The sequence below is a fragment of the Peribacillus sp. NPDC101481 genome, from assembly GCF_044767165.1.
Taxonomy (GTDB): Bacteria; Bacillota; Bacilli; order Bacillales; family DSM-1321; genus Peribacillus.
Window position 1 is genome coordinate 1185310 of record NZ_JBIWNJ010000001.1, and the last position, 230686, is coordinate 1415995.

General features: G+C 42.8%; 216 protein-coding genes, 1 tRNA gene, 1 other RNA gene, 2 pseudogenes, 1 riboswitch and 6 other annotated features (2 of these 227 running past the window's edge). Of the genes and pseudogenes, 33 read left to right on the top strand and 187 right to left on the bottom strand.

All coding sequences use genetic code 11. The features are described 5' to 3' along the window. The 4 genes from galU to ACIROD_RS05725 form a co-directional block, all read right to left on the bottom strand. Positions 1-713 carry the 5' portion of a UTP--glucose-1-phosphate uridylyltransferase GalU gene (gene galU, locus ACIROD_RS05710; protein ID WP_402938646.1) on the bottom strand. It extends 163 nt beyond the left edge of the window, so the window shows 713 of its 876 coding nt (coding positions 1-713); the start codon lies at positions 711-713; the stop codon falls past the left edge of the window. 106 nt (positions 714-819) lie between these two features. Beyond that, positions 820-1584, bottom strand: coding sequence for a tyrosine-protein phosphatase (locus ACIROD_RS05715; protein ID WP_402938649.1), 765 nt, complete (start codon positions 1582-1584; stop codon positions 820-822). Positions 1585-1724: 140 nt separating this feature from the next. Next, positions 1725-2402: a CpsD/CapB family tyrosine-protein kinase gene (locus tag ACIROD_RS05720; RefSeq protein ID WP_402938652.1), complete on the bottom strand. Its 678-nt coding sequence runs from the start codon at positions 2400-2402 to the stop codon at positions 1725-1727. A gap of 36 nt (positions 2403-2438) precedes the next feature. Beyond that, the gene (locus ACIROD_RS05725; RefSeq protein WP_402938654.1) at positions 2439-3128 is read right to left on the bottom strand and encodes a YveK family protein; all 690 of its coding nucleotides are present in this window, start codon (positions 3126-3128) and stop codon (positions 2439-2441) included. 477 nt (positions 3129-3605) lie between these two features. Here ACIROD_RS05725 and ACIROD_RS05730 point away from each other — a divergent pair, with 477 nt between their 5' ends. Continuing rightward, positions 3606-3908 carry a helix-turn-helix domain-containing protein gene (locus ACIROD_RS05730; protein ID WP_402938657.1) on the top strand — a complete coding sequence of 101 codons (303 nt, stop codon included), beginning with the start codon at positions 3606-3608 and terminating at the stop codon, positions 3906-3908. A 172-nt stretch (positions 3909-4080) separates the two neighbouring features. Here ACIROD_RS05730 and ACIROD_RS05735 read toward each other — a convergent pair whose 3' ends face one another. Beyond that, on the bottom strand, positions 4081-4689 hold the full coding sequence (locus ACIROD_RS05735; protein WP_402938660.1) for an SGNH/GDSL hydrolase family protein: 609 nt from the start codon (positions 4687-4689) through the stop codon (positions 4081-4083). A gap of 1029 nt (positions 4690-5718) precedes the next feature. On the opposite strand from ACIROD_RS05735, the gene ACIROD_RS05740 reads away from it, so the two are divergent. After that, positions 5719-5910, top strand: coding sequence for a hypothetical protein (locus ACIROD_RS05740; protein ID WP_048681418.1), 192 nt, complete (start codon positions 5719-5721; stop codon positions 5908-5910). A 127-nt stretch (positions 5911-6037) separates the two neighbouring features. Next, a complete protein-coding gene (locus tag ACIROD_RS05745) occupies positions 6038-6511 on the top strand; it encodes a VOC family protein (RefSeq protein ID WP_402938663.1) in 474 nt (157 codons plus the stop codon). Between the two features lie 42 nt (positions 6512-6553). Here the strand turns inward: ACIROD_RS05745 and ACIROD_RS05750 are convergent, their stop codons facing one another. The 18 genes from ACIROD_RS05750 to ACIROD_RS05835 form a co-directional block, all read right to left on the bottom strand. Then, the gene (locus ACIROD_RS05750; protein ID WP_402938666.1) at positions 6554-8437 is read right to left on the bottom strand and encodes a S8 family serine peptidase; all 1884 of its coding nucleotides are present in this window, start codon (positions 8435-8437) and stop codon (positions 6554-6556) included. 712 nt (positions 8438-9149) lie between these two features. Next, positions 9150-9857: an ABC transporter ATP-binding protein gene (locus tag ACIROD_RS05755; RefSeq protein ID WP_101222746.1), complete on the bottom strand. Its 708-nt coding sequence runs from the start codon at positions 9855-9857 to the stop codon at positions 9150-9152. Further along, positions 9857-10639, bottom strand: a complete 783-nt coding sequence (locus ACIROD_RS05760; protein ID WP_402938670.1) for an ABC transporter ATP-binding protein — start codon at positions 10637-10639, stop codon at positions 9857-9859. The genes ACIROD_RS05755 and ACIROD_RS05760 overlap by 1 nt, the downstream gene beginning before the upstream one ends. Further along, entirely contained in the window at positions 10611-11576 is a 966-nt protein-coding gene (locus tag ACIROD_RS05765) for a branched-chain amino acid ABC transporter permease (protein WP_101222748.1), read from the bottom strand. The genes ACIROD_RS05760 and ACIROD_RS05765 overlap by 29 nt, the downstream gene beginning before the upstream one ends. Before the next feature lie 13 nt (positions 11577-11589). Further along, positions 11590-12468 (bottom strand): branched-chain amino acid ABC transporter permease, encoded by an 879-nt coding sequence (locus ACIROD_RS05770; protein ID WP_101222749.1) that lies wholly within the window; start codon positions 12466-12468, stop codon positions 11590-11592. A gap of 163 nt (positions 12469-12631) precedes the next feature. After that, positions 12632-13810 carry an ABC transporter substrate-binding protein gene (locus ACIROD_RS05775; RefSeq protein WP_402938675.1) on the bottom strand — a complete coding sequence of 393 codons (1179 nt, stop codon included), beginning with the start codon at positions 13808-13810 and terminating at the stop codon, positions 12632-12634. Between the two features lie 720 nt (positions 13811-14530). Next, positions 14531-15238, bottom strand: coding sequence for an ABC transporter ATP-binding protein (locus tag ACIROD_RS05780; RefSeq protein ID WP_402938678.1), 708 nt, complete (start codon positions 15236-15238; stop codon positions 14531-14533). Next, positions 15238-16017: an ABC transporter ATP-binding protein gene (locus tag ACIROD_RS05785; RefSeq protein ID WP_230176815.1), complete on the bottom strand. Its 780-nt coding sequence runs from the start codon at positions 16015-16017 to the stop codon at positions 15238-15240. Before ACIROD_RS05785 ends, ACIROD_RS05780 begins: the two co-directional genes overlap by 1 nt. Next, positions 15992-16963 (bottom strand): branched-chain amino acid ABC transporter permease, encoded by a 972-nt coding sequence (locus ACIROD_RS05790; RefSeq protein WP_260358219.1) that lies wholly within the window; start codon positions 16961-16963, stop codon positions 15992-15994. The genes ACIROD_RS05785 and ACIROD_RS05790 overlap by 26 nt, the downstream gene beginning before the upstream one ends. Positions 16964-16976: 13 nt before the next feature. Continuing rightward, a complete protein-coding gene (locus ACIROD_RS05795; RefSeq protein WP_101222754.1) occupies positions 16977-17855 on the bottom strand; it encodes a branched-chain amino acid ABC transporter permease in 879 nt (292 codons plus the stop codon). A gap of 76 nt (positions 17856-17931) precedes the next feature. Further along, positions 17932-19122, bottom strand: coding sequence for an ABC transporter substrate-binding protein (locus ACIROD_RS05800; RefSeq protein WP_137020398.1), 1191 nt, complete (start codon positions 19120-19122; stop codon positions 17932-17934). Between the two features lie 190 nt (positions 19123-19312). Then, positions 19313-20074 carry a tRNA threonylcarbamoyladenosine dehydratase gene (locus ACIROD_RS05805; protein ID WP_101222756.1) on the bottom strand — a complete coding sequence of 254 codons (762 nt, stop codon included), beginning with the start codon at positions 20072-20074 and terminating at the stop codon, positions 19313-19315. A 111-nt stretch (positions 20075-20185) separates the two neighbouring features. After that, the gene (locus tag ACIROD_RS05810) at positions 20186-21292 is read right to left on the bottom strand and encodes a M20 family metallopeptidase (RefSeq protein WP_402938684.1); all 1107 of its coding nucleotides are present in this window, start codon (positions 21290-21292) and stop codon (positions 20186-20188) included. Between the two features lie 301 nt (positions 21293-21593). Next, the gene (locus ACIROD_RS05815; RefSeq protein WP_402938687.1) at positions 21594-22565 is read right to left on the bottom strand and encodes an NERD domain-containing protein; all 972 of its coding nucleotides are present in this window, start codon (positions 22563-22565) and stop codon (positions 21594-21596) included. Positions 22566-23045: 480 nt separating this feature from the next. Continuing rightward, positions 23046-23231: non-coding RNA, 6S RNA (gene ssrS, locus ACIROD_RS05820), on the bottom strand. Between the two features lie 86 nt (positions 23232-23317). Then, positions 23318-25087, bottom strand: coding sequence for an aspartate--tRNA ligase (gene aspS, locus ACIROD_RS05825; protein WP_260358223.1), 1770 nt, complete (start codon positions 25085-25087; stop codon positions 23318-23320). Positions 25088-25099: 12 nt separating this feature from the next. Beyond that, positions 25100-26371 (bottom strand): histidine--tRNA ligase, encoded by a 1272-nt coding sequence (gene hisS, locus ACIROD_RS05830; protein WP_402938691.1) that lies wholly within the window; start codon positions 26369-26371, stop codon positions 25100-25102. Between the two features lie 99 nt (positions 26372-26470). Beyond that, positions 26471-26707 (bottom strand) — a binding site (T-box leader). Between the two features lie 78 nt (positions 26708-26785). Beyond that, positions 26786-26959, bottom strand: a complete 174-nt coding sequence (locus tag ACIROD_RS05835) for a hypothetical protein (protein WP_034308777.1) — start codon at positions 26957-26959, stop codon at positions 26786-26788. A 129-nt stretch (positions 26960-27088) separates the two neighbouring features. Here ACIROD_RS05835 and ACIROD_RS05840 point away from each other — a divergent pair, with 129 nt between their 5' ends. Then, positions 27089-28858, top strand: a complete 1770-nt coding sequence (locus ACIROD_RS05840) for an N-acetylmuramoyl-L-alanine amidase family protein (RefSeq protein WP_402938695.1) — start codon at positions 27089-27091, stop codon at positions 28856-28858. A gap of 64 nt (positions 28859-28922) precedes the next feature. On the opposite strand, the gene dtd is transcribed toward ACIROD_RS05840, so the two are convergent. The 6 genes from dtd to ACIROD_RS05870 all read right to left on the bottom strand — a co-directional run bounded on the left by dtd (position 28923) and on the right by ACIROD_RS05870 (position 37685). Continuing rightward, positions 28923-29366, bottom strand: a complete 444-nt coding sequence (dtd, locus tag ACIROD_RS05845) for a D-aminoacyl-tRNA deacylase (protein WP_137020406.1) — start codon at positions 29364-29366, stop codon at positions 28923-28925. A 15-nt stretch (positions 29367-29381) separates the two neighbouring features. Continuing rightward, a complete protein-coding gene (locus tag ACIROD_RS05850; RefSeq protein WP_101222762.1) occupies positions 29382-31580 on the bottom strand; it encodes a RelA/SpoT family protein in 2199 nt (732 codons plus the stop codon). Positions 31581-31897: 317 nt separating this feature from the next. Continuing rightward, entirely contained in the window at positions 31898-32410 is a 513-nt protein-coding gene (locus ACIROD_RS05855; RefSeq protein WP_034308789.1) for an adenine phosphoribosyltransferase, read from the bottom strand. Then, positions 32401-34776, bottom strand: a complete 2376-nt coding sequence (gene recJ, locus ACIROD_RS05860) for a single-stranded-DNA-specific exonuclease RecJ (RefSeq protein ID WP_402938699.1) — start codon at positions 34774-34776, stop codon at positions 32401-32403. The genes ACIROD_RS05855 and recJ overlap by 10 nt, the downstream gene beginning before the upstream one ends. A 146-nt stretch (positions 34777-34922) precedes the next feature. After that, entirely contained in the window at positions 34923-37184 is a 2262-nt protein-coding gene (gene secDF, locus ACIROD_RS05865; RefSeq protein ID WP_402938702.1) for a protein translocase subunit SecDF, read from the bottom strand. 195 nt (positions 37185-37379) lie between these two features. Then, entirely contained in the window at positions 37380-37685 is a 306-nt protein-coding gene (locus ACIROD_RS05870; protein WP_157831013.1) for a post-transcriptional regulator, read from the bottom strand. Positions 37686-37856: 171 nt separating this feature from the next. Here ACIROD_RS05870 and spoVB point away from each other — a divergent pair, with 171 nt between their 5' ends. Continuing rightward, positions 37857-39419, top strand: a complete 1563-nt coding sequence (spoVB, locus tag ACIROD_RS05875) for a stage V sporulation protein B (RefSeq protein ID WP_101222766.1) — start codon at positions 37857-37859, stop codon at positions 39417-39419. Positions 39420-39447: 28 nt separating this feature from the next. Here spoVB and ACIROD_RS05880 read toward each other — a convergent pair whose 3' ends face one another. Beyond that, complete coding sequence (locus tag ACIROD_RS05880; RefSeq protein WP_101222767.1) at positions 39448-40128, bottom strand: DUF421 domain-containing protein; 681 nt, start codon at positions 40126-40128, stop codon at positions 39448-39450. A 169-nt stretch (positions 40129-40297) separates the two neighbouring features. Here ACIROD_RS05880 and ACIROD_RS05885 point away from each other — a divergent pair, with 169 nt between their 5' ends. Next, positions 40298-40669: a TIGR04086 family membrane protein gene (locus ACIROD_RS05885; protein ID WP_174524159.1), complete on the top strand. Its 372-nt coding sequence runs from the start codon at positions 40298-40300 to the stop codon at positions 40667-40669. Between the two features lie 46 nt (positions 40670-40715). Here the strand turns inward: ACIROD_RS05885 and yajC are convergent, their stop codons facing one another. The 10 genes from yajC to safA all read right to left on the bottom strand — a co-directional run bounded on the left by yajC (position 40716) and on the right by safA (position 50519). Then, a complete protein-coding gene (yajC, locus tag ACIROD_RS05890; RefSeq protein WP_076365002.1) occupies positions 40716-41000 on the bottom strand; it encodes a preprotein translocase subunit YajC in 285 nt (94 codons plus the stop codon). A gap of 42 nt (positions 41001-41042) precedes the next feature. Continuing rightward, on the bottom strand, positions 41043-42182 hold the full coding sequence (gene tgt / locus ACIROD_RS05895; protein ID WP_101222768.1) for a tRNA guanosine(34) transglycosylase Tgt: 1140 nt from the start codon (positions 42180-42182) through the stop codon (positions 41043-41045). 36 nt (positions 42183-42218) lie between these two features. Next, positions 42219-43247: a tRNA preQ1(34) S-adenosylmethionine ribosyltransferase-isomerase QueA gene (queA, locus tag ACIROD_RS05900; RefSeq protein WP_101222769.1), complete on the bottom strand. Its 1029-nt coding sequence runs from the start codon at positions 43245-43247 to the stop codon at positions 42219-42221. 38 nt (positions 43248-43285) lie between these two features. Beyond that, positions 43286-43492 carry a DUF2905 domain-containing protein gene (locus ACIROD_RS05905; protein ID WP_137020415.1) on the bottom strand — a complete coding sequence of 69 codons (207 nt, stop codon included), beginning with the start codon at positions 43490-43492 and terminating at the stop codon, positions 43286-43288. Next, positions 43489-44487, bottom strand: a complete 999-nt coding sequence (gene ruvB, locus ACIROD_RS05910) for a Holliday junction branch migration DNA helicase RuvB (protein ID WP_034308811.1) — start codon at positions 44485-44487, stop codon at positions 43489-43491. Before ruvB ends, ACIROD_RS05905 begins: the two co-directional genes overlap by 4 nt. An 11-nt stretch (positions 44488-44498) precedes the next feature. Then, on the bottom strand, positions 44499-45113 hold the full coding sequence (ruvA, locus tag ACIROD_RS05915) for a Holliday junction branch migration protein RuvA (protein ID WP_101222771.1): 615 nt from the start codon (positions 45111-45113) through the stop codon (positions 44499-44501). Positions 45114-45456: 343 nt separating this feature from the next. After that, a complete protein-coding gene (locus tag ACIROD_RS05920; protein WP_230176806.1) occupies positions 45457-45957 on the bottom strand; it encodes an intercompartmental signaling factor BofC in 501 nt (166 codons plus the stop codon). Positions 45958-46066: 109 nt separating this feature from the next. After that, positions 46067-46666, bottom strand: coding sequence for a YhcN/YlaJ family sporulation lipoprotein (locus tag ACIROD_RS05925; RefSeq protein WP_157831014.1), 600 nt, complete (start codon positions 46664-46666; stop codon positions 46067-46069). Positions 46667-46768: 102 nt separating this feature from the next. Next, positions 46769-47716, bottom strand: coding sequence for a phosphotransferase (locus tag ACIROD_RS05930; protein ID WP_402938712.1), 948 nt, complete (start codon positions 47714-47716; stop codon positions 46769-46771). After that, positions 47706-50519 (bottom strand): SafA/ExsA family spore coat assembly protein, encoded by a 2814-nt coding sequence (gene safA / locus ACIROD_RS05935; RefSeq protein WP_402938714.1) that lies wholly within the window; start codon positions 50517-50519, stop codon positions 47706-47708. The genes ACIROD_RS05930 and safA overlap by 11 nt, the downstream gene beginning before the upstream one ends. Before the next feature lie 367 nt (positions 50520-50886). On the opposite strand from safA, the gene ypfJ reads away from it, so the two are divergent. Then, complete coding sequence (gene ypfJ, locus ACIROD_RS05940; protein WP_402938717.1) at positions 50887-51732, top strand: KPN_02809 family neutral zinc metallopeptidase; 846 nt, start codon at positions 50887-50889, stop codon at positions 51730-51732. Positions 51733-52141: 409 nt separating this feature from the next. On the opposite strand, the gene nadA is transcribed toward ypfJ, so the two are convergent. From nadA to nadB, 3 genes are read right to left on the bottom strand one after another with little or no spacing between them, the layout of a single operon-like run. After that, positions 52142-53248 (bottom strand): quinolinate synthase NadA, encoded by a 1107-nt coding sequence (gene nadA, locus ACIROD_RS05945; protein WP_101222776.1) that lies wholly within the window; start codon positions 53246-53248, stop codon positions 52142-52144. Continuing rightward, a complete protein-coding gene (gene nadC, locus ACIROD_RS05950; protein ID WP_101222777.1) occupies positions 53245-54096 on the bottom strand; it encodes a carboxylating nicotinate-nucleotide diphosphorylase in 852 nt (283 codons plus the stop codon). Before nadC ends, nadA begins: the two co-directional genes overlap by 4 nt. Next, complete coding sequence (gene nadB / locus ACIROD_RS05955) at positions 54077-55660, bottom strand: L-aspartate oxidase (protein ID WP_402938721.1); 1584 nt, start codon at positions 55658-55660, stop codon at positions 54077-54079. Before nadB ends, nadC begins: the two co-directional genes overlap by 20 nt. A 104-nt stretch (positions 55661-55764) precedes the next feature. Here nadB and ACIROD_RS05960 point away from each other — a divergent pair, with 104 nt between their 5' ends. Together ACIROD_RS05960 and ACIROD_RS05965 are read left to right on the top strand one after the other, a co-directional pair. Then, positions 55765-56892 carry an IscS subfamily cysteine desulfurase gene (locus tag ACIROD_RS05960; RefSeq protein ID WP_402938724.1) on the top strand — a complete coding sequence of 376 codons (1128 nt, stop codon included), beginning with the start codon at positions 55765-55767 and terminating at the stop codon, positions 56890-56892. A gap of 49 nt (positions 56893-56941) precedes the next feature. After that, complete coding sequence (locus tag ACIROD_RS05965) at positions 56942-57472, top strand: transcription repressor NadR (RefSeq protein ID WP_101222780.1); 531 nt, start codon at positions 56942-56944, stop codon at positions 57470-57472. A 58-nt stretch (positions 57473-57530) separates the two neighbouring features. Here the strand turns inward: ACIROD_RS05965 and ACIROD_RS05970 are convergent, their stop codons facing one another. The 11 genes from ACIROD_RS05970 to ACIROD_RS06020 form a co-directional block, all read right to left on the bottom strand. Next, positions 57531-58223 carry a DUF6944 family repetitive protein gene (locus ACIROD_RS05970; protein WP_230176800.1) on the bottom strand — a complete coding sequence of 231 codons (693 nt, stop codon included), beginning with the start codon at positions 58221-58223 and terminating at the stop codon, positions 57531-57533. A gap of 333 nt (positions 58224-58556) precedes the next feature. After that, positions 58557-59432, bottom strand: a complete 876-nt coding sequence (pheA, locus tag ACIROD_RS05975; protein WP_101222781.1) for a prephenate dehydratase — start codon at positions 59430-59432, stop codon at positions 58557-58559. A 621-nt stretch (positions 59433-60053) separates the two neighbouring features. Then, positions 60054-60503, bottom strand: a complete 450-nt coding sequence (locus ACIROD_RS05980; RefSeq protein ID WP_034308837.1) for an ACT domain-containing protein — start codon at positions 60501-60503, stop codon at positions 60054-60056. Between the two features lie 40 nt (positions 60504-60543). Continuing rightward, positions 60544-61833, bottom strand: coding sequence for a GTPase ObgE (gene obgE, locus ACIROD_RS05985; RefSeq protein WP_101222782.1), 1290 nt, complete (start codon positions 61831-61833; stop codon positions 60544-60546). A 48-nt stretch (positions 61834-61881) separates the two neighbouring features. Beyond that, positions 61882-62421, bottom strand: coding sequence for a Spo0B domain-containing protein (locus ACIROD_RS05990; RefSeq protein ID WP_101222783.1), 540 nt, complete (start codon positions 62419-62421; stop codon positions 61882-61884). Positions 62422-62961: 540 nt separating this feature from the next. Continuing rightward, positions 62962-63252: a 50S ribosomal protein L27 gene (gene rpmA, locus ACIROD_RS05995; protein WP_048688955.1), complete on the bottom strand. Its 291-nt coding sequence runs from the start codon at positions 63250-63252 to the stop codon at positions 62962-62964. A gap of 12 nt (positions 63253-63264) precedes the next feature. Further along, a complete protein-coding gene (locus ACIROD_RS06000) occupies positions 63265-63597 on the bottom strand; it encodes a ribosomal-processing cysteine protease Prp (RefSeq protein ID WP_101222784.1) in 333 nt (110 codons plus the stop codon). 13 nt (positions 63598-63610) lie between these two features. Then, entirely contained in the window at positions 63611-63919 is a 309-nt protein-coding gene (gene rplU / locus ACIROD_RS06005; RefSeq protein ID WP_034308849.1) for a 50S ribosomal protein L21, read from the bottom strand. 13 nt (positions 63920-63932) lie between these two features. Continuing rightward, positions 63933-64016 (bottom strand) — a sequence feature (ribosomal protein L21 leader region). A gap of 75 nt (positions 64017-64091) precedes the next feature. Then, entirely contained in the window at positions 64092-65564 is a 1473-nt protein-coding gene (locus tag ACIROD_RS06010) for an Rne/Rng family ribonuclease (protein WP_402940122.1), read from the bottom strand. A gap of 42 nt (positions 65565-65606) precedes the next feature. After that, positions 65607-66473 (bottom strand): M50 family metallopeptidase, encoded by an 867-nt coding sequence (locus ACIROD_RS06015; RefSeq protein ID WP_101222786.1) that lies wholly within the window; start codon positions 66471-66473, stop codon positions 65607-65609. Then, positions 66466-67215, bottom strand: coding sequence for a peptidoglycan DD-metalloendopeptidase family protein (locus ACIROD_RS06020; protein WP_402938731.1), 750 nt, complete (start codon positions 67213-67215; stop codon positions 66466-66468). Before ACIROD_RS06020 ends, ACIROD_RS06015 begins: the two co-directional genes overlap by 8 nt. Before the next feature lie 239 nt (positions 67216-67454). On the opposite strand from ACIROD_RS06020, the gene ACIROD_RS06025 reads away from it, so the two are divergent. Continuing rightward, on the top strand, positions 67455-67898 hold the full coding sequence (locus tag ACIROD_RS06025; RefSeq protein ID WP_034308861.1) for a S1 domain-containing RNA-binding protein: 444 nt from the start codon (positions 67455-67457) through the stop codon (positions 67896-67898). Between the two features lie 127 nt (positions 67899-68025). Here ACIROD_RS06025 and minD read toward each other — a convergent pair whose 3' ends face one another. The 9 genes from minD to ACIROD_RS06070 form a co-directional block, all read right to left on the bottom strand. Further along, a complete protein-coding gene (gene minD / locus ACIROD_RS06030; RefSeq protein ID WP_402938734.1) occupies positions 68026-68829 on the bottom strand; it encodes a septum site-determining protein MinD in 804 nt (267 codons plus the stop codon). A 2-nt stretch (positions 68830-68831) separates the two neighbouring features. Next, positions 68832-69515 carry a septum site-determining protein MinC gene (gene minC, locus ACIROD_RS06035; RefSeq protein WP_230176797.1) on the bottom strand — a complete coding sequence of 228 codons (684 nt, stop codon included), beginning with the start codon at positions 69513-69515 and terminating at the stop codon, positions 68832-68834. A gap of 116 nt (positions 69516-69631) precedes the next feature. Then, positions 69632-70150: a rod shape-determining protein MreD gene (gene mreD / locus ACIROD_RS06040; RefSeq protein WP_402938739.1), complete on the bottom strand. Its 519-nt coding sequence runs from the start codon at positions 70148-70150 to the stop codon at positions 69632-69634. Then, the gene (mreC, locus tag ACIROD_RS06045; protein WP_101222790.1) at positions 70147-71019 is read right to left on the bottom strand and encodes a rod shape-determining protein MreC; all 873 of its coding nucleotides are present in this window, start codon (positions 71017-71019) and stop codon (positions 70147-70149) included. The genes mreD and mreC overlap by 4 nt, the downstream gene beginning before the upstream one ends. 125 nt (positions 71020-71144) lie before the next feature. Further along, on the bottom strand, positions 71145-72164 hold the full coding sequence (locus ACIROD_RS06050; RefSeq protein WP_034308871.1) for a rod shape-determining protein: 1020 nt from the start codon (positions 72162-72164) through the stop codon (positions 71145-71147). A gap of 148 nt (positions 72165-72312) precedes the next feature. Continuing rightward, complete coding sequence (gene radC, locus ACIROD_RS06055; RefSeq protein WP_101223484.1) at positions 72313-72987, bottom strand: RadC family protein; 675 nt, start codon at positions 72985-72987, stop codon at positions 72313-72315. Between the two features lie 58 nt (positions 72988-73045). Next, the gene (locus tag ACIROD_RS06060) at positions 73046-73615 is read right to left on the bottom strand and encodes a Maf family protein (RefSeq protein ID WP_101222791.1); all 570 of its coding nucleotides are present in this window, start codon (positions 73613-73615) and stop codon (positions 73046-73048) included. A gap of 191 nt (positions 73616-73806) precedes the next feature. Next, a complete protein-coding gene (locus tag ACIROD_RS06065) occupies positions 73807-74775 on the bottom strand; it encodes a hypothetical protein (protein WP_402938742.1) in 969 nt (322 codons plus the stop codon). A 306-nt stretch (positions 74776-75081) separates the two neighbouring features. Next, on the bottom strand, positions 75082-75834 hold the full coding sequence (locus tag ACIROD_RS06070) for a prepilin peptidase (RefSeq protein ID WP_402938745.1): 753 nt from the start codon (positions 75832-75834) through the stop codon (positions 75082-75084). Between the two features lie 519 nt (positions 75835-76353). Between ACIROD_RS06070 and ACIROD_RS06075 the strand changes: the two are divergent. Then, a pseudogene (locus tag ACIROD_RS06075) lies at positions 76354-76680 on the top strand (transposase); the annotation flags it as partial. A 29-nt stretch (positions 76681-76709) separates the two neighbouring features. Here the strand turns inward: ACIROD_RS06075 and ACIROD_RS06080 are convergent. Next, positions 76710-77999, bottom strand: a complete 1290-nt coding sequence (locus ACIROD_RS06080; RefSeq protein WP_402938748.1) for a bifunctional folylpolyglutamate synthase/dihydrofolate synthase — start codon at positions 77997-77999, stop codon at positions 76710-76712. A gap of 98 nt (positions 78000-78097) precedes the next feature. On the opposite strand from ACIROD_RS06080, the gene ACIROD_RS06085 reads away from it, so the two are divergent. Both ACIROD_RS06085 and ACIROD_RS06090 read left to right on the top strand, forming a co-directional pair. Then, entirely contained in the window at positions 78098-79039 is a 942-nt protein-coding gene (locus tag ACIROD_RS06085) for an ATP-grasp domain-containing protein (RefSeq protein ID WP_402938751.1), read from the top strand. After that, positions 79008-79850: an ATP-grasp domain-containing protein gene (locus ACIROD_RS06090; RefSeq protein ID WP_402938754.1), complete on the top strand. Its 843-nt coding sequence runs from the start codon at positions 79008-79010 to the stop codon at positions 79848-79850. The genes ACIROD_RS06085 and ACIROD_RS06090 overlap by 32 nt, the downstream gene beginning before the upstream one ends. A 49-nt stretch (positions 79851-79899) precedes the next feature. On the opposite strand, the gene ACIROD_RS06095 is transcribed toward ACIROD_RS06090, so the two are convergent. Then, the gene (locus ACIROD_RS06095; RefSeq protein ID WP_101222797.1) at positions 79900-82551 is read right to left on the bottom strand and encodes a valine--tRNA ligase; all 2652 of its coding nucleotides are present in this window, start codon (positions 82549-82551) and stop codon (positions 79900-79902) included. A 42-nt stretch (positions 82552-82593) separates the two neighbouring features. Continuing rightward, positions 82594-82822 (bottom strand) — a binding site (T-box leader). A 226-nt stretch (positions 82823-83048) separates the two neighbouring features. Between ACIROD_RS06095 and ACIROD_RS06100 the strand changes: the two genes are divergently transcribed. Beyond that, on the top strand, positions 83049-83240 hold the full coding sequence (locus ACIROD_RS06100) for a hypothetical protein (protein WP_101222799.1): 192 nt from the start codon (positions 83049-83051) through the stop codon (positions 83238-83240). Between the two features lie 56 nt (positions 83241-83296). Here ACIROD_RS06100 and ysxE read toward each other — a convergent pair whose 3' ends face one another. The 8 genes from ysxE to hemA all read right to left on the bottom strand — a co-directional run bounded on the left by ysxE (position 83297) and on the right by hemA (position 92463). Then, on the bottom strand, positions 83297-84367 hold the full coding sequence (ysxE, locus tag ACIROD_RS06105; RefSeq protein ID WP_402938759.1) for a spore coat protein YsxE: 1071 nt from the start codon (positions 84365-84367) through the stop codon (positions 83297-83299). An 87-nt stretch (positions 84368-84454) separates the two neighbouring features. Beyond that, complete coding sequence (locus ACIROD_RS06110) at positions 84455-85885, bottom strand: LysM peptidoglycan-binding domain-containing protein (protein WP_402938762.1); 1431 nt, start codon at positions 85883-85885, stop codon at positions 84455-84457. A 333-nt stretch (positions 85886-86218) separates the two neighbouring features. Further along, positions 86219-87508 (bottom strand): glutamate-1-semialdehyde 2,1-aminomutase, encoded by a 1290-nt coding sequence (gene hemL / locus ACIROD_RS06115; protein ID WP_230176788.1) that lies wholly within the window; start codon positions 87506-87508, stop codon positions 86219-86221. 40 nt (positions 87509-87548) lie between these two features. Further along, complete coding sequence (hemB, locus tag ACIROD_RS06120; RefSeq protein ID WP_402938766.1) at positions 87549-88541, bottom strand: porphobilinogen synthase; 993 nt, start codon at positions 88539-88541, stop codon at positions 87549-87551. Position 88542: 1 nt separating this feature from the next. After that, positions 88543-89334: a uroporphyrinogen-III synthase gene (locus ACIROD_RS06125; protein ID WP_402938769.1), complete on the bottom strand. Its 792-nt coding sequence runs from the start codon at positions 89332-89334 to the stop codon at positions 88543-88545. Further along, complete coding sequence (gene hemC / locus ACIROD_RS06130; protein WP_101222805.1) at positions 89334-90266, bottom strand: hydroxymethylbilane synthase; 933 nt, start codon at positions 90264-90266, stop codon at positions 89334-89336. The genes ACIROD_RS06125 and hemC overlap by 1 nt, the downstream gene beginning before the upstream one ends. A 9-nt stretch (positions 90267-90275) precedes the next feature. Further along, entirely contained in the window at positions 90276-91106 is an 831-nt protein-coding gene (locus ACIROD_RS06135) for a cytochrome C assembly family protein (RefSeq protein ID WP_133349505.1), read from the bottom strand. A 10-nt stretch (positions 91107-91116) separates the two neighbouring features. Continuing rightward, positions 91117-92463, bottom strand: a complete 1347-nt coding sequence (gene hemA / locus ACIROD_RS06140) for a glutamyl-tRNA reductase (protein WP_402938773.1) — start codon at positions 92461-92463, stop codon at positions 91117-91119. 254 nt (positions 92464-92717) lie between these two features. On the opposite strand from hemA, the gene ACIROD_RS06145 reads away from it, so the two are divergent. After that, a complete protein-coding gene (locus ACIROD_RS06145; RefSeq protein WP_101222808.1) occupies positions 92718-93200 on the top strand; it encodes a LiaI-LiaF-like domain-containing protein in 483 nt (160 codons plus the stop codon). 72 nt (positions 93201-93272) lie between these two features. Here ACIROD_RS06145 and yihA read toward each other — a convergent pair whose 3' ends face one another. From yihA to ACIROD_RS06240, 19 genes are all read right to left on the bottom strand, one after another. Beyond that, entirely contained in the window at positions 93273-93854 is a 582-nt protein-coding gene (gene yihA, locus ACIROD_RS06150; protein ID WP_063232814.1) for a ribosome biogenesis GTP-binding protein YihA/YsxC, read from the bottom strand. After that, positions 93851-96172 carry an endopeptidase La gene (gene lon / locus ACIROD_RS06155; RefSeq protein ID WP_402938777.1) on the bottom strand — a complete coding sequence of 774 codons (2322 nt, stop codon included), beginning with the start codon at positions 96170-96172 and terminating at the stop codon, positions 93851-93853. Before lon ends, yihA begins: the two co-directional genes overlap by 4 nt. A 256-nt stretch (positions 96173-96428) precedes the next feature. Then, positions 96429-98099 carry an ATP-dependent protease LonB gene (gene lonB / locus ACIROD_RS06160; protein ID WP_101222810.1) on the bottom strand — a complete coding sequence of 557 codons (1671 nt, stop codon included), beginning with the start codon at positions 98097-98099 and terminating at the stop codon, positions 96429-96431. A 409-nt stretch (positions 98100-98508) separates the two neighbouring features. Beyond that, positions 98509-99777, bottom strand: a complete 1269-nt coding sequence (gene clpX / locus ACIROD_RS06165) for an ATP-dependent protease ATP-binding subunit ClpX (protein ID WP_101222811.1) — start codon at positions 99775-99777, stop codon at positions 98509-98511. Between the two features lie 431 nt (positions 99778-100208). After that, the gene (tig, locus tag ACIROD_RS06170) at positions 100209-101501 is read right to left on the bottom strand and encodes a trigger factor (protein ID WP_101222812.1); all 1293 of its coding nucleotides are present in this window, start codon (positions 101499-101501) and stop codon (positions 100209-100211) included. 184 nt (positions 101502-101685) lie between these two features. Next, positions 101686-102720 carry a tetratricopeptide repeat protein gene (locus tag ACIROD_RS06175; RefSeq protein WP_402938782.1) on the bottom strand — a complete coding sequence of 345 codons (1035 nt, stop codon included), beginning with the start codon at positions 102718-102720 and terminating at the stop codon, positions 101686-101688. A 173-nt stretch (positions 102721-102893) separates the two neighbouring features. After that, complete coding sequence (gene leuD, locus ACIROD_RS06180; RefSeq protein ID WP_402938785.1) at positions 102894-103493, bottom strand: 3-isopropylmalate dehydratase small subunit; 600 nt, start codon at positions 103491-103493, stop codon at positions 102894-102896. Between the two features lie 28 nt (positions 103494-103521). Continuing rightward, a complete protein-coding gene (gene leuC / locus ACIROD_RS06185; RefSeq protein WP_101222815.1) occupies positions 103522-104931 on the bottom strand; it encodes a 3-isopropylmalate dehydratase large subunit in 1410 nt (469 codons plus the stop codon). A gap of 70 nt (positions 104932-105001) precedes the next feature. Next, complete coding sequence (leuB, locus tag ACIROD_RS06190) at positions 105002-106114, bottom strand: 3-isopropylmalate dehydrogenase (protein ID WP_402938788.1); 1113 nt, start codon at positions 106112-106114, stop codon at positions 105002-105004. Positions 106115-106129: 15 nt separating this feature from the next. Beyond that, a complete protein-coding gene (locus ACIROD_RS06195; protein WP_101222817.1) occupies positions 106130-107665 on the bottom strand; it encodes a 2-isopropylmalate synthase in 1536 nt (511 codons plus the stop codon). Then, positions 107652-108680, bottom strand: coding sequence for a ketol-acid reductoisomerase (ilvC, locus tag ACIROD_RS06200; protein WP_101222818.1), 1029 nt, complete (start codon positions 108678-108680; stop codon positions 107652-107654). Before ilvC ends, ACIROD_RS06195 begins: the two co-directional genes overlap by 14 nt. Before the next feature lie 66 nt (positions 108681-108746). Further along, the gene (gene ilvN, locus ACIROD_RS06205) at positions 108747-109259 is read right to left on the bottom strand and encodes an acetolactate synthase small subunit (RefSeq protein ID WP_101222819.1); all 513 of its coding nucleotides are present in this window, start codon (positions 109257-109259) and stop codon (positions 108747-108749) included. 3 nt (positions 109260-109262) lie between these two features. Continuing rightward, the gene (ilvB, locus tag ACIROD_RS06210; protein WP_402938793.1) at positions 109263-110978 is read right to left on the bottom strand and encodes an acetolactate synthase large subunit; all 1716 of its coding nucleotides are present in this window, start codon (positions 110976-110978) and stop codon (positions 109263-109265) included. A 115-nt stretch (positions 110979-111093) separates the two neighbouring features. Next, positions 111094-111352, bottom strand: a binding site (T-box leader). Between the two features lie 309 nt (positions 111353-111661). After that, the gene (locus tag ACIROD_RS06215; RefSeq protein WP_101222822.1) at positions 111662-112162 is read right to left on the bottom strand and encodes a M15 family metallopeptidase; all 501 of its coding nucleotides are present in this window, start codon (positions 112160-112162) and stop codon (positions 111662-111664) included. A 158-nt stretch (positions 112163-112320) separates the two neighbouring features. Then, a complete protein-coding gene (locus ACIROD_RS06220) occupies positions 112321-112596 on the bottom strand; it encodes a GNAT family N-acetyltransferase (RefSeq protein ID WP_101222823.1) in 276 nt (91 codons plus the stop codon). Positions 112597-113411: 815 nt separating this feature from the next. Beyond that, positions 113412-113630, bottom strand: coding sequence for a YidH family protein (locus tag ACIROD_RS06225; protein WP_402938795.1), 219 nt, complete (start codon positions 113628-113630; stop codon positions 113412-113414). A 96-nt stretch (positions 113631-113726) separates the two neighbouring features. Then, positions 113727-113900 (bottom strand): hypothetical protein, encoded by a 174-nt coding sequence (locus ACIROD_RS06230; protein ID WP_170971560.1) that lies wholly within the window; start codon positions 113898-113900, stop codon positions 113727-113729. A gap of 173 nt (positions 113901-114073) precedes the next feature. Beyond that, positions 114074-114436 (bottom strand): GIY-YIG nuclease family protein, encoded by a 363-nt coding sequence (locus ACIROD_RS06235; protein ID WP_402938798.1) that lies wholly within the window; start codon positions 114434-114436, stop codon positions 114074-114076. Between the two features lie 18 nt (positions 114437-114454). Beyond that, on the bottom strand, positions 114455-115210 hold the full coding sequence (locus ACIROD_RS06240) for a DUF2087 domain-containing protein (RefSeq protein WP_402938800.1): 756 nt from the start codon (positions 115208-115210) through the stop codon (positions 114455-114457). 282 nt (positions 115211-115492) lie between these two features. Between ACIROD_RS06240 and ACIROD_RS06245 the strand changes: the two genes are divergently transcribed. Beyond that, the gene (locus ACIROD_RS06245; RefSeq protein ID WP_260358266.1) at positions 115493-115753 is read left to right on the top strand and encodes a hypothetical protein; all 261 of its coding nucleotides are present in this window, start codon (positions 115493-115495) and stop codon (positions 115751-115753) included. Between the two features lie 309 nt (positions 115754-116062). Here ACIROD_RS06245 and ACIROD_RS06250 read toward each other — a convergent pair whose 3' ends face one another. From ACIROD_RS06250 to ACIROD_RS06325, 16 genes are all read right to left on the bottom strand, one after another. After that, complete coding sequence (locus ACIROD_RS06250) at positions 116063-116263, bottom strand: hypothetical protein (RefSeq protein WP_048688856.1); 201 nt, start codon at positions 116261-116263, stop codon at positions 116063-116065. 191 nt (positions 116264-116454) lie between these two features. Continuing rightward, positions 116455-116528: transfer RNA gene (locus ACIROD_RS06255), tRNA-Arg, on the bottom strand. A 172-nt stretch (positions 116529-116700) separates the two neighbouring features. Next, positions 116701-117213 (bottom strand): metallophosphoesterase, encoded by a 513-nt coding sequence (locus ACIROD_RS06260; RefSeq protein WP_260358268.1) that lies wholly within the window; start codon positions 117211-117213, stop codon positions 116701-116703. Between the two features lie 2 nt (positions 117214-117215). Further along, positions 117216-117827 carry an XTP/dITP diphosphatase gene (locus ACIROD_RS06265; protein ID WP_101222828.1) on the bottom strand — a complete coding sequence of 204 codons (612 nt, stop codon included), beginning with the start codon at positions 117825-117827 and terminating at the stop codon, positions 117216-117218. A 214-nt stretch (positions 117828-118041) separates the two neighbouring features. Beyond that, positions 118042-119163, bottom strand: coding sequence for a Ger(x)C family spore germination protein (locus ACIROD_RS06270; protein WP_230176781.1), 1122 nt, complete (start codon positions 119161-119163; stop codon positions 118042-118044). After that, the gene (locus ACIROD_RS06275) at positions 119160-120635 is read right to left on the bottom strand and encodes a spore germination protein (protein WP_402938807.1); all 1476 of its coding nucleotides are present in this window, start codon (positions 120633-120635) and stop codon (positions 119160-119162) included. Before ACIROD_RS06275 ends, ACIROD_RS06270 begins: the two co-directional genes overlap by 4 nt. After that, complete coding sequence (locus tag ACIROD_RS06280; RefSeq protein ID WP_402938810.1) at positions 120632-121714, bottom strand: GerAB/ArcD/ProY family transporter; 1083 nt, start codon at positions 121712-121714, stop codon at positions 120632-120634. The genes ACIROD_RS06275 and ACIROD_RS06280 overlap by 4 nt, the downstream gene beginning before the upstream one ends. A gap of 223 nt (positions 121715-121937) precedes the next feature. Beyond that, positions 121938-123017, bottom strand: coding sequence for a GerMN domain-containing protein (locus tag ACIROD_RS06285; RefSeq protein ID WP_101222832.1), 1080 nt, complete (start codon positions 123015-123017; stop codon positions 121938-121940). Between the two features lie 95 nt (positions 123018-123112). Continuing rightward, a complete protein-coding gene (locus ACIROD_RS06290) occupies positions 123113-123322 on the bottom strand; it encodes a dihydrofolate reductase family protein (RefSeq protein WP_402938814.1) in 210 nt (69 codons plus the stop codon). 148 nt (positions 123323-123470) lie between these two features. Beyond that, positions 123471-124274 carry a glutamate racemase gene (racE, locus tag ACIROD_RS06295; RefSeq protein WP_101222834.1) on the bottom strand — a complete coding sequence of 268 codons (804 nt, stop codon included), beginning with the start codon at positions 124272-124274 and terminating at the stop codon, positions 123471-123473. Positions 124275-124284: 10 nt separating this feature from the next. Further along, positions 124285-124728, bottom strand: coding sequence for a MarR family winged helix-turn-helix transcriptional regulator (locus tag ACIROD_RS06300; RefSeq protein WP_101222835.1), 444 nt, complete (start codon positions 124726-124728; stop codon positions 124285-124287). Between the two features lie 221 nt (positions 124729-124949). Further along, positions 124950-125174, bottom strand: a complete 225-nt coding sequence (locus ACIROD_RS06305; RefSeq protein ID WP_028392149.1) for a helix-turn-helix domain-containing protein — start codon at positions 125172-125174, stop codon at positions 124950-124952. 122 nt (positions 125175-125296) lie between these two features. Beyond that, entirely contained in the window at positions 125297-125761 is a 465-nt protein-coding gene (locus tag ACIROD_RS06310) for an acyl-CoA thioesterase (protein ID WP_230176778.1), read from the bottom strand. Positions 125762-125990: 229 nt separating this feature from the next. Next, on the bottom strand, positions 125991-126764 hold the full coding sequence (gene sdhB / locus ACIROD_RS06315) for a succinate dehydrogenase iron-sulfur subunit (RefSeq protein ID WP_048689018.1): 774 nt from the start codon (positions 126762-126764) through the stop codon (positions 125991-125993). Positions 126765-126781: 17 nt separating this feature from the next. Then, positions 126782-128533, bottom strand: a complete 1752-nt coding sequence (sdhA, locus tag ACIROD_RS06320) for a succinate dehydrogenase flavoprotein subunit (protein WP_095390769.1) — start codon at positions 128531-128533, stop codon at positions 126782-126784. A gap of 70 nt (positions 128534-128603) precedes the next feature. Next, a complete protein-coding gene (locus ACIROD_RS06325; protein WP_034308986.1) occupies positions 128604-129212 on the bottom strand; it encodes a succinate dehydrogenase cytochrome b558 subunit in 609 nt (202 codons plus the stop codon). A gap of 384 nt (positions 129213-129596) precedes the next feature. Between ACIROD_RS06325 and ACIROD_RS06330 the strand changes: the two genes are divergently transcribed. After that, positions 129597-130067 (top strand): YslB family protein, encoded by a 471-nt coding sequence (locus tag ACIROD_RS06330; RefSeq protein ID WP_101222837.1) that lies wholly within the window; start codon positions 129597-129599, stop codon positions 130065-130067. Between the two features lie 63 nt (positions 130068-130130). Here the strand turns inward: ACIROD_RS06330 and ACIROD_RS06335 are convergent, their stop codons facing one another. The 13 genes from ACIROD_RS06335 to zapA all read right to left on the bottom strand — a co-directional run bounded on the left by ACIROD_RS06335 (position 130131) and on the right by zapA (position 145516). Next, positions 130131-131363, bottom strand: a complete 1233-nt coding sequence (locus tag ACIROD_RS06335; protein WP_101222838.1) for an aspartate kinase — start codon at positions 131361-131363, stop codon at positions 130131-130133. Positions 131364-131453: 90 nt separating this feature from the next. After that, positions 131454-131630, bottom strand: a riboswitch (Lysine riboswitch). Positions 131631-131691: 61 nt separating this feature from the next. Then, positions 131692-133464, bottom strand: coding sequence for an excinuclease ABC subunit UvrC (gene uvrC, locus ACIROD_RS06340; protein WP_230176777.1), 1773 nt, complete (start codon positions 133462-133464; stop codon positions 131692-131694). A gap of 103 nt (positions 133465-133567) precedes the next feature. After that, positions 133568-133882 carry a thioredoxin gene (trxA, locus tag ACIROD_RS06345; protein WP_101222840.1) on the bottom strand — a complete coding sequence of 105 codons (315 nt, stop codon included), beginning with the start codon at positions 133880-133882 and terminating at the stop codon, positions 133568-133570. A 186-nt stretch (positions 133883-134068) separates the two neighbouring features. Further along, positions 134069-135046 carry an electron transfer flavoprotein subunit alpha/FixB family protein gene (locus ACIROD_RS06350; RefSeq protein ID WP_230176776.1) on the bottom strand — a complete coding sequence of 326 codons (978 nt, stop codon included), beginning with the start codon at positions 135044-135046 and terminating at the stop codon, positions 134069-134071. A gap of 71 nt (positions 135047-135117) precedes the next feature. Beyond that, the gene (locus ACIROD_RS06355; protein WP_101222842.1) at positions 135118-135891 is read right to left on the bottom strand and encodes an electron transfer flavoprotein subunit beta/FixA family protein; all 774 of its coding nucleotides are present in this window, start codon (positions 135889-135891) and stop codon (positions 135118-135120) included. A 125-nt stretch (positions 135892-136016) separates the two neighbouring features. After that, positions 136017-136790: an enoyl-CoA hydratase gene (locus ACIROD_RS06360; RefSeq protein WP_402938821.1), complete on the bottom strand. Its 774-nt coding sequence runs from the start codon at positions 136788-136790 to the stop codon at positions 136017-136019. Between the two features lie 125 nt (positions 136791-136915). Continuing rightward, complete coding sequence (locus tag ACIROD_RS06365) at positions 136916-137503, bottom strand: fatty acid metabolism transcriptional regulator FadR (RefSeq protein ID WP_101222845.1); 588 nt, start codon at positions 137501-137503, stop codon at positions 136916-136918. 200 nt (positions 137504-137703) lie between these two features. Then, the gene (locus ACIROD_RS06370) at positions 137704-139401 is read right to left on the bottom strand and encodes a long-chain-fatty-acid--CoA ligase (protein WP_402938824.1); all 1698 of its coding nucleotides are present in this window, start codon (positions 139399-139401) and stop codon (positions 137704-137706) included. 524 nt (positions 139402-139925) lie between these two features. Further along, a complete protein-coding gene (locus ACIROD_RS06375) occupies positions 139926-140333 on the bottom strand; it encodes a DUF350 domain-containing protein (RefSeq protein ID WP_034309012.1) in 408 nt (135 codons plus the stop codon). A 65-nt stretch (positions 140334-140398) separates the two neighbouring features. Then, entirely contained in the window at positions 140399-142753 is a 2355-nt protein-coding gene (locus ACIROD_RS06380) for an endonuclease MutS2 (protein ID WP_402938827.1), read from the bottom strand. 35 nt (positions 142754-142788) lie between these two features. Continuing rightward, the gene (gene polX / locus ACIROD_RS06385; RefSeq protein WP_402938830.1) at positions 142789-144507 is read right to left on the bottom strand and encodes a DNA polymerase/3'-5' exonuclease PolX; all 1719 of its coding nucleotides are present in this window, start codon (positions 144505-144507) and stop codon (positions 142789-142791) included. Positions 144508-144705: 198 nt separating this feature from the next. Then, a complete protein-coding gene (locus ACIROD_RS06390; protein ID WP_101222851.1) occupies positions 144706-145251 on the bottom strand; it encodes a CvpA family protein in 546 nt (181 codons plus the stop codon). A gap of 4 nt (positions 145252-145255) precedes the next feature. After that, entirely contained in the window at positions 145256-145516 is a 261-nt protein-coding gene (gene zapA / locus ACIROD_RS06395; protein ID WP_048678967.1) for a cell division protein ZapA, read from the bottom strand. 173 nt (positions 145517-145689) lie between these two features. Between zapA and rnhC the strand changes: the two genes are divergently transcribed. Continuing rightward, positions 145690-146649 (top strand): ribonuclease HIII, encoded by a 960-nt coding sequence (rnhC, locus tag ACIROD_RS06400; protein ID WP_402938833.1) that lies wholly within the window; start codon positions 145690-145692, stop codon positions 146647-146649. Between the two features lie 715 nt (positions 146650-147364). On the opposite strand, the gene pheT is transcribed toward rnhC, so the two are convergent. The 3 genes from pheT to ACIROD_RS06415 all read right to left on the bottom strand — a co-directional run bounded on the left by pheT (position 147365) and on the right by ACIROD_RS06415 (position 151952). Further along, a complete protein-coding gene (pheT, locus tag ACIROD_RS06405) occupies positions 147365-149779 on the bottom strand; it encodes a phenylalanine--tRNA ligase subunit beta (protein ID WP_402938835.1) in 2415 nt (804 codons plus the stop codon). A gap of 29 nt (positions 149780-149808) precedes the next feature. After that, on the bottom strand, positions 149809-150849 hold the full coding sequence (gene pheS, locus ACIROD_RS06410; protein WP_098370018.1) for a phenylalanine--tRNA ligase subunit alpha: 1041 nt from the start codon (positions 150847-150849) through the stop codon (positions 149809-149811). 58 nt (positions 150850-150907) lie between these two features. Further along, positions 150908-151150, bottom strand: a binding site (T-box leader). A 43-nt stretch (positions 151151-151193) separates the two neighbouring features. Continuing rightward, positions 151194-151952, bottom strand: coding sequence for a TrmH family RNA methyltransferase (locus ACIROD_RS06415; RefSeq protein WP_402938839.1), 759 nt, complete (start codon positions 151950-151952; stop codon positions 151194-151196). Positions 151953-152074: 122 nt separating this feature from the next. On the opposite strand from ACIROD_RS06415, the gene sspI reads away from it, so the two are divergent. Next, positions 152075-152284: a small acid-soluble spore protein SspI gene (gene sspI / locus ACIROD_RS06420; protein ID WP_057911488.1), complete on the top strand. Its 210-nt coding sequence runs from the start codon at positions 152075-152077 to the stop codon at positions 152282-152284. 16 nt (positions 152285-152300) lie between these two features. Here the strand turns inward: sspI and ACIROD_RS06425 are convergent, their stop codons facing one another. The 7 genes from ACIROD_RS06425 to ACIROD_RS06455 all read right to left on the bottom strand — a co-directional run bounded on the left by ACIROD_RS06425 (position 152301) and on the right by ACIROD_RS06455 (position 160955). Continuing rightward, positions 152301-152684 carry a general stress protein gene (locus tag ACIROD_RS06425; RefSeq protein WP_101222856.1) on the bottom strand — a complete coding sequence of 128 codons (384 nt, stop codon included), beginning with the start codon at positions 152682-152684 and terminating at the stop codon, positions 152301-152303. Between the two features lie 389 nt (positions 152685-153073). Then, the gene (locus tag ACIROD_RS06430; protein ID WP_402938843.1) at positions 153074-153886 is read right to left on the bottom strand and encodes a general stress protein; all 813 of its coding nucleotides are present in this window, start codon (positions 153884-153886) and stop codon (positions 153074-153076) included. A gap of 168 nt (positions 153887-154054) precedes the next feature. Continuing rightward, positions 154055-154984, bottom strand: coding sequence for a YsnF/AvaK domain-containing protein (locus tag ACIROD_RS06435; RefSeq protein ID WP_402938846.1), 930 nt, complete (start codon positions 154982-154984; stop codon positions 154055-154057). 244 nt (positions 154985-155228) lie between these two features. After that, positions 155229-156554 (bottom strand): (Fe-S)-binding protein, encoded by a 1326-nt coding sequence (locus tag ACIROD_RS06440; protein WP_402938849.1) that lies wholly within the window; start codon positions 156552-156554, stop codon positions 155229-155231. Next, positions 156551-157963, bottom strand: coding sequence for a glycolate oxidase subunit GlcD (gene glcD / locus ACIROD_RS06445; RefSeq protein ID WP_230176766.1), 1413 nt, complete (start codon positions 157961-157963; stop codon positions 156551-156553). Before glcD ends, ACIROD_RS06440 begins: the two co-directional genes overlap by 4 nt. 116 nt (positions 157964-158079) lie before the next feature. After that, positions 158080-159192: a PucR family transcriptional regulator gene (locus ACIROD_RS06450; RefSeq protein WP_402938853.1), complete on the bottom strand. Its 1113-nt coding sequence runs from the start codon at positions 159190-159192 to the stop codon at positions 158080-158082. 74 nt (positions 159193-159266) lie between these two features. Further along, the gene (locus ACIROD_RS06455; protein ID WP_402938856.1) at positions 159267-160955 is read right to left on the bottom strand and encodes an L-lactate permease; all 1689 of its coding nucleotides are present in this window, start codon (positions 160953-160955) and stop codon (positions 159267-159269) included. Between the two features lie 254 nt (positions 160956-161209). Here ACIROD_RS06455 and ACIROD_RS06460 point away from each other — a divergent pair, with 254 nt between their 5' ends. The 4 genes from ACIROD_RS06460 to ACIROD_RS06475 all read left to right on the top strand — a co-directional run bounded on the left by ACIROD_RS06460 (position 161210) and on the right by ACIROD_RS06475 (position 164990). Further along, a complete protein-coding gene (locus ACIROD_RS06460; protein WP_402938859.1) occupies positions 161210-161929 on the top strand; it encodes a FadR/GntR family transcriptional regulator in 720 nt (239 codons plus the stop codon). Between the two features lie 191 nt (positions 161930-162120). Continuing rightward, positions 162121-162837: a (Fe-S)-binding protein gene (locus tag ACIROD_RS06465; RefSeq protein ID WP_101222868.1), complete on the top strand. Its 717-nt coding sequence runs from the start codon at positions 162121-162123 to the stop codon at positions 162835-162837. 24 nt (positions 162838-162861) lie between these two features. Continuing rightward, positions 162862-164292, top strand: coding sequence for a LutB/LldF family L-lactate oxidation iron-sulfur protein (locus ACIROD_RS06470; protein WP_230176764.1), 1431 nt, complete (start codon positions 162862-162864; stop codon positions 164290-164292). Beyond that, the gene (locus ACIROD_RS06475) at positions 164286-164990 is read left to right on the top strand and encodes a LutC/YkgG family protein (RefSeq protein ID WP_402940125.1); all 705 of its coding nucleotides are present in this window, start codon (positions 164286-164288) and stop codon (positions 164988-164990) included. Before ACIROD_RS06470 ends, ACIROD_RS06475 begins: the two co-directional genes overlap by 7 nt. Positions 164991-165053: 63 nt before the next feature. On the opposite strand, the gene ACIROD_RS06480 is transcribed toward ACIROD_RS06475, so the two are convergent. Further along, positions 165054-166139 (bottom strand): M42 family metallopeptidase, encoded by a 1086-nt coding sequence (locus tag ACIROD_RS06480; RefSeq protein ID WP_101222873.1) that lies wholly within the window; start codon positions 166137-166139, stop codon positions 165054-165056. 64 nt (positions 166140-166203) lie between these two features. Then, positions 166204-166698, bottom strand: a complete 495-nt coding sequence (locus ACIROD_RS06485; protein WP_402938864.1) for a dUTP diphosphatase — start codon at positions 166696-166698, stop codon at positions 166204-166206. 102 nt (positions 166699-166800) lie between these two features. Here ACIROD_RS06485 and ACIROD_RS06490 point away from each other — a divergent pair, with 102 nt between their 5' ends. Then, positions 166801-167181 carry a sigma-w pathway protein ysdB gene (locus ACIROD_RS06490; protein ID WP_101222875.1) on the top strand — a complete coding sequence of 127 codons (381 nt, stop codon included), beginning with the start codon at positions 166801-166803 and terminating at the stop codon, positions 167179-167181. Positions 167182-167235: 54 nt separating this feature from the next. Here the strand turns inward: ACIROD_RS06490 and ACIROD_RS06495 are convergent, their stop codons facing one another. The 13 genes from ACIROD_RS06495 to speD form a co-directional block, all read right to left on the bottom strand. Next, the gene (locus tag ACIROD_RS06495; protein ID WP_063232748.1) at positions 167236-167805 is read right to left on the bottom strand and encodes a TVP38/TMEM64 family protein; all 570 of its coding nucleotides are present in this window, start codon (positions 167803-167805) and stop codon (positions 167236-167238) included. Between the two features lie 60 nt (positions 167806-167865). After that, positions 167866-168141 carry a DUF1294 domain-containing protein gene (locus tag ACIROD_RS06500; RefSeq protein WP_101222879.1) on the bottom strand — a complete coding sequence of 92 codons (276 nt, stop codon included), beginning with the start codon at positions 168139-168141 and terminating at the stop codon, positions 167866-167868. A gap of 68 nt (positions 168142-168209) precedes the next feature. Further along, positions 168210-168569 (bottom strand): 50S ribosomal protein L20, encoded by a 360-nt coding sequence (gene rplT / locus ACIROD_RS06505; RefSeq protein WP_034309067.1) that lies wholly within the window; start codon positions 168567-168569, stop codon positions 168210-168212. Between the two features lie 35 nt (positions 168570-168604). Further along, positions 168605-168805, bottom strand: coding sequence for a 50S ribosomal protein L35 (gene rpmI, locus ACIROD_RS06510; RefSeq protein WP_034309070.1), 201 nt, complete (start codon positions 168803-168805; stop codon positions 168605-168607). A 34-nt stretch (positions 168806-168839) separates the two neighbouring features. After that, on the bottom strand, positions 168840-169340 hold the full coding sequence (gene infC / locus ACIROD_RS06515) for a translation initiation factor IF-3 (RefSeq protein ID WP_034309072.1): 501 nt from the start codon (positions 169338-169340) through the stop codon (positions 168840-168842). 98 nt (positions 169341-169438) lie between these two features. After that, positions 169439-169575, bottom strand: a sequence feature (ribosomal protein L20 leader region). Between the two features lie 125 nt (positions 169576-169700). Further along, a complete protein-coding gene (locus tag ACIROD_RS06520; protein WP_230176763.1) occupies positions 169701-170195 on the bottom strand; it encodes a GNAT family N-acetyltransferase in 495 nt (164 codons plus the stop codon). A gap of 53 nt (positions 170196-170248) precedes the next feature. Then, a complete protein-coding gene (locus ACIROD_RS06525) occupies positions 170249-170419 on the bottom strand; it encodes a hypothetical protein (RefSeq protein WP_157831018.1) in 171 nt (56 codons plus the stop codon). 106 nt (positions 170420-170525) lie between these two features. Further along, entirely contained in the window at positions 170526-172457 is a 1932-nt protein-coding gene (gene thrS, locus ACIROD_RS06530) for a threonine--tRNA ligase (protein WP_101222884.1), read from the bottom strand. 389 nt (positions 172458-172846) lie between these two features. Continuing rightward, positions 172847-173707 (bottom strand): sporulation protein YtxC, encoded by an 861-nt coding sequence (ytxC, locus tag ACIROD_RS06535; RefSeq protein WP_402938868.1) that lies wholly within the window; start codon positions 173705-173707, stop codon positions 172847-172849. 121 nt (positions 173708-173828) lie between these two features. Further along, the gene (gene dnaI, locus ACIROD_RS06540) at positions 173829-174767 is read right to left on the bottom strand and encodes a primosomal protein DnaI (protein ID WP_101222887.1); all 939 of its coding nucleotides are present in this window, start codon (positions 174765-174767) and stop codon (positions 173829-173831) included. Further along, the gene (locus ACIROD_RS06545; protein ID WP_230176760.1) at positions 174754-176172 is read right to left on the bottom strand and encodes a replication initiation and membrane attachment family protein; all 1419 of its coding nucleotides are present in this window, start codon (positions 176170-176172) and stop codon (positions 174754-174756) included. Before ACIROD_RS06545 ends, dnaI begins: the two co-directional genes overlap by 14 nt. A 58-nt stretch (positions 176173-176230) precedes the next feature. After that, entirely contained in the window at positions 176231-176692 is a 462-nt protein-coding gene (gene nrdR, locus ACIROD_RS06550; protein WP_057911467.1) for a transcriptional regulator NrdR, read from the bottom strand. A gap of 270 nt (positions 176693-176962) precedes the next feature. Beyond that, a complete protein-coding gene (gene speD, locus ACIROD_RS06555; RefSeq protein WP_034311443.1) occupies positions 176963-177343 on the bottom strand; it encodes an adenosylmethionine decarboxylase in 381 nt (126 codons plus the stop codon). 565 nt (positions 177344-177908) lie between these two features. Between speD and ACIROD_RS06560 the strand changes: the two are divergent. Next, positions 177909-178139 (top strand): annotated as a pseudogene (locus ACIROD_RS06560) (IS5/IS1182 family transposase); the annotation flags it as partial. 111 nt (positions 178140-178250) lie between these two features. Here ACIROD_RS06560 and ACIROD_RS06565 read toward each other — a convergent pair. The 13 genes from ACIROD_RS06565 to ACIROD_RS06625 all read right to left on the bottom strand — a co-directional run bounded on the left by ACIROD_RS06565 (position 178251) and on the right by ACIROD_RS06625 (position 194119). Next, positions 178251-179288, bottom strand: a complete 1038-nt coding sequence (locus ACIROD_RS06565) for a glyceraldehyde-3-phosphate dehydrogenase (RefSeq protein WP_230176759.1) — start codon at positions 179286-179288, stop codon at positions 178251-178253. 159 nt (positions 179289-179447) lie between these two features. After that, a complete protein-coding gene (coaE, locus tag ACIROD_RS06570) occupies positions 179448-180047 on the bottom strand; it encodes a dephospho-CoA kinase (protein WP_402938872.1) in 600 nt (199 codons plus the stop codon). A gap of 24 nt (positions 180048-180071) precedes the next feature. Further along, positions 180072-180704, bottom strand: coding sequence for a sporulation membrane protein YtaF (ytaF, locus tag ACIROD_RS06575; RefSeq protein ID WP_101222895.1), 633 nt, complete (start codon positions 180702-180704; stop codon positions 180072-180074). A 79-nt stretch (positions 180705-180783) separates the two neighbouring features. After that, complete coding sequence (mutM, locus tag ACIROD_RS06580) at positions 180784-181614, bottom strand: DNA-formamidopyrimidine glycosylase (protein WP_230176758.1); 831 nt, start codon at positions 181612-181614, stop codon at positions 180784-180786. Positions 181615-181633: 19 nt separating this feature from the next. Further along, positions 181634-184258, bottom strand: coding sequence for a DNA polymerase I (gene polA / locus ACIROD_RS06585; protein WP_402938875.1), 2625 nt, complete (start codon positions 184256-184258; stop codon positions 181634-181636). Between the two features lie 127 nt (positions 184259-184385). Beyond that, positions 184386-185318 (bottom strand): protease modulator HflC, encoded by a 933-nt coding sequence (gene hflC, locus ACIROD_RS06590; protein ID WP_101222900.1) that lies wholly within the window; start codon positions 185316-185318, stop codon positions 184386-184388. After that, positions 185315-186349, bottom strand: a complete 1035-nt coding sequence (gene hflK / locus ACIROD_RS06595) for an FtsH protease activity modulator HflK (protein ID WP_230176855.1) — start codon at positions 186347-186349, stop codon at positions 185315-185317. Before hflK ends, hflC begins: the two co-directional genes overlap by 4 nt. Positions 186350-186797: 448 nt before the next feature. Continuing rightward, the gene (pnpS, locus tag ACIROD_RS06600; protein WP_230176755.1) at positions 186798-188576 is read right to left on the bottom strand and encodes a two-component system histidine kinase PnpS; all 1779 of its coding nucleotides are present in this window, start codon (positions 188574-188576) and stop codon (positions 186798-186800) included. Next, entirely contained in the window at positions 188573-189292 is a 720-nt protein-coding gene (locus ACIROD_RS06605) for a response regulator transcription factor (protein ID WP_101222903.1), read from the bottom strand. Before ACIROD_RS06605 ends, pnpS begins: the two co-directional genes overlap by 4 nt. A gap of 241 nt (positions 189293-189533) precedes the next feature. Then, the gene (mdh, locus tag ACIROD_RS06610) at positions 189534-190469 is read right to left on the bottom strand and encodes a malate dehydrogenase (protein WP_101222904.1); all 936 of its coding nucleotides are present in this window, start codon (positions 190467-190469) and stop codon (positions 189534-189536) included. Positions 190470-190591: 122 nt separating this feature from the next. Continuing rightward, positions 190592-191908: an NADP-dependent isocitrate dehydrogenase gene (gene icd / locus ACIROD_RS06615; RefSeq protein ID WP_402940129.1), complete on the bottom strand. Its 1317-nt coding sequence runs from the start codon at positions 191906-191908 to the stop codon at positions 190592-190594. A gap of 94 nt (positions 191909-192002) precedes the next feature. After that, positions 192003-193118: a citrate synthase gene (gene citZ, locus ACIROD_RS06620; protein WP_095390768.1), complete on the bottom strand. Its 1116-nt coding sequence runs from the start codon at positions 193116-193118 to the stop codon at positions 192003-192005. A 539-nt stretch (positions 193119-193657) separates the two neighbouring features. Further along, entirely contained in the window at positions 193658-194119 is a 462-nt protein-coding gene (locus tag ACIROD_RS06625; protein WP_101222907.1) for a DUF441 domain-containing protein, read from the bottom strand. A gap of 192 nt (positions 194120-194311) precedes the next feature. Here ACIROD_RS06625 and ytvI point away from each other — a divergent pair, with 192 nt between their 5' ends. Next, the gene (ytvI, locus tag ACIROD_RS06630) at positions 194312-195436 is read left to right on the top strand and encodes a sporulation integral membrane protein YtvI (protein ID WP_101222908.1); all 1125 of its coding nucleotides are present in this window, start codon (positions 194312-194314) and stop codon (positions 195434-195436) included. Between the two features lie 87 nt (positions 195437-195523). Here the strand turns inward: ytvI and aceA are convergent, their stop codons facing one another. From aceA to dnaE, 10 genes are all read right to left on the bottom strand, one after another. Continuing rightward, a complete protein-coding gene (gene aceA, locus ACIROD_RS06635; RefSeq protein WP_101222909.1) occupies positions 195524-196807 on the bottom strand; it encodes an isocitrate lyase in 1284 nt (427 codons plus the stop codon). A gap of 39 nt (positions 196808-196846) precedes the next feature. Next, a complete protein-coding gene (gene aceB, locus ACIROD_RS06640) occupies positions 196847-198439 on the bottom strand; it encodes a malate synthase A (protein ID WP_260358300.1) in 1593 nt (530 codons plus the stop codon). Positions 198440-198816: 377 nt separating this feature from the next. Then, positions 198817-199209 carry an FxsA family protein gene (locus tag ACIROD_RS06645; protein ID WP_034309123.1) on the bottom strand — a complete coding sequence of 131 codons (393 nt, stop codon included), beginning with the start codon at positions 199207-199209 and terminating at the stop codon, positions 198817-198819. 81 nt (positions 199210-199290) lie between these two features. After that, positions 199291-201051, bottom strand: a complete 1761-nt coding sequence (gene pyk, locus ACIROD_RS06650) for a pyruvate kinase (protein WP_101222911.1) — start codon at positions 201049-201051, stop codon at positions 199291-199293. 120 nt (positions 201052-201171) lie between these two features. Continuing rightward, complete coding sequence (gene pfkA, locus ACIROD_RS06655; protein WP_137018174.1) at positions 201172-202131, bottom strand: 6-phosphofructokinase; 960 nt, start codon at positions 202129-202131, stop codon at positions 201172-201174. 279 nt (positions 202132-202410) lie between these two features. Next, positions 202411-203409: an acetyl-CoA carboxylase carboxyl transferase subunit alpha gene (gene accA / locus ACIROD_RS06660; RefSeq protein ID WP_402938881.1), complete on the bottom strand. Its 999-nt coding sequence runs from the start codon at positions 203407-203409 to the stop codon at positions 202411-202413. Continuing rightward, positions 203406-204269, bottom strand: coding sequence for an acetyl-CoA carboxylase, carboxyltransferase subunit beta (gene accD / locus ACIROD_RS06665; protein ID WP_101222914.1), 864 nt, complete (start codon positions 204267-204269; stop codon positions 203406-203408). The genes accA and accD overlap by 4 nt, the downstream gene beginning before the upstream one ends. A gap of 90 nt (positions 204270-204359) precedes the next feature. After that, complete coding sequence (locus ACIROD_RS06670; RefSeq protein WP_101222915.1) at positions 204360-204989, bottom strand: FadR/GntR family transcriptional regulator; 630 nt, start codon at positions 204987-204989, stop codon at positions 204360-204362. A 5-nt stretch (positions 204990-204994) separates the two neighbouring features. Then, positions 204995-206236: an NADP-dependent malic enzyme gene (gene ystJ, locus ACIROD_RS06675; RefSeq protein WP_101222916.1), complete on the bottom strand. Its 1242-nt coding sequence runs from the start codon at positions 206234-206236 to the stop codon at positions 204995-204997. Positions 206237-206348: 112 nt separating this feature from the next. Beyond that, positions 206349-209708, bottom strand: a complete 3360-nt coding sequence (gene dnaE, locus ACIROD_RS06680; protein WP_402938884.1) for a DNA polymerase III subunit alpha — start codon at positions 209706-209708, stop codon at positions 206349-206351. A gap of 183 nt (positions 209709-209891) precedes the next feature. On the opposite strand from dnaE, the gene ytrH reads away from it, so the two are divergent. After that, on the top strand, positions 209892-210227 hold the full coding sequence (gene ytrH / locus ACIROD_RS06685) for a sporulation membrane protein YtrH (protein WP_034309135.1): 336 nt from the start codon (positions 209892-209894) through the stop codon (positions 210225-210227). Beyond that, positions 210224-210727 (top strand): sporulation membrane protein YtrI, encoded by a 504-nt coding sequence (ytrI, locus tag ACIROD_RS06690; RefSeq protein ID WP_402938886.1) that lies wholly within the window; start codon positions 210224-210226, stop codon positions 210725-210727. The genes ytrH and ytrI overlap by 4 nt, the downstream gene beginning before the upstream one ends. Positions 210728-210798: 71 nt before the next feature. Here the strand turns inward: ytrI and ACIROD_RS06695 are convergent, their stop codons facing one another. After that, positions 210799-211734 (bottom strand): DHH family phosphoesterase, encoded by a 936-nt coding sequence (locus ACIROD_RS06695; RefSeq protein ID WP_402938888.1) that lies wholly within the window; start codon positions 211732-211734, stop codon positions 210799-210801. 168 nt (positions 211735-211902) lie between these two features. Here ACIROD_RS06695 and ACIROD_RS06700 point away from each other — a divergent pair, with 168 nt between their 5' ends. Then, positions 211903-212205 (top strand): YtpI family protein, encoded by a 303-nt coding sequence (locus ACIROD_RS06700; RefSeq protein ID WP_260358625.1) that lies wholly within the window; start codon positions 211903-211905, stop codon positions 212203-212205. 27 nt (positions 212206-212232) lie between these two features. Here the strand turns inward: ACIROD_RS06700 and ACIROD_RS06705 are convergent, their stop codons facing one another. From ACIROD_RS06705 to ACIROD_RS06715, 3 genes are all read right to left on the bottom strand, one after another. Then, positions 212233-213552, bottom strand: a complete 1320-nt coding sequence (locus ACIROD_RS06705) for a DRTGG domain-containing protein (RefSeq protein WP_137018167.1) — start codon at positions 213550-213552, stop codon at positions 212233-212235. A gap of 71 nt (positions 213553-213623) precedes the next feature. Beyond that, a complete protein-coding gene (locus tag ACIROD_RS06710) occupies positions 213624-213848 on the bottom strand; it encodes a hypothetical protein (protein WP_034309145.1) in 225 nt (74 codons plus the stop codon). A gap of 199 nt (positions 213849-214047) precedes the next feature. Continuing rightward, positions 214048-214728, bottom strand: a complete 681-nt coding sequence (locus tag ACIROD_RS06715) for a metal-dependent hydrolase (protein ID WP_402938891.1) — start codon at positions 214726-214728, stop codon at positions 214048-214050. Positions 214729-214847: 119 nt separating this feature from the next. Between ACIROD_RS06715 and ACIROD_RS06720 the strand changes: the two genes are divergently transcribed. Further along, positions 214848-215945, top strand: coding sequence for a M24 family metallopeptidase (locus tag ACIROD_RS06720; protein ID WP_402938893.1), 1098 nt, complete (start codon positions 214848-214850; stop codon positions 215943-215945). An 81-nt stretch (positions 215946-216026) separates the two neighbouring features. On the opposite strand, the gene bamE is transcribed toward ACIROD_RS06720, so the two are convergent. Then, on the bottom strand, positions 216027-216596 hold the full coding sequence (gene bamE, locus ACIROD_RS06725) for an outer membrane protein assembly factor BamE domain-containing protein (RefSeq protein ID WP_101222922.1): 570 nt from the start codon (positions 216594-216596) through the stop codon (positions 216027-216029). Positions 216597-216809: 213 nt separating this feature from the next. Between bamE and ACIROD_RS06730 the strand changes: the two genes are divergently transcribed. Beyond that, complete coding sequence (locus ACIROD_RS06730; protein WP_402940132.1) at positions 216810-217244, top strand: universal stress protein; 435 nt, start codon at positions 216810-216812, stop codon at positions 217242-217244. A 55-nt stretch (positions 217245-217299) separates the two neighbouring features. On the opposite strand, the gene argH is transcribed toward ACIROD_RS06730, so the two are convergent. Together argH and ACIROD_RS06740 are read right to left on the bottom strand one after the other, a co-directional pair. After that, positions 217300-218679 carry an argininosuccinate lyase gene (gene argH, locus ACIROD_RS06735; RefSeq protein ID WP_101222923.1) on the bottom strand — a complete coding sequence of 460 codons (1380 nt, stop codon included), beginning with the start codon at positions 218677-218679 and terminating at the stop codon, positions 217300-217302. After that, a complete protein-coding gene (locus tag ACIROD_RS06740; protein ID WP_402938900.1) occupies positions 218676-219881 on the bottom strand; it encodes an argininosuccinate synthase in 1206 nt (401 codons plus the stop codon). Before ACIROD_RS06740 ends, argH begins: the two co-directional genes overlap by 4 nt. Positions 219882-220094: 213 nt before the next feature. Here ACIROD_RS06740 and ACIROD_RS06745 point away from each other — a divergent pair, with 213 nt between their 5' ends. Next, positions 220095-220409, top strand: a complete 315-nt coding sequence (locus ACIROD_RS06745; protein ID WP_101222925.1) for a hypothetical protein — start codon at positions 220095-220097, stop codon at positions 220407-220409. Positions 220410-220467: 58 nt separating this feature from the next. Here ACIROD_RS06745 and ACIROD_RS06750 read toward each other — a convergent pair whose 3' ends face one another. From ACIROD_RS06750 to ACIROD_RS06765, 4 genes are all read right to left on the bottom strand, one after another. Beyond that, entirely contained in the window at positions 220468-220980 is a 513-nt protein-coding gene (locus ACIROD_RS06750; protein ID WP_402938903.1) for a MogA/MoaB family molybdenum cofactor biosynthesis protein, read from the bottom strand. Beyond that, on the bottom strand, positions 220977-221819 hold the full coding sequence (locus ACIROD_RS06755; RefSeq protein ID WP_101222927.1) for an EcsC family protein: 843 nt from the start codon (positions 221817-221819) through the stop codon (positions 220977-220979). The genes ACIROD_RS06750 and ACIROD_RS06755 overlap by 4 nt, the downstream gene beginning before the upstream one ends. Before the next feature lie 211 nt (positions 221820-222030). Beyond that, positions 222031-223236 carry an acetate kinase gene (locus tag ACIROD_RS06760; RefSeq protein ID WP_402938906.1) on the bottom strand — a complete coding sequence of 402 codons (1206 nt, stop codon included), beginning with the start codon at positions 223234-223236 and terminating at the stop codon, positions 222031-222033. A gap of 177 nt (positions 223237-223413) precedes the next feature. Further along, positions 223414-224400 carry a class I SAM-dependent methyltransferase gene (locus ACIROD_RS06765; RefSeq protein WP_402938909.1) on the bottom strand — a complete coding sequence of 329 codons (987 nt, stop codon included), beginning with the start codon at positions 224398-224400 and terminating at the stop codon, positions 223414-223416. Between the two features lie 615 nt (positions 224401-225015). On the opposite strand from ACIROD_RS06765, the gene ACIROD_RS06770 reads away from it, so the two are divergent. Further along, on the top strand, positions 225016-225327 hold the full coding sequence (locus ACIROD_RS06770) for a hypothetical protein (protein WP_101222930.1): 312 nt from the start codon (positions 225016-225018) through the stop codon (positions 225325-225327). A gap of 206 nt (positions 225328-225533) precedes the next feature. Here ACIROD_RS06770 and tpx read toward each other — a convergent pair whose 3' ends face one another. The 7 genes from tpx to ACIROD_RS06805 form a co-directional block, all read right to left on the bottom strand. Next, positions 225534-226034 (bottom strand): thiol peroxidase, encoded by a 501-nt coding sequence (gene tpx, locus ACIROD_RS06775; protein WP_101222931.1) that lies wholly within the window; start codon positions 226032-226034, stop codon positions 225534-225536. Between the two features lie 176 nt (positions 226035-226210). Continuing rightward, on the bottom strand, positions 226211-226693 hold the full coding sequence (ytfJ, locus tag ACIROD_RS06780; protein WP_137018154.1) for a GerW family sporulation protein: 483 nt from the start codon (positions 226691-226693) through the stop codon (positions 226211-226213). Between the two features lie 16 nt (positions 226694-226709). Next, positions 226710-227402 carry a DUF2953 domain-containing protein gene (locus ACIROD_RS06785; protein ID WP_402938914.1) on the bottom strand — a complete coding sequence of 231 codons (693 nt, stop codon included), beginning with the start codon at positions 227400-227402 and terminating at the stop codon, positions 226710-226712. 100 nt (positions 227403-227502) lie between these two features. Further along, entirely contained in the window at positions 227503-227922 is a 420-nt protein-coding gene (locus ACIROD_RS06790; RefSeq protein ID WP_402940135.1) for an RDD family protein, read from the bottom strand. Positions 227923-228054: 132 nt separating this feature from the next. Continuing rightward, the gene (gene sppA, locus ACIROD_RS06795; protein WP_137018152.1) at positions 228055-229056 is read right to left on the bottom strand and encodes a signal peptide peptidase SppA; all 1002 of its coding nucleotides are present in this window, start codon (positions 229054-229056) and stop codon (positions 228055-228057) included. Between the two features lie 276 nt (positions 229057-229332). Continuing rightward, on the bottom strand, positions 229333-230328 hold the full coding sequence (pdxA, locus tag ACIROD_RS06800) for a 4-hydroxythreonine-4-phosphate dehydrogenase PdxA (RefSeq protein ID WP_402938917.1): 996 nt from the start codon (positions 230326-230328) through the stop codon (positions 229333-229335). Further along, positions 230328-230686, bottom strand: partial view of a four-carbon acid sugar kinase family protein gene (locus ACIROD_RS06805; protein WP_402938919.1) — the end only. 934 nt of this gene lie beyond the right edge of the window; the window shows 359 of its 1293 coding nt (coding positions 935-1293); the start codon falls outside the window, past its right edge; its stop codon occupies positions 230328-230330. The genes pdxA and ACIROD_RS06805 overlap by 1 nt, the downstream gene beginning before the upstream one ends.

Consider the following 230686-nt stretch of genomic DNA (forward strand, 5'->3'; position numbering starts at 1 on the left):
TCGTTTAGTTTTTGAATGGCATCTGTTAGTTGAATTTCTCCGCCTGCTCCTAATTCTTGTTTTTCCAAGAACATAAATATTTCAGGTGTAAAAATGTATCTGCCCATGATTGCCAAGTTGGATGGGGCTGTACCCTTTGCAGGCTTTTCGACAAAGTTATTGACTTCATAGCGTCGTCCATTTTGGTTACTTGGATCGACTATTCCATAACGATGAGTTTCTTCTTTAGGTACTGTCTGTACACCTATGACAGAAGATAAGGTTTTATCATATTCATTCATTAACTGTTTTAAGCAAGGTGTTTCTGCTTCGACGATATCATCACCTAACAATACGGCAAATGGTTCATTTCCTATAAATTTTCTTGCACACCAAACTGCGTGACCTAAACCTTTTGGTTCCTTTTGTCTTATGTAATGAATGTCCACTTTGGAAGGTGCTTGGACTTTCTCCAACAATTCAAATTTATTTTTCTCCATTAAATTGTTTTCAAGCTCAAACGCGTTATCAAAGTGATCTTCAATAGCTCGTTTTCCTTTTCCGGTAACAATAATAATGTCCTCAATTCCAGATGCTACAGCCTCTTCAATAATATATTGAATCGTGGGTTTATCTACTATAGGGAGCATTTCCTTTGGCATGGCTTTAGTAGCTGGTAAAAATCTTGTTCCTAACCCTGCTGCTGGTATTATCGCTTTACGTACTTTTTTCATTTGATATCAGCCCTTTCTAGCTCTTTTATTCAAAAAAAAAACAATATATAGTTTTTCATAAGCAAAAATTATATTATAATGATGTGGACATTTCCTATCTATATTTCTAGAAGATTCCTAAGATTTTCTTTTTAAACGGTATAGGTTTTTCAATAGAAGGGCTGTGACCCTTTAATAGTTGTTCAGCGTTTTCTTTGAAATGAAATGTACGTTCTATCCCATATACTTTTGTAATTGTTTCATAGGCTTGTTGTAACGTGAACCCTCTAGAGCCTATATTATGTGCATCTGTTGCAATAAAATGAGCCAGATTATGTTCGATTATCTTTTTTGAAAATGATTGAATACTTTTACCGAAGTTCCCGATGATACTGCCAGAGGTAATTTGAGTTATCGCGCCCTCCTGGACCAATTCAAATAATAGTTTATGATTTTCAATCAATTCCTTATTTCTCTCCGGATGTACGATAATCGGTGTTATTCCTTTAAGCAGCAGCTCATATATCACTTCTTGTGTGTATGTAGGAACCCTACCCGACGGGAGCTCTAACAGTAAATACGTACCGTTATCGTCCAGTGTTAGGATTTCTTCCTTTTCAAGTGATGTAAATATGTCTCGGTGTATTCTTACTTCTTGACCGAAATGAATGGTAAGAGGAATATTTTCTAGTTGAAAACTTTCATTTAACCTCCCTACACGGTCAATGATGTTACTTTTAACATTTACATATTTCTCATTTAAGTGATGTGGCGTGGCAAAAATATGGGTAATTCCTGCTTCTACCGCTTTTCTTGCCATATTCAAACTTTCCTTCATGTCCGCAGATCCATCATCAACCCCCGGGAGAATGTGACAATGTATGTCGATCAAATTTCATACATCTCCTTTATAAAATAAATAGGAAAAAAGGCCTATTCCTTAAAAAATAGGAATTATTACCCTGATTAATAGTAGCATATAAAACTGCCATTAAACAGGGTGTTATTTTGTCGAATTTTGTTTTATTTTCTTTAAGTTTGATAGTAATAATAATTGCTGTTATCCGTTTCAACACCATTCAAAACGACTCCAAGCAAGGATGTGTTAGCTTTCATTAAAAGCTCCTTTGCTTTTAATGCACTTTGTTTGTTTGTCTTGCCACTCGCCACTACCATGATCACGCCATCACATTTATTGGCTACAATCTGGGAATCAGGAACTACCAACACAGGCGGTGTATCAAAAATGATATAGTCATACATTTCTTTAAGTTCATCAATGGCTGTTTCTATCGCTTTTGAATTTAATAATTCCGAAGGGTTAGGCGGTATCGGTCCACTTGTCAGAATTTCCAGATTAGGCACATTCGTTTTCATAAGTGCTTTTCCTATGCTCATTTTCTTGGTTAGTACACTCGTAAGCCCCTCTATATTACTAAGACTAAAGGCGTAATGAACGGATGGTTTCCTTAAGTCTGCATCCACAAGCACAACTTTTTTCTCCTCCTGCGCTAGCACAATTGCGAGGTTTGCAGCTGTGGTCGATTTCCCGTCATTAGGTTCCGATGAAGTAACCACAATTGTTTGTATTTCTTTATCCACTGAGGAAAATTGAATATTCGTTCTAATTAATCGATATTGTTCAGTGATAGGTGACTTAGGATTTGTCTGTGCAATCAAGTTCACCTGTTTTTTATCTTTACTTCTCAAAAATCCCGCTTCCTTTCATACTGCTTCTTATCCGGATTATCCTTTATTATGTACCTGTGTAATCTTTTGAATCGATCCAAGTATAGGTAATTCTAGGAGTCTCTCAATATCATCCTCGTCCTTGATCGTATTATCCATATACTCCAGTAGGAATGCCAAGCCTATTCCAGCCATCAATCCAACTACGACTGCAATTGCAATATTCAATAGTGGATTAGGTTTTACAGGTGTAGGATTCTCCTTGATTTCTGCCTTAGCAAGAACACTAACATTATCGACGTTCATGATTTCCTTGATTTCCTTTTGGAAAATTACGGAAACAGCATTTGCTATTTCAACTGCCTGAGACGGTTTACTATCTTGAACCGTTAAAGAGAAGACTTGCGAATTTTCTTGACTGTTAATTGTGATTTTTTCGCTAAGTTGTTCAACGCTTTCTTCTAATTCAAGCTCATCAATGACCTTCTCCAAAATGGCAGGGCTTTTTATGATCACACTGTATGTGTTGATCATGTCGATATTAGACTGTATTTGATTATAATCCAATTGGTTCTCCGATTTTTTCTGATTAACAAGAATCTGTGTTGACGATTCGTAAACGGGTGTTAATAAGAAATAAGAAATTGATCCACTAATCAAAGCGGCAATTAATGTCAGCAGCATGATTAGCTTCCAACGTTTCTTTAATGTTTTAAAAATATCTTTAATACTAATAGTTTCTTCCATTTCATCCTCCTGATATGTTAAAAATGACCTATTGCATTATACCATAATATTACCTATTATTATGTATTTTCAAGGAAATTTACATGAAACTTACAATGAAAGAATTCTTTTCAAATGCCTAAGTAATTTTACAAAAAAGACAATGGTAATACAAAGGAAATAATTTCTAATTTTTTAATTATTGCATTAATCACATATATATAACCCATTTCCCAGAATATTTGTGACTTAAATTTCAATAAATCTAAGTATACACTAAATCCCAATCTTTCTTATATGCTTTATCATAATCACAATATTTTCTTTAAAATAACCTATCTAAATGCCTACCAAAACAGAAAAATCCGTTTATACATATAATAATGTCAAGTATTTTAGTGCCTAGTTATCATTAAAAATGAAAGGAAAATGTGTAAACTGAAAGTAATAGTTTAAATTAGTATATTATTTTCATATTAATGGTTAGGTGTGGTCTATATGATAGGTTACCGAGTTAAGTCGCTTAGGGAAGAAAGGAAAATGTCAATAAGTGAACTCTCCGCAAAATCCGGCGTTGCCAAATCCTATATAAGCTCACTGGAAAGAAACCTTCAAACAAACCCTACTATTTTAGTTTTGGAAAAAATCGCTAGAATCCTTTCTATTAAAGTGGATGCTCTGTTGTTGAATGAACAAGCAGACAAGGTCATGGATGAAGAGTGGCTTGAAATTATGCAGGATGTTATGGGATCTGGAATATCGAAAGAGGAAATGCGCGAATTTATTCAAGATAGAAAGTGATGTCTTTAAAGATTGAGAAACTTTGATAACGCTTTCTTTTAGAAGAAGCCAAAAAAAGGGGAAAAGTGGTTAGCCATTTTTCCCCTTTTACTACTTCTTCATCAACATAATATATTCCTGCAAAACTACGAACCATATGTAATGCCCTTGGTCATTGAGATGGATGTTATCATTAGTCAGGGATATCAGCCAATCTCATATTCTTTTTACTTAGTTTCTTTTCTATCTCTTCTTTGCTATTCAAATAAGACCATTTATTCGTTTTGATTACCTGCTCGGAAGCTTTAATATATTCTAAATAATTCAACCCTAAACTATTCTCCGTTTTCCCATTTGCTACTGGGTTAGGTGAAAGTATTAGAGTCTTTGCATTTGGCAGCTCTTTCTGTAACTTTGTCATGATGCTTTCCAAATCTTTTTCCGTCTGTTCCAAACTTAATGATTGATAATGATTATTTATCAGCGAATTTTCAAAAATAATCAGATCGGGATCATCTTGTATGACAGCTTCAATTTTCTTTCCTTTTATCAAATCCTCTGTTGAATACCCCTCATGTCCATGATTAATGAAACTTAGTGTTTCTAAATCATTACGATTTGCTCGCAGACTCTTCTCTAAGCGTCCAGCCCAACTATTGGAAGTCTTACTTGCCCCTGTTCCTGAGGTACCGTTACTTCCCAACAGGGAAACAATAACCCTTTCTTGCGTAAGCGACTTATAATGCAGGTAATCTATTAACGGCTGCTGCTTATTATTTTCTGGTTTTAAACTTTGTATCAAAGCTTCCCTTTCTTCTTTTTCCTTTTCTTTTACTTTTGCTGCAGCTTCCCTAGCCTCTACCCCTGCTGTCTGGCTTATGTTTTTTCAATGCAGTTGGCCAAAAGCCAGTACTGCTAAGCAAATTCCACAATAATGATTAAACCATATTTCCTCATCTTTACCTCCCATATTTAAACATTAATGACTGACATGGAAGTCTTATAAAATAGAGCAAACTCTTATTTGAGTTATTTGAGTACGTTGCCTAGACTCTATTTCACTTTTTTTGGTTATTTTTCTCTCATTAATTATAACTATCAAATTTTTCGCAATAAAGAATATTCTTCCAATTTATTCCGACATAACTCGACATTGTAATGATACCCTCTTCGCCTTTTAAGGGGTATTTTATTATCAGAGGAGCAATTACATACATTGGATAGCTCTACCTGTTTGGATACTGGATTAAGTGGTATGAGCAGATGTTGAGATGGCACAAGTTGGTCGTACTTCGAAAAAAGCTATTAAATCCAGCTTCATATCAGAATCAGGTAAGCTATATTTATGATTATATTGTTTTCATGAGAAATCCTTAAGATTACAACTTGTCTTCTTACTCTTAAGGATTAAATTGTAAAGTAATTGCTTCAAATGTCTCATATACCAAGAAAGCGCTTTCATTTATAATTATCACAAGAAAACCAAGCCGAGAGGTGTGTTCAAAATGGTAGGTAAAAATGAAGGGAATTTCTTAAAAGGACTTTTGTTTGGTACATCCTTGAGCATACCGTTATGGATTTCTTTTATTGGGTGGATAAAATTGATTATTAATAGTTTATTTTAGAGCCTTAGGGCTCTTTTTATTTTGCTTTGGTCGAGACTAACTCTGCGAGCATGAAAAACTATCCTAATAATAGACATGAATCCTCATTAAATTTTTAACCCCATGTAAACTATGTTATGGTTTTATTTGATTTAAGTAATGTTATTGTATTTCCAGTTTCCTTCTCTCTTTTTCGTTGTATGATAGAAAAAAAAGGAGTTTTGGGAATGATTATTCTGCAGTATATTGGAAAAGTTTTTTCATTCATGCATAAGGATATACCGGAAACTCATGTTAAATGCCATGTTTGTGCAGGTACAGGTGCCTACGATATTTATACGGATTGTCTTACCTGTAATGCAAAAGGGTTAATAAGTAAAGTTGAGTATAATAGGAGGCTTGAAGAGGGTGAGATTTAATGAATTTCATGAGTCGATATATGTAATCAAAGAAGCAGTATTGGCTATTGCTTCTTTTTTTTGTTCAAAAACGGTATCGTTTGCCCCTCCCCTTTAAAGGGTATTTTAATGATCAGGGGGGATACATATGACAGCAATTACTCATGTTGGATTGGCTGTACCTGATTTGGATGCGGCGATTAAGTGGTATGAGCAGGTGTTGGGATTCAAATTATTGGCGGGTCCCTATTCGTTTGATGCGAGTGAAGAGAATGAACATAATATGACGAATGATCTTCTTGGTGATGAAGTTAAAAAGATGCGTAATGCTCATTTGATATCGGACAATGGAGTGGGGATTGAGCTTTTTGAGTTTGAGGAGCCGAGAATGCCTAAAGGTGGGAGTCGCGGTTATGAAGGCTTTTTTCATATTTGCATAGTATCGGATGATATCGAAAAGCTGGCTGATGATATTGCTGCTTCTGGCGGAAGAAGGCGAAGCGATATATGGAATACCTGGGAGAACAAGCCCTATTATTTAATCTATTGTGAGGATCCTTTCGGCAATATCATTGAGCTTTACAGCCGAAGCACGGAATTGATGTATGGAAATAAAGATTGATATAAGATCAGCCCCCAATTTATTATTGGGGGCTGTTCTTGTTTACTTTTTAACCGTTACTTTTCTTGATTCGCTTACGTTTTTCGCTTTGTCTTTGGCATAGGTATAAAGGTTCTGCCCGGCTTTTTGCTTAGGAATTCTAACCGAGAATGTGCCTTTAGTCGTTGCAGTGGCAGAGCCGATCACTTTTTTTGATGCTTTGATGGACACTGTGGAGTTGGCCTCTGCTTTGCCGGTTACTATTGTCGTTTTTGTCGTTACAATGTTGACCGTCGGTTTACTTGGTGCTGTTTTGTCTGCAACGGTCACGGTTTTGATCGAGCTTATATTGCCTGCTTTATCGGTTGCTGTAACGGATAGGACTTTTCCGGCTTTTTGTTTTTTTGCCATCGTTACGGTGAAATTCCCTGCGCTGTTCGAATTTGCTTTGCCTAGAACCGTACTGCCAGTTTTGACGGTGACGGAAGAGCTCGCTTCCGCTTTGCCGGTCACTTTGACGGTATTGTCACCTACCGTATTTACCGATGGTCTTGCTGGAGCCGTTTTATCTGCCACTTTAAATGAAACTGGTATACTTTTATTTCCCGATTTATCGATGACCCTAGTAGAGATGGTCGTTCCGGCTGTTTGTTTTGCGATAGTCGCTGTAAACGTTTTTTCGCCGTTGATCTTCACTGTGGCGAGTTGTTTATTACCGGTATAAATGGAGACGGTCCCCGTTTTGAAATCGGTCGGGATTTTCCCATTTATCTTGGTGTCCTTATCGGATATTGGTGTCACGGCCGGTTTGGTCAGCGTCTTCATTTCCAGTGCTTTTTTGGCATTTACCCGCCCGTTTCCATAGTAGATGTCTTTCCCTTTTGCACCTAGGTCCACGGCTGAATCATAGAGGCGGTATTCGACCTCCTTTGTGTTGAGTTTGGGCTCATGGGACCAAATCAGTGCCGCTACACCCGCCACCATCGGCGTGGCCATCGATGTTCCGCTCATCCAGCCATATTTACCATAAGGCAGGGTCGAAAGGATATCATCTCCTGGGGCCGCGATATCGACTGTTGAATGGTAGTTGGAATAACTGGGACGCTTGTCACTTGAGTTAGTGGCAGCAACGGAAATGACATGGCTGAATGCGGCTGGGTACACACGCTGTACATTTTTCCCCATATCCCCTTCATTCCCGGCAGCCGCAACAATCAGGACGCCTTTTTTATAGGCTTCCTGGACAGCCTTGTTCAAGGCCTCCGAATAACTGGTGTCTCCCAAACTCATATTGATGATGTTTGCCTTTTGCTGAACGGCATAATGTATCGCTTCAATGATATCGGCCGTATCGGCATACTCCCCATCAAAGACATTGATCGGCATTAGATTAACGTTCGGGGCAACACCCGTTCCGCCTATGCCATTGTTCGCAGAACCGGCAATGATGCCTGCGATATGAGTTCCATGCGCCCCTTTTGGAACGATATGCTTCCGATTGCGTATCGTATCATAGGCATTGACGATCCTCCCTTTTAAATCTTCGTGGTTGCGATCGATTCCGTCGTCAATGATGGCCACGATCAATTCCTTCGAGCCCATTGATTTTGTCCACGCAGCACTCGTACCAAGCCTTTTATGATGCCACTGGTCTATGTAGGCTGGATCGTTCGGACTATCCATCTTCTTGAAAAGATAGTTTGGTTCTGCATATTCCACATTCTTCTGTTCTTCAAGTTCCTCGATCAGGTTGTCGGTTGTTTCCCCTTTAGGAACCTCCACCTTTTCTATCAACTCGTTGATCGGCTCATCGTTTTCCTCTTTATACTTGACGATGACGCCATCAGATTGCGGCGTTTCTTCTGCAGAAGCAAAATCTGGCTGGTAGATTGGCAGAATCATAAACAGTAATAATACCGGCAATATGTCCTGAATAAATTTGTGCATACAATCACTCCAAAAAATATGATTAAGAATAGCTTTTGATGCGGTTTGATCATGAACCAATTCTACTATTATTCCTAACTAGATTGTATACCGTCTGATTTGGATTTACTAACCTTTTATCTAGTTAGATTAACTTATTTGCACAACAAAAAAACCGCTATAAAGCGGCTTCAGTTTGTCGACAAAATGGGGTCTACCTAAATCTTAAAACAAAGCGGTTGACTGTAGGTAATAATTTTACTGTAAAATTTGCACTTTGATTTCCACTCCAGGCACTCGCTTTCCGCGGGCGGTCCGGGAGCCTACTCGGCGCTTTCTGCGCCTGTGGTGTCTCCCCTGGACTCGCTTTTCCCGCAGAAGTCTCGTGCCTTCCGTTCCAATCAACTTCGTTTGAAAAATTCAAACAGAAGCCCTTTTGTCTAATAAAGGAAGTTCCGATTGGTCTAATCCTAAACTATGATTTTAAAACAAGACTAAATTATTCTTCATGTTTTTTTACTGTAATCCTTAATAGATGGAAGAAATTTGCGACACTCCTGCCGAATTACTGGCTAGCCGAGACACCGCAGCCGCTAGGCGAGGAGGCTTGGCAGGCAGTCGGCGGAAAGGGAGCGGATTTCTGAAATCAACTGGTACTTTTTTCAATAAAAAACTGCAGGTAAACTCGCTTTTCCTCGAGTTCGTCTGCAGTTTGTAACCGCTATAAAGCGGTTTAATGTCCGCCTAAATAGGCATTCTTGATTTCTTCGCTTGCGGTCAGTTCCTCTGATTTGCCTGATAGGACAATTCGGCCGGTTTCGACAACATAGGCTCTGTCCGCGATGGATAGTGCTAAGTTGGCATTTTGTTCGACCAGCAGAATCGTTGTACCCGTTTTGTTGATTTCTTCGATGATATTAAAGATTTGCTTCACCAATAATGGCGCGAGTCCCATGGATGGCTCGTCCAATAACAGAAGCCGGGGCTTGGCCATGAGTGCCCTGCCCATTGCGAGCATTTGCTGTTCCCCGCCGGAAAGTGTTCCGGATTGCTGTTTCAGGCGCTCTAGCAAACGCGGGAATAATTCATAGACTTTCTCCATATCCTGCTTGATGCCTGCCTTATCCTTACGTAAATAAGCACCAAGCTGAAGGTTTTCTTCGACGGTCATGTTAGCAAATACCCGCCGGCCTTCAGGGACATGGGAAATGCCCATTTTCACGATGGATTGCGCTGCTTTTCCACCGATGGATTGCCCTTCGTATACGATCTTCCCTTGTTTTGGTTTTAATAGGCCGGAAATGCTTTTCAGCAGCGTGCTTTTCCCGGCTCCGTTCGCCCCGATCAGGGTTACGATTTCGCCTTCGTTAATAGAAAGCGAGATTCCTTTCAAGGCTTGAATGTTTCCGTAATAGACGTTGATGTCCTCGATTTTTAACATTATGAAACCTCCTCGCCCAGATAGGCCTCGATGACTTTTGGATTGTTACGGATTTCCTCTGGCTTTCCTTGAGCGATCAGTTGTCCGTGATCGAGTACATATATGCGTTCGCAAACACCCATGACGAGCGGCATATCATGTTCTATCAATAATACGGTCAAATCAAATTTCTCACGGATGAGGGCAATCAGGTTCATGAGCTCATGCGTTTCCTGAGGGTTCATCCCCGCAGCTGGTTCATCCAACAAAAGCAGTTTCGGGTTGGCTGCAAGTGCACGGGCGATTTCCAAACGTCTTTGTTTACCATATGGCAGGTTCTTCGCCTTTTCATCCTTATATTGATCGAGGTTGAAAATCTTCAGGAACTCAATCGCCTTTTCATCCATTTCCTTTTCACCTTTAAAATGGATCGGCATGCGGAAGATCGAACTTATGATATTATGTTTCGAAAGCGAATGATAGGCAACTTTTACATTATCGATCACGGATAGTTCACTGAATAAACGAATGTTCTGGAATGTCCGGCTGATACCTTTTTGCGTGATTTTATATGGAGGCAGTTTTCTTAAGTTCTCACCTTCCAAAGAAATCATGCCCTCCGTCGGGACGTAAACTCCTGTCAGCAAGTTAAAGAAAGTCGTTTTTCCAGCGCCGTTCGGCCCGATCAAGCCAATCAGTTCTCCTGGATATAACTCGACGTTAACATCAGAAACGGCTTTAAGACCCCCGAACTGGATGCCGACTGAATCGACTTTAAGCAGCGGTGTTTTTATTTTTTTCATGGCTGCTTCCTCCTTTACGTTTGAACATGGATGTTATTTCTTTTGTCCCCATTAAGCCTTGTGGACGATAGAGCATCATCACGATTAGCACAAGGCTGTAGATGATCATTCGTGTTTCCGGATAATCCTGCAGGAAAGTCGTGACAACCGTCAATAATATCGCGGCCAATACGGCACCGGAAAGACTTCCAAGACCGCCAAGCACGACTAGGATCAAAATATCAAATGATTTCAGGAATCCGAAGTTCGATGGCTGGATGATATAGAAGTTATGAGCGTAAAGTCCTCCGGCAATACCGGCAAAAAAAGCACCGATCGCAAACGCGACAACTTTGTAATACGTCGTGTTGATTCCCATCGAATCGGCAGCCGTTTCGTCCTCGCGGATCGATATGCAGGCCCTGCCGTGGGTCGAGCTAGTAAAGTTTCGGATGACGATGATTGTTACGATAACGGAAGCGAATACCCACGGCCAAGTGGTCAAATGGGAAACCTGCATGCCGCTAGCCCCGCCGACATAATCGATATTCAACAGCATGATCCGGACGATTTCACCAAAACCAAGGGTTGCAATCGCCAGGTAGTCACCTTTTAAGCGTAAGCTTGGAATACCGATGATCAAGCCTGCCAGAGCTGACGCCAAACCGCCGACTATCAATGCCGCATAAAATGGCATTTCCAGCTTCATCGTCATAACGGCTGAAGCATAGGCACCGACTGCCAGGAATCCGGCATGTCCGATGGAGAACTGCCCGGTTATCCCGATGATCAAGTGCAGGCTCGCTGCCAGAATGATATTGATCCCGATGAACATGAGCGTATTTTGATAAAAAGGATTTAGCGATCCGCCGCCGATTAACACCTGAACTGCGGCGAAAAAGATCAATGATAGTGAAATCGAGAGCCAAAAACCTTTTGCTCGCTTAATTGTAGTCATTGCTTTGTCTCCCCTATACTTTTTCTTTTTTGTTTTTACCGAATAAGCCTTGTGGCATGAAAATCAAGATAAGAATCAGTACGACGAAGGCTACAGCATCACGCCATAATGAGTAACCGGCGGCACTGACCAAAGCTTCGATGACACCTAGCAATAGGCCACCGACCATCGCGCCAGGAATAATCCCGATACCTCCAAGAACGGCGGCAACGAATGCCTTCAATCCCGGAAGCACACCCATTAGCGGCTCGATCTTGATATAGTAAATACCGAAAATGACGCCCGCTGCCCCAGCCAATGCGGAACCGATTGCAAAGGTGGCAGAAATCGTGTTATCGACATTTATCCCCATCAGTTTGGCTGCATCCGCGTCAAAGGAAACGGCTCGCATCGCTTTTCCTATTTTTGATTTATGAACGATGATTTGAAGGATGATCATTAGAACTACAGCCACTCCAAAAATCAATACCGATTGGCTATTGATGGAAACTCCAAAAATATTGAACTTGTCTGCCGGCAATACATCATTCGGATAAGCTTCCGGCTGTGCACCGCGGACGTAGATGAATCCGTATTCGATCAAAAGGGAAACACCGATGGCAGTGATAAGTGCCGCAATACGTGTTGCGTTACGCAATGGCTTGTACGCGATACGCTCGATCAATACACCAAACAGCGCACAAACCGTCATCGAGATTAATAGGGCGGGCACGAATGACAGATCCAGGACCGTTATCGAGTAAAACCCAACGAATGAGCCGACCATGAATACATCGCCATGTGCGAAGTTTATCAATTTAACAATCCCGTAAACCATCGTATATCCGAGAGCGATAAGGGCATAAATACTTCCTAGTGAAACCCCGTTTATTAACTGTTGTATCAATTCCATGTTCGACTCTCCTTGAAAATCTAATTTTATGATTGGTTGGTCCAGACTCTTTTCATTCCGCTAAGGGGAAGATCAGCGACCTGGCATGCTTGAAAAATGAGAATTCGCCAGCACCTTCTTATTTACGAAGGGCCGGCGAAAGGATTGGAGTTGTTCTCCGAAATTAAGGATTGATTTTCGTGTTGAATACTTGTTTTCCCTCTTTAAACTCAAGGATGGTAGCAGATTTGATTGGATTATGTTTTTCATCCAATGTGAATGTACCCGTTACAAGCTCAAGGTCAGCCGTTTTTTCCAGCGCTTCTTTGATTTTTTCCGAATCCGCTGATCCAGCACGTTTAATCGCGTCTGCAAGGAAGTATCCTGTGTCATATCCTAGAGCGTTAAATGCATCCGGGGATTTATCTTTGTACTTCGCTTTAAATGCAGACACAAAATTCTGAATTTTCTCATCAGGGTCGCCTGAAGAATAATGGTTCGTGATGAACGTATTATTTAGAGCTTTTGCACCGGCAATTTCAACTAGCTTAGGAGAATCCCAGCCGTCGCCGCCCATGAATGGAACGTCAAGTCCAGTTTCACGTGCCTGCTTCACGATAAGACCAGCTTCCTCATAGTAACCAGGAAGGAAAATGAAATCAGGTTTTGCCGATTTCAAACGAGTCAATGTAGAACGGAAATCAGTATCCTTCGCGATGTAAGCTTCCTCAGCAACGATTTTTCCGCCATTTTTTTCGAATTGTTCTTTAAAGGCTGCCGCTAATCCTTTTGAATAATCACTTGCGCTGTCAATATAGATGGCTGCACTTTTCGCTTTGATTTCTTTAGAGGCAAAGTTCGCAGCTACCGTCCCTTGGAACGGATCGATGAAGCTTGTCCTGAAAACGTAATCGTTCAATTTATCCTTGCTGAAAGTGATTTCAGGGCTTGTACCGGAAGGTGAGATGACCGGCACTTTATTATCTTGGGCAATCTGTACTTGTGCAATCGAGTTCGTGCTTGTCGCCGCACCTACGATTGCTGCAACCTGATCTTGTGATGTCAGCTTGATCGCTCCGCTAGTCGCTTCTGACGCTTCTGATTTATTATCGACTTTAATAAGTTTGATTTTTTTACCGTCAATGCCTTCTTTATTTATTTCTGCAGTCGCAAGCTCCAGACCTTCTGCAATCGATTGGCCATATGAAGCAACACCGCCTGATAATTCAAGGTTGACACCGATTTTTATCGTATCTCCATCTCCGCCTGATTTTTCTGATGAACCAGAGCTGGAACAACCGGCTAGCACTCCTGCAGCAAGTGTTAGAGAAAGGAATGCACCTGCTAGTTTTTTCTTTTTCATAAATAATCCCCCCGTTTTGTAATCATCGCTCTGATGCATGAATATTTATTCAAGATGCCTCAGAAAAAGTTGATTAGATGAAATCTTTGAAATTAAATTAATATTTCGAAAAATAGTTTACCGCATAATTTTCATTCCGTCTATATAATAATTGTGAGAAGATTGCGCCAAATAGGATATTTTTCACAGGAAGTGCTATATCATTTTTATCTTTATATATTTTAAATATTGTGAAAATAGGCGGTATAATCAGAAAAAACTGATAATTTAATTATATTAATATTGCAAATCCCTTATTTACTGCTCAAAAAAATTTATTCATATCCTTATTTTTTTCATCCTTTTAATTACATTTTTACCAAAATAGAAGTATATTGATAGGGAATTAAACCCATTTTCTTTGTTCTTTTTTAGTCTTAATTCCTATATCAAAATTGAATAATACTATACTGGATGTATAAAATCATGCATGAAGCTCCTCTGCTTTTTTATCTTTCTGTATATTTTGCATAACCCGATCATCAAACAAAAAACCGCCAAACGGCGGTTCATGACTCTAGACAAACTCGATAATATTTGATTTTTGTATAATTCGACCTTTGATATCCACTGCAGGCACTCGCTTTCCGCTGGCGGTCCGGGAGCCTCCTCGGCGCCCTTGCCTGTGGTGTCTCCATCGGTTGCACTTTTCCCGCAGGAGTTGATTTATGAAACGGAGGTTCAATGTCCTCCTAAATAGGCCATTTTTATTTCTTCACTTGAAGTGAGTTCCTCGGCATTGCCCGACAGGACGATTCGGCCCGTTTCAACTACATAAGCCCGATCTGCAATCGATAATGCAAGGTTGGCGTTTTGCTCGACCAAAAGGATCGTTGTTCCGGTCTCACTGATTTCCTGGATGATGTTGAATATTTGCTTCACCAGAAGCGGTGCAAGGCCCATCGAAGGTTCATCGAGCAGTAATAACCGTGGTTTGGCCATTAAGGCCCGGCCCATTGCAAGCATTTGCTGTTCACCGCCTGAAAGCGTGCCAGCCTGCTGTTTGATTCTCTCCAGCAGCCTCGGAAATAGCTCGTATACCTTTTCCATATCCTTATGGATGCCATCTTTGTCTTTCCGCAAATAAGCCCCTAGCTCCAGGTTTTCGGCTACTGTCATGTTGGCAAAGACACGTCGTCCTTCAGGTACATGGGATATGCCCATTTTCACGATGGACTGTGCAGCTTTTCCTCCAATCGGCTCGCCTTCGAACAGAACTTTTCCTTGCTTCGGTTTTAACAGACCGGAAATCGTTTTGAGCAGCGTGCTTTTTCCCGCTCCGTTCGCCCCGATCAAGGTCACGATCTCGCCCTCGTTAATCTCCATGGAAACCCCTTTTAACGCTTGGATATTGCCATAAAAAACATTGATGTCCTCTATTTTCAGCATCAGGAAACCTCCTCCCCTAGATATGCCTCGATAACCTTTGGATCGTTGCGGATTTGTTCCGGCTTTCCGTGAGCGATAAGCTGTCCATGATCAAGAACGTAAATCCGTTCGCATACCCCCATGACAAGTGACATATCATGCTCGATGAGCAAAACGGTAAGGTTGAATTCCTTCCGGATAAAAGCAATGAGATTCATTAATTCTTTCGTTTCGTGCGGGTTCATCCCTGCTGCGGGTTCGTCCAGTAAAAGAAGTTTCGGATTGGCGGCAAGGGCACGGGCGATTTCCAGCCGCCTTTGCTGTCCGTATGGAAGATTCTTCGCTTTTTCATCCTTAAAATGGTCAAGATTGAAAATTCTCAGGAATTCCAGCGCCTTTTCATCCATTTCCTTTTCCCCGGAAAAATGTCCCGTCAGCCGGAATATGGAGCTTGGAATTCCATGCTTGGCAAGCGAGTGGTAAGCAACCTTCACGTTATCGATCACGGATAACTCACTGAAAAGGCGAATGTTCTGAAAGGTCCTCGAGATCCCTTTTCGGGTAATTTTATAAGGCGGCTGCTTATTTAGATTTTCCCCGTTCAAGGCAATCGTTCCTTCTGTTGGTACATACACACCCGTCAATAAATTGAAGAAGGTCGTTTTCCCAGCTCCATTCGGCCCGATCAGGCCTACAAGTTCCCCTGGAAATAATTCCACATTCACATCGGACACAGCTTTCAAACCGCCAAAACGGATACCCACCGAATCTACTTTAAGCAACGGTATTGTGGCTTCCATCCTTTGGGCCCCCTTTCGTTTTTTTATTTGTGAACAATGCCGTGATTTCTCTTGTTCCCATTAAACCCTGCGGGCGGAAAATCATCATCAGGATCAGGACAAGGCTGTAGATGATCATTCTCGTTTCCGGATAATCCTGAAGGAATGTCGTCACGATCGTCAGTAAAATTGCGGCCAAAACCGAACCTGAAAGACTTCCAAGACCGCCAAGTACGACGAAAATCAGAATATCGAAGGATTTTAGGAAACCGAAATTCGATGGCTGGATAATATAGAAATTATGGGCATAAAGCGATCCGGCGATTCCGGCAAAAAAAGCTCCGATGACGAAAGCCGCCACTTTATAATAGGTCGTATTGATTCCCATCGCATCAGCGGCCGTTTCATCTTCCCTTACGGATATGCATGCCCTTCCGTGAGTCGAATTGGTGAAATTCCGGATGACTAAGACGGTGATCATCACACAGGCAAAAACCCATGGCCAAGTAGTCAGGTGGGATACCTGCATCCCGCTTGCCCCGCCTACATAATCAATATTCAAAAGGACGATCCGGACGATTTCCCCAAATCCAAGCGTAGCTATCGCCAGGTAATCCCCCTTCAGGCGCAAGCTCGGTACCCCGATCACCATGCCCGCAACAGCTGCTATTACGCCCCCAGCCAATACAGCTATGATGAATGGAAGTTCCAGCTTCATTGTCATGACTGCCGAAGCATAGGCCCCTACCGCTAAAAAACCTGCATGCCCGATCGAGAACTGTCCGGTTATTCCAATGATTAAATGCAGGCTCGTCGCCAGCATGATATTGATGCCGATGAACATGAGCGTGTTGATATAAAATGGGTTGAGCATACCGCTTGAAATGGTGTACTGCATGATTCCGAAAAAAATAAGTGCGAGCACGATCGAGAGCCAAAAACCCTTTGAATTCTTTAAAGTAGTCATCGCCATGTCTCCCCTATACTTTTTCTCTTTTATTTTTACCGAACAGACCCTGCGGCAAGAAAATCAAAATCAAGATAAGTACGACGAAAGCCACACCATCGCGCCATAATGAATAACCGGCAGCACTGACCAAAGCCTCGATCACTCCAAGCAGCAGACCGCCGACCATCGCGCCAGGAATGATGCCGATGCCGCCCAAGACTGCTGCAACAAATGCTTTAAGGCCAGGAAGGACACCCATCAACGGCTCGATTTTAATATAGTAGATTCCAAAAATGACACCAGCCGCCCCTGCAAGGGCCGAACCTATGGCGAATGTAGCTGAAATCGTATTATTCACATTGATTCCCATCAGCTTAGCCGCTTCGGAATCGAATGAAACGGCACGCATCGCTTTGCCGATTTTGGTTTTATGGACAACGAATTGTAGGATGATCATTAATATGATGGAAACAGATAAGATCAATATCGATTGACTGCTGATGGAAACTCCCAATATATCGAGTTTATCCATCGGAAGGACGTTATTTGGATAGGCTTCCGGCTGGGCGCCCCGGATGTAAATCAGCCCGTTTTCTATCAGAAGGGAAACACCGATGGCCGTTATCAAGGCCGCGATCCGTGTTGCATTACGAAGGGGTTTATAAGCAATGCGTTCAATTAAAACGCCAAAGATGGCACATGAGACCATCGAAATCAATAAAGCTGGGATGAAGGATAAGTCCATTACGGTAATGGCGTAAAACCCTACAAATGAACCGACCATGAATACGTCTCCATGGGCGAAGTTTATGAGCTTGACGATTCCATATACCATCGTATAACCTAGAGCGATCAAAGCATAAATGCTTCCGAGTGAAATGCCATTTACCAATTGCTGAATCAGTTCCATATTGCACTCTCCCCGTTAAGGTGTTTTTTAAGTGAATATAGAATAGGGGGGACTTGCCCCCTATCCACGTACGGTATTATGGATTGATTTTTGTTTTGAATGTTTGTTTGCCATCCACATATTCCAAGATGGTCGCCGATTTGATCGGATCATGGTTTTCATCGAGGTTCAGCGTTCCGGAAACTAATTGAAGATCTTTGACATCTTCCAACGCTTGTCTGATTTTTTCGGGAGAAGCATCACCAGATCTCTTGATGGCATCAGCCAGGTAGTAGCCAGTGTCATAGCCAAGTGCGGCAAAGGCATCCGGTGTTTTATTGTATTCCTTTTTGAAGGCTGCAACGAAATCCTGGATCTTTGCATCTTCATCTTCCGGAGAATAGTGATTCGTGATATAGGTATTTTTCAAAGCCTCAGCTCCGGCAATTTCAACGACCTTCGGGGAATCCCAGCCGTCCCCGCCCATGAATGGAAGGTCTATGCCGTCTTCACGAGCCTGTTTTAAGATCAATCCGACTTCCTCATAATAACCAGGAAGGAAAACGAACTCCGGTTTTGCGGATTTAATACGTGTCAATGTAGAGCGGAAATCAGTATCTTTAGTTACATAAGCTTCTTCCGCCACGATTTTACCGCCCTTGGCAGTAAACGCTTCTTTAAAAGCTGCGGCCAATCCTTTGGAATAATCACTTGCGCTATCCACATAGATCGCAGCCGTCTTTGCCCCTATTTCGTCAGTTGCGAAATTGGCTGCCACCGTCCCTTGGAATGGATCGATAAAGCACGTCCTGAACACATAATCATTTAATTTTCCAGCTTTGTTGGTGATGTCGGGATTTGTTGCAGTTGGTGTAAGTAGAGGAACTTGATTATCTTGTGCGACTTGTACCTGTGCCAATGTATTAGTGCTTGTCGCAGATCCGACTACAGCCACAACCTTGTCCTGGCTGACCAGCTTGATCGAACCGCTTGTAGCTTCTGCAGCATCTGATTTATTATCAACCTTAACGATTTCCAGTTTTTTACCGTCGATGCCCTCTTTATTAATCTCATCGATGGCCAGTTGCAAACCATCGGCAGCCGATTGGCCGAATGATGCCGTGCCTCCGGACAATTCAAGGTTGGCCCCAATTTTGATCGTGTCACCCGAGTTTGATGAACCCCCGCCTGAACTGCTAGTTTTCGAGTCGCCGCCACTACAACCTGCCAGCGCCCCTGCAACCAATGAAAGTGATAGAAACACTCCTGCTAGCTTTTTCTTCTTCATTTGAAACCCCCTTGTTTTGTATGTTCTTTTAAACAAATAGAATATCTGAATAAAAATAATATTCTGAAAACAAGTTTATCTCATTCTTTCGACCCCGTCTATATGATATGGATAAAAAAGTTATTAAAAGGGAATATCTACTATTCGACACAAAAAAACTGACCCTTTATAGAGTCAGTTAACTTTCTTATCAATCGTTTACCCGGCGAACTTCAATGTCTTTTAAAATATCATTGATCACCCAGCTAGCTGCAATCAAGCCCGCTACGGATGGTACGAAAGCATTTGAAGATGGCGGCATTTGCGCTTTACGGATTTTTGCCTCATCATTGCCGACTTCTTTTCGGACATCCTCACGAATGACAATAGGGCTCTCGTCGGAAAAGACAACCGGGATTCCCTTTGTTATGCCCTCTTTACGCAATCTAGTGCGAATGACCTTGGCAAGCGGATCTGTATGCGTTTTGGAGATATCAGCAATTTGAAAACGAGTCGGGTCCATCTTATTAGCGGCACCCATGCTTGAAATCACCTTGATATTCCGTTTCAGGCATTCCTTCATCACATGAATCTTATAAATGACCGTATCCGATGCATCAATGACATAGTCCAGGCCATAACTGAAGAATTCCTCAAACGTTTCTTCTGTATAGAACATTTTAAGAGCGATCACTTCGCAGTCGGGATTGATGTCTTGAATGCGGTTTTTCATCAATTCCGCTTTCGGTTGACCGACTGTTGATAATAGAGCATGGATCTGCCTGTTTACATTTGTGATGTCGACATCGTCTTTATCCACAAGAATAATACGGCCTACCCCCGTACGTGCCAAAGCTTCGGCTGAAAAGGAACCAACGCCTCCTACACCCAGGACAGCAACGGTCGTGTTTTTCAGAATATCGATTCCTTCCTTGCCAATTGCCAATTCATTTCGTGAAAACTGATGCAGCATATATATTCAACTCCAATAAATTCTGTTCTTATTTAGCTTCCCAATAAACAATATATCATAAACATCATTTATGACAAGCGAAATATGAGCAGTCTAATCGGAATTAGTGCACTAGGTCATTTTTGATAATTTTTGAAGGACGGTAGCCAAAAGGAGCGTCCTTTCCGTCAGGCTCGGAATTTCCAAATACTCCTCTTCACTATGTGCATTTCCTCCAATGGGCCCAAGTCCATCCACTGTAGCGATTCCCAATTCAGAAGTGATGGAAGCATCCGAGCCTCCACCCGTGGCCGTTTCCGTGATTTCGATGCCGATTTCCTTCCCAGCCTGACGGATCGTCTCTAAAAGCAAGTTCGATTTCTCATTTTTTTCCATGGGGGACCGGTCCATTTTTCCGCTTAATGTCGTTTTCGTTCCGGGAATATAGGTTTCTGCACAGATTTTTTTCAGCTGCTTGAGAACGGTGCCTTCCTGCTTTTTTTCCGAAATCCGCACATCGACGAAGGCAGCCGCATGGGAAGCGATCATATTGACAGCGGAGCCTCCTTCAATTTTGCCGACATTAACGCTGATTCCTTTCTTTTGATCATTCAATAGGTGTAGGGCGATGATTTTATGGGCCAATTCTTCAATTGCACTACGTCCCTTTTCCGGTTCGATCCCCGAATGGGCAGCAACTCCCATAATATCGACTTTAAACTGACCGCAGCCCCTTCTTGCCGTGACAAGCGAACCGTCCGTCCTTGCCGGTTCAAGAATTAACGCAAACTTCTTACCTGCCGCCTTTTCCGAGATGAGTGAAGCGGACGACGGAGACCCGATCTCCTCATCACTATTAAGAATGATTTGGATATGCTTATAGCCTGTCTGCCCCGTCTGTTTCAAGCAATGGATCGCATAAAATAACTCAACCAAGCTAGACTTCATATCCGCCACACCAGGACCGTATGCCCGATTTCCTTTCACCTTAAAAGGACGTTTTTGCGCTGTCCCCTCCGGAAACACCGTATCCATATGGGCAACGATCAAAATATGCGGTTGATTCGCCTCACGATGCTGGATGACCAGCTGATTGCCATAATTCTGTTGCTCAACGGTATTTACAATAAAATCCAGACTTTCAAATTTCGTTTTTAAAATCGAACCAATTTCATCAATACCCTTTTTCGTATGAGAACCACTATCTATATTCACTAGCCGCTCCACTAATTGAAGCATTTCCTTCCTCTTTGCATATAATAAATCTTTCAAAGCCCTCACTACTTTCTATCCTTGGCTGAATATTGCTCAACCTTACTATAATTTACGAATCTATATTGCCGAATGTTACTTAAATGGGAAGATTTGAAGTATATTCGAGGGTTTTTGGGTTTTATTCGTTAGATTGGGGTGTTTACTCGTGAATTTGGCTCGTTTACTCGTGAGTTTGCGCCATTTACTTGTGAATTTGGCTCGTTTACTCGTGAGTTTGCGCCATTTACTCGTGAATTTGGCTCGTTTACTCGTGAGTTTGCGCCATTTACTCGTGAATTAATCCATCAAGTCTATAAGCTCTATTTTTAAATTGCCCCGAATAAGGCAATTCCAGTGCAGACAGCATCCGTTGCATGATATCAATTGAATCTATTTGTAAAAAGAGACGAGCTTGTTTATTCGTAATATTGGGTTTTATGAGGAGAGCAAAATCACGAAGAGTTTTAATGTGGGCATCTTTGGAGGCGTAAGAACAGTGACTGCAAGACCATTTGCCCCAGTGATATTGCATATGGAGAGCAGAGCATTCAGGACATTGAACGCTTTTTAGCAGATCTTGCTCATCGATCTGATACAAATCGAGTATATCAGGATTATGCGGAGTGTTTTTTTGCAGAATCGTGTTCGAAAGTCTATTGCTCTGTCTTTGGGTTAATGGCTTAGAAGAATACTTTTCATCGAGAGTATGAATTTTGGAGATCAGGGTTTCTTTTCCCGTGATTTTTTTGAAAATGGGGGTAAAACCTGGGGTAGTCCTGATGATGGTATTCGAGTTTGCATTGGCAATGAGCGTTTCAATCGGCAGCGAGGGGAATTTGTGAAAAGTAAGCCAATCATTAAATCGGGATTTTTGCACTTCAACCTGGATCAGCGGATCTAGATAAGCTTGTTCCTGTCCATCTTTTGTCCGAATCAATTGGGGATAGGTGCGGTCAAAATAGAGCGTTCCAGCAAAGTTTTTCACTTCAATGATGATGCCGTAATTCCAGGTGATTATTAGGAAATCCATTTGAAAATAACGGCTCCCGTCGTAGCCTAACCTCAAATCATGAAATACTCGATATTCTTTCGGAAGATTCTTCAGTTCTTTTCCGATACTCCACTCCCCGTTAAATCCTGTACGGATTTTCCGGAGTTCGTTCCTTATTCTTTCCTGTTTTGGATGATTTGCTGATAGCCTCCTGCTTAATGCCTCCAGTTTGAGCATTTTCATAGGCCTTTCACACGGTTTTAGCATCCATATATCAACTCCTTCTCCTTTAGCTTCTTTGTTAATGCCCATTATTCCTGCCAAAATACTGAAATCAGGCGTTTTACCGTGAGTTTGCTCGGTTTAATTCTTGAGATTTATAGCTCAGTCGGACGTTATCGCCTTTTACTCGTGAGTTTACGCCATTTACTCGTGAGTTCGCACTATTTACTCGTGAATTTACGCCATTTACTTGTGAGTTCCCTCCATTTACTCGTGAGTTCCCTCCATTTACTCGTAAATATACGTTTTACTCGTGAATTCACGCCTTTTACTCGTGAGTTTACGTCATTTACTCGTGAGTTCGCACTATTTACTCGTGAATTTACGCCATTTACTTGTGAGTTCCCTCCATTTACTCGTGAGTTTCCTCCATTTACTCGTAAATATACACATTCTCCTGTAAATTGACTATTTTTACGCACAAAAAAACCCATGTTATGTAACATGAGTTGCTTTGTAAGGTGTAAGAGTCCCAATTGTGCCGTTTACGCCTTTGTTTTGAACCCGCTCTCCGCAGGTGGGTGCTCGGTTCCTCGCGTTTGTAAGTCCTCTTCGAGGGAGGCTTTTACGCGGCCAGGAAACTAGTGCTCCCGGTAACTATAAGTGTTCGGTCAAAACTTATAGGTTAAAGAACGAACACATCAGGACTCTTACTTATTGGAAATATCATATCATAATGCTTAGCTCAGTTTCAAGAAAAAACACCTAGGTATTTTTTCATATTTTTCCCAAATGAATTATTTTTTAAGTGCAGCAAGTCTTAGGTTAAGTTCAGCCAATTGCTTGTCACTTACAGTACTCGGTGCGTCAACGAGCAGGTCGCTTGCGCTTGCTGTTTTCGGGAACGCGATGGTGTCGCGAAGGTTCGTGCGGCCTGCGAGCAGCATGACCATGCGGTCCAATCCAAGGGCGATTCCGCCGTGTGGAGGCGTTCCGTATTCGAATGCATCCATTAGGAAGCCGAATTGTGCGTTTGCTTCTTCTTCGGAGAATCCAAGTACTTTGAACATTTTTTCCTGAACGTGACGTTCGAATATCCGCAGTGATCCACCGCCAAGTTCGTAGCCGTTCAGTACAAGGTCATATGCTTGGGCACGGACGCTTGCTGGGTCTGATTCCAATTTGTCCATGTCTTCACGGAATGGCATTGTGAATGGATGGTGTGCTGCATAGTAGCGTCCTTCTTCTTCGTCATATTCAAATAATGGCCAGTCGGTCACCCATAGGAAGTTGAATTTGCTTTGATCGATCAAGCCTCTTTCTTTACCAAGCTTGATGCGTAGTGCTCCAAGTGAATCAGCGACTATGCCTTTCTTATCCGCCACGAATAGGATTAAATCGCCCACCTCGGCTTCCAATACAGATACTAATTGCTCTTGATCTTCAGCGAAGAATTTGGCGATCGGCCCTTTTACGCCGTCTTCTTCAACTTTCAGCCATGCAAGGCCTTTTGCACCGTAAATCGCTGCAAATTCAGCCAATCCATCAATGTCTTTACGGGAATAATCCGCATTTCCGTCTTTAACGACGATCGCCTTTACTTGTCCGCCGCTTGCAACAGCGCCGGTGAACACTTTGAAATCACTGTCTTTGACGATTTCGGAAACATCTTTAAGTTCCATTCCGAAGCGTGTATCCGGTTTGTCGGATCCGTAACGGCTCATCGCTTCATTGTAGGTCATTCTAGGGAATGGCAGTGTTACGTCCAATCCTTTTACGTCTTTCATCACTTTAGCCATCATGTTTTCTGCGGTCTTGATGATATCTTCTTGGCTCATGAAGCTTGTTTCGATATCGATTTGCGTGAATTCAGGCTGTCTGTCAGCACGTAAATCTTCATCACGGAAACAGCGGGCAATTTGATAATAACGTTCGAAACCTGATACCATCAATAGCTGCTTGAAGATTTGCGGTGACTGCGGAAGTGCATAGAACTCCCCTTCGTGCACACGGCTAGGCACTAAATAGTCACGTGCTCCTTCAGGTGTACTTTTTGTTAAGATAGGTGTTTCGATATCAAGGAAGCCTTCACCATCCAAGTAATCACGGATCGCTTTTGTTGTTTGGTTACGCATTTTCAGCGTTTCGAACATCGCTGGACGGCGCAGGTCCAAATAACGATATTTCAAGCGGATGTCTTCTGATACATCCGTTCTTTCATCAATGATGAATGGAGGGGTCTTTGCTTCGTTTAAAATTGTAACGTTTTCGGCTTGAACTTCGACTGTCCCTGTTGTTACGTTCGGATTGAAGTTGGCTTCATCACGTTTGATGACTGTCCCTTGGATATCAAGGACGTATTCATTACGGATTTTTTCGGCTGTAGCCAGCGCGTCTGCCGAAATGTCCGGATTGAAAACGACTTGGACGACTCCGCTTCTGTCACGTAGGTCGATAAAGATGACACCGCCCAAATCCCGGCGTTTTTGTACCCATCCTTTTAATGTTACTTTTTCACCAATTGCTGCTTCTGTCACTTCACCATTGAAGTATGTTCTGCCAAACATGGTATTTCCCCCTTAAGCCTGTAGCTTTTTAAATTGTTCAACGAATGTAGCAAGATCCATCTGGACTTGTTCACCGGTTTCCATGAACTTCACATTGATTTTATTATTTGCCAATTCATCATCCCCGAGTGTCGCCACATATCTTGCTTCAAGGCGGTCGGCTGATTTGAATTGTGCTTTCACTTTACGGTCTTGATAGTCTTTTTCGACGGTAAAACCGGCATTCCGCAATTGATGGGCAAGTTTGACGGTATAATCCTTGGCTGTTTCACCTAATGAAACAAGATAGCAGTCAATTCCCTTTTTGATCGGAAGCTCGATGTTTTCTGCTTGGAGGGCTGCAATCAGGCGTTCAATGCTAAGTGCAAAGCCGATTCCTGGTGTTTCCGGTCCGCCAAGTTCTTCAGACAGCCCGTTATAACGGCCGCCTCCGCAAAGTGTAGTGATGGCGCCAAAGCCTTCTGCATCACTCATGATTTCAAAGGCGGTATGATTATAGTAATCCAAGCCGCGCACTAGAGTCGGATCTTCTACGAAATCGATTTCCAAATCGGTTAAATGCTGTTTCACCTTTTCGAAATAAATACGGGATTCATCATTTAAATATTCAATGATGGATGGAGCCGTGTTCATCAATTCGTGACCGTGATCCTTTTTGCAATCCAGGATACGCAAAGGATTCTTTTCCAGACGGTTTTGACAATCGCCGCAAAACTCTCCGATGCGGGGTTCGAAATGTTTGATTAACGCATTGCGATGCGCTGTCCGGCTTTCCTTATCACCAAGGCTGTTGATCACAAGTTTCAGCTTTTTCAAACCAAGTTCCTTGTACAGGTTCATCGCAAGTGACAGAACCTCTGCATCGATTCCTGGATCCTTACTTCCTAAAGCTTCGATGCCGAATTGAACGAACTGGCGGAATCGGCCTGCTTGCGGACGTTCGTAGCGGAACATCGGCCCGATATAATAAAGCTTGACCGGTTGATTGGCCCACCCGAACATTTTGTTCTCGATATATGACCGTACAACAGATGCGGTGCCTTCCGGACGAAGGGTTAAGTTCCTTTCACCGCGATCTTGAAATGAATACATCTCTTTTTGAACGATATCGGTTGTATCCCCTACACCACGTAAAAATAATTCCGTGTGCTCAAAAATTGGAGTGCGGATTTCTTTATATTGATAACGGTGACAAATCTCACGCGCCATGTTTTCGATATACTGCCAAATTTCCGTTTGGCCAGGCAATAAATCCTGGGTACCTCTAGGAATCTGAATAGACATGTGTGTTTCCTCCTTTAAAGCAAGGCGCCCTTTCTGATACGACGCGCTATACTGATTTTTTCCAAACAAAAAACTCCCGCCCCTTGTAACTTATATGTTACAAGGGACGAGAGTTTGGATATCCCGTGGTGCCACCCTAGTTGAAGCACAAAAAAAGTGCCCCCGCTCAAAAACAGTTAACGCCTGTTTTACGTTCATCTCCTATTAAGTAAATCCGTTCGGAGTGAAGCCTACGGAGGGTTCTTTCATTAAGTCATCATGTGGAATGCTTTCAGCCTCGGCATTTCCTCTCTTTTCATGTGTTTCTTAATTACTCTTCTCCATCATTGGTTATTGCAGTAATAAGTCTGATATTTTATAATCATACGGACGTTAACATCAAATGTCAAGGCAGACTGAGGATTTTGTCGCATTTTATTGGTTCAAACGTTTTTTCAGATTTTTGATTGTCCGGACATTGACTCCGAATTCAGAAGCCAATTCAACAAGGTTTGCGCTTTGTTCCTTTTGGATGAAATCGTGAAAATCGACACCCAATACTTGATTGCCTCCGCTTAAGCTCGTTTGATCTTTTTCGCTGAATTTCATGTGGTTTCCCTCCTAGAGTTATATAAGCTCTATTCTTTCCTAAAAAAAATGTTTTTTGCACAAGGAAAGAGGGAAATTTTCATTGAACGAGAATACATACATATAGACATTAAAAGGGAGAGACAACTTATGAAGAAGAAATCGGGTTTATTTGGCCTGACACTGATGCTGATATTCTCAGCGATTTTCCCCGTCAATCACGCTTTTGGAAAAGATGAAGGGGAAAATATCGTGACGAACCAAGTGGTCAATGTCCGTGAAGGTGCAGGCCTCAGTTTCCCTATCGTGAAAAAACTGGAAAAAGGGGACTCGTATCCCATTCTGAATGAGGATGGCGACTGGATCGAAATCCGGATTGGCGCCGGCAAAACGGGATGGGTTGCCAATTGGTTAGTGGAGAAACAAACTGGGTCTGAAACCAATCAGGTCAAAAAGGAATCCGGACAAGGCGTGATATCAGGCAGCTCGGTCCGTGTCCGTACAGGTCCAGGCACTACATTTCAAACGGTTGGGTCCTTGAGTAAAGGTACAGCTGTTGACATCATTGAAAAAAATGAAAATTGGATAAAGATCAAAACGGCGGATATCGAAGGTTGGGTCTCTTCTGACTACCTTAATCTCCCCGCCGCATCAGGAAATTCAGCGAAGAAAGATTCAACTAAGAAAAAAGAAACGAATCAATCCGTAAAAACCGGAGTAACTTTGGTGGACCGGCTCAATGTCCGTTCGGAACCATCGACAAGCAGTGCCTCGCTAGGAAAGCTGAATAAAAATACGTCAGTGACCGTTTACAGGGTTGAAAATGAATGGGCTGAAATAGATTTCCAAGGAGTCCGCGGTTGGGTAGCTGAACCTTACATACAAGTAAGCGAAGGTAAAGAAGACATGAAAAATGAAACGGCAGGCGCCACTGCAAGGGTGACCGCTGCGGGTTTAAATGTCAGGAAAGAAGCCTCTCTCTCCAGCAAGGTCATCGGTTCGGTGAACAAGGATGAGACGTACGCCGTACTGCAAACAAAGGGAAATATGACACAGATCAAGCTCTCCGGTTCAAAAAAGGGCTGGGTCGTGAGTTGGTACCTGGAAAAAGAGAATGTTGAACAAACGGCTAAGGAAAAAAAGGTTGATGTAAAAGGAAACGAGATTACCATCATTCATGATGGTACGATTCTTAGAAGCGAGCCTGATGGCAACTCGAAGATTGTCGAGCAGGCCAATGCAGGTGAAACGTTCTCCGCATCAGGTATGGAAGGCGACTGGTACTCCATTAAACTGAAGAGCGGAAAAACGGCTTATGTGGCCGGATGGATCGTGACGATCGAAGGGAATTCGGAGCAGATCCAACGACCTGGCGTTGAAAAGTACTTAAAGGATAAAACCATTGTGATCGATCCCGGCCATGGCGGCAGGGATAGCGGTACGATAGGCGTCGGTGGAACACTCGAGAAAAACCTGACGATTCGTACGGCAGAGCTGCTGCGGGACAAACTTCAGGCGGCAGGAGCTAAAGTGATCCTGACCAGAAGCGGAAATACCTATGTTCCACTCCCTTCCCGGGTCAGCACTTCTCATATACATAACGCGGATGCTTTCATCAGCCTCCATTATGATAGCACCAAGGACCAGATCACCAGCGGGATAACCACATACTACTATCATGACTACCAGCATGCATTGGCGGCTACTCTGGCCAATTCACTCGGTTCAACCATGCAGGTGCCCAATCGCGGATCACGTTACGGGAATTTTCATGTTACCCGCGAAAATAAACGGGTAGCTACACTTATTGAACTAGGTTATTTAAGCAATCCAGTGGAAGAATTGACGTTAACATCGAATGAGTATCAAGAAAAAATCACATCTGCCATCTATAATGGATTGGCGAGGTATTTTAAATAAGAATTAGAAAAGCCAGCTTCGAATCGAAGCTGGCTTTTCTACAAAAATAACCTGCCGCAGCAGGTTATTTTTTGCTTTCAAGTATTAGTGTAACGGGACCGTCATTAGTAAGCTGAACATCCATCATGGCACCAAATTGACCGGTTTCAGTATGGACGCCTTTCTTGCGGAGTTCCTCGTTAAATGCTTCATATATTTCATTCGCCTCTTCAGGACGGGCGGCGTCCATGAAGTTCGGTCGACGGCCTTTGCGGCTATCGCCGTATAAGGTGAATTGTGAAACTGATAAAATCGAACCTCCCACATCCAAGAGTGAATGGTTCATCTTTTCATTTTCATCTTCAAATATTCTGAGATTTACAATCTTATCGGCCAAATAGGCGGCGTCATCGATGGTATCCCCATGGGTGACACCAACCAACAGGACGAGCCCGCTGTCGATTTGCCCGATGACTTGGTCTGCGACAACGACTTTTGCCGCTTTGGAACGTTGTAAAACAACACGCATGGCAATAAAAACTCCTTAGTTCATTATCCTTCTAACGGAATAAACATCTGAAATTTGTTTGATACGGTCGACGACCTTTTGTAAATGGGCAATGTTATGGATATAGATCGACATGTGAATGGTCGCCACCTTATTCCTGTCCGATTTACCCGAGACCGCCGAAATGTTGGTCTTGGTTTCATTGACGGCCTGCAGCACTTCGTTTAATAAGCCGCGACGGTCATAGCCGCTGATTTCAATCTCAACGATGTATTCCTTGCGTTCATTAATCGTACTTTCCCATTCAACAGGTACAAGGCGATGGTCGGAATCCCCGCTATCCAGGTTCGGGCAGTCCTGTCTGTGAACTGAAACTCCACGGCCTTTGGTTATATAACCAACGATTTCGTCCCCTGGCACTGGGTTGCAACAGCGCGATAAACGGATAAGCAGGTTATCAATCCCCGGTACCTGTACACCTGAGTCACGTTTTTTCGATGTATTGGAGAAGGTTTTCAGGTCGGCTACAGCTTCAGAAATATCCGCTTCTTGCTCGACCATTTTCTGCTTACGCCATTTTTCGGTAAGGCGGTTAGCTACCTGAAGGGCAGTGATTCCGTTATATCCGACTGCTGCATACATATCTTCTTCATTCAGGAAGTTAAATTTATCTGCAACACGCCTGATATTCTCGGCCGTCAGGATTTCCTTCAGGTCGAACTCCATATCCTTGATTTCCTTTTCAACAAGCTCTTTGCCTTTTTCGATATTTTCTTCCCGGCGCTGCTTCTTGAAAAATTGGCGGATCTTGTTTTTCGCCTGAGATGTTTGCGTTAGTTTAAGCCAATCCTGACTTGGACCATATGAATGCTTAGAAGTTAAGATTTCTATGATGTCGCCAGTTTTCAGTTTATAATCCAGCGGCACCATTTTCCCATTCACCTTGGCACCAATCGTTTTGTTTCCGATTTCCGAGTGAATCCGGTAAGCGAAATCTATCGGGTTGGATCCTGATGGCAGTTCGATGACATCGCCTTTTGGTGTAAAAATGAATACCATATCAGAAAAAAGATCTATTTTAAGGGATTCCATGAATTCCTCTGCATTAGTCGCATCATCCTGGAATTCAAGAATTTCCCGGAACCATGTCAATTTTTCTTCCAGTGAAGGCTGTTCACCGACATCTTTTCCTTCTTTATAAGCCCAGTGCGCGGCAACCCCAAACTCGGCAATGCGATGCATATCGGAAGTACGGATCTGCACTTCCAGCGGGTCGCCTTTCGGTCCGATCACCGTCGTATGGAGCGATTGATACATATTCGGCTTCGGCATCGCAATATAATCTTTGAATCGGCCTGGCATCGGCTTCCAGCATGTATGGATGATCCCTAAAACGGCATAGCAATCCTTTATGCTATTGACGACGATACGAACGGCAAGCAAATCATAAATTTCGCTGAACTGCTTATTCTGCAAGGCCATTTTACGATAAATGCTGTATATATGTTTCGGTCTCCCGGAAAGGTCAGCCTTAATATTGACTTCCTCAACGTTTTTACGCACTTCATCAATGACTTCTTCCAGATACTGTTCACGTTCTGCACGCTTTTTCTTCATCAGGTTGACGATTCGGTAATACTGCTGAGGATTCAAATACCTTAGGGCAGTATCTTCAAGTTCCCATTTAATTGTACTGATACCAAGACGATGAGCAAGCGGTGCGAAAATTTCCAACGTCTCGTTCGATATCCTTCTCTGCTTTTCCTGCGGCAGATGCTTCAATGTCCGCATATTATGAAGTCTGTCCGCAAGCTTGATCAGGATGACCCGTATATCCTGGGCCATCGCCACGAACATTTTCCGATGGTTTTCCGCCTGTTGCTCCTGCTGTGATTTATACTTGATTTTCCCTAACTTTGTCACGCCATCCACAAGCATGGCGACTTCAGGACTGAAATTTTCTTCAATATCCTTCAGAGTGATCTCCGTGTCTTCAACAACATCATGTAAAAAACCTGCCGCAATGGTTGCAGGGTCCATTTCAAGTTCAGCCAGAATGCCCGCCACTTGAATCGGATGAATAATATAAGGCTCTCCCGATTTACGAAATTGTTCTCGGTGAGCATATTCTGCATACTTAAACGCTCTATGAATAAATTCAGCTTCTTCCGGCTGAAGATATAAGCTGGCCCGTTCTACAACCTGCTCGGCAGTCAATATTTGATCATTAGCCATTTAATCACCTTTACCCCACTTTAACTGCCACCGGATATGATCCGGATTGAGTATGATTGGTAGCACTTCCCTTTATTCTGCAAAACGTGACAATTTTTGCGAAAAAAAATAAATCCGCTTAAACGGATAAAAGTGCAAATAAACTTATTAGCAGAAAAACTCTTTATTATTACTATTATCGAAAAAAAAGGCAAGGATGTAAAGAGATAAACGTGTATTTTATAAAGAATACTGCTTTTTTTCACTGGAAATTCGACAAAATCCAGAAAAAACGGGTAAAAACAGAAAGAGCACCCTGGTCAGAGTGCTCTTCTTTATTAAAAGCTCATTAATGTCAAGACATCATAGCCGTCTAATTTATCTTTACCATCCAAGTCAGTCAATTCAATGAGGAATGCAATCCCGGCTACAATTCCGCCAAGCTGTTCAACCAATTTGATCGTCGCTTCGATTGTTCCCCCGGTAGCAAGTAAATCGTCCGTAATCAATACACGCTGTCCCGGTTTAATGGCATCTTTATGGATTGTCAATACATCCTTGCCATATTCTAATCCATATTCGACTTTTATCGTTTCACGTGGAAGTTTTCCTTCTTTTCTCACTGGAGCAAAGCCCACTTCCAATGAGTATGCGACTGGACATCCGATAATGAATCCGCGCGCTTCCGGCCCGACCACCAAGTCGATATTCTTATCGCGAGCGTACTCGACGATTTGGTCTGTTGCGTATTTATAAGCTGCACCGTTATCCATTAATGTTGTAATATCTTTGAAGACAATACCCGGTTTTGGCCAGTCTTGCACAATTGTTACATATTGCTTTAAATCCATTGCTTTGTTTCCTCCTCAAGGTCTGTTGCCTCATGAACTAAATAATGATTGAACCAATCGAATAATTGCTGATAGGAAGAATAAACAAGCTCTTGTTCAAGCTCAAATTGCTCTTTCTTTCTTGTATACGATTCAGATTCACTGAGATCGCGTTTTTTCGCATTGGTTGTGAGCATAATTAATCCATTCTCTATTGTAACAAAATCAAGCTCAAAAAACACCTTAGAAATGAAATCCACAGTATCTCTTGACCAGCCGCGATATTTGGCTAGGTCATCACCATATCTTTTCACATCGAGCGGTCCCTTTTTGGCAAGGAAGGCATAAAACCATTTGAAATGATCCCTTGTTGGCATCGTACTTAGGAAATGGTCCTGTTCATGGGAAAAGTGAGCGTAGATACGCGAAGGGTGCTTATCGGCAACCACCCGTTTCAAATATTCCCTTGACGGCGGCATGTCCATGAATGCCAAATGTCCTTCGAAGCAGTCGAGCTGCTCTGCATCCAGTTCATTCTTGATAATAACGAGATCCGGATGATTTTGTAAAAATGGATATCTGTTATAAATATCTTCCGAGAATATGACGATCTTCCGATTTTGTGCAGGAATGTCGGCAAGCCACTTCTCTGCCTGTCCCTTGCCGCGGTAATCGAATAACTGCCAATGGTTCACCGAGACATCCTGGACAAAGATCTGGGGCTTTTTCATATTATTCCACTCATTGATGGAAAGCTCACCAATAACCGAGACCTCAGCGTGTGGAGCTATTTCATCGACAAAATGACCAAGACCGAAGCCCACACCGTCAAGTTTGTGATTTTCACCATCTTCCAGCTGGACCTTCAGGTGATTTTGGTTAGCACCTATTTTGCGGACACTTGAAAGCTGTACGGAATCTATCAATATCTTCGGCTTGGGATTCGTTACCCCAAATGGCGCCAGCAAGCTCATTTCCTGAATCGTTTGAATGGATACGTCAGCTAAAGTCGTAGTACCGTCCAAGTTTGTAATCGGTGTGAAGTCCTCTTCGTTCAGTTGTTCCTTCGCAATCAAATTCATGCGGTCCCTGAGCTCCTGGACATCTTCAATTTTCAATGTCATTCCAGCAGCCATCGGGTGCCCACCGAAATGAGGCAGCAGTTCACGGCAGGCGGAAAGACTTTGAAAAAGATCGAAACCGGCAATGCTCCGAGCAGAACCTTTCGCGTATCCCTTTTCCCGGTCATAGCTCAATACAATCGTGGGCCGGTAAAAGCGTTCAACAAGTTTAGAGGCAACGATCCCCACGACTCCTGCGTTCCAGCCTTCCCTTCCGATGATGAGCACGCCATTGGACTCCGGCGGGAAGTTTTCCTCGACCTCAGCAATCGCTTCCGCCGCCATTGCTGCAACCATTTCCTGCCGCTCTTTATTGATATCATTAATTTCATTCGCAAGTTCCACCGCTTCTTCCAGGCTTTGTGACATCAATAAATCGACAGCGGGATCGGCATCTCCAAGGCGCCCGACAGCATTGATCCTCGGTGCCATCGCAAAGCCGATTGATTCTTCATTCAATGCTTCCTGCTGAACATTCGCCACTTTCATTAACGCAACAAGTCCCGGGCGGCGAGTCAAACGTAACTGCTCGATGCCTTTCGCAGCAATGAGGCGGTTTTCCCCTTGCAATGGCACTAAATCCGCTATCGTGCCGATTGCCGCTATTTCAAGGAGATCCTCAGGCAATTCCCCAAGCAGGGCGTGTGCAAGCTTAAATGCGACCCCTACTCCGGCAAGGTCTTTAAATGGATAGGAACTGTTCTCAAGTTTAGGATGGATGATTGCCAATGCCTCAGGCAGTTCCGGTCCCGGTTCGTGGTGGTCGGTCAATATATAATCCATGCCAAGCTCGCTGGCAAGTTTCGCTTCATCGATTGCAGAAATTCCGGTATCGACGGTTATTAATACCTTCACCCCTTGCTCAGCTGCAAGGCGGAACGCCATCGGATTCGGACCATACCCCTCTGTAAACCGATTCGGGATATAAAAATCAACATTGGCCCCCAATTTCATCAGCGCAGTCATCATCACTGTGGTCGATGTCACGCCATCCGCATCATAATCACCGAATATACGTATTTTTTCCCCATTTTGAATGGCTTCTCTTATTCTATATACTGCTTTATCCATATCCTTCAATAAAAATGGATCATGAAAAGTTTGATTTTTTACAAATAAAAACGATCGGGCACTTTCAATTGTATCCAGGCCTCGATTCACAAGCAGGGCTGCAACCAAAGGTGTGATATGAAGCTCTTCAGCTAGTACAGCAACTTTGTTTTCATCGGCAGATTGCAAGTTCCACCGTGTTTTTGGCTTTAACATTTATTCACCCCTCAACCTACTCATTATACAAAACGAATATACCAGTTTCAATTTTATTTTAAACTCATAAATGGCTGTAATTCCCTATCCAATAAACTTAGTTTAACAAAAAGAAGGCTGGCATCATGCCAGCCCCCTCTCACCTATTAAACTTGTCCTTCAAGACTTTGTTTCTTTTCTTTTGCGGTATTCAGCGGACCCTTCTTCTTCAATTCCCTGATTTTTAAATCAAGCCAGAATTGGGAAGCGATCAATAGCGATGAATAAACGCCGCATATCAAACCGATGAACAAGGCAATGGAGAAGTTTCGGATAGCTTCACTACCGAAGATCATCAATGCGATGACCGTAATGAGAACGGTCAAAACCGTGTTAATGGATCTCGTCAAAGTTTGCCTGATACTGATGTTAACAATGTTCTCAAGCTCTTCGGCGGTTTTGATTTTACGGCTGAAGCGTAGGTTTTCACGAATACGGTCAAAGGTAACGATCGTATCATTGATCGAATAACCGACGATCGTCAGAACCGCAGCAATGAAGGTGATATCCACTTCGAGCCGGAGTAAGCTAAAAATCGTGATGATGAAGAAAGCATCATGTATTAGCGCGACAACGGCAGGAACAGCCATTCGCCATTCAAATCGTATCGATACATACAATATGATTCCGATTGATGCAATCGCTAACGCAAACATGGCATTTTTCGCAAGCTCTTTCCCTACAGTCGGTGATACGGTGCTGACATTCGGTTCTGCTCCGTAATCCTTCTTGAAATGGTCCTTCAATTCAGCAATCTCTTGTTTATCGAGGACACCGACTGTCCGAACGACAGCATTCTTATTGTCTTGTCCAGCGAGCCTGACATCCTTGATATCCCCTTCGTCGATACCAACCTTTTCCATTTCGGTTTTGACTTGCTGTGTCGTCAAGACGTCTTTGGAAGCAATCTCGATTCGGGTGCCGCTCGTGAAATCAATCCCGAGATTCAATCTAAAGACGAGCAGGAATATGATCCCGATAATGGTGACACCGATTGAAATGCCATAAAAAACTTTCCGATGTTTGACGAAATCGATTTTATCAAAGCGTGTTGGCAATGACATTAAATCCATCTTCTCGGATAAATCGTGAATGTGCTTCTTCTTCACGCCAAACCATCCTGTACGTTTGTCGAGGAACCCGCTATTCACCCACAGGCTCATGAAGAGGCGTGTACCATAAACGGCTGTAATGAAACTCATTAAAATCGAAATGATCAAAGTGGTGGCAAACCCTTTAACCGAGCTTGTTCCATAATAGAACAGTACGGCCGCAGCCAGCAGGGTCGTTAAATTCGCATCCGTGATTGTAGCAAGTGAATTCTTAGTACCTTCTTTATAAGCCGCCTTAACGGATCTACCAAGTTTCAATTCATCCCTGATTCGCTCATAGGTTATGATATTGGCATCGACAGCCATCCCGACCCCGAGTACCAATGCCGCAATACCAGGCAGCGTAAGGACCGCATTCATCCAATCAAACACTAATAGAGTCAAGAAAATGTATATGCTTAAAGTAACGACTGCAATGAATCCCGGGAAGCGGTAATACACAAGCATGAAGATAAAAACAAGTGCAATCCCGATGATTCCTGCAAAAATAGTATCATTCAGTGCACCTGCACCGAATTGGGCACCTACAGAAGTGGAGTACTTTTCTGTTAAATCCACAGGAAGGGCACCTGCATTCAGAAGGGCTGCAAGCTCTTTCGCTTCTTCAACCGTGAATTGACCGGTAATATACACCTTCTTCGTATTAAAAACTTCACTGACAGCTGGAGCTGAAATCATATTGTCCTGTGAAGAGGTATCTTTGATGGAATCTTTTCCTTCCTCAAAATCCAGCCAGATTGCAAGTACATTAGTCGGACTTTCCATCGTGGATATTTTTTGAGTGATGTCCTTAAATTTATCCACATCTTTCAATGTGACTTCAACAACCGGTTGATTATCTTGGAACGTTTGTTTCGCGCCGCCTTCTTTCAGGTCAGCCCCGGTCATCATTTCCTTATCGTTGTAATCACGGAAGGATAATTTAGCTTGTGTCGAAAGGATTTCCCGAGCGTTGTTCTGGTCTTTGACCCCAGCCAATTGAACGCGGATCCGGTCTTTCCCTTCGATTTGAATGTTAGGCTCGCTAACACCCAAAACATTGACACGCCGCTCAAGCGAGCTTACTGTAGCCCGTAAAACATCCGGGGTGATTTTCTCCCCAGACAGCGGTTTTACTTCATATAACACTTCAAAACCGCCTTGAAGATCAAGACCCAGCTTGATATCCTTTAGGATTCCTTTTGAAGTCGTCCCCATCGCTGCGAAAATCAAAAGTGCGATTAGAAAAAACGCAACGATCCTGCTTCTTTTTACCATTATGTAGTAGGCCCCTTTCTATAATACGCCTGTTCCTGAAGTTAAAAAAACTGTCATTTTTTGTTCATATGATAACTGCATTCCCTTTTCTTCTTGAGAAAAAAGACACAGCTTTCCATGCTTTTCCAAAAAAAGCATGACCATATCTATTATGAGTCAAATACAAACAGCTGTCAATTTAAGTATATCTTTGCGTCATTCTTTCAAAAGTTCCTTCAGTTCATCTTCAGAAAGCGGCTCAAATAGGTTTGGTGATTTATAAGCTTCGACCATTTGGAAGGTCATGAACTGGTTGCTCGAAAATGTCACGATATCTGCGACAAGTTCATGTATGTGAATGTTTTCCTGAGGACGCTTCCATTTATTTTTGGTTAAGGTTCCCCATATGTCTTCCTCCGTTACGGCATTCAATCCGACCATTTGGAATTCCTCACGCTTGCTCTTTAAAAATGGACGCACCTTTAGATAATACCTTTGATAGGGATGATTCTTTTTTGCCATCACTTTGCCTCCAGTAAAAATGATTCTCAAATGAATGCGCATTTTCTTAGAAGGGTTTCTTATCATTTGTTAGAACGCAAACAAACACTTTTGTCATGCTTTGTCCAAGTACAAGCATATAGATAATTGTATAGCATAACCGCTTTTTTGAGAAGGCAGGGAGGGAGTTCAATGTCCAAATTTTTAAAAGGGACGCTGATTTTATTAATCGCAAGCCTGATTACACGGGTTCTTGGTTTCATTAACCGCATTGTCATCGCCCGCTTCATCGGCGAAGAAGGCGTTGGTTTATATATGATGGCTTTACCGACCCTCTTTCTCGTCGTGAACATAACCCAGTTAGGCCTGCCAATCGCCATTTCGAAATACGTGGCTGAGGCCAATGCCAGAGGTGATGAACGGAAAATCAAGAAAATCCTTGTCGTCTCTTTGGCTTGCACCTTTACTCTATCGATGATTTTCACTCCTGCGATGCTGCTTTTCGCACCGGCTCTCTCAGAATACCTATTCACTGATAAACGGACGGTATGGCCGCTCATGGCGATTGCCCCTATAGTACCGATCATCGCCATATCTTCCGTACTGCGCGGTTATTTCCAAGGCAAGCAAAATATGAAGCCATTCGCTTTCTCACAAGTTATCGAACAGGTGGCCCGAATCACTTTCATAGCCGTCCTGACAAAGGCCTTTTTGCCATATGGAATCGAATATGCTGCAGCCGGGGCGATGTTCGCATCGATTATCGGTGAGCTTGTATCTCTCATCTACTTATTGACCAGCTTTAAATTAAAGAAACATTTTAAGTTCAGAAAGGGTTTCTTCAAGAATGTCAAATCCGGAAAAGGAACGTTCACCGAATTGATGGGAATTGCCCTTCCTTCTACCGGAAGCAGGATGATTGGATCGGTTTCATGGTTTTTCGAACCGATAGTGGTCGCCCAGAGTTTGGCACTCGCCGGAGTCACCGCGGCCGCAGCCACAAGTCAATACGGGGAGCTGACAGGGTACGCCCTGCCTTTACTCATGCTACCTTCCTTCGTTACGTCATCATTGGCGACGGCACTTGTCCCGGCAGTGAGCGAAGCCCGTACGACCGGAAACTTTTCACTCGTTGAACACAGGCTTCAGCAGGCACTGAAAATCACCTTTATCACAGGCTGTTTAGCTATCGTCATTCTGTTCATCTTTGCCGAACCGATTTTACAAGTCATGTACGGCTCTTCGCATGCTGCCGTTTTCATTAAATTCCTGGCACCCTTTTTCATACTTTATTACTTTCAATATCCGCTGCAATCCATGCTGCAAGCACTGGATCTTGCAAAGGCCGCAATGTTCAACAGCCTGGCTGGTAACATCCTTAAAATCGGTGTGATCTGGCTGCTGGCGTCAAAGGAAAGTTTCGGGATCATGGGTGCCGCAATCGGGATAGCAGTCGGTACGATGCTCGTTACCTTCCTGCATTTTTCTACTGTGCTGAAGGTCGTCCCTTTCACGCTTCATTTCCGCAGCTATATGTCAGCTTTGGTCCTTGCCTTAATTTCCGGGTGGGGCGGTTATTATCTTTATCAATTCCCGCTCTCCTCACAGCCACTTGGCATACGGCTTTTGCTTTCCGTGACCGTCGTCATCCTGCTGTTCACATTTTTCCTGCTCATGACCGGCAGCATAAAAAAGGCGGATCTGATCAGGATTCCTGTAGTGGGCGGCTTTTTATCAAAATTCGCTTGGAAATAAAATGAACCGAAGCATTAAAAGGCTTCGGTCATTTCTTCGTTTCATTTTTATCGATATAAAATTGGCCATCTATGTACCCACAAATCGAAATCTCTTTAATCTTCGTTTCTCCCAGCTTTTTCAACTGGTGCCGGAGCCAAAAATGATTTTTGCCAATTCTATCGAGATTCCTCTCCTGTATCTCCCCGTCGATTATAAGGGGATAAGGTGTTTCCTTGGTTTTAGACCTTTTATCTTTGGTATTCTTGATGATCGAAAGCTTCCCGGTAGATTCGAGGATTGCGAATTGCACCTCATTTAAATCACTAATTCCCTGTTCTCGCAGCTGGGTCAATAAATCATCGAAAGTATATCGTTGCTTACGCATCGCTTTTTCATCTATTTTCCCTTGATTGATGATGATCTGGGGCGTACCGTCCACGATGTTTCGAAATCTAATGCTTTTCAATGAAATGAAAGCCAATATTATTTGGATGAAAGCAAGAACGAACATCGGAATGATTTGCCTGAAAAATGGTCTATCCAAATCTTCAAAGGAAAGGACGGCAATGTCCCCGATCATGATGGATACCACTAAATCAAGAATGCTCAATTCCCCAACTTCCCGCTTACCCATCATTCGAAAAAGGATTAAGATGACTAGATAGATCACTGTTGTTCTAAAAATAATAGCCAGGATATCCACTTCAATACCACATCCTTCATCCATAGCATGGCTTGGGAACTGAAAAATTACTCTATATTCTTTTCTAATTTTGCGGGAAGCTTCCTAAACCTGGTCTAAAGGTTCGATATCGGGAATATGCTTGTACAAACACATAAACAGGCTATACGTATCAGCCTTTCAAAAAGGAGGAATACCCATCGAAACTAAAAAAATGAGTGTCGCCGTAATTTATGGCGTAGGCTCCATCTTTGCCATAGCGATGATTGCTAGTTTAATCGTTTCCATCCTTCTTCGTTTTACTTCACTGACTGAATCATCCCTGACATACGTGATCATGATCGTGTCCTTTTTATCGCTGTTCATTGGTGGATTCATTTCAGGAGGCAAAGGGAAAAAGCAAGGACTATTCTTGGGCGGGAGCACTGGGCTGCTTTATCTGTTGGTCGTGTTCCTTTTTCAATATTTAGGTCACGATGCACTTTTCACCATCAAGCAATGGATATACTATGGCTGTTTCGTGATTACGGCCATGATGGGCGGCGTGCTTGGGGTCAACATGAGTTCCGACTCCCGCACCGATTAAAAAAACAGCAAAAAAAACCGGGCACATGGCCCGGTTTTCGTTTGTCTTATACGGATACTTCCTTATTCGGTGCGCTTTCCGTTATTTCACGGATTGCTGCACGGTCAAAAGTCAGTTTTGTGCCGTCTGGTGATTTAATGACGATTTTCAGGTCATCAATTGCATCGATTGTTCCGTGCATACCGCCGATAGTAGCAACTTTATCACCTTTTTTCAGACTGCTTTGCATGCTTTGCGTAGCCTTTTGGCGTTTTTGCTGCGGGCGGATCAATAAGAAATAGAACAATACGAACATTAAAATCAACGGAAGTATTTGTGTTAAAGAACCCATTCTGTATATTCACTCCTTTCGCTCATTAAAATATTTATGGAATTAGAAGTTTCTCGCATTTGGTTCATTGAAACCATACTGCTCAAAAAACTCTTCCCTAAAGTCTCCAAGACGATCTTCTCGAATAGCTTGTCTGACCTGTTCCATCAAGTTTAACAGAAAATGAAGATTATGGTAAGTCGTAAGACGAATCCCAAAGGTTTCTTCACACTTAATCAAATGGCGGATATATGCCCGGCTATAATTCTTGCAAACATGGCAATCGCAATTTTCATCGATTGGACCGAAATCGCGTGCATACTTCGCATTTTTCACAACCAGCCGCCCATTGCTCGTCATGAGCGTACCATTACGCGCAATTCGCGTCGGCAGTACACAGTCAAACATATCGATACCGCGGAGTGCACCATCAATCAATGAGTCAGGCGAACCGACTCCCATCAGGTAACGAGGTTTGTTACTTGGCAGCAGCGGACTTGTAAACTCAAGGACGCGGTTCATGATATCCTTCGGTTCCCCAACGGATAACCCTCCAATAGCATAACCCGGGAAGTCAAGGGAGACAAGGTCTTTTGCACTTTGTTTGCGAAGGTTTTCAAACTCCCCGCCTTGAACTATACCAAACAGCCCTTGGTCATTAGGACGCTCATGTGCATTCAAACAGCGTTCCGCCCAGCGCGATGTCCGTTCAACCGACTTCTTCATATACTCTTCAGTCGCCGGAAATGGCGGACATTCATCAAATGCCATCATAATATCTGAGCCAAGCGCATTTTGTATTTCCATCGCTTTTTCCGGGGATAAGAATAATTTATCGCCATTCAGATGGTTCCTGAAATGCACGCCCTCTTCTTCAATTTTGCGAAACTCGCTCAAACTGAAGACTTGAAAGCCTCCTGAATCGGTCAAAATCGCCCGATCCCAGTTCATGAACTTATGCAATCCGCCAGCTTCCTTGATGATTTCATGCCCCGGACGCAGCCATAAGTGGTACGTATTGCTCAGGATGATGCCAGCCCCCATTTGTTTCAAATCTTCCGGGGACATCGTTTTGACAGTAGCCATCGTTCCAACCGGCATAAATGCCGGCGTTTCGAATGAACCATGCGGCGTATGGACCCGGCCTAGCCGTGCCCCTGTCTGTTTACATGTTTTGATTAACTCATATCGTATTGCAGTCAACGCAATAACTCCCTTCAAGAGCTTCTCACTCTTATATTACTTAATTAACATTGCATCTCCAAAACTAAAGAACCTGTATTTTTCTTCCACAGCCGTTTCATAGGCATGAAGGACATGCTCCCTGCCCGCAAGTGCAGAAATCAGCATGATTAAAGTCGATTTGGGCAAATGGAAGTTCGTTATCATCGCATCGATTCCTTTGAACTCATAACCAGGATAAATGAAGATGCTCGTCCAGCCATTCTCTTCCTTGAAAACCCCATCATTGCGGGACGCAATCGTTTCCAATGTCCTTGTGGACGTAGTGCCGACCGTAATGATTTTCCCGCCTTTTCCTTTCACATCATTCAGTAATCTGGCAGTGCCTTCCGTCATTTGATAAAATTCGGAATGCATTTCGTGGCTATCAATATCGTCGACACTTACTGGACGGAATGTACCAAGCCCGACATGCAGCGTGATGAATGCGATGTGGACACCCATCTCTTTAAGTTTCCCGAGCAAATCCTCCGTAAAATGCAGGCCAGCGGTAGGTGCGGCTGCAGATCCCCGTTCACGCGCATAAACCGTTTGATAGCGGTCCTGGTCGTCGAGTTGTTCCTTGATGTATGGAGGTAACGGCATTTCGCCAAGCTTCTCCAGTATTTCATAAAATATGCCTTCATATTTAAATTCAAGGATTCGGCCGCCATGTTCAAGTACACCTGTACAAACGGCACTCAGCTTACCATCGCCAAAAACGATTGTCGAGCCTTCTTTAATCCGTTTGGCCGGCTTCACAAGCGTTTCCCATACATCATCATGCTCTTGCTTAAGCAGCAAGACTTCTATTTTTGCACCCGTTCCTTCTTTACTGCCGTAAAGCCGGGCCGGAAGCACCTTCGTATCATTCAACACCAGGCAATCTCCCGGTTTGATATATTCCGTGATATGGCTGAATACATCATGCTGAAGCTTGCCGGTTTCTTTGTCCAGCACCATCAATCTACTTGCTTCCCTATCCTCCAAAGGAACTTGGGCAATCAGTTCCTCCGGTAAATGAAAATCAAACATATCCAATTTCATCTGTTCCACTTCCTTACGTGTCTATCAAGCTGTAATCATTATTTAAAACGGCCGATCAAATAAAAAATCGCGGACAATACAACACTGACGATGATTGATGTAACGATGGGAAAGTAAAACGTCGTATTCCCCTTTTTCAGAAAAATATCTCCCGGCAGCCTGCCGAGACTGATATATTTCATCGCAAAACCAATCACGAATATTATCACACCCAGAATCATAACCATCTTTGGTATATTCATCATTCAGGCATCTCCATTCCGAAATGCTCATAAACAAGCTGTGTTGCCATCCGGCCTCTTGGGGTACGCTGAAGAAAACCGACTTGTAACAGATATGGTTCATACACATCTTCGATCGTATGCGCCTCTTCGCCAATCGTTGCAGCAATCGTTTCCAGACCCACGGGCCCGCCACGGAATTTTTCAATAATCCCTTTAAGTAATTTATGGTCAATATGATCGAGTCCTAAACGGTCGACCTGCATTAATTCAAGCGCATAATCGGCAAGCTCGGCCGTTATCGTACCATCACCGCGTACCTGGGCGAAATCCCTGACCCTCCGTAAAAGCCGATTGGCTATTCTTGGTGTGCCCCTTGATCTTCTTGCAAGCTCTGCCGCTGCTTGATCATCCATTTCCGTATCCATGATTCTTGCAGTACGGATGATGATATCAGTCAAATGGTTTTCCGTATAATATTCAAGACGGCTCAAAACGCCAAAACGGTCCCTGAGCGGTGCAGACAGTGAGCCTGCACGTGTCGTGGCCCCTACGAGGGTAAACGGCGGCAAGTCGATCCTGATGGAACGGGCTTCCGGCCCCTTACCGACTACAATATCCAGACAGAAGTCCTCCATAGCCGGGTATAGCACTTCTTCAACGACACGGGGAAGACGGTGAATCTCATCAATGAACAATACATCACCCGGTTCAAGTGCACTCAAAATGGCCGCCAGATCTCCCGGCCGCTCAATGGCGGGACCGGAAGTCGTGCGGATATTCACACCCATTTCATTGGCGATGATGACGGCAAGCGTCGTCTTTCCAAGGCCAGGCGGTCCATATAAAAGTACATGATCGAGCGTTTCTTCACGCATCCTTGCCGCTTCGATATATACACTTAAATTCGCTTTCACTTTATCCTGTCCGATATATTGCTTTAAGTTTTGCGGCCGCAGGCTTTGTTCAAAGGACAGTTCGTTCAAATCGGCTTCCTGATTGAATATTCTCTCCTCCATTGCGCCACTCCTTATCTTAACATCATTTGCAATGCTTTCTTAATATATTGCTCGGTCGTCATATCTTCAGCCTGCAATTTCTTGGCAACCTTTTGGACTTCCTTTTCAGAATAACCAAGAGCCTTCAATGCAAGAACGGCTTCATCCAATTCCTCTGTATAACCATTTGGACTTAGTGCAGCCGTGACGCCTTCGTTAAACAAGCTTGGAAACGCATCCGGAATTATATTCTCAAGTTTCCCTTTTAAATCGAGGATCATTTGCCTTGCCGTTTTCTTTCCGACTCCCGGGAATTTCACCAAAAACGATTCATCTTCATTTTCGATTGCCTGCACCACCTGATCAACCTGGCCTGATGCCAATATGGCTAGAGCACCCTTCGGCCCGATTCCGGTTACATTCAATAATTTTGTGAATAACGCCTTTTCTTGACGAGTCTGGAATCCATATAATGCTGCCATATCCTCACGAACATAATGATATAGGTAAACTTGAATTTCTTTCTGGTATTGAGCGGAAAAAATAAAAGGATTCGGCGTCATCACTTGATATCCGATCCCCCCATTTTCCACAACTATGTATTCAGGCCCAATATAATCGACCTTGCCTTTTATATAATCATACAAATTAATTCTCTCCCTGATTTTGCTGTACCTCTCATTTTATCATAAAAAGGGGGTGTTGTTCATTAAAAGTTATTTCATAGTCTGCAAAGTCCTTTCACATTACTTCCGGTGTCATTATCATCCATAAAACAATGTTAATTGGAATGGGTATGCGAGACTCCTGCCGGAAATACGCGTCCAAGCGAGACCCCACAGGCAGAAAGGCTCCGAGGACGGACCGCCCGCAGAAAAGCGAGTGCCTGCAGTCGAAATCAACAGTTAAATTGTAAATATAAAAAACTGTAGACAAACTCCATTATTATCGAGTTTATCTACAGTCTGAAGGATCGGATATCATCCCACCCTAGTTTACCGAATATGGCTCATATTCTTTAATAAGCTGTTTATATTGGTCTTTATTCATGATCGGAATCCCTTTTTGCAGTTCCTCCTGCTTGTATGCTTCTAGTTTACCAACGTCTATTTGGTAGAAAGTATGAATGATCTTGGCATGCTCAGGCCTTCCGATAAAAATGGATAACGTACCATCTTCCCTCATACCAAGGTAACCGTTCGCTTTTAAGAGCGGAGATATGTCATTTTCAATTTTCTTCATGACAATCTGCTCTTCATTTTGATCGACTACTTTCCATCCTTCATATTTTGACCAAAAGTCCTCCATCGACCAAATGGTTTCTGTCAATTTCTCTTCACTTAACTCGCCATCCAGATACATACGCTGAAGAATGACCTTCCTCTCAATTGGATCATTTTCCTTTTGAACGGTTTCTTCGGCAAAAACGGTTAAGCAAAATGGCAATATGAAAAGCGTCATGAAAAATTGGATTCTGAGTTGATTAATCAATATACTCACCTCTTAAGGCGTTTACTTTTTATGTAGTTTGACCCAAATAAGGATTATTAACCAGAAAAAAATCAAAAAGAGCTGACTCCATATCGGGTCAGCTCACTAATTATTTCAAGTGATTTTCGTGAATGTTAAGGTTATCGAACATGTCATTGGCATCTAAAATGATCATTTCCCTCGTGTCGCCATCCCGAAGATTGTTATCAAGTGTCATCGTCCTGAAATAGACACCTTCATCTGTGGTGACATATAGGGTACGGCCATTGGTAAGCGGTCCGATTTCCTTCTTGATTCTTTCTTTAACATCTTTTGCTTGGCTGTAGTCATCAAGCAGCAAGGCTACCAGCATTTCGTCTTTCATTATGATCGTCCTGGTATCGATGACCGGCTCCACTTTATTGGCGACACCATTGACTTTGTCGGCTAAAGCGCCTTCATAAGAATTATAATAAGATGATCGCGCCTTAAGCGGTTTACTCTCATGTCCATGGTAGTTACGGTCACTCTTACTGTACGCATCATCTTTATTGTATAAACCTTGCACCATATTCTCATAATTGATGTTGCGTACCAATGCATCTTTTTCATGGTATCCTGTATCATTCGTGATATTTTCATTTTCCGCTGTATCATTATTAGCACATCCAACCAAACTGACGGCGGCCAATACCGTACAAAGCGGCTGTGCCCATTTTATTTTCTGCACCAATAACCCTCCCATTGCAATTGAATGAGCTATATTCCGCTCATAATTAGCATGGGTGTCGAACGGGAAATGTACTCTGTAAGATACGGCCAAAAAACCGTTTTAATTCCTATTAAGGGAAGAAATCCTTTTTGCCAATTTTTCATTCATCGCCATCCGCTCCGAAAAACCTTCCACGGACATTTTCCAGACCGAATGAAGCTGGGAAGAACTTTTATTAAGGCGATTCCATTCACGGAAAATATCGGTAGGATAAGTTAAAGCATATAAAAAGGCCGGGTCTGACTGATACCTTTGCAATTGCGGCACTTCCCACAGATCGGTGGCCGCATCTTCCAAATGATGCGATATTCGATTTGCATACTGTAAATAATCAATGCACCTCGGGGCATTTGCCATTAAGTCAAAATCGATTAAAGTCAAAGTGCCGTCCGCTCTCCGTAAGAAATTATGGTGGGCACAATCACCATGAATGATTACTTTCTTTTCCTTATTCCATGAAGACTGATTTTTATCAAACCCCTCTAGCGCCCACTCACCCCATCTAATCCATTCCTTGATAATATCTTCGGAAACATATTGGCGAACATAAGAAAAGTTCTTTTTAAAAAGTGATAAACGTTCTTTCCACTTTTTTGATTGATTGAACACAGGCGCGTTAATGGAGAGATGTTCCGACACATCATGGAAGCTTTCCAGTAACTTAATTCCCTCTAAACGGTCCTTATGGTTGGAATATCTGAATTTTTTCTTACTCGGCGGAAAATAGTCCATAGTCCCATACCATTTTCCTTTAAATTCAAAGGGCATTAAATTCTGATGAATATAATACGTTTGATGAAAACCCTTTTGTTTTAACAATGAAGTCAATTCTCTTTGACGATCCCACTTTTCAAAGCTGTCAAATCCTTTAAGGATCATTGAATAACCCTTTTCAAAAGTTATTAAATAGACACTGCTTTGAATATGGTGGACATTCTTTGGCTTACGATTTAAATAAGAGAAGAGACGAGTGTTAAAAACACTGTCTCCTTGATAATTAGTAGTCATCGCTTTCATCTACATATGTCGGTATCCCAAATGTTTCAGGCGCACGAACGCCCCCGAATTGGCCTGGCTGGCCACCCATTTGTCCAGGTAACATAGCTTCAGGTTGCCCCCCTAGCTGACCGCGCATCATGTCCGGCTGACCACCAAATTGTCTAGGCATCATTCCCGGCTGGCCTCCGTTTTGATCGCCCATCATCCACGGCTGACTTCCATTTTGACGGCCCATCCACGGCGGACCTCCGGTTTGACCGCCCATCATCATACCTGGCTGGCCTCCGTTTTGGCCGCCCATCATCATGCCTGGCTGGCCTCCATTTTGACCGCCCATCATCATGCCTGGCTGGCCTCCATTTTGACCGCCCATCATCATCCCCGGCTGGCCTCCGTTTTGGCCGCCCATCATCATGCCCGGCTGGCCTCCGTTTTGACCGCCCATCATCATGCCGGGTAGGCCTCCGTTTTGACCGCCCATCATGCCCGGCTGGCCTCCGTTTTGACCGCCCATCATACCTGGCTGGCCTCCATTTTGACCGCCCATCATACCTGGCTGGCCTCCATTTTGACCGCCCATCATCATGCCGGGTAGGCCTCCATTTTGACCGCCCATCATCATGTCTGGCTGACCACCGTTTTGGCTGCCCATCATCATGCCGGGCTGGCCTCCGTTTTGACCGCCCATCATCATGCCGGGTAGGCCTCCATTTTGACCGCCCATCATCATGCCTGGCTGGCCTCCGTTTTGACCGCCCATCATCATGCCGGGTAGGCCTCCATTTTGACCGCCCATCATCATACCTGGCTGGCCTCCATTTTGACCGCCCATCATCATACCTGGCTGGCCTCCATTTTGACCGCCCATCATGAATGGAGGACCTCCTATTTGAATCTCTTTTATGCCTGGCTGACCTCCGTTTTGACCACCCATGCCTGGCTGGCCTCCGTTTTGGCCGCCCATCATCATGCCTGGCTGGCTTCCGTTTTGACCGCCCATCATCATGTCTGGCTGGCCTCCGTTTTGACCGCCCATCATCATGTCCGGCTGGCCTCCGTTTTGACCGCCCATCATCATGTCTGGCTGGTCTCCGTTTTGACCGCCCATCATCATGTCTGGCTGGCCTCCGTTTTGGCCGCCCATCATCATGTCTGGCTGGCCTCCGTTTTGATCGCCCATCATCATGCCTGGCTGGCCTCCGTTTTCGCCGCCCATCATCATGTCCGGCTGGCCTCCGTTTTGACCGCCCATCATCATGTCCGGCTGGCCTCCGTTTTGACCGCCAATCATCATGTCCGGCTGGCCTCCGTTTTGACCGCCCATCATCATGTCTGGCTGGCCTCCGTTTTGGCCGCCCATCATCATGAATCCTTCATATTGAGCCGATTCTACTGACTCTTCTTCATATTGTTGCATCTCTTTCTCCATTTGAGACTCTTTAGGTGACATCCCTTGGTATGGGGCCTGTTGCTGCTGTGACTGAACGGATTGATATTGGTGATAATCTGGATTGTGATGTGCATTGGCATCCATTTTTTGGTTTCCTTGATACTGCCCTTTCACATCCGGCCCATAAGTTCCAAGTAACCCCTTATTACAGCCGCAATCTTCCTCTTCCTCACCTGCAGCCTGGTTATACTGCTGAGGTAAGTTATAGTTATTGTTGTTGTATGAAGATGGCGATTCGCCTGGTGACTCATAATCTTGCTGCATATATGAACCTGCTACTTGAGCTTGTTGATTCATCCCTCCATAGTAATGGTGCGGAACCGGTGCGGAGGCTTGATATGGATATTGTTGCTGGCTTGGTATATTCATGCTCGCCCCTTGGACGAATCCTTGATCCATCATGTACATGTCAGAAGATTCTCCCCAAACATCAGAGCTCTCTTCCATCATTTGATAACCATGTACTTCCGGAGCCGCCTGATACCCTGGAACTCCTTGATATGGGGCTTGCATATGCATCTGCGCCCACGGTGGCGGCTGAATGCAATAACCACTTCCGGGCAAAATTGGTGTTACTGGAATACAATCATCCACCGGCTCACTGTATTCCTGTGCTGGCTGTACAGCTGGCTTTTTCTTCTTCTTTTTAGTGACTGCCGGCTCTTCTTTTTTCTTTGGTAAAGGTGGTGGTGCAGGAGGCTTTTGCACACTCATATTGGTCATGTTGACCATATAATAATTATTGATATCGATTTCCGGAATCACCGGCATGGGCACCGGAACTTCTTTTGGAACGATTTTTTGCTTTTCTTTAATGATTGGCTTTGGCTGAACGATCTGCTGCTCTTTCTTGACAGGTTGTTCCTTCACTGGTTGTTGAACGATTGGTTGCTCTTTTATCGGCTGTTGATATTTCGGCTGTTCTTTTACCGGCTGCTGATATTTCGGCTGTTCTTTTACCGGCTGCTGAAATTTCGGCTGCTCTTTTACCGGCTGTTGAAATTTCGGCTGTTCTTTTATCGGCTGCTGAAATTTCGGCTGTTCTTTTACCGGCTGTTGAAACATCGGCTGTTCTTTAACAGCCGGTTTTTGCATAATTGGCTGCTCTTTTATAGGCGCTGGCTGAGCCTGGTACGGTTGAATTTGGGATTCTTTAATTCCCGGTTGAATATTCACGTTTGGTTTAGCCGTTTCTTTTATTACAGCTCCGGATGTCCCTGGTATTTTAATTTTCATTCCGGGCATCATCATATCCGGGTTGCTCAATTGCGCGTTAACTTTTTTAAGTTCTTCAAAACTGACGCCGTATTTTTTGGCGAGTTTCCAAAGTGTATCGCCTTTTTGGACTATATGAATTTTCACGCTGTTAACCCCTCCTGTGCATATGTCCATATATTCTATGAAGCAGTGGGTGAATTGCTATTATTTTTATCATGAAAACTTATGCTTGAAAAATGACATTTATGATTGGATCAATGATTTAGGGAAATGGAAGGTACTTTTTTGGAGAGGAACTAAATGATATGACATCTTCAAAATGGAAATTTAATTGGGACCATTGCCTTCATTCTAAAAAAAGGAGGCAATGGCTTTTAGGTTTGAAGCCATCATGTTATGAAACGCTTCTTTCAAACTTCTGTCTAAACTCAGGGAAATCAGGGTATAAGAAAGTAAATGACCTAAGGCTTTGTCTTCAGGTACTTATCTTACATCCCTGGGGGGAATAATAATGAAATGGAAAGGTAGACAGGGCAGCTCGAACGTCGAGGACAGAAGAGGCATGAGCGGAAAAGGCATGGCCGGAATCGGCGGAGGAATCGGATTGGTAATTGTCTTGATCGTGACGCTCCTTGGCGGTAATCCTAGCGAATTGCTAGGCAGTTTGAATTCTACTGAATCGAACAATGGCAGCACTTATGTCGAGACTGATGAAGAGAAGGAACTTGCGCAGTTCGTATCTGTCGTCCTTGCAGAAACGGAGCAGGTCTGGACAGAAGAATTCCGAAAAAATGGACTGGAATATAAGAAACCGAACCTTGTCCTGTATTCAGGCAGTGTCGAATCGGCATGCGGAATGGCAGCTTCTTCCGTAGGGCCATTTTATTGTCCGGGTGACATGAAACTATATATTGATCTCAGCTTTTATCAAGAGTTGAAGCAAGAGTTCCAGGCACCTGGTGATTTCGCCATGGCCTATGTTATTGCCCACGAAGTCGGACATCACGTTCAGACACTTTTAGGGACAACGGAAAAGGAAATGCCCGATCGTTCACAGGTCAGCGAGACTGAATATAATAGGTATTCTGTCCGTCTTGAACTACAGGCCGATTATTTGGCTGGAGTTTGGGCACATCATGTCCAAGGAGAGAATTTGCTTGAAAAAGGCGATCTTGAGGAGGCCTTGAATGCAGCAAGTGGTGTGGGGGATGACCGTATCCAAGAAAAGGCGCAGGGGTATGCGGTTCCGGACAGCTTCACGCACGGTACATCCGAACAGAGAAAACGGTGGTTCAATAAAGGTTTTAAATCCGGGGATATGAATGAAGGCAATACTTTTAAAGCGAGTAACCTTTAAAAGTTCTTACCTGTTTAGATTAAAAGAAAAAGGGGGGCTTATCCCCCCTTCAGATTGTAGACAAATTCGAAGAAAAGCGAGTTTGTCTACTTTTTTATGTTAAAAATTGCAGTTGATTTCAGAAATCCGCTCCCTTTCCGCCGACTGTCTGCCAAGCGTCTGTAGGGTCTAGGCTAGTCAGTTATTCGGCAGGAGTGTCGCAAATTTCTTCAATCCTGTGAGGTTCAGCTAAAACAGTAAAAATACATGGATTACTCGGTCTTGTTTTAAAGTCATGGCAATAATTCTTTGATAAGATTGTAATAGGGATACGGGATAAGACCATTCCAATCCACCTCAAGCGGACAAACTCAAAGGGGTATTGCCCCTCTTTTTCTTATGATCCAAAGTCTTTTTAGTAAGCACTGACTCAAACGCGTTCCAGCATTCTGTTTAAAGCCAGGATTGCATTATCCGCAATGTTCTTCTCCACTTTGATCGGATTGATGATTATACCTTCTTCAATGGATTCAAGCGCCCACAGCAGGTGAGGCAGATCAATTCGGTTCATCGTAAGACATGGACACATATTCGGATTTAACGAGATGATGTTCTTGTCAGGATTATTGGCGATAAGTCGCTTGACAAGGTTCATTTCCGTTCCGATTGCCCAGGAACTGCCTGGTTCGGCTCTTTCGATCATATTGATGATGTACGATGTCGAACCCGCATAATCTGAAAGGGCGACTACCTCACGGCGGCATTCGGGATGAACGATGATATTCATTTCAGGCTGCTCCGCTCGAAGCGTTTCAATATTAGTTGTGGTGAAATTTTCATGGACTGAACAATGTCCTTTCCAAAGAAGTACCTTCAGATCTTCGAGCTCCCCTTCATAAATCAATTCATCCTTATGCGGATCCCAGACAGCCATTTCAGTCAATGAGATGCCAAGGTCAAAGGCTGTATTCCTACCAAGATGCTGATCGGGAAGAAAAAGGATCCTTTCCTTTTGCGAAAGTGCCCACGAGACCATCCCTTGTGCATTGGAAGAAGTCACTGTCGCCCCGCCATTTTTACCTACAAATGCTTTGATGGCCGCGGTGGAATTAACATAAGTTAGCGGAAGGATCGTATCGCCAAATAAATCCTGAAGCTTTGTCCAAGCCCGTTCCGTTTGTTCAATATCCGCCATATCCGCCATGGAGCAGCCTGCACGCATGTCAGGAAGGATAACCGTCTGCCCTTCTTCCGTCAAAATATCAGCTGTTTCAGCCATGAAATGCACACCGCAAAACACGATATAATCCGCTTCGCGATTTTGCGCTGAAAGCTGAGCCAATTGAAGTGAATCTCCCGTTGAATCCGAAAATTGAATGACTTCCTCCCGTTGATAATGATGACCTGGGATATAAAGGCGGTTCCCCAGTCGTTCCTTAATGTCCCGGACCCGATTCTCCATCTCTTCCTTTGTCATCGTTTTATACGTTTCAGGCAATGCATTTCCTGCTGTTTTAGCCATTTCCAATATGTTCATTTCAATATCCCCTCACATTCTTTGACCTTTGCGCTAATATCAAGTGCCCTTACACTGTGGGTCAAGCTGCCCAACGAAATATAATCTACCCCTGTTTCCCGATATGAGGCTAGATTGTCTAAATTGATCCCTCCAGAAGCTTCAGTTATGACGTGGGCGGGAACCAATTTAATCAGTTGCTTGATTTCTTCTGGGCTTCGATTATCGAACATGATGATATCTGCACCGGCTTCCACTGCTTCAAGCACCTGTTGTGGTGATTCCGTTTCCACTTCCACTTTAGTGGTATGTCCCAGTTTGGATTTTACCGTTTGAACCGCTTTCGTTATGGACCCAGCGAAAGAAATATGGTTGTCCTTTATCATGACTGCATCATACAGACCATTTCTGTGATTGTATGCCCCGCCGGAACGGACCGCATACTTTTCAAGCATCCGCAGACCAGGTGTAGTTTTCCTCGTATCACAAGCTCTCGTCTTCGTCCCCGCTAAAATCATGGCAGCTTTATTAGCCTGTGTAGCAATGCCGGACATACGCTGCACCAAATTCAAAACGACCCGTTCCCCTTTTAAAAGAGATGCCATATCGCCGGTCATTCTTGCAAGCTGCTGTCCTTCTTCAAAGACTTCGCCATCTTGAACAAAAAGGAAAACCTCGATTTGCTCATCCAATAATGCAAATCCCGTCTTGATGACGTCCCCTCCACTAAAGACCCCGCCTTCTTTTGCGATGAATGTCAAAGTCCCTTGTTCACCTTGATCGAAAATCGTATCACTCGTTACATCGCATTCCCCTATATCTTCCAATAAAAATTGTTGCAGCATCTGCTTAAGCTTCAATATATTCATATAGTCGTCTCCCTTTCACTCGGTTTTTCACATCTGTGCAAGCAAGGATAACCGAATTTTCAAGCCATTTGGCGTCATCTTCGCTTGGATAGTCACTGCGGAAATGACCGCCCCTGCTTTCCGTTCTGGTCAATGCGGATTCGGCAATCAGCCACGCCACTATCATGGCATTTATTTTCGTTATTTCTTCTATCTTTAATTCCGTTACTTCCAAATGCAGCAATTTTTCGATATCAAATGTCTCAAGATAATCCTTCAGTCGAGTTAATCCCGCTTCATCTCGAACGATTCCCGCTTCGTTCATTAATTTTTCCTGCAATGTCGTGAGATCAGGTAAAAAGGTAACTGGACTTGAACTCTTGGACTGCTCTTTTTCTTCCGGTATCGTCCTTGCCGGCACTTTAGCAAGGAAACGGCCAAGTGTATTTCCAAAAACCAGCCCTTCGAGAAGTGAATTGCTTGCCAATCGGTTTGCACCATGTACACCCGTGCACGCTACTTCACCAACAGCAAACAAAGAAGGAACTGAGGTCTGCCCGAATTCATCCACTTCAATTCCTCCCATTAGAAAATGGTTTCCAGGTGCAACGGGGATTTTCCCCGATTGAAGGTCCAGCCCGCTTTTTTCACATAATGAGCTCACTGTCGGAAAACGAATCTTAAAATCCTTAATCATCGAAATATCCAAAAATACCTTTTCACCGCGCTGCAAATAGGAAAAAATCGTTTGTGCCACAATATGCCTTGGAGCTAGATCCTTCAAGCTATGGACATCCTCCATGATCGGCCTTCCCATTTCCGTCACTAATCTCGCACCATCCCCGCGGACCGCTTCTGAAACCAGCCCTTGCGCTTTGCCATTTACAAAAAGCAGGGTCGGATGAAACTGAATGAATTCCATGTCACGAACTTTTGCCCCAGCCTTGAATGCAAGTGCAATTCCATCACCTGATACCGTTTGTGAATTTGAAGTGAAATGGTATAGGGAACCACAGCCGCCTGTAGCCAAAACCGTCTGTTCAGCATGATAGGCAGCAAGATCACCTGCCTTATCAAGTGTTTTGACCCCTATGCAGGAATCATCTTTCCCGATGATCAACTCCACTGCAGCAACATTCTCCAGCACAGTAATCGATGATTTTTTCAAGCACCCTATAAGATGTTCCATCATGTACTTCCCGGTAGCATCTCCGTGACTATGGAGGATTCTTCGTTCACTGTGGGCGCCCTCCATGCCAAGCAATAGTGTTCCGTCATGATCATGGTCAAATCGCATACCCGATTCAATAAGATCAGCTATTACCGAAGGTGCCTCTTCGACGAGTTTTTCCACTGCCTTCACCTTGTTATATCGCTGACCAGCCGCCAGCGTATCTTTTTTATGTAAGGATACTCTGTCACGATCAGATATTGCAGCAGCAATCCCGCCCTGAGCTAAATAAGAATTGCCATGACGGATATTTGATTTTGTGATGAGTATCACATGCTTATGTTCACTTGCTTCCAATGCCGTTTTCAAGGCAGCAATACCGCTGCCTATCACGATGATTTCCGCTTTTACCATTATTTCATTCCTCCTGTTTATGACAGGTGTCTTGACAACTATATTTACATACTATTAAACTATTATCAAGAAGTTTTTTAAGATTAAAGGATGGAAGTGATTTCTTGATTTATTTGGATTATGCCGCTACAACTCCGATTGATGAGGAGGCTCTCGACGTATTCAGCCAAGCATCCCGGAAGTTTTTCGGGAATGCGAGCAGTTTGCATGATATTGGCTCTGAGGCGGCACGTTTATTGGATATGTCACGACAGCAACTCGCAGAAATGCTGAACATAAAAAAGGAAGGAATCATCTTTACGAGCGGCGGATCAGAAAGCAACATGCTTGCCATAGATACATTCATCGCTTCGAAACCATCCTGGCAGAACCACTTGATCGTAAGCCGAACTGAACATGCATCTCTTGCCAACTTCGTGACAAAGCTTGAACAAGATGGCTTCGAGGTTACTTATTTACGGCATTTGGAAGATGGCCGTGTTGATATTGAACATCTCCAGGAATGTATGTCGGAGAAAACATGCTTGGTCATTGTCCAGCATGTGAATTCGGAAATCGGGGTCATTCAACCCATTGAGCAAATAAGTGAAATCGTTCGTAAACACCAGGCCTTTTTTCATGTGGATTGTGTCCAATCATTTGCTAAATTACCGCTTGGCAAGATAGCTGCCTCATGTGATGGACTATCCGTTTCCAGTCATAAGATTTATGGTCCAAAAGGGACTGGGGCCGTCATTTTCCCGGCCATCCATCAGTTGAAGGCTTCGGTCCCGAATATCACTCATGAATATGGTTTCCGACCAGGAACAGTGGACGTCCCCGGAATAGCTTCCTTTGTAACCGCTGCTAAGAAATTGGGGGATATCATGGAAGATGAACGAAAACGGATTTCCACACTTAGGATGCAATTGATCCAACGGCTAACGGATTTGAAAATCGATTTTCAAATCATCGAAGCAAAAAACGAGCAATTGCCTCACATTCTGGCGCTGACCTTCGCTGGATTGCAAGGACAGTACATCATGCTGGAATTAAACCAGAAAGGATTCGCCGTTTCGACGGGAAGCGCCTGTCAAATCGGTAAACAGGATCCTTCAAAAACGATGATGGCCATTGGGAAAAGCGAAGATGAAGCCCATCAATTCGTCCGCTTTTCCTTTGGCAAATACACGACGGCCGACGACATTCACAAGTTGGCGGACTGCATCAAAGGAATAGCTGCCATTCGATAAAATCCTCCAATCTGTGTTAGAATGTTTGTAATTAAAGAGGTGAATGTTTATGGAAAGAAAGAAATTACTCGGGGAAGAAAGACGGACGAAACTCTTACATTTATTGCAAACAAGCGCGGAGCCTGTAACAGGCAGCGAGCTTTCGCAGATAACGAATGTAAGCCGGCAGGTTATCGTTGGTGACATAACCCTCCTGAAAGCGCGGAATGAGCCTATCATTGCGACGAGCCAAGGCTATCTGTACTTACAAACGGGGAGCACGCAAAAGCCGGAACGGATCATTGCTTGCCAACATGATCCTTCCCGGACCCAAGAAGAGCTATATTTACTCGTGGATATCGGCATCACGGTGAAAGATGTCAAAATCGAGCACCCCGTATACGGTGACCTAACTGCTTCCATCATGGTCAGCAGCCGTAAGGAAGTCCAGCAATTCCTTTCAAGGGTGACGGCAACGAATGCATCTTTTTTATCGGAGCTAACGAGCGGCATCCATCTCCATACACTGAGCGCATCATCTGAAGAACTGCTCGACGAAGCGGAGTGTGCTTTGAGGGATGCCGGCATTTTAGTCGATTGAATGAACGAAAAAACCTCAAAAGCCATATCTTTTGAGGTTTTTTTTATGGGCCTTATGTTCACTCATCATTGGAATTGCTTTCATTTGAGCTGCCATCCCCGGAGTTTTCATCTTCGTTACTTCTTAACTGCCCGATAAGACTAATGACGGAACCGACCGCCTGTACCCAGCCTCCCATCACTTGGATTGATTCAGCATCAGATGGCTTCTCTTCCAAATAAGGATATTGATATTTTTGCAGTTCCTGCTCCTTATCTTGTTCTTCTTGCTCTTGATCCTTATCTTGGTCTTTTTCTAGAATGCTATTTTTAAGTTCGGCAATTCCACCTATCGCTTGCATCGAATTCCCAATCGCCTGCAACAAATTTCCCGTAGCATTGAAGGCCTGCTCCGGTTCATCCGGATTTTCGTATGCCCCCGCCAAAGCGGTGCCTCCGCCCAACGCTTGAATCAGATTACCTTTGATGATTAATTCCTGTTTCGTTATTTCATCAAAATCAATGACTAGGCCTAAGATAACGGTCGAATTCCCGATTGCCTGTATTATATTACCGAATTTATCCAGTGACCAGGTTTCTTCCGCATCAGCCAATAAGGCATTACCTGTTGCTTGAAGTTCATTTCCAATCAAATCCAAGTTCGTACGAAATTCTTCGTCCAAGACTTTGGATGGTGTACCAGCAACAGCAGAAATGACGGTTCCTATCGCTTGAGTCCAAGAACCGAAAGTTTCTTTGAATTGACTATCCATCTCTGCTGACCACCACCCTCTCTCTGCATTTTTGATTAAAAAGGTGCATCCACTGAATCAGTCATCAAGGTATGTATTACTGCTCCTATTTCCACATGTGGCCTACCGGGATTTACTTATTGTATTTGCTTTCATCACAATCGGTGTTTGTTTTTCATCCAAAATCATGCTGCCTACTTTTATATATTTCATAAAATGCACGCCAAGGGAATACAAAACCTTCGCAAAAAAATGCCCCGGGAAAACCCCGGGGCACTTACATATTCATTGGATAAAACTCAGCTGAGGTTGTACCATTTATCATTTCAGAAAAAAATTTTCACAAAAGAAAAATCAGCGCTGCGGTACACCTGTTTGGACTTTAAAGCATGAATAGCTTCCCATGATCGATACCGTACATCCTAAGGCCTCAAGCTCGGAAATCGCTCCTGGGATAAGGACATCGTCAAGGGGCATTTCGATGTCGATGATGAAAAAGTAATTGCCCAATCCAGTTTTCATAGGTCTTGATTCAATCTTGGAAAGGTTAAGTTTCCTCCAGGAAAAAGCGGAAAGGACTTGGTGCAGCTGTCCTGAGTGGTCGGCAGGCAGCTGAATCATCAAGGTCGTTTTCTTGTCGCCTTCAACGGTCAAATGACCTTCATAGTCGACTTCACTGTTGGATACGACAATAAACTTGGTGTGATTATGTTCGTAATCGTGAATATTTTGTTTTGCAATCGTCAAACCGTATTCCTCTGCAGCCATATCATTTGCAATCGCTGCAATATTGATATCGGGATTCTCCATCACCATCTTCGCAGCGGCAGCTGTGGATGTGACATACTCATACGGAATGCCCCTTAGCTCATTATGTAGAAATTTGCGGCATTGAGCGATGGCATGGGAATGCGAATATACCATGTCAGGTTTGAAACCAGGATATGCATGGTCAGGATGCACCATATAATGCTGTTGGATTGGAATCGTCACTTCACCTTTCATAGGCAATGTGACTTCATGGACTAAGTAATCCATCGTTATATTTACCGAACCCTCCAAAGCATTCTCGATCGGCACGAGCGCGTGATTCACTTCCCCGTCCCGAACAGCATCTAGGCAGTCCGGAATCGTGTTCATCGGTATTTTTATATCATTAGGAAATAGTCGCGATACAGCTAAATCCGTGAACGTTGCTTTTGGTCCAAGAAATGCAATTTTTGATGTCATATTATAAACTCCTTTTCACGGAAAATCTATTGTTTATGTTATGCCATTTTCTGATTTTTTACAATAGTTAATCGTTAATTTCCTCTTTCAAATGAAAACAGCCTGAAGACTAACCCGATAATAAATGAGTTTGCCTTCAGGCTGTTAGGTTTTTAAACTTTGACTGTTGATTGGAACGGAGGGCACTCGCTTTCCGCGGGCGGACCGGGAGCCTCCTCGGCGCCATCGCGCCTGCGGGATCTCCCTTGGACGCGCTTTTCCCGCAGGAGTCTGTAACTTAAGTTCCAATCAACGAGTTCAATTTGACATGATTACTAGAGTCAGTTGGTCTTTAGGTTACGGTTTCCATGATAAATGCCTCACTTCTCTACGCTCGGCCAAAATTATGAGCCACACTTTAAAGATACTGACCTGTTTGATTTTCTCGGAGCTACTATCCTCGCCAACATACATCCATCACGGTCTGCGCCGCATGAAACGAATAGGCAAACTGTTTTGTTCGTTCATCTTTACATAGTAGACACTCTAATGATCAGTTGGAAAAGGTTTCTTAATGAGACCAATTCGAAACCTTTTGTCTACAAACTGACAGCCTGTACATGTGAAATGTACAGGCTGTTTTCATGCGCCGTTACCAATGATTTCGACTTTTTCGACGAACTCCATTTTACGCAGTTTAGTAAGCAGTTCATTAATATCCATCGTCATCCCACCCGTATTCAGGGATAGGGTGACATTTGCACGTCCCTGCAAAGGAATCGTTTGGTGGATGGTCATGATGTTGCAACCGGATGAGGCGACGAGCCGTAAAAGCTCCGATAGAGTACCAGAACGATCTTCGAGATAGAAGAACAGTGTAATCAGCTTTTCCTTAACAACTGTATGAAACGGAAAAACCGTGTCACGGTATTTGTAAAAAGCACTCCTGCTTAGGTCCACTCGCTGTACCGCTTCCCAAACTGATTCCGCTTTTCCCCGTTCAATCATTTCTTTTGCATCCAGCGTTTTTTTCATCGCTTCGGGAAGGACATCCTCTCGAACGAGGAAAAATTTCTGATCGGACTTATTCAAACTCCGCACGCCTCCTTTTGCCTGCCATCATGGTCTCCAATCAATCAACAAATTCAAATTCATATTCAAGGATACGGACGATATCGCCATTTGTCGCACCTTTTTGGCGAAGGCCTTCGTCGACTCCGAACGAACGAAGCTGTCTGGCGAAACGACGTATGGACTCTTCACGGGTGAAGTCAGTCATTTTGAATAAACGCTCGATCTTGAATCCTGATACAGCAAAGCTGCCATCGGGTTCGCGTTCAATGTTAAATTCATCCGACTGTGATGTATGTTTATATAGAACCCGGTGGATTCCAGTATTCTCTTCTTCATGTTCAAGAGGGAACTCTGGGGTCTCTTCGATTTTATCAGCAATAGCATAAAGAAGCTCACGGATCCCTTCACGCGTCACGGCAGAAATCGGGAAGACAGGGTAGTCTTCTTCCAGCTTTTCTTTGAAAGCCGCTAAGTTATCTTCTGAGTCCGGCATATCCATTTTACTTGCTACAATGATTTGCGGACGTTCAGTCAAGCGCAGGTTATACTCTTCCAACTCTTTATTGATTGTTTGGTAGTCTTCATATGGATCCCGACCTTCAAGACCCGACATATCGATTACATGAACGATTACCCTCGTTCTTTCAATATGGCGCAGGAATTGATGTCCAAGGCCCACACCTTCTGAAGCGCCTTCGATCAGACCAGGTAAATCGGCCATGACGAAGCTGCGGTGATCTTCCGTTTCCACCATTCCGAGGTTCGGGACGATCGTCGTAAAATGGTATTCGGCAATTTTAGGTCTTGCTGCGGATACGACGGAAAGCAAAGTGGATTTCCCTACACTTGGGAAACCAACCAAACCGACATCAGCCAACAGTTTCAATTCCATGACTATATCACGTTCTTGGCCCGGTTCGCCGTTCTCCGCGATTTCAGGTGCAGGATTGGCAGGTGTGGCGAAACGGGAATTTCCCCGGCCTCCGCGGCCACCTTTGGCAATAATGGCGCGTTGTCCGTGCTCAACTAAATCAGCAATGACTTCCTTTGTCTTATCATCAATGACAACGGTGCCTGGTGGAACCTTGATGACCATATCCTTTGCAGCCGCACCGTGCATGTTTTTGGACATGCCATGTTCTCCGCGAGGTGCCTTAAAGTGACGTTGGTAACGGAAATCCATTAATGTACGCAAGCCCTCTTCCACTTCAAAAACGACATTGGCCCCATTTCCGCCATCTCCGCCGGCAGGTCCGCCTTTAGGTATGAATTTCTCACGACGATAAGCAACTATCCCGTTACCACCGTCTCCGCCTTTTACATAGACTTTCGTTTGATCGACAAACATGCTATCACTTCCTTGTTTTCTGCAAGTCATTTCTTGCTGTATACTTCTCTAAAAGTTAATATCCATCTTAAAAAATATTTCATCCTCATTACATTCAAGAATTTCAATTGATTGCTCGGCCGTCAATGAACTTTCCAAAAACTCGATCACTGGGGATTGATCAATGAACCTGCCTTGCATATGAAATGAACAGCGCATATCGCTCACTTCTTTTTTACACATGGAAACAGCCAGTATATTTTCAAAAAACGGATCGAGATTCTTATCGAGAATTTTAAAGAAATCATTTGTCCAGCGATACATCAGCCCGTCCATCTCAGTTGAGCCTTCAAAAACATCAATGATTTCATATTCGCAATAAAATGATCCATTATTCCAATTCGACGTCAACAACATCTCGGTGAACTTAGGTAAGTTCAAACTGGAGAGGCGTGCTTCATTCTGGGTTTCAACAATAATTTCATCAATGATGCCCTTGACACGATCAATTCTGTTCAACTCCAGATTCCCTTTGATGATTTGAATTTTATTCAGCCAGTCATGCCTGGTTTGACGCAGAGTTTCAATAGTCGTCCAATTTTTGTCCATTATTAACACCTTCAATTATGATAAAGAAACTTTTTTTTCAGCTCTATCATGTTGAATACTTCCATTTGTACAGTATATCAAAAAAACAACAAACAGGAAATGAAGCTCGATTCACATGCCTTCACATGAAAGCCCCCGTCCAAAAAATACAGCCGCACACCCTGAGTTCTTTGGACGATGGTAGAGCCATTTGAACTAAAAAAGAGAATGGGCCTTTTATGCACCAATTGGAGATATTATAGTTGAATTGGAGTGTCTATTTGGTTTAAACCAAATCGGATGGATGAGTAATCTTGGATTTCCCCCCTGAAAGTTTAAGAAAGCCCGCCGATTGGCGAGCCTTTTGTAAGTCAGAGGTTGTTTTCCTTATACTAATGACTAAAGTCTCCTGCAAACTGCTGGTTCATTTCCTATAGTATAAATAAAGGGCCGGACCCCTTCATCACTATATAGCATACCATTATTAAAAATGACGCGGTATATAGTGTCTTGTAGAAGGAATCAGACCCTTTTGAGTCAGCCTCTGTTCAAAGATGCCAATTATGCTTCTTGTGCAACTGGATATACGCTTACTTTTTTACGGTCACGTCCGAAACGTTCGAATTTAACAACACCGTCTACTTTAGCGTATAGAGTATCGTCTCCACCACGGCCTACGTTCTCACCAGGATAGATTTTTGTTCCGCGTTGACGGTAAAGGATAGAACCACCAGATACGAATTGACCATCTGCACGTTTAGCACCAAGGCGCTTGGAGATTGAGTCACGTCCGTTCTTTGTAGAACCTACTCCTTTTTTCGAAGCGAAGAACTGAAGATCTAATCTTAACATTTGTTCCACCTCCTACTGGTTGAGGATAATTTTCATGTATTTACCATAATCACGTTCGATGGTTTGCAGCGATATGAGCATGCCGTTCAAAAGCAGCTGAACCTTCTCTTCCGATTCCGGCGAAAGATTCCCCGGAATGACGCAGCGAAGATAGCCGCCTTCTCTCCCTTGCTCAATCTCAGGCTCTACGTCCGTTAAGGACATGATTGCATTGACTGCCCCGAAGGAAACAGCCGATACACCTGCACAAACGATATCAGAACCTTTTTTAGCAAAATTAGCATGTCCGCTTAAGGTGAACGAAGCAATCCGTTCCTGCGGAGCATCAAATACAACTTTGATCATCTAGAATCAGCCCTTACGCGTTGATTGCTTCGATAACAACTTTAGTGTATGGTTGACGATGACCTTGTTTTTTACGATTGTTTTTCTTCGCTTTGTATTTGAAAACAGTGATTTTCTTTTGCTTACCTTGTTTTTCGACAGTACCTGTTACAGTAGCGCCTTCAACTAATGGAGCACCGACTTTCACGTCTTCGCCACCTACGAATAAAACTTTGTCAAATGTAACAGTTTCGCCTGCTTCTGCGTTTAATTTTTCAATGTAAACCGCTTCGCCAGCTGCTACTTTAATTTGTTTACCGCCAGTTTCGATAATTGCGTACATACTTGCACCTCCTTAAATGTCTCAGACTCGCCAATCACAGGCGTTTTACCAGAAAGGCAAAAGCTTAAAACCTGATGTTGAGCGGTTGTAGCACGGGTGCTACAAACATAACATTAAAATCCTAACATGAAACAGGAAAGGCTGTCAATATATTTATAACAATTCCCGCCCTTCATTCGAAAGCCTTCCCGATTTCCTGAATGCTCCCGAAGCGCTTGATGGAGTAAGCATTCCTCGAACCTGGGATAAAAGACAGGAATACCTTTTTACCGATCAATTCCTCCAATGTCGGCCGATATGATTCCTTTTCACCAAGCAGCACGTCCGCCACCGCTTTACTGGCCTCCACCCAGACCGCTTCATCATCTGTCTTCCTGTGTTCCAGAAGTTCACGTTCCAACCGGAAGGCAACCGTTTCAGGGCTCTCGATTTTACCGATTCCACTGCACACTGGGCAAGGCACCGTCGTCATCTCACTTAAAGACGGGGAGGTTCGCTTTCTCGTCATTTGTAAAATGCCCAGTTCCGTAAAACCGATGACCTGGGTTCGCTTCTCATCCCTCACCGCTTCCTTTTTAACGATTTCGATGATTTCCTGCTTATGCCGGGACTGCTCCATATTGATGAAATCTATCAGGATGATTCCGCTGATATTCCTCAATCTCAGTTGACGGGCGACCTCTTTCGCCGCAGCCTGATTAACCGCAAACAATGTTGCTTCCTTCGCCACCTTGCCGGTGAACTTACCTGAATTGACATCGATTACGGTGAAAGCTTCCGTTTCTTCAAAAATTAAATATCCGCCATTCTCAAGCCAAACGATTTTCTTGGCCATTTTCTCAACTTGCGCTTCCACATTCCACTCGGAAAAAATATTCTTTGTACTAGATACATGGGATATTTCCCACTCCTTACGGTTTTCCTGTATCCATTTTTTCAACTCGCGATAGGCCTCGAAGTCATCGATGGCAAGTTCCCCGGTCGCCGTTCCCGACATTTCGGAAATGATCATATCAAGGTATTCATCCCTCTCATAGAGAAGGGAAGGGGCCTTGAGGGACGCAGCCTTAAGTTCAAGCCCTTTAAAGAGCTCCCGCAATCCATTTAACCTGTCAAGGAAGACCGTTTCACTTTCGTTCTCCATCGAGGTGCGGACAATCAATCCCTCATCAGGCTTTTTATGCTGCAAGGCAGTTTCCCGCCATTGCTTCTGAAGATCATTGTTTTTGAATTTCTTTGAAACACCAACATAATCTATTCCATGTATGTATACGAGGGAATCTGTCGAAAACTCGATCAGCCCAGTCAATTTAGCTCCTTTGGTGCCCGTTTCATCCCGCGTCACCTGAACTAGCAGCTTTTCTCCCTGACGGACAAATTGACCGATCGATGCTTTCCCATCACTTTTTTTTATCAGCTGGAAAGAGGGTATCTCGTCACGGTGTAAAAAACCATTTTTCTCTGCTCCATAATCAATGAAGACGGCATCCATGCCCGGTAACACCTTCGTCACCTTCCCAAGATAAATATTACCGACCGTACTGCGCTTTTGAGGCGGAATGATTTCAAGTTTACGTAAAACACCATTCTCAAGTACAGCCACTCTTTTTTCGCGTGAAGCCAGGTTCGCGATCATTTTTTTCATCAAAAAAAATCCTCTCCTCAATTTGAAGAAAGGATAACATATTTAATAAGAATATAATAGGTCGCCGATTTTCCCGTTTGTCATTTTCTCGGAAAAATAGGCATGAAGGATTTCCGTTTCATCCAACGAGCCGCTCTCTTTCCCGTTTTTCATGATGATCACGGGGTGTTTACAGCCGCGTTGAAACATTTCCAGCACTTTATAAATCGGTTCTTGTGAATCCACCGAGATCGGCTTCAGTTTCGCCAAATCATTCGTATGCCCGTAATGGCGCTGCAGAAGAAAGCGGATGAACGCATAATACCTCTGCCGCCATTCCATGACGAGTGACAGACTTATGAAAAAGATGATGAGCCAGATGTTCAAATTGAGCGGATCCAGAATGAGCCAGGTCAAAAAAGCAAGGAAAGCGAATACTGCAGAAAAGTGAAGTGTATGCTTCTGCGCTTCCAGAAAGGTGCAGTATAGGGAAACACCGATGAATAGCAGCCTTCCCCCGTCCAGGGGCCAAATTGGCAGCAGATTAAAAATCAGCAGCATAAGATTCATATACAAAAATGGCTGGTACAGCTCATATGGGATAATGGTAAAGAAATAGAGCAGAAAAGCTGCGCCAATGAGCCAAACGTGTTGAAGCGGACCGGCAAGCACCACCGCCAAATCCTCCTTCAAACTCTTGTTTCCATATTCCTCAGTCTCGACAGCCCCGCCAAAAGGAAGAAGCTGGATTGACTTTATCCGCCATTTGAAGTGCTGCGCACAGACGGCATGCCCCATCTCATGTATGAAGACGATGAGCAACAGCATCATCACTTCAACGAAATGGGCTGTGAGGATGGCGATGCCAATGACAAACCACAATGTCGGATGCACCCTGATTTTAAACAGTAACTTCCCATATTCACTCAAAGGAAATCACCTTTTTAGGATCGACGAAAGCATCATTTTCCTTTATCGCTAAATAAAACCTGCCCATGGATCCATCTTCACTTAGTGTAACCTGTCCGACTTCATTGCCCTTTTTAACGAACTCATACAATTTCACATCAATTTCTTTCAGCTGCCCATACCAAGATTCAGTTTTATTGGCATGCTGAATGACTACCGTCTTTCCGATCCCCTCCTTTTCACCGGCAAAAATGACTACCCCTTCATTAACGGCCTCGACCTTTGAGCCTTTGCTCGTTTCCAATATGATTCCCTCACCGTTCGTCTCGAAGTTTTGGGTAATCTTCGCAGAAGCTGGCATTGCATATTCTTCATTCGAATCAACAGTTTCCGTATTGGCTTCATTCGGTAAAAAAGCGATTGGTTTACCAAACGCACTTTCGTACCAATTGGAGATTGAAGCGAACTGAAATTCCTTGCTCATGTTCTCCGTGACAAAACTCCTGGCAGGGTCAAGCCGCACAGAAGGGTGTTTGAACATCACCGCGACAATCAGGAACAGGCATACACTGGCAAGGATTTTAAAGAAAAAATATTCTTTCTTGAAGAGCGGATGGTCTTTTTCGGAATACCCGTTATATGAATCAATCCCATATGGTTCCTCATTGTTGATCTCCGTCCAACTACTGCTTCCTGCAGGTTTATCATTAAACTTGCGTCTCTTGGCGATACGATTGCGGATATCTTTCCTGCGATCATCCATTCCAGACTTCCCCCCCTGCTCATGTCAAAGCGCTATATTACAACGTATGAGCAACTTGTCCAGACTATTCTGCACTTCCCTTAAAAAATTTTTTCCGATGAAAAATTCACTGAAACTTATGAATTTCCAAGGTGGTTCGGGCAATCGATTCAGAAAATCGAATAATTGAGATTGATATTGTTCCCCGGAATTTGTTATAATAAAGTGGTTTTAACATTATTGAGGGGGAACATTTTTTTATGTCAATCGAAATAGGCAGCAAAGTACAAGGTAAAGTAACAGGTATCACTAATTTTGGAGCATTCGTAGAATTACCAGGAGGCTCAACAGGTCTTGTGCATATCAGTGAGGTAGCAGATAGCTATGTAAAAGACGTAAATGACCATCTTAAAGTAGGCGACCAAATTGAAGTAAAAGTGATTAGTGAGAAAGACGGAAAAACTGCCTTGTCCATCAAAAAGGCTATAGATAGACCCGAAGGGCAAACCTCTTCTTATACCAAACGCCCACCACGCCAAGGGGATAGCCGTTCTAAAGATTTTCGTTCAAAAGGTAATTTCCAACCAAAGGAAAATTTCGAAGATAAAATGGTGCGCTTTTTAAAGACTAGTGAAGAAAATTTATCGACACTTAAACGCAGCACCGAATCAAAACGCGGCGGAAGAGGCGGAAGACGCGGATAACCCGCTGCATTTTTAGCATATAGATCAGGCAAGCCAGTATATGGCTTGCCTTTTTTATTTCACAAGAAGCATAAAAAAAAAGCGAGGGCATCAAATGCTCCCCGCTTCTTGACAAAAGAATATAGATTTACCGCACGCTGAAGAATTTTTTCAATTTGAACATGAAGCCCTTTGGTTCGCTGCCAATTGGAGTCAAGGGCACAGATTCACCAAGGATCCTTCTGGCAATGTTCCGATAGGCAAGCGAAACTCTATTATCCGGATTATAGGCAATGGGTTCCTTTTTATTCGCTGCCACAATGACCTGGTCATCATCAGGAATGACGCCGATCAAATCAATCTTAAGAAAATCGGCAACTCCATCGATATCCATTTCTTCATCCTCATGAAGCAAATGGCCGCGGATCCGGTTGATGATCAATTGGGGCGGTTCAATATGCTCTTCTTTTTCAAGCAGGCCAATAATACGGTCAGCATCCCTGACAGCCGGTCTCTCTGCAGTCGTAACGATGATAGCCTTGTCTGCCCCAGCTATGGCATTCCTGAAGCCCTGTTCAATGCCTGCAGGGCAATCAATGATGACATAATCATAGTCAGGCTTCATATCGCTGATGAGTTTCCTCATCTGCTCTTCATTCACCACTGTTTTATCACTATTTTGCGGAGCGGGAAGCAGATAAAGCAAATCCTCGAAATGTTTATCTTTGATAAGCGCCTGGTGTATCTTACAGCGCCCTTCGACCACATCGACCAAATCATAGATGATGCGATTCTCCAATCCCATGATCACATCCAAATTCCGAAGACCAATATCCGTATCAATCAAGCAAACCTTTTTGCCTAGAAGAGCTAAAGATGTTCCTAAATTGGCGGAGGTGGTCGTTTTCCCGACACCACCCTTACCGGATGTTATAACTATTGCCTCTCCCACGATTAGAGACCCCCTTCTAATCTATTTAAATTAGGTCTATATTTCTTTAAGACTTGCAATTTTTCTATTATGATATTTTGTTCTTCATCCATGAAGGCACATTCCAAGTCATGTCCCCATTTCGTATATTGGTCAGGAGATAAATTCACTTTTCCGGCAATACGCAGTTGGGCAGGCTTCATGACAGAGGCAGCTATAATGGCCTCGTTATTCCCTTTATATCCGGCATGGGCTATTCCCTTTAACTGTCCCATGATATATATGTTGCCACCCGCACGAACCGTTCCGTCGGGATTGACATCCCCTATCAGCAGTAAGTCCCCGGGAACTTCAAAAACCTGTCCCGACCTTATCACCTTGGTCACGGTCGTCACTTGGTTTTCATCTTTCCATCGTTTCGCTTCATCCTTCGTCAGGACATTCGAAATCATCTCATCCACGAAAAGCTTCTTCTTTTTATGGATGACCTCTTTAATCTGTTCTTCTTGTTGTTCATCAAGATAGCGGTTCCCTGTATGTACTTTTACGGAAATGGACGGGTCATTTTCTTGAAACTGATAGTTTGCCGAAAGCTTCACTTCTAACTCTTTCAATAATTCGGAAAATGAGCAAGAATCATCGAGATGAAGCATAAACCCGTCTTTTGTTCCCTTAATCATGACATTTTGCTGAATTCTTTTATTCATGACGTTTGTTTCACCTCAATGAAATATAATTCGACATAGGAAAACAAATTTCCTTTTTCTACGTACACGGAAATGAGAAAATACATTTCCCACCTGCTTCTTAAGACACAGGAACGTTATTCCGTTTCTCCTTGCAAATCAAGCTTTTCAATCATTCTCTTTAAAGGGTAGCAGCTAATAATAATGAATGCGAGATTCAATAATAATGTAGGAATCAATCTCCGTTCCGCAAATTCAGCAAACCCCATATCTGCAAAAGAGAGTATGATATTCATCTGAAAGATGACAACCTCTAAAACTGCCGTGAATAAAAGCGCAGTAAGACAGGCAATCAATATATTATTTTGCAGGATTTTCATGCATTTCGATATCAAATAGGCAAGAAAAGGCAGCAGGAACATGTAAGTCCCAAGGATTTCCGTATATACGACATCATAAGTCAACCCAAGAATCGCACCATAAAGCATACCCATTTTCCTTGAGCCGAACATGGTCAGGAAAAAAACGAAAACGATCATGAAATGGGGCACGAGGATTTTATCGGCCCCGAATGCATCTCCAGCGAACATCTGGGCGAAGATGCTTTCAAAAACAAAAAAAACCAAGGCTATAAAAGAAAGGATGAAATATCTCACTCAGCTTCATCCTCCCCTTCACTTTCTTTCGGTACACCGTCCACTTCGCGCTGAACGACCATGACATTATTAATATCATAAAAATCCGTCGAAGGTTCAATATATGCAGTCTGGTTCAATCCATATTGATCCACTTTAACATCGACAACTTTCCCGATCAGCAGACCTTTCGGAAAGATCCCTCCATAACCGGATGTGATGACCAATGAATTTTTCTTGATCTTTTTATCATATGGGATCCGTTTCATCAGCAAAAGGTTCTTCTTATCATCGAATCCTTCAATCAAGCCATATGCTTTATCATCACCTTGGACGATCGATGAGACACGATTGGCTTTATCGATCGAGCTTAAAAGTTGAACCGAGGCCGTGAAATCCGTCGCTGATTTCACCTTACCGACTAACCCATTGGACGTGATGACAGCCATATTTTTTTCTACCCCATTGCGCTTCCCTTTATTAATCGTCAGCATTTCATGCCAGCGGTCGGGATTGCGTCCAATGACCGTCGCCTGAGTGGGCGAATACTTGCGCAGGTCATCTTCTTTTTTGAGGTTATCGCGAAGTTCTTCATTTTCTTCCTTTAAATCTTGGACTTGCGTTTTCAATAATACATATTCATCCAAGCGGGCTTTCAATTTTTTGTTTTCATCGTATGTATGTTGTAGGTCTTTTAAGCCCCCTACAAAACCTGTTATACCCGATACTGGCTTATTAAACACATTTCCGACCCAGCCTGTCGTATCTTTCAGGAATTGCTCCGGCCAAGTCAACTCTTCTCTCTCCCTTAATGAAAAACCGATCAATGCCACGAGAACGATAATACTAACGAGCAAGAGAAGGAGCTTTTTATTAAAAAACTGTGGCATGGTGATTACACCTCTATCTAAAATTTCTTAAAAATACACTATGGATTTAATTAAACAGCAAAACATAAGAAAACCGGCTCAAAATTGCACCTTTTGTTGAGCCGGCCCTATTTGAGAAGTAATGCTTATCGCGAATCTCTTGATTTAGTCTTGAATAAGTGAATGTGGTCCAGCGCTTTTCCCGTTCCGATTGCAACACAATCCAGCGGGTTTTCAGCGATGATCACCGGCATTTGCGTTTCTTCACTGATGACCTTATCCAAATTGCGCAGCAAAGCGCCCCCGCCTGTCAGCACAATGCCTCTGTCCATGATGTCAGCCGCTAATTCAGGTGGTGTTTTCTCTAAAGTGTTTTTCACGGAATCCACAATTGCAGAAACTGTGTCGCTTAATGCTTTGGATATTTCCTCAGCTGTAATTTCGATCGTTTTTGGTAATCCAGTCAATAGGTCACGGCCGCGAATTTCCATGTTTTCTACGCCTTCCGTATCCCCAGCAGAACCAATTTCCATTTTGATCGCTTCAGCAGTACGCTCACCGATCATCAAATTGTAGTTCTTACGGATGTAAACGATAATGGCATCGTCCATTTCGTCACCTGCGATACGGATCGATTGGCTTGTAACGATTCCGCCAAGGGAAATGATTGCCACTTCCGTCGTTCCTCCGCCGATATCAACGACCATGCTTCCTGTAGGCTCCCAAACAGGAAGGTCCGCACCGATCGCTGCTGCAAACGGTTCTTCGATTGGATATGCGTCACGGGCTCCAGCTTGTCTTGCTGCATCGATGACTGCACGCTGCTCAACTGCAGTAATCCCAGAAGGCACACAAATCATGACATATGGCTTGTTGCCAAATACGCCCTTCTTTTGAGCTTCCTTCATATAGTACTTCATCATGGTAGCCGTCGTTTCATAATCGGCAATTACTCCATCCTTCATCGGGCGGAGGGCAACCACGTTACCAGGTGTACGGCCGATCATGTTTTTCGCGTCGTTTCCGACTGCAACGATTTGCTTTGTATCTGTTTGCACAGCTACAACCGATGGTTCACGTACTGCGATGCCTTTTCCTTTCACATAGACAAGCGTATTCGCCGTTCCTAAATCAATCCCTATATCTCTAGCGCCAATTCCAAACATTATGGTATCTCCCTTTCGTAAACAAAAATGCCTTTTTATAAGTTCAAATAATAATTTGTCGTTTTTTGACAATAAGAGTTTTGAAAAAGTTTCCTCTTTTAAAAATCATAAACAATATTATATCGCATCGTCAAAAATTTTGATAGTGTCATAAATAACCTTTTTCCTTCAAACTAACATATTTATGCTCCCCGATGATGATATGGTCCAATACTTCAATCCCGATTATTTTACCACATTCTACTAACCTTTTCGTCACTTCAATATCTTCTCTGCTGGGAGAGGGGTCTCCGGAGGGGTGGTTATGAAGACAGATGATAGAGGCAGCGGACCTTTTGAAAGCCTCTTTGAAGACCTCGCGCGGATGCACGATCGAGGCATTGAGGCTGCCGATGAATACCGTAGTTTTTTGAAGCACCTGATTTTTCGTATTTAAATAAAGACAGACGAAATGTTCCTGTGATAAAAACCGCATTTCTTCCATGCAATAATTGGCTCCATCTTCTGGAGATCTAATCACATAACGGTCTTGATCATTCAAATTGTTAATTCTCCTGCCAAGTTCGACAGAGGCCAGGATTTGAATCGCTTTCGCTTCACCAATCCCTTTAATCACGGTCAGTTCTTCCACTGAGGCTTCTTTTAGCAGGCGAAGGCCCTTGAAGGAATTGATGAGCCTGCCGGATAGCTGCAGGACGGATTCTTCCCTTGATCCCGTCCTCAATAGCAGAGCGAGCAATTCCTGATTGGAGAGACCCTGCGGTCCGTCTTGCAGAAACCTTTCGCGCGGCCTCTCCTCTTTCGGGTAATCCCGTATTAACATTTTTTCGCTCAAAAAATCAACCCTTCCTTAGAAAAGGGAAGATGCCAGAGGAAATCGATCATTCTAACTCTTGCTGCATCGCTTTAAGTTCCCGGGCCAGTCTTGAGACCGGAAGCCCGACGACTGAGAAATAGTCCCCTTTGATTCGTTCGACAAGAAGAGATCCGTATCCTTGAATCCCATAGCCGCCGGCTTTGTCAAAAGGTTCCCCGCTATCCAGATAACGTTCGATTTCAGCTTCTGGCAGCTCCCAAAATGTCACTTCCGTTTTTTCTGCGAATACTCTGCGATGCTTGCCGAATAGAATGGCGACACCTGTGTATACCTCATGTGTCCGTCCCGATAACATTTCCAGCATTCTTTTTCCATCCGCACGGCTTGTCGGCTTACCCAATATCTCTCCATCAAGGACAACAACGGTATCCGAGCCGATTACCCAGCTTTCCTGAAATTTTGCTGCGATGGCTTCCGCCTTACGGGATGCCAGTTCTTTCACCGCTGCATCAGGACACATGTTTTCATCAATACTTTCATCGACATTGGAATTCATGCTTTCAAAGGGGATTTGAAGAAATTGTAGAAGTTCTTTACGACGTGGTGATGAAGAAGCTAAAATCAATGGCTGCATAATATAAAAGTCACCTTTCTTTACATAGGGAGATACATACCTATCCTATCAAATTATGGCGCAATCCACAATTATTGTTTACTAGGAATCGACAAATGCCTGTAAGTATTTCCCGGAAAATAAAAAAGGTGTCACAGATGGTTTCATATTGGGGAGCTTGTCCATTTGGCAGCCCCCCTTCTTTTATTTACTTAACTCGATTTGTTTTGGTAATTCAATAAAAAATCAAGAAGACTTTCTTGAGCCTGGAATAGCTTTTCTTCGTTTTTGGTAGTCTCATATTCATCAATCGACTTTGCGGCAGAGGTCAGGTCATCGTTCATATTCGAAAACTCCGGCGATAATTTCCCCGCCTTCAGTTCATCCAAGTTTTTTTTCAGGGTTTCTTTGTTTACCGTCCCTTCCTTTCCGCGAAGCTTGGTTGCGGATGTTTCTGCCAAGGAAGTATATACTTCCTTCATCTTGTCGAGGGTTTTCTCATCTTCCTGGCTTGTCCCAGCCGCTTCAAAATTGATTTCCTTCCAATATACGTCCACATCATAGGACTTTAAGAATAAGGCCAGCTCCTTACTTGAAGCTAGACTCTCTGCCGACCCCAAGAATAGATAATAGCTGTCTTCCAATTTGAAAATTTCAGCAGGAACCTGCTTTTCAATGATTTTCTTTTGTATTTGCCTTGCCGCATCCTCGCTGCTGAATACTCCTCCCTGTACAAGGAATGTCTTCAGCTGGTTTCCTGGTTCAGTCACTGCCGCTTTTTTATCCTCAACAGTGGCTTTCGTTGGAACCGGGGTCTCGACCGAAGATACTTCGGCTTTTTCCTTTGTAATCGTTTTAACGGCGATCAAGCCAAGAATCGACCCAAAAAAAACAGCACAAATGACAGCGATCATGAATGTCTTGATCGGTCTTTTATCAGAACTTTTCAGCGAACTGGTACCAAAACCGATGAGTTTCGGCATTTTTTTCTTTGGCGGTGAGGGTACCAATACGATTTTGTTTTCGTTTGAATCCTCAGGGAGTATCCATTCGAAACTCTCGTCTGTTTGTCCCTGTTCCTTACTCGCCGCCTCTTGACTTTCAGCCTTTTTATCGGCAAATACTTTTTCTTCCCCATTTATTTTAATCGTTACACCCTTGCTTTGTTCCGGCTTGCCCAATTTTTTTCCTCCCCTCCAGATCATTTTTTTCATCCTAACATAGAGGTAAAAAAAAATAACAAGACTTTTGTCGTCTTGTCATTAATAGGTTTCGTCAAATTTCCCTATTCATATATGGGTGACGAAAATAGAATTCCAGGTACTGGTACTTCTGGTTCACAAACCATTCAATATCGCCTCTCACCAATTACATACATCACTCTTTAAATCAGCTTCACTTGCAGCCAATTGGGGATAGTTCCCTACTGAGCTATTGTTCAGGTGATTTTTGACAAATTCCTCTTGGATCAGGTTGGTTCTTTAAGCTCATCTTAAAAAAGTTACATACCAACGCAGAAGGGAATCGCCCCAAAAATAAGCAGTCAATGTCCCAAAAACGATATACGGACCGAAAGGAATAAGTGTTTTCTTTTTTAGGATTCCGCTCAGCAATCCGATGAAACCCAGGAATGCCCCATAAAAGCACGCAAAAAGAAACGATAACAGCACCATCTTCAGTCCCAGTACAAAGCCAATCACTGCAAATAGCTTGATATCACCGCCACCCATGCCACCCTGACTCACGACTGCGATTAATAACAGCAGGCTAAAGCCCACCACTGCCCCGACAATTGAATCCCACCAGGGCGACAGCGGAAATGAGACTCTTAAAACGATAAAAATCACCGTAAAGAAAAGCAGTATTTTATCAGGTATGAGCATATAGGCGACATCAGTCACGAAGATGATCATAAATAATGAAATCAATGTCAAGCCAACCAAGAGTTCGCTCGACCAGCCAAGGAATATGGGAGCAGAGGCAAACAAAACACCGGTCAGCATTTCCACTATCGGATAAAGTGGGGAAATCCTTGCTTTACATCCCCGGCATTTTCCGTCTTGCAACATATAGGAAATAACCGGCATCAACTCGAAGAATGTCAATGTACGCCCGCAAGAAGGGCAGGCGGAGCGACGATTTGCAAATGTCTGACCAGCTGGAACACTTAAACCGACAACGTTAAAGAATGAGCCTAAAATTAAGCCGAAGACGAAGAGATAGATATGGATAGCCATCATTTATACAAAGTGCATGAGGATTCGATTGCTTTTCTATGAAACCCTAATAAAAAAGTCCCTTCCGCTATGTAATCGTCACTGGGGCTCTTCATGATCATTCATTCCTCCCGTCATTTCATTAAGTAGATCCTACTATTCATCAATCATGTAGAATCAATATATAAACATATTTTAACAAAAATACTTGGTGATTTGTTATCAATCACCCTATTAGAGTTTTTTCTTTTCAAACAGCTCTGTTAACAAGGGAAAAGGACCTGAAAATCGAGTTTGTCTACAGTTTTTTTTGGTTTGTACAAATTTGGACGTTGATTTCCACTTCAGGCACTCGCTTTCCGCGGGCGGTCCGGGAGCCTCCTCGGCGCACTTGCGACTGTGGGGTCTCCCTTGGACTCGCTATTCCCGCAGGAGTCTCGCACCTTCCGTTCCAATCAACTATGTTTAAAATTTCAGATGGAACCTTTTGCCTATAGTCTTTTTTGTTTTAAAATAGAACTATTAAAACCTGAGGTGATGAGGATGCTTTTGAAACATTATTCTATTCAGCGAGACCAACTTGAAATGATTACTTTAGATCAACTGGTGCCGGCGAATCATTTGGTTCGTAAAATTGAGGCTGCCATTGACTTCACTTTCATTTATGATTTGAAAGATATATATTCAGAGATAGGAAGCCCAAGTATTGATCCAGTTATATTAGCCAAACTGACTTTCATTCGATTTACCCTCGGTATTCGTTCAATGCATAAAGCAATTGAAGAAGTTGAAACAAATATGGCTTACCGTTGGTTCTTAGGCTTTGGTTTCCATGATAAAGCGCCTCATTTCTCGACAATCGGGAAAAATAATTAGTCCACCGGTAAAGGCACATCCCTTTAGGCATCTTCTCTGATTAGGAACTCCCTCACAAGTGAAAGGAAATGGAGCGACCCTGTGATGACAAGAATCTCTTTTTCCCCTGTTTTCCTGCTGCCTTCCGTTATCGCCTCCTGCCAATCCTTGTTTATCCGTTTATTGGGATGACTGCATTTTTCATATAGCGTTTTCGCATCCGCCGCCCGTTCATGGTCGAATTCGGTAATGATGATTTCCATCGCTTCAGTTTCCAGTCCATGAAGCATCTCGGAATAATTTTTATCTTTAAATGAACTGAATACGAATCGGTACTTATAATCGGGGTAATGCACTTTTAGCGTTTCCTTCAGCACGTCGATGCCGGCAGGATTATGTGCACCATCGATGATCACCAACGGCTCATCCGATATTTTTTCAAAGCGGCCATCCCATTTCGCTTCGCCTATTCCTTTAAGGATGCTTCTTTTATCGATATTTTCCATTCCTAATGTGACAGCAGCAATGGCCAGTGCCGCATTCTCCATTTGATGACGTCCTAGCATCCGCATTTCCACATTTTCGATGGACCTGTCGGCAAGCGAAAATGAGAAACTTTGCCCTCGTTCACTTTGCTTTATATTGCCTATATGAAAGTCTTTACCTAATTGGTAATAAGGTACCCCTAATGATGACGCTTTTTCTTCAATTACTTTTGCTGGTTCCCCGGCTGTGACTCCGCTGATGATCGGCGCCCCGCTTTTAATGATGCCAGCCTTCTCAAAAGCAATTTCCCCAAGTGTGTTACCCAGGATGCTCGTATGTTCCAAAGAAATCGAGGTAATGATCGAAAGAAACGGCTGGATGACATTCGTTGTATCGAGCCTGCCTCCCAAACCGGTTTCCATCAAAACCAAATCCACTTCCTTTTTGCTAAAATAAGAAAATGCCACCGCAGTCAAAATTTCGAACTGAGTGGGACCGTCCCCTTTACTGTCCATCTCTTGTATAATCGGCCAAAGCTCACGGAAGACAGCGATAAAATCCTTATCACTGATTTCATCTTCATTAATCTTGAGCTGTTCATTCATCCGTATTAAATAAGGTGATGTGAAGGAAGCGACCCGAATCCCTTGGGCAAGTAGGATCTCTTTAATATATTGCAGTGTTGATCCTTTCCCGTTAGATCCTGCAATATGAATATACTGTAGCGCCTTATGCGGGTCTCCTAATTCAGTTAACAATGCTTCCATCCGTGATAGTCCAAAATTCATGCCCAATTGAACTTGGCGCCGTTCAAAAAAATGATTGATTTCTTTCATGGTCGTTACCATTATCGTTGTGCCTCCTCTTTCTTTATACCGCTCTTATGCGTTAAGATTATTTTATCAATATATGAACGATTAACCTAGATGAAAGGTAGTGTTTTATAATGAAACCTTCAGATTACCACTGTTGGATTGTCGTTAACGGCTATTTACAGCATGATAAGTTTTCCAGTTTAGCTTTGTTCATTAAAGAGGCGGCTGAAAGGAAAGATATCATGGCAACTCTTATCCGTAATTCAGATCTCATTCCGATAATCGAAAAAGGAGTGCCACTGCTTAAAGGAGCTTTTGATAAGCTTCCTGATTTTGTTCTGTTCATGGATAAAGACATTCATTTGGCACGCCATTTGGAATTGCTCGGCATCCCCGTTTATAACAGCAGTAAAGCGATCGATATTTGCGACAGTAAAGCAAAAACACATCAAGCATTGACCGGGCATGGCATACCAATGCCGAAAACCTTATTTCCCCCTTTTACGTACGAAGGGATTGAAAGGGTCAATATGGATGCTTTCATACAAATCGGCAATGAGCTTGGGTATCCGCTTATCGTTAAGGAAGCATACGGTTCTTTTGGGGAACAAGTATATTTGATCCAAACAGAGGATGAGTTACTAAAGACGATCCGTAATCTTGGCCACAAACCATTTATAATCCAGGAATTCATCGAGCACAGTAAAGGTCGGGATATTCGTGTGAATGTCGTGGGCAATCAAGTCATAGCAGCGATGCAACGCCATTCGGAGCAAGACTTCCGAGCTAATATGACTGTCGGAGGGCAGGCTGCACCATATATACCCACCAATGAAGAAGCACAACTTGCCATCCGATGTGCGCAAATTCTGGGTGCCGACTTCGCTGGCGTCGATTTGTTGTTCGGTGAAGAAGGTCCGCTTTTGTGCGAAGTGAATTCGAATTCGCATTTACTGAATATTTATGAATGTACAGGCATCAACATCGCTGAAAGCATGTTCGATTATATCTTGAAAGAATTAGGAAAAGGAAGTGCATCTGATGAAAAAACAAGCAGGCTGGTTGATTTATAACCGTGAGGATGCCTTGAAAAACAAAGGATACATAGATTGGATGCTTGACGAAGCCAGTAAGCTTGATCTTGATTTACACTTTCACTTTCGGGAAGACCTTAGGATCGGTCATCGTTTCAACGAGTTGTACGTGGAACATGAGACGCAGCCAATTTCATTGCCGGACTTCGCTATCGTCCGGACCATCGATCCTTTTTTTACAAAGCAGCTTGAGCAACTGGGGATTGCTTGCTTTAACTCCTCCTTCGTATCGGAAATCGCGAATGACAAAGCAAAGACGCACCAATATATGTCCTCGCTTGGGATTCCAATGGCCGATACCGTATATTGTAACGGAAGACCGAGTGCCGATGACATGGAGTTTCCTTTCATTGCTAAAGAAACAAGTGGACGCGGCGGGAAACAAGTATATCTAATAGAACATGCCGATGATCTTGCCATACTGAAAGATGGAAATTGGATAGTCCAAAAACCCGGCTTATTCGGTAAAGATATCCGCGTTTTTGTAATTGGAAAAAAAGTGAAGGCTGCTGTACTTAGGGAGTCCGCTTCAAGTTTCAAGGCAAATTATACGCTGGGCGGATCGGCTTCACTATATGAGCTATCTGCAGCTGAATTAGGCCTTGTCGAAAAAGTAATGAAGTCGTTTGATTTCGGCCTGGTCGGAATCGATTTCATATTTGCCGAAGATGGCAGCCCCATGCTCAACGAAATCGAGGATGTCGTCGGCAGCCGGACATTAAGTGCATTAAGTGATATGAATATCGTATCGGAGTACCTTACATTCATAAAAGAAAGAATATCCTCCTAACGAAGCACAAAAAGGATGAACCGGCATAAAGCTGGTTCATCCTTTTGTTTTACAGTTGTTTCAGTTCGCTGATCCTGTGGATTACAGAGTCGCGTTTTTCGCTATAGTCTTTTTCCTTGGCACGTTCTTCTTCGATGACGCTTGCCGGCGCCTTTTTGACGAAGCCCTCGTTGCCTAGTTTTTTCTGTACACGCTCAACTTCTTTATTAAGTTTGTCGAGTTCTTTTTCAAGACGTTTCACTTCTTCGTCAATATTGATCAGTCCTGTCAGCGGAAGGATCAGTTCTACGCCAGTTACGACAGCTGTCATGGCTTGAGCAGGTTCCTCGACTTCAATTCCGATCGTCAATTGTTCAGGATTACAGAAACGCTCGATATAGCTGCTGTTTTTCTGTAACGTCTCTAAGATTGACTCATCTTTCGCTTTTAAAATCAAATTGATTTTTTTGCTAAGCGGTGTGTTCACCTCAGCACGGATATTACGTACGGAGCGGATGATTTCAACAAGCAGCTTCATTTCCTCGGCTGCAGCTGTATCTGTCAATCCTTCATTCACTTCCGGCCAAGCGGCAACAGTGATGGACTCACCTTGATGAGGAAGGTTCTGCCAGATCTCTTCGGTAATGAAAGGCATGAACGGGTGTAACAATCTCATCGTGTTATCCAGTACATAAGCCAAGATCGAGCGCGTCGTTTTCTTCGCTGCTTCGTCTTCGCCATATAGCGGAAGCTTCGCCATTTCAATATACCAGTCACAGAAGTCATCCCAAATGAAGTTGTATAGCACACGGCCCACTTCACCAAACTCATAACGGTCCGCAAGTCTGGTTACGTTGGAAATCGTTTCATTCAAGCGCGTCAAGATCCATTTATCGGCTACAGACTTCTCACCGCTTAAATCGATTTCGTCATAAGTCATGCCATTCATGTTCATCAAAGCAAAACGGGATGCGTTCCAAATCTTATTGGAGAAGTTCCAGACCGCTTCCACTTTTTCCGTGCTGTAACGAAGATCCTGTCCTGGCGAGCTGCCAGTAGACAAGAAGTAACGCAGTGAATCGGCACCGTATTGATCGATGACATCCATCGGATCGACACCATTGCCAAGCGATTTACTCATCTTGCGCCCCTGTTCGTCACGAACGAGTCCGTGGATCAGCACATCTTCAAATGGTCGTTCACCCGTGAACTCAAGAGCTTGGAAAATCATCCGTGATACCCAGAAGAATATGATATCATAGCCTGTCACAAGTGCCCCGGTTGGATAGTAACGTTGGAAATCGATACTGTCCTTGTCAGGCCAGCCCATAGTCGAGAACGGCCATAATGCCGAGCTGAACCATGTATCCAGAACATCCGTATCTTGTTCCCAGTTTTCAGCGTCCGCAGGCTCTTCGTGACCTACATACACTTCACCTGTTTCTTTATGGTACCAGGCTGGAATGCGGTGACCCCACCAAAGCTGACGGGAAATGCACCAGTCACGGATATTTTCCATCCAATGCAGGTACGTTTTTTCGAAACGGTCCGGTACGAAATGAACTTTTTCCTCATCGGATCCTTTTTGAAGCTCAACGGATGCATCAGCCAGCGGCTGCATTTTAACGAACCATTGCGTCGAAAGATATGGTTCAACAACAGCACCGCTTCTCTCTGAATGTCCGACTGAGTGAAGGTGATCTTCGATTTTGAAGAGTACTCCTTCTTCCTGAAGGTCTTTGACGATTTGTTTACGGCATTCAAACCGATCCATGCCTTCATATTTACCAGCCTTTTCATTCATCGAGCCATCTTCATGCATGACAAGGATGCGCTCCAAATCGTGACGGTTCCCGATTTCGAAATCATTCGGGTCATGAGCCGGAGTAATTTTGACCGCGCCTGAACCGAATTCCATATCGACATAATCATCACCGACAATCGGAATTTCCCGGCCTGTAATTGGCAATCGGACCATTTTGCCGATCAAGTGTTTATAACGGTCATCTTCAGGATGTACAGCAACAGCAGTATCACCAAGCATCGTTTCTGGACGGGTGGTGGCAATTTCGATTTCACCTGATCCGTCAACCAACGGATATTTCATATGGTAAAATGCGCCCTGTACATCTTTGTAAATAACCTCGATATCGGATAAAGCCGTTTTCGTCGATGGATCCCAGTTGATGATGTATTCGCCGCGATAAATCAAGCCCTTGTTATAAAGCGAAACGAACACTTCGCGCACAGCTTTTGAAAGCCCCTCATCAAGAGTGAAGCGTTCACGTGTATAATCAAGTCCAAGACCCAGCTTTGACCATTGTTCACGGATATGGCTCGCATATTCCTCTTTCCACTTCCATGTCTCTTCTACGAATTTTTCACGTCCAAGGTCATAACGGCTCACGCCTTCCGCACGAAGTTTCTGTTCTACTTTCGCTTGAGTGGCGATACCGGCATGGTCCATGCCCGGCAACCATAAAACATCATAGCCCTGCATTCTTTTCATGCGTGTCAAAATATCTTGAAGTGTCGTATCCCAAGCGTGACCAAGATGAAGCTTACCTGTCACGTTAGGCGGCGGGATGACAATCGTGTATGGTTCTTTTTTATCGTCACCCGTCGTTTCGAAAAACTTTCCATCAAGCCACCATTTGTAGCGGCCTTTCTCTATCGTCTGCGGATCATATTTAGTCGGCATAGAAATTTGGTTCTCTTCCATATCATTTCCTCCTTTTTAGGCATAAAAAAACTTCCATCATCACAAAAGGACGAAGGAAGTTGTTCGCGGTGCCACCTTTTTTCCGAAAAAGAAAAAAACTCTTTCGGCTCTCAAATCGGATAACGGCTCTTCACCGGCCTTCGCTACTAAAGAGGTTCACGAAGACTGCTCGCGGACGACTTCGGATGCTGCTTCCTGGAAACCTCGCACCAATTTGGTTTCCTCTCTGAAAAGTGCATATCATCTTACTATTTCCGGTCTTTGCATTGATTTATATTCATATGTAAATTCATTGAATGCATATAGTATATAGTACAAAAAATATGGGGCTCCAGTCAATCATCTTTTCGCTTACTTTCCCAGGAATCATCCCATTTGATACATTCAAGGTCGTTTTCTTTATTTTATCCTCCAAGAACAGTGAATGTGACGGCTTTATCACCTTTTCCACTGCCCACCCATAGAATATTAGAAGTCCTAAAAAGGAAGGTAATAATATGAAGCGAAGATATACTCCCTATACTTTACCGCCTTGGATGAAAAAATTCCGCGGTGTCTGCCAGCAGTTCATCGTCCCCTTTATCGTATTCCAAGGATTACGCACGTTGATTTTTCCGACTTTCTTCGATATGCTCCTGCTAATCGCATTTATTTTCCTGGCCATGTCTTTATATTTCGAATGGATATAATTATTCCCTTACAGCAAAAAAATATACATGACTGGAGATAATCCAATCATGTATATTTAGCTTGGAGGTGATTGTTCTTCTTTGGCAGCGTCGGCAGCAGCCTTTTTCTGCTGTTCGATCTCTTCGATTTTCATCACCATATATTCAATATTTTTCAGAAGCCAAAATTGCCGCTGCAGTTGAGTAACATTCTCAAGCTCTGAACGATGGATCCTGCCATCGGAATAACTCTTCACTAATTCCAAAGCTGATCCAGGGAATGCCAGATAACTTTGCATGAGCAGCAATTCTTCTTCCTTCAACGGAAAATAACGAAAATAGTTATATAGCCAGTCAACGCAGTCATCGCATTGGACAGGATAGGTCCTGGCCGATTTAACGAGAAATGGCAGTAAATCGAAATGCGGCGGAGCCGTATTCGAATTCTCAAAATTGATGAAGTAGCCATACCCCCGCTCATCATAAACGAAATGCTTCAAAGAAACCTTTCCGTGCGTGACCACGGTTCGCACCTTTTCACTATCCTTCGTTTTTTCATACCAGGTTTCAAACTTCTTGATCGAGTACTTCAGCGCCTGTGAAATATCAGTGTAGAAAGAGCAAACCGTCATTTCGAATGGAGACATATACCACTTCTTTTCACAGCTGACAATATACTCATCCATAAAGTCCTTCTCGTTATTCCAGGCATCAAGCGTCCGCTCATAATGGGCTTCCCTTTCCTCAATATCCACTTGTATTTCCTTAACGGAAAGTGTATGCATCCGAGCAAGCTCCCTGAACATTTGCTTATGTTTTTCATCGCGCTCCCCGTCCCCCTGATTATTGAGCCAGGGCATCAGGTAATACAAACGGCCATTATGAAGAACGGCGTAACGCTGATCCATCGTTTGATAAATCGGAACGATCCGATTATAGCCGCGATGGTACAGTTTTTGAACATTTTTGATAAAATCAATGCCGTTCTGCGGTAACATCGATTTCAAGGCAAATGTACCGCGATCACTGTACACTTTTTTCACACGCCCGAAGTCCTCGATATATTGTACATACATGGCATATTCCTTCAATACGGTTTCCGTGTCCCGATTCAGATTGGCAGGCTGCTGATTCTCGTTTTCCCTCACGAGACTCACTCACTTTCTCTAAAAAACTAAAGATTCTCCAGCACCTAAAAAACAGGAGCAGACCATATGCTCTGCTCTCTGTCCCGATCAATTCTTATATGCAACCGCCTTCGGTATATAGATGACTTGCCCTTCATGAACGTTTTGATTCGACTCCAATTCATTGCTGAAAAGTATCGATTGAACCGTAACATCATATCGTTGAGCCAAGTCATCAAGCGTTTCCCCTTGCTGAACAATACAAACTTTCATCCTTACCAGTTCTTCTTCCTGTTTCCGTCCGAATAAATCCATGATGGAAGGCTGCTTCTCACCATGATCGGCCGTTTCTTTATCATCACGTTCCGCGGCTTGTTTCCTGCCTTTGAAATTCTTAACCTCCTTAGCCGGTGGCGCAGGTCTTTCCCTCTTTTTGAATAGATCGCTTAAGGACGAATGAGATTCCTCTTCCTGCTCCACCTTTACATGTTCATTTAGAATAGGACCCGCTGCAACGCCATCCTCCTCCTGCCGTATGACCTCCTCGGTTTCTAAATTGGAAACAGGGCTATTTTGATGGATGGCTGCTTGACTTGGCTCTTCTACTACTTCTTCTTCTACTTCTTCTACTTCTTCTTTCAATGTCACTCTAGGAATCTCTATCTTCTCCACTGGATCCTGCCTGCTTGGTTCTTCCTCCAGTTTCCCCTCTTCCATGGAAGGTACCTTATCCGTTGGGTCAGACGGATCTCCAATAACTTCTTCCTCTACAGCTTCAGCTTCTTCCTGTCTATGCACTTCCGTTTCCCACTCCTCCTCTTCAGGATATGGTGAAACGGGAATTTCAAAAACTGGGGCACTATGCTGATCGCTTAAATAAATCGGCTCCTCTTCCTCTTCTTCATTTGCTTCAGAAACTCGTTTTGACTCTGCAGAAAAGGGCGCGTATAACTCTTCTTCCTCCTCATCACGGAAAACAGGCTGAAAGTCCGGAATCGGCGGCACTGCAGCCGCATAAGGAATATACGACTCATTTTCCCCATCCGTTTCTTCTTGTTCCTCTGTTTCCCCAACTTCCTGCTCCGTATCGAACCGTTCTTCCACATATGAATCATTATAGATTCCGGTTATCAAAAGATCCGCCTGCAATTTCAAACAGTTATGCTCTGGCAGGGCATAATCAAAGCTTTGAATCGAGACATCGACCTCATCCAATGAGGCAATCCGATTATTCGGAATCGTTATGTCAACCGGAAAACGGTGTGTGAACTCATTTAGTCCATTGGGATGCCTCTCGACCTTTTGAACCGCTTTTGGCAAAAAGGTCTGCGAAAACTCCTCTTCTTCACCATTTTGCGAGTCTTTATATTCACCGCTTAAATCCAACGAGCCTCGTATAAAAACATATTGGTCACTTTCTTGAATCGTCACATTTGGATCAAGCGAAATGGAATATAGCTCAGCCACTTCCTGTCCCTTCTGGAACCAAACGGATTCCTCTAAAGAAAATCGTAAATACGATTCATTTTCTTGCGACAAAAACAACTCCTCCTTTCAGCTTCAGGAAACGGTACCTATACCAATATCAATCTATGAATGAAGGAAGCCGATTATTCCTTAATTTCATACGCCGCACTCGAGACCTTTTATTTCCTGAACCTTTTAAAAAGAAGGGATTCAAATATTTCAGGCTAAAATCATGTGGGATTGTAACAATAGGCATGAAAATCCTGAATGAAACCATTAATTCGACTTTCCACGTACTGATTGAATTCAAAAAAACTGGCTACCCTTCTCCAAAAGTTCTTGGAAAATGGCAGCCAGTTCAAAGTTATCATTATTCAATATATCGGTAGTTCGTGAAGCCTTGCATCATTTTTTTAATTTTGCAAAAGCCTGTTCTGCCGCTGTAATGGTCTTTTCGATATCTTCATCACTATGTGCAGTGGAAAGGAATAAACCTTCAAACTGTGACGGCGGCAAGTAGATGCCTTGATTCGCCATTTCCCTATAGTAAGAAGCAAAGAACTCTAAATCGGATGTTTTTGCTGTATCATAGTTTACCACTTCTTCATTCGTAAAGAAAAGTCCAATCATGGAACCGGCACGGTTGAATGTATACGGGACTCCGTACTTTTTCGCTGCTTCCCCAATACCTTTTTCGAGCATATCCCCTTTTCGGGTGAACTCATCATAAGATTCTGGAGTCAATTGGCTCAGCGTTTCAAGACCGGCCGTCATGGCAAGGGGGTTACCCGACAATGTTCCCGCTTGATAGATCGTCCCACTCGGGGCAATTTGTTCCATGAATTCTCGCTTGCCTCCGAATGCACCTACAGGCAAGCCGCCGCCAATAACTTTCCCAAGGCAAGTCAAATCAGGTACGATGCCAAAATAGCCTTGTGCACAATTATAGCCGACACGGAACCCTGTCATAACTTCGTCAAAGATCAATAGAGCCCCGTATTGGGTGGTCACTTCACGTAAGCCTTCGAGGAAACCAGGTTGTGGCGGAACCACACCCATGTTCCCTGCAACAGGTTCTACGATGATACAGGCAATGTCTTCGCCAAATTGTTCAAATGCGTATTTGGTCGCAGCTAGATCATTATATGCTACGGTAATCGTATTTTTTGCAATGCCTTCCGGTACTCCCGGGCTATCCGGTAAGCCTAATGTCGCAACGCCTGAACCCGCCTTGATCAGCAAGGAATCGCCATGTCCATGATAGGAGCCTTCGAATTTCAGGATTTTATCACGGCCTGTAATGCCTCGTGCCAACCTTAGTGCACTCATCGTCGCTTCCGTGCCTGAAGATACCATACGGATCATTTCAATCGAAGGCACCCGTTCAATGACCAGCTTGGCCAGTTCATTCTCAATCAGTGTCGAGGTCCCAAAGCTTGTACCTGATTCCGCTACCTTTTTCAATGATTCCACGACACGGTCATTCGTGTGACCCAGGATAAGCGGTCCCCATGAAAGAACATAGTCGATATATTCATTTCCATCGATATCATACATTTTTGAGCCTTTTCCGCGCTCCATGAAAATGGGATCCATGTCCACAGATTTGAAGGCACGCACCGGGCTGTTCACGCCGCCTGGCATCAAATTTTTTGCTTCAGCAAACGCTTTTTTCGATTTTTCATATGACCGCATGATTCAATCCCCTTTTTCCATTACAGGTTATATTTTTATATCATTGATTTTCTTCGTTTATCCAGCGTGCTACCTCTTTTGAAAAATACGTAATGATCAAGTCGGAACCTGCGCGTTTCAAGCCTGTCAGCATTTCCATCACTATCGCTTTTTCATCAATCCAGCCATTTTGGGCAGCTGCCTTAACCATTGAATATTCACCGCTGACATTATAGGAAACGATCGGAAGATTAAAGTTATTTTTAACGTCCCTGATGATGTCCATGTAGGAAAGGGCCGGTTTCACGATTAGGAAGTCCGCACCTTCAGCAACATCGGATTCAGCTTCACGGAATGCTTCAAGGCGATTGGCGGGATCCATTTGGTAAGTTTTCCTGTCGCCGAATTGCGGCGCACCATTTGCGGCATCACGGAATGGGCCGTAAAAAGCCGAAGAATATTTCACCGCATAGGACATGATTGGGATATCTTCATAACCCGCTTCATCCAGACCTGCACGGATGGCCGCAACAAAACCGTCCATCATGTTGGAAGGTGCAATGATATCGGCGCCGGCCTCTGCCTGGCTGATTGCCGTTTTGGCAAGAAGGTCAAGTGAAGCGTCATTGAGGATTTTTTCCCCTTCTACGACCCCGCAATGGCCATGGCTTGTATACTCACATAGGCAGGTATCCGCTATGACAATAACATCGGGATATTGTTTTTTAATAAAACGGGTTGCTTCTTGCACAAGTCCGTTATGGTGAAATGCCCCTGTACCCTGTTCGTCTTTATCATGATCAAAAGGGACACCGAATAAAATGACTGATTTAATGCCCAGACTCACGACTTCATCCATTTCGGCCCCCAGATTATCCATGGATAGCTGATAGATACCTGGCATGGAGTTGATCTCATTTTTCACATTTTCTCCGTCGATGACGAAGATCGGATAGATCAAATCCTCTTTATGTAATTGTGTTTCACGGACTAAAGCCCTCATGCCGGCACTTGCACGCAAGCGACGGTGGCGATTGAATGGAATGTTTTTCATTTTAAAGTTCCTCCTTTTTACTTCTTTTCAAAATGAAGCGTATTAACTCAGCAACCATGGCATCCGTCGTATAAACTTCTGGACAGACATCGACGGATAGCCCATGTTTTTCAGCCGTTTTAGCGGCAATCGGCCCGATGCAGGCGATGATGATCCGGTCTATGTATGTATCCAATTCATGGCGTTTCATGATCTGTAAAAAATGATTGACCGTCGATGAACTCGTAAAGGTTATGATGTCGATATCGTCGTTCCTTATAAGCTGCACCAGTTTTTTTTCACTGCTTCGAGGAAGCACGGTATGATAAATAATCACTTCATCACAGGATGCACCAGCTTCATTGATTGCCTCCGCAATAACCGCCCTTGCGAGATTTCCTTTTGCCAGCAACACGCGGGCCCCTTTATCAAGCAGGGCATTGAACTCCGCCACGAACCCTTCGGCAACAAACTGAGTTGGAACGAAATCCGCCTTATATCCAAGCCGTTTCAGGGCTGCTTCTGTTTTGGAGCCGATTACGGCTATTTTCGGAAGCTTTAAAGGCTGGTTACCAAGAAGCTTAAAGAAGAAATCCACCCCATTTTGACTGGTCAAAATGATCCAGTCATATGTAAGTAACTCATCTAACCGCTGTTGTACATCTTCCAAATGATCAGGAAGAGTGAACTCAAGCAATGGCACAAGAAGCGGCGTTCCGCCATTTTTTTCGATCGACTCTTTTAAACCATCTGCCTGTCCTTTCCCTCTGGTGATTAATACCTGATAATCCTTAAGAGGTTGAAAGGGATTCATTACTGATCAAGCTCTTCTTTTACGCGATCGATCAATTCTTTACCGCCCATTTCACTAATCTGTTTGGCAGCAGCATGCCCAACCGCCTCGGGATCGGTTCCCTCAACCATTTCTTTATAAATCACCTTTCCATCCGGGGCAGCGACCAAAGCCGTCAAGGAAACGGATCCATTATCTTTTGCCACCGCAAATCCGGCAATCGGTACCTGGCATCCGCCTTCCATTTTATCCAAAAAGGCACGTTCCGCTTCAACCGTTCTTTTAGTTTTTTCACAGGTCAATTTTGCAAGTTCCGCCAGCAGCTCTTTGTCGTCTTCACGGCACTCAATGGAAAGTGCTCCTTGTCCAACTGCCGGAATGCAAATATCTTCATCTAAAAATTCCGTTACGATGTCCTTCTCCCAACCCATTCTTGACAGTCCGGCAGCAGCTAAAATGATAGCATCATAATCTTCCGTTTTCAGCTTATTCAGACGGGTATCGATATTACCGCGAATCCATTTAATTTCAAGGTCCGGCCTTCTAGCCAATATTTGCGCGCCACGGCGCAAGCTGCTTGTACCTATGATGGAACCCGGCTTCAGTTCGGAAAGATTTTCATGATTTTTTGAAATCAAGGCATCCCGATGGTCCTCCCTCGGTGGTATGCAGCCAATCGTCAAGCCTGGAGGCAGCACTGCTGGCATATCTTTCATACTATGTACAGCCATATCAATTTCTTTATCCAGCATCGCTTGTTCGATTTCTTTAACGAATAAGCCCTTTCCGCCTACCTTGGAAAGTGTTACATCAAGGATTTGGTCACCCTTTGTGACAATTTCCTTCACCTCGAAATCGTATGGGACCCCAAGCTCTTTAAGTTGATCGATAACCCAGTTAGTTTGGGTGATCGCTAATTTACTACGTCTAGAACCGACAATTATTTTTCTCATAGTTTCCTCCTATGTATTCCAAAAGTGGAATGTTGAAAGGCTTCCGAAAAGGAAAAAGTTTATTAACACAATCATGAAAGATCCAATATTCAGAAAGGCTAGCGTCCTTCCATACATTTGTTTCCGAATTTTCAAGTATAAAAACACACTGTAAGCGATAAGCAAAATAAATGAGCCGATGATCTTCATGTCCAGCCAGGATACCCCAGGCACTTTTATATATGCCCATTGAATCCCCAGGATAAGGGAAACCACTAATAATGGAACACCTATTACTGCGAGGACATAAGACATTTGCTCGAGCTTTGTTAGATCGCCGAGTCGAAGCAGGCGTTTTCCCCATTTCTTCCGTTTCAGTAAATCATATTGGATTAAGTATAAAAGTGAAAAAACGAAAGAAAGCGTGAATGCCCCATATGATAGGATGGCAAAAGTGATATGTATGAGCAGTAGCTCTGAAACCAGGCGCTGTGCAAGCACTTGAGATTCTATCTGAACAGGTGCAAACGTATGGATGGCCATAACCATGAAACCTAATACATTCGTAAAAAAGACCGTAAAATCGACTCTTAGCAATCGGTTAATGATTAAAGATAACGATATGAGGACCCATGCATAAAAATATAATCCTTCAAAAATCGTCAATACCGGGAACCTTCCCGTTTTCAACACATACAGAAATAAAAAAATTGTTTGCAGTACCCAAACAATAGAAAGCAACCAGAAGGCGACCCTGTTCGCCTTCTGGTTATTATTGAGGAAATCGATAAAATATAAAAGCATACTGATGGCATACAACAATACAGTGGCTTCATGCAATCTTGTCATTAGTAATTCCATATCTACCTCATTACTGGACAGGAACTGGATTCAATAGGGATGACTTGGAGCTGTTCCGTTCTTTTTCATCCGTAACCAGCTGGTCTTCAATCAATTCCTCTAAATGGAAGATTTTCACAAAATTATTTAATTGCTCTTTTGCATTCGGCTCATCTGCCAGCTCTTTTGCATAAAGAATCGGATCTTTCAGCATTTGGTTGATGATGCTTTTCGTATGCTTATTCAAAACTTTTTTGTCACGTTCGCTCAAATGCGGTAGCTTTCTTTCGATGCTTTCCATCGTTTCCTTTTGTATCGATAGGGATTTTTCCCGTAAAGAAGAAATGACGGGAACCACACCAAGTAAATTAATCCATTGATTGAAATCAACGATTTCTGATTCGATCATCAATTCTATTTTCTCGGCAGCTTTTTTACGTTCTTCGATATTGGCTTGCACGATCCCTTCAAGATCGTCAATATCATACAAGAAGACATTTTCCAGCTCAGCCAATGTTGGATCGAGGTCACGCGGCACTGCGATATCGACCATGAAAATAGGACGGCCTTTACGAAGCTTATTGATGAATGACATCATTTCTTTTGTTACAAGGAGATCTTTTGATCCGGTGGAAGTAATCAGGATATCAGCTTCCACTAAAGCGCATTGCAGCTCTTGAAGCTGTTTCGCCGTACCATTGAATCTTTCCGCCAGGTCGACCGCTTTCTGGAAGGTGCGGTTAATGACTGTAATGCTGTCGGCACCATTGCTATGCAGATTTTGAATGGCCAGCTCACCCATCTTACCGGCCCCAAGAATCAAGACATTCTTGCCGTTCAGGCCTCCAAAGATTTTCTTGGCAAGCTCGACTGCCGCATAGCTGACGGAAACGGCATTTGTATTGATTTCGGTTTCCGAATGAGCTTTTTTAGCCAATGTAAGGGCTTGCTTGAAGAGATGGTTAAAAACGGTACCGATCGTATCTTCCTTCTGCCCTAACAGATAGCTTGAACGTACTTGTCCCAAAATCTGAGTTTCGCCCAGTATCATGGAATTCAAGCCGCAGGTAACTGAAAATAAATGCTCAACAGCCCCATCGCCTTCATAAATGAACAGATATTTAGAAAATTCTTCTTTATCGATATTAAACCATTCCGAAAGAAATTCCTTTATATAATACCTGCTTGTATGAAGCTGGTCACCGACCGCATATATTTCCGTCCTGTTACATGTTGAAATAATAATATTTTCCAAGATGCTTTTTTTATTTTTAAGAGCTTTCATTGCCTCGGCAAGTTCGGCTTCGTTAAACGATAGTTTTTCCCGAATTTCTACAGGGGCAGTTTTGTAATTTATACCAACCGCTAGAATATGCATCCTTTTGTTTTGCACCCCCAAAATTTTTCATGTAAATTTATTATACCATGTACTAAAATGGTTTTACGCAAATAATATGAACAGTTTATGAATAACGTATGCTACCATGAAAAGACAGCCAAAACGCCCGTAATGCTACAAAAGGTGTCTTAGCAGGATTGGTAAGTTACATACATATTTCGACATTGTGTACAAAAGTACCATATCAAAAATGGCAAAAAACTTCAAGTAATCGAATTGCATAGGAGGATAAAATGAAAACGCAGCGTATTTTCCCAGGAATCGTATTAATCGGTTTCGGGCTCTATTTTTTTCTTGAACATTCCCAAATCGAAATCTTTCCAGGCTTTTTCAGCTGGCCCACTTTATTATGTATAGTTGGTGCAGCCTTCCTGATTCAGGCATATAGCGGTAATGAATATGAGTCCATCCTGCCAGGCGTCATCCTACTGGGTTTCGGGGCTCACTTCCATATCGTCGAGAATCTGGATATCTGGCCGGATAATATAGGTATCTTTATTTTAATCATCTCGCTCGGATTTATTCTCCGGGCACGTAAAACAAATTCTGGAATGTTTCACGGGATGGTAATACTTCTCATCTCGATCACTTTCTTATTCTATGATCAAATCACTTCTTCTTTTGGGCTTGTTGAAACAAGCACTGCGAACATCGAAAGGTTTTGGCCATTTGCTTTGATGGCAATCGGCATTTATTTTTTGGTTCGAAAAAAGTGAGAATTGCCGATTCGCATTTTTGCAAATTCCATGATGAAAAAGGGTATTCCAGATGCGGAATACCCTTTTCGTTTACATATATTTCTTAAGGACGCCCCAGGCTTGTTCCTTGCCTTCGCCTGTTTCACCAGAGAATAGAAGCAATTCATCTTCTTTTTCCATATTTAGCGTTTGGCGCGTGATTTTCAAGTGTTTCTGCCATTTGCCTTTTGGAATCTTATCCGCTTTGGTTGCAATGACAATCCGGGGCAGATCATAATGCTTCAGGAATTCATACATCGCGATATCATCCTTTGTAGGCGGATGACGCAAATCCACAATCAGAAGCGCAGCGCGGAGCTGGTCTCTGGAAGTGAAATACGTTTCGATCATTCTTCCCCAAGCATCACGTTCCGTCTTGGATACTTTTGCATAGCCATAACCCGGTACATCCACAAAATGGAGTGCTTCATTTATGATATAAAAATTCAAGGTCTGCGTCTTACCCGGTTTAGAGGATGTGCGCGCCAAGTTTTTTCGATTGATCATTTTGTTGATGAAACTGGATTTTCCAACGTTGGAACGGCCTGCCAAGGCAAATTCCGGTATTGGAGTATTGGGATATTGTTCAGGCTTCACAGCACTGATGACAATATCTGAACTTGTCACTTTCATTCGTTCACACCTACCAATGCATGCTCAAGGACTTCATCGACGTGTGAAACTGGAACAAATGTTAATGCTTTACGGACACTTTCCGGGATATCATCAATATCCTTTTCGTTATTTTGCGGGATGATGATTTTCGTAAGTCCTGCGCGATGGGCCGCTAAAGATTTTTCTTTAAGCCCGCCGATCGGAAGAACCCGTCCGCGTAATGTAATTTCGCCTGTCATGCCTACCTCTTTTCTGATCGGCCTATTTGTAAGGGCCGATATTAACGCTGTTGCAATCGTGATGCCTGCAGAAGGACCATCTTTTGGGACCGCACCTTCAGGGACATGAATATGAATATCATATTTTTCATGGAAGTTCGAATCAATCTGAAGTTTCTCGGTTTTTGAACGGACATAACTGAAAGCAGCCTGGGCTGACTCTTTCATTACATCGCCAAGCTTTCCTGTCAGGATCAGCTTGCCTTTACCTGGTGATAAGGAAACCTCGATTTGCAGCGTATCGCCGCCTACCGATGTGTATGCCAATCCATTAGCTACACCGACTTGGTTCTCGACCTCAGCCTGTCCATAATGGAACATGGTTTTCCCTAAAAACTCCTCGACATTCTTTTCTGATATGACGACCCGCTTTTTATCTCCGGACACGATGATTTTCGCAGTCTTCCGACAGATGCCTGCAAGCTGTCGCTCCAAACTTCGAACACCGGCTTCCCGAGTATAATAACGGATGATTTTTGTAAGAGCTTCCTCACGGATTTGCAGTTGTGTCTTCGTTAAACCATGGTTTTCCAGCTGTCTAGGCAGCAAGTGATCCTTGGCTATATGAAGTTTCTCTATCTCAGTATAACCTGCAATCGAAATGATTTCCATACGATCACGAAGCGGGCCAGGAATCGATCCCAAATTATTCGCCGTCGCCACGAACATGACTTTGGAAAGATCGTAAGTTTCTTCAATATAATGATCACTGAAATTATGATTTTGCTCTGGATCGAGCACCTCCAGCATCGCTGCAGATGGATCTCCCCTAAAGTCATTGGACATCTTATCCACTTCGTCCAGTAAAAAGACTGGATTGATCGTTCCAGCTTTTTTCATGCCTTGAATGATCCTTCCTGGCATCGCCCCTACATATGTACGGCGATGTCCGCGGATTTCTGATTCATCGCGCACCCCACCTAAAGATATACGGACGAAATTCCTATTCAGCGATGAAGCGATCGATTTAGCCAAGCTGGTTTTCCCGACCCCTGGAGGTCCCACCAAGCAAAGGATCGGTCCCTTCAATGAATTGGTCAATTGCTGGACGGCCAGATACTCAAGTACCCGCTCCTTCACCTTTTCCAAACCATGATGGTCCCTGTTCAGGATTTTTTCGGCTTTATGAATATTCAAGTCATCTTTGGTCGCTTTGGTCCAAGGAAGCGAGATCAACCATTCGATATAATTGCGGATGACAGAGCTTTCGGCCGAGCTGGAAGGAACCTTTTCATAACGGTCCAATTCCTTTAGTGCCGTTTCTTTGATATGCTCAGGCATTTCCGCTTCCTCTATCTTTTCGTTGAGAACCTCAATTTCCCCTGTTTTTCCTTCCTTATCTCCCAATTCCTTTTGGATCGCTTTCATTTGTTCTCGTAAATAATATTCCTTTTGAGTCCGTTCCATCGAACGCTTAACACGCTGGCCGATCTTTTTCTCGAGAAAAAGAACTTCTTTCTCGTTATTGATGATCTCGATTACACGGCTTAAACGCTCTTTCATATCAATGGTCTCAAGCACTTCTTGCTTCTCCTTCAATTTCAAAGGCAAATGGGAAGCGATTATATCCGCTAATCGCCCAGGCTCTTCAATATCCGAAGTGGACGAAAACGTTTCACCGGTTATTTTCTTGGACATTTTTATGTATTGTTCAAAATAATCCAGTAGTGTGCGCATTAATGCTTGATGTTCAGCATCCTTTTCATCACTGTCTTCATATATTTTAATCTTGGCACCATAATGTGTCTCATAATCGTAAAATTCCATGACTTCTGCGCGGTTCAACCCTTCCACCAACACCCGGATTGTACCATTCGGAAGCTTCAGCATCTGTTTTACCTTTGTTAAAGTTCCCATTGTAAATAAATCTTCTTCACCTGGTTCGTCCAACGAAACATCTTGTTGTGTCGTCAAAAATATAAGATGGTCTTCCACCATTGCTTTCTCAAGGGCTTGTACCGATTTATCTCGGCCTACATCTAAATGAAGTACCATCGTTGGATATACAAGCAGTCCTCTAAGCGGCAGGAGGGGGACGATGATTTCTTTATCAGTCATTTCCTGACACCTCCATCTAATTAGTATCGTCGTTGTAAACTATTTACCCATGGTTCTCAACCTTTTAACAATTCTATCCTATTTATATAGAAGTGTCTATTCGTTTACCTTAACACGTTTCGACTGCTATTATTATCTCCAATATTAGATAAAAAAGCACGTCTCAATGCGTGTTTATTTTATACTTCAGGTTTGTCCGGAACGCCAATATGGTCCTTAAAATGCCCCGGTTCTTGTTTTTCCCGGGGCATCTCCTTTATACACTTTCTTTTTTTGATAGGTCCAAGGTTGTGAGGATTTGTTCCGACATCAATTCTTTTTTCAATGCCTGATCCAGCACTTCTTTCACATTTGAAACGGGAATGATTTCTATATCCTTGATTTCAGATAGAAGTGGCTGCATGTTTTCAGCTGGGATGATTACTTTCTTTGCCCCGGCCAGTTTTGCTGCCTTGATTTTCGGAATGACACCGCCGATCGGTTTAACGCCGCCATGAATGCTTATTTCTCCAGTCATTGCCACTGTGTGATCAACAGGGATTTTATAAATGGCCGAGTATATGCCCGTGGCCATTGCAATTCCTGCAGAAGGGCCATCTACTGGACTTCCGCCTGGAAAGTTCACATGGATATCAAATTGACCGGCAGGCACTCCCATCGACCGTAAAACCGTAATGACATTTTCAATTGAACCTTTTGCCATGCTCTTGCGGCGAACCGATTTGCCGCTTCCACCGCCGATACTTTCCTCTTCAACGATACCAGTAATATTTATCGATCCTTTTTCATCAGTAGCGGCCATGACCGTAACCTCGATTTCCAGCAATGCCCCGCTGTTGGGACCATAAACTGCAAGACCGTTGACAAGACCTATTTTAGAATTCGCTTCTATTTTTCTATCCATTCTTTGTGTCAGCTGACTGCTATGGGCCATCCAATCTATATCTTCTTCTCTGATAAAAGTCCTGTTTTCATTAATTGATATACCAGCAAGGGTCTGAATCATGTTGACAGCTTCCCTGCCATTTCGGGCATAATCCGAGATCGACTGCAAGCCTTTTTCACTGATGGTGATTCCCACTTTATCTGAGGCATTCTTAGCCACGGTGATTATTTCCTCACGGTCAAGTTCACGGAAAAACACTTCTATGCATCTTGAGCGTATCGCAGGCGCGATTTCATTCGGTGTTCTTGTTGTGGCCCCAATCAATCGAAAGTCAGCCGGCAGTCCATTTTTAAAAATATCATGGATGTGAGTGGGAATATTTTGATTTTCCTCTTGATAATAAGCACTTTCAAGAAAGACCTTACGATCCTCCAATACCTTTAACAGTTTATTCATCTGTATTGGATGAAGCTCCCCTATTTCATCTATGAACAGTACGCCTCCATGAGCATTGCTGACTGCACCCTGCTTTGGCTGCGGAATGCCTGCCTGTCCCATTGCCCCGGCTCCTTGATAGATTGGATCGTGCACAGAACCAATGAGCGGATCGGCAATCCCCCGTTCATCGAACCTGGCTGTGGTGGCGTCCAATTCAACGAAAACGGCTGAATTCTTAAAAGGGGACTTGCCATTTTTCTTCGCCTCTTCCAAAACAAGTCTGGCAGCTGCCGTTTTCCCTACCCCTGGAGGACCGTAAATTATCACATGCTGGGGATTAGGCCCGCATAAAGCAGCTTTTAAAGATTTAATCCCATCTTCTTGACCGATGATTTCATTAAATGTGCTTGGTCTGACTTTCTCTGCCAATGGCTCTGTTAACGAAATCGATCTCATTTTCCGTAATTGGTCCATCTCCTTACGTGAATCACGGTCAATGGAAACTTTTTGTGTCCGCTGGCCTTTCAATAAGTTCAAAAAATACAATCCAATAATAATCCCAAAAAACAGCTGGATAAACAACGCCAATCCTGTCCAATTCATCGTATTCCCTCCTGCACTCTCCTAGTTTGTCATTTCTGTTAGTATCTCCTTTGGAAGGGCGATATTATCCAAGAAATTCGTGTTGAAAATTTTGGCGTTTTTATCCTAAGTATCAACAAATTGAAAAAAAGACAAAGGAAAAGACTGCCAGGATGAACCGGCAGTCTCAGACTGTAAACAACTCGAAATTAACTGGTTTTACCTACTGTTTTGAGGTTTTAACGTTGATTTCCACTACAGGCACTCGCTTTCCGCGGGCGGTCCGGGAGCCTCCTCGGCGCTCTGCCCCTGCGGGGTCTCCCTTGGACGCGTATTCCCGCAGGAGTCTCGTACCTTACGTTACAATCAACTTTGGTCTATAAACAAAAAGACTGCCAGCATTAACTGGCAGCCTTTCTTTTCCATATTATCAAGCAGATGTTTTCTTTTCTTGTCCTTTGATGGTTGTACCGTCTTTAAGGACGAGCTTTGGAGATTCATTTTTCGAAATCGTGCTGCCTGTGATTACACATTTTGCTACATCATCACGTGAAGGCAGATCGAACATCACTTCAAGAATGATGCCTTCGATGATGGACCGCAGACCACGTGCACCAGTTTTACGTTCAATTGCCTTTTTAGCAATTTCACTTAGCGCTTCCTGTTCGAATTCCAATTCAACATCGTCTAGTTCAAGCAACTTTTGATATTGTTTAACAAGGGCATTTTTCGGTTTTGTCAGGATTTCAATCAACGCAGCTTCATCCAATTGCTCAAGAGTCGCAATTACCGGAAGACGACCGATGAATTCCGGAATTAATCCGAAACGAAGCAAGTCTTCAGGAAGGACTTTTGAAAGCAATTCTTTTTCTGCAACATCATCCTTTTTCACGTCAGAGCCAAATCCAATGACTTTTTGACCAAGACGGCGTTTGATGATCGGTTCGATGCCATCAAAGGCACCGCCGCAGATGAACAAAATATTGGTCGTATCGATTTGGATGAATTCCTGATGTGGATGTTTACGTCCACCTTGTGGCGGAACGCTTGCAACCGTTCCTTCAAGGATTTTCAATAATGCTTGTTGCACACCCTCACCAGACACATCACGTGTAATAGAAGGATTTTCCGATTTACGGGCAACTTTATCGATTTCATCAATATAAATGATGCCTTTTTCCGCTTTTTCCACATCATAATCAGCGGCTTGGATCAGCTTTAGAAGGATGTTTTCGACATCTTCCCCAACATATCCAGCTTCTGTCAATGAAGTGGCATCAGCAATCGCAAATGGAACATTCAGTAAGCGCGCCAATGTTTGCGCAAGAAGGGTTTTCCCGCTTCCCGTCGGTCCGATCAGGGCGATGTTACTTTTAGAAAGCTCCACATCGTCGACTTTGCTATTGGAATTGATACGTTTATAATGGTTGTAAACAGCGACAGCCAAAGATTTCTTTGCCTGTTCTTGTCCAATAACATATTCGTCAAGAATTTCACGGATTTCCATAGGTTTAGGAACATCCCTGAATTCTACTTCTTCATCAGTGCCCAGCTCTTCTTCGACGATCTCCGTACAAAGTTCTATACACTCGTCACAAATATAGACACCTGGACCAGCAACCAGTTTACGGACTTGTTCTTGTGTTTTACCGCAAAAAGAACATTTTAACTGTCCTTTTTCATCATTAAATTTAAACATGTACGTTCACCCCTTTAAATACTCTTCCAACTCTATTACATAGCGGTACCCAATCGTAATGAAAAAAAACGAGGCACACATCTACTTAAACATTCCAAAATCCCTAGTATGTTTTGCATTTTATCATGTTCTTGGAAGTTTAGTAACAAAAATGCTCACGCGTCCGAGTTGTTAAATAAGTACAATAATCAATCAATATGTATTTGCCCTTTACCAGTATGCCCAAAACTTTGGATTTTTAAAAGCAGGATTTGCTGTATAAATATGTATATGCGGTATTAGAACTAATCTACACTGAAATCCAAAAAAAATCAATCAGGAAATAACCGATATTTGAAATTTACACTAATTCTCAATATGTATAAAACAAGGCACGATTACTCGCGCCTTGTTTTTTAAAGGAAATATTTAAATCTACTTATTTATAAAAATTATTTTGCGTCAACTGTTTTGCTGTTTTCTACCAAGAAGTCAATTGCTTTCTTAATTTTAAGATCGCCTTTGATTCCTTCTAAGTTTCCAAGAGCTTGTTTGATCGCATCAACTTCCATATTGTACATAGTAGCCATTTGTGCAAGTTCAGCTTCTACGTCTTCGTCAGTCGCTTCAAGTTTTTCAACTTCAGCGATTGCTTCAAGAGTTAGGCTCGTACGAACTTGTCCTTCAGCTTCTTCTTTCATTTGCGCTTTTAAAGCTTCTTCGTCTTGACCTGAGAATTGGTAGTAAAGCTCCAAATTCAGACCTTGAGATTGAATGCGTTGAGAGAACTCATTCATCATGCGGTCAACTTCATTTGAAATCATCGCTTCAGGAACGTCCATTTCTGCGCCTTCAACAGCTTTACCAATTACAGTGTTTTGAATGAAGTTTTCTTCTTCGTGCTTTTTGTCATGCTCTAATTTATGTTTTGTTTTTTCTTTAAGTTCAGCCAAAGTTTCCACTTCGTCGTCGACATCTTTCGCGAACTCATCATCCAACTCAGGAAGTTGTTTTGTTTTGATTTCGTGAATTTTCACTTTGAATACTGCTGGTTTACCTGCAAGTTCAGCAGCATGGTATTCTTCAGGGAATGTAACTTCGATATCTTTTTCAGCGCCAGTTTCAAGACCGACAAGTTGCTCTTCAAATCCTGGAATGAAAGAGTTTGAACCGATTTCCAATGAATGGTTTTCTGAAGCTCCGCCTTCGAATGCTTCACCATCAACGAATCCTTCAAAGTCAAGAACAACTGTATCGCCTTCAGCAACTTGTCCTTCTTCTTTAACGACAAGCTCAGCTTGACGCTCTTGTAAAGTTTTCAATTCGTTTTCAACATCTTCGTCAGTTACTTCAGTATTGAATTTTTCAACTTCAACACCTTTGTAATCTCCCAATTTAACTTCAGGCTTAACTGTTACAGTTGCAGTGAAGATCAGGTTTTCGCCTTTTTCCATTTTCTCGATGTCGATTTCAGGACGATCTACAGGCTGAATTCCAGCTTCTTCGACAGCATTTGCATAAGCATCTGGAAGAATGATATCAAGCGCATCTTGGTAAAGTGATTCTACGCCGAATTTTTTTTCGAACATTTGACGTGGCATTTTACCTTTACGGAAGCCAGGTACATTTACTTGTTTCACTACTTTTTTGAAAGCTGCGTCTAAACCTTCGTTTACTTTTGCAGCGTCAACTTCAATTGTTAGTACGCCTTGATTACCTTCTTGTTTTTCCCATTTTACAGACATGTGTTTCCCTCCAAAAAATCTATATACTTCAATAATAAGCATTGGATGAATATGCTTTGCAAGTGTTAACAAGTCATCCTTCAAATATACCCAAAAAATATTGGGGAAATCGTCAAAATTAGACGAATATACATTACAACCACTACATTATACCACAGGATTAATCTGTTACAACAGCAATAGCTTAAATAATGGGATAAGAAATTTCTTCAATTTCTTTTATATAGGAAAGAATATCCGCAATGCTTTCCTCATCAGCCTGGTACAGGTCCGCTAAGTCCCTACCGAAAACTTCCCCGGTCATGTATTCTTCCGCCAAGGCATGATAGGCAGCTGCCCATGCAGGAAAGCTTTCAGGTCCGGGTTCAAAAGGGAACAATAAAAAAGAATGACGTTCAATCAAACTATGGACCATTTCAAATAAGCTCGGATTATCCTGACTGATTTCCTCTTCGGTCAGTCCGGTTACCTTCTTATAGAAGTCTGTCTCCTTCAAACTTTTCAATTCCCTTGGTATAACCGACTTCGATTGATTGAATTTCCTCAACGTCACTTCCTCGTTATATTCCTGGTCGATAAGAATGTTAAGGAGCATCGTTTTAAAGAAAGGGTGTCCCTCTTCTTTTTGTAGAAATTTTTCGATTTGAGGGATAAATGGTCGAATATTGATATTCGTTAGTTTTGAAATGACCATTAGCATTTCATTATCCGTTTTCCCTTCAAAAAGTTCATCCTCCTGCAATTCCTCTGAAAGCTGCTGATTTTGCCTTTCCTTCTCCTCTTTTTTATCCTCAAGGGCCCTTTTACTGAACTGAAGCATCTTTTCGAAATGTTCCTCTTTATCAAAAGGAATTTGGCTTTCTTCAAATAGCAGTTCGATCGTCGTGACCATTTCCTGATGCTCGCCTAATTGCAGCAGTACCATCAAATAAATATTGATCAGTTGAAAATAGTCACCGATGCCTTTATTCAGCATCTCTATACACAACTCTTTTGACTCCTTGTAATGCTCAAGTTCGACTAGTGAGACCACTAGTCCCATGCAAACTTCATCATTCTCGGGCTCATACTCCCTGGCTTGGCTGAAAAGCTGTGCAGCCGCTTTAAAGTTTCTGTTTCCAAGCTCATCCAGTCCCTTTGCTATCAGCCTATCACCGAGATTTGGAAAGGCGATAATCTTGGTTTCTTCGGCCTTCTTTTGGTTATTCTCATTATCCATCCTATTTTCCGCCTCACCGTTCGCTTTTTGAGAAACAGTTTAGCATGTAATAGTAGGAAACACAAAATTTATATGGGGCGGATGAACACCTTTCTCTCTTTCCCAGATAAAAAAATCCCGCATCCTTTCTAAATCTAGAAAGGAGAACGGGATATGACCTTCTTCTATTAATATTAAATGCTCGAAACAGCCTTTTTTTGAGATTCATAGGCAGAAATCTCTTTATCATATTGAAGCGTTATCGAAATTTCATCCCAGCCTTTGATGAGCATTTCCTTCCAATATGGATGAATTTCAAAGCTTGCTTCAAACCCTTGACCATCATTCAATGTCTGATTGGGGAGGTCGATCGTCAACTCATAGTCAGGTGCCGACACTCTCTCCATTAAATAGTTTACTTCAGCCTGGGTTAAAGCGATGGGGACCATGCCATTCTTCATGCAATTACTTTTAAAGATATCAGCATAAGACGGAGCGATGATGATATCGAATCCATAATCTTTCAATGACCAAGGGGCATGCTCACGCGAAGAACCGCAGCCAAAATTTTCTCCTGCTATTAAAATGGACGTGTTTTGATTATGAGGCTGATTCAATTCAAAATCAGGACGCTTCTGTCCATTTTCATCAAAACGCCAGTTATAGAATAAAAATTCGCCAAATCCGCTTCGCTCAATCCGTTTTAAAAATTGCTTTGGAATGATTTGGTCCGTATCCACGTTTTTACGGTCAAGTGCCGCCGCTCTTCCTTTATATATAGTAATGGGTTCCATTCTATGCACCTCCGGTTAATTCGTATTCTTAATGGACTTGTTCAGTTCTTTTCAAATTCCTAATATCGACAAATTTCCCATGAATGGCGGCCGCGGCAGCCATAGCCGGACTAACCAGGTGCGTTCTTGCTCCAGCGCCTTGCCTGCCTTCGAAGTTCCGATTACTTGTGGAGGCACAATGCTCACCGGACGGAACCACGTCAGGATTCATGCTCAGGCACATGCTGCAGCCCGATTCACGCCATTCGAAGCCCGCAGATTTGAAGATTTCATCCAACCCTTCATCTTCCGCTTGCCTTTTGACGCTTTGTGAACCGGGAACGACCATCGCCCGAACTCCTTTTTGAACAGTTTGGCCTTCGATCATTTCTGCAGCTTGCCGTAAGTCCTCAATGCGCGAATTGGTACACGATCCTATGAAAACATGTTGTACGGGAATTTCCGTGATCGGCATACCTTCCTTAAGACCCATATACTCAATGGCTCGATTCAGTTCCTTGGGATCCATGATATCTTCCGCGAAGGTAGGCACTTTACCGTCCACGCCACTAGCCATTCCAGGATTCGTCCCCCAGCTCACCATCGGTGGAATCAAACTGCCATCAAGAATGATTTCTTGGTCATAAACTGCATCCTCATCACTGGAAAGTGACTTCCAGTCCTGAACACATCGCTCGAACTCTTCTCCTTTCGGCAAATATTTACGACCTTTCAAATAAGAGAAAGTGGTTTCATCGGGAGCTACCAGCCCCGCTCTTGCCCCGCCTTCGATCGACATATTGCAAACCGTCATTCTCTCTTCCATCGACATATCCCGGAAAACTTCCCCACAATACTCAATGATATGTCCAGTACCGAAATTGACGCCGAATTTAGAAATCACATATAAAATGACATCTTTCGCCATCACACCATGACCAAGCTTGCCATTAACCTCAAGCTTTAATGTTTTCGGTTTAGTTTGCCATAGGGTTTGTGTAGCCAAAACATGCTCGACCTCACTCGTACCGATTCCAAACGCAATCGAGCCAAACGCACCATGTGTGGAAGTATGACTGTCTCCGCAGACAATCGTCATTCCTGGCTGTGTAAGCCCTAATTCCGGCCCGATAACGTGAACGATACCTTGATCCGGGCTGTCTAAATCAGCAAGGCGGATGCCGAACTCCTTACAGTTTTGCTCAAGCGCCTCTAGTTGTTTCCTTGCAATATCATCCTCGATGAAATAGCGGTTAACGGTTGGCACATTATGATCCATTGTCGCGAAAGTACGGTCTGGTCTTCTGACTGTGCGTCCTTTTAATCTCAATCCTTCAAATGCTTGCGGAGAGGTCACTTCATGAATATATTGAAGGTCTATATAAATTAAATCCGGTTTATTCTCCTCTTCATTTACAATATGGCGATCCCATATTTTCTCTATTATCGACTTTCCCATCACTATCCCACCTCGATCAATCTTGTGTTTTTTTAAAAAACACGGCCTATTGTTAGGCCGTGAAAGAAGTTTATGCGTAAGCTCCCATGATATTGGAAATGGCTTCCTGGTCTAAAAGATTTGCTTTTATTTCTGCGATCATCTCTGAAGTGGATGTAATATTTGGTTGGCCATTTGCGATGTCGCCTGTTCTTAAGCCATATTCAAGGACCGTTTCCACAGCTTGCTCAACGGCTTTCGCCTCATCTTCCAAACCAAAGGATAGACGAAGCATGGAAGCCGCTGATAAAATCGTCCCAATCGGATTAGCCAGGTTTTTGCCTGCGATATCCGGGGCGGAGCCATGAATCGGTTCATATAGATTAGGCCCATTTGTTGATATGGAGGCGGAAGGAAGCATTCCAAGCGAGCCAGTCAATACCGACGCTTCATCGCTTAAAATATCACCGAACATATTCTCCGTCACGATAATATCAAATTGTTTCGGGTTTTTGATCAATTGCATGGCCGCATTATCAACAAGCATATGTTCAAGGATTACATCCGGATAGTCCTTGGCAATTTCTTCAGCCGTCTCACGCCACATCCTGCTTGATTCAAGAACATTCGCTTTATCCACGGATGTTACTTTTTTCTTGCGATCCGATGCTAATGCAAAAGCAAGTTCAATGATGCGCTTCATTTCGCTTTTCTGATAGAAAAGTGTATCGACGACCGCCTCTTGCCCTTCTTTTTCCACGCGCTCACTTGGCTTTCCGAAATAAAGGCCGCCTGTCAGTTCCCTGACAATCACGAAATCCACATCTTCAATGAATTCCTTTTTAAGAGGAGAAGATTCCGACAAGCTGGAATAATAGCTGATTGGACGGATGTTAGCATAAAGATTCAAATCTTTGCGGATTTTCAACAAACCTCGTTCTGGTCTTAGGTGCGCAGGCTGGTCATCCCACTTAGGTCCTCCAACGGCCCCTAATAATACCGCATCGCTGTTTTTACAAATCTCCACTGTTTCATCCGGCAGGGGTGCACCTGTGTTATCGATGGCCCCGCCGCCAATCTCACCATATTGAAATTCAAAATCGTGTCCATATCTTTGGGCAACGGCTTCGAGGATTTCTACAGCGCCTCTTGTTACTTCTTTCCCGATGCCATCTCCTTGAAGCACCGCAATATTCCTTTTCATCGAAATCTCCCCTTCCTATTGTAATACTGCTTTTTCTTCCAGTTCCTTCATGATGATCACACGGTTCACAGCGTTCAAATACGCTTTGGCGGATGCTTCCAAGACGTCCTGATCAAGACCCCTGCCGCTTGTTTCCACACCGTTATAATCAATTTTTACAAAAACCTGAGCAAGGGCATCCATTCCGCCGCCCACCGATTGAATTCGATAGTCCAGCAAGCTGATCTCGCTGCCCAAACATCTTTCAAGCGTGTTATATAAGGCTTCTACACTTCCTGCACCTGTAGCCGCTTCCTGAATCTCTTCATTATCGCCTTTTTTCAGCGTGACCGTTGCTGTCGCCGTCTGATGGGTACCATGGGAAATCTGCAAGGAAATCATGTCATAAAAACTGATATCCGTCGCTTTCTCTTCAAGCACTAGCGCAACGATATCTTCATCCGTCATGTTCTTTTTATTATCGGCCAATTCCTTGAACTGAATGAATAATGAGTTCATTTCCTCATCCGTTACCGTAAAATTCAACTCTTGTAATCTTTCTTTGAAAGCATGGCGTCCTGAATGCTTTCCTAAAACTAACGAATTGGACGAAACCCCGACAAGTTCTGGTGAAATGATTTCGTATGTCGTTTTTTCTTTTAACACGCCATCCTGGTGAATGCCAGATTCATGTGCGTATGCATTGGCACCAATAATGGCTTTATTAGCAGGTACTTGCATTCCCGTAAGGCGGCTGACCAAATCACTGGTCCTTTTTATTTCATTCAATACAAGACCCGTTTCCGCTTGATAGAAATCTTTACGGATGTAGAGTGCCATGGCCACTTCTTCAAGGGCCACGTTTCCGGCACGTTCCCCAATTCCGTTGATTGTGCCTTCGACTTGCGTAGCTCCGCCTTCGATGGCAGCCAATGAATTGGCCGTCGCCATTCCAAGATCGTCATGGCAGTGTGCGGATAAACTAACTTTATCAATAGAAGGAACATGTTCACGAAGGTATCTGAAAATGTTTCCGTACTCGATTGGAGCTGCATATCCAACAGTATCCGGGATGTTAATGACCTTGGCACCAGCCTGAATGACCGCTTCAACGATTTCAGCCAAATAGTCAAGTTCTGTACGGCTTGCATCTTCTGCAGACCATTGTACGATCGGAAAACGCGCTGCCCCGTACTTGACCATATCAACTGCCTTTTCAATCACTTGCTGCTTCGTCATTTTCAACTTATATTCACGATGAATGGGCGAAGTGGCGATGAAAGTATGCAACCTTGGTTCTTCCCCGCCCCTTAATGAATCCCAAGCTGCATCGATATCGCCTTTTACAGCGCGCGCCAGCCCTGTGACAGAGCTGTTTTTGATTTTGCGCGCGATTTCCTGTACGGAGTTGAAATCCCCTTTGGATGCTGCCGGAAAACCGGCTTCGATAATATCAACACCCAATCTTTCAAGCTGATAAGCAATTTCAAGTTTTTCGGTAAAATTCAAATTTACACCGGCTGATTGCTCCCCATCTCGAAGTGTAGTTTCAAATATATTAATTTTTCGCAACGGCTACCACTTCTTTCTCTTTTTGTTGAGGTTTTACGAATGGCATCATTTTTCTTAATTCACGGCCAACCACTTCGATTTGATGTTGGTTTTCACGATTATTGATAGCATTGAAGACTGGACGATTCGCTTGGTTTTCCAAGATCCATCCTTTAGCGAACTCACCGTCTTGGATGTCTTTCAAGATCGCTTTCATTGCCTCTTTCGTAGTTTCCGTCACAACGCGTGGTCCAGAAACGAAATCTCCCCATTGAGCTGTGTCAGAAATGGAATAGCGCATGTTTTCCATACCGCCTTCATACATAAGGTCGATGATTAATTTAAGTTCATGCAAACACTCGAAATATGCTACTTCCGGTTGGTATCCAGCTTCTGTCAATGTTTCGAATCCAGCTTTCACAAGGGCAGTCAATCCGCCGCAAAGTACGGCCTGTTCTCCAAATAGATCCGTTTCCGTTTCTTCTTGGAATGTAGTTTCCAAACCGCCAGCTCTTAAAGAGCCGATTCCCCGAGCGTACGCAAGGGCCAAATCTTTTGCTTCACCCGTAACATTCTGATAGATGGCGAATAATGCCGGCACCCCTGCGCCTTGTTCATATGTACGGCGAACAAGATGTCCCGGACCTTTTGGAGCGACTAATAATACATCTACGTCTGCCGGAGGAACGATTTGATTGAAATGGACGTTGAATCCGTGTGCGAACATTAACGCTTGACCTGCGCGCAATACCGGCTTGATTTCTTCTTGGTATACTTTCGGCTGAGTTTCATCCGGTAATAGGTTCATGATCACGTCTGCCTGTTCAGCTGCCTCTTTCACCGTGTAAACATTGAAGCCGTCTTCCACCGCTTTATCGAAGGATTTACCTTTCCTGATTCCGATGATTACATCTACACCGCTGTCACGTAGGTTTTGTGCATGTGCGTGTCCTTGTGAACCATATCCGATTACCGCTACCTTTTTATTGTTGAAGAAATTCTCGTTTGCTTCTGCGTTATAATATACTTTTGCCATAATAATTACATCTCCCTTTTCATCATTGTTTTTTGTTTTGGTTTGTTTTGGTTTTTATTTTTATTTTTATACGATTGTCGCACTCTTAGCGTGTGCAATTTGCATTCCACGCGGGATGGCGGCTGTCCCTGTCCTTGCCAATTCCTTGATGCCATATGGCTTGATCAGTTCAATGAAGGCTTCGATTTTATCCGATTCCCCTGTGATTTGAACTGTCAGGCTATCTTTACTGACATCAATAACTGAAGCTCGGAAGGGTTCGATGACTGAATAAATCTCGGCTCGGGTTTGTGTAGTCACCAATATTTTAATGAGTGCAAGTTCCCTCGCCACAATCGATTGATTCGTAATATCATATACTTTCAAAACATCGATCTGCTTATTCAATTGCTTGGTGATCTGTTCAATGACAGCTTCGTCATCAACATCGACCACGAAGGTCATCCTTGAAATGCCATCCTGTTCGGAAGGTCCGACAGTCATGCCTTCAATGTTATAATTTCTTTTCGTGAACAGGTTCGTAATCCGATTCAGGACGCCTGGCCTGTTGTTCACTGTGAGGCTAAGAATTCCCTTCATTGATTAAACTCCTTCCATTTCATCAAGCCCTTTTCCTTGTGCTACCATCGGAAAGACATTTTCATTTTGTTTTACCCGGAAATCAATCAACACTGGACCATCAGTCTTTAACGCTACATCCAGGCAGTTGCTTGCTTCTTCCTCCGTCGTCACTTTGTACCCCGGAATTCCATAAGCATCAGCCAATTTCACGAAGTCCGGATGCGATTGAAAAATACTGTGCGAGAAACGTTTTTCATGAAATAGTTCCTGCCACTGTCTTACCATACCTAGTGCCCCGTTGTTGACGATGATGATTTTGATTGGCAGATTCATTTCGGCAATGACTGAAAGTTCCTGCAGGCACATCTGGAATCCACCATCCCCAGATATGGAAAGCACCGTCGCTTTCGGATTCGCCAGTTGCGCTCCGAGAGCCGATGGTAAGCCAAAGCCCATCGTCCCCAATCCACCGGAAGTGACCCATGAATTCGGTTTGTTAAATGGATAGTATTGCGCTGCCCACATTTGATGCTGTCCAACATCCGTCGTAACGATGGCTTCCCCATTCGTTTTTTCGTGAAGCATCTGGATGACCCGCTGAGGTTTCAATACGCCTTCTTCATGGGTATAACGCAATGGGAACTCTTCATTCCATGCAGTAAGCTGTGTTGTCCATTCATCAATTTCCGGTTTCTTGCCATTTTGCGCAATCAACTCTGCCAGTGCTTCCTTGGCACTTCCGACGACCGGAATTTTTGTCGGCACATTTTTACCGATTTCCGCTGGATCAATATCGATATGGGCCACCGTTGCATGCTGTGCGAATTTCGCTAGGTTCCCAGTCAATCGATCATCGAACCTGGCGCCGATATTGATTAATAGATCACATTTCGCTAACGCCATGTTTGCTGCATAGCAGCCATGCATACCACCCATACCGATAAAGAGAGGATGTTCCGCCGGAAAGCCCCCAAGACCCAATAAAGTGTGGACGACGGGAATGCCTTGCTGCTCGACATATTCCTTTAATAGATGGGAGGCCTTTGCATGCAGGACACCTGCCCCTGCAAGAATGACCGGTCTTTTCGCCCCGCTTACGGCTTCAACAAGCTTTCTGATCTGTAAGTAATTCGGCTTGGTCGTCGGCTGATAGCCCGGGAGATTCATCTCTGGCTCCTCTTCAGTCGATACACCTTCTATAATGGCCATGTCCTTAGGTATATCGATTAATACTGGACCGGGCCGTCCGCTTGAAGCGATATAAAAAGCTTCTTTTATAATGCGCGGAAGGTCTTCCGGCCTCCTTACCTGATAGTTATGTTTTGTGATCGGGGTAGTAATCCCCAGTACATCAGCCTCCTGGAAAGCATCCGAGCCAATTACACTGGTAGCTACCTGACCCGAAATTACCACAAGCGGTAAAGAATCAATCATTGCATCGGCCAAACCGGTGACAATGTTCGTTGCCCCTGGACCGGATGTAACTATGACCACTCCCGGCTTGCCGGTAATCCTGGCGTATCCTTCCGCTGCATGAATCGCACCTTGTTCGTGCCTTGTCAAAATATGAAAAAGTTCTGAACTGTAAAGCTTGTCATAAATCGGCAATACAGAACCTCCCGGATAACCAAAGATGACTTCAACATTTTCCTTTTTCAATGCATTCAGCAGAAATTCAGCACCAGTATAATGTTTCTTTCCACTTTTCCGATCAGCAACAACTGACTTTTGTGTCATTTCGTAAAAAACCTCCTTCGCTTTTCTATTGAATATTTCTTAACATTCAGAATTTTCAGCTTTTTATGCATACAAAAAAGCCTTTTCACCCCAAATGTACTTGCACTCGGCAAGTTAAAGGGGTGAAAAGGCTTGATGAGCCACTCCACGGTACCACCCTTTTTCGCATGAAACTCCATGCGCACTTTGAATAGCCTACACTATTCTCTGTTTTGGTAACGGGTACTGGTACGCACCCGTTCAGCCCTACTAGTCTGACGTTCAAGCTGAAACTCCAAGGTGAGTTCATCTTTCGGGACAATACCGGCTCTCAGCTACCCGGCTCTCTGTGACTGCCTTTTTAAAAGACTACTTATCCTCTTCAATGCTTTTCGCATTATTCATATTTTTTGAAACGCTTATGTTTGATGTCTTGTATTTGTGATTATCTTACGTGTATTTCAGGTAGTAGTCAACAGGTTTTTTGAAATTTTTTGATAATTCTAAATTGAAAGATTTGTTGTATCCGCTTACATACCTATCATGGCCACATTCTATAAAAAAAGTTTTTTCAATATTTAATTTTTAAAAACGTCAGATATCCCATTAAAATTATTAAAGTGATAACAAAACTTCTCCACTGAAATATCCTCGCACTACGCACATGATGCCAGTCACTAGTATTAGTGTTCTCAAACAGCGGATCATCCATTTTCCCTTTCACTGTTCGCTGACGCCACTCTTGATATAAGATTCGGTCTCAATCCCTTTTGAAGATCTCTAGTGGATAAACCGCCTGACATTCCAAGATGAGGAAAATCACGGAACAATTCAAAATCCCCTCCCCAAACAAATCCCAGGGATTTTGCTATGGCCGCTACCCTTGTCCACTTTTCGCCCTCTGTCCACAATGTCCGCTTGCCGTCATCACTAACAATGACAAAATCTACAGCAAGTCCATAGTTATGCAAGGACTGGCCAGCTCTGGCATAAGTCACGATAGGCATTGATTTATTCGTTCTGCCCCGTTCATACAATTCATTTTGTTCTGGGAAACTTCGATAACCAGCTGTTATTTGAACAAATATCCCCGCTTCATAAGCTAATTTAACTACTTCGAGTATCGTCTCGTTCACGACCGGGTCCATACCGCCTCCCATATTTTCCTTTGCGCGATTCAATAGGGTTTGTAATTTGATGGCCATCCTAGCACCTCCCCTATATTAAATGCGAACAACACTGTAGGCGGAAAGGCATTTTTATATTTTTTTCTTGGGGAATTGATGGAGTGAAGATTATCTAAAAAAATGACAATGGGCTGAACACAGGTGATATTAATCATCCCCTGGTCCAGCCCTCTAGTTCATTTAGCCAATACATCCTCGTATTCTTCATTTTTTTCAAATTGTTTTTGAACGAACGAACATACCGGAACAATTTTCAGTTTTTCCTCCCTTGCGAATCCTATTACCTTTTCAACAAGGGCATTTCCTACCTTTTGTCCGCGCAGCTTGTCAGAAACAACGGTATGATCGACCGTGATTTCATCATCACCTGATTTAAAGAATGTGATTTCCGCTAATTTCTCACCAGATTCTTCGACAAAAAAAGAACTTTCACCTTTTCTAATATCAACCATGTTAATGACCTCCTTTTAGTTCCTCTTTATCATATCTCACAAAATGGAAATTAAACAAATATTTAAAATGCGATTGAAATTGAATAAAGTAAAGTACTTTCAAAAGTTTTAATGATAGCATTGCCCATGTGAAGTTTATTCACAAACTGATGGTGGCTAATATATATTTTTTCAAGAAAGGCAAAACTTGACCGATTTTTCCTTACCGCTTATATGCCCTTCCGGTACTTCAAATTTCACCATGGCTACGTGCACAACACTGTATTTAATGTAATAAAAAGGTTTTAATTATTCCAGTTTGTCGACAATAGGGTTCAGAAAATTTATCTTTCATCAAATGATGCTCCCGAATCAACGGACACAAAGTAGCCATACCTTCAAACCTTAAGTATGATTTCCATCTGAATTTTATTACGAAGTTGATTGTAGAGGAAGGTGCGAGACTCCTGCGGGAAAAGCGCGTCTAGAGGAGATCAGCCGAGGAGGCTCCCGGGCCGCCCGCGGAAAGCGAGTGCCTGGATCGGAAATCAACGTCCAAATTGTAAACACCATAAAATTACTGCAGGCAACAGGTTTTCTTCGAATTTTCTACAGTCTGAATAATTCTTCATAACCTGAAATACAGTGTTTTTCAAGCTTTCGTTTTTTGATTGCATTTAATCAATGGAAGAAATCTTCCCGTAATGATGTAAGAATAAGTATATAATAGTAGAAATTGAAAAAAACTGCCCTTTAAATGTTAGGACAGTTTTACACTTTTATGAAAACAAAATATAAAATGATCATCGATAACAATATGAACATAAAAACAGCGATTAGAATAACGTCGAACTCGAGGGCCGGAATGTCCCTTCATAGATTTGCCGCTTCTTCTGAAGATAACCGAACTTCGCCAGCACTGTAATCACAAGGCCCAATGCACATGTAAACATCCCCAGCACGATACTAATCAGGTCAATCCGGGGATCCCGATGCACACCAAACGTAAAATGTATGCTAGTCGCAAGAAAACCAACCCCCACTATCGCAATCACCGTTCTTACCCAGGCTAAAAGGTACGTTCATTAGCCAGCTGCTGCTGGACATATTTCAATTGGTTTTTCTCCATGTCATCACCTTAATAAAATCAGTCATCTTTTCAGGAGTGAAAAGGCCCTGAACATAGACCCGACAAACATAAGCCCTGCACCGCCGAGCAATAAATATATACATAGAGTTTTATCAATAACATTCAAAGGATAAAGTAAGGCCCCCAGCGCTATGATTGCTCCTATCCCCGTTATGGTCCATCCTATTTTTTTCATTCGCAACTCCTAAAATAAATTATTTAGTGAAGGTCTCCACTGGTTTCCCCCTATTTCATAAACAGGACCCTCATTATTAGCTTAAACCATTTAAAAACTTACAACAAGTGAGATCCTCTGATTTTTTTCCCACAAAAAAAGAGCCACAAATGACTCCCTGTTTTAAAGGCCACTTACAAGTCAGTGGATTTCATTCTATTGTATCCCCGTTCTTCGTATGGCTGTATTTTTTCCATCCACATTTCTTCAAGTTTTTTCAATTCCCGTTTAACATCAAAAAATCCTGTTTCTTTCGGCTTCAATACTTCCAGCACCTCAAAAGAAAAAGCATCTTTCCCATATTGGTTCCACTCACCTTGCAGCACTTTATTGGTGTTTGTTCCGACTTCCAATTCAAATTGTTTCCCCTTCAACGTCTTTAAATTCCTCGTGCTTCCGATAAAAACTTTATTATTTACCGTATTTCTGATTTGGTATACACCTGCTTCAACTTTCGTTTCTTTATGTAATTGCTTCAATTCTTTTTTACGATCCATCTTTCTTGCCTCCAGTCATCATTTCTTCAGCCAATATTGGCTCCCATCAGGCTTTCTATCCAAAAATCCATATTCTATTAAATACCTTCTCAAAAGAACGTGATCATGATAAACGGCACCCAAAATTTGATTGATTTCTTTTTCTTCGTATTTCCGCTCATTTTCAAATCGGTTCATAATTTCTTGAAGAATGATCAGCCTTTGTTTTTCCTTTGGCGGGAAAGACTTTAATGCATCCTGACTGCCTTTAGGGAAGTACTTTTTCAGTACAGTCACCTTTTCATCCTCGGTAACGTTATAACGATCATCAACCATCGTCGCTTTTTGATGAAGCGGGATAAATGCCGGCGCATGTTCATCTTTATCTTTCAAAAGTTCCATCAGGGCTAAAAACAACTTAGCCTGACGCTCTTTTTCTTTCAACACAAAACGATGGTTCCGAATGGTGGACGGACTGCCTATCCCCATTTCCTCCTGAACCTCAGCATCATTCTTCCCTTGGTAAAATAGGCGAAGAAGGCGGTTTTGATGGTCCGTGAGACCTGTAAGTTTTTTATCGAGATCGATCAAGTATTCAAAAACGGAGTTGTGTGCATGTTCAATATGAATCCGCATATACCTCTTTGCTTCATAAAGAACCCCATCTTTCGGGTATACCACCCCCTTTTCAACTGCATTTCCGCACAGCAAACAAACATATTGGTTCTCACCTTCTATATACCCTTGTTTAAGCTCATCCTGAGATGCGCTCCAAAACATTTCAGCGTTCTTCATAAAACAAACACTTCCCTATAAAGTTTATAATATAATAAACATAATATTAATTCGTTTGAATTATGTCAATGTTTTTTCTAATTTAACTCCAGCAAATTATCCAAAGATGAACTTGATGGCCAGAGGGCTTCATAACATACAATACAGCTGACAGGCGATACACCATCCATTAAACGAAACGATCCCCATGACACTAATGCCGTATAGCACATTGAATAATAAGCTTAATTTCCCCAATAATATGCTATATAAGCGTGAATAAGCTTTAGAGGAGGATATATATTGAAAGATGAAAACAATGCAATTGTTCCATCAATCCATAACACCGATTTACACAAGGCAATACAACATTTATCTGAACAATTCAAGGTATCACTGCCAGAATTACGCGATACGATTGAATTACTTATACAAAACCAATCAAGTGGGATGCAGCTTAGTTTAGGAGATGATAAAAGTTCCCCCGTCGAAGAATTGAATACGGCAATAATCAAAAACCGTGAAATCATTAAAAAAAATCTCCAAACATTAAATAGAATTTGATATAGAAAAAAGGCATCCGATTATGGATGCCTGAATTTGTAGACAAACTCGATAATAATTGGTTTTTGTTATCCGAACGTTGATTTCCACTCGAGGCACTCGCTTTCCGCGGTCCGGGAGCCTCCTCGGCGCCCTTTGCGCCTGCGGAGTCTCCCTTGGACGCGCTTTCCCCGCAGGAGTCTCGCACACCGGCTCCAATCAACTTTGCTTTAAAATTCAGATACAAACTCAGGCATCCAATCATGGATGCCTGAGTTTGTGGAACATATGAAATTCCTAATATAAGTCCTTCGTTGAGCTCTTTAAGTATTAGCTAGGCACAAACTTAAGTATCCCTTCCAGATAAACACCTTGCTCTTTTCGTGTGCATTCCCTCAACTTGATTCTTCCTTCTTTTTCTAACTCCTTGGCTAATTGGACCACTTCTGTTCCATCTTCGGTTATTTCGACTGAGAAGAAATTGCCCCGAGTGGAAGTTTGAATGAACTTGAATAATCTATCTTTATTCATTTAAACATCTCCTTATTTATAACAAGTTCGACATAAAAGGTCATCCACCTGCGATAAATATGAAATAAAAAACTTCTTGTCGTCATACGAACTTTAACAGTTAAAAGGATAGCAAATTTAAATTACCCTCGTTGTCTTAAGCCAAAAGTAAAAAAGCCAAAACCTTTGAAGGTTTTGGCTTTTTTTAGTAGTGTCCCAGGAGAGATTCGAACTCCCGACCGACGCCTTAGAAGGGCGTTGCTCTATCCAGCTGAGCTACTGAGACGTTTATGATATAAGTTGCGGTAAAACTTATGTATTACCTTAACTGTTCCCTTAGGACACTTCTTATTATAGTAGGATATCAAAAGAAAGTCAACGCTTTTTCAAAAAAAGTTTTTTCTTTTTTTAATAACCAGGAAGCGGGGAAAAACGCTTCCTGTTCATTATACATGAAGTCATTCCATTTGATAAGCATTTCTTAGTTCTTCAACGATTTTTCCTTCAAGGTCATAATAGATGATTTCAAGTTGGTCATTTCCGATTTCCAAAATGGCATAGGTTTTTTCTTTTCGTCCACGCGGCTGACGTATGCTTCCCGGGTTGATGAAGAGCTTGCCGTCAATCAATTCAGAGCCTGCAGCGTGGGAATGACCAAAGCAAACAATATCCGCCCCTGTCTCTTCACTTTTATAAGATAGGTTCATCAAGGTCATATTTATGTTATAGAGGTGTCCATGTGTAAGGAAGAAACGCTTGCCTGCGATGTTCTCCACAATGTCATTCGGATATGCCGAATCATAGTCACAATTCCCGCGTACGGCTAAGAACCCCGACATGTGAGGGTCATTTCTTTCCAACTCTGAATCACCGCAATGGATCATGGCTGCAACCTCTTGTTTATGACGGTCGGTAATCATGCTGATTTCATGAGTTAAGCCATGACTGTCACTCATTATTAGCACTTTCATCGTCACATTCCTTCTTCCCTTTTTAGAAATAGATCAAGTTTTTCATCTAGAGCCCTCAATGCATTGGCACGGTGGCTGATTTTGTTTTTTTCCTCTTTTGTCAATTCTGCGTTTGTTTTACCCTGTTCCTCAACAAAAAAGATGGGATCATAACCAAATCCATTCGCTCCTGAAGGCCGTTCTGTAATCAAGCCTTCCATCGTTCCCGATACCGTAATCGTTTCCTGGTTGGGTGACGCTAGTGCCAATGCGCAATAAAACCTCGCCGTTCTATCCTCTTTTGGCACGCCTTCCAGTTCCCGGAGGACTTTTTCCGTGTTCGCTTCATCACTCTTGGACTCTCCAGCATAGCGCGCAGAATATACGCCTGGACGGCCCTCCAATGCATCTACAATCAATCCGGAATCATCAGCAATGACAAAACGGCCTAGCTGATGGGCAATGGCCTCTGCCTTCAGGATTGCATTTTCTTCAAATGTCGTCCCTGTTTCCTCAACATCCGGAGCATCCGGTACATCAAGAAGTGTTTTGACTTCATATCCTTTAGCAGAGAATAAGCTTTCGAACTCCTTTGCTTTCCCTTTATTTTTCGTTGCAATTATTACTGTCTTCATTTTTCATTTCACCCTTTTTCATTTTATCGGCATGTGAGCTCTTTTCGGTCTAAGAAAGAATTTGCTGTACTCATTATATGTTAAGCCGCTTATTCTCCAGTGCCAAACGGACGAATTCAACGCTGCCTTTCATGATCAATAACGGCTGCTGAATTTTCCAGATAAGTTAAGTCTAACACAACTCCCTCATCTGAAATAACCTGAAACTTATAAACTAACGTTTGTAATTTTCACTATGTTCAATATGGATATTAACTTTTATGTTATTTATTGAAGTCTTATCAAAGGAATTAATAATTCTGTTATCCCACTTATTGACATGGTATCTGTATGCCTTTTCACTTATGTTAAATAGGTCTGTATTGATTTTCTCCCCCGTCTCCAATGTCTTCAAAATATCATGCTTAACTTTTGTTTCTACCTTTTTTTCGATTTTTTCCATATCCAAGTTAGCTATATTTTGTTTCAATATTCCATTTGCTCTAACCTCTAAGTCATATAAGGGTTTCTTTTGTTGTTCCAATACTATGATGTTTGTTTTAGGGTCCATGATTTCAACACTTACCTTTTGTTTGTTCAGGGAAAAAAACATTACTGTCGCCTTGTTTTCAACCCATTTTAAACCTATCAAATCTTGTTTACTTACGTACCCTTTATATTGTTGTTTTGATAAAACATAGCCGCCATTCAACGTTGGTATCTTCTTTTCTTTCCCGCCCTCTGAGTAATGATGCTCATTTATGACCAAAGAGGGAATTAAAATGGAACCAACCGGTTGATAAAACTTCGAAACCAGTTCACTGAATTTTAACGGGGAAATGAAATAGTTCTCGTTAATAACGGTCTCTGGCCTTTGAATGATCGTGAATAAGTTAGGTAGATTAAAGAAACTATCACTGTCAAACACCTTTTTAATATCCTTGTTCGTAACGAACAGCCATGAATTGTATCGCAATAAGGGCTCTTTTCCTACATATTCAATGAAATCCTTCATTTTATTCTTGATTACATTCTCACTTAAAATGAAGGAGTTAATATGCCCGATATAAAGCGGTAATGCGGCATGTTGTTCTAATTCGGTAAATGCTTCCTCGATACTTTCCCCTTTACCTTCCCCAATGACAACAGTAGATCTTTCTTGTAATGCAGTGGCCCCCTCTTGTTTTGCTATATCCGCAAAATTCAACGCTTGAAAGTATAAGATGAATTCACCCTCTTTATAATCGATCCCTAGAGCGGATCCATATGTTTGAGCTTGAATTTCCTTCATTCCCCAGCATCCTGTCGTCAATAAAAGTTGACAGCCAATAACCATGACTGCAATTAGCTTTCTCATTTGTTCGACTCCTTTTGCGGTTCATTATCACTGGACTGTATAGCTTGATTCCGCTGCCTTAACATCCCATACGGAAGCTTGAATAAGACTTTTAACATATCCGATTTATTTGGTTTGGAAAATGGATTCACAAAAGGCTGTCCGAAACTTTCCAAGGAAACCACAACAATCAAGATAAGGAATATTCCCATGAAGAATCCAAACAAGCCTAAAAACGCTGAACAAGCAAATATGAATAACCTTATAAGAACGATATTTCCAGCAATATTCTGATTGATTAAGGTATAGCTTGAGAGAACAGTAACAGCTATTACTACTAACATGGAGGGTGAAGTCAGCCCTGCCCGAATCGCTGCATCACCTATAATCAATCCACCCAACACAGAAACCGTCGGACCTACAGCTTTTGGCAGGCGAAGACCAGCTTCTTTAAATAGTTCAAACAATATGATCATCATGAATGCCTCTAAAGAAGCAGGTATCGGTAATCCTTGTCTCGTGATTGAAATCGTCGCAAGAAGCGAAAAGGGAATTTGGTCGAATTGATAGGAAACTAACGCTATAAAAAAACCCGGTAACGCAACCGTTACAAATAAGGCGACTACACGAATGATGCGCATAAAACTAATGTAAAAAAAGCTTGCATGTGCGTCATCAGCAGAATAAAGTAACTGATTAATACTGGTCGGTCCGATCAAGCATGTGGGATTCCCGTCCACCAGGATGGCAAAGCGTCCTTGATTTAAGGATTCAACAACATAGTCCGGTCGACCGATATAATCCATTAATGGGAAGATGGAAAGTTGAGTATCATATAGGAGTTCTTCAACTTGGTAACTGCTGACTATGATATCAACATTTAATGAATCCAATCGTTTTTTAATATCCAAAAGAATCGAAGGATTAATAATGTCATCTATATAAAGTAGCAATATTTTGGTTTTACTTCTTTTCCCGATTGTATATTCAATGCATTTAAGTGTTGACGTTTTTAACCTTTGGCGAATTAAAGACATGTTATCCGAAATATTCTCAATAAATCCATCTCTAGGTCCGCGAATGGAAGATTCTATATTGGACTCTTCCGGACTACGCTTAGGGGAATTAGCTAATGGAGTATAGTAAATTTCATTAGAAGATTCATTAATAATGATTAGGTCTCCTGAAAATAGAATGCTTTCTACTTCCTCTTTTAAATCGGCGTCTTTTTTTAGCGTACTGATCTCCATAATATTGCTTAATTGATCAATTGTTAATTCCCCATTTTCTTGAACCGCTTTTGATATTGTAGGCAGTATCACTTCATTGATAAATTGCATATCGACTAAGTTTGGCGCATATAAAAACCCCAACAAATAACGACCTTCAGGATCAAATGTTTTTTTTCTTAAAACAACATCAGAGGAATGTTCGAACCATTTTTGGATTTGGTCAATGCAAGAAGGAGTTCCATTCAATTTTCCCTTCCTCATAATGTTTCACCTTTTCCTTTTCCCTTTTTTATAATAAGGAATAACAGTATAATTGCAGCACTCAAGAGAAACAGACTACTGATCGGAAAGAAATATTTGTATATAAAATAAAAAAATGAAGTGGCATCCCAATGGATTAGCGTTCCAATAACAATTAATGAATATAGTGAGAGCAGTATCCACTTCTGATGTTTTGAATTTGAGATTAATTTATATCCTATAAATAAACATAAACTTATTCGAATCATGGCACCTGAAAGCCATTGGAAAATGGACAGGAAATCGAGTCGAGTAATATAATAGCCAAACCTTAACAGCTTCCACTGTTCATAAGCTGGATTCCTCATTTTAACTGCTTCCACGGAACCAAATTCTGCAATCGCCCCAATCAGGGGTCCTAACGTAAGCATGATTAAAATTACACTAACTAATAAAAGCCACTTGGCTTTTAGCTTACCTTTCAGGTAAGGAGTCAAAAATAAAAAAACGATAATTTCTAAATATCCTGCACTCGTATACAAAATACCATTTAGAGTATTGCGATACCCGCTTTCAAATATCGGGAACAATAATTCGTAATTCTTATTACTCGTATTCCCCAGCCCCACAAATATCCCAAAAAAAGTGACGAACGGAAGAAACAGGAGAGCCAAAGTACTTATGGTGCGTATTCCTTTATAAGTTGCAAAAATACAAATAAAAGTGAATAGGCTAACGACTACAATGTTCGGTATGTCATGAGTATAATTAGCTTTTGCCCAAATCACTGTAAACTTGACGGTAATGAAGGCGTTAAATATAAAGTACAACCCAAATGCTATAGTGAAAATATATGTAACAAAAGGTGTAGACCATTTTTTTAGAAAAGCGATTATATCTTCTTTATCTAGTTTTTTATAAATATAAAAAATAAATAGGGTCCAAACGATACATGGAACAACACTTATTATGACACTTATCCATGCGTCGCGTTGTGATGCGGTCAATATATTAGGAAGGAGTAGGACATGTACCATGAATCCTGTATTCATGATGATTAAAACATAGATGTGTAAAGCCTGAATGATCTTTTGATCCATAATATCCCCCCATTAATTACACGATTAAAAGTAATTTCCCCTTTTAAAAATTTATTTATGTAAAAACTTTCTCTTGATACTAGAAATGCTTGGCGGCGGTATTAGTATTCAACTAAAAACAATGTATACAACAGGTGCAATAATAGCGTGGTAACAATTGTGGAATAAAAAATAGAGGCAGCTGCAGGCTGCCTCATTGTGATTTCCAGATATAAATTGCTCTTTAAAAACTACCTGTGTTGACTTTCTCTGGACGGACCACTGGTTCGGATAATTTCTTGCCTTCTTCATTAAGAACATCTGCGCTGCCCTGCACTTGCACTTCAACGCTTTCAATTCCTTTCTGTTCCGTTAAGGAAAGGACCAAGGCATCAAGGACTTCTTGTGATACCTTTTTCTCTTTAAAGCTTCCAAGGATATTTTCATTAAAATTGAGGCTGACCTTACCTTCTGCGACTTTAGGCTCGTCAAGTAAAGCTACATCACTCATGAACCCTGTTTGCAGGCTTGAACCTGAAGGACTCTTCGTTAATTCCTGAATGACCGCTGTTACATTATCAGACACCGTTTCGCTGATCCTGCGTGTCACCGGAACATAATAGGTGTACTCCTCGTCACCGCCTACATAATAAACGGTCAGTGATTTGGTATTGGAAATGTCGACTACGTCACTCGTATCGATATTGATTCCTGACGACCTTGAGACATTCTCATCTATCGGTGTGCCATTGACAGGCATTTCGGATATATCTTCCCCATTAATTCTCATTTGGATTTTCTCGACCGAGTCGAATTGTGTCAGTGTCCATGTAATGGCTTGGAGGATTTTAAGTTCATCCTCTTTCTGATAATTTTTGAACTCCGGCGAAAAGTCCGCCACAGCCACTCCGTCTTTAATGTTCACGCTTATTTGGGTATCGGCAGGAATGACGGCCCTGAATCCATTCGGAAGTTTATCCGTGACAGGTCCGTTAGTGACAAGGTAATCAAGAGCCTGTTTGGCGACAGCTTCCGATTTAGGAAGTTCCAATGTTTGTGGAACCACATACCCGCTTTTATCAATTAAATATAACTCCGTCTTCACTGTTTTCGTTTCAACAGCGCCCTCTTCTCCATCAGTCGCGGGCTTTTCCTCACCATTCATTTCTGTTTCTTTTAATGAAGATTCATCCTCGACTAATGAAACATCCTTCGGCGGATCTATTTCCTTTTTCTCTTCACCGCCAAATAATCCACAGCCTGAAAGCCAAAAAGAAGATGCCAGAATGGTCACAGCCATTGTTACTTTTGATTTATTGGACATAAAATCACTCCTAGGACAGTTTGTACTCCTATTTATACGAGCCCTAGGGGAAAATAGACCAATTATTTTTCTCTTTGATAATGGGGCTGGGCAATTTACCCGTTTGTCAGCTTCACTGGGATTTCGGGACTACCTGAATGGAACAATCGAATCCGATTCCCCAATATAACCGGAATGATGGACAGAATCATTTCATCCACCTGCGTTTCCCTTATGAAATCACCCACTAATTCTGCACTGCCGACAAGCCAGATCCTTGAACCTTCTTTCTGTCTTCCGATGAAATCATCTACATCTTCGTCCATAACCCTTTCGCACTTCTTGAAAGCAGGCTTTATGTTGATAGGGAAATTCTTGTTCCAAAATATGAATCTGTCATATGTCTCATAATCACCGTATCGATACTAACACCGTCTGTTCAAGACAAGAAAAAAAGACTTCCAAATGGAAGTCTTATAAGTGATCGATTTTAATTGTTTCAATGGTATTGACATGAATACCGAGCCAGCTCGACGCGATGGAACCAAACATATCTCTGGAACCGGTTGTATAAAAGCGATGAACTGGGCGGAGCTTGCTTTTATTGATTAATTTATAGTAATCCAAAATGACACTTGCCTCACGGGCGGTTTCTTCCCCAGAGGAAATGACTTGTACTTCATCCCCCATATAGGAAGAGATTACAGGCCCCAGCAGTGGATAATGGGTACATCCAAGGATCAATGTATCGATCTTCGTTTTCTTCAACGGGTTCAAGGTTTGTGCCACGACCCTATTGACGATACCCCCTTCAAACTCCCCGCTTTCTACGATTGGGACAAATTTCGGGCATGCTAAACTATCTACTTTCACATCGGAATTGATGGAGGCAAGCGCGTCGTCATATGCTTTGCTTTTCACCGTGCCTTCCGTACCAATCACGCCAATATGCAAGGAATCAGAAACTTTCAATGCCGCCCTTGCCCCTGGATGGATGACACCCAACACCGGAATCGGAAGTGTTGCCCTGATTTCATCCAGTACAGCTGCAGTCGCTGTATTGCAGGCGATGATCAGCATTTTTATTTCCTTCTTCATCAAAAACCTCGTCATTTGCCATGTAAAGGTTTGGACATCTTTTTTGGTCCTTGGCCCATAAGGGCATCTTGCTGTATCACCTAAGTAAATTATATTTTCATTTGGAAGCTGACGCATGACTTCTTTAGCTACTGTCAAACCGCCTACCCCTGAATCAATGATGCCTATCGGTTGTTTCAAAAAACTCGCCTCATTTTTCTTTCATTTCTTGATGTAGTTTTACTAGAATCCCTTTGAGGGACATGATGTCAGATTCGTTAAAATTGACTAACACGCCACTCAAGTACTGCTGCCGTTTATTAATCACTTCTTCGATTATCCGTTCACCTTCTTCAAGAAGGTGAATTCGAACCACACGCCGGTCCTTTTCATCCCTGACACGCTGGACAAGCTGATGTTTCTCCATGCGGTCAATCAGATCCGTCGTTGTGCTGAAGGCGAGAAACATCTTCGTGGACAATTCGCCAATCGTCATGTCACCTGATTCAAAAAGCCATTGCAAAGCCACGAATTGAGGAATGGTAATTTTATAATCATGGAGAATTTCTCTCCCCCTTTGTTTAAGCCATGACGATACATAGCGCAATTCCCTCTCGATATCGGCTACATATGCCGCCTGCTTCTCTTCATCCATACACACAGCTCCCCACTTCATGAAACTTATCATACTACCATTTTGGATGAAAGTGAAATGATTTTCAAGATTGATTACCTGGAATCATAATGAAACGCTCTCATAAAAATAAGCAGCATCCAAAGAAGTCAAAACAACCAAATTGTTTTGCCCTTCCTTATATGCTGCCAATGAACGGGAGAGAAAATATTTATTAGGCTTACGTATTAAGAGTTAACACATTAAAGCTTAAGTTCTCCCATACGAAGGAGTTCTATGACTGCCTGCGAACGTCCTTTAACTCCAAGCTTCTGCATCGCATTCGAAATATGGTTTCGAACTGTTTTTTCGCTAATAAACAATTCACCTGCGATTTCTTTTGTTGTTTTGTCTTGTACTAGTAACTCAAATACTTCTTTTTCTCTTTTGGTGAGTAGTGGCTTATGAGTGAATTCGTTCTCCTTCAAGTAATGTTACCCTCCTTGCCTTCACCAGCATAAAACCCGGAGTGGGTGTCTATTTAGTCAAGATATAGTATGTCGGCTGGGGCAATGGAGTGACTATTTTACTTGTCTAAATGGAAATATTTTTAGGAATGTTCCAGCACAGTTTGCCACATCGAGTGCTTCATCTCTTCCGTCCAAGGTATCGGCTTTCCGGTGGCCTTGGAGACTTGTACAATCGTCCCCCTGCCCGTTAAACAAATTGATCCATCCTGTTTGGTCCCCATATAATGTATGTCCACTGAAGAATTTCCGATATGGTCAGCTTTCACATGGATCGTCAATCGATCATTGAAAAAAACCTGCTTCAGGTAATCACACTGTAAGTTAGCAACAACCGGCATCTCACCGCATTCAGCAGAGGTCCAATCCGACATGAATCCCATGCTATTGAAATACTCAATCCGTGCTTCCTCAAAATAAGTAAAAGGAATCGTGTTATTCATGTGCCCAAACATATCAGTTTCTGAAAAGCGGACCTTAATCTCATGTTTAAAGGAAAAATCATTGATCCACTCCGTTATATTATCAATATATGATATTTTGCCCAACTTGTGCACACCCTTTCTGAAATGAATGACTATTCACTCATTTTATAAGAAAAAAGCCATAATGAAAAGTATTTTATATTGGAAGATGTTTAATTTTATCATTCTCACTTCATTAATTTAGTCATTCAGCATTTGCGGGTGCCACAAATCATTTTACACATCAATCCAAGCTATCAATCGATAAAAAAAGAACCCATATCATAAGATATAGGTTCTTTCATGTTCATTATTAAACTTCATCGCTGCCGAAGAAGTTACGGAATTGTTGGATCGTAGTATCACGGTTCAACGCTGCAATCGAAGTAGTTAATGGAATGCCTTTAGGGCAAGACTGCACACAGTTTTGTGAGTTACCGCAGTTTGCAAGTCCTCCATCACCCATGATTGTATTTAAACGTTCAGCTTTGTTCATTGCACCTGTTGGATGTGCGTTGAACAACCGAACTTGTGATAATGGTTGTGGCCCCATGAAGTCTGAATTGCTGTTTACGTTCGGACAAGCTTCCAAACAAACACCGCAAGTCATACATTTAGATAACTCGTAAGCCCATTGACGTTTCTTTTCTGGCATACGCGGTCCCGGTCCAAGATTGTACGTTCCATCGATTGGAATCCATGCTTTTACCTTTTTCAATGAGTCGAACATACGGCTGCGATCGACTTGCAGGTCACGAACAACAGGGAATGTACGCATTGGAGCTAGACGAACTGGCTGCTCCAATTGATCGATAAGAGCTGTACATGATTGTCTTGGTTTACCATTGATAACCATTGAACAAGCACCACATACCTCTTCAAGACAGTTCATGTCCCATGCGATTGCTGTAGTGTGCTTGCCTTGTACAGTTACCGGATTACGACGAATTTCCATAAGAGCCGAAATTACGTTCATATTCGGGCGGTATGCTAATTCGAATTCCTCATCATAAGGAGCTGAATCCGGTGTATCTTGACGAGTGATTATAAAACGGACTGTTTTAGTCTCAGATTTAGTTTCAACCATTTTTTTGCTCCCCCTCTTTAGTGTTTCGTAGTGTAGTCACGTTTACGCGGTGCGATCAGTGATACATCAATATCTTCATAATGGAATTCTGGTGCTTGATCCAAGCCTTTGAATGTTGCCATAGTAGTTTTCATGAATTCCTCATCATTACGTTCTGGGAAATCAGGTTTGTAATGCGCTCCGCGGCTTTCGTCACGGTTTAACGCACCAATTGTGATTACACGAGCCAATTGCATCATGTTTTGCAGCTGTCTAGTGAATGCAGCTCCTTGGTTACTCCATTTAGCCGTGTCATTGATGTTAATTTTCTTGTAACGTTCCATTAGTTCAAGTATCTTGTTATCCGTTTCTTTCAGCTTGTCATTGTAACGAACTACAGTAACATGCTGTGTCATCCACTCACCAAGTTCTTTGTGAAGGACGTACGCATTTTCGTTACCATCAAGAGACATGACTTCATTCCATTTCTCTTGTTCTTGTTTTTCGTACCCTTCATACAATGAAGAAGGAATGGATTCTGAAGTTTTATCAAGGCCTTCAATATATTTAACGGCGTTCGGTCCAGCGACTGAACCACCATAGATTGCAGAAAGAAGTGAGTTAGCACCAAGACGGTTACCGCCATGTTGTGAGTAATCACACTCACCTGCAGCGAATAAACCTTTGATGTTAGTCATTTGGTCATAATCCACCCAAAGTCCGCCCATAGAATAGTGAACCGCAGGGAAAATTTTCATTGGAACTTTACGAGGATCTTCACCCATGAATTTCTCGTAGATTTCAATGATTCCGCCAAGTTTAATATCAAGTAATTTCGGATCTTTATGTGATAGATCCAGGTAAACCATGTTTTCTCCATTAATGCCAAGCTTCATGTTCATGCAGACGTCGAAGATTTCACGAGTCGCGATATCACGAGGTACTAGATTACCATAAGCAGGGTATTTTTCTTCAAGGAAATACCAAGGTTTTCCGTCTTTATATGTCCAGATACGTCCACCTTCACCACGAGCGGATTCACTCATTAGACGAAGTTTGTCATCTCCAGGGATTGCTGTCGGGTGAATTTGAATGAACTCACCATTTGCATAATTTACACCTTGTTGATAAACGATGGAAGCTGCTGAACCTGTATTGATCATTGAGTTAGTTGATTTACCGAAAATGATTCCAGGGCCGCCGCTCGCCATGATGACTGCGTCTCCAGGGAATGATTTGATTTCCATTGAAGTCAGGTTTTGAGCTACGATACCGCGTGCTGTTTGCTCATCATCGATTACAGCTCCAAGGAATTCCCAGCCTTCATATTTCGTTACAAGGCCTTCAACTTCATAACGGCGAACCTGCTCGTCCAATGCGTAAAGTAATTGCTGACCAGTTGTTGCACCAGCGAATGCTGTACGGCTATGTTGAGTACCACCGAAACGACGGAAATCAAGAAGACCTTCCGGAGTACGGTTGAACATAACACCCATACGGTCAAACATATGGATGATCGATGGTGCTGCTTCGCACATCGCTTTAACCGGCGGTTGGTTAGCCAAGAAATCTCCGCCATAAACTGTATCGTCGAAGTGGATATATGGAGAATCCCCTTCACCTTTTGTATTTACTGCCCCGTTGATTCCGCCTTGGGCACAAACTGAGTGAGAGCGTTTAACAGGCACTAAAGAAAATAAATCAACCTGTTGTCCCAGCTCTGCTGCTTTGATCGTAGCCATTAATCCAGCTAGACCTCCACCAACGATAACTATTTTACCTTTACCCAATTCTGTCACTCCCTTATTTCCATTAGCCAAGCTATGTTTTTCCTAATTCTTATAAATGAACTCTATCTTCTTATACGAAAGCGAAAATTGCGCTGATTCCGATATAAGAAAGAAGAACGAAAACGATCAATGTAAAGTAAGTCATGATTCTTTGCGATCTTGGTGAAACTGTAAGACCCCAGCTGACTGCAAATGACCATAATCCATTAGCAAAGTGGAAGATTGCCGAGATAATACCAACAATATAGAACACAATCATAAATGGACTAGAGAAAATTTCAGCCATCATGTCAAAGTTAACTTCAGCACCCATAGCTGCTTGAATTCTAGTTGCCCATATATGCCAAACAAGGAAAATCAACGTTATGATTCCAGTTAGACGTTGTAGCATGAACATCCAGTTACGGAAGAAACTAAATCTGCCTAAATTGTTTTTTGCTGTAAAGGCAATATAAATTCCGTACACAGCATGGAAAATGAGCGGTAGATAGATGACGACCCATTCTACCAGAATCTTCACGGGCGTATACTCAATTAAATGAACTGCCCCATTAAAAGTCTCTTCTCCTTTTGTTGCCATAAAGTTTACCGATAAATGAAAAATTAGGAATAGACCAATTGGAATTACTCCTAGAAGTGAATGAAGCCTGCGATTCCCAAACTCACGATTTTTTGCCACTAAGTGCCCCCCCTTAATTTGTGAAAAATCATGCAAAGATAAACTGGTGGCTACCTTTTATCTCCGCGTGAAAATACAGTATAGAGTCAAAAAAACTCCTCTATACTTCCTTTACAATTATGTGACATGTCCATTTTACTCCTGACTTCTATATGCGTCAAGAAAACGGATACAAGAAATCTCTTTTTCAGAATAGATTTTATTGGATTAAATTAGCTATTTTTTGTATGTCAAGATGATATTTTAAATAAATTTCTAATTTAACTATTAATATCTCGATATAATTTCTCATTTTTTTCCAATTGATATTTAAATAAATAAAAAACAGTATAATTTGCAAAAGAAATACGTTTATAATAGATTTACAGAAAGAGGCGATAAATTATGAAAAAAAATATTGCTGCTGCGATAGAAGAAGAGATTCAAACTGAAGAAATTCAAACTGAAGAATTCCTGGTTCCAGCTTTCGGATACGAATTAATCAGAGAAGTTCTATTGAACGATATTCTCGGAAAAGACTCTAATCAAATCCTCTATTGGGCAGGTAAACAATTAGCAAGAAAATTCCCATTGAATGGCGATCAGGAAGTGATTGAATTTTTCCAAAGCGCTGGATGGGGCAATCTAGAAATCTTGAAGTATACAAAACACGAGATGGAATTATCCCTGACGGGTGAAATAATCAGCCGCCGCCTGGATTTACACCCTGATTGTCACTTCCAACTTGAAGCCGGTTTCCTTGCCGAGCAGTTTACACTGCAAAAAAAATTCCTCAGCGAATCAACGGAAGAAATTAAACGCCGCGCAAAAAAAGTGATATTCACCATCCAATGGGATCCCAGAGATCCAATCTAATGAGCCCTTAAAACAGACTTACCCTTTTTACCGGAAGTCTGTTTTTTATTGGACTCCTGACACTTAAGCTAGCACATTTGCATGCTGACCTAGTTTAAATGCTTCATGAAGAGATTCGACCGCCTTCACCATTTCCTTTTCATTGACGACAGTCGAAACTTTAATTTCCGATGTGCTGACCATTTTCACCTGGATGCCTGTATTGGCCATCACTTCAAACATCTCGGCAGCCACTCCCGGATTGGATACCATACCAGAACCGACGATGGACACTTTTGCCAATCCGCTCTCCGTTTCGACTCGGTCGAATCCCAATTGTTCTTTATTATTTTCCAGCACGATCAAGGCCGCTTCCGTATCTTCACTTTTTGTGGAAAAAGATAGATTGGTCGTATCCTCGGCAGTCATGCTTTGAATGATGATGTCCACATTAATCCGGTTTTTCGCAAGTGTTGTGAAGATTGTGGATAATGCACCAAGTGATTGGGGCAAACCATATATTGTGACCCTCGTAATACTGTCTTCAAAAGCAATCCCGCGTACAATTAAGTTTTCTTCCATAGTTGCTTCCTCCTCAATGATCGTTCCTGATTCTCTCTCCATGCTTGAACGGACTTCAAGCGGTATTTGATAATTTTTTGCATATTCGACAGCCCTTGGATGAAGGACGCCCGCCCCCAAGTTGGCAAGTTCCAGCATTTCATCATAAGAAATCGATTGGAGTTTTCGTGCGCCTTTTATGTAGCGAGGGTCCGTTGTGAAAACACCCGTTACATCCGTATAAATATCGCATCTATCCGCATTCAGCGCTGCAGCGATGGCAACCGCTGTCGTATCGGAACCGCCTCGCCCTAAGGTAGTGATTTCCCCATTTGCATCGTTCCCCTGGAAACCAGCCACGACCACTATTTTCTTCTCCTGAAGCTGAGCTTGGATCCTCGTGGCATCGATGTTTAAAATCCGGGCATTCCCATGAACGGATTCCGTTTGCATGCCAGCCTGCCAGCCAGTATACGAAATGGCTTCATGTCCTTCTTCAATCAATGCCATCGTTAACAGGGAAATCGTTACCTGTTCCCCCGTAGTCAATAGCATATCCATTTCCCTCTTGCTCGGGGTTCCGGAAATATCCCGGGCCATGGAAACCAATTGATCCGTGGTTTTCCCCATGGCTGAAACAACGACGACTACCTCATTTCCATTCTGCGCTTCCTCGATTACCCGATTGGCAACATTTTTGATTTTTTCTACGCTTCCGACGGATGTTCCGCCAAATTTTTGAACGATTAATGCCATCCTCATGCACCCTCTCTACCTTTTTAGGCAATAAAAAAAGCAATGAGAAATATCTCATTGCTGTGATCACATATCTAAATACTGTAAACACAGTGAGATAGCTCTCCAGGGTATAAACCCTGACAATCCGCCATTTATTAAATGTCGGACCAGGAAAACAAGGTATGAGTCTTGTCTTCCTTCGGCGTCATCCCCTTTCAAAACCTTTCATGGAAGCTCATACTTCTCCAGGTTTTTACTCTTGAATTCCGCACCTCTATCAGCACTTTTAAGTTGTCTAGTTAAAAATTCTTTTTAATCATAGCATAGAGATTTATCGGTAGCAAGATTATTCTTGTAATTTTCTAACGATTCCCTCTGCTACCCCTTTTGGCATGCCAGCTTCCATGATTTCCTCGGCGGTTGCCTCTTTGATTTTCTTCAATGATCCAAAATGCCTTAATAATTGCTTCCTTCGCTTTTCCCCGACTCCTGGAATATCATCAAGCTGGGAGTGAACTGCATTTTTCCCGCGTAGCTGACGATGGAATGTAATCGCGAACCGATGCACTTCATCCTGAATTCTTTGCAATAGGTAAAATTCCTGGCTCCGTGAATCAAGAGGTACGATTTCAAGCGGATTTCCGATCATCAATTGCGAGGTCCTATGCTTTTCATCCTTAATGAGGCCTGAAAGTGGAATATCAAGGCCCAATTCATTTTCCAGAATATCCCGTACGGCTTCAACATGTCCCTTTCCGCCATCAATGATGATCAAGTCCGGAAGCGGCAGCCCTTCTTTCAATACCCGTGAATACCTTCTTCTGACCACTTCACGCATCGATTCATAATCATCAGGCCCTTGGACCGTCTTGATCTTATATTTGCGGTACTCCCTTTTTTCCGGCTTTCCATCAATGAACACGACTAAAGCGGAAACTGGGTCACTTCCCTGGATGTTGGAGTTATCGAAAGCTTCAATTCGATGCGGGGTGTAGATACCCAGTTGCTTCCCGAGGTTTTCCACCGCATTGATCGTTCTTTCTTCATCCCTTTCAATCAAAGAGAATTTTTCCTGAAGCGCGATGGAGGCATTTTTATTCGCCAATTTAAGCATGTCTTTTTTCGCTCCCCGTTTCGGGTGAATCGTTTTGACACCAAGCAGCCCTTCGGCCATTTCGGCATCCACTGATTCAGGCAGCAAGATTTCCTTTGGTTTAAAGTGGTTCGTAATCTCGTAAAACTGACCGAGGAATGTAAGAAGTTCCTGTTCGGGTTCATCGTAGACCGGAAAAAGTGAAACATCCCTTTCTATTAATTTACCCTGCCGGACAAAAAATACCTGAACGCACATCCAGCCTTTATCATAGGCAAAACCAAATACATCCCTGTCGATGAAATCTGTCGTCATCATTTTCTGCTTCTCCATCGTAATATCGATATGGGCAATTTTGTCACGGAACTCCTTGGCCCTCTCGAAATCGAGATCTTCCGATGCCTCCAGCATTTTTTCAGTCAGTTCTTTTTTTATTTCAGTATGCCCGCCGTTCAAGAACCTGTTGATATCATCCACCATTTTTTTATATTCCTGTTCCTCTACATCATATACACATGGGGCCAGGCACTGGCCAAGGTGATAGTAGAGACAAACGCGATCAGGTAAAGTATTGCATTTTCTAAGGGGATAGATGCGGTCGAGCAATTTTTTCGTTTCGTTAGCTGCAAATGCATTCGGATAAGGACCGAAATATTTACCTTTGTCTTTTTTGACTTTTCGCGTAATGATTAGACGTGGGTGGCGTTCCGCAGTCAGCTTTATGAAGGGATACGTCTTATCATCCTTTAGCATGACATTATATTTTGGGTCATGTTTTTTGATTAAGTTCAACTCTAAAATAAGAGCCTCGATATTGGAAGAGGTGACAATATATTCAAAATCCTCAATTTCATTCACGAGCCGGAATGTTTTTCCGTCATGAGATCCCGTGAAATAAGAACGGACACGATTTTTCAACACTTTCGCTTTGCCTACATAGATGATCGTTCCCTGACGATCTTTCATTAAATAACAACCAGGTTGATCGGGAAGAAGGGCAAGTTTATTCTTTATTTGTTGATTCACGCATTCAGCCTCCTGTTCTCCCTTTTTTACAATTATTATATATCAAGATAGCGAAAAAAGCTTCAAGTCCGCAGACTTGAAGCTTTTTTTAGCTAACCTACTATTACGCGTGTTTTGAAATAAGTTCAGCAAGTGCTTCTTTAGGTTGGAAACCAACAACCTTATCAACCACTTCACCGTCTTTAAGCACGATTAATGTAGGGATGCTCATCACACCAAATTTTCCAGCTGTTTCTTGGTTTTCATCCACATCCACTTTTACGATTTTTGCTGTATCGCCAATTTCAGTATCAAGCTCTTGAAGAACAGGAGCGATCATTTTACAAGGTCCGCACCATGGAGCCCAAAAATCTACAAGAACGACACCTTCGCTAGTATCTGTTGTGAACGTTTGGTCAGTTGCATTTATAATTGCCATATATATTTCCTCCTCAAATTTACTCAAATAACTAAAAACAGTATATCATTGTTGCTCGAATCGATGCTAATATTTTGCTTCAGTGGTAGGATGTCCAAAGAAAGAGTAAATATGCAGGCCAAATAAAGGGGCAAGACATGTATCGGCTTATGCCAAATGTCTTGCCCCTCATCTGTATTATTTCTATTACGCGTTAACTTTAAGTTTTTTGAATTCTTCCGTTAGTAACGGAACGACTTCGAAAAGGTCTCCGACAATTCCATAATCCGCCACATTGAATATGTTAGCTTCCGGGTCTTTATTGATCGCAACGATAACCTTCGAGTTGGACATCCCAGCTAAATGCTGGATCGCACCGGAAATTCCGCAGGCGATATAAAGGTCAGGTGTTACGACTTTACCCGTTTGCCCGATTTGCAAAGAGTAATCGCAATAATCCGCATCACATGCTCCGCGGGAAGCTCCTACCGCTCCGCCAAGAACTTGTGCCAGTTCCTTTAATGGTTCAAAACCATCTTCACTTTTCACGCCGCGGCCACCAGCGATGATTACTTTCGCTTCTGAAAGGTCGACCCCTTCACTGGCTTTTCTTACAACATCTTTAATGATTGTACGTAAATCCTTGATATCCACACTTAATGTAGAAACATCACCAGAGCGGGACTCATCTTTCGCTAATGGTTCGATATTGTTCGGACGGATTGTCGCGAATATCACGCCATCTGTTACAATTTTCTTTTCAAATGCCTTACCGGAATAGATCGGACGGGTGAAAACGATATTTCCGCCTTCTTCTTCAATGGTTGTAACGTCGGAGATCAATCCTGATTCAAGCTTTCCAGCCAATTTTGGTGCAAGGTCTTTTCCTAGGGCCGTATGTCCAAAGAATATCCCTTCTGGTTTTTCCTGTTCGATGACGGCAAGCAAGCTTTGCGCATAACCATCTGAAGTATATTGTTTCAATTGATCATTTTCGACTGCAACAACCCGGTCTGCCCCATACTGGATCAATTCATTTCCGAAATTTTGAACACTGTCACCAACCAAGACACCTACTATTTCCCCGCCATCTGCAGCAAGTTTAGCCGCACCGATAGCTTCAAATGATACATTTCTCAGTGAACCGTCACGAACTTCGCCCAATACAAGAAACTTTCTAGCCATTTATAAAAACCTCCTGTGCACTATTTTATCTTTTTGTCGTGTGTTGTTATTTTGAAAAAGTACCGTTTCGATTAAATCACTTTTGCTTCGCTTCGTAATAATTGAACAAGTTCGCTTACTTGATCACCGATTTCGCCGTTTAATACTTTTCCAGCTTCTTTTTTAGCAGGAAGGTAAATTTCAATCGTTTTTGTTTTTGCCTCAACATCTTCTTCTTCCAAATCCAGGTCATCCAATTCCAATTCTTCAAGCGGTTTTTTCTTCGCTTTCATGATTCCCGGCAATGATGGATAACGTGGTTCGTTTAGCCCTTGCTGAGCCGTCACCAACAACGGAAGGGATGCTTCGATCGTTTCAGAGTCCCCTTCGACATCACGGATAACGCTTACATTTCCATTTTCGATGTCCAGCTTAGTAATGGTAGTAATATAGGGAATTTCTAAAATTTCGGCCACGCGTGGTCCCACTTGACCAGAACCGCCATCAATTGCAACGTTCCCTGCAATGATTAAATCGGCATTTTTATCTTTTAAGTATTCGCCTATAATTTTGGCAGTCGTGAATTGGTCGCCATTTTCAATATCGTCTTCTATATTTATCAATACGGCTTTGTCAGCACCCATTGCCAGCGCCGTACGTAATTGCTTTTCAGCCTCTTCGGTTCCGACGGAAATAACCGTTACTTCGCCGCCTTGTGCATCACGCACCTGGATTGCTTCTTCAACTGCATACTCATCGTATGGATTAATGATGAATTCTGCTCCATCCTCATTAATTTTCCCGTTGGATAGAGTAATTTTTTCTTCTGTATCAAATGTTCTTTTCAGCAGTACATAAATGTTCACGATAATACCTCCCGAATGATTTGAGTTTTGAAGATTATGAATTTTATTGATATATAGTATTGTATTCTACAGATTTCATCAAAATCCTGCATGATATATAAAAATAGTTATTTATACTCGAATCATCATTTCCCTGTGAATACAGCTTCCCTTTTTTCAATGAAAGCGCCGATTCCTTCTTGTGCATCAGCAGTATCGAAAGCTTGGCCAAAGAGGGCGGCTTCCCTTTCCACACCTTTATGGTAGGCATCATGCTTGGAATAATTTAATAACTCTATGGCCGACTTTAAAGCAAGCGGGCTTTTCTTGGCAATTTTATTGGCTAGTTCTTTAGCTTTCGGAATCAATTCTTCATCCGTGAAGGCATGATTCGCCAATCCGCATTGTACAGCTTGGGTACCTGAAATCGGTTCACTTGTAAACAGCATTTCAGCTGCCTTTGCCATGCCCACATAACGAGGAAGACGTTGGGTCCCAGCAAATCCAGGGATTAAGCCCAACTGCAGCTCAGGCAAACCCAGTTTAGCCCTTTCGGTTACCAAACGGATGTGACAGGCCATGGCCAGCTCCAATCCTCCGCCAAGGGCCGCTCCATGGATGGCTGCAATGACCGGTTTTGGGAAAGATTCGATTTTCTCAAAAACAGATTGCCCGTTCTTGGTCAGCTTCTCGAAAGCTTTCCCGTCTTTCACTTCCGTAAACTCCTTAATGTCTGCTCCTGCAGAGAAGAATCTTCCTTCACCATGAAGAAGGACAACCCGTACGGCCTCATCATTCTCAATTTGGTCGAAGGCCTGTGACAGCTCTCCGATGATAGCCGAAGAAAGTGCATTTGCAGGTGCATGATCAATAGTTATAAAAGCCACATGATTTTCGACAGAAAGCTTAAGATATTCCATTTCAATCCCTCCAGGCATACTAGTCGAACTTTTTCGAAAATTTAATATGTATCACTTCCCGATAAAACTGGAAGCAGAATTAACCGATTCTTTCGAGGATGGCTCGCCATCCTCTATTTAAATCGTTAACTTTTCAGGCCACAGCCGCCAATCAGAAGGCGGTGAACATCTGGTGCAAGGTCTGGGAGCGAATACTTTTGCTCATTCATGACCCAGGTCGTCACTGTTTCGTCAATCGTTCCAAAAATCATCTGCCTGGCAAGTAAATTATTTAAATCAGGCAGGAATTCGCCGTTTTCTTTTCCTTCTATAATGATTTGATCGATTAAATTTAAATACCCTCTTAACACATCATTAATTCTTAGGCGCAATTCTTTATTCGACTGTCTTAATTCCAACTGAGTGACAATTGCTAAATTCACGTCTTCTGAAAGGTTTTTAAAATGTTTTTGGATGAGCACATGCAGTTTATCCGAAGCAGTGGTCTTTCCTTTTAGCTCTTCTTCGATCTGTTCCACAAAATAGCCCATCTTTTCATGGAATAATGATATTAGGATATCTTCTTTATTTTTAAAATAAAGATATATGGTGCCATCCGCTACCCCTGCCTGCTTGGCGATTTTGGATACTTGGGCTTGATAGTAACCGTTTTGGGCAATGACGATAACGGCCGCATCAATAATTTGATTATACTTAGGTCTGTTGCTTTTCACTGGATGTCCCCTTTCAGAAAATGAATGAATCATCATTCATATTTCTATCATAAAATGATGACCCTTTACTGTCAAGCAAAACTTCTAAGGGGCCTGACATTCACTTCTGTTCATTGTACAGTCCCCATCCATAGGTTGTCCAGCCGTTTTGCAAAACACGGAGCTCTCTTCCGCTGCTCCGTTAAAAGGGGGGTGCATGTTTAAGCTTCTTTTCTTTCCTCGGATATTTTTTTCTTTTCCTCCTCGATTAGGACCCTTCTCAGGATCTTTCCTATCGTCGTTTTTGGAAGTTCATTCCTGAATTCATAGCTGCGCGGCACCTTATAGGAAGCCAGGTTCTTTCTGGCAAATTCATTCAATTCCTCTTCTGTGACCCTCGCATTTTTTTTCAGTACGACATAGGCCTTGACGGTTTCCCCGCGATATGGGTCAGGGATACCTGCCACAACCACTTCCTGTATGGCCTCATGCTCGTATAGCACCTCTTCCACCTCACGTGGATATATATTGAAACCGCCTGCAATGATTGTATCCTTTTTCCTCTCGACGACATAAAAGAACCCCTGCTCATCCATGTAACCCAGATCGCCAGTAAGCAGCCAGCCATTTTTAAAGGTTTTTTCCGTTTCATCCGGACGATTCCAATATCCTTGCATCACCTGTGGTCCTTTTATTGCAATCTCTCCAATTTCATTCGGAGGAAGCTCTTCAAAGTTTTCCAGGGACAGAATCACCGAGTCGGTATCTGGCCAAGGCAGTCCAACGCTTCCTTTTACACGCGGCTGATCCCAAATGAAATTAGCATGTGTCACCGGTGAGGTTTCTGAAAGCCCATAGCCTTCAACAAGCTTTCCGCCGGTAATTTTCTCAAACTGCTCCTGGACCTCTAAGGGCAATGATGCAGAACCGCTTATACAGGCATTGATGGAAGAAAGGTCATATTTGGCGATATCCGGATGGTTCAAGAGGCCAATATACATCGTGGGTGCTCCTGGAAACATGGTCGGTTTCTGTTTTTGAATGGTTTTAAGCGTCGCTTCGACATCAAATTTTGGCATGATGATCATGGTGTTCCCTTCCATGACGGATAAAACCAAAACTGTAGTCATACCGTATACATGGAAGAAAGGCAGAATCGCAAGGATCCTTTCCTCACCGCGCTTATTTTTATAAAGCCATGCATTGCACATTTTCGTATTTGCCAGCATGTTCTTATGGGTAAGCATGACCCCTTTGGGAAAGCCTGTTGTCCCACCTGTATATTGCAAAAGCGCAAGGTCATTATCCACATCGATTGGCACTGTGACTTCTTCAGTGATCTTTCGTTTCATGATTTCGGAAAATAAATGATGATTCCCATCATGCTCCACATTGATGACAATGCCGTATTGCTTTTTTTGGATAAAAGGATAGATAAGATTTTTCGGGAATGGTAAATATTCCTTGATAGCGGTTACAATTATATGTTCTATATCCGTTCTTGATGCCACTGCTGTGACACGGGGAAATAAAATATCCATCGCTAAAATTATTTTCGCTCCGGAATCTTTCATTTGATATTCTAATTCACGTTCCGTATAGGTTGGATTCGTTTGAACCACGACTCCGCCGGCCATCAAAATCCCAAAAAAGCTTATGACACCCTGAGGGCAGTTTGGAAGCATGACGGCAACGCGTTCACCTTTTTGAAGACCGATACTTTTTAAATAGGCTGCAAACTTTAAAGCCGATTCATGCACTTCCCGGAAAGTTAATTCTTTTCCCTGGAAATGAATCGATACTTTATCAGGGAATTCTTCAGCTGATTCCTTCAAAAAAGAATATAGAGGTTTATCTTCGTACGACAAAACAGCGGGTATCTGTTCCGGATAAATAGCTTGCCATGGCTTATTGCTCATTTGCCCCCTCCTTCTGAATATTCTCAATACTCTTAATCATTATAATACAATCGGGATTTTCTTACAATTGCCGAATTTCAGAGTATAAAGACCTTATGATGAGAAGCAGACCAGTATATATCCTATGCCAACCACAGGGAACGAAATACATTAAAAGAGAGAAAAAAAAGGAGTGGATCCACTCCTTACAGACTGTAGACAAATTAGGGTAGAACCAGTTTACCTTCAATTCTAGTGAAGGTTTCATCTCATATAAGTTTGCATGCACGGTAAAGCATTAAGTGATAATGCTTCAATCTTTTGTATCAATTTGGAGTGAGCCATATTTCTCTTCCTTTGCCGTAAAGTCTATTTGACCAATGTTATTTCTAACTTTTGTAAGAGTTCAAATAAAAGAAGCGGCACAATGGCCGCTTCAATTGAAGAATGTCATATAAATGATTCCAAACAGAAAAAAGATACCGCAACAAACAATTAATACTTTTGCAAGTTTCTCCACAGCTTACTCCCTCTCATGAAGGGCATTAAGAAATTCCGGCGCCGATGACAAAAGATAATGCGATAGATATGATCATCGATAGGAATCCAACTGCCCGATTATCTTTTTGTATTTCTTCATCTATTTTAAATCCAGGAGTCATAAATTCAAAAATGAAATACCCGATTAACAGCAGGACAAATCCGTATACGCCCCAGCCAATCATGGTAAGAAGCGAATTCTGATGGAGAATGGACTGTTGGAATACATAGGCGATCCCAAATATTTTACCACCTGTTGCCAATGCGACAGAAAGGTTTCCCTGTTTGATTTCCTCCCAGTTCTTGTACTTTGTGACAAGTTCAAAAATGGCTAAAAAAACAATCATGCACAAAATAACGACACTGTAACGAGCAGCTATATATACATATTCATTTTCCCACATGTTCTCCATGGTCCAACTCCCGAATGGTAACTAGCCACCCGGCTTGGCTAAATAGCCGGAGTGACCGCTTTCCTTTATTTAAATTCCACCACCGTAACACCTGTTCCGCCTTCACCGGCTTCCCCGAAGCGAATCCTTTTAACAGAGCGGTGATTTTTCAAGTATTCCTGGACTCCGGACCGAAGAGCGCCCGTTCCTTTACCATGAATGATGGAAACACTCGAATAACCGGCCAAAAGAGCATCATCAATGTACTTTTCCACTCTTGAAATTGCATTTTCAAAGCGTTCTCCACGGAGGTCAAGTTCCACGCTAACATGATAATCGCGGCCTTTGATTGTGGTAAGCGGCTTTGTTTCTTTTACTTTTGTGCTCTTGATGAATTCCAGGTCAGACTCCTTCACCTTCATCTTCATGATGCCGATCTGAACCTGCCATTCATTATTTGAGACCTTCTCAATCAAGTGACCTTTTTGACCAAAGCTTACTACCTTAACTTCATCTCCAGGTTTCAAGCTTTTATCCAGCGGCTTAGCAGCTTTATTTGACGTTTTTTTCACTTTAGGCGCTGCTTCTTCAAGCCGCTTTTTGGCATCGATCAGTTCATGCTCTTTAACATCGGCATGCTTTTCCAGTCGCAGTTTACGTAAATCGGCAATGATCGCTTCCGCTTCCTTTTGTGCATTTTCAACGATTGCTGCTGCCTGTTTTGCTGCCTTTTCGACCATCGCATCCCGTTCTTCATAGTACTCATCAATTTGCCTTTGAAGGTCTTTATGAAGAATTTCCGCCTCTTTCAGGTGATTCTTGGCTTCCAGCTCCTCTTCTTCAGCCTTCTTGCGGCTGTCCTCAAGGGATGCTATCATATTTTCAACTTTATTCGTGTCCTCACCAATATGACTGCGGGCGCTGCTTATCACGCTTTCTTCCAAACCAAGACGCTTGGAAATTTCAAAAGCATTACTCCGCCCTGGTACACCGATCAAAAGTTTGTAGGTGGGACTCAAGGTTTCCACATTAAATTCGACGCTTGCATTAATGACGCCTTCCCGATCATATCCATACGCTTTTAATTCCGGGTAATGTGTCGTTGCAATTACACGTGCTCCGCGCTTATACACTTCATCCAAAATGGAAATGGCCAAAGCGGCACCTTCCTGTGGATCTGTTCCCGCTCCAAGCTCATCGAATAAAACAAGGCTGTCATAATCGACATGCTTAAGGATATCGACAATGTTGACCATATGGGAAGAGAATGTACTTAAGCTTTGTTCAATCGACTGTTCATCGCCAATATCGGCATAAACAGAAGAAAACACAGCCGTTTCGGAACCATCCAGCGCAGGGATTTGCAGACCCGACTGGGCCATTAACGTACAGAGGCCTATCGTTTTCAGGGTAACCGTCTTCCCTCCTGTATTCGGACCGGTGATGACGATTGTCGTAAATTCATCACCAAGAAAAATATCATTGGCTACGACAACATCACTCGGAATGAGCGGATGTTTCGCTTTGAATAATTTCACGCGTCCCTCATTATTCAGAATCGGCTTGGATCCTTTTATCGCTTTTGCATATTTTGCCTTGGCAACAAGGAAATCGATTTGTGCAAGCACTTTGACATTATGAAGCAATTCAGGGGTGAACGCACCGACTTTTTCCGATAGTTCAACCAATATCCGTTCTATTTCCTGCGTTTCCTTCACCCGGGTTTCCTGCAGGACATTATTCAGTTGAACAATTGCTTGCGGTTCAATGAACAACGTCTGCCCTGATGATGATTGATCATGAATGATTCCGCCATATACACTGCGGTATTCCTGTTTTACCGGGATGACGAATCGATCATTCCGGATGGTGATGATGGCATCGGATAACATTTTTGATGCATTTGAAGAACGGATCATACTTTCTAGTTTTTCCCTGACGCGGCTTTCGTTCGTCCGAATTTGGTTTCTTAGGGTACGAAGCTTGTCGCTGGCAGAATCCATCACTTCGCCATGTTCGCTTACTGCAAACGTAATTTCCTGTTGCAAATCAATCAACGGATGAAGGGAATCGATATATTCAGCTAATAGCGGAACATCAATTTCCTGCTCTGCGAGTTCTTCGAAAAAACGGCTGAGGATCCTGCCGGCACGAATCGTACTCGCAAGTTCCATCAGTTCCATCGGTGAGAGCATTCCGCCAATCTGTGCCCTTTTTGCATGTGGACGGATATCGAAAATCCCGCCCAATGGCAAGTTACCTTTCAACCGGACGATTTTGGCTGACTCATCTGTTTCTTCCTGCCATCTCGACACTTCTTCAAAATCCGTGGAAGGCATTAATTGCTCTGCCTTCTCTTTTCCTATGGATGAGGATGCGTGTGAGATTAATTGTTCTTTTATTTTATGAAATTCCAATGTCTTTAAAGCTTTTTTATGCATGGAGTTAAAGCTCCTCCTTATTTATGGGCAAATAGTTAATCATTTCTCTTTAAAAACGCCAATAATCCATCCGTATCCCTTGCATTAAGAACCGTTGATTCTTTAATCCAGCCCTTTTTGGCTGACGAGACCCCAACAGGCATATGTTCAAGCATGTCGATGCTGTGGGCATCCGTATTGATTATGATAGGAACTCCCGCTTCTTGCGCCTTGCGCAGATGGGGAGGTGCCAAATCCAATCGGTTCGGATTCGCATTCAATTCCAAGGCGGTATTCGTTTCACGAGCCAGTTCGATCAGCATCTCTATATCCACATCATATCCGGCGCGTCTGCCAATGATCCTTCCCGTTGGATGGGCGATGATATCTACATGAGGATTATTCAGAGCCGTTTTTAAGCGCTCCATGATCGTTTCCCGCGGCTGTGAAAAGCTTGAGTGAATCGATGCGATCACCAAATCCATCTCTGCAAGCAGCTCATCGTCATAATCAAGTGTCCCATCAGGAAGTATATCCATTTCAATCCCTGAAAGAACGGTAAAGTCAGCGTATTTTTCATTAAGTTCATGGATGATTCGTTTTTGTTCTCGTAAACGTTCCGCGGTCAAGCCGTTCGCCACTTTCAGATATTGCGAATGATCGGTGATGGCCATATATCGATACCCTTTTGCACGGCATGCTTCAATCATTTCTTCAATCGTATGAGCCCCATCACTCCATGTGGTATGCATATGCAGATCACCTTTAATGGCCTCTAAAGATATGAGAGGTTCATTAGCATCATAATGCTCGACTTCCGTTCCATCTTCACGTATTTCTGGCGGAATGAAAGGAAGGCCAAAATGGTTATAAAATTGTTCTTCCGTTTCAAACGTCAATACATCACCGGTTTCAGTCACTTCCACCCCATATTCGCTGATTTTCTCTCCGCGATCTTTAGCAAGCTGGCGCATCCGCACATTGTGATCCTTCGAACCTGTAAAATGATGGAGTGTCGTGATGAATTCCTTATCCTTAACGATTCGGAAATCAACAGAAATATCATATTCATAATCAAGCACGACCGATACTTTTGTATCACCGGCCGCAATTACCTGCTTTATCCCTTTTATTGCTAGCAGTTGATTTTTAACCTCTTCGGGATGATCTGTCGAAATGATGAAATCTAGGTCCTTGATCGTTTCCCTCATGCGCCGGATGCTGCCGGCCCTGGAAGAACGGATGATGTATTCCATGTTAGCAAGGGCCGTTTCAATATCAGCCGCAATCGGCCTCATGAAGGCAAGGGGGAGTCGATCGGGCCTTGAACCCGCCTCGGCAATTGCAGACAGGATCTTCTCTTCCGTTTTTTTGCCGAAACCGGCAAGCGCCGCGACCCTGCCTTCTTCACAGGCGATTTTAAGATCATTCACATCTTTGACATGCAGCTCTTTATGAAGCTTGGCAATTTTCTTCCCTCCCAAACCTTGAAGCTGCAAGAGCGGAATCAATCCTTTTGGCACCTGCTCCTGAAGCTCTTCAAGTACAGTCGATTTCCCCTCATTTATATACTCTTCGATGACGGATGCCGTTCCTTTCCCGATTCCATTTAAAGCGGTAAAATCTTCGATCTCCGACAGGCTCCGGTCATCCGTTTCCAAGGCGCCTGCTGCCTTTCGGAAAGCTGAAACCTTGAACGGGTTCTCTCCTTTTAATTCCATATATATTGCAATTTTTTCTAATAATTTAATGATATCTTTTTTATTAATTGTCATTTAATTCACCGCCGGAAAAATTAGTAGGGTCTCCCATGTTCACTTTCTTAAAGATACCTTTCTTGGAGGTAAAGTACAAGCTGTCCGATTCTTAACTTAGGGGGAATTACATGCTGCTACATAAAAAGGGGCCTCCCCCGTTCAAAGTATAGGAATCCAGGACTTTGAACGGGGGAGGCAGGCCCACTTATACTGACATTAAGATTGTTTTAGATCATGAAACCAAAGTTCCTTCACCTGCTCGGATAGGAACGGCGTATGTTTCACGATCGATTCTGCCAGAAACGAGCCCGTTAATGGTTTCTGGATTGAATCCATTGGCAGCATGGCAGCTATATATAATATAATAAACATGATAAGATAGACTTCGAGAAAGCCCAATATCCCTCCACCCCAGCGATTCAGCTGCTTTAATATCGGAAGATGGGTAATGAAGTTGAGCATGGATCCTATCATTTGCCAAAGAATCTTGGCAGCAAAGAAAATGATTGCAAAGGCAATTGCATTGTAATACGCCGTATCAAGCCCGACTGTATCGAAAAACATATTAAGGGTCGAGGAATCTCCCATCGTTGGAAAAGGAATCCACAATTTCAAATTGGGAGCAAGATCTCCGTAAAATACATAGGCGACGATGAAGGCTACTATGAACCCTGTCATATGAACCGTTTGTAAAATGAAGCCACGCTTTAAACCGATTAATAAACCGATTAAAAGAATGGCCAGAATTGCTAAATCAAGCATGTACTCAGTCCTTCTCTCTCTTTAATTCCAGTTGAAGCTGGTCTAATTCATCTTTTAATTTAATATATTCGTGGATGGTATTCACGGCCGTTAGCACCGCTAGCTTACTTGTATCCAAGTATGGATTTTTCATCCTGATCTCTCTCATTTTTTCGTCAACCATCGAAGCGACCAGGCGCATATGACTTGCGCTTTCTGTGCCGACGATTGTATATGGTTGTCCGTATATATCAACTGTTGTTTTATTTCGTTTATCGTCTGACAAAATGATGCCCCCAATCTAAACAATCCTAATTCTATCATATCACGAAGTTTTTCGTCATGAAAGAGAGTACATCGTCATTTCTCGCATAAAAATTTCAATAATTTGTCAAACGAAAACGAATTTTAGGAAGAGGATTACCTAATAAACAAAATGAAGTTAGGAGCTTACCCATTATGTCCCATGTTGTTTTACTTATCAGCCCTGAACAAATAAAGGCTATGAAGTCCCACTATTCTTCATCCTTGGCCGCCAAGCTGCCGCCCGGGAGCATCTTTTCTGCCAAACCGCATTTATGTACGGTGACCGCCTATAAATCTGGAAAGGTGCTTTTTCAGGGTAAAAATGCCGAGCTAGAAGCAGTAAAATGGCAAAATGGCACCACTGCTGCTGCTCCAAAGAAAAAAACGACATCCTCTGCATCAGTCAATGTCCATCGATATTCGCCGCCTGCAAATATCGGAACCATGTCTGTGATTGGATCCGATGAGGTCGGAACAGGAGACTATTTCGGCCCGATCACCGTCGTAGCCGTATATGCAAAAAAGGAACAACTAGCCCTATTAAAGGAGCTTGGTGTCCAGGATTCCAAAAATCTCAAAGATCCACAGATCATCGAAATCGCCAAACAGATTAAGGATGTAGTGCCATTCAGCCTGCTCACATGCGACAACCCGAAATATAATGCGCTCCAGGCAAAGGGAATGTCACAAGGAAAAATGAAGGCACTCCTCCATAACCAAGCAATCAAGAATCTCATGCAAAAAATCCACCCGGAACAAGCGGAAGCGGTCCTTATTGATCAATTCGCCCAACCAGAGGTATTTTTCAATTACCTTAAAGGGCAAGAACTATTTCAAGCCAACGCCACCTATCTATGCACAAAAGCGGAAGGCATACACCTTGGAGTAGCAGCCGCATCCATCCTGGCCCGATATGCATTCGTGAAACGCTTTGACTTGCTGAGTGAAAAGGCCGGATTCAAAATCCCTAAAGGAGCCGGATTTGCAGTCGATGAAGCGGCCGCAAGATTGATTCATGAAAAAGGAATCGATTCATTAAACGAATTCACGAAAACCCACTTCGCCAATACAGAAAAAGCGAAGCGACTATATCAACAGAAATATCATAAATAGAAGAAAGCGGCTGATCTTTTGGAAAAGCCGCCTTTTTCTCGTGAATTTACGCTATTTACTCGTGAATTTGCGTTTTACTCGTGAGTTTCCACTTTTTACTCGTGAATTTGCACCATTTACTCGTGAGTTTGCGCTTTTTACTCTTGAGTTTGCGCTATTTACTCGTGAATTTGCGTTTTACTCGTGAGTTCGCATTATTTACTCGTGAATTCTCGCCTTTTACTCGTGAGTTTGCGCTTTTTACTCGTGAATTTGCGTTTTACTCGTGAGTTTGCGCCATTTATTTGTGAGTTCGCGCCTTTTACTCGTGAATTTACGCTTTTTACTCGTGAGTTTGCGCTATTTACTCGTTAATTTGCGTTTTACTCGTGAGTTTGCATCATTTACTTGTGAGTTCGAGCATTTACTCGTGAATTTGCGCCATTTACTCTTGAGTTTGCGCTATTTACTCGTGAATTTGCGTTTTACTTGTGAGTTCGCGCCATTTACTCGGGAATTTACGCTATTTACTCGTGAGTTTGCACCATTTACTCGTGAGTTTACGCTATTTACTCGTGAATTCACGTCATTTACTCGTTCGTGAATTCACGTCATTTACTCGTGAGTTCGCTCCATTTACTCGTGAATTATCGCAATTTACTCGTGAATTTGCACTATTTACTCGTAAAATCCTAAAAGACAGCTCCCCAAGATTCAGGGAGCTGTCTTTTTGGTTTTATCCTCTTAGCTCTGCGCCAGCTTTTTCTTTAACGGCTTCAAGCACTTTATCATGTGCTTTTGTAATGTCCTCGTCCGTTAGAGTACGTTCCGGGTCGAAGTATTTCAGTGAGTAGGCAATGGATTTCTTGCCTTCCTCCATTCTTTCACCTTCGTATAAGTCGAAGATGCTTACTTCTTTCAGCAATTTGCCACCGGCTTCTTCAATAATTTCCTGAATGTCCCCGGCTTTCGTAGCTTGATCCACAACGAGCGCGATATCGCGTGTGGTTGATGGATAGCGCGGAATGGTTTGGTAAGCAATCGGCGCGACTTCGGCTTCTGCCAATGCTTTTAAGGAAAGTTCGAAAATGTATGTTTCTTTAATATCCAAGTCTTTTTGGACAGTTGGGTGCACTTGGCCGATAAAGCCAATCACTTCACCATTCAATAGTACTTCCGCTGTCCGTCCTGGATGCATGTCGTTGATTTCCGCTTGGCGATAACTGATTTGATCAGCTAATCCAAGTGTGTCGAATAATGCTTCGATCACGCCTTTGGCTACAAAGAAATCCACTGGTTTCTTTTCACCTTGCCATAGATGTGACTCCCATAGGCCTGTGATTGCTCCAGCAATATGTTCTTTTTCTTCAGGCAGCTCTTGTTCGTCACGCTTAAAGAATACCGAACCGATTTCATACAGTGCCAGTGAATCAATTTGGCGGGCATTGTTATATTTCACGACTTCCAGCAATTGAGGCACGATGCTTAAACGCAGCTGGCTCCGTTCTTCACTCATTGGCATTGCTAATCGTATGGATTCTCTTGCTTCCAATGCAAATTGGGACGCTTTTTCCTGGCTTGTCAGTGAATAGGTCACCGCTTGATAAAGGCCTGCGCCTTCAAGTGTACGGCGTGCCTTCCTCCGTTTAATTTGATAGTCAGTCAATTGGCCTGAGGTAGCAGAGCCGATTGGAAGTGTAGCGGGAATGTTATCATATCCATATAAACGTGCAGCCTCTTCGACTAAATCAGCTTCAATCGTAATATCACCACGGCGCGTCGGGACTGTGATTGTGAATGTTTCATTGTCAAGTTCAACGCCGAATTGCAGACGTTTGAAGATTGATTCCACAACTGATACGGTCATGCTTGTGCCAAGAAGTGTGTTGATTTTTTCAAGAGTGATGCTAATGACTGCAGGTTCCATTGTCAATTCGTCAACTTCTGCTGCTCCTTGTAAGACTGTTCCGCCTGCATATTGCGCAATCAATTGTGCAGCACGTTCTCCAGCTTCACGTACACGTGCTGGGTCGACGCCTTTTTCAAAGCGGGCACTGGCTTCACTGCGTAATCCATGGTCCTTTGATGCTTTACGAACTACTGTACCTGCAAAATATGCACTTTCAATAATGATGTTCGTCGTATCATTTTTAACTTCGGAATCAGCTCCGCCCATCACACCAGCTATCGCAACAGGCTCGCTGCCATTTGTGATCACTAAATGGTCAGGTGTCAAAGTGCGTTCAGTTTCATCCAATGTTACGATTTTTTCAGCATCCTTCGCTCTGCGGATGACGATCTCCTTTGAACCAAAGCGGTCATAATCAAAGGCATGGAGCGGTTGGCCGTATTCAAGTAAAATGTAGTTCGTGATATCCACGACATTATTATGAGGTCGGATACCTGCAGACATCAACCTAGTCTGCATCCAAAGCGGTGAAGGGCCGACCTTAACATCCTTGATGATTTTAGCCATGTATATCGGGTTATCTTCTTTCGCTTCCACTTTGACACTGATATAATCAGTTGCTTTTTCAGCTGCCTCTTCTTTCTCGACAACCGGCCATTTCACTTCCCGGCCTAGAATCGCTCCCACTTCGTATGCAACACCAAGCATGCTCAAAGCGTCGGAACGGTTTGGAGTCAGCCCAAGTTCCAGCACTTCATCACTTAAACCAAGTTCCCCCAATGCATCTTTCCCTACTTCCACATCATTCGGGAAGACGAAGATACCTGTAGCATAATCCTTGGAAACGAGCTTGGATTCGAAGCCCAATTCCTGAAGCGAGCAAATCATCCCGTGCGATTCCTCTCCGCGAAGTTTCGCTTTCTTGATTTTGAAGTTACCTGGAAGGACCGCGCCAACAGTAGCGACTGCGACTTTTTGACCTTTATCGACATTCGGTGCTCCACAGATGATCTGAACGGGATTTTCAGCCCCGATATCAACTTGGCATTTATTCAATTTATCCGCATTTGGATGCTGTTCACGTTCTAGGACATGCCCGATGACGACCCCTTTTAGCCCTTCACTTTTCTTTTCTACCCCTTCAACCTCAATGCCGCTTTTCGTGATTTTGTCAGCTAGCTCCGTCGCATTGATGCCTGAAAGGTCAACATAATCTTGTAACCATTTATATGACACAAACATGGTAGGTCCTCCTTTTTAAAATAAAAAATTTATGCTTCGTGATGGTTGAATTGTTTTAAGAATCGGACATCATTCGTATAGAAATGACGGATATCGTCCACGCCGTACTTCAACATGGCAATCCGTTCCACACCGATTCCAAATGCGAAGCCAGAGTATTTCTTGGAATCGAAGCCAGCCATTTCAAGGACGTTCGGATGAACGATTCCACCGCCAAGCACTTCGATCCAGCCTGTTTGTTTACAAACGCTGCAGCCTTTACCGCCGCAGATTTTACAAGAAATATCGACTTCGACGGAAGGCTCGGTAAATGGGAAGAAACTAGGACGAAGACGGATTTCACGGTCTTGCCCGAATACTTTTTTCGCAAATACGTCTAGTGTTCCTTTCAGATCGCTCATGCTGATGTTCTCATCGATGACCAAGCCCTCAATTTGCTGGAATTGATGGGAGTGTGTCGCATCATCGTTATCACGGCGGTATACTTTTCCTGGGCAAATGATTTTAACAGGACCTTGACCTTTATGTTTTTCCATCGTTCTTGCTTGAACAGGTGACGTATGCGTACGCATCAGGATTTCATCCGTGATGTAGAAGGAATCCTGCATATCACGTGCCGGATGGCTTTTTGGCAAGTTAAGTGCCTCGAAGTTGTAATAGTCGCTTTCAACTTCAGGACCTTCCGCGACGGTATAACCCATACCGATGAATAAGTCTTCGATTTCTTCCACGACACGTGTTAATGGATGAAGGTTCCCCTTGTTTACCGGACGTCCTGGAAGTGTGACGTCAATCGTTTCAGTTGCTAGCTTTGCATTGACTGCCGCAGTTTCAAGTGCTTTTTGTTTCTCCTCGATCTTTGTTGCGATCGCTTCCCGTACATCATTGGCAAGTGCCCCGATTTTCGGGCGTTCTTCGGCAGATAATTTACCCATGCCGCGCAATACCTCAGTGATTGGCCCTTTTTTCCCTAAATAAGCAACACGGACTTCATTCAGTTCTTTTAATTCGGAAGCGGCGGCAACTTTTTGCAACGCTTCTTCCTGCAGTTCTAGTAAACGTTCCTGCATCATGTCTTCCTCCTTTATTTTCCTTTTGTAAAAATGAACACAAAAAAACCCCGATCCCTAAAGGGACGAGGTTTATGTATCGCGGTACCACCCTTATTAGTGCACAAAACAAAAAAACTTCTGCACTCACTTCATTAAAAATAACGGCTCTTCACCGGAACATTTTTCAGACATCCTGTCTTCCCAATGCCAACTCGAAAGGTGAATTCACTTAAGCAGTGCCATAAAAATGCTTTCAGTCAAGGCATTTTCTCCCTGGATATGGTTAACTAAAGCTACTAGTCTTTGTCATCGTCGTTTCATTATAAAATTCTGTTTTATTATATTATAATTCTTCGGCCGTTTCAAATCGATTTTCGTAAATGGTACATTAAAATCCCGGCAGCGATACCCACATTCAATGATTCGCTTTTTCCGTAGATGGGAATATAAAGGTTTTTAGTCGTTTTCACCAATAATTCCTTCGATACCCCTTGGCCTTCATTACCGACCAGGAGGGCAAATCGGGAAGACTTTTCCACTTCCTCAAATGGCGATGCGCCTTCTAATGCCGTGCCATAAACCGGTGTGCCGCCTTGCTTCAGCTCATCGATGATTTCGGAAAGGTTCCCTTTAATGACAGGCATATGAAAGAGGCTTCCTTGCGTCGAACGGACCACTTTGGGATTATACAAGTCGGCACACCCTTCGCCAAGTATGACCGCATCGATTCCAGCAGCATCCGCTGTCCTGATCATCGTTCCAATATTACCCGGATCTTGAACGGCATCGATCAACAATAGCTTATCCGGATTGATGGACGCCATGCTCGTTGATTTCTGTTCACAAACCGCGGCAATTCCCTGCGGGGCTTCGGTATCGCATATCGCCTTCATAATATCATTTTTCACATAAATGAGTTCTGTGCCTTCCACCTTAAAATGGGCAGGCATTTCAGTTTCTTCATTTATGATCACTTCCAAGACGATTTCTTCTTTTAAGGCTTCTTCAACTAAGTGAAAACCCTCGATTAAATATTTACCTGTTTTTTCGCGTTCTTTTTTTGTCAAAAGTTTTTTCCAATGCTTAACTTGCGGGTTTTTTACGGATTCGATATATTTCAAGGGTAAACGCTCCTTTAACTTCACACTGATTTTCCTATTATAACGCAATTCGCATACATATTGCATGCGAGTTTGTGAAATGCTATTAATGTCAGTCATTATGTGTTAGAGGAGGAATAATTATGAATTTAAACTTACGTAATGCGATCATCCAAAATGTATCTGGAAATTCGCAAGAGCAGCTGGAAGACACGATTGTCGATGCCATACAAAATGGCGAGGAAAAAATGCTTCCTGGATTGGGAGTATTATTCGAGGTCATCTGGCAAAATTCATCCGAGCAGGAAAAACAGGAAATGATCACTGCCCTCGAAGCAGGATTAAAAAAATAACAGCCTTAGCAGGCTGTTATTTTTTTGATTTCGCTTCGCCAGCCTTAAGTTTTTCGATGGAGACTTCTTCATCAAGCAGCAAGATGAGTTTTTTTGAGCTCACTTCTTCAAGCATCGCTTTTGTCTCAGCAAAAGAGTAGCCATATTTCGTGAAAAAGCTGCGTAAATCTCCAGATCCTTCATCTGTGAAGTAATGGAAAATTTTCAAGAAAAGAGTGTCCTCCTTATCCTGATTGGCAATGATCAGTATATCCGTATGTTCATTTCCAAGCTGCACGTGATTTTTTATATCAGCTGCCACTGTCATTTGGGTGCCAGATATGCCTTTAGCTTTTAAGTCTTGAATTGCAGCAAGTATTTCCGGATTAGAGTCAAAAACACCATATACGTTTTTTTCCATGTTTCTCCCTCTCCTTGTTACTCTACTAAAAATAAAATTCCTTAGTCATTATACCTTGCGGCTTTAACTTTAAACAAGCAAATAGTATAGCGGAAATTCGCAACTAATTAACGGGAAAACCCTTTGCCTAAAGGATTTTTAAAAAACAGCCTGTAGACAAACTAGATGAAGAATCGAGTTTGCCTGCAATTTCTTTATGGCTTGTACAACTTGGACGTTGATTTCCATTCCAGGCACCCGCTCGCTCCAATCAACTATATCAAATCGGAGGATATAAGATGTTGCTTTGGGTCAGATTTTTCGGGAACATAAGATAAAGATATATTTTCCGAAACCCTCTTTATCCACAAACTGAAGAACAGCCTTGTGCAGGCTGTTCTTTTTGCGTATTACAGATTGTCGGTATTGATTCGATTTTTGATGTATTCTTCTTGCAAGCCTTCCTCTTGCTGTCCGCTCGCATTCGGGCTCAGAGTCTGATCCAGTGATCCTTGGGCATGGAGGGCTTTGTCAGTATCGGCAGAAAACGGGTCTGCATGAGGGTCGCTTGCCAGTGTTCCTTCATGATTACCTGGTTTTTGCTTCTTGAATTTTTCCGTGGAGTTCCCCCAGATTTCCCTTTCTTGAGCTCGCTTCGTACCCAGTTCTTCATTTTCAAAGATGTTAGCCGAATTCCCGTGAAGCTCTTCCCTTCTTCCTGGCTGTGCTTCCACTTCTCCTGATTGATAGGCATTCGCTGTTGTTTCAGGAAAAAGGTTAGGGTCCGGATTGTTCACCACTCCTGTTTTAAGCGGATTCTCTGCAGGTTCGTCCGTATCCTCGATGCGGTCGGAAGTTATGTTCTCTCGTGCTGATACGGTTTTCGATTCATCTAAAAGAATCAGGAATTTTCCAGCCTCCACTTCATTTATATAAGCAGTGGCTTCACTATCGGCAAGCCCTAACTCACCTAGTCGGTTCCTTATATCTTCAGAACCCTCGTTCAGGAAAAAATGTTGCATCTTATCAATGAAGGAATCCTCATTTAAGTTAGTAACGACTTCGACATCCGGATCACGCTTTTCTTTGACGAAATCCAAATCTTCTTTCCTATCAGCCATTACCGTTATTTCTCCTTCATGGACCCCCTTTCCCTTGAGGGATTGTATAGCCTGGATTAGTTCTCTTTCCGTATTAAAAACACCATATAATGTTTTTCCCATGCTTCTTCCTCCTCCTATTATTCCGATATTTCTTCTTATGTGTATTTATACCCTGATGGGTGCTAATTAAACAAAAAGGTTTGCCTTCCCTAAGCTAGAACCTTTAATAAGTCTCTAAAATCAAAAAGAAGCCTGCAGTATTAAAACTGCAGGCTTTTTCCTCCAAGCTTAGAAGCGGTCGGTTCTATGTTCAGTTGCCTTTTTCTCATTCACGATCGAATCATCTGTACTATCAAGCTGAATATCTTCCTTTTTAAGAGTATCCTGAACTTGTTCCGTTTCTTGTACAGCATGTTTCTTGATGACAATTTCATCAGTGACGACCGGTTTTTTCGAAACTTCCAATTTTTCTTCAACAACAGGGATCCTGATTGTTTCCCCATCTTCAATGCTCCCGGTTTCCAGATTCGCTTCACGTCCTGAAACTGATCTATGCTCGACTGTCACTTCTTCGTGTTCAACAGGGACATTTATCGTTTTATGCTGTTCATTGACTTCTTTGTTAATGACGACTTCACCTGTCTGAACTTTTTCTTTATCGATGTTCAGCTGTTCTTCGCGTAGTGTAAGCGTCCTTTCATCCTCTGGCAATTCACGGCCGTGTCCGTTGACTCCATATACATCTTCTTTATTTAATGCATCGGTTTTTTCAGTGCCGTTAAATAGTTGGTTGGTGGAGTTTGTATCAAGCCTTGTACCGGCAGTGTCCATTGTTCCGGTCGTGAATTTATCTTTTGCCGTTCCAAGATGGCCTTCACCTTCTTCAACCAGAACCAGGACTTTTCCGTTCTCTACATCAAAGACATGTTCAGCCGCTTCATTATTCGAAAGGCCTGCATTCGCCAATCTTGTTGAAAGATCTGCCGTATCTTCCGGCATGAAGAAACGTGCCACCTTGTCCATAAACGATTCGTCGTTAGGAACATTGGTCATTGTATGAACATCCGTTTCGCGTTTGTGGTTCGTGAAATCCAATGTTTCTTCCTTGTCCGCGACGACAGTAATATCGTCCCCTTCAAAACCCTTTGCCTTAAGTGCATTAATTGCTTGGATCACTTCTGCGTTTGATTCATAAACTCCATATACTGTTTTATTCATTTTACATTCCTCCTTAGGTTTTGTTGTTTCGTTTAGTGGATGCTATATATAAACACTACCCGCCATGGTCCTAAGTAAACGAGGAATCAATATTTCTTTTTTGTTATAACATTTACAATTCGTTCTCAGCAAAGAACGCATTTTTTCTAAAACCCAGACTTTGCAAGGGATTCCTCATTTATAAAAATGTAATGTTTAACCAAATAATTACATTTGTTTTCTATTTACATTCTTTTTTCTTCTATTATAAAGCCACAGCCTTTATTAGCAGGTCTGCAATATGCACTGCTTTCGTACAATCCCCCAAGTTTTCCCTCTCGATCCCCAATTGCATTTGTAACAAACAGCCAGGGTTTGCCGTTACAACAATATCGGCGTGTGTCGATTTCGTGTTCTCCATTTTAGAGTCAAGAATATTCATGGACATCTCTGATTCAACAATATTATAAATCCCTGCGGAGCCGCAGCACCGATCCGCATCCTTCATTTCCCTGAAGTCGATTCCTTCTATCGATTGAAGGAGAACTCGCGGAGCCAATGAGGTGTTCATCACATTCCGTAAGTGACAGGAATCCTGAAAAGTTACCGATTGAGCCGGCAATTTCAAGCGAACCTTTTCCTGGAAACGCAAATCAACAAGTATCTCGCTGATATCTTTCAACTTATTTTTAAATGCGATTGCACGGTCGTGCCATTCTGGTTCAGCTTGGAGCAGATGGTCATAATCTATGAGAAAAGCTCCACAGCCGCCGGCATTCGTAATAATATAATCAACTTCCTCTGCTTCAAAAGCTTCTATATTACGCTTGGCCAGTTGCTTAGCACCTTCTTTTTCGCCACTATGCCCGTGCAGCGCCCCGCAACATGCCTGGGATTTCGGAATCACGATATCACATCCGGCCAGTTGAAGAAGCTTTAATGTGGCCTTGTTCGTTTCCAAAAACATCGTATCCATCAAGCAGCCGGAAAAGAAAGCCACCTTTTTGAGCGGCGTTCCGGTTGCAGGCAGCTTGGTCGGCCTATTTTTCATTTCTGATTTTTTCGGGACTTTCGGCAGCACTTTTTCCATGGTTGCCAAATTTTCCGGAAGCAGGCTGAGGACTCCCGTTTTACGGGCAATGTATTGCAGTCCTGATTTCTGATAGAAGCCAAGCAAACTCGTCATGGCCTGCATTCGCTCCTGGTGTGGGAATAACCCACTAAAGACGGCCTTGCGAATCGTTTTTACAGGGTAACTGTGTTTTTTATTCTGATGGATGATATCCCTTGCTTCTTCAAGAAGATGTCCATATTTGACACCTGAAGGACACACAGGCTCACAAGCCCTGCAGCCGAGGCAAAGACTCAACGAACGTTCTACATCCTCATCAGGCTCAATCACACCATCCGCCACCGCTTTCATAAGTGCGATCCGGCCCCTTGGTGAATGGGATTCCTTTAGCCCCGATTCTATGTATGTCGGGCAATGGGGTAAGCAAAAGCCGCAGCGCATACAATTCAACAATTCATCTTCATTCATTTTTTCCGCGAATTGAATGGCAATAGTTTTCCTTTCCTGAACTGTCGTCATGAAGTAACCACCACTCTTTTCCTGGTTTCCTTGGCAAATACTTTGCCGGGATTCATGATGTTATTGGGATCGAAAGCTTGTTTAATCGCCCTCATTGCGTCAATCCCTTCTTTCTTCAGCTTCCATTCAAGATACGGGGCCTTCATCGCTCCTACACCATGTTCACCGGTAATCGTCCCGCCAAGGTCGATAGCCGCGGCAAAAATGTCGGCAAAAGCGAGCTCCACCCTCTCCATTTCCTCATGATCACGAGCGTCGGTAATGCACGTTGGATGCAGGTTCCCATCCCCAGCATGACCAAAAGTGCAAATATCCACGTCATGCTTGTCTGCGATTTCATTAATTGCTTTAACCATTTTGGCAATTTCCGAGCGGGGAACGGTGGCATCTTCCAAAATGGTTGTCGGCTTTAGGCGTGCCAGTGCGGAAAGGGCTGTCCGTCTTGCTGTTTTCAAGGCGACAGCGTCAGATTCCGTTTCGGCAATTTCCACTGAAACCGCCTTCTCCTCTAGACAGATATCGGCCATCCTTTTCATATCACGTTCCACCACTTCAGGCGGCCCATCCTGTTCAATCAGCAGGACCGCTTCCACATTGGTGGGCAAACCGATTTTCGCGAAGTCTTCAACAACTATCAAAGTCGGCCGATCCAGAAATTCCAATGTAACAGGAATGATTTTATTTGAAATGATCTTTGCCACTGACTGGGCTGCAGCATCCAGATCTTGATATAAGGCAAGCATCGTCTTTGTCGTTTCCGGCATGGGGATCAGCTTTAGGATCGCTTCCGTAACGATTCCCAAGGTCCCTTCCGATCCGACAAATAGTTTCGTTAAATCATATCCGGCTACGTCTTTGGCAAGCTTGCCCCCTGTTCGAATGATGTCCCCGTTCGGAAGGACGACTTCAAGCCCGATGACATAATCACGGGTGACTCCGTACTTTAATCCTCGCAGTCCGCCAGAGTTCTCATTAATGTTGCCGCCAATCGTGGAGATTTTCATCGAACTCGGATCCGGCGGATAAAACAATCCCTTCTCTTCAACTGCTGAAATCAAGTCCAATGTGATGAGCCCAGGCTGTACGGTAGCCGTTAAGTTCTCCTCATCTATTTCAAGTAATGAATTCATTCGATTGAATAAAAGGACAAGCCCACCCTCTGTCGGGCAGGTGCCCCCGCTCAAATTCGTCCCAGACCCGCGTGGAACGATCGGAACATTATATTCGTTACAAACTTTGACGATGGCTGCGACTTCAGCTGTGCTGCCCGGTTTAATGACAGCATCCGGCATCGCTTGAAAGCCTGGCGTTGCATCATATGAATAGACTAGACATTCCACTTTCGAGTCATCGTAATTCTCCTGACCGACGATGGTAAGAAGTAGCTGCTTAACCTGTTTTGTTAACATGTACATCCTCCTCATAAACATAGGAAATTTCGAGATTTTTTATATGTTGTAAGTATAAGAAAAAAACACTTGGCCTTCTATGTATGAATATATAGAATTTAGTGCTTTCCAGAGAATTATTTTGTATGTTTATCCAATACTCTTACCGCTAGATACATAGTGACTAAATCGGCTAGCTTCCTAGGGTTCAGTCGGGTCAAATCTTCTATGCGCTTAAGCCTGTAATGAAGGGTATTGATATGGATGTGCAGGGCTGCGGCTGTTTCCTTCAAAGATAGATCACATGCAAAATACATGGAGAGGGTTTTAAGCAGCTCCTCATTAGGAAGCAGCTCCTGAATTGTCCTGGATAAATATTCCTGTTTTGTTTCAGCGGTAACTTCATCAAACAGGACCTCAAGCTTCAAGTCCTCGTCAAATATGATCCCTGATGAAGGACACGCGATTTTCAAGGAACGTTCCGCTTTAAAAAACGCCGACCTGAAAGCGGATCCTGATGCACGCGAACTTACTCCTGCACACACTTTATAACCCGAACTCTCCTCTAGCTTTTTTTGCAGTTTACTTAGTTTCTTATATTGCTGGTTTTTTGAACCGATGAAATCGGCTATTGAAAGAATGACGAATTGGTTCCTCCCCCAACGGACTGCGATGTCATTGGGATGCTGCTGGCTTATGTAAATCTGAAGCGTTCTCCATACATGAGGTTCAATGATTTCCTCAGTCTTGAATTCCCCAAGAGTGATGATTCGGTCTGCATGAACATCGACCCCAAGCAACTTGGCCTTCTGAAGGAAATGTTCATTGAACGTCTGCAGCTGATGCCATTCAAATACAAAGAATTCCATCAGACGTGATTGGGATTCTGCTTGTTCGATATGATAGCTTTCCTGAATGAACATCTCCGTCATCTTTTTTAATAGTTCCGCATAAGGGGAAACATGTTTGGGGTCACCTGTAATTCCAATGACACAGACGGCTTCCTGGTTGAAGAAAATAGGTAGGTTTATACCTGCCTTCACTCCTTTCCAACTACGTTCATCCTGTTTGTTGATGATCAATTTCTCACGATTGTTGAAAGCGTGAATGGCTCCTTCATGATAAGATCCAATACGGCTGCTGTCGGTGCTGGCGATAATTGTGCCAGCATTATCAATAATGATGATTTCCTCTTCAATCAGTTTCCGAACCTCATGAACCAATTTCCCTGCCACAGCTGCCAATTGCATTATATGTCCTCCTTTTTTGTATGGGCTTGAAAAATATTTCGAGGCTCCCCTATGAAAAGGGAGCCTCATTCTACTTATGGAATCATCCAGGAAAGGACGCCATTTTGCAAGAAGGTAATCACACAAACAAGCAGCAATAAGAAAAGACTATGTTTGAGCGTGAATCTCAATAATTCCGATTCCCTGCCCGCCAAGCCAACGGCAGCACATGCAATCGCTATCGATTGTGGTGAGATCATCTTTCCGGTGACCCCTCCGGAAGAGTTCGCCGCCAGTGCCAGCACCGGTTCCATTCCAACTTTAAGAGCGGTCACTTTCTGCAGACTGCCAAATAAGAGGTTGGCTGATGTATCCGATCCGGTAATGAACACCCCTAGCCAGCCGAGAACCGGTGCGAAGAACGGAAATAAATCACCCGATTTTGCAAGGGTCATCCCTAATGTTGTCGACATTCCTGAAGAATTCGTCACGTAGGCAAAGGCCACCACGGTAGAAATCATCAAGATGGGCTTTGCCAACTCTTTCATCGCTTCAACAAAGGTGCTATAAAAGTCTTTTGCAGACATGTGTGCGATGAACTTCGTTACGATTGCAGCCAGTAAAATGGCAGTCCCGGCTGCCCCGAGCAGTTCTATTTTATAGAAAGCCGCAATCGGCAATCCATTGCTTCCGATTATCTCATTATGCAGACCTGGGACTTCGATTTGGAAGGTTAATAGCTTCCCGATTTCATTGATTGCGCCAAGCAGCACATTGTTGCCTTCATAATGTCCGGAGAGAGCCGGCTTTATTGGGTTCATCCCCCATATTGTTATGAAAAGCGTTAACAGAAGGAATGGTGACCAAGCATGGAATATCTGCCATTTCGTGTATTTTGTCTCCGCTTCGGCTGTATATAAAGGTTCGACAGTGGCTGCCGTTTCCTCGGAGGCAAAGCGAAAGATCGTTTTAGGTTTCCAGAATTTAAGGAAGATTGCCAATGCAAATAGTGACACTAACGCGGAAAGGATGTCCGGTAGTTCGGGCCCAAGAAAATTTGAACTTAAGTACTGTGTGATGGCAAAGGAAAATCCGGAAACCAAAATTGCCGGCAGGACTTCAAGCGACCTTTTCCACCCAGTCATTATTAAAATGAGATAAAGCGGAATGAAAGCCGAAAGGAATGGCAATTGGCGGCCGACCATTTTTGAGATCTCCATGGCGGCTATGCCAGTAGGGCCTTCCATGGCGATAATCGGTATTCCAACTGCCCCGAATGCTACCGGAGCGGTATTCGCGATCAAACAAATTCCGGCTGCATATAGCGGGTTAAATCCGAGACCGACCAAAAGCGCAGCCGAAATGGCGACAGGTGCTCCAAATCCCGCGGCACCTTCTAAAAATGCCCCGAAAGAAAATGCCACCAATAATGCCTGGAGACGGCGGTCTTCCGTAAGCGAAAGCACTGAAGAACGAATGATATTGAATTGTCCGCTTTTAACAGTCATTTTGTACAAAAATACGGAAGTGATGATTATCCATCCGATTGGGAGCAGCCCATATACGGCTCCCTGTGAAGCAGACATCACTGCTTTTCCTGCAGGCATTCCATATATCAATACAGCCACTGCAAGAGCTACAAGCAAAGTGGTTATACCTGCAATGTAGCCTTTCATACGTTTGATGGTAAGTGCCCAGAAAAAGTAAAGAATTGGAATGAGTGCGGCAAGAGATGATAAAACTAAATTATCGGTGATCGGCGTAAAGTTTTGTGTCCATGTCATTCATTTCGACTCCATTTTCTATAGATTTTTTAAAAAATTCAGAAATCAATTGCTAATTGAAACCCCTTACATATCGAAATATTCAAAGTCATCAGATGACTTGATGAGTACTCATTAAAATTAAATGATTGAAAATATAAAATCAAGATTTTTTTTATTTTTTGTTGATTTTTCACCCTTCTGGAAGTGTCATATAGCATTTGTGTTATATAATATTAATCAGAGAAACTCATAGAAAATAGAGGTGCTACTACTTGGTATATAAAAAAATAAAGCCGAAAAAAATTTATGAAGAAGTCAGCGATGAACTTTATGAAATGATTCGGTCAGGCAGCCTGAAACCAGGTGAACAATTGGATTCGATTCAGCAGCTTGCGGAAAATTTCCAAGTCGGGCGCCCGGCCATCCGTGAAGCATTAAGTGCATTGAGTTCAATGGGTCTTATTGAAATAAAACAAGGTGAAGGAACATTCGTTAAAACCTTCGACCCCGCCATCATGAACCACCCCTTGTCTGCCGCCCTTTTGATGGATCAAGACAATATCAAGCATTTACTGGAAGTTCGGAAAATACTTGAGTCCGGTACGGCAGAAGTGGCAGCGAAAAAAAGAACGGAAGAAAACCTTATCGAACTCAAGGACAGGCTTTTTAATATGGAAAAGGTATCAGATGATGAAGAACTCAGTGATAAAGCGGATATCGCCTTCCATGTTGCAGTGGCAAACGCATCACAAAATGAGCTGCTGATTACATTGATGAACCATGTTTCAGAATTAATGATGGAAAAGATGCGTGATATCCGTCGGATTGCGCTTTATTCCGAAGAGATGACACTTAAGCAGCTTTATCAGCAGCATGTCAGGATTTATGATGCAATCTTGGCACAGGATGAAGACGGAGCCCGCAGTGCCATGCTGTTTCACCTTCAAAGTGTCGAGGAATCACTTGACCGGGTCATCCAAAAAAATCAGTAAAAGCATAGTTGACCTTTCATTAATTTCAAAAATACCCTATACAAAAAAGGATAAAATTGATATATTATTTTGAAAACGATTATCTCATTTAAAAAATCATGGAAATTGGTATATTCTCTAAACCATTTCCTTTTTCCATTTTCTAGTCATCAGATGACCTGTTAACTTATTTGAAATAGGAGGAGTTCAGATTGAAAGTTACTCTCTTTGCAACATGTTTAGTCGATTTGTTTCAATCCAATGTCGGCAAAGCGACAGTGGAGCTACTCGAGAGATTAGGCTGTGAGATCGATTTCCCGGAATCCCAGATATGCTGCGGACAGCCGGCATATAATAGCGGGTATACGAAGGAATCGAAGGAAGCCATGAAAAAGATGATTAAAACGTTCGCGGATGCTGAATACATCGTAACCCCTTCCGGTTCCTGTGCAGCGATGTTCAAGGAATATCCGGCCCTATTCAAAGGGGATGCCGAATGGGAAAAGAAAGCGGCATCATTAGCGGCTAAAACATATGAATTGACCCAATTCATCGTGGATGTCTTAAAAGTGACCGACGTCGGGGCGACCCTTAAGGGAAAGGCCACTTATCATACTTCATGCCATATGACACGGCTGCTTAAGGTCAAGGAAGCACCTGCCATTTTGTTAAGCCATGTCAGGGGGCTGGAAATGACACCACTTCCGGATGCCCAAAACTGCTGCGGGTTCGGGGGAACCTTTTCGGTCAAGATGGGTGACATTTCCGGGCAAATGGTCGAGGAGAAAGTCTGCAATATTGAAGATACCGGGGCAGATTTTTTAATCGGCGGGGATGCAGGATGTTTGATGAATATCGGCGGGCGGATCCAAAGGAAGGGGCAACCGGTGCAAGTGCTTCATATTGCGGAAGTCCTGAATAGTATTTAAAGAAAGCGAGGAGGGGAAAAAATTATGGCTATGAAAACCAGCTCTGCCAAGTTTAAAGACCGGGTGGATGAAGGAATACATAATGATTTTATGCGATTGGCCGTATCGAGTGCCCAAGAACGATTACACGGACGGCGGCTGACTGCCGTTGATGAATTGGGAAGCTGGGAGGATTGGCGTTCCCTTGGGGAAGAAATCAGGCAGCATGTGCTTAGTAACCTTGATTTCTATTTGCACCAGCTCGCAGAAAATGTTTCGAAAAGAGGCGGTCATGTCTTCTTCGCTCAAACGGCTGAAGAAGCAAGCGGTTACATCAAGGATGTTATTGTAAAAAAGAATGCCAAAAAGGTCGTGAAATCCAAATCGATGGTCACGGAAGAGATCAATTTGAATGCCACTCTTGAGGCAGTTGGCCTCGATGTCGTTGAAACGGACCTTGGTGAATACATTTTACAAGTGGATGATCATGATCCCCCTTCCCATATCGTCGCACCTGCTCTCCATAAAAATAAGGAGCAGATTAGGGATGTTTTTAAAGAAAAGCTTGCATATACGCAAACTGAAAAGCCGGAAGAGCTTACCGCCCATGTCCGGGGCATTCTGCGGAAAGATTTCTTAAGCGCCGATGTGGGCATTACCGGCTGTAATTTCGCGATTGCGGAAACGGGCTCGATCGGACTGGTGACGAATGAAGGAAATGCAGATTTGGTCACCGCCCTCCCAAAAACGCAAATCACCGTGATGGGAATGGAACGGCTTGTACCTACATTCGATGAATTCGAAGTCCTTGTCAGCTTATTGACAAGAAGCGCTGTCGGCCAAAGATTGACCAGTTACATCACCGCACTTACCGGTCCGCGTGATGAAGGTGATGTAGACGGACCCGAGGAGTTTCACCTTGTGATCGTGGATAATGGACGCTCCTCCATCTTGGGAACTGAGTTTCAATCCGTTCTTCAATGCATTCGCTGTGCTGCCTGTATAAATGTCTGCCCTGTCTATCGCCAGGTTGGCGGTCATTCATATGGTTCAATATACCCCGGACCAATCGGTGCTGTGCTTTCACCTTTACTCGGAGGATATGATGATTTCAAGGAACTTCCATATGCCTCCACTCTTTGTGCCGCCTGTACAGATGCCTGTCCGGTAAAGATTCCTCTCCATGATTTACTGAGGAAGCATCGGGAAGTCATCGTTGAAAAGGAAAAAATGGCGCCGTTTTCAGAAAAGATGGCCATGAAGGCCTTCGGAATTGGTGCGGCATCGCCTATGCTTTATAAATTCGGCTCCAAAATCGCACCATCAGCGATGTCCCCTTTTAAAACGGGGGATATCATCTCGAAAGGACCGGGACCGCTCAAAACTTGGACAGAAAGCCGCGAGTTCCCTGCTCCAGGGAAAGAGAGCTTTCGGGACTGGTTCAAAAATCGGGAAAAAGGAGGGAAACCATCATGAATGGAACCATCCATAATGAAGGGACATTTTTAAACAATATAGCAAAAAACCTGGGAAGGGGTCCTATTACGGAAGGCATCTCCGTTCCGGAATGGAAGCACGCCCCCCAAAAAGAAGTTTTGATACATGCGACACCAAATGAGCTTGTCGCGGAATTGGAGGAGCAATGTAAACGGGTGCATACTCAATTTCACGTTACCGACTCCAAGAAAGTGATGCATTGTTTAACACAGGTGATCGAGGAGCTTGGAAACGGACCCTTGATCATCCCTAAGGACGATCGGTTTTCCGACTATGGGTTAGAGGGTATCTTAAAGGAAAAAGATGTCCATATATGGGATCACCAAGCCGGCAAAGAAAATATCGAAAAAGCCGAAAGTGCTAACATCGGAATCACATTCAGTGAGATGACATTAGCAGAATCAGCGACCGTCGTCTTGTTCAGCGACAAGGATCACGGCCGTTCCATCAGCTTCCTTCCTTCTTGCCATGTTTCCATCATTCCAAAAAGCACCATCGTACCGCGAATGACCCAGGCTGCTGCGGCCATCCGTTCAAAAGTTAAACGGGGCGAGGTCGTTCCTTCCTGCATCAATTTCATAACAGGCCCGAGCAACTCTGCTGATATCGAAATGGACCTTGTCGTCGGAGTCCATGGCCCCATCAAAGCGGTCTATATAATCGTCGAAGATAAGTAGAAATAAGAAATAGAAAATGGAGAGGACCTAAATTAGGCCTCTCCATTTTTAACTTTCACTATATTATTCGTAAATGATCCGATCAACCGCTTCGCGATCGAGGCGTTTAATCACTTCGACAATGAGCTTAACTGCATTCTCATAATCATCCCTGTGAAGCATTGCTGCGTGTGAATGAATGTAGCGTGTGGCAATCGTGATCGCCAGAGCGGGAACACCATTTGCCGTTAAATGGATGGAGCCGGCATCCGTCCCGCCGCCTGGAATCGATTCATATTGATAAGGAATATTCATTTCATCAGCCGTGTCGGTGACGAAATCGCGCAATCCCTTATGTGCCACCATCGATGAATCATAGATGACGATTTGCGGGCCTTCCCCCATCTTACTCATCGCTTCTTTTTCGGAAACCCCCGGTGTATCACCAGCAATGCCGACATCGACGGCAAAGCCGATATCCGGCTGAATTTTGAATGTGGATGTTTTGGAGCCACGCAGGCCGACCTCTTCTTGCACTGCGCCAATTCCATATACTACATTAGGATGGTCGCTTTCTTTCAGCTGTTTAAGCACATCAATGGCGATTGCACAGCCAATTCGATTGTCCCAGGCTTTGGCGAGAAGCATCTTTTCATTATTCATGACCGTGAATTCAAAATATGGCACAACCATATCCCCTGGCTTGACGCCCCATTCCTTAACCTCTTTTTTGCTGGATGCACCAATATCAATAAACATATCTTTAATATCAATCGGCTTCTTCCTTGCATCGGCTGACAGGATATGTGGCGGCTTGGAACCGATAATGCCAGTTATATCACCTTTACCTGTAACGATCGTCACGCGCTGGGCCAGCATTACCTGTGACCACCAGCCCCCTACCGGCTGAAAACGCAAAAATCCTTTATCATCAATTTGGGTGATCATGAAACCGACTTCGTCCATATGCCCGGTAACGACGATTTTCGGTCCGTTTTCATCTCCCGTTTTCTTGGCAATCAAACTCCCCAGGCCATCTGTCGATATTTCATCCGCAAATGGTGTTATGTATTCGGTCATCACTTTTCTTACTTCACTTTCATTTCCTGCAATGCCTTTAGCATCCGTTAAGTCCCGAAGCATCTTTAACGTTTCATCCAATTGAGCCATTCTTTTACCTCCCTATAACTTACATTACAAGAATAATTATACAGACAATCGATTACATAAACAATCAGTAGCCTTGCTTTTGCCTTTCGTAATTCACTTCATTTTTGCTTACATACGCTTTTTCCACATCCATTGCCGAAAATCCAAGCAACTCCCCTAAATGTAAATACGCAGCAAATACCCTTTGGAAAGATGACTCTGTCAACTGTGTGCGAAATTCACTGATGTAGCCGTAAATAGCAGTAAATTGAACAGTCAAATCCTCCTGATGCATGGTTGGGCCAGATGGAACTTTCGGTACAAATCCCCGTTCGATCCCGAGTGACAAAATGAAATGAATGCCATCCACGTATTCAGCCAAAATCGTTTCTTTATCAGAGGGGCCTTTAAGACTCCAGAATTTAAAACATCTCGTTTCATTGGCTAGCTCACCAAGCTCCACTAAAAGAGCAAGTATCTTCCGTTCCACCAAGTCTTCAGAACCCAATTCATGCTTTGATTGTATATGCTCATCCAAAGCTGCCTGCATTTCCATTAATTTACCTATGTTCATTTTCATCACTTCTTTCCTTGTCTTCCCCTAAATTATATCAAATAAATGAAACTTATTAAAAACCCATACGTAAATGAAGGGAATCACTCTGTTTAAGGAGGTAGCTCCATGGTATTGATCATGCGGTTCATTCTTTTGGCTCTCATCATTTTCTTAATATATACAGTCATCAAATATCTATTTAATCCGAAAAGAAAATTAGAGCTGGCACATGAACAGAAAAAGTTCTTTCTGCTCGACGATACAGCCAATATACGAAAGAATTTTTTATTGACGTACAACGGGGTGATGTTTGAAGGGGAAAAGTATCTAGGGACGACGGAACGCTCCTTTGAGGTCATCTCCATCTTCATATGGCCCAAGAAAGTGGCCGGCCTAAAAGGCTTGAAGCGAAATGACTTTTTAAAAATCGAGGAAGCCATAAAAAAACAATATCCGGATGCCGTTATTGATTGGAAAAGCCCTGTTAAGGAATTTTTACAAAAATGAAAAAAAATCACACGTAATGAAGAGCCTTGAGAAAAATGTACTCAAGGCTCTATATTAATCATCTGAACGAAAAAATTCCTTCCAGGGAACGACCGTCTGCTTCTCTCTCAATAAATAGAGCAATAAGGTTAAGGATAATAAAATGATGACGATCAGGGTTGGACTGAAATCTGAAATATAGTGGCCAAAAACCGTATATACGAATGCTACAGGGAGATTAGTCATGAAGGATAGATAAAAATAATTTTTCAGCCCTTTATTGGATTCCAATAAGCAAAGCGACAGCAAGTAAAAGTGAATGAATGGTATTAGCCTCAGTACTGCAATTTGCCGGCTGTTTAGCTTTCGGTTTCCAAAAAGCTTATTCTTAAGTCGCAGCAGCCTATCCTTTGTTTTCGGAAATTTGCCTATCACGAAATAAAAGGCCATACTGGACAACGTCAAACCGATTACCGAATAGATGGTTCCAAAAGCTGCCCCGAATAATACTCCTCCAGACATGCAAACCACAATGACGGGAATGAATAAAAATTGCCTTAATAAATGAAAAGTGATAAAAATTAACGGTGCAAACACGCTTCCTGATTGAACGTAGCTCATCACAAGTGTCAGTTTATCATTCATGCTCTCCCTCCAGCTACTCTTTGCTGCTTCTACAAGCATATACATTATAGCGGCTACATATTACAATTGAATGAATATCTTAATCAATAAGCCTATCTGAAGAATCATCAATATCGGCAGGCCCCACTTAAAAGCGGCATGCTTCGTCTTATGGCGGAATTGCTTCATCCCCAAAAAGGACCCAGTCCCTCCGCCTATGACCGCCCAAAACCAAAGTGTCTTTTCACTGATCCGGTACTCCCCATTACGCGCTTTCCTTTTGTCGATTCCCATTAAGGCAAACCCGATGATGTTTGTGATGATCATATAAGCAGCAATGAACCATACTCCTTGCATCCTTATTCCCTCCTTTAAATATGTAAAAAGCCACCCTCTTGAAAAGAGAGTGGCTGTATCAGTCAGACTTATTTGTCTAATTGTTGTTTAGCAGCAGTTGCTAATTGAGCAAAAGCTTGTTCGTCAGCAACAGCAAGATCAGCAAGCATTTTGCGGTTCACTTCGATACCAGCAAGCTTTAGACCATGCATTAAACGGCTGTAAGAAAGACCGTTGATGCGTGCTGCAGCGTTGATACGAGTGATCCAAAGTTTGCGGAAATCACGTTTCTTTTGACGACGGTCACGGAAAGCATAGTTTCCTGACTTCATTACTTGTTGGTTAGCTACTTTGAAAAGAATATGTTTCGCGCCATAGTAACCTTTAGCTAATTTTATTACCTTTTTACGACGTTTGCGAGTAACAGTACCGCCTTTTACACGTGGCATGTTATTTCCCTCCTATTTAACTCGATAAATCGAACTTATTTAATGTTGTCTAGCATATGACGAATACGTTTGAAGTCACCTTTGCTTACAAGGCTAGCTTTGCGAAGCTTACGCTTTTGCTTAGTAGATTTGTTAGCAAATAAATGGCTTGTGTAAGCGTTAGAACGCTTAAGTTTGCCGGATCCAGTCTTTTTGAAACGTTTAGCAGATCCGCGGTGAGTTTTCATTTTAGGCATAAGGTATTCCTCCTCATTACAAATTACTTTACAATTACTTTTCGTTTTTCGGTGCTAAGATAATGAACATGCTGCGCCCGTCCATTTTTGGGTGTTGCTCGATTGTAGCCACTTCTTTACATGCTTCAGAAAAACGAACGAGTACACGTTGACCAATTTCCTTATGCGTAATGGCACGTCCTTTGAATCGGATAGAAGCTTTTACTTTATCGCCTTTTTCAAGGAATTTAATACCGTTGCGAAGCTTCGTATTGAAATCGTGTTCTTCAATCGTCGGGCTCAAACGAACCTCTTTCAGACTGATGACTTTTTGATTTTTACGTGCTTCCTTGTCTTTCTTTTGCTGCTCGAAGCGGTGTTTTCCGTAGTCCATGATCCGGGCTACCGGAGGCTTTGCATTTGCAGCAACTAAAACTAGATCAAGATTTACACGAGCGGCAATTTCCAATGCTTCGAATTTCGTTTTAATTCCAAGTTGTTCTCCGTTTTGGTCAATAAGACGAACTTCACGGGCTCGGATGCCCTCGTTTACCATCGCGTCTTTACTAATAGTTAGCCACCTCCAAAGATATTGGCGAATACGAATATTTGAATAAATTCGGTCACGCTCACAACTCGCTTACAGGATATAATCATAATAAAAAAGTGTGGATGCATGCTGCACCCACACTGATAGACTCATTCAGAAAGATCCAAATAATCAAATCATGACCTGTTAACTGCATTGTTTGCGTCAACCAGGTGAGAAGCGGGTGCTTCTTCTTTTCATCAAACACGTATTCAATTCACTTTAGAAATATATCATAAACACTGATGACTTGTCAAATGCTAATTTATTCGTTTTTCACAACAAAATTAATATTATCAGACATTCAGTTATTTGACAATACGTTTTTTAAAGTAATTTGGACAAAAAATATTCATCATGATACTTCCCATCAAAAAACAATGATTCCCGCTTTATTCCTTCCTTTTCAAAACCCATCTTTCGATATAAGGAAAGCGCAGGGGCGTTGTTTGCAATCACGGACAATTCCAGGCGCCGGATTCCGTTTGTCCGTGCATGCTCCTCCATTTTTTGAAATAGCTTCGTACCAATGCCTTTTCCCCGGTCAGTTTCATTGATGCCGATGACGATTTTGGCTGAATGCCTCGTTCGGCCCATTTGATTGCCCAATAAGATCAGGTAACCATACAGTTCATGGCCGCTAGCAGCAACGAGGAAAACGGAAAGGGGATTTTTTTCGATTTGCTCCATTTGCTTCTCCATTTGTTTCGCTGTCGCTTTTCTTTCTCCAGGGTTGAACAGCATATACCCGGAATCTTCAACATGATTGAACAGAGCAGCCAAGTTATCCGCGTCTTCCCTTGAAGCCTTTCTAATCTCCATTTATCCCCACTCCCCCTTTGGTTACAGTCCATACTGACAGAAGCCTTCAAATGTTAAGAGTTTTCTTTCGCCTTTTTCTTTTTCTCAATGGCGTCCCAAGAAAATAGGGCTATCCAAAATAACAGGACCGGGACGATGGCATATTGTCGATAACCATCCAATAACAATAAGATGATGATGACAAGGAATGTCGGTCCGAATAGATAAGTAAATTTCTTTTTCATGCTGCCCCTCCTTTTCATTGCTGTACATATTTTCACATGATGGTTTCATTTTATCATGCCATAATTAAAAAGAGGGACACAACTATATGTGCCCCTCTTTTTGATGTTAACGGCTTACTTCAGCCTTAATCGCTGAAACGAAATCTTCAAAAGCGATCGTTTCGGATTTTTGTTCACCGTACTTACGTACATTCACGCTGCCTTCTTTGGCTTCGTTGTCTCCAACAACCAGCATGTACGGGATTTTTTGCATTTGCGCTTCACGGATTTTGTAACCGATTTTCTCGTCACGTGTATCCAGATCGACACGAATGCCTTGCGCCTTAAGTTTTTCCTGTACTTCTTTCGCATAATCCAAGTGCACCTCAGGTGAGACCGGGATCACTTGTGCTTGGATAGGTGCAAGCCAAGTCGGGAATGCCCCCTTGTATTCTTCGATCAAATAAGCGACAAAACGTTCCATTGTGGAAACGACACCGCGGTGGATAACAACCGGACGATGCTGCTTGCCGTCCTCACCGACGTAATTAAGATCAAAACGTTCAGGAAGCAAGAAATCAAGCTGAACAGTGGAAAGCGTTTCATCTTTCCCTAAAGCAGTACGTACCTGAACATCAAGCTTAGGACCGTAGAATGCCGCCTCACCTTCCGCTTCAAAGTAATCCAGACCAAGTTCATCCATCGCGCCTTTTAACATGCTTTGCGCTTTTTCCCACATATCATCATCATCGAAGTATTTTTCTGTATCCTGCGGATCGCGATATGACAGACGGAATGAATAATCCTTGATATCGAAATCTTTATATACTTCCAGAACCAGGTTCACAACGCGCTTGAACTCTTCTTTGATTTGGTCGGGGCGGACAAAAATGTGTGCATCATTCAATGTCATCCCACGTACACGCTGAAGGCCTGAAAGGGCACCTGACATTTCATAGCGGTGCATCAAGCCTAGCTCGGCAATCCGGATTGGCAGTTCCCGGTAGCTGTGGATGCTGTTTTTATAGACCATCATGTGATGCGGGCAGTTCATCGGACGCAGGACAAGCTGTTCGTTTTCCATCTCCATGACAGGGAACATGCCGTCCTGGTAATGATCCCAGTGTCCAGAAGTTTTATAAAGGTCCACGCTACCCATTACAGGTGTGTAGACATGGTCATAACCCAACCGTTCTTCCTTGTCCACGATATACCTTTCGATTGTCCGGCGGATGGTCGCTCCTTTTGGCAACCACATCGGCAGCCCTTGCCCCACTTTCTGTGAGCTCATGAACAAGTTCAATTCTTTACCGATTTTACGATGGTCACGTTCCTTTGCTTCTTCAAGGAAACGCAGGTGTTCGGCCAAATCTTCTTTTTTATAGAAAGCCGTACCGTAAATGCGTTGCAGCATTTTGTTTTTGCTATCGCCTCTCCAGTATGCTCCAGCGATGCTCAATAGCTTGAATTCTTTGATTTTCCCAGTTGATGGAACATGAATTCCACGACAAAGGTCAAAAAATTCACCCTGCTCATAAAGCGTTACCTGCTGATCGGCAGGAATTGCATCGATCAACTCCAATTTATACTCGTCGCCTATTTCTTTAAAACGGGAAATCGCTTCATCACGACTTACTTCGATGCGGGAAATTTCTAAGTTCTCGTTGACGATTTTCTTCATTTCTTTTTCAATCAATGGAAGGTCTTCGGGAGTCAATGATTCCTCCAGATCCATATCATAGTAAAAGCCGCCCTCGATGACTGGACCTACGCCGAATTTAGCGTTTTTGTACAAACGTTTGATCGCCTGTGCCATCAAGTGCGCTGTACTGTGACGCAATACTTCAAGAGCATCCGCTGTGTCCTGTGTGACGATTTCGATTGAACCATCTTGTTCAATCGGCCGTTTCAAATCATATAATTCACCATTGAATTTTCCGGCAATGGATTTTTTCCTTAAACCAGGACTGATGGATGCAGCGATGTCTTCAGTTGTTGTGCCTTTAGCAAACTCCTTAACCGCTCCGTCAGGAAAAGATATTTTCAGTAATTCTGACATTGAGTTTCACTCCTTCTTATTGTTCGAACAAATTACGGGTATTTGATTCCATTACAACACAAAAAAGCCCGTCCCTGTATAAAACAGGGACGAGCTTAGTAATAAATATCATTAACCCGCGGTTCCACCCTCGTTCCAGCTTGCTTTTCACGGCAAAATGGCACTTGTAACTTGGTAACGGCAGCTTCCCGTCAGCTCATATTCACAGGATGCCTGCTTTCCGAGCCGAAGTTTAAAGGTGGTAAGTGTTCCATGCGAATAGGAAGCTTACAGCCTGTTGGCTCCCCTCTCTGATAATCGGCGACTAGAATACCCTTGTCCTCATCATAACTTTTAGTTTTTTAATAGTATGTAGGAAATTATAATTTGTTATACGGTGAAAATCAAGGTTAATTTTCTTTTTTCCACGAAAGATCATTCAAATGCATAGAAAATGACGAAAGTGGCAGGATAGTGGCCCGTTCTTCGAAAATCCTTGAAATGGTCTGGATCAGCCCCTCATCCTTGTCATCGGTATAGATACACAAGTTTTCAGGAGCAATCGATAAAAGCGGGGCAAGTATCACCGTATCGAGAAATAGTGAACTTTTGGCAAGAAGCCTCCTGTCGATCATACTATTGATTTTTGGGCGGTCGAGCTTGCTGAACTTCTGATCATAGAAATGAAAACCATCCCGGTTGACCAGGTGAAGCTTTCTTAATTTCGACTCCTGCCCTTGAAGGCAATCACGGAGCGTAGCAATGAAATTTTGATAGTCCTGTTCCAGCTTGTATTCATCAATCGCCTTGACGACAAACTTTTCCAACGTGTGCTGAAATGATTTCAAACGGAAGGTCGTAAAAGAATCGAATGAAAAAGATACCTTTCCAGCCAAGATGCTTTGAAGTCCCTCCTCAATCAATCGTTTCTCCATACTGAATGCTTCATCTTGACTCCTGGCTCTTTCCACCTCGATGATTGATGATGCAATTTCAATGATGGCTTCAATTTCTTCCCGTTCCCTATAAAAAAATTTACCGACTATTATTTGCTCCAGAACAGGAAGCGTCTTTTCTTCCAATAAAAAAGAATGAAATGCATCACGAAGCAGAATTAGCCATTCATCACCTGAAGACTCCGTCATATCCACATACATGCCTTGTTGCGGAAGAAATCGAATATATGCTTGAAATTCTGCCCCCAGTGGATGGACAGAAACGAAATTCAGTAATTTCAATGCCTCTGAATCGTTTTGAAACGAAATTTGCACTACGACATCCCCCCTTCCCCCTTGCTTCTTTTTTCATGTATATGGGGATGGGGACGTGTTTAGAAGTAGGATGAGCCTTGTATGATGAAAAAAGTGACCTCCATTAAGAGACCACTTTTCTTCATCTTCTCCGATTCATGCCATCAAGCTTGACCGGCTCAGCTAAATATTGAATTCTTTCCAGTACCCTGGCCGCCTTCACTTCTTCCTTCTCACCACGCTGTGAAAAGGTCAGGTGGTTCTCCAGGCCATTCAAGTCAAAATTCGAAGTGAAAAACGTTGGCAGGTTTTCCAGCATCCTGAATTGTAAAATCGGACCAAAAACCTCATCGCGTCCCCAGCTCGTCATGGACTCCGCTCCAATATCATCAAGCATGAGGACAGGTGCCGTTTTCACCATTTCAATTTTTTCATTGACCGTATTATCACCTATCGATCCCTTAAGTTCCCTCAAGTAGTCAGGTACATAGACAATAAGGGAGGAAATTTGCCTTTTTGCAAGTTCATTGGCAATCGCACCTAATAAGTACGTTTTCCCAACGCCGAATTTCCCATAAATATATAAGCCTTTTTGCCTTTTACCTGGCTCATATTCCATAATGAACGACATCGCTTTACTTAAGACAGACAAGCGTTTGTTTTCATTATCCGTTTGGGTAAAGTCTTCAATGCTCGCCTTTAAAATATCCTTCGGTACATACAGGCTGCGGATCAACTTTTCCCGTTTCCGCTTTTCATCCTCTGCCAATTTCCGCGGGCAGACTTCATAATGCAGGTTCAGGGCTTTCCCTTGAACCACCAATTTGGGATAATACCCCTGCATCATATTGATGCAGCCATCCAAGCTCGGACATTTATCACACTTATTGCTTTGTGAAGTGAACTCATAAAGCTTCCCCAAGTTTTTATCAATCATTTCCTTCGTGACCGTCGAGCTGTTGGCATTCATAAATAACCGCACTTGTTCGTTTTCAAAAATCTCCTGCTTCAGCTTTTCATAACGCTGTTGAAATTGATTTGTATTCGCCAATTTATTAAGAGACCTATTAATCTTTTCCATCGTTCATTTCACCTCCTGCTTTCCACTGCTTCCATTTCTCCAGAAGCTCGCGTTTCTGGGCATCCAATTCAGGCTGATCTGCATTCTGCTCCTGCTGTGCTTCTTCTTTTTTCTCAAGCCACTCCGGAACCACTTCTTCACGTATCGCCTTTTTCCGGCCGCCCTTCGCAGCATTCCTGCTTCCTTGAGCCCAGTCCTGATATTTCCTATGTTCATTTTTAGCCAGCTCCATCGCCTCGACCACCGTGGAGACCTTCAGTCGTGCCCAATGGCCTGCCAGCTTTTCGACATAGCCCTTCGTGAACTTCATATCCGTTTTGAGCATGACATATTCAATCAAGACATTGACGACACCCGGATTCAGCTTTTGATTGATCATCACGCCCTCAACGACTTTCAAATCACCGCTTGATGGCTCTGCACCGCCAGACAATTGCATCAGCCGCTCCCTTGGGGAAATCGTCTCCAAATGGCGGATTAACTCTTGTTCCTGTGTTTTCGGTTCCTCTTTTTGCGTCCGTTCACGAATCGGCTGCACCCGATTGACAAGGGAAGGCATATCGGCCTGTCGTTCAATTTGATACCAGTCCCTTGCCGCCTTTCTGAGCACTTCCTCATCGATCTCATCATCCAATGAAACGGCATCCATTACTAGTTTTTGCATTTCAAGCGGATCGATGCCATATAAAAAAGCAAGTTTGGCAATCGTATTTTTTATTTTCGGAGTAAATGCCTTTTTCGGTACGATCGAGGATTTTATCCCGGCAAATAAAAGGTCGAAATCAAATAAGTCATCAAACCCCGATGGCTCGACGCCTTCCGTCCGATCGATGTATTGCTGTTCAGGCATCGGCTGCCATTCATTTTTCGCTTCATCCGTTACATATAAAGAGTCCAAATGATCTGATGAGAATACTTCCGCAAAAGATTTAGTCACACCTTCATATTGATCGGTTAAGATATGGTCATCACAAAAGAATCTCTTTAACCGGTTGAATTGCGCTTTACCGATTTTTTTGTATAAGTAAATATTCAGCATTCCATCCGTGAAAAACTGCTGGGGGGAAAGCGGCGGGTTTAACTCATAGATGAATTCCTTCGTTTCATTTTTCGATTTCTTATATACATTCAACAGACCGATTCCCTCAAGTAAAAGCCGGGCTTCGTAAATATCAGCTAACTTAAGGCCGATGGTATTCATTAATTGATAATGTGAGGAGGTTTCCGACCATAGCCTGTTCTCCTCCAACTCACTCCATAACGTCATATATAGGCTAATGCATATAGGTCCAATAAGAGGTTGATATAGTCGGGTAAGTATTTTCCGATCATAGTCATGAAGCAGCCCCGCAGATGAGACCAAATATGAATCAGCTGGGAGCAATTCTTGCCAATGCTTTGACATCTCCATTCAAACCTTTCAAAAGATGTAGTGAAAAAAGAGCCAAAGTGAATCTTCAGCTCTACTTTCTTTCTTTATTTATCAAATCTTTCAATTCATCGATAAAGACATTGATGTCTTTAAATTGTCGATAGACGGATGCGAACCTTACATAGGCAACCTCATCGACTTCTGCCAGCTTGTCCATCACCATCTCGCCGACATTGTCGCTTTTCACTTCCGATATGCCCTGGTTGCGTAGTTCTTTTTCTACATAACTGGTAATTTGCTCTAGTTCTTTCAAGGGAACCGGGCGTTTTTCGCAAGCCCTGATTAAGCCACGCAGGATTTTATCACGACTGAACTCTTCCCGCGTCCCGCCCTTTTTCACTACAATAAGCGGTGTTTCCTCCACCTTTTCAAATGTCGTGAATCGAAAACCACATGCCTCACATTCACGGCGTCGTCGAATCGATTTACTTTCATCGACTGGCCTGGAATCGAGCACTCTTGTTCCGTTATATTGACATGATGGGCATTTCATCATTATCAGCTCCGTATTTTATGTAGGACTCCCCTATCTAAATGTTCCCCAAGGAATTACTTCTCTATCTTAATCTTATATTAAATGGAACGGCCAGTACAAGTAAAAAGTGTAACTTCCGGCAGCAGGCACTTTTTGTTCGGCCGTTGAAGCACCGTTGTCAAAGTCTTTATGCTGCAAGGGCATCCTCCCCTATAAAGGGAAGCAGACTGCCGATTGATTGCATTAAAAAAGAGATGCACCCATGGCATCTCTGTGTATACGTGTTTTTTATAGGGCACTTATATTGGCTTTTTTCATTTGTACAGGACCTAATCCACGTGGTAATTCTATGTTTTCACGTGTTTGCGCATTCAAAGCTTCTGCAATATAATCTGCCGCAATATTCGGATCCAAGTTACCGCATGTATAGACATCAATGCTCGCATAGCCGTGTTCTGGAAAACTGTGAATCGTTAAGTGTGATTCAGAAATGATGACAACCCCGCTGACTCCTTGTGGAGCAAATTTGTGAAAGGCAACTTCTCGTACCTCTGCACCTGATTTCAAAGCAGCATCAACAAAAATCTTTTCAATTAAATCGATATTGTTCAGTTTTTCAAAGTCACAACCCCAAAGTTCAGAAATGACGTGTCTACCCATAGTTTCCATAGTGTAAGCTGTTTCCATATTAAGCTTCCCCCTTACCATGATTTAAAAATAAGTTCTGATAACTACCACGGGGGAAAGTTAGTCCAAAGAGGTCCTAACCCTTTAAGTAGCCATCATGCAAACCGCTATTGAAGAAGTTCACGATTCATAGTATATATGGTTTGAATTTTTTTTGCAACTCCAAATTGAATTTTTGGAAAGATAAACTTTATATGTAATGGGGATATAGCGAAGGTTCAAATGTGGAGCAAATTCCGTCTTCGGTTTATTCAGCGCCATAAAACAGCCGGGAATTCATGGATCACTGCATGAAAAATAGCCCCCTAAAAAAATTCAGCAGGCTCTGACTGTAGACAAACTCAATAATTGAGTTTGTCTACAGTATATTAGGCCGTTGATTGGAACGTAGGGCACTCGCTTTCCGCGGGCGGTCCGGGAGCCTCCTCGGCGCCATAGCGCCTGTGGGTCTCCCTTGGACGCACTTTCCCCGCAAGAGTCTCGAACACCCGCTCCAATCAACTTTGTTTTAACAGTAAGATAGAACTCTTTTACCTACAGTCTATTTAAGGAAGAAACCAAGGAGATTAAGGGCAGTTCAACTGATACTGAGAGTAGCTACTATTATGTGAATGATGAACGAACAAAATAAGTTTGCCTATTCGTTTCATTCGGCATCATACGCAATGGATTTGTGTTAGGGACGATAGTAACACCCGGAAATACGCATGATAATCATATCTTAGAGCTTCTGGTTGAACTAGTGATTGAGAAAGTTGGAAAACCAGGAGCAGATGCAAAAGAAAAGTATGGTATGCGTTAGGTCACCATTCTCTATAACTGCTTCAAATCCGATAAAAAATCAAAAATAGCCCGCTAAAAAAATTTAGCAGGCTCGTTTTTTTTCATTTTATTTTACTGATAATTCGACTTCGGAAGTTTTTTTCAACTCGGAGCCAACCAATTTCACTAGGTCCACTACCCGGTTGGAGTAACCCCACTCATTATCATACCATGCAAGGACTTTCACTTTCCTGTCCCCGATCATCATCGTCGTCAACCCATCGATGATTGCAGAGTGTGGATTCGTTTTGAAATCACTGGAAACTAAAGGTTCCATCGTGAATTCCATGATACCTTTGAGTTCATTTTCTGAAGCATCGATGAAGGCTTGGTTCACTTCATCAATCGTGACATCACGGTTTAAATCCACAACAAGATCGACTAAAGATACGTTAGGTGTCGGTACACGTATCGCCATTCCATGAAGCTTGCCTTTTAATTGCGGCAACACTAGTGAGATGGCTTTTGCAGCTCCTGTAGTCGTAGGAATCATGCTTTCCGCAGCGGCACGGGCACGTCTCAAGTCTTTGTGCGGGTTATCGATATTATTTTGATCATTAGTATAAGAATGTATCGTTGTCATTAAACCGTTGTTTATGCCGAATTTTTCATCAAGCACTTTTGCAACCGGTCCAAGGCAGTTCGTTGTACAAGATGCATTGGATATGACGAAATGCTTGTCAATTTCCAGCACTTCCTCATTTACTCCCATTACAATGGTAACGTCTTCATTTTTACCCGGCGCTGATAATATAACTCTTTTTGCTCCTGCTTCTAAATGAAGAGCTGCTTTAGAACGATCATTGAATTTGCCAGTGGCTTCAATTACAATATCTATGTTCATCTCTTTCCAAGGCAATAGCTTTGGATCGCGGTTATTTATTAGTTTTACTCGGCGGCCATTCACTATTAGTGAATCATCTTCAGCTATAATGATACCGTCGAATTTACCATGTATCGTATCATATTTTAGTAAGTGTGCTAAAGTTTCAGCTGGATAGCTTGCATTAATGGCAACAATGTCCAAACTCTCATCTAATATGGCTTTTCGGAAAACCATTCTTCCAATTCTCCCAAATCCGTTAATCGCTATTCTTGAATTCATTGTTCGGACCCTCCAGAAAATATTAGTGTTATACTTATTACCTTTCACATGTAATTAGTATAACATAATTCAGAGGAATTGTGCTAATAAAAATGCGGATTGTTCTTATTTTTTCAACATAAAAAGAAGAAACCGGGCGGTTTCTTCTTTTTATCATAATTATATGACATACCATTCGCTAAGTATGGACTTCACTTGCCGCTTCGTTTCATTAATGTCCCCATTATTATCGATGACGGCATCCGCTAAAGCCTTTTTATCGGCCAAGGGCATTTGCGAATTGATCCTGGCAAGTGCATCAGTCTCCGAAAGACCATTCCTGTTCATTAATCGCTGCAATTGAACTTCCTCATCCACATAGACCAATAGCGTCTTATCCACCATGAATGTCAGCTTGCTTTCAAATAGAAGCGGAATATCCATGAACACCGTTTCTTCACCTGATGATAGTGCCGCTTCCGTTTTGAGAAGCATCCAACTCCTGACGGCAGGATGCACGATGCTATTCAATAGCAATCTCTTTTCTTGATCATGAAATATGATCGACCCAAGCTTTACGCGATCTATATTCCGATCCGTCAATAATATCTCTTCACCAAACGCCTTCACAATTTGATGGTAGGCTTCTTCACCTGGCTCAACGACAGCACGGGAAGCCAGATCTGCATCTACAATCGTGAATCCGAGTTCCTGTAAATAGAGGCTGACGCTGCTTTTCCCACTGGCGATGCCTCCGGTGATTCCGATGATTTGTCCCATAAGCTCCCCCTTTTAAACCATGTATCATAACTTGAATATACCGATGATAATCAATAGTACACCTGGAAGAAAGGTCAAATGCTGGACAACTTTATTATTTGAAAGTAATTTCCCGCTTTGAATTCCGCTCCAAATGAAAATCGAACTCATAACAGCGATGCACCCTGCGAGAATAATCGGTGAAATGCCGATCATAGCCGCTCCAACTCCGGCCCCGAAAGCATCCAGCGAAAGTGCAAACCCGAGAACAAGCGCTTCAACTCCAGTAATCGTGCCTGATTTATCAAAATCGGCATTCAATGGTTTTTGTAAAATATTAATGACTACCCCAAGTGATTTAATTTCAAAATTAAAGATGATCTTTTCATGATATCTATCATCTTTCAGTTCTTTTTCAGGCTTAAAATACTGGTATACCATCCAGGCACCAAGAAAAATGAGGATGATGCCACCCGTTTTTTCAGCCGCCCCGATAGATATGAGCTGACTGATGAATTGTCCGATGACCATCGCTATACCTAAACTCAATGCAGAGCAAAATGAGATGACCGCTATTGACCTTAAGGGGATTTTCATCTTCCGCATACCGAATGTCAAACCTACGCCAAATCCGTCAATACTAACTGCAAAAGCAAGAAAAATAATTTGTAGCCACATCGGAATATTACTCCTTCCCTACTCGTTGCTACCCTAGTATATGGAAGGAGCCCATCCGATGTGTTAGAAAAAACATTACCTATTTAAGCGGCTGGCATAACGGGCAAATATGTGTACCGCGTCCTGCAACAACCAGTTTCTCAAGGGGCGTGCCGCATGTTTTGCAGTTCTCGCCCTTACGTCCATAAACATTCAATTCCAACTGAAACATGCCGATTTGCCCTTGGGAATTAATGTATGAACGAATCGTACTTCCGCCTTTTTCCACAGCTTCCCCTAAAGTCGCAATGATTTCTCCATGCAACGTCTTGATTTCCTGCAATGAAAGTGAAGAAGCGATTCTCTCTGGATGAATACGGGAGCGGAATAACGACTCATCCACATATATATTCCCAATCCCGACGACAACCGTTTGATCAAGGAGAACGGGCTTGATTTTCCTGTTGGTTCTTGCCAGCTTCCTACTTAGCCCCTCGACAGTAAAATCTTCAGACAAAGGTTCCGGCCCTAAATGCAAAAGGGGCAGCCGATCAAGTTCTTCCCCTTTGGCAAATAGATGCATCGTTCCGAATTTCCGGACATCCCTGTACCGAAGTTCACTGCCATCAGTGAATGTGAAGATCACATGGGTATGCTTATCATACGGCTCTTCTTTTGGATGCACGCCGTATTTCCCTTCCATTCTTAAATGCGAAACCATCGAATAATCATCCAAGGTGAAAATGAGGAACTTGCCCCGACGGCCTATTCCCCTTATCGTCTGTCCCCTTAAAGCATCCTGAAACTGTTCGACAGGTTCAGGCGCTTTAATGATCTTTGGCCAAAAGACGGACACTTCCTTGATCTCTTTTCCGAGTACGAGCTGCTCTAACGTTCTTCTGACTGTTTCCACTTCTGGAAGTTCTGGCATTGCAATCACCTATCTTTTATTATTTGGCATCAAACCATGTTGGCCCGAAAGCATAGTCCACTTTAAGGGGCACGTTCAATTCAATGGCACTTTCCATTTCCTCCGGGACGATCACTTTAAGGATTTCCAGTTCCTCAGGAGGGGTTTCAAAAATCAATTCATCATGCACCTGAAGAAGCATTCTCGTTTTAAGCCCTTCACTTTTCAGGCGCTTATTCATGTTTATCATGGCAAGCTTGATGATATCCGCGGCGCTGCCCTGAATCGGCGTGTTCATTGCTGTCCGTTCGGCAAAGCTCCTTATGTTGAAATTCCTGCTTGTTATCTCAGGTATATAGCGCCTTCTTTGCATCAGAGTCGTGCTATATCCTTTTTGACGGGCCTCATGTATGCTTTCTTCCATATATTCCTGAACACCAGGAAAGCTTCTTAAATACTTCTCGATGAACTCTCCAGCTTCTTTTCTTGTGATGCCAAGACTTTGCGATAGCCCGTAATCACTTATACCATAAACGATTCCGAAGTTGACCGCTTTGGCATGGCGCCTCATGTTCGAAGTGACTTCCTCTCCCGATACATGGAACACATCCATGGCTGTCTTTGTATGGATGTCCATCCCGGCCTGGAATGCTTCCACCAATCCGCTGTCATTGGCGATATGCGCCAGAACGCGCAATTCGATCTGGGAGTAGTCGGCAGCAAAAATGATCCAATCCTTTTCGGAAGGAATGAAGGCCTGCCTGATTTTCCTTCCTTCTTCCAGTCTGATCGGGATATTCTGAAGATTGGGATCTGTTGAGCTTAACCGGCCGGTCTGGGTCAATGCTTGGTTGAACCGGGTGTGCACCTTGTCCGTTTTGCCATTGACCACCTTAAGCAACCCCTCAATATAAGTGGATTGCAACTTACCAAGCTGGCGATACAATAGTATCTCCTTAACGATATCATGCTTGCTCTCCAGTTTTTCCAGCACATCGGCTGACGTCGAATAACCTGTTTTGGTTTTCTTCATGACAGGAAGCTCCAACTTTTCAAACAGGATGGCCCCAAGCTGTTTAGGTGAATTGATATTGAACGCCTCTCCAGCCAAATCAAAAATTCGTGCCTCGATGTTTCTTAAGCGAATGGCTAATTCCTGTCCCATGTTTTTCAGTCGGCCTATATCCACCTTGATTCCCTGCCATTCCATATTGGCCAGGATTATCGATAGTGGCAGCTCCAGTTCCGTAAATAGGTGAAATTGCTCGAACTCTTGCAGTTTATCGATCATCGGTTCTTTCAGGGACGAAATCGCCTTCGCTTTTCTGGCGATATGCTCCCTCAATTCCGCTTCCTCAGGTATTTTGCGTTTTGCACCTTTTCCATAAAAAACATCATCCGTTTCAAGGCGGATAGTACCTTGAGTTTTCGTGATTTCAGCCACTTCGTCCACTGACTCTGCCGGATCCAGGATATAGGATGCCAAAAACACATCAAAATCGATGCCTTTTATTTCGACTCCTCGATGGCGAAGTGCCACAACCGTACGCTTCGCATCGAAAACCGTTTTCTTTTTTGTTTCATCCTCTGCCCAGGATTTAAAGGCCCCGGAATTCAGGGCATCATCTCCATGGAAGTAAAAATGACCTTGTTCATTACTGATGGCGATTCCTATTATATCGGCACGATGATAATTATCTTCTAAAATTTCAACATACAAAGCACTCTCATCGGCAAACATTCCTTCTGTCATTTCAGCCGAGTGAACCTCAATCTTCTCCTGTTCAAGCGGCGCACTTTCCGTTACATCCAATTTATCAAGCAAAGTCGAAAAGCCAAGCTCTTTATAGAATGAGATGACTCGATCCTGATCCATGCCAGTATACTCAGTCTCGTTTACGGAAACTTCAAGCGGCGCTTCCCTCGTTATTGTAGCCAACTCTTTGCTTAATAGGGCCAGGTCTTTATGTTCTTCTATTTTCTCTTTCAATTTCTGTCCGCTTACCTCATCAATCGACTGCAAAAGGTTTTCAACTGTTTCAAATTGATGCAATAATTTAAGGGCAGTCTTTTCACCAACTCCCGGAATACCGGGAATATTGTCAGAGGCATCTCCCATCAGCCCTTTTAAATCAATGATTTGCAAAGGGGAAAGACCGTATTTTTCATGTATATGCTTTGGAGTGTATTCCTCAATTTCAGTAATCCCCTTTTTCGTGATGGAAACCGTCGTACTAGGGGAGGATAATTGCGTTAAATCCTTATCACCGGAAATGACCTTCACTTCAAAACCATCTTTTTCCGCTTGCAAAGAAAGCGTACCGATAATATCATCGGCTTCGTAGTTCTCCAGTTCATACCTTTTTATTTGAAAACAATCAAGCAGCTCGCGAATGAAAGGGAATTGCTCCGATAATTCTGGCGGCGTTTTTTGGCGCCCTCCCTTATATTCTTTAAATGATGCATGTCTGAATGTCGTTTTACCCGCATCGAATGCCACAAGTATGTGCGTTGGCTTTTCTTCTTCAAGAATGCGGTTGAGCATCATGGTGAATCCGTACACGGAATTGGTATGGACCCCCTTATCATTATTCAAGAGCGGAAGCGCAAAAAACGCACGGTATGCTATGCTATTTCCATCTATTAGTACTAGCTTTTTATCCAAATCCGTCTTCCTCCAGTCATACAGGTTTATGTAGTTATAGCTTCTATATAAAAACGCAAAAAGCCGTCCATTTTCCTTCTCTATTCTACCATGAGTAGAAGCGGAAAGAAAAATGACGGCATCAAGGTTATTTAGTATTTCCCATTAACAAGCTGGCATATGGGGAATCCGAAGGAAGAACGATTACAGTTTGATCTCCGATCGTTTTTTTGTAGGATTCTAGAGTCCGGTATAGTTTATAGAATTCGGGATCTTTGGAAAACGACTTATTATAGATTTTCGCTGCTTCCCCTTCTCCTTCAGCCCTGATCACTTCTGCATCAGCCTCTGCAGTAGAGAGCAATTCTTTCACTTTCCTATCAGTATCCGCAATGATCCGGTTTTTCTTCGCATCACCTTTGGAAAGGTATTCTTGCGCTTTCGATTCCCGCTCTGAAATCATCCTCTTGAAGACGGACGCTTCGTTTTCGGCGGGCAGGTCAGTCCGCTTTATCCGGACATCCGTCAAGCTTATGCCATAACTGTCCTTTTGCAGCAGATCGTTGACTTTTTCGGTTATGCGGTCGTTTAAACTTCCCCTGGATGACTTCTCATCATTGATGATTTCATCATAATTCAGCTGGCCCAGCTCCGAACGAACTGCCGAATAGATGAACTCTTCCATTTTCGTTTCGGCATTCTCAAGTGTCCTTGCATTTGTAATCAATTTCTTCGGATCTTCTATTCTCCAAACGGCATAGTTGTCGATCAGCATCCGCTTTTTATCTTTCGTATTGATTTCCGCTTCTGAAACATCAGAACTCATCTGATACTTCGGCAATGTCACGACACTCTGAATAAATGGCACCTTCGCTTTCAATCCCGGGGTCTTATCGATCCTTACAACCTCACCGAATTGGCGGACGACTTTATATTCTCCCTCTTTGACGATATATACATTGGTGAAGATGATTAGCAGCAGAGCGATGATGATAATCAGGAAAATGCCGAATCTCACATAGCCCCTCCAATGAAAATTCCCTTTTTTGAGTTCAGAGAAATCTACTATTTTTCCGCTCATTGTTTAGCGCCCCCTTCCCCTGTCGCTTTTTCTTCCGATCCATTCCCTTTTTTCGTTTCTTCTTCAGGTATAGCGGCTTCATCAGGGGCAGGTGTTTTTTTTGTTTCCTCCTTTTCAAGCGAGCGAAGCGGCAAGTACTTCATTGTGTTTCCATCATCATTCATAATATAAATCTCTGCATTCGGCAATACTTCCTCAAGGGTCTCAATAATAAGGCGGTCCTTCGTAATCCCCTTATTGCCCTTATACTCACTGAGTAATTTTTCAAAGACCGCTACATCCCCGCGGGCAGCTTCCGTACGGGCAGCTTTATCCCCATTAGCCTGAGAAATGAGGGCATCTTTTTCCCCTTCCGCTTCATTCATACGCTTATTTTCATATTTATCCGCTTCGTTGATTTTCGTATTCGCCGTTTCCCGGGCATCCGTTACATTGGTAAATGCTTTCCGCACTTCTTCATTCGGTAACTCCACGTCCTGGAGTTTAACCGCAGATATGGAAATCCCGACATCATATTTCTCCATTAGCTGTGACAATAAATCGCGTACATCCGCTTCGATTTGCGCTTTTCCAGATGTAAGGGCATCATCGATTTTCGTGCTGCCGATAATGCTCCGTAATGCAGCTGAAGTCGTATCATATAAAATTTTTTCCGGGTCATCTGCATTGTATAGATATTTTGGAGGGTCGGTGATTTTCCACTGAACCACTAGGTCGGCAAGCACAATATTTTCATCACCCGTAATCATTTTGGTTTCACTCGGGTAATTCGTCACCTCTCCATCCTCTTCTTTATATCCAAATTTAAGACTGAATGTTTCTTTAGATAATTTCTCAACCGATTGAATGGGCCAAGGCAGTTTAAAGTGAAGTCCTGGTTCCGTTATCGTCTCCTCCACTTTACCAAACGTCATTATGACAGCTTGATCGGATTCATCAACCGTGTACCAGGTCGATATCGCAACTACACCTAAAATTAAAATAAGAAAGACAAGACCTGTGATCGTATATATCCTTTTTAAGCTAACGATATGTATCACCCCTTCTTTGCAGTTATATCTTATTTACGCAAGAAAGGGCCTAAAGTTTCATGAAAATCAAATATTTTCCTAGAAAAATAGGAAAGAGGAATGGTTCCCGGGGAATATAGCCAAAATTAAAAGACAGAGAATATGTCTCTGTCTAAAGTTTTTAAGGGTTTTGTACAATTGGAACGTTGGGCACTCGCTTTCCCGCGGCCGGTCAGCCCTTTGCGCTTAAGGGGACTCCTTGGACGGGCTATTCCTACAGGAGTTTCGCTCACCTGTTCCGATCATCTTTGCTTTAAAATTTAGATTGAACTTATACAAAAAAAATCAAACAGAGACTATGTCTCTGTCAATGTTTAACTCCTTGGATGAGGGGTTGTACAACCATTGTACCCCTTCATTATGAAGTCAGTTTTAAGGAATTGTAAAGGACTTGTAAATAAGAAACCCGCTACATTTTCCCTTTTAAGCTTTTATTTAAAGTGACTGTAAAAGTCGTCCCTGTTCCAGGTATGCTTTCGACGTTGATTTTACCTTTATGGACTTCAATTATATGCTTGACGATTGCCAGTCCAATGCCCGTTCCTCCAGAATCGCGGCTCCTCGCCTTATCAATTCGGTAAAATCGTTCAAAGATCCTTGGCAGTTCTTTTTCTTCGATGCCGATCCCGCTGTCTTGAACTGCAATATCGACCGTCTGTTCATTTTCAATGATATCAACGCTGACCCTGCCGCCATTTGGTGTATAGGTCAATGCGTTCGTAATCAAATTGATGAAAACCTGTTTGATCCTGTCAGATTCCCCTTCAATGAATACTGGTTCCGGTGATGTTTTAATTTCAAGGGATACTTCTTTTTCCTTCAGCTTGCCTATAAGCATCTCTTGTATTTCGCCAAGCACTTTGGTAATATCCACGACCCCTGCGTTTAAAACAAATTCCTGTTGCTCCATTTTGGATAAATTCAGAAGCTCCTGAATGAGTTCTTGCAGCCGGTCACTTTCTTTCAGGATAATCGATAAAAAGTGCTTTAGGGTCTTTTCGTCTTTTAGTGCGCCATCTAACAATGTTTCAGAAAAACCTTTAATGGATGTGATCGGAGTCCTCAATTCATGGGACACATTAGCGACGAAATCCTTTCGCATCTGCTCGAGCCTTTTCAATTCGGTGATATCATGGAAAATGAGGAGGATCCCCTTCCATTCATCATGATTCCCGATAATGGGAGCCCCGTAAATCTCAAAATGCTTACGTTCTATGGCAAGCGGTATCTTCACCTGTCGTTTTATCGTTTTTTCCGTTCGAAAGATCTCTTCGATGATGGCTATCACTTCCTGATCTTTAATGACCGAATAATATTCCTGGAACAAAAACGTAGCGGCGTTCACATGGAAGCTTTTCTTGAATTCCCGGTTGATTAAGGTCGTATACCCTTTACTGTCTATCAGCAAGACTCCACTACCGATATTTTCAACAAGCGCTTCCAAACGATCCTGATTCATTTCCCTCGCTACCTCTGTTTCCTGAAGGTTCCTCGCCAATATGTTCAAGGAAGTTGTCAGCATTCCCGTTTCATCGGAATGCCGCCCGAATGTCCGGGTTCCGTAATTCCCTTTTGCCAATTCAATGGCTGCCATCGTCGCCTCTTCGATCGGACGGGTATAATATGAAGTGATTTTGCTCGCAAGCATGAGAATGATGATCAAGGCAACCCCTAAACAAATGATCAATATTTGCCACATTTGTTTATTTACTTGATGGATGGCCTCTATTTCATTGCTATGGACGACAAAGCCTTCAATTTCGCCGTCCTTTTCAACCGTCTTCCAATAATAATGGAGGTCCGATTCCCCTTCGACCACTTCATACCCTTCCCCATGCTTAAGCCCTTTTTCCAATGTTATTTTGCGAAGGACATTAGCGTGGCTTTTAAGTATTTCATTGGATGATGTGGAATCGTATAATATTTCCCCACTCTTGGAGAGAATGGTTAAATTCGAATCTAAAAGGGGTGTCAATTTTGCCGTCTTCCCTTTTTCCAAAAAGGACTCGATTCCGCCATGCTCCTGAATATATGTAGAAATGAAAAATGTTTCGTTCTGTATACGCTCATTGAACGTTTTAATATAATAACTTTTGAACAAGTGTCCTAATAAAAAGCCCACGGCCATCAGGACGACCATCACCAATGTGATGAGGGTATATAAGAGCTTTTTACGATAGGTCGTCATTCTTTTTTAGGCTCCTCAAGCTTATACCCCAAGCCCCTTATCGTTTTAATATAGAGAGGTTTTTTTGTATCTTTCTCTATTTTTTCACGAAGATGGCTGATATGGACATCGACGATCCGTGAGTCTCCCGCGAAATCATAATTCCATACCGCACTGAGCAGTTGATCCCTGGTCAGTACTCTTCCTTTATTCTTCGCCAAGTATAAAAGTAATTCAAATTCCTTTGGAGTCAATTCTAATTGCTGTTCATCAAAGAATGCTTCGTATCGTTCTGGGAACACTTTCAATTCCCCTAATTTCAAGAGACCATCTTCCTGATCCTGACTTGACTCACTTCCGTTCGATTGCAACTGGGATCTTCTTAAAATGGCTTTAATCCGGGCCACTACCTCCCTGGGACTAAATGGCTTGGTCAAGTAATCATCCGCACCTAGTTCCAGCCCCAGCACCTTGTCAAATTCATCGTCCTTAGCTGTCAGCATCAAGATCGGTATATTGATTTTTTGCTGGCGAAGCTGCTTACATACTTCAAGCCCGTCCATTTTAGGCAGCATCAAATCCAATACCACTAAATCGGGGCGTATATCCACGGCAGCCTCCAGCCCCTGTTCTCCATCCAAAGCTGTGATAACCGTATAGCCTGATTGTTCTAAATTGTACTGAAGTAAGGTAACTATTGATTGCTCATCATCCACTACGAGAATTTTCTTTGACATTAGATCCTCCTGAATTATGTATTACCCAAAAGACCAATTCCTTGGTCTACTCATCCAATTCCATTATAAAGAATATTATATGAAAATTACACATAAAAAAAACTGAAATAAAGTTATTCCTATCTTCAGCAGGGAGATTATTAGTTCCAGGATTCTTTTGAAGCGGATTAAAAAACTGCCCGGAGTCGGAAAAAGGCCTTGGCCTGTTCTTCCAATATCCGGGCAGTCTATATGATCTCTCTTATTGAAGGACTTGCATAACAGCTTTAACAGATTCGACTGATTTCGAAAGTGCAGCCTTTTCATCTTCAGTCAAATCAAGTTCGATGATTTGTTCAATACCGTTTGCACCAAGTACAGTCGGCACTCCTAGGTAAATACCTTCAAAGCCGTATTCACCTTCAAGATAAGCGATGGATGGAAGAACGCGACGTTGGTCTTTAAGTATTGCTTCAGCCATTTCCACAAGAGATGCAGCTGGTGCATAATATGCGCTTCCGTTTCCAAGAAGGTTTACGATTTCTCCGCCGCCAGTGCGGGTACGAGCTACTATTGCTTCTAAACGATCTTGAGGGATCAATGTTTCCAAAGGAATTCCGCCTGCATAAGAGTAACGCACTAGAGGTACCATATCGTCTCCGTGTCCGCCAAGTACGAAACCAGTTACATCTTTAACGGATAAGTTTAATTCTTGAGCAACGAAAGTGCGGAAACGAGCTGTATCAAGTACACCTGATTGACCGATAACGCGTTCTTTAGGGAAACCAGATTCTTTGTATACAGTGTAAGTCATTGCATCTACAGGGTTAGTCAAAACGATGATTGTTGTATTAGGGGAATATTTAACTACTTCTTTTGTTACTGATTTCATGACCTTTTGGTTAGTTTGAACTAAGTCGTCACGGCTCATGCCGGGCTTACGGGCAATTCCGGCTGTGATGATCACTACATCGGAATCAGCAGTTTCTGCATAGTCGGATGTACCGGTGATATTAGCATCGAAACCTAGAACAGGTCCTGCTTCCGCCATATCAAGGGCTTTACCTTTTGTAGGGTTTTCAGCTTGCGGAATATCAACCAAAACGATATCACCAAGTTCTTTTTGAGCTGCCAGGAATGCTGCTGTAGCGCCAGTGAATCCGGCACCTACCACTGTGATTTTTTTACGTTTAGACATGTTATTTCCTCCTTAAAATATATAAATACTTTTGGAATACTTTTAACATTCTCTTGAAAATATATATAAGCCTCCTGGAAAAGCAGCCCGTTCAGGCACTTTTCCAGAAAGCATACAATGAATTATTTAAGGTTTTTAATAAGCTCGTCTGCGAACTCAGAACATTTAACTTCTGTTGCACCTTCCATTAGGCGGGCAAAGTCGTATGTAACAACTTTAGAAGCGATTGTTTGTTCCACTGATTTCGTGATGCTGTTTGCAGCTTCGTTCCAGCCAAGGTGCTCAAGTAAAAGAACGCCTGAAAGAAGAACTGAAGATGGGTTAACTTTATCAAGACCAGCATATTTAGGAGCCGTTCCGTGAGTTGCTTCGAAGATGGCATGTCCAGTTTCGTAGTTGATGTTTGCTCCTGGAGCGATACCGATTCCGCCAACTTGTGCAGCTAATGCATCAGAAATGTAATCTCCGTTCAAGTTCATTGTTGCAACAACATCAAACTCTTTAGGACGAGTCAGGATTTGTTGTAAGAAGATATCAGCAATGGAATCCTTAACGATGATTTTGCCTTCAGCTTCAGCAGCGGATTGTGCTTTGTTAGCAGCTTCAGTGCCTTCAGCATCTTTAATTTTGTCATATTGGTTCCATGTGAACACTTTATCGGCGAATTCTTGTTCTGCAACTTCATAACCCCAAGTTTTGAATGCACCTTCCGTGAATTTCATGATGTTACCTTTATGAACAAGCGTTAATGACTTACGGCCTTCTTTGATCGCATAGTTAAGTGCAGAGCGAACAAGACGTTTTGTTCCTTCCTCGGAAATCGGTTTGATTCCGATACCTGAAGTTTCAGGGAAACGGATGTTTGTAACACCGAATTCATTTTGCAGGAAATCGATCAATTTCTTAGCTTCGTCAGAACCTTTTGCATATTCGATACCAGCATAGATGTCTTCAGTGTTTTCACGGAAGATGACCATGTCAGTGTCTTCTGGACGTTTAACTGGTGAAGGTACACCTTCAAAGTAACGTACTGGACGAAGACATACGAATAAGTCCAAAACTTGACGCAATGCAACGTTCAATGAACGGATACCGCCGCCGATTGGAGTTGTAAGAGGTCCTTTAATAGCAATTAGATATTCGTTAATGACATCAAGAGTTTCTTGTGGAAGCCATTCGCCCGTTTGGTCAAATGCTTTTTGTCCAGCTAAAACTTCTTTCCATTCGATTTTCTTTTCGCCATTGTAAGCTTTTTCAACTGCTGCGTCTAAAACGCGGGATGCTGCAGCCCAGATGTCAGGACCGATTCCGTCTCCCTCAATATAAGGAACGATTGGATTGTTTGGTACGTTAAGAGCACCGTTAGTAACTGTGATTTTTTGGCTTTGTGTCATGTCTCTTACCTCCGATTCAAATTCAAAGGTTAGATGGCCTGCCATTAAATAAGGCAGAACCACTAACCTTTTTTACTCACATCTATTAATTTACTACAAATTCGATGAAATAAAAAATGATTTTTCGAAAAAATTTAAATTAGCGGTTTTCAATCGGTACGTATTTTTGCATACCTGGTCCAACATACTCTGCACGCGGACGGATAAGGCGGTTGTTTGAATATTGCTCAAGGATATGAGCGATCCAGCCTGAAGCACGGCTTACAGCAAAGATTGGTGTAAATAGGTCATGCTCGATACCTAAACTATGGTATACAGAAGCAGAATAGAAATCCACGTTCGGCGGAAGGTTCTTTTGACCGGTTACGATTTCATGAATTTTGATGGACATATCATAATATTGCGGTTGTCCAGTAAGTTCAGTCAGTTTTTGTGACATTTCTTTAAGGTGTTTAGCACGAGGATCACCTTTACGGTATACACGGTGGCCAAAGCCCATGATTTTTTCTTTATTGGCTAATTTTTCGTTGATATATGGCTCAACGTTATCAACTGAACCAATTTCTGTAAGCATTTTCATGACTTGTTCGTTAGCTCCGCCGTGAAGAGGGCCTTTTAAAGCGCCGATCGCAGCAGTTACACCAGAATAGATATCAGCTAATGTAGCCACACAAACGCGTGCAGTGAATGTAGAAGCGTTTAATTCATGGTCAGCATGAAGAACCAATGCTTTGTTGAATGCTTCTTCTTCGATTGCCGTTGGTTCGTTACCGCTTAACATATATAAGAAGTTAGCAGCAAAGCTTAAATCTGTACGTGGAGCAACAGCTTCTTTCCCTTGACGGACGCGAGCGAAAGTTGTTACCAATGTAGGGATTTTTGCTTGGATGCGGATTGCTTTACGATAGTTAGCGTCTTCACTCATTACATCTGCTTCTTCATCATAAAGACCAAGTAGAGATACTGCAGTGCGAAGAGCTCCCATTGGATGTACTTTATCAATTGGGTATGTTTTGAAGTGATTAACCACTTCAGCTGGAATTTCAGCATTTTCAGCAAGTTGTTTAGTTAATTCTTCTAGTTGGCTTTTGTTCGGAAGAGCTCCGTGCCATAAAAGATAGATTACTTCCTCGAATGTTGCGTTTGAAGCTAAATCATCGATGTCATATCCTACATACGTTAATGTGTCATCGATAATGGAGCTTACTGATGAAGTTGTTGCTACCACACCTTCAAGACCTTTTGTTGCTGTCATACTAAATCTCTCCTTTTCCTAGATATTCCCCTATGCCCTTGCTATTAGCGTATAAATGTAGCGCTTCCAAGAAATTAGCTTTTATAAACAACCATCTATTTTTTAGCAGAAGACATACACCTTGTATTGGAAGCGTTCACAGAATATGACCCCAACAATATAAAATGTACGATAATCTTTAATACGAAATTCTAAAAATAATGCTTGTAGCTATTCCTAGTGAGCGCTTGCTCAATAACTACATCTTTTTTTTAAGATTCCTCAAAAATATCAATGATATTCCGAATCCCAATTTTAATAAATCAGAGCAGTTACATGATTATTATAAACAATAAACACTTTTTTGGGAATGAAAAGCACTTAAAATGTGAAAAAATTATTATTTTATTAGAAAAATTAGCTACATATTCTCTTGCTTATTTTAATGCGATTCAATACGGTTTTTTTGAAAATTTGTCCCAAGGCAGAATAAATGAAACATTAAATAGAAAATTTATATTACCGGGACTGACGGACTTTTAAGCCATTAGCCATTCGCTTCATTTAAAGAAATTGAATATCTGCATGCATAAATAAGCAATTCCCGCCCCGATTAACGGACCGACAGCCACACCTTTGAATAATGCGACCGCAAGAATCGTCCCAAAAACAAGAGCCGTGGTAATGTGCGGATCATGTGATAGGAGCGTAATCCCATTTTTTGCTATGAGCGCAACGGCTATTCCAGATGCAAGCGCAATCCAGGCATAAGGAGATTTTATCGCGTCTCCTAGTTCCTTGAAACCTATCGCCCCGTTTGCTATTGGTATCAGTACGGAAATCGTAATGATCGTAACGCCCAGGTTGATTCCTTTCGCTTCCAGGTATGGAAACACTTTGGCATCAAGGCCAATCAGTTTCATGATTAAAAGAAAACCCGCAGCCATGATCAGTGAAGTATTTTTCCCAAACCAACCTATTGCAGCAAGCAGAATTAAAAATACGACAGGACCGTTGATCATTATCCCTTCACCTTCTTCCTTTCTTTTTTGTTATTTTAACATAACAAACTCCCTTGTTTCCTAGGAGAAAAATGATTTATGGAACGATGTATCGGCGAAAAAAGTTAAGCCGAAAGATGAAAGAATCTTTCCTTTCTTTTCCATCATCGTTACAATTATAATACAAACTTTATGATTGAAGGAGGATATGACTTGAATCCGGTATATATGTATCGTTTCATTCGCTCTTTACTGGTCGTTGGAGGGGTTATTTTAGGCGGGATTGCCGTGTTTTATTTATCTAAATATACATATCCATTCATCATTGCCATGATAATCGCTTTCTTGATGAATCCCCTGGTCACTTTTTTCGAAAGGAAAGGGAGGCTGCCCCGAGGATTGGCTGTATTCGTTTCCCTGTTACTCATTTTCCTTTTATTTGCAGGTCTTATCACTTTACTTGTTGCCGAGATCATTTCAGGAACCAATTACCTTGCCGGAGTCATCCCGAAACACATTGAAACCATAGTGGATTATATAGAAACATACATAGCGTCCACCATCATCCCTTTATATAATCAAATAGCTGCCATGTTCAATAATTTGGATATCGAACAGCAAGACACCGTCCTCAAGAACATCCAAAATATCGGTGAGTCCATCACTACCGGAGTAAGCGGCTTCATTCAAGCTTTCTTGAAGAACATCCCCACAATCATCGGATGGTTTCCAACTACAGCAACAGCACTCCTTTTTACCCTGCTGGGCACTTTCTTCATCAGCAAAGATTGGGATACCTTTGGCCGAATGACCGGAAAAGTGTTGCCTGATAAGATTTTTGCAGGTGCAAAGCGTTTATTCAAGGATTTAAAAAGGGCTTTGTTCGGGTTTATCCGGGCACAATTCACTCTTGTTTCATTGACGACTGTCACGATTTTAATCGGATTTCTCATTTTAGGGGTGAATTATTCAATTACCATTGCCTTGATATGCGGGCTGGTCGATATCATCCCCTATTTAGGGACAGGTACGATTTTCATTCCATGGATCATCTTTGAATTCATCGCCGGTAATACAAGTCTCGCAATCGGTTTGTCCGTCCTTTACATAATCGTCGTTGTCCAACGCCAGCTAATAGAACCAAAAGTACTTTCTTCCAGTATTGGTTTGGATCCGCTTGCCACTCTCATCGCCTTGTTCATAGGCTTCAAATTGATCGGTTTCCTAGGTTTGATTGCAGGACCTGTAGTGCTTGTCATATTCAATACACTTCAGCGTGCAAATGTCTTCAAGGCCATATGGACTTTCATCATCGGGGATACAAAGAAAACAACTTAAGTTGATCAAGAATATCCTTAGCATTCACCGATTTCCATTTAAAAATCCGCCTCGGGTACAAGGCGGATCTTTGGTTTTACGCTAAAATTATTTTGACGTCTCAAATTGTTCTGTTTCAGTGGAACCTGCAAGTGCTGTTGTGGATGATGTTCCACCAGAAACGACTTGTGCCACTTCATCAAAGTAACCAGTTCCCACTTCACGCTGATGACGTGTTGCTGTATAGCCGTCTGGCTCACTAGCGAACTCCGCTTGTTGAAGTTCTGAGTATGCAGCCATGCCGCGGTCTTTATAACCAAGAGCAAGATTGAACATGCTATGGTTCAATGAATGGAAGCCTGCAAGTGTAACGAATTGGAATTTGTAACCCAATTTACCCAATTCCACTTGATAATTGGCAATCTCTTCATCACTTAATTTCGCTTTCCAGTTAAATGATGGTGAACAATTGTAAGCAAGCAGTTTGCCCGGGAACTCTGCATGGATCGCTTCGGCAAAGCGGCGAGCATCCGCTAGATTAGGTTCAGAAGTCTCACACCAGATAAGGTCGGCATATGGAGCATAAGCAAGACCTCTTGCAATTGCTTGGTCAAGACCTGCGTTCGTGCGGTAGAATCCTTCCGGAGTCCTTTCACCCGTGATGAATGGTGCATCGACCGGATCAATATCATCAGTGATCAAATCTGCAGCATCAGCATCCGTACGGGCAATCAGAATAGTCGGTGTACCCATTACATCGGCTGCCAATCGGGCAGAAACTAAATTGCGTACTGCCGTTTGGGTTGGAAGAAGAACTTTACCGCCTAGGTGACCACATTTTTTCTCGGAAGAAAGCTGGTCTTCAAAGTGAACGCCTGCCGCTCCAGCTTCGATCATGCCTTTCATTAATTCGAAGACGTTAAGGGAACCGCCAAAGCCTGCTTCAGCATCTGCCACGATTGGTGCAAACCAATCGATATCATCTTTTCCTTCAGCAAAGCTGATTTGGTCTGCACGCTGAAGTGTCTGATTAATGCGTTTAACCACTTGCGGTACGGAGTTGGCTGGATATAAACTTTGATCAGGGTACATTTGCCCTGCGATGTTAGCATCTGCCGCCACTTGCCAGCCGCTTAAGTAGATTGCTTTTAAACCAGCTTTCACCTGCTGCATGGCTTGGTTACCAGTCAATGCTCCTAATGCATTGATGAAATCCTCTGTATTTAATAGATTCCACAGTTTTTCAGAACCACGGCGTGCCAATGTTTGTTCAATATCGATGGAACCCCTTAGTTTAATAACTTCTTCTGCCGTATAAGGACGCTTGATTCCAGTCCACCGTGAGTCATTTTCCCAGCTTTGTTGTAATTTTTGCGCTCTCTCATTCATCATCATTATTTCCTCCTAATTTATATTATATTTTTTTGAATATTAAGATAATTTTTCGTATGCCGCGTTGGTTAAGAAATCTGCAAAGTCATCCGCTTCAATCAATTGTTCAAATAGTTTAGTAGACTCTTCAAACTTTCCTGATATGAAAGTTTCTTCCCCTACTTCCGATTTAATGACCGCCAATTCTTCTTCTTTGATTTGATGGAATAATTCCTCGGTTATTTTCCTGCCATCTTCGAGAATGCCTTTTGGATGACGGATCCATTGCCAGACTTGAGCCCTTGAAATTTCAGCGGTTGCAGCATCTTCCATTAAGTTATTGATGGGTGCCGCACCTCTGCCGCTTAGCCAAGAGGCGATATATTGGATGCCTACGTTAATATTCGTCCTTAATCCTGCCTCTGTAATCGTTCCTTCCGGTACAGCAAGTAGCTCTTGAGCTGTTACATGGACATCTTCCCGTTTTCGGAAAATTTGATTCGGTTTTGGGACGAGCAGGTCAAAAACCTCTTTTGCCGTGCTTACCATACCTGGGTGGGCAACCCATGTTCCATCATGACCGTCTCTTGCTTCGCGTTCTTTATCTGCCCTTACTTTCGCAAAAGCCTCATCGTTCTTAACCGGATCATTTTTAACAGGAATTTGCGCGGCCATCCCGCCAATTGCAGGAGCATTACGAGTGTGACATGTTTTGATTGCCAGTAAGGAATACGCCCTCATATTCGGGACGGTCATCGTGACCTGCTGCCTGTCTGGGAAGATAACATCATCCGAGTGACGGAATTTTTTCAGGAAACTAAAGATATAGTCCCAGCGGCCACAGTTCAGGCCTGCCGAATGTTCTTTCAGCTCGTACAGAATTTCGTCCATTTCGAATGCAGCAAGAATCGTTTCTATCAAGACCGTTGCCTTGATGGTTCCTTGCGGAATTCTCAAATCGTTCTGTGCATATACGAATATTTCATTCCATAATCTTGCTTCGAGATGACTTTCCAATTTTGGCAAGTAAAAGTATGGACCGCTTTGTTTTTCAATCAATGCTTTTGCATTGTGGTAAAAGTACAGTCCAAAGTCAAAAATGCTTGCTGATATAGGCTGTCCATCCAAAAGGACATGTTTTTCCTCTAAATGCCAGCCGCGCGGCCTTACTTTTAAGACAGCTGTTCTTTCATTTAATTCATACACTTTACCATTTGGATTTTTAAATGAGATGGTTCCGCGGATTGCATCGCGCAGATTCAATTGACCATCAATGCAATTCTCCCAAGTGGGTGAATTGGCATCTTCAAAGTCCGCCATGAATACATTGGCACCTGAGTTCATGGCATTAATGATCATTTTACGATCGACAGGTCCAGTGATTTCAACCCTGCGGTCCTGCAAATCATTCGGAAGGGCCGCAATTGTCCAATCACTTTCACGAATATGCTTCGTTTCTTCAAGGAAATCAGGAAGCTTGCCTTGATTCAGTTCTTCCTGAACGCTTTTCCGCCGTTCCAGAAGTTCTGCCCTTCTTCCACTGAAATGCCGTTCAATTCTTCCAATGAATTGAAGAGCATCCGTTGTAAGTATTTGTTCATATCCTGGCTTAATGCTGCCTGTAATTTGTAAGCCTTTTGCTTCCGTAATCATGTTGCCTCTCCACATCCTTTCCAACTCTTCTATGTTATAATACAGTTGTTTTATTTCCTGTTTGTATTATATAACACGTTGTATAAATTTGTCACCAGTTTTTTCTAAAAAATCTAAAAAAAGATTTTTTAGCATGGAAAAGCCTGTTTTACCAATGTTTCCAAGGAGTTAATAATTTTTAAATCCTGTTATTATACACATTTCATTCTCATGGAAATCATCATTTTATGGTGAAACAGAGAAAATCCATTTACATTGAAACTCCCATTTTAATGAAAGCAAAAAAGCACCCTATAAAAAACTTGGATGCTTTTGTTTGACCTTTTTTCCAGACCAAAAAGGCTGCCTAAAAGCTTGAGCCTTTAGACAGCCTTATATTATTTATGCCGAATGATGGTAACTTTCCCTTTATTCATTCTGTTCATGATAAATCGGATAACAATCGGTTTGAGGAGATTCCGGGTTGGCGGAAACACAAGGATCAATCCCATGATATCCGAGATGAGCCCAGGGGACAGCAACAGTGCAGCTCCGATAAAGATACAGATTCCATCAATGATTTCATTTCCTGGCATCATACCGTAACGAATCTGTTCCTGTGCCTTTTTCCATGTTTCCATCCCTTGCCGTTTAGCCAAATAGGCTCCGATCAAGCCTGTGGCTACAATCAGGAACAGCGTTGGCCAAAAACCAATCAGATTGCCTGACAGCAAAAGGACAATAATTTCAACGACCGGCATCGCAATGATAAACATTAAAAAATATTTCATCTACATTCCTCCTGCACAGCCCATTTCTGGTGCGGTACATCCATCTTACCTCATTGGCACGGAATCAGCCAAAATTTCGTTTTACAGTACGTTGGCATGTCCATCATAAATGACTCCGCGACCTGCATCGACTGTTATTCTTTGACCATCCTTGAAAACCTTGGTCGCGTCCTCCGCCCCAACGATGACCGGTATGCCCAATGTGACTCCTACAACAGCTGCATGGCTTGTCAAACCGCCTTCTTCAGTAATCAATGCCGCACACTTTTCAATCGCCGGCATCATTTCGCGGTCCGAACCGATCGTAACCAATACAGAGCCTTCCGTCACTTTTTCCAAAGCTTCCTTGGCATTCTTAGCGATAACCACTTCACCTTTAGCTGATTTCCTGCCGATTCCTTGAGCCTTCAAAAGAACCTCTCCTAACACATGAATTTTCATCAAGTTAGTCGTACCTGTTTCACCTACAGGTACACCGGCTGTAATGACGACTAAATCCCCATGGGAAACTAAGCCAGAATGCAAGCTTTCATCTATTGCGGTTTGAAGCATTTCATCGGTAGTCGTTGCTTTTGGACCAATCTGCGGATAGACTCCCCAAACCAATGCAAGCCCTCTTGTAACATGATCATTGGATGTAACCGCAATGATCGGTGCTTTAGGGCGGTATTTGGAAATCATCCTTGCCGTATGGCCGCTTTCCGTAGGGGTGATGATTGCCCCTGCATTAAGATTAAGCGCTGTATGGGCAACGGATTGGCCAATAGCATCAGTGACATTATGACGGTTCACTTTGCTTCTGACTGATAATATATCCCGATAATCAAGGGCAGTTTCAGCACGTGAAGCAATGTTATGCATCGTTTGCACCGCTTCGACAGGATAGGTTCCAGCAGCTGTTTCGCCAGAAAGCATGATTGCATCCGTTCCATCAAATATGGCATTGGCCACGTCACTTGCTTCTGCACGGGTCGGCCTTGGGTTACGCTGCATCGAATCGAGCATTTGTGTAGCCGTTATGACTGGTTTCCCAGCATTATTACATTTTTTGATCATTTGTTTTTGGACTAATGGCACTTCTTCTGCAGGAATTTCCACTCCCAAGTCTCCACGTGCTACCATCAAGCCATCTGAAACTTCCAAAATTTCATCAAGACGGTCTACGCCCTCTTGATTTTCGATTTTTGGGATGATTTGAATATGTTCCGCTCCATTTTGCTGTAATAATTCACTAACTTCAAGCACGTCGGAAGCTCTGCGTACAAATGAGGCAGCAATGAAGTCGATACCCTGTTCGATTCCAAAAAGGATATCCTGTTCATCTTTCTCCGTTATGCCAGGCAGGTTTACCGAAACCCCAGGAACATTCACGCCTTTTTTGTTCTTGAGTGTACCGCTATTCAAGATCTTCGTATGGATTTCTTTTCTTACCTGATCTATCTTCAACACTTCAAGCCCGATCAATCCATCATCCAAAAGGATTTTAGATCCTGGGTGGACATCATGCAGAAGCCCTTCATAGGTAATGGAGAATTTTTCAGGTGTTCCCAGGACTTCATTCATGGAAATAATGACTTCATTGCCGGCTACAAGCTCTATAGAATCATTTTCCATATTATTTGTTCGTATTTCAGGTCCTTTTGTATCCAACAGGATGGCAACCTGTTTACCCGCTTTTTCGCTAGCTTCCCTTATATTGCGAATTCTAGCGGCATGTTCTTCATGATTTCCATGAGAAAAGTTAAGACGTGCCACATTCATCCCTGCTTCTATTAATTGAACCAGCTTTTCTATACTTTCACTCGCGGGTCCAATCGTACAAACAATCTTGGTTTTACGCATGTGTCATCCTCCTTTAAGGAAAACTCGCCGCCTGTCCACCTTTTGAAGACAGGGGCGCAGTGTTTTATGTCCTCTATTTAAATACCCAATTCTTTAAAAAGCAATTCCTATCAATAATGATTAAATCGATAGCTCTGCAGATAAATCATACATCTTCTTGTCAATTGTATGCGGTTTAGCAAGGGCTTCGATGATATCATAATCAACAAGTTGATTTTGTTCTATCCCTACAGCCCTGCCTCCTTTTCCTTCAAGAAGCAATTCAACCGCTCTTGCTCCAAGGCGGCTTGCCAATACCCGGTCATTAGCCGAAGGAGATCCCCCGCGCTGAACATGGCCCAGGACAGTTACACGGGTTTCAATTCCTGCTTTCGCCTCAATACTCCTGGAGATATCAACGGCACTTCCAACACCTTCAGCTACTATGATGATACTGTGCTTTTTCCCTCGGTCATGTCCGCGGTTCAGCTTTCCAATCAAATCATCTATTTCATATTCATATTCAGGACAAAGTATCGTTTCAGCTCCGCCAGCCAATCCAGCCCAAAGCGCAATATCGCCGGCATCTCTTCCCATCACTTCAACTACATAAGTCCTTTCATGAGAAGTAGCCGTATCCCGAATTTTATCGATAGCATCGATGACTGTATTCAGGGCCGTATCGAAACCAATCGTAAAGTCCGTACCCGGTATGTCATTATCAATTGTTCCAGGAACTCCGATACAAGGAAAGCCCCTTTCCGTTAAAGCTTTCGCTCCGCGGTAAGAACCATCGCCACCAATTATGACAATGCCCTCGATACCAAGTTTATTCAATTGTTCAATCGCTTTCAGCTGGCCTTCCTCTGTCTTAAATTCCGGACAGCGAGCCGTATGTAACATCGTTCCGCCTCGATGGATGATATCCCCGACCGACCCAAGTTCTAGCTTCTTTATATTTCCATTTATTAGACCCTGATAACCATGATAAATCCCGAAGACCTCTATTTCATGAAAAATTGCTTTCCGGACAACTGCTCGGACTGCCGCATTCATTCCTGGAGAATCTCCTCCACTTGTCAATACACCTATTCTTTTCATAAATGTCACCTCTCTACAGCACTAATCAATTTCAAGCTCCATTATATCATTGTACCCTTTTTCATGCCTCAATAAGCAGTAGTTGTTTCACTTATGCTCACATGATGTTATAAGCCTAACCGATTCTCTTCAGAAATTGAAGTAAAATGGCGTAAAAGTTTACATTCTACACACAAACCATATTCTTTACTCGTTTCGGTAATGAATACATTTGCGCCCATGAAAGGATGAAAAAACGTGTTGCCCCAGGCAGCACGTTTTTCCATTTACAAAATGTGTTTATGAATGCTGTTCCACTTCCTTAGGTTCGCCCTCAGGTTGTTTTGCAAATTCATATTCACCGATTTTCTTGAATTTCATATAACGCCGGTTGATAAGATCATCACTGTTCAATGGCAGAAGTTCCTTGAATGAACGTTTCAGGATATCCTTGATGGCTTCAGCCTGTAAATTCGAATCCCGATGGGCGCCGCCCCTCACTTCAGGAATGATCTCATCAATGACTCCTAAGCGATTTAAGTCGGGAGCCGTGATTTTCATCGATTCCGCAGCCCTCTTAGCCTGGGAGGCATCCTTCCACAGCAAGGCTGCAGCCCCTTCTGGGGAAATTACCGAATATGTTGAGTTCTCAAGCATGAAAATTCGGTCTCCGACGCCAAGTGCCAATGCACCTCCGCTTCCACCTTCACCGATGACTATACTGATTACCGGTACCTTCAGCCCTGCCATTTCGAATAGGTTTTTCGCAATGGCTTCACTTTGCCCGCGCTCTTCAGCAGCTTTACCAGGGAAAGCTCCCTTCGTATCAATGAAACAAATGATCGGCCGGTTGAATTTTTCAGCCTGTTTCATCAGACGCAATGCTTTTCGGTAGCCTTCAGGATGGGGCATGCCAAAGTTACGACGGATGTTTTCCTTAGTATCCTTACCTCGTTGATGGCCGATGACCGTCACGGCAAGTCCATCAAATTCCGCGATTCCAGCGACAATCGCTTCATCATCCCCATAATAACGATCACCATGAAACTCGATGAAGTCATTGAATAATAGCGGAATGTAATCAAGCGTAGTCGGACGTGCTGGATGCCGGGCAATCTGAACACGATCCCACGGTTTAAGATTGTTATAAATATCCACTTCCAGCTTCTCTAAACGCTTTTCCAATGTTTCGATTTCAGCTGTAAGATCTACATCAGCATCCTTCGAAATTGACTTTAGCTCTTTAATCTTATTTCTCAGGTCCGTAATGGGACGCTCGAACTCCAATTCGTAAATCATAACCATTCACCGCCCGGGGCATGGATTTTAAGGATCGTCGTCAAAGTTTCCTTCATTTCCGTACGTTTGACGACCGCATCCAATTGGCCGTGCTTCATCAAGAATTCAGCCGTTTGGAAATCTTCAGGAAGCTCTTCATGGATCGTCTGTTCAATGATCCTTCTTCCCGCAAAACCAATAAGGGCTCCAGGCTCGGCTAGATTAATATCGCCAAGTGACGCGAAACTTGCCGAAACCCCGCCTGTGGTAGGATGGGTCATCATTGATATGATCAGTCCACCTTCATTGCTGAATATCTTGAGTGCTGCACTTGTCTTTGCCATTTGCATCAAGCTTAAAACACCCTCCTGCATCCGAGCGCCGCCTGATGCGGTAAAAATGATGAACGGAATCTTCAACTCACCTGCACGTTCAATGGCACGGGTAATTTTTTCCCCAACAACGGATCCCATGCTCCCCATCCGGAAATTCGAATCCATTATGGCTGTTGAAACTTGGTACCCATTGATGCTTCCAACTCCTGTTACAACCGCCTCATTAATCTTGGCTTTCTTTCTATCTTTTTCCAACTTTTCCAGATAATCCGGAAATTCAAGCGGGTTAACTGAAATCATTTCTTTATCAAATTCATTAAAACTGCCGGCGTCGAATAAAAATTCGATGCGCTCATGGGAAGACATCGAATGGTGGTGCCCGCAATGTAAACAAACTTTCTTGTTTTTCACCAATTCTTTTGTATACATGATTTTTTTACAGCCGGTGCACTTTGTCATGATTCCTTCTGGTACATCTTGTTTCTCCCGATCTAAAGGAACCGTTGCATATTTCTTCTTAGACTTCGCAAATAGCTCTTTAAGCAAGCTTAATCCTCCCTTTACCACCAATTATCTATTTTATGATACTTGGTACAAACTATATCAGAAATAAAATTAGTATCGTGTAAAAAGGTGTCACTCGTCCTTCGACATATTTCTAATTCTAATAAGATACGTTTCGATGGCTTTTTCTTCATCACGTTCGAGCAAATATGTAAGAAGTGACAGATAATCTTCTTTTTTCACATTACCCTGTACCATCTCTGATGTTCTAGCATAGCTGTTGACAATGCGCCAAATTCTTTCCAGCAATCGATTGCGATTCAAAATGGCAATCCTTAAGAAGAAATCATCATCATGAAACTCATCCGCCTTGACCCAGACCATTAATCTTTTGATGTCCTCAGCCGTAGCGAAAAAGGCGACGATCCGCAAACAGTCAATTTCAATCAGCCTTTTCGTCTCAGACAAATCTTCTTGTACTTTTTTATCTTGCAAAAAAAAGGTTCCCAGAAGCTCGACTAGCTTATGCTCCTGGAAATCCCTGATAAACGTCCCTTCACCACGCCTTGTTTCTATTAATCCTAATAGCTCTAAGGCACGCAATGCTTCACGGACAGAGGAACGGCCTACATTAAAACGATCCGATAACTCCCGTTCTGATGGGATTTTATCTCCCGGCAGGAGGCTGTCCGCTTCAATCATGCTACGTAGGCTCTCAACTACATCGAGATAAATTTTGGATGAAGATGTACGACCTGCCAAATTAATTATTCCTCACTTTTTCCAATGATCGCTAATTTCCTTGTTTTTTCTTTAATTTCCTCAGGATCCACATTAATTCTAGCCACTCCCGTTTCCATCGCTGCCTTGGCAACAGCAGCCGCAACGGCAGGTGCTACCCTCTCATCAAATGGAGCAGGGATAACGTAGTCTTCGTTTAACTCATGTTCCTGTATTAAACCGGCAATGGCTTGTACTGCTGCAACCTTCATTTTTTCATTGATATGTGTTGCACGTACATCTAAGGCACCACGGAAAATCCCTGGGAAAGCTAGGACGTTATTGACCTGATTCGGGAAATCCGAACGGCCCGTTCCTACAACCTTGGCACCTGCTGCTTTCGCATCTTCCGGCATGATTTCCGGATCTGGATTAGCCATCGCGAAAATGATCGCATCCCGATTCATCGAAGAAACCATTTCTTTTGTCAAAGCACCTGCGGCAGAAACACCGATAAATACATCAGCGTTTTGAATGACAGTTTCCAAAGGTCCTGAAACCTTATTTCGATTGGTGACTTTCGCCACTTGTTCTTTTGTATCATTCATACCTGTCGAACGGCCCTCATAAATGGCACCCTTCGTATCACACATGATGATGTCACGAACTCCATAGCTATAAAGCAATTTAATGATGGCAATGCCCGCAGCGCCTGCTCCATTCGCCACCACTTTAATTTCCGACATTGATTTATTCACAAGTCGTAACGCGTTCACAAGACCGGCAACAGTAACAATGGCTGTACCGTGCTGATCATCATGAAAAACAGGGATATTCATTTCTTTCTTGAGTCGTTCTTCAATTTCAAAACAATTTGGTGCGGCTATGTCCTCTAAGTTCACTCCACCGAAAGTCGGTTCGAGTAATTTAACGGTCTCTACAATTTTGTCCACATCCGTCGTTTTTAAACAGATTGGGAAAGCGTCCACTCCAGCGAAACTTTTAAATAAAACGGCTTTTCCTTCCATAACCGGCATAGCAGCTTCCGGACCGATGTTTCCAAGTCCCAACACAGCCGTTCCATCAGAAATAACGGCAACAGTATTCCCCTTCATTGTATAGTCATAGACGGTTTCCGGCTTATCGTAAATATCTTTACACGGTTCTGCGACACCAGGAGAATAAGCCAGGCTTAAATCTACTGCATTCCTTACCGGTACTTTCGAAACTGTTTCTAATTTCCCTTGATTCAAGCGGTGCATATGTAATGCTTCTTCTCTTAATGTCATAGTTTCACTCCTAAAACAAATTGGATAACCCATATCTTATATGCTGAAATCTAGTGGTCAGACCACAGCGGCCTGTTTTCAATATAACATAACTATTAAAGTTGTAAAACAGTTATTCTTTCTTGTAAACCACATTCCCTTTTCCAACCAAGTCAAATAATGCCTGCATCAGACTATCTGAAGGATTGACCCAATCCCAATAAGATAGCTGTACATAGCGGTTTTCCCTCTCGTAAAAAAGCATGACCTTGGTTTCACCGCTATGCTGCATTAAAATTTTTTTTATTTTTTGCAGTGTATCCTTCGTTTGCTTGCCGGCCTCAATTTTCAGGAATATCGTTCCGTTTTGTTCCTCTTTCATCTGCTTCACTTTTTCAAGCGGGTAAACGTTCCTGATCAGGAGCTGTATTTTTCCATCCCGCTCTTCCAATGTTCCTTGCAGCATAACGAGTTGTCCATGATTCAATTCAGCAGAGTGGCTTTTATAAACATTTGGAAAAACGACCGCTTCAATATCCCCCTCTTCATCACTAACGCTCAAGAAAGCCATCACATCGCCCTTTTTTGTCCTTATTGTTTTAACCGACGTAATGTATGCGCCAAGTAAGACTTTTGATTCCTTTTTATCGGTAGCTTCATCTATGGTCAAGCAGCCGAAGTGCTGAAAAAGTTCTCTGTAGCTTGTCACCGGATGATTCGATAGATAAAGGCCCAATGCGCTTTTTTCCAATGAGAGTTTGTGCTCGATAGGGATGGGATCGACCCGGTTGTATTTCGGTTTGAGTGAAAACTCACCATCCGAAAACATATCGAATAGGTCATCATCCGGATTAACCAATTCCGTATGATTGATCGCTACGTCCAAGCTCGCCAACAATGTTGCCCGGTCTTCACCGAATTCATCAAATGCACCTGAATGCACAAGCGCCTCCAACACTTTCCTATTTACGATTTTCCCTGAAACGCGCAAACAGAAATCGAATAAATCAGCGAACTTCTTCTGCCTCCTCGCAGCAAATATTTCTTTAAGGACCGTACCGCCTATCCCTTTTATGGCTCCAAGGCTATAACGGATCCCTTCCTTTTCGGGTAAAAACGGGTATCCGCTCCGGTTAATCGAGGGAGGCAGAACCGATATCCCTTTCTTTTTTGCTTCACGGATATATTGCGAAATCTTTTCATCATTCCCGACGACCGATGTCAAGAGTGCTGCCATGAAATATTCCGGATGGTGAGTTTTCAAGTAACCAAGCTGATAAGCGATGAAACTATACGCCACCGCATGGCTTCGGTTGAATCCGTAGTTAGCGAAGCGGACAATCAAGGAATAAATCTCATCTGCCGTTTTTTCGGAATATCCTTGTTTCAATGAGCCGCTCACGAAATGCTGCCGCTCTTGATCCAGAACATCCTTCTTCTTCTTGGAAACGGCACGGCGCAGCAGGTCAGCCTCCCCTAGTGAAAACCCGGCTAAGCGGGAGGCAATTTGCATGATTTGTTCTTGATATACGATGACCCCGTAAGTAGGCTCGAGGATATCCTTCAAATCCTCGTGAAGGTAATCAATCTGAGCCAGTCCATGTTTTCTCTCGATGAACAGCCGTATATTTTCCATCGGACCTGGACGATATAGGGCATTGACCGCGACGATATCCTCGAATCGGTTCGGTTTCAGCTTTATCAAAACCTTTCGGATGCCATCCGATTCGAATTGAAACACCCCGGTTGTTTCTCCTCTCCCTAAAAGGGCTAGCGTCTCGGGGTCATCCATAGGGATATGGGACAAGTCGAGCTTTTTCCCCGTTCCCTTTTTAATGTTATTTAGAATATTATCGATGAGCGTTAAGTTGCGAAGTCCAAGAAAATCCATTTTAAGAAGTCCCAGTTCTTCGAGAAGGTCCATTGGATATTGAGTCAGATGGATTCCGTCATGCCCTCCCTGAATCGGAATATGCTCGGTCAGTGCCTGGTCGCTGATGACGACGCCGGCAGCATGAGTCGAAGCATGGCGAGGCAGACCTTCAAGCAATAACGCGGTTTGAAAAAGTTTTTGATTCAGGTCACTCTCATTAACGAATTCCCTGAGCCTTTTCGATTCCTTGAAAGCCTCGGGAAGCGTGATGCCCAGACGGCCTGGAATCATTTTCGATACCGCTTCCTGTTCCTTTGAATTCAAGCCGAAAACACGTCCTGTGTCCCTTAACGCAGCCTTGGCAGCCAAAGTTCCGAATGTAATGATTTGTGCTACATGAAGTTCCCCGTACTTCTTCGCGACATAGGCAATCACTTCTTCGCGGCGGTTATCCGGAAAGTCAATGTCGATATCCGGCATCGAGACACGTTCCGGATTCAGGAAACGCTCGAACAGCAAGGAATGTTCGATAGGATCGACATCCGTTATCGACAGGACATAAGCTACCATCGACCCGGCGGCAGAGCCCCTTCCAGGACCAGTAAGGATTTGATGGTCCTTAGCGAATTTCATGAAATCCCAGACGATTAAAAAGTAATCGCTGAATTTCATCTTTGTGATGACATCCAGCTCATATCGTAGGCGCTCTTCATATTGGATGGATGGCTCCGGCAATCTTTTCTTCAGCCCTTGGAAACAGATGGCTTCGAGCATTTCCTCGGCTGTTACTCCATCATCAGTAGGGTACTTAGGCAGCAGTGAACGATTAAATGGGATTTCCAGATTGCATTGCGCGGCAATATGTAGTGTATTTTCGAGTGCATCCGGTCTGTCATGGAATAGTTCTGCCATCTGAGCCCGGCTTTTCAAATAAAATTGATCTGATTCAAGTACCGTATGCGTCTCATCCGCCAGCTTGTCGCCATTTCCAATTGCCAACAGGACTTCTTGTGCGAGTGCATCGCTTTCATTCAAATAATAGACCGGATTCGTCGCGACAATCTTTATCTCTAAATCTCTCGCCAACTGACTTATGGCTTCGTTACCTTTTTCCTCATCCGCAATCGAAAGTCTCTGTATGGATATATAAAAATTATCATGACCAAAAATTTGCAGAAATCTCCCTGCTGCCTGTTTGGCTTCTTCAGGATTTTCTTCTCTCAATAGCGTTTCTATTTGCCCCTCCGCACCCGGTGTGATTGCAATCAAACCCCTGGAATAGGCTTTTAGCCAATTCATCGGAATGCCTGACGGGGATTTCGTTTTTATGGCACTGCTTATTTTAAGCAGGTTTTGATATCCTTGTAGACTTTTTGCCAATAAAAGAAGTCCATGTGGCGATTCCCGTTCATCAAGGACATCCGCAAGTATGCCGATGATCGGCTTTATACCTTGTCTCTTGCATTCTTTATAAAAATAGACCGAACCGTACATAACATTTCGATCGGTTAAGGCAAGACTTGTACAGCCATCCGCTTTCGCTTTGGCCACAAGTTCAGTGATCTTCACCGTACTTGTCAGCAGGCTGTATCCGCTCTGAATATGGAGATGAGTATACACGTTTTTTCTCCCACCTTTGTAAGGCATGTTTCTTTTCATTATAGTGTTTATTTCATAAAAAAGAAAATATGTTCTCATTACCAATGCAATTTAACTTCCTGATTTCCTGCGACTATCATATTACCTCTGAACTTCCCATATAAATGGAATAGAAGAATATCAAGCAAAAAAGGATGATGATATATGAATGAAGCCTTTGTTCCAGCCTTTCTCAACAGCTTTTTCATATCGCTTGGCGTATTGCTTGGCGGCTCTATAATCGGGGGCCTCGCGGCTTTTTTTACTGGACAAGCCCCGATGACGACTGTATTCCGGCTGTCGGACAGCCTTCGTATTTGGGCCATTGTCGCTGCGATCGGGGGTACTTTTGATATGGTCTATAATTTTGAACGCGGTATTTTCCACGGAGAAACGAAGGATATAGTCAAACAGGTCCTATTGATTCTATCTGCACTTGGAGGGGCACAGACAGGAGCACTGATCATAAACTGGTTCACGCAAGAGCATATTTCACCATGAGAATTCCTCCCTATCACAGGTCTCCCACCTGGCAGCGTTTTTTTGCCGGAGCCGCACTTGGCGGATTGATCAGCTGGGTTATTTTCTTTTATATGCATGGTGTTCAGCAGGAGAAGCAGATCCGGATCCTTCACGAACAAAGAGAAGAAATCAAGGATTTAAACGGGGAAATCGCAATTTGGGAGCAGGATTATAAAAAATTGAATGAGAAAAACGAGGAAATCCTGACGATTCAGGAAGTGGAAGTAACCATCACGAATGAAAAATACAGTCTGGATCGGCTCAGTATTGCAGAAGCGGAGGATGTGATTGAGGACGACCTTTCCTCTCTTCTCGCCAAAGATGTCGCCAGTGTTTATGAAGGAAAGGTGCTTTTGAAAAAATCGATAGAAAATAAGATCGTGACCATCAATAAAAAGCGCTATCAACTTGAAGTCGTCGAGATCATGTTTTATACGAAAATGAATATTGAAATCAAACTAAAAAGGACTACTTCTTAGATGTTGGCTTAATTGATTTCTACCAAACTTAAAGACCAAATCATATGCGATTTGGTCTTTAAGTTTTTTCATTACGCTTTATTCAACTCTTCCATGTCGGCAAGGATATTATCCACTTCATCCCAAGAATGAATCGAAGCCCCTGCTGCAAGCGGGTGGCCTCCGCCGTTATATTTCCGGGCAATCGTATTGATGATTGGTCCTTTAGAACGGAAACGGACTCTGATTTCTTTATCCTCTTCAATGAAGAAGACCCAAGACTTAACATTTTTAATAGAACCGAGTGAGGAAACGAGCTGAGATGCCTCAGATGTGGAAGCATGGAATTTTTCAAGTATATCTTTTGTGATGATCATTTTCCCTGTGCCATAGGGAAGGATTTCAAAATGCTGCAGCACATAGCCATTCAACCGGACTATGCTTTCCTCGACGTCATACATTTCCTGATATAACTGAGGGCGGGAGAACGAGTAGTGAATCAACTCACTGGCATAGGCAAATGTCTTTTCAGTCGTACTTTGGAATAGGAAACGACCTGTATCGCCAACAATGCCTGCATATAGAAGGCGTGCCGCTTCATCACTCATCTTCAAGCCTTCCTCTTTCCCGAACTGGTAAAACTCATAAATCATTTCACTTGTCGAACTTGCCGATGTATCGACCCAGCGCATATCGCCATATGGATCTTCATTGGGATGATGATCGATTTTAATCAGTTTATCCCCCGTTGTGTACCGTGCATCACAAATCCGGTCCGTATTTGCGGTATCACAAACGATTACCAGAGCACCTTGATATGTTTCATCCGAAATCACATCAAGCCTTCTTAAGTAATTCAATGACGGTTCTTCTTTCCCGACCGTAAAAATTCGCTTTTCGGGGAAAGATGCTTTCAGGATTTCCGCCAATCCCCCCTGTGAACCATAAGCGTCCGGATCTGGACGGACATGACGATGAAGAATGATAGTGTCATAACGCTTTATATCTGCTAATATTTCAGCTTTCATATAGATCTCCCCTTAACATATGTATTATCGAGCCTAATAAAGATGATATATTTCATTTAATCAAAAAATTGCGGAAATAGGAAGACTCATCTTGTTTACTGTGGCATTCTCTTTCATTTCCCGCTACAATAAAAAGGTACATATGTTAAATTGGGGGAATTTCAAACGATGCCTATTCTTGTCACCTTGATCGTTCTTTCATTAGGGGTCTATCTGTTTTATAAAATCAAATCGGTCCGAACCAGAATGCCGATGGAGAAAAAGTGGATTTCAGGGAAATCTTCCATTGCCCTAGGTGCGTTTGTCGCACTATTCGGAGTCAATCAGCTTTTTCTATTCCACACGACCATCACTTATATCATTGCTGCCGTTTTCATCTTCGTTGGCCTATTCAGTATTTGGGGCGGCTATAAAATGTATAAATTTTATTTGCCGCATGCAATCGAAGAAGCTGCAAATCAAAAAGGATAATCGAAATTCGATTATCCTTTTTATTTTTCATGATCGGTCGAGCAATTGGCAAGTCAACATCGCCTTGCCGACAAGTTTGCCTTGGTTAAACACTTCAACATCCACTTTTCCGAATTTACGTCCTACATCGAGTACACGAGGATGGATTTCAAGCGTACTGTCGATCTGGACTGGCTTGATGAAATAAATCGTCATGTTTTCCACGACCAAGTCACCGCGCTTATAGCTTCGAAGTGCACGATTTGCTGAGTCGGTGACCAATGTCGTGAACACACCGCTTGAAATGGTTCCAAGGTAATTGGTCATCTGCGGAGTGACTCCATAGTTATACACTTCCTCGCCCTTGCCCCGATTCGAAGTCATCACAAGCTGGCTGGTGATCGTATCGTCGATCGTTTCGCCGACCTGAGGCTGCCTTTGGCTCATTTGCAGTGCCTTCAGGACATCCTGCCTGCTCACGATACCCTTGAGGATATGACTGTCATTCACGACCGGGATTAACTCAATCCCTTCCCAAACCATCATATGTGCAGAAGATGCCACACTCATTTTATCGCCTACGGTCATCGGGTTTTTCGTCATCACCTTATCAATGAGCGTCAGCTCTTCCTGTCCGATGATATCTTTTGATGTGACCATTCCTTGAACCTTCATATTGTCATCGACAACAGGGAAACGGCTATGCCCGGATTCCTGATTCAGTTCATGCCAAGTCTGAACCCGGTCACCCACCGTTAAAAAGGTCGTCTCCTGTACGGGTGTCAAAATATCCTCCACCAGCAAGATTTCCTTTTTGATCAATTGGTCATAGATTGCCCGATTGATCATCGTTGCGACGGTAAACGTATCGTAACTTGTTGAGATGACTGGCATCTCCAATTCATCGGCTAACCTTTTAACGGGCTCTTCCGTATCGAATCCCCCGGTGATCAGCACCGCTGCACCCGCTTTTAACGCGTGCTCGTGGGCCTGTGTACGGTTCCCGACGATCAGCAGGTTTCCTGCACCCGTATATCTCATCATGGCATCCAGCTTCATCGCCCCGATGACGAATTTATTTAATGTCTTATGAAGTCCCGTTTTCCCACCCAGAACTTGTCCGTCAACAATATTGACTACCTCTGCAAAAGTGAGCTTTTCAATATTCTCTTTTTTCTTTTTCTCAATGCGAATCGTGCCAACCCGCTCAATCGAGCTCACGTAGCCCTGGTTCTCCGCCTCTTTAATTGCCCGGTATGCCGTACCTTCACTAACATTCAATGCTTTCGCTATTTGACGGACGGAAATCTTTTCGCCAACAGGGAGCCCATCGATATGTTTTAATATTTGTTCATGCTTTGTAGCCAAGCGCTTCACCCTTTTCACGGTATTCCTATTCCCCATTATAAGGTCAAAGAGCCTAGTTTATCAAACAACTACTAGTATTGGCGCAACCTTTTATATTCAGGCTGTCGTTTTACCTTTTGTTTCTTAGGAGAATATAGTATGCCCGTCAAGTTTCCAGCTACCGCCAACAATGCAAACAACAGCCAAGATCCAGCGAACAGACCCTCCAGACCACCACTTTCCAACGATAAACGCGGCACGGCATAATACAGCATCACACCGCATAGTAGCAAACACAGTAATAACCTCTGTTTCATCCAATCCCCCCTTTTTTTCATCTATTCATTTTATGCCTGTGAAAGGAAAAAAGACTTGGCTGCAAAACGAGACTTTACTTTCCGATTGCTGTAATGACCCTGCATGAAAGGCAATGTTGCTGGGAAAACCCGTCATTTCGGCTGGTCATCCCCACACGTACACATAAAAAAACGGAAGCCCTGCAGGCTCCCGCTTCTTTTATAATTCGATTTCATCTCCGGCTTCCATGATCAGTCCATTTCCCTCTTCAAGCAAATCAATGAATTTGTTAGGATCCTGTTTGATGACAGGGAAAGTATTGTAATGAATCGGCACGACTTGTTTGGATTGAAGGAATTTCGCTGCAAGTGCGGCATCTTCCGGGCCCATGGTGTAATTGTCGCCGATTGGCAGGAATGCCAAGTCAATCGGATGTCGCTCCCCGATCAGCTTCATATCGGAAAATACCGCTGTATCCCCTGCATGATAGATCGTTTTCCCTTCTATCGTAAGCAATATGCCAGCAGGCATTCCCAAATAAATGATTTGCCCATCCCCGTTATTGAATCCCGTTCCATGGAATGCTGGCGTCAGTTTCACCTTTCCAAAGTCGAACTCGAAAGCTCCGCCGATGCTCATCCCGTGTGTTCGAACTCCTTGAGCACCCAGGTAGTCGGCCATCTCTGCAATGCCGATGACAAGTGCATCATGCCTTTTGGCCAATTCAACCGTATCACCGACGTGGTCATTATGGCCATGTGTTAAGATGATCACATCCGGTTTCACATCTTCTACCTTCAAATCGGTCAATTCGTTTCCAGTAATGAATGGATCGATTAAAATCGTTTTACCATTCGTTTCGACTTTTACAACTGCATGTCCATGAAAAGATACTTTCATTTTTGATGCTCCCTTCCCATACCCACTAATTTTTTTAAGTAGCTTTCTTAGGCCTTTCCCATTTACTATACTTTTAAATATTGCTATGGTAATTATATCTTATTAATGGAGGTATCGTCATGAATGAACGTTTGACAGAACTACAAAATTGGCTACAGGCCAATGAGACTGAAGCCGCTTTACTTACATCTACAGAGAGCATCTTCTATTTGAGCGGTTTTTTTAGTGATCCTCACGAAAGACTGCTGGCACTTGCCATTTTTGCAAATGCCGACCCATTCCTTGTCTGCCCGAAGATGGAAGTTCCGGATGCTAAACAGGCTGGATGGGCTGGAGATATCATCGGTTACACCGACATTGAAGATCCATGGGAAAAAGTTAAGCAAGCAGTGGAGAATCGCGGGTTATCCATTAATAAAATGGCTATTGAAAAAGAGCATATGAATGTAGAACGTTATGAAAAGGTCCAACAACACTTCGGAGCCCCAAAGCTCGTTTCCGCAGAAGAAAAACTTCAAAGGATGCGAATGATCAAGTCGGAAGATGAAATGGTCAAAATCCGTGAAGCATGCCGTCTTGCCGACTTTGCGATTGAAGTGGGTGTCAGCGAAATTCATGAAGGTAAAACGGAAATGGAAATCCTTGCAGCGATAGAATACGAATTGAAAAAAGCCGGAGTCAGCCAAATGTCTTTCTCCACCATGGTCCTGACTGGTAAAAATGGCGCTTCCCCACATGGCACACCTGGGAATACGAAGGTTCAGCGCGGCGACCTCGTCCTCTTTGACCTTGGCGTCGTTCATGAAGGGTACTGCTCTGACATCACTAGAACGGTCGCTTACGGAGATATCAATGATAAACAGGCAGAAATATATGAAACTGTACTTAAAGCACAAGAAGCTGCCGTTAGAGCCAGTAAACCTGGTGTATCCTGTTCCGAGATAGACCTGACGGCCAGAAACATCATCAGCAAAAAGGGATACGGTGAATTCTTCCCGCACAGACTCGGCCACGGGCTTGGGATCAGCGTCCATGAGTATCCATCCTTGACTGAAACGAATTCCCTCGAGCTTCAATCCGGAATGGTTTATACCATCGAACCTGGCATATATGTTCCAAATGTTGCAGGCGTAAGGATTGAAGATGATCTATTGATCACGGATACTGGCTGTGAGGTTTTGACCAAATTCCCGAAGAGCCTGCAAATCATAAAATGATAATGCATTAACCAATTAATATAACAAAAACCGGATACCCCCGCCTTCATTTAAGACGGGGGTATTTATTCAACATTTCAACTAATCGGTCCGCAGTTCATACTTCATTGCTTTATCACTGCCGTCAAACCAAATGACCAGCCATTCACTATCAATTCTTATGATTCCCCTTTCGGCACCGAGATAATAAACAACATTATCTTCCTCTTTAAAATATTCCGTTTCTGTTGGAGACCCTAAAAGCGTAAACACTTCTTCTTTTGTCATGCCTATCAATTCGTGTTCATTCATTAAATCTTCTACCAGGTATACTCTTCCTTCATCATCATTTAGCCATCTTTCAGCGGTGAAGCTTGATTCATATTCATACACCCCCAACAGAACCACACAAAAAAATAGAAGGGCAAAGCCAAGGCATGTAATGACTATAAATCTAATTTTGAGTTTCCTTTTATTATGCCGGTCGGTATATTTCCATGAAATCCATTGAAAAAATAGTAATAGAATAAATGGAAGCAGCAGTGCTGATATACTCATTAAACTGATAGAAGCATGTGCAGCATTGATGAAAAAAATATAAATGAAATAGATCAAAGCATACAAAAGCACGAATGAATATAATGCATAGTTTACTATTTTTGAAACACTCAAAGAAAAAACTCCCCTTTCACATTAAAGATTACCATAAATAAACAAATGGGTTCCTGCCTTACATCATAAGAGTTGGAAACATATTGTTCCATTTTTCAATTTCCAGATTATTGGCATAAACATTCGCTAATTTGTTACAATTGAAATCAGATCCATTAGGTAAATCATAGTATAATAGGATTTAAATAGAAGGAGGAGATTCACTTGAATAGTATAGATTATAAAAATATTCTTGTTGCAGTGGACGGCTCGGAAGAAGCAGAGTGGGCTCTAAAAAAGGCAATCTACTTAGCAAAACTCAGTGACGCTACCCTTGTGCTCACACACATCGTGGATACAAGGAATTTCCCTACTGTCGAAGCTTATGATATGACTATCCGTGATCACTCTGAAACCTTTGCCAATGAGTTATTGGACAAGTATAAAACGGAAGCCATTGCTTCTGGGATTACAAAGGTCCAAACAGAAGTTGCATATGGTTCTCCTAAAGTTCAAATTCCAAGGGATTTAGCGAAAAAGCATTCGATCGATTTAATTGTTTGCGGTGCAACGGGCCTTAATGCAGTCGAACGTTTCCTTATCGGCAGCGTGTCGGAAGGCATCGTTCGCCATTCAAACTGTGATGTTATGGTCGTGCGTGCGAATTAATAAGAGAAAATGATAAAAAGCTCGTTCGCCAAATTGGTGAACGAGCTTTTCCTTGTTATTCACTTACCAGTTTTTCCGCTTTTTCAATCGCCAGCAAGACTTGGGCAAAACCTGTACCGCCCGCACTGTTACGGCGTTTAACGGCTTCATAAGGATTTAATGCATCATAAATATCATGTTCAAACAAATCGGAAGCTTCCTGGAATTGTTCAATGCTTAGGTCCACTAAATAGCAGCCATTCTGGACACAGAACAATACAAGCTTCCCGACCACTTCGTGCGCCTTACGGAAAGGCATTCCCTTTGAAGCTAGGTAATCAGCTAATTCCGTCGCATTCGAGAAGTCATTTTTTGTTGCTTTTTCCATTACGTCCGTTTTCACTTTCATCGTTGAAATCATGCCGGCAAATATTTTAAGTGAACCAACAATGGTCTTAACCGTATCAAAAACGCCTTCTTTATCTTCTTGCATATCTTTGTTATAAGCAAGCGGCAGTCCTTTCAAAACAGTCAATAACCCCGTTAGGTTCCCATAAACCCGTCCTGTTTTACCACGGATCAATTCCGCCATATCAGGATTTTTCTTTTGCGGCATAATGCTGCTTCCCGTGGAAAACGCATCATCCAATTCAATGAATTGGAATTCCTGGCTTGACCAGAGAATGATTTCTTCGCTGAAACGGGATAAATGCATCATCATTGTTGCACTGTTACTCATGAATTCAATCGCAAAATCACGATCACTTACCGCATCAAGGCTGTTTTCGTAAATCCCCTCAAACCCCAATAGCTCCGCACTGAGGGCACGGTCAATCGGGAAAGTCGTCCCAGCTAATGCCCCAGCACCCAATGGAGAAATATTGATCCTTTTGAAACTCTCGGTGAAGCGCTGCTTATCACGCTCAAGCATCCAAAAATAAGCCATTAAGTGATGCGCAAATGAAATGGGCTGTGCACGCTGTAAATGTGTATAACCTGGAATTAACGTTTCCACATTTTTCTTGGATTGTCCCAAAATCGCTACTTGCAAATCATTGATGAGTTCCAGGATCACTTTCGTTTGGTTCCGCATATATAGATGAAGGTCGGTTGCAACTTGGTCATTACGGCTTCTTCCTGTATGAAGCTTTCCGCCAACTGGACCGATTTCGCTTATTAGCATACTTTCCAGGTTAAGATGGATATCTTCCATCTCAACCTTAAAAGTCAATTCACCCTTCTCAGCCTTTTCCTGTAAACTTTTCAGACCTGCAATGATCTGATCCGCATCTTCCTCAGGTAAAATGCTGCATTGCTTTAACATGGTTACATGAGCTAAACTGCCTTGAATATCTTCAAGGACAAGTTCCTGGTCAAAGGAAATGGAAGCTCCAAACTCATCTACCCATTCTTCGGCAGATTTCGTGAATCTTCCTCCCCAAAGCTTGCTGCTCACACTGTCACCTTCTTGTTATTGACCATGCTGTTCACTTTCGTTGGAAGACCCCATAACTTAATGAATCCAACTGCTGCATCATGATCGAATTCATCCGCTTTTGTATAGGTAGCCAATTTTTCGTCATATAGGGAGTACTCGGATTTTCTTCCTTCAACAATCGCATGACCTTTGAATAGTTTGACACGGACCGTACCCGTTACATTCACTTGTGTTTCTTTCAGGAATGCAGCCAAAGCCTTTTGAAGCGGAGAGAACCAAAGTCCTTCATAAATCAATTCAGTCATTTTCTTCTCAATCACTGGCTTGAAGTGAGCCAATTCTTTTACAAGCGTGATATCTTCAAGTTCTTTATGTGCAGCTATCAATGTCATCGCACCGGGAGCTTCATAGACTTCACGTGATTTGATTCCTACTAATCTATTTTCAACGTGATCGATACGCCCAACTCCGTGTTTGCCGGCAATTTGATTCAACTCGACAATCAGGTCAGCCAGTTTATAGTTTTTATCATTCAATGTAACCGGCACACCCTGTTCAAAACCAATTTCAATGATATCGGCAGTATCTGGCGTACATTCAAGGCTTGTAGTCAAATCATATGCTTCTTCGGGCGGAGCAGCCCAAGGATCTTCCAGGATTCCACACTCGTTACTTCTTCCCCAAAGGTTTTGGTCAATCGAGAACGGACTCGCCATGCCAATCGGAACGGGAATGCCATTTTTCGCTGCATATTCAATCTCCTCTTCACGAGACCATTTCCAGTCACGAACAGGTGCAAGAACTTGCAAATTAGGGTTCAAGGCGGAGATGGATACTTCGAAACGCACTTGGTCATTTCCTTTGCCCGTACAACCGTGCGCAACAGCTACCGCGTTTTCCGCTTCAGCCACTTCCACTAATTTCTTTGCGATCAGCGGACGTGATAAAGCTGATACCAATGGATATTTCCCTTCATACAAAGTATGTGCCTGAAGAGCCATCAATGCGAATTCATCAGCGAATTCGTCCTTCGCATCAATGACATAGGAACTTACCGCACCAACAGTGATCGCTTTTTCTTTAATGAAGTCCAAATCTTTTCCTTCACCGACATCCAAACAGCATGCCACAACTTCGTATCCTTGATCTTGTAACCATTTAATTGCAACGGAAGTATCCAAACCTCCGGAATATGCTAAAACAACTTTTTGATTTTCCATTTCCATCGTCCTTTCATGTGAATAAAAATTCATCGTTTGTTATTTTTATTCAATCTATGATTAGTACTTTATCATCTTTATTAAAGGAATACAAGGGGTATTTTAAAGATTTTGCTAAATAATCCGCTAATAATTTTAGTGAATTTACACATTGGATGCTTCCGCGGGAATATAGTAAACTAGGAGTATGATAAATCGAAAAGCGGAGGGCATATGAAAGAACTATTTACCTTTGATGAACGGCTTGGCATCTCAATTCCCGATTTGAATCTGGAGTGGGATGAATATACAAAAGGCGAGCAACAGCAAATACTCGTACACTGGGAGAATATCCGGGGAAGCATCCCGGACCGCATCAAGGAACTTGAATCCACCATTAACCGAAAGCAGTTTCGGCTCTCCGATGAGAGTAATTTCGCTAAATCATGCCAGCTCAATTCCGAAATTGCGGAACTTGCTTCCATCATCAATGATTTATGGCTATGGTATCGTGCCAATCAAGTCGTAAGTGAAAAGATGCATAATTAAGGCCTATTCCATGCAAAAAAAAGCCACAGTTTAAAACTGTGGCTTTTTTTGCATCCTCTTATAAATCCTTGCGAAGTTCACCAACGACATGTCCCAATTCCGGAAGAATCAATTTATTCATCGCAAGCCGAACCGCCCCTGATGAGCCTGGGGTGGAAAAAACGGCTTTATTGTTCACGACTCCGGCAATCGCCCTGGATAAAATGGCGGCAGACCCGATATCCTCTTGATAACTAAGCATTCGAAAAATCTCGCCAAAACCGGGAATTTCCTTGGTCATCAACTCTTTGACCGCCTCGATCGTTACATCCCTATTGGCGATGCCAGTGCCCCCATTTGTTAATATGACATCGACCTTGCTGCTTTTGCTACCAGAAGTGACCGCATCCTGAATCGCTTCCCGCTCATCTTTAACGATTACATATTCATTCACTTCATGACCATTCGAATTCAGCAAATCCATCATCAGTGCTCCGCTTTTATCGCTTTCTTCATTACGTGTATCACTGACGGTTATCACCATGCAGCGAACTGCCTCCGTGATGGCTTTTTTATGATTCTTGACACTCATTCTTCATCAGCCTTCTTATCCAGTAAATAACGATATTGATAGAACTTCTGGGCAAATTCACTGACACTCCGGGTCATTTGATAATTGGATCCAGCCCCGATGGCCATACTGATGAACGGTATGCCACGAACCAATTTTTTTCGAAAAACAGTAATGGATAATGCTTTCAACAGCTGCTTCAGAGGCTGTTCCATCCAGGTAGGGTTTGTCAGTTCTTCAATTCCTAAATAAAAATAGTCATCTTCTGCGGTCTGGACCTCGCGGATCAATTCTTCCCACGCTATTCCTTGGAGCCTCTTTGGCATCGCTCCTGCATTGAATACCTTAAGGGCCAACATCATTTCAAACGGCGTATTCACCTCAACACCATAAGACATCGCAATTAGCTGTACGATCCTGACATTGATGACCGTCATGGCTGGAATATCGCTCCCTAGCAGAAGGAGGCCTCCTGATCCGCTCATCCCGCCCTGTGCAAATGAATATAAGCGATGCTTAGCGATATGCTGATTGGCTATGTAATTCAACTGATCGATCGATAAGTGATTCAAATCACTCAACGTTTCGATTTCTTCATTAAACACGCGCGCAGATGCTAAAATCCGCTCTCTTGCATCTATTTGAACTTGTGAGCTCTGAACCATGGCATGTAAATGAAAAAGCCAGGTATCCAGCTTTTCAAAAAACTGTTGTTGGACGTTTTCAGGAAGCAGGGCAAACCCCTGCTCCAACCATTTATCATACAGTGCAGCAAGGTCCGTGGGCTCATATTGATAAAGTTTTTCCTGCCATTCACTAATTTCATTCCAAATTTTCATTTCCCGGTTCGTGAATTCCATGCATCAAGCCTCCTATGTACAGAATTGGTGGATTCTCCCTTAAGTATACCATAGAGGGAAGCTTTTCAGAGAACGGATGATAGGAATCCAGTGTGAATGGGGATGGGCTGCATGGACATAAACTCCATGAGGAGTCGGACTTTGAGGAGGGAATTTCATGGGAAAGACCCCTTACCAGTGGAATAAGGGATCATTATAAAAAAACAGGAAGTCATGTTTTCCAAGTTTCGCTCAAGGCTATCTTCATCGTATCCCTGACAATCATGATTTCTTCATTAGTGGGGATGACCATGACTTTTACAGGGGAATAGGGTGCATTGATGAACGCTTCCTTACCCGAGGTGCGATTGAGATCCTTATCCCAATAAACTCCCATGAATTCAAGTCCCTCCAAGATTCGGCCCCTAATGGTTTGACTGTTTTCACCGATGCCCGCTGTAAAAATGATGCCATCCACACCTCCCATTTTAGCTGAATAGGAGCCAATGTACTTGTGAATTCGGTCTGCGAATACTTTAAGTGCGAGTTCAGCCCGCTCATTGCCTTCATCCGCTTCAACTTGAATATCGCGCAGGTCGCTGGAAAAACCGGAAAGGGCCAGCAGGCCGCTTTTCTTATTCAGGACATCCAGAACTTCATCTACTGTTTTACCCGTCTTCTCCATGATATAAGGAATCAATGCAGGGTCGATGTTCCCTGAACGCGTTCCCATAGTAACACCGGCCAATGGTGTAAATCCCATTGATGTATCAATTGATTTGCCGCCCTTTATGGCCGTGATGCTTGCACCATTCCCTAAATGGCACGATATCAATCGAAGCTGTTCAATTGGGCGGCCAATCATTACGGCAGCACGCTGTGATACATATTTATGTGAAGTACCATGAAACCCATACTTTCTTATTCCGTATTTTTCATAATATTCAAGAGGCAAGCTGTACAAATAGGAACCTTCTGCCATCGTTTGATGGAAGGCAGTGTCGAATACCGCAACCGCTGGCACATCATCCAGTGCTTGCCTGAAGGCTTTGATCCCGGTGATATTGGCGGGATTATGAAGGGGCGCCAACTCGGAAAGCTTTTCGATTTCCTCTATTACGTCCTCCGTAATCAAGACCGATTCGCTGAATACCTCACCGCCATGCACCACCCGATGCCCTACGCCATCTATCTCTTCAAAGGAGTCAATGATGCGATGGTCAATCAGCTTTTCCAATAAAAGCCCTACAGCCACTTCATGATTGGGTATATCAAGCGTTTCAGAAACCTTGTCGCCTTCGACGCTTAAAGTAAATGCGGAATTTTTCAAGCCGATTCTTTCTACAAGACCTTTTGTAATTACTTTTTCACAAGGCATCTCAAAAAGCTGAAACTTCAATGAAGAGCTGCCCGCATTAATAGCCATGATTTTTGACATCCATCCTGCTCCTTTTCTCTAAGCTAGTTCTTCCAATGTTATCTCAACGAAACGTGCAGTGTATTGAACAATCTTATCATGACAAGCAGGTTCAACCAAATATTAATGAACAATTGCAAATAATCACTCTCAAATAAAAAAATGAAAGCCAATGCCCGGGGCATCAGCTTTCATTGACTATTTTTCCTCTTTAAACCAATCGTCCATCTGTTGCATGACAGACCTGGTCGCTTCGAAATCCGACAACTTCGGAAGCTGTACGAGCAATGCCTTCTTCGGTGCTTCGATACCCTCTTTTTTCTTTTGAAGAATCAGGATGCTTTTCGCAGCCGCTTCACTCTTAAACATGGAAAGCGGCAATTGCACCATCCCTTGAATATGTGTATGCTTCTTCAGGAAATCATTGAGTTTCGGCGCTTCCTCCGAGACGAACAGGTTATTCGGGACAATGAAGAATAGATGTCCGCCTTCCTTCGCGTGTTTAACACCTTGTTCAATAAACAAATGGTGGGCATACGAATGTCCCTTATCGGCCTTCAATTCATATTCAGCTGCACGCACATCATTCGGATAATAACCAATCGGCAAATCACTGACCACAACATCTGAAGGATCGATGAAAAGCGGCTCCAGGCTGTCCTGGTTGAAAAATTGCAGCGGGTGTTCTTGCAGGTTGGCACCTGCATAAGCAAGCCTGATCAAGGTTTCATCAATCTCGACACCATATGAAGCGATGTTTTTATCAGTAAGTTGATTCAAGATCGCAAATAGTAAGTTCCCCGTTCCGATGGCTGGATCGAGCATGACTATCTCTTTTTGATCCTTTGTGAATTTACCTACTAAATAACTGACGAACATGCCGACTGCATCAGGAGTCATATGATGATTCGGCTGAACGCTCTGCTGCATGCCTTTTAAAATGGCAAGCTGGTACGCTTTTCGGATTGCTTCTTTTTCATATTTCCCTGGTGAAAATGAAGCATAATGCTTCACTAACCTTTTTTTCGATACTTCACTGATTTCCTCCTGCAGGACTTTCCCTTCGAAGAAATTCTCGCCCGTTTCACCCAGGGCATCCAGATACGTACATGATAGTTCACTTTGCAATATTTGGGCTGTTTCATCAAATTCATAAAATAATTGTTCAACTGGGGTAGACTTCACTTATTAATTCCTCCTGTTTGCTTCTGTCCCTATTTTAATGGTAAGAAGAAAGAGATACAAGCCGTACGTCCTGCTCATCATTCTTCGTCTGTTTAACGTACTGTTTTCTGCTTTGAAATTATTAAATACAAGGTGTAAAATTCGGACGTTGATTTCCACTTCAGGCACTCGCTTTCCGCGGGCGGTCGGGGAGCCTCCTCGGCTTGCGCCTGCGGGGTCTCCCTAGACACGCTTTTCCCGCAGGAGTCTCGTACCTTACGTTCCAAGCAACTTTGTTTTGAAATTCAGATAGAAACTCTTTTGTCTAAAAAAGTGGCTAGGAATGGTCACACCCCGAACCATGAAATGTTTTGGTGGACTTGATTTCCATTCCAGGCACTCGCTTTCCGCGGGCGGTCTGCCCTCGGCTTGCGACTGCGGGGTCTCCCCTGGACGCGCTTTTCCCGCAGGAGTCTCGTACCTTACGTTCCAAGCAACTTTGTTTTGAAATTCAGATAGAAACTCTTTTGTCTAAAAACTCAAATACGGATTGTGTTGTTGCCCTGTATTTTTTATTACTTGGATAGGCTCAATGAATGCCCCAACAGAATACCATGCATGAGGTGGTGATTATATATGGATAATCAATATCAAAACTATCATGGGCAGGTTAATCCGATAAATCAGCAACATGATATTCAGTCAGCAGATGAATTAAACAGGCAACAACAGGGGTTTCAACAAGGGTTTCGACAAGGATTTCGACAAGGGTATCGACAAGGGTATCGAGAAGGATTTCGAGCAGGGCAACAACAGGGGTTTTTCCCAGGACCAAGACAAATGCCGTCGTGGCCTAATGAAATTGACATAAAAGTTGGAACACCTAATGGTCAAGAGTGGTCTGGCAAGGTTGTTTTACCACAAAATGGTCCGACTTTCGAGCCTTAACTGATCCAGCATATAATAAATGAAACTCGTCAAAAGAAACGAACTGTATCGATCGACCTCAGAAATTAATAATAAGCACAACTTAAATGAATATTAGAGCCTAAAAAGGACCTGTCCACTTCAACGACAAGGTGTTTATCAACAAGAAAATCAACATTAAAACAAAAAACCGGGCACATTGAGCCCGGTTTTTTAAAATTTGCATCTTATTTTGCCGCTTTAGCCGCTTCGATTGCACCTTCGTAATTAGGATGGCTGGTACCTTCACTTACATATTCTACATAAGTGATTTCATCAGAGCTGTTCACTACGAATACAGAGCGAGCCAATAGACGAAGTTCTTGCATGACGACACCATATGCTTCACCGAATGAAAGGTCACGGTGATCGGAAAGAACTTGAACATTGTCCAAGCCGCTTGCAGCACACCAGCGTTTTTGCGCGAAAGGAAGATCGTTACTTATCGTAAGTACTTTTACATTATCCAATTTTGCCGCTTCTTCATTGAATTTACGTGTCTGTGCGTCACAAACACCTGTATCCACAGATGGCACCACGCTGATAATGCGGACAGAACCTTTGGAGTCGTTTAAAGTAACCGGTGATAAGTCATTAGCCAATACTGTAAAATCAGGTGCTTTGTCCCCAACTTTTAGTTCTGGTCCCACTAAAGTGATCGGGTTGTTTTTAAATGTAACTGAAGCCATTAAAAATTCCTCCTTTTTCTGCTATATGTACAAGCATAATAATATTTGTTTTGCCGGAATTTTGCAATTAATTGAATTGGGAAATGTGATTGGCGCTTGTACATGACTTCCAAGCTTTTGAATGTGTAATGATATACTGCAGCAAAAATAAAAACTCGGCGGATGCCGAGTCGCAGTTAGAAATCTATATCCATTTTAGGTTCTTGGTACCTTTTTGCAGCTGGTTGACTGCCGCCTTGGTTTTGATTACTGCCCTGCTTTTGATTATTGTCTTTCTTGGATAGCATGGACTGAATCTTATCGACGACTTGAGGAGCTAAATCCATCATTTTTTCGAGAAGATGCGTCCCTTCATCCAGATGGATCATTTTCACCCCATGGGAACCGACAATCAAAAAGGCAATTGGTGTTATGGAAACCCCGCCGCCGCTACCGCCGCCAAAAGGCTGCTTGGAACCACCTTGCTGTCCTTGATGGTTTCCATCCATCACAAATTCACTGCCACCGGCTGCAAAACCAAATCCCACTTTGGATACGGTTAAAATGACACTTCCATCCGGAGTTTCCACCGGATCTCCGATGATCGTGTTCACATCGACCATTTCTTTCAGATTTTCCATTGCTTCTTTCATTAAACCTTGGATCGGATGATCTGACATTTAAATTCCCTCCACTCTAGAACGATTGTTTATTGGAATCACCTGATAGCTTCGCTAATTTACTCGACTTGAAATGCGGCTTCCCGCCTTTCCAATAACGAAGCAGTTTTATTCCAGTCACCATAGCCTGCCCGATTCTAAATTGTAATATGCAGGAAATCGACGTGTTTGCCTGCCATCTCTGAAAGTCGGGTGTAATGGAATAGGAGGGCATGATCCGGAAGTTGAAATAGGTTGTCAGCAAACCGATGATGGAACCTTTGAGTGCCCAGCATGCTCCAGTTAAAACACCGGTGTGTGCAGCGTTTTTAGTACCGACCTTACTATGCCAAGTGAATTTTTTGACTTGGACTTTCCCAGCGAAGTGACGGACGATCTTATGGAAACCGATTATATGCTGAAGCATCTCCAGAATGTCTGCGAATCCGTCACGCATATCTTCGGCTGTAATTTTTTTCTTTTCTTCCTTTTTTGTTTTTCCGTTCATTTCTTGCTCTTTGTTTACTACTACAGTTGTCGAGTCATCTTCCATTTTGATGACCGGAACCTTGATTGTATAGTGAAAAAGCCCATACCAAGCTGATAATTTAATATGTATTAGGTCATTCGTTTGGACACGTTTGTAGTCGATGGACACTCTTACTTTTGTGAAAACAACTATTAGCAACACCAAAATGAGGATACCTATAATCAACAAAAGCCACTTCATGCACCCACACCCCTTCAGCCTATCATTATTGGCTTATGCAAAAAAAAATAAACCTGTAAAAGCGAAAATCACGCTCTTACAGATTTATGACTGGAAGAAATCATCTTCTGATCAACACAACGCCCGTGTCTGCAAAGATATCATGCAAAGCCTGTTTCTTCGGTAATAGGCCTGCCAAGAGATAGCCGATCCAAGTGATCTTTGAAATATAACGGCCAATCAGCTCCCTGAACAAAATCGTGCCCCATGAAATGTTTCTTTTCTCTTCCTTCAATGCAACGACTTTCAGTCCAAAAATCATTTTACCAAGAGTTTGGTTCAAGAATTTGGTCATCAAAACAAAGTATAAGAAGAATACGACCCCCGTTAAAAATCCCTCTGCGGAAAACCAGAGATCATCTGTCCCTTCATAAAACTTGAAGATGGGATGAATCAAAATCCTGTTCAAACTTCCGATAACCAATAGGTCGGCTAAATAGGCCCAAAACCTCATCCAAAAACCGGCAAAATGCACTTTCATTACTCCGTCATCCTCCACGGCATTACTGACTGGTGTAAATCCCTGCTCAACGGGAACCTCTTGATCTGCCATTAGATTGGATGAAGCAATTTGTTCATTATTTTCATTTCGTTCCGTCATCCTTCAGCCCCCCTATTCCGCATACAAATACATTAAGCGTGGAGAATTTGAAGAGGAAAGGATTTTTGTCAAGACTGCCGTTTCCACATCATTTCCCAACATTTTTTGCGCACCCATACTGAATAATGAACCGAATCCTGCCTCATCTGTATAACGGATAACTTGAGCATCCTTTTCACCGATATCCGTTTTCATCGCTGCAATTACATCATCCAAATGGCCGAAATCATCGATTAGATGGTTTTCTTTAGCCTGACGTCCATCATAAATGCGGCCATCTGCGATTTCCCTTACTTCCTTCTCTGACATACCGCGTCCATCTGCAATGATTTTTACAAATTGGTCATAAGAATTATCGATCATGTCTTGGAGTATTTCACGTTCTTCACCAGTCATTTCCCGGGTCGGACTCATAATATCTTTGTGTGGTCCGCTTTTGATGGTTTGGAACTCAACACCATACTTCTTGGCCAACTTCTCGTAATTATACCCCTGCATGATGACACCAAGTGAACCCGTCATCGTTTCCGGACTAGCATAAATCTTATCGGCTGGTGCAGAAATATAATACCCACCTGAAGCTGCCATAGACCCCATTGATACATAAACAGGTTTTTTCACTTTCTTGATATCAAGGATCTTTTCATATATCTCTGCACTTTCGACGACACCGCCGCCTGGAGAATTCACCCGAAGGATGATTCCTTTGATATCGTCATTTTCCTCAGCCATCTTCAGCTTATCCATGAAGGCACGGTGATTATATGTTGCCGAACTAAGTAATGAGGCTTCTCCTGTATCTTGAATCGTGCCCTCTACATCGAATACGGCAATAACATTAGAGAAATCATCGCCTTCTATGACTTCCTCATAAAATGCACTTTCAGAAGCAAATAAATCATCAATGATATTTTCCGTATCCGCTGTAAATAGAGTCGTAGCCGTCCCTACAGCAATAGAAACAAAAAATAAAACGGCTGCAATTCCAAGTGCCGCCCAACGCTTTCCATTCATCTGTTTTCCCCCTTAAATATATGTATCCTTCTTACCATACGAACTAAAGACGAAAATGTTTCATTCCATGATAAACCAAGACATATAAAATTGTAGCAAATAATCCTCAAATTGGAAATGAATTGGTTCATTTTGGACAATCTCCATTTGTTTTTTCAATATCCATTAATATATTAATTTTCCCAAGTTTCAATTTTTGAGCTGAGCAGTAAATCACGTAAAGGGAAAATCAGCTCAACTAAAAAGCTGCCGGGATCATCCTGGCAGCTTCTCTATTTATTGCTTTGGTGCTAATTCAATTGCTGACTGAATGGCCGCAAGCATGCTTTTTTCATCAGCGATGTTCTTTCCAGCGATATCAAAGGCTGTGCCATGATCTACGGAAGTTCGGACTATGCCGCCCTTGAGCCCTACAGTAATATTGACCCCAGCCTCAATTCCCATAACCTTGATTGGGGCATGTCCCTGATCATGATAACAGGCAATGACAATATCAAAATCCCCACGGCCAGCCCGGAAGAACAATGTATCTGCAGGAAGCGGCCCGCTTACATTGATTCCCTCAGCCTGTGCCTTCTCTATTCCAGGCATTAACTTCTCTTCTTCTTCACCATTTCCAAATAAGCCATTTTCCCCTGCATGAGGGTTTATACCACAAACGGCGATGCTTGGGTTTTGGAAGCCCGCCTTTGTCAGCGTTTCATGTGCAAGCTTAATTACTTTGTACGTCCGTTCAGGATTAATGCTTTCAATAGCTTCAATCAGCCCCATATGAGTCGTCAAATGGATGACCTTTAAATTGGGAGTGGTCAGCATCATCGAAAAGTCATTTGTATCCGTAAGGTCAGCAAGAATCTCTGTATGACCCGGATACATATGACCACCTTTGTGGAGCGCTTCTTTATTCAGTGGGGCTGTACAGATTGAATGAATTTTCTTCTCCTTTGCCAGGTCGATGGCCTTTGCCAAGTATTGAAAGGCGCCGTCTCCCGCTAAGGCAGATACCTCTCCAAACGGAAGGTCCAAAGGTAGGATGTCCAGATCCAGAACATCTATCGAACCGAACTCATATTTCGCCTCTGCAGGATCTTTTATGGCATGAACCATCCCCTCAAAGCCTACGATAGGCTTTACCTTTTCTATTATTTTCGCATCTCCGATAATAAGCGGCCTGCACTGTTGATACACCTCAACGTGAGACAATGCTTTTACGATAATTTCCGGGCCAATTCCCGCTGCATCTCCCATCGTAATTCCGATAATGGGTCTCATCAATCATTCTCCCCCTTCAACTTATTCATCGCATGGATAAATACGTCCTCTGAACCAAATCCTCCAGCTTTCGTGACGACATGAATAGCGTCATTACCTAGGAATTTGGAGATCGGGACCCCTATTTCCAGTTCATCCAGCAATTCGAAACCTTTTACATCCCATAGATTGCATATTTGCTTGGCAGTATCGCCGCCTGTCATTGTCACACCTTTAAAATATTGTTTCTCTAACAGGACAGAACATACTGTTCCAATCGCTTTCACAATCTCGTTACTGACCTGTGTATGAGTAAGGCCTTTAGATTCGCCTGTTTTCCAAGCCCTTTCAATATCCGCGTTTTCTGCAGTGGAATAAA

Excerpts from the sequence above, each read along its gene's own strand:
- ACIROD_RS05795 (WP_101222754.1), bottom strand. The coding sequence starts at position 17,855 with ATGGAACTGATTCAGCAATTGGTAAATGGCATTTCACTCGGAAGCATT.
- pdxA (WP_402938917.1), bottom strand. The coding sequence starts at position 230,328 with ATGAGACCCATTATCGGAATTACGATGGGAGATGCAGCGGGAATTGGC.
- ACIROD_RS06010 (WP_402940122.1), bottom strand. The coding sequence starts at position 65,564 with ATGAAAAAAATGATCGCGAACCTGGCTTCACGCGAAAAAAGAGTGGCT.
- ACIROD_RS06455 (WP_402938856.1), bottom strand. The coding sequence starts at position 160,955 with ATGACATGGACACAAAACTTTACGCCGATCACCGATAATTTAGTTTTA.
- rplU (WP_034308849.1), bottom strand. The coding sequence starts at position 63,919 with ATGTACGCAATTATCGAAACTGGCGGTAAACAAATTAAAGTAGCAGCT.
- ACIROD_RS05760 (WP_402938670.1), bottom strand. The coding sequence starts at position 10,639 with ATGAAAAAAATAAAAACACCGCTGCTTAAAGTCGATTCAGTCGGCATC.
- secDF (WP_402938702.1), bottom strand. The coding sequence starts at position 37,184 with ATGGTAAAAAGAAGCAGGATCGTTGCGTTTTTTCTAATCGCACTTTTG.
- ACIROD_RS05930 (WP_402938712.1), bottom strand. The coding sequence starts at position 47,716 with ATGACTACTAATTATCAAGGAGACAGTGTTTTTAACACTCGTCTCTTC.
- ACIROD_RS06375 (WP_034309012.1), bottom strand. The coding sequence starts at position 140,333 with ATGGAGAACATGTGGGAAAATGAATATGTATATATAGCTGCTCGTTAC.
- nadC (WP_101222777.1), bottom strand. The coding sequence starts at position 54,096 with ATGAATATATTGAAGCTTAAGCAGATGCTGCAACAATTTTTATTGGAA.
- ACIROD_RS05785 (WP_230176815.1), bottom strand. The coding sequence starts at position 16,017 with ATGGAAGCCACAATACCGTTGCTTAAAGTAGATTCGGTGGGTATCCGT.
- ytrI (WP_402938886.1), top strand. The coding sequence starts at position 210,224 with ATGAGAATTCCTCCCTATCACAGGTCTCCCACCTGGCAGCGTTTTTTT.
- ACIROD_RS05990 (WP_101222783.1), bottom strand. The coding sequence starts at position 62,421 with ATGGACAAAAATTGGACGACTATTGAAACTCTGCGTCAAACCAGGCAT.
- ACIROD_RS05755 (WP_101222746.1), bottom strand. The coding sequence starts at position 9,857 with ATGTTAAAAATCGAGGACATCAACGTCTATTACGGAAACATTCAAGCC.
- ACIROD_RS06480 (WP_101222873.1), bottom strand. The coding sequence starts at position 166,139 with ATGGCTCAATTGGATGAAACGTTAAAGATGCTTCGGGACTTAACGGAT.
- ACIROD_RS06350 (WP_230176776.1), bottom strand. The coding sequence starts at position 135,046 with ATGGCTAGAAAGTTTCTTGTATTGGGCGAAGTTCGTGACGGTTCACTG.
- ilvN (WP_101222819.1), bottom strand. The coding sequence starts at position 109,259 with ATGAAGGGAATTCTTAGCCTCACAGTGAACAACAGGCCAGGCGTCCTG.
- ACIROD_RS06435 (WP_402938846.1), bottom strand. The coding sequence starts at position 154,984 with ATGAATAAAACAGTATATGGAGTTTATGAATCAAACGCAGAAGTGATC.
- ACIROD_RS06760 (WP_402938906.1), bottom strand. The coding sequence starts at position 223,236 with ATGTCAAAAATCATGGCTATTAATGCGGGCAGCTCTTCATTGAAGTTT.
- ACIROD_RS06300 (WP_101222835.1), bottom strand. The coding sequence starts at position 124,728 with ATGGATGAAGAGAAGCAGGCGGCATATGTAGCCGATATCGAGAGGGAA.
- ACIROD_RS06275 (WP_402938807.1), bottom strand. The coding sequence starts at position 120,635 with ATGAGGAAGGGAAAATTGAATGGAACTCCTTCTTGCATTGACCAAATC.
- ACIROD_RS05870 (WP_157831013.1), bottom strand. The coding sequence starts at position 37,685 with ATGGCAAAAAAGAATCATCCCTATCAAAGGTATTATCTAAAGGTGCGT.
- minC (WP_230176797.1), bottom strand. The coding sequence starts at position 69,515 with ATGAATAAAAGAATTCAGCAAAATGTCATGATTAAGGGAACAAAAGAC.
- ACIROD_RS05750 (WP_402938666.1), bottom strand. The coding sequence starts at position 8,437 with ATGCACAAATTTATTCAGGACATATTGCCGGTATTATTACTGTTTATG.
- ACIROD_RS05780 (WP_402938678.1), bottom strand. The coding sequence starts at position 15,238 with ATGCTGAAAATAGAGGACATCAATGTTTTTTATGGCAATATCCAAGCG.
- ACIROD_RS06240 (WP_402938800.1), bottom strand. The coding sequence starts at position 115,210 with ATGAAGAACGCTGAAATGTTTTGGAGCGCATCTCAGGATGAGCTTAAA.
- ACIROD_RS05730 (WP_402938657.1), top strand. The coding sequence starts at position 3,606 with ATGATAGGTTACCGAGTTAAGTCGCTTAGGGAAGAAAGGAAAATGTCA.
- leuC (WP_101222815.1), bottom strand. The coding sequence starts at position 104,931 with ATGGGAAAGTCGATAATAGAGAAAATATGGGATCGCCATATTGTAAAT.
- infC (WP_034309072.1), bottom strand. The coding sequence starts at position 169,340 with ATGGTAAACGAGGGCATCCGAGCCCGTGAAGTTCGTCTTATTGACCAA.
- ACIROD_RS06695 (WP_402938888.1), bottom strand. The coding sequence starts at position 211,734 with ATGAAAGCTGAAATATTAGCAGATATAAAGCGTTATGACACTATCATT.
- ytfJ (WP_137018154.1), bottom strand. The coding sequence starts at position 226,693 with ATGTCAGATCATCCGATCCAAGGTTTAATGAAAGAAGCAATGGAAAAT.
- thrS (WP_101222884.1), bottom strand. The coding sequence starts at position 172,457 with ATGTCAGAATTACTGAAAATATCTTTTCCTGACGGAGCGGTTAAGGAG.
- ACIROD_RS05850 (WP_101222762.1), bottom strand. The coding sequence starts at position 31,580 with ATGGCTAATGATCAAATATTGACTGCCGAGCAGGTTGTAGAACGGGCC.
- ACIROD_RS06750 (WP_402938903.1), bottom strand. The coding sequence starts at position 220,980 with ATGAGTGTCAAGAATCATAAAAAAGCCATCACGGAGGCAGTTCGCTGC.
- ACIROD_RS05880 (WP_101222767.1), bottom strand. The coding sequence starts at position 40,128 with ATGGATGAAGGATGTGGTATTGAAGTGGATATCCTGGCTATTATTTTT.
- ACIROD_RS06740 (WP_402938900.1), bottom strand. The coding sequence starts at position 219,881 with ATGGAAAATCAAAAAGTTGTTTTAGCATATTCCGGAGGTTTGGATACT.
- ACIROD_RS05725 (WP_402938654.1), bottom strand. The coding sequence starts at position 3,128 with ATGGAAGAAACTATTAGTATTAAAGATATTTTTAAAACATTAAAGAAA.
- ACIROD_RS06500 (WP_101222879.1), bottom strand. The coding sequence starts at position 168,141 with ATGCAAGGAGTATGGTTCATTGCTGCTTATATGATCATCACAAACATC.
- ACIROD_RS05770 (WP_101222749.1), bottom strand. The coding sequence starts at position 12,468 with ATGGAATTGATACAACAGTTAATAAACGGGGTTTCACTAGGAAGTATT.
- ACIROD_RS06090 (WP_402938754.1), top strand. The coding sequence starts at position 79,008 with ATGAAAAAACAAGCAGGCTGGTTGATTTATAACCGTGAGGATGCCTTG.
- ACIROD_RS06710 (WP_034309145.1), bottom strand. The coding sequence starts at position 213,848 with ATGAAACAGAGGTTATTACTGTGTTTGCTACTATGCGGTGTGATGCTG.
- ACIROD_RS06085 (WP_402938751.1), top strand. The coding sequence starts at position 78,098 with ATGAAACCTTCAGATTACCACTGTTGGATTGTCGTTAACGGCTATTTA.
- hemC (WP_101222805.1), bottom strand. The coding sequence starts at position 90,266 with ATGAGAAAAATAATTGTCGGTTCTAGACGTAGTAAATTAGCGATCACC.
- trxA (WP_101222840.1), bottom strand. The coding sequence starts at position 133,882 with ATGGCAATTATAAATGCAACTGACCAAACGTTCACAACAGATACTAGC.
- ACIROD_RS06645 (WP_034309123.1), bottom strand. The coding sequence starts at position 199,209 with ATGAAATATTTTTTAATGTTTATCATTGCGATGCCGGTCGTTGAAATT.
- ACIROD_RS06265 (WP_101222828.1), bottom strand. The coding sequence starts at position 117,827 with ATGAAGACAGTAATAATTGCAACGAAAAATAAAGGGAAAGCAAAGGAG.
- rpmI (WP_034309070.1), bottom strand. The coding sequence starts at position 168,805 with ATGCCTAAAATGAAAACTCACCGCGGATCTGCTAAACGTTTCAAAAAG.
- tig (WP_101222812.1), bottom strand. The coding sequence starts at position 101,501 with ATGTCTGTAAAATGGGAAAAACAAGAAGGTAATCAAGGCGTACTAACA.
- ACIROD_RS06230 (WP_170971560.1), bottom strand. The coding sequence starts at position 113,900 with ATGAAAAAAATAGGATGGACCATAACGGGGATAGGAGCAATCATAGCG.
- ACIROD_RS06490 (WP_101222875.1), top strand. The coding sequence starts at position 166,801 with ATGGTATTGATCATGCGGTTCATTCTTTTGGCTCTCATCATTTTCTTA.
- ACIROD_RS06625 (WP_101222907.1), bottom strand. The coding sequence starts at position 194,119 with ATGATCAACGGTCCTGTCGTATTTTTAATTCTGCTTGCTGCAATAGGT.
- ACIROD_RS06520 (WP_230176763.1), bottom strand. The coding sequence starts at position 170,195 with ATGGAGATTAGAAAGGCTTCAAGGGAAGACGCGGATAACTTGGCTGCT.
- aceB (WP_260358300.1), bottom strand. The coding sequence starts at position 198,439 with ATGATTACGGAAGCAAAAGGCTTACAAATTACAGGCAGCATTAAGCCA.
- icd (WP_402940129.1), bottom strand. The coding sequence starts at position 191,908 with ATGGCAGGCCATCTAACCTTTGAATTTGAATCGGAGGTAAGAGACATG.
- ACIROD_RS06050 (WP_034308871.1), bottom strand. The coding sequence starts at position 72,164 with ATGTTTGGAATTGGCGCTAGAGATATAGGGATTGATTTAGGAACGGCG.
- rnhC (WP_402938833.1), top strand. The coding sequence starts at position 145,690 with ATGTCCCATGTTGTTTTACTTATCAGCCCTGAACAAATAAAGGCTATG.
- ACIROD_RS06430 (WP_402938843.1), bottom strand. The coding sequence starts at position 153,886 with ATGGGAAAAACATTATATGGTGTTTTTAATACGGAAAGAGAACTAATC.
- pheA (WP_101222781.1), bottom strand. The coding sequence starts at position 59,432 with ATGACATCAAAAATTGCATTTCTTGGACCAAAAGCAACGTTCACGGAT.
- ACIROD_RS06715 (WP_402938891.1), bottom strand. The coding sequence starts at position 214,728 with ATGAAAGTATCTTTTCATGGACATGCAGTTGTAAAAGTCGAAACGAAT.
- aceA (WP_101222909.1), bottom strand. The coding sequence starts at position 196,807 with ATGATGAATGAGAGAGCGCAAAAATTACAACAAAGCTGGGAAAATGAC.
- ACIROD_RS05740 (WP_048681418.1), top strand. The coding sequence starts at position 5,719 with ATGATTATTCTGCAGTATATTGGAAAAGTTTTTTCATTCATGCATAAG.
- clpX (WP_101222811.1), bottom strand. The coding sequence starts at position 99,777 with ATGTTTAAATTTAATGATGAAAAAGGACAGTTAAAATGTTCTTTTTGC.
- ACIROD_RS06525 (WP_157831018.1), bottom strand. The coding sequence starts at position 170,419 with ATGAAAAAGAAATTTACTTATCTATTCGGACCGACATTCCTTGTCATC.
- ACIROD_RS06335 (WP_101222838.1), bottom strand. The coding sequence starts at position 131,363 with ATGGCATTAATCGTTCAAAAATTTGGCGGAACATCCGTCGGAAGCGTA.
- ACIROD_RS05885 (WP_174524159.1), top strand. The coding sequence starts at position 40,298 with ATGAGTGTCGCCGTAATTTATGGCGTAGGCTCCATCTTTGCCATAGCG.
- ystJ (WP_101222916.1), bottom strand. The coding sequence starts at position 206,236 with ATGACATTAAGAGAAGAAGCATTACATATGCACCGCTTGAATCAAGGG.
- ACIROD_RS06700 (WP_260358625.1), top strand. The coding sequence starts at position 211,903 with ATGCCTATTCTTGTCACCTTGATCGTTCTTTCATTAGGGGTCTATCTG.
- ACIROD_RS05810 (WP_402938684.1), bottom strand. The coding sequence starts at position 21,292 with ATGCTTCAATTAGTGGAGCGGCTAGTGAATATAGATAGTGGTTCTCAT.
- hisS (WP_402938691.1), bottom strand. The coding sequence starts at position 26,371 with ATGTCTATTCAGATTCCTAGAGGTACCCAGGATTTATTGCCTGGCCAA.
- ACIROD_RS05790 (WP_260358219.1), bottom strand. The coding sequence starts at position 16,963 with ATGACTACTTTAAAGAATTCAAAGGGTTTTTGGCTCTCGATCGTGCTC.
- sppA (WP_137018152.1), bottom strand. The coding sequence starts at position 229,056 with ATGAATGGAAAGCGTTGGGCGGCACTTGGAATTGCAGCCGTTTTATTT.
- ACIROD_RS06605 (WP_101222903.1), bottom strand. The coding sequence starts at position 189,292 with ATGTCAAAGAAAATTCTCGTAGTGGATGATGAGCAATCAATAGTTACC.
- pfkA (WP_137018174.1), bottom strand. The coding sequence starts at position 202,131 with ATGAAAAGAATAGGTGTATTGACAAGTGGAGGAGATTCTCCAGGAATG.
- ACIROD_RS06215 (WP_101222822.1), bottom strand. The coding sequence starts at position 112,162 with ATGGCCATCAAATTACAAACCCTATTGAATCGCGCAAAGGAAAATATG.
- radC (WP_101223484.1), bottom strand. The coding sequence starts at position 72,987 with ATGTTAATACGGGATTACCCGAAAGAGGAGAGGCCGCGCGAAAGGTTT.
- mdh (WP_101222904.1), bottom strand. The coding sequence starts at position 190,469 with ATGTCTAAACGTAAAAAAATCACAGTGGTAGGTGCCGGATTCACTGGC.
- ACIROD_RS06770 (WP_101222930.1), top strand. The coding sequence starts at position 225,016 with ATGGATAATCAATATCAAAACTATCATGGGCAGGTTAATCCGATAAAT.
- hemL (WP_230176788.1), bottom strand. The coding sequence starts at position 87,508 with ATGCGGTCATATGAAAAATCGAAAAAAGCGTTTGCTGAAGCAAAAAAT.
- ACIROD_RS06380 (WP_402938827.1), bottom strand. The coding sequence starts at position 142,753 with ATGCATAAAAAAGCTTTAAAGACATTGGAATTTCATAAAATAAAAGAA.
- nadA (WP_101222776.1), bottom strand. The coding sequence starts at position 53,248 with ATGAACATATTGGAAATGGCTAAAACAGCAGGAAATGCATTGCCTGAA.
- spoVB (WP_101222766.1), top strand. The coding sequence starts at position 37,857 with ATGTCCAAATTTTTAAAAGGGACGCTGATTTTATTAATCGCAAGCCTG.
- ilvC (WP_101222818.1), bottom strand. The coding sequence starts at position 108,680 with ATGGCAAAAGTATATTATAACGCAGAAGCAAACGAGAATTTCTTCAAC.
- lonB (WP_101222810.1), bottom strand. The coding sequence starts at position 98,099 with ATGAATTGGACAGGATTGGCGTTGTTTATCCAGCTGTTTTTTGGGATT.
- ACIROD_RS05835 (WP_034308777.1), bottom strand. The coding sequence starts at position 26,959 with ATGAAATTCAGCGAAAAAGATCAAACGAGCTTAAGCGGAGGCAATCAA.
- ACIROD_RS06425 (WP_101222856.1), bottom strand. The coding sequence starts at position 152,684 with ATGGAAAAAAACGTATATGGTGTTTTTGACTCTAATCCGGAAATACTT.
- tpx (WP_101222931.1), bottom strand. The coding sequence starts at position 226,034 with ATGGCTTCAGTTACATTTAAAAACAACCCGATCACTTTAGTGGGACCA.
- ACIROD_RS06290 (WP_402938814.1), bottom strand. The coding sequence starts at position 123,322 with ATGGACGAAGATGTAGATGATTTCATCGGAAGACAGAAAGAAGGTTCA.
- ACIROD_RS06565 (WP_230176759.1), bottom strand. The coding sequence starts at position 179,288 with ATGAATTCAAGAATAGCGATTAACGGATTTGGGAGAATTGGAAGAATG.
- ACIROD_RS06485 (WP_402938864.1), bottom strand. The coding sequence starts at position 166,698 with ATGAAAATGAACATAGGTAAATTAATGGAAATGCAGGCAGCTTTGGAT.
- ACIROD_RS06720 (WP_402938893.1), top strand. The coding sequence starts at position 214,848 with ATGAATGAACGTTTGACAGAACTACAAAATTGGCTACAGGCCAATGAG.
- ACIROD_RS06260 (WP_260358268.1), bottom strand. The coding sequence starts at position 117,213 with ATGAAAGTGCTAATAATGAGTGACAGTCATGGCTTAACTCATGAAATC.
- hflC (WP_101222900.1), bottom strand. The coding sequence starts at position 185,318 with ATGAGCGGAAAAATAGTAGATTTCTCTGAACTCAAAAAAGGGAATTTT.
- ACIROD_RS06285 (WP_101222832.1), bottom strand. The coding sequence starts at position 123,017 with ATGTCCAATAAATCAAAAGTAACAATGGCTGTGACCATTCTGGCATCT.
- ACIROD_RS06390 (WP_101222851.1), bottom strand. The coding sequence starts at position 145,251 with ATGCTTGATTTAGCAATTCTGGCCATTCTTTTAATCGGTTTATTAATC.
- accA (WP_402938881.1), bottom strand. The coding sequence starts at position 203,409 with ATGATTTACGAATTGGAGTTCGAGCGTCCCATTACGGACCTGAGAAAT.
- ACIROD_RS06220 (WP_101222823.1), bottom strand. The coding sequence starts at position 112,596 with ATGGTTGATATTAGAAAAGGTGAAAGTTCTTTTTTTGTCGAAGAATCT.
- ACIROD_RS06495 (WP_063232748.1), bottom strand. The coding sequence starts at position 167,805 with ATGAATGATAAACTGACACTTGTGATGAGCTACGTTCAATCAGGAAGC.
- sspI (WP_057911488.1), top strand. The coding sequence starts at position 152,075 with ATGAATTTAAACTTACGTAATGCGATCATCCAAAATGTATCTGGAAAT.
- ACIROD_RS06235 (WP_402938798.1), bottom strand. The coding sequence starts at position 114,436 with ATGGATCGTAAAAAAGAATTGAAGCAATTACATAAAGAAACGAAAGTT.
- ACIROD_RS05745 (WP_402938663.1), top strand. The coding sequence starts at position 6,038 with ATGACAGCAATTACTCATGTTGGATTGGCTGTACCTGATTTGGATGCG.
- queA (WP_101222769.1), bottom strand. The coding sequence starts at position 43,247 with ATGAAATTGGATATGTTTGATTTTCATTTACCGGAGGAACTGATTGCC.
- coaE (WP_402938872.1), bottom strand. The coding sequence starts at position 180,047 with ATGGGACAAATCATCGGAATCACCGGAGGCATCGCCAGTGGGAAAAGC.
- ACIROD_RS06785 (WP_402938914.1), bottom strand. The coding sequence starts at position 227,402 with ATGAAGTGGCTTTTGTTGATTATAGGTATCCTCATTTTGGTGTTGCTA.
- obgE (WP_101222782.1), bottom strand. The coding sequence starts at position 61,833 with ATGTTTGTCGATCAAACGAAAGTCTATGTAAAAGGCGGAGACGGTGGT.
- ACIROD_RS06070 (WP_402938745.1), bottom strand. The coding sequence starts at position 75,834 with ATGATGGCTATCCATATCTATCTCTTCGTCTTCGGCTTAATTTTAGGC.
- sdhB (WP_048689018.1), bottom strand. The coding sequence starts at position 126,764 with ATGGTTGAAACTAAATCTGAGACTAAAACAGTCCGTTTTATAATCACT.
- mreC (WP_101222790.1), bottom strand. The coding sequence starts at position 71,019 with ATGCCACAGTTTTTTAATAAAAAGCTCCTTCTCTTGCTCGTTAGTATT.
- glcD (WP_230176766.1), bottom strand. The coding sequence starts at position 157,963 with ATGTTAACAAAACAGGTTAAGCAGCTACTTCTTACCATCGTCGGTCAG.
- ACIROD_RS05805 (WP_101222756.1), bottom strand. The coding sequence starts at position 20,074 with ATGCTGCATCAGTTTTCACGAAATGAATTGGCAATTGGCAAGGAAGGA.
- ACIROD_RS05905 (WP_137020415.1), bottom strand. The coding sequence starts at position 43,492 with ATGATGAATATACCAAAGATGGTTATGATTCTGGGTGTGATAATATTC.
- ACIROD_RS06745 (WP_101222925.1), top strand. The coding sequence starts at position 220,095 with ATGAAAGAACTATTTACCTTTGATGAACGGCTTGGCATCTCAATTCCC.
- ACIROD_RS06755 (WP_101222927.1), bottom strand. The coding sequence starts at position 221,819 with ATGGAATTCACGAACCGGGAAATGAAAATTTGGAATGAAATTAGTGAA.
- hemA (WP_402938773.1), bottom strand. The coding sequence starts at position 92,463 with ATGCATATTCTAGCGGTTGGTATAAATTACAAAACTGCCCCTGTAGAA.
- nadB (WP_402938721.1), bottom strand. The coding sequence starts at position 55,660 with ATGGTAAAAGCGGAAATCATCGTGATAGGCAGCGGTATTGCTGCCTTG.
- ytaF (WP_101222895.1), bottom strand. The coding sequence starts at position 180,704 with ATGTGGCTACAAATTATTTTTCTTGCTTTTGCAGTTAGTATTGACGGA.
- rplT (WP_034309067.1), bottom strand. The coding sequence starts at position 168,569 with ATGCCACGTGTAAAAGGCGGTACTGTTACTCGCAAACGTCGTAAAAAG.
- aspS (WP_260358223.1), bottom strand. The coding sequence starts at position 25,087 with ATGTTTGGCAGAACATACTTCAATGGTGAAGTGACAGAAGCAGCAATT.
- ypfJ (WP_402938717.1), top strand. The coding sequence starts at position 50,887 with ATGAAATGGAAAGGTAGACAGGGCAGCTCGAACGTCGAGGACAGAAGA.
- ACIROD_RS06145 (WP_101222808.1), top strand. The coding sequence starts at position 92,718 with ATGAAAACGCAGCGTATTTTCCCAGGAATCGTATTAATCGGTTTCGGG.
- ACIROD_RS06330 (WP_101222837.1), top strand. The coding sequence starts at position 129,597 with ATGAAAAAAAATATTGCTGCTGCGATAGAAGAAGAGATTCAAACTGAA.
- citZ (WP_095390768.1), bottom strand. The coding sequence starts at position 193,118 with ATGACAGCAACAAAAGGTCTTGAAGGTGTGGTAGCAACAACTTCATCA.
- mutM (WP_230176758.1), bottom strand. The coding sequence starts at position 181,614 with ATGCCAGAACTTCCAGAAGTGGAAACAGTCAGAAGAACGTTAGAGCAG.
- ACIROD_RS06470 (WP_230176764.1), top strand. The coding sequence starts at position 162,862 with ATGGCTATGAAAACCAGCTCTGCCAAGTTTAAAGACCGGGTGGATGAA.
- pyk (WP_101222911.1), bottom strand. The coding sequence starts at position 201,051 with ATGCGTAAAACCAAGATTGTTTGTACGATTGGACCCGCGAGTGAAAGT.
- ACIROD_RS06270 (WP_230176781.1), bottom strand. The coding sequence starts at position 119,163 with ATGAGAAAGCTAATTGCAGTCATGGTTATTGGCTGTCAACTTTTATTG.
- leuB (WP_402938788.1), bottom strand. The coding sequence starts at position 106,114 with ATGAAAAGGAATATTGCGGTGCTTCAAGGAGATGGCATCGGGAAAGAA.
- ACIROD_RS05765 (WP_101222748.1), bottom strand. The coding sequence starts at position 11,576 with ATGACTACAATTAAGCGAGCAAAAGGTTTTTGGCTCTCGATTTCACTA.
- yajC (WP_076365002.1), bottom strand. The coding sequence starts at position 41,000 with ATGGGTTCTTTAACACAAATACTTCCGTTGATTTTAATGTTCGTATTG.
- ACIROD_RS06360 (WP_402938821.1), bottom strand. The coding sequence starts at position 136,790 with ATGGAATATCTTAAGCTTTCTGTCGAAAATCATGTGGCTTTTATAACT.
- ruvB (WP_034308811.1), bottom strand. The coding sequence starts at position 44,487 with ATGGAGGAGAGAATATTCAATCAGGAAGCCGATTTGAACGAACTGTCC.
- ilvB (WP_402938793.1), bottom strand. The coding sequence starts at position 110,978 with ATGACACAAAAGTCAGTTGTTGCTGATCGGAAAAGTGGAAAGAAACAT.
- ACIROD_RS06025 (WP_034308861.1), top strand. The coding sequence starts at position 67,455 with ATGTCAATCGAAATAGGCAGCAAAGTACAAGGTAAAGTAACAGGTATC.
- ACIROD_RS06100 (WP_101222799.1), top strand. The coding sequence starts at position 83,049 with ATGAAGCGAAGATATACTCCCTATACTTTACCGCCTTGGATGAAAAAA.
- ACIROD_RS05840 (WP_402938695.1), top strand. The coding sequence starts at position 27,089 with ATGAAGAAGAAATCGGGTTTATTTGGCCTGACACTGATGCTGATATTC.
- ACIROD_RS06370 (WP_402938824.1), bottom strand. The coding sequence starts at position 139,401 with ATGAGCAATAAGCCATGGCAAGCTATTTATCCGGAACAGATACCCGCT.
- leuD (WP_402938785.1), bottom strand. The coding sequence starts at position 103,493 with ATGGAACCCATTACTATATATAAAGGAAGAGCGGCGGCACTTGACCGT.
- ACIROD_RS06175 (WP_402938782.1), bottom strand. The coding sequence starts at position 102,720 with ATGGATAATGAGAATAACCAAAAGAAGGCCGAAGAAACCAAGATTATC.
- pheT (WP_402938835.1), bottom strand. The coding sequence starts at position 149,779 with ATGTTTGTGTCATATAAATGGTTACAAGATTATGTTGACCTTTCAGGC.
- ACIROD_RS05800 (WP_137020398.1), bottom strand. The coding sequence starts at position 19,122 with ATGAAGAAGAAAAAGCTAGCAGGAGTGTTTCTATCACTTTCATTGGTT.
- ACIROD_RS05775 (WP_402938675.1), bottom strand. The coding sequence starts at position 13,810 with ATGAAAAAGAAAAAACTAGCAGGTGCATTCCTTTCTCTAACACTTGCT.
- rpmA (WP_048688955.1), bottom strand. The coding sequence starts at position 63,252 with ATGTTAAGATTAGATCTTCAGTTCTTCGCTTCGAAAAAAGGAGTAGGT.
- ACIROD_RS06250 (WP_048688856.1), bottom strand. The coding sequence starts at position 116,263 with ATGAATAAAGATAGATTATTCAAGTTCATTCAAACTTCCACTCGGGGC.
- lon (WP_402938777.1), bottom strand. The coding sequence starts at position 96,172 with ATGACTGATAAAGAAATCATCGTCCCCCTCCTGCCGCTTAGAGGACTG.
- ACIROD_RS06135 (WP_133349505.1), bottom strand. The coding sequence starts at position 91,106 with ATGGAATTACTAATGACAAGATTGCATGAAGCCACTGTATTGTTGTAT.
- ACIROD_RS05815 (WP_402938687.1), bottom strand. The coding sequence starts at position 22,565 with ATGCTAAAACCGTGTGAAAGGCCTATGAAAATGCTCAAACTGGAGGCA.
- hemB (WP_402938766.1), bottom strand. The coding sequence starts at position 88,541 with ATGAAAAACATTCCATTCAATCGCCACCGTCGCTTGCGTGCAAGTGCC.
- dtd (WP_137020406.1), bottom strand. The coding sequence starts at position 29,366 with ATGCGTGTTGTTTTACAACGTTCCAAAGCGGCAAAAGTCGTTGTCGCA.
- ACIROD_RS06095 (WP_101222797.1), bottom strand. The coding sequence starts at position 82,551 with ATGGAAGAGAACCAAATTTCTATGCCGACTAAATATGATCCGCAGACG.
- pheS (WP_098370018.1), bottom strand. The coding sequence starts at position 150,849 with ATGCAGGAACGTTTACTAGAACTGCAGGAAGAAGCGTTGCAAAAAGTT.
- pnpS (WP_230176755.1), bottom strand. The coding sequence starts at position 188,576 with ATGACGACCTATCGTAAAAAGCTCTTATATACCCTCATCACATTGGTG.
- ACIROD_RS06020 (WP_402938731.1), bottom strand. The coding sequence starts at position 67,215 with ATGGATGATCGCAGGAAAGATATCCGCAATCGTATCGCCAAGAGACGC.
- ACIROD_RS06450 (WP_402938853.1), bottom strand. The coding sequence starts at position 159,192 with ATGCAATTGGCAGCTGTGGCAGGGAAATTGGTTCATGAGGTTCGGAAA.
- ytrH (WP_034309135.1), top strand. The coding sequence starts at position 209,892 with ATGAATGAAGCCTTTGTTCCAGCCTTTCTCAACAGCTTTTTCATATCG.
- dnaI (WP_101222887.1), bottom strand. The coding sequence starts at position 174,767 with ATGGAAAAGATTAATAGGTCTCTTAATAAATTGGCGAATACAAATCAA.
- ACIROD_RS06080 (WP_402938748.1), bottom strand. The coding sequence starts at position 77,999 with ATGGTAACGACCATGAAAGAAATCAATCATTTTTTTGAACGGCGCCAA.
- ACIROD_RS05965 (WP_101222780.1), top strand. The coding sequence starts at position 56,942 with ATGGAAAGAAAGAAATTACTCGGGGAAGAAAGACGGACGAAACTCTTA.
- ACIROD_RS06000 (WP_101222784.1), bottom strand. The coding sequence starts at position 63,597 with ATGATCAAAGTTGTATTTGATGCTCCGCAGGAACGGATTGCTTCGTTC.
- polX (WP_402938830.1), bottom strand. The coding sequence starts at position 144,507 with ATGACAATTAATAAAAAAGATATCATTAAATTATTAGAAAAAATTGCA.
- speD (WP_034311443.1), bottom strand. The coding sequence starts at position 177,343 with ATGGAAACTATGGGTAGACACGTCATTTCTGAACTTTGGGGTTGTGAC.
- ACIROD_RS06545 (WP_230176760.1), bottom strand. The coding sequence starts at position 176,172 with ATGTCAAAGCATTGGCAAGAATTGCTCCCAGCTGATTCATATTTGGTC.
- ACIROD_RS06060 (WP_101222791.1), bottom strand. The coding sequence starts at position 73,615 with ATGCAGCCATTGATTTTAGCTTCTTCATCACCACGTCGTAAAGAACTT.
- ACIROD_RS05970 (WP_230176800.1), bottom strand. The coding sequence starts at position 58,223 with ATGGATAGTCAATTCAAAGAAACTTTCGGTTCTTGGACTCAAGCGATA.
- yihA (WP_063232814.1), bottom strand. The coding sequence starts at position 93,854 with ATGAAAGTGACAAGTTCAGATATTGTCATCAGTGCTGTGAAGCCTGAA.
- ACIROD_RS06125 (WP_402938769.1), bottom strand. The coding sequence starts at position 89,334 with ATGAATCCCTTTCAACCTCTTAAGGATTATCAGGTATTAATCACCAGA.
- recJ (WP_402938699.1), bottom strand. The coding sequence starts at position 34,776 with ATGTTAAAGCCAAAAACACGGTGGAACTTGCAATCTGCCGATGAAAAC.
- nrdR (WP_057911467.1), bottom strand. The coding sequence starts at position 176,692 with ATGAAATGCCCATCATGTCAATATAACGGAACAAGAGTGCTCGATTCC.
- ACIROD_RS06280 (WP_402938810.1), bottom strand. The coding sequence starts at position 121,714 with ATGGATCAAAAGATCATTCAGGCTTTACACATCTATGTTTTAATCATC.
- ACIROD_RS05855 (WP_034308789.1), bottom strand. The coding sequence starts at position 32,410 with ATGGATTTAAAGCAATATGTAACAATTGTGCAAGACTGGCCAAAACCG.
- ACIROD_RS06440 (WP_402938849.1), bottom strand. The coding sequence starts at position 156,554 with ATGACGACAGTTCAGGAAAGGAAAACTATTGCCATTCAATTCGCGGAA.
- ACIROD_RS06790 (WP_402940135.1), bottom strand. The coding sequence starts at position 227,922 with ATGAAAGTGCATTTTGCCGGTTTTTGGATGAGGTTTTGGGCCTATTTA.